This is a genomic window from Streptococcus sp. CF8_St5-11, from assembly GCF_024295625.1.
Taxonomy (GTDB): domain Bacteria; phylum Bacillota; class Bacilli; order Lactobacillales; family Streptococcaceae; genus Streptococcus.
Window position 1 is genome coordinate 344428 of sequence record NZ_JANCOJ010000002.1, and the last position, 230686, is coordinate 575113.

Annotated in this window: 230 protein-coding genes, 4 tRNA genes, 6 pseudogenes and 1 riboswitch (2 of these 241 running past the window's edge); of the genes and pseudogenes, 185 read left to right on the forward strand and 55 right to left on the reverse strand. The window is 39.7% G+C overall.

The features are described 5' to 3' along the window. Nucleotides 1-1739, reverse strand: the 5' portion of a protein-coding gene (locus tag NMM13_RS05395; RefSeq protein WP_024055522.1) for an LTA synthase family protein. It extends 421 nt beyond the left edge of the window; the window shows 1739 of its 2160 coding nt (coding positions 1-1739); its start codon is at nt 1737-1739; its stop codon lies beyond the left edge, outside the window. Nucleotides 1740-1969: 230 nt separating this feature from the next. Here NMM13_RS05395 and NMM13_RS05400 point away from each other — a divergent pair, with 230 nt between their 5' ends. From NMM13_RS05400 to NMM13_RS10130, 14 genes and pseudogenes are all read left to right on the forward strand, one after another. Beyond that, nucleotides 1970-3133 carry a class I SAM-dependent rRNA methyltransferase gene (locus NMM13_RS05400; protein WP_254727732.1) on the forward strand — a complete coding sequence of 388 codons (1164 nt, stop codon included), beginning with the start codon at nt 1970-1972 and terminating at the stop codon, nt 3131-3133. After that, the gene (gene aroD / locus NMM13_RS05405; protein ID WP_049474751.1) at nt 3130-3807 is read left to right on the forward strand and encodes a type I 3-dehydroquinate dehydratase; all 678 of its coding nucleotides are present in this window, start codon (nt 3130-3132) and stop codon (nt 3805-3807) included. The genes NMM13_RS05400 and aroD overlap by 4 nt, the downstream gene beginning before the upstream one ends. Next, nucleotides 3797-4669, forward strand: a complete 873-nt coding sequence (gene aroE / locus NMM13_RS05410; RefSeq protein ID WP_254727730.1) for a shikimate dehydrogenase — start codon at nt 3797-3799, stop codon at nt 4667-4669. The genes aroD and aroE overlap by 11 nt, the downstream gene beginning before the upstream one ends. 162 nt (nt 4670-4831) lie before the next feature. Next, nucleotides 4832-5905 carry a 3-dehydroquinate synthase gene (gene aroB / locus NMM13_RS05415; RefSeq protein WP_254727728.1) on the forward strand — a complete coding sequence of 358 codons (1074 nt, stop codon included), beginning with the start codon at nt 4832-4834 and terminating at the stop codon, nt 5903-5905. A 6-nt stretch (nt 5906-5911) separates the two neighbouring features. Next, a complete protein-coding gene (gene aroC / locus NMM13_RS05420) occupies nt 5912-7078 on the forward strand; it encodes a chorismate synthase (protein ID WP_254727726.1) in 1167 nt (388 codons plus the stop codon). 16 nt (nt 7079-7094) lie between these two features. Continuing rightward, entirely contained in the window at nt 7095-8201 is a 1107-nt protein-coding gene (locus NMM13_RS05425; protein WP_070586099.1) for a prephenate dehydrogenase, read from the forward strand. 100 nt (nt 8202-8301) lie between these two features. Further along, nucleotides 8302-8640, forward strand: coding sequence for a YlbF/YmcA family competence regulator (locus NMM13_RS05430; RefSeq protein WP_003014453.1), 339 nt, complete (start codon nt 8302-8304; stop codon nt 8638-8640). Nucleotides 8641-8812: 172 nt separating this feature from the next. Then, a complete protein-coding gene (gene aroA, locus NMM13_RS05435) occupies nt 8813-10096 on the forward strand; it encodes a 3-phosphoshikimate 1-carboxyvinyltransferase (RefSeq protein ID WP_254727724.1) in 1284 nt (427 codons plus the stop codon). Then, on the forward strand, nt 10089-10574 hold the full coding sequence (locus NMM13_RS05440; protein WP_254727722.1) for a shikimate kinase: 486 nt from the start codon (nt 10089-10091) through the stop codon (nt 10572-10574). The genes aroA and NMM13_RS05440 overlap by 8 nt, the downstream gene beginning before the upstream one ends. Next, nucleotides 10565-11419, forward strand: coding sequence for a prephenate dehydratase (gene pheA, locus NMM13_RS05445; protein ID WP_254727720.1), 855 nt, complete (start codon nt 10565-10567; stop codon nt 11417-11419). The genes NMM13_RS05440 and pheA overlap by 10 nt, the downstream gene beginning before the upstream one ends. Continuing rightward, nucleotides 11416-12732 carry an LCP family protein gene (locus tag NMM13_RS05450; protein ID WP_254727718.1) on the forward strand — a complete coding sequence of 439 codons (1317 nt, stop codon included), beginning with the start codon at nt 11416-11418 and terminating at the stop codon, nt 12730-12732. Before pheA ends, NMM13_RS05450 begins: the two co-directional genes overlap by 4 nt. 62 nt (nt 12733-12794) lie before the next feature. Then, nucleotides 12795-14156, forward strand: coding sequence for a 23S rRNA (uracil(1939)-C(5))-methyltransferase RlmD (gene rlmD / locus NMM13_RS05455; protein ID WP_254727716.1), 1362 nt, complete (start codon nt 12795-12797; stop codon nt 14154-14156). Nucleotides 14157-14221: 65 nt separating this feature from the next. Continuing rightward, nucleotides 14222-14908 (forward strand): annotated as a pseudogene (locus NMM13_RS05460) (zeta toxin family protein); the annotation flags it as partial. 27 nt (nt 14909-14935) lie between these two features. Then, complete coding sequence (locus tag NMM13_RS10130) at nt 14936-17443, forward strand: Spaf_1101 family AAA-like ATPase (protein WP_254727714.1); 2508 nt, start codon at nt 14936-14938, stop codon at nt 17441-17443. Between the two features lie 112 nt (nt 17444-17555). Here NMM13_RS10130 and NMM13_RS05470 read toward each other — a convergent pair whose 3' ends face one another. After that, complete coding sequence (locus NMM13_RS05470) at nt 17556-18404, reverse strand: helix-turn-helix domain-containing protein (RefSeq protein ID WP_254727712.1); 849 nt, start codon at nt 18402-18404, stop codon at nt 17556-17558. Nucleotides 18405-18599: 195 nt separating this feature from the next. Between NMM13_RS05470 and NMM13_RS05475 the strand changes: the two genes are divergently transcribed. The 13 genes and pseudogenes from NMM13_RS05475 to NMM13_RS05535 all read left to right on the forward strand — a co-directional run bounded on the left by NMM13_RS05475 (nt 18600) and on the right by NMM13_RS05535 (nt 27575). Continuing rightward, nucleotides 18600-18812, forward strand: coding sequence for a hypothetical protein (locus NMM13_RS05475; RefSeq protein ID WP_254727710.1), 213 nt, complete (start codon nt 18600-18602; stop codon nt 18810-18812). Continuing rightward, complete coding sequence (locus NMM13_RS05480) at nt 18802-19992, forward strand: MFS transporter (protein WP_254727708.1); 1191 nt, start codon at nt 18802-18804, stop codon at nt 19990-19992. The genes NMM13_RS05475 and NMM13_RS05480 overlap by 11 nt, the downstream gene beginning before the upstream one ends. Before the next feature lie 320 nt (nt 19993-20312). Next, a complete protein-coding gene (locus NMM13_RS05485; RefSeq protein WP_254727706.1) occupies nt 20313-20555 on the forward strand; it encodes a hypothetical protein in 243 nt (80 codons plus the stop codon). 45 nt (nt 20556-20600) lie between these two features. After that, on the forward strand, nt 20601-20696 hold the full coding sequence (locus tag NMM13_RS05490) for a hypothetical protein (protein ID WP_254728047.1): 96 nt from the start codon (nt 20601-20603) through the stop codon (nt 20694-20696). Between the two features lie 131 nt (nt 20697-20827). Next, nucleotides 20828-21331, forward strand: a pseudogene (locus tag NMM13_RS05495) (recombinase family protein); the annotation flags it as partial. Nucleotides 21332-21573: 242 nt separating this feature from the next. Then, on the forward strand, nt 21574-22065 hold the full coding sequence (locus NMM13_RS05500; protein WP_254727704.1) for a nucleotidyltransferase: 492 nt from the start codon (nt 21574-21576) through the stop codon (nt 22063-22065). A 118-nt stretch (nt 22066-22183) separates the two neighbouring features. Beyond that, nucleotides 22184-22324, forward strand: a pseudogene (locus tag NMM13_RS05505) (VOC family protein); the annotation flags it as partial. 21 nt (nt 22325-22345) lie between these two features. Beyond that, the gene (locus NMM13_RS05510) at nt 22346-22666 is read left to right on the forward strand and encodes a TfoX/Sxy family protein (protein WP_070845560.1); all 321 of its coding nucleotides are present in this window, start codon (nt 22346-22348) and stop codon (nt 22664-22666) included. Nucleotides 22667-22970: 304 nt separating this feature from the next. After that, on the forward strand, nt 22971-24014 hold the full coding sequence (locus NMM13_RS05515; protein ID WP_048716987.1) for a DMT family transporter: 1044 nt from the start codon (nt 22971-22973) through the stop codon (nt 24012-24014). A 176-nt stretch (nt 24015-24190) separates the two neighbouring features. Next, nucleotides 24191-24799 (forward strand): Type 1 glutamine amidotransferase-like domain-containing protein, encoded by a 609-nt coding sequence (locus tag NMM13_RS05520; RefSeq protein WP_048717038.1) that lies wholly within the window; start codon nt 24191-24193, stop codon nt 24797-24799. 106 nt (nt 24800-24905) lie between these two features. Further along, nucleotides 24906-25784, forward strand: a complete 879-nt coding sequence (locus NMM13_RS05525) for an aminoglycoside phosphotransferase family protein (RefSeq protein ID WP_254727701.1) — start codon at nt 24906-24908, stop codon at nt 25782-25784. 129 nt (nt 25785-25913) lie between these two features. Further along, nucleotides 25914-26699, forward strand: coding sequence for an alpha/beta fold hydrolase (locus NMM13_RS05530; RefSeq protein WP_254727699.1), 786 nt, complete (start codon nt 25914-25916; stop codon nt 26697-26699). 21 nt (nt 26700-26720) lie between these two features. Next, nucleotides 26721-27575 carry an ADP-ribosylglycohydrolase family protein gene (locus NMM13_RS05535; RefSeq protein WP_254727697.1) on the forward strand — a complete coding sequence of 285 codons (855 nt, stop codon included), beginning with the start codon at nt 26721-26723 and terminating at the stop codon, nt 27573-27575. A 93-nt stretch (nt 27576-27668) separates the two neighbouring features. Here NMM13_RS05535 and NMM13_RS05540 read toward each other — a convergent pair whose 3' ends face one another. Genes NMM13_RS05540 through NMM13_RS05550 form a run of 3 tightly spaced genes read right to left on the reverse strand, consistent with a single transcriptional unit; the run spans nt 27669 to nt 30009 of the window. Then, a complete protein-coding gene (locus tag NMM13_RS05540) occupies nt 27669-28397 on the reverse strand; it encodes an ABC transporter permease (RefSeq protein ID WP_254727695.1) in 729 nt (242 codons plus the stop codon). After that, the gene (locus NMM13_RS05545) at nt 28394-29209 is read right to left on the reverse strand and encodes an ABC transporter ATP-binding protein (protein WP_254727694.1); all 816 of its coding nucleotides are present in this window, start codon (nt 29207-29209) and stop codon (nt 28394-28396) included. The genes NMM13_RS05540 and NMM13_RS05545 overlap by 4 nt, the downstream gene beginning before the upstream one ends. Then, entirely contained in the window at nt 29206-30009 is an 804-nt protein-coding gene (locus NMM13_RS05550; protein ID WP_254727693.1) for a MerR family transcriptional regulator, read from the reverse strand. The genes NMM13_RS05545 and NMM13_RS05550 overlap by 4 nt, the downstream gene beginning before the upstream one ends. A 356-nt stretch (nt 30010-30365) precedes the next feature. On the opposite strand from NMM13_RS05550, the gene NMM13_RS05555 reads away from it, so the two are divergent. The 3 genes and pseudogenes from NMM13_RS05555 (at nt 30366) to NMM13_RS05565 (ending at nt 32151) form a co-directional block, all read left to right on the forward strand. Further along, entirely contained in the window at nt 30366-30932 is a 567-nt protein-coding gene (locus NMM13_RS05555; RefSeq protein ID WP_254727692.1) for a hypothetical protein, read from the forward strand. A 142-nt stretch (nt 30933-31074) separates the two neighbouring features. Beyond that, nucleotides 31075-31296, forward strand: a pseudogene (locus NMM13_RS05560) (hypothetical protein); the annotation flags it as partial. A gap of 48 nt (nt 31297-31344) precedes the next feature. Next, a complete protein-coding gene (locus NMM13_RS05565; protein ID WP_254727691.1) occupies nt 31345-32151 on the forward strand; it encodes a hypothetical protein in 807 nt (268 codons plus the stop codon). 30 nt (nt 32152-32181) lie between these two features. Here the strand turns inward: NMM13_RS05565 and NMM13_RS05570 are convergent, their stop codons facing one another. Next, entirely contained in the window at nt 32182-33201 is a 1020-nt protein-coding gene (locus NMM13_RS05570; RefSeq protein ID WP_254727690.1) for a hypothetical protein, read from the reverse strand. A gap of 119 nt (nt 33202-33320) precedes the next feature. Between NMM13_RS05570 and NMM13_RS05575 the strand changes: the two genes are divergently transcribed. The 7 genes from NMM13_RS05575 (at nt 33321) to NMM13_RS05600 (ending at nt 37167) form a co-directional block, all read left to right on the forward strand. Next, nucleotides 33321-33827 carry a YfbM family protein gene (locus NMM13_RS05575; RefSeq protein ID WP_254727689.1) on the forward strand — a complete coding sequence of 169 codons (507 nt, stop codon included), beginning with the start codon at nt 33321-33323 and terminating at the stop codon, nt 33825-33827. A 31-nt stretch (nt 33828-33858) separates the two neighbouring features. Beyond that, nucleotides 33859-34710, forward strand: a complete 852-nt coding sequence (locus NMM13_RS05580) for a CbrC family protein (RefSeq protein WP_254727688.1) — start codon at nt 33859-33861, stop codon at nt 34708-34710. 18 nt (nt 34711-34728) lie between these two features. Continuing rightward, complete coding sequence (locus NMM13_RS05585) at nt 34729-35211, forward strand: hypothetical protein (RefSeq protein WP_254727687.1); 483 nt, start codon at nt 34729-34731, stop codon at nt 35209-35211. A gap of 17 nt (nt 35212-35228) precedes the next feature. Further along, nucleotides 35229-35783: a hypothetical protein gene (locus NMM13_RS05590; protein WP_070674179.1), complete on the forward strand. Its 555-nt coding sequence runs from the start codon at nt 35229-35231 to the stop codon at nt 35781-35783. Between the two features lie 95 nt (nt 35784-35878). Continuing rightward, nucleotides 35879-36259 (forward strand): hypothetical protein, encoded by a 381-nt coding sequence (locus NMM13_RS10135; RefSeq protein WP_348634519.1) that lies wholly within the window; start codon nt 35879-35881, stop codon nt 36257-36259. 11 nt (nt 36260-36270) lie between these two features. Beyond that, complete coding sequence (locus NMM13_RS05595; protein ID WP_254727686.1) at nt 36271-36708, forward strand: hypothetical protein; 438 nt, start codon at nt 36271-36273, stop codon at nt 36706-36708. A gap of 18 nt (nt 36709-36726) precedes the next feature. Further along, complete coding sequence (locus tag NMM13_RS05600; protein WP_254728045.1) at nt 36727-37167, forward strand: GNAT family N-acetyltransferase; 441 nt, start codon at nt 36727-36729, stop codon at nt 37165-37167. Nucleotides 37168-37446: 279 nt separating this feature from the next. Here the strand turns inward: NMM13_RS05600 and NMM13_RS05605 are convergent, their stop codons facing one another. Together NMM13_RS05605 and NMM13_RS05610 are read right to left on the reverse strand one after the other, a co-directional pair. Continuing rightward, the gene (locus tag NMM13_RS05605; RefSeq protein WP_254727685.1) at nt 37447-38232 is read right to left on the reverse strand and encodes a CPBP family intramembrane glutamic endopeptidase; all 786 of its coding nucleotides are present in this window, start codon (nt 38230-38232) and stop codon (nt 37447-37449) included. Nucleotides 38233-38236: 4 nt separating this feature from the next. Continuing rightward, complete coding sequence (locus NMM13_RS05610) at nt 38237-39124, reverse strand: helix-turn-helix domain-containing protein (RefSeq protein WP_254727684.1); 888 nt, start codon at nt 39122-39124, stop codon at nt 38237-38239. Nucleotides 39125-39477: 353 nt separating this feature from the next. On the opposite strand from NMM13_RS05610, the gene NMM13_RS05615 reads away from it, so the two are divergent. From NMM13_RS05615 to NMM13_RS05690, 16 genes are all read left to right on the forward strand, one after another. After that, nucleotides 39478-40497 (forward strand): DNA/RNA non-specific endonuclease, encoded by a 1020-nt coding sequence (locus NMM13_RS05615; protein WP_049472775.1) that lies wholly within the window; start codon nt 39478-39480, stop codon nt 40495-40497. Between the two features lie 119 nt (nt 40498-40616). Next, nucleotides 40617-40793 carry a hypothetical protein gene (locus tag NMM13_RS05620; RefSeq protein WP_003017298.1) on the forward strand — a complete coding sequence of 59 codons (177 nt, stop codon included), beginning with the start codon at nt 40617-40619 and terminating at the stop codon, nt 40791-40793. After that, nucleotides 40793-41404 (forward strand): Fic family protein, encoded by a 612-nt coding sequence (locus NMM13_RS05625; protein WP_023917895.1) that lies wholly within the window; start codon nt 40793-40795, stop codon nt 41402-41404. The genes NMM13_RS05620 and NMM13_RS05625 overlap by 1 nt, the downstream gene beginning before the upstream one ends. 256 nt (nt 41405-41660) lie before the next feature. Next, nucleotides 41661-43409: a glycoside hydrolase family 13 protein gene (locus tag NMM13_RS05630; protein ID WP_254727683.1), complete on the forward strand. Its 1749-nt coding sequence runs from the start codon at nt 41661-41663 to the stop codon at nt 43407-43409. An 86-nt stretch (nt 43410-43495) separates the two neighbouring features. Further along, a complete protein-coding gene (locus tag NMM13_RS05635) occupies nt 43496-44035 on the forward strand; it encodes an RDD family protein (RefSeq protein ID WP_254727682.1) in 540 nt (179 codons plus the stop codon). 391 nt (nt 44036-44426) lie between these two features. Beyond that, the gene (locus NMM13_RS05640) at nt 44427-45014 is read left to right on the forward strand and encodes an Ltp family lipoprotein (RefSeq protein ID WP_003006840.1); all 588 of its coding nucleotides are present in this window, start codon (nt 44427-44429) and stop codon (nt 45012-45014) included. Then, nucleotides 45002-45337, forward strand: a complete 336-nt coding sequence (locus tag NMM13_RS05645) for a hypothetical protein (protein WP_003006842.1) — start codon at nt 45002-45004, stop codon at nt 45335-45337. The genes NMM13_RS05640 and NMM13_RS05645 overlap by 13 nt, the downstream gene beginning before the upstream one ends. A 159-nt stretch (nt 45338-45496) precedes the next feature. Beyond that, nucleotides 45497-45808: a hypothetical protein gene (locus tag NMM13_RS05650; protein ID WP_021153069.1), complete on the forward strand. Its 312-nt coding sequence runs from the start codon at nt 45497-45499 to the stop codon at nt 45806-45808. Nucleotides 45809-46006: 198 nt separating this feature from the next. Next, nucleotides 46007-46783 carry an Ltp family lipoprotein gene (locus NMM13_RS05655; RefSeq protein ID WP_239668696.1) on the forward strand — a complete coding sequence of 259 codons (777 nt, stop codon included), beginning with the start codon at nt 46007-46009 and terminating at the stop codon, nt 46781-46783. Nucleotides 46784-46983: 200 nt separating this feature from the next. Then, on the forward strand, nt 46984-47871 hold the full coding sequence (locus NMM13_RS05660; RefSeq protein WP_049472778.1) for a DUF4300 family protein: 888 nt from the start codon (nt 46984-46986) through the stop codon (nt 47869-47871). Nucleotides 47872-47874: 3 nt separating this feature from the next. Beyond that, nucleotides 47875-48291: a hypothetical protein gene (locus NMM13_RS05665; RefSeq protein ID WP_049472779.1), complete on the forward strand. Its 417-nt coding sequence runs from the start codon at nt 47875-47877 to the stop codon at nt 48289-48291. A gap of 22 nt (nt 48292-48313) precedes the next feature. Continuing rightward, nucleotides 48314-49069: a CPBP family intramembrane glutamic endopeptidase gene (locus NMM13_RS05670; protein ID WP_254727680.1), complete on the forward strand. Its 756-nt coding sequence runs from the start codon at nt 48314-48316 to the stop codon at nt 49067-49069. Continuing rightward, nucleotides 49066-49821, forward strand: a complete 756-nt coding sequence (locus NMM13_RS05675; RefSeq protein WP_254727678.1) for a CPBP family intramembrane glutamic endopeptidase — start codon at nt 49066-49068, stop codon at nt 49819-49821. Before NMM13_RS05670 ends, NMM13_RS05675 begins: the two co-directional genes overlap by 4 nt. Nucleotides 49822-49980: 159 nt before the next feature. Then, nucleotides 49981-50652, forward strand: coding sequence for an ankyrin repeat domain-containing protein (locus tag NMM13_RS05680; RefSeq protein WP_254727676.1), 672 nt, complete (start codon nt 49981-49983; stop codon nt 50650-50652). A gap of 186 nt (nt 50653-50838) precedes the next feature. After that, nucleotides 50839-52347: a glycerol kinase GlpK gene (gene glpK / locus NMM13_RS05685; protein WP_070660422.1), complete on the forward strand. Its 1509-nt coding sequence runs from the start codon at nt 50839-50841 to the stop codon at nt 52345-52347. A gap of 324 nt (nt 52348-52671) precedes the next feature. Next, complete coding sequence (locus NMM13_RS05690) at nt 52672-53436, forward strand: (S)-acetoin forming diacetyl reductase (RefSeq protein WP_003006860.1); 765 nt, start codon at nt 52672-52674, stop codon at nt 53434-53436. A gap of 114 nt (nt 53437-53550) precedes the next feature. On the opposite strand, the gene NMM13_RS05695 is transcribed toward NMM13_RS05690, so the two are convergent. The 3 genes from NMM13_RS05695 to NMM13_RS05705 all read right to left on the reverse strand — a co-directional run bounded on the left by NMM13_RS05695 (nt 53551) and on the right by NMM13_RS05705 (nt 55493). After that, the gene (locus tag NMM13_RS05695; RefSeq protein ID WP_003016441.1) at nt 53551-53793 is read right to left on the reverse strand and encodes a type B 50S ribosomal protein L31; all 243 of its coding nucleotides are present in this window, start codon (nt 53791-53793) and stop codon (nt 53551-53553) included. 161 nt (nt 53794-53954) lie between these two features. Then, the gene (locus tag NMM13_RS05700) at nt 53955-54518 is read right to left on the reverse strand and encodes a lantibiotic ABC transporter permease (RefSeq protein ID WP_254727674.1); all 564 of its coding nucleotides are present in this window, start codon (nt 54516-54518) and stop codon (nt 53955-53957) included. Nucleotides 54519-54548: 30 nt separating this feature from the next. Continuing rightward, nucleotides 54549-55493: a bifunctional oligoribonuclease/PAP phosphatase NrnA gene (locus NMM13_RS05705; protein ID WP_254727672.1), complete on the reverse strand. Its 945-nt coding sequence runs from the start codon at nt 55491-55493 to the stop codon at nt 54549-54551. A 76-nt stretch (nt 55494-55569) separates the two neighbouring features. Here NMM13_RS05705 and NMM13_RS05710 point away from each other — a divergent pair, with 76 nt between their 5' ends. The 13 genes from NMM13_RS05710 (at nt 55570) to NMM13_RS05770 (ending at nt 64909) form a co-directional block, all read left to right on the forward strand. After that, nucleotides 55570-56307, forward strand: a complete 738-nt coding sequence (locus tag NMM13_RS05710; RefSeq protein ID WP_254736852.1) for a hypothetical protein — start codon at nt 55570-55572, stop codon at nt 56305-56307. 116 nt (nt 56308-56423) lie between these two features. Further along, nucleotides 56424-56867: a flavodoxin gene (locus NMM13_RS05715; protein ID WP_003007049.1), complete on the forward strand. Its 444-nt coding sequence runs from the start codon at nt 56424-56426 to the stop codon at nt 56865-56867. A 63-nt stretch (nt 56868-56930) separates the two neighbouring features. Next, a complete protein-coding gene (locus NMM13_RS05720; RefSeq protein WP_049474864.1) occupies nt 56931-57203 on the forward strand; it encodes a chorismate mutase in 273 nt (90 codons plus the stop codon). Between the two features lie 46 nt (nt 57204-57249). Beyond that, complete coding sequence (locus tag NMM13_RS05725; RefSeq protein WP_185755149.1) at nt 57250-58413, forward strand: chloride channel protein; 1164 nt, start codon at nt 57250-57252, stop codon at nt 58411-58413. A 123-nt stretch (nt 58414-58536) separates the two neighbouring features. Then, nucleotides 58537-58884: a 50S ribosomal protein L19 gene (gene rplS / locus NMM13_RS05730; RefSeq protein WP_003003254.1), complete on the forward strand. Its 348-nt coding sequence runs from the start codon at nt 58537-58539 to the stop codon at nt 58882-58884. Between the two features lie 43 nt (nt 58885-58927). Further along, nucleotides 58928-58999 (forward strand) — tRNA-Arg (locus tag NMM13_RS05735). Nucleotides 59000-59458: 459 nt separating this feature from the next. Further along, nucleotides 59459-60013 carry a hypothetical protein gene (locus NMM13_RS05740; protein WP_031575747.1) on the forward strand — a complete coding sequence of 185 codons (555 nt, stop codon included), beginning with the start codon at nt 59459-59461 and terminating at the stop codon, nt 60011-60013. 69 nt (nt 60014-60082) lie between these two features. Next, the gene (locus NMM13_RS05745) at nt 60083-60505 is read left to right on the forward strand and encodes a hypothetical protein (RefSeq protein WP_254727667.1); all 423 of its coding nucleotides are present in this window, start codon (nt 60083-60085) and stop codon (nt 60503-60505) included. Nucleotides 60506-60679: 174 nt separating this feature from the next. Further along, nucleotides 60680-61393 carry a DUF6572 domain-containing protein gene (locus NMM13_RS05750; protein WP_254728044.1) on the forward strand — a complete coding sequence of 238 codons (714 nt, stop codon included), beginning with the start codon at nt 60680-60682 and terminating at the stop codon, nt 61391-61393. A gap of 345 nt (nt 61394-61738) precedes the next feature. Then, nucleotides 61739-62026 (forward strand): hypothetical protein, encoded by a 288-nt coding sequence (locus tag NMM13_RS05755; protein ID WP_254727664.1) that lies wholly within the window; start codon nt 61739-61741, stop codon nt 62024-62026. Between the two features lie 287 nt (nt 62027-62313). Further along, nucleotides 62314-63282, forward strand: a complete 969-nt coding sequence (locus NMM13_RS05760) for a DUF6287 domain-containing protein (RefSeq protein ID WP_254727661.1) — start codon at nt 62314-62316, stop codon at nt 63280-63282. A 169-nt stretch (nt 63283-63451) separates the two neighbouring features. Beyond that, nucleotides 63452-63943, forward strand: coding sequence for a hypothetical protein (locus NMM13_RS05765; RefSeq protein ID WP_049513773.1), 492 nt, complete (start codon nt 63452-63454; stop codon nt 63941-63943). A gap of 153 nt (nt 63944-64096) precedes the next feature. Then, the gene (locus NMM13_RS05770; protein WP_254727659.1) at nt 64097-64909 is read left to right on the forward strand and encodes a PrsW family glutamic-type intramembrane protease; all 813 of its coding nucleotides are present in this window, start codon (nt 64097-64099) and stop codon (nt 64907-64909) included. A 41-nt stretch (nt 64910-64950) separates the two neighbouring features. Here the strand turns inward: NMM13_RS05770 and mnmE are convergent, their stop codons facing one another. Continuing rightward, nucleotides 64951-66324 carry a tRNA uridine-5-carboxymethylaminomethyl(34) synthesis GTPase MnmE gene (mnmE, locus tag NMM13_RS05775; RefSeq protein WP_037607860.1) on the reverse strand — a complete coding sequence of 458 codons (1374 nt, stop codon included), beginning with the start codon at nt 66322-66324 and terminating at the stop codon, nt 64951-64953. Between the two features lie 162 nt (nt 66325-66486). Between mnmE and rpiA the strand changes: the two genes are divergently transcribed. From rpiA to NMM13_RS05820, 9 genes are all read left to right on the forward strand, one after another. After that, the gene (rpiA, locus tag NMM13_RS05780) at nt 66487-67158 is read left to right on the forward strand and encodes a ribose-5-phosphate isomerase RpiA (protein ID WP_247913680.1); all 672 of its coding nucleotides are present in this window, start codon (nt 66487-66489) and stop codon (nt 67156-67158) included. 248 nt (nt 67159-67406) lie between these two features. Next, nucleotides 67407-68618, forward strand: coding sequence for a phosphopentomutase (locus NMM13_RS05785; RefSeq protein ID WP_254727656.1), 1212 nt, complete (start codon nt 67407-67409; stop codon nt 68616-68618). A 1-nt stretch (nt 68619) separates the two neighbouring features. After that, nucleotides 68620-69165, forward strand: a complete 546-nt coding sequence (locus NMM13_RS05790) for a DUF1697 domain-containing protein (protein WP_049491156.1) — start codon at nt 68620-68622, stop codon at nt 69163-69165. 12 nt (nt 69166-69177) lie between these two features. Continuing rightward, nucleotides 69178-69987, forward strand: coding sequence for a purine-nucleoside phosphorylase (locus tag NMM13_RS05795; protein WP_254727653.1), 810 nt, complete (start codon nt 69178-69180; stop codon nt 69985-69987). A 4-nt stretch (nt 69988-69991) separates the two neighbouring features. Beyond that, the gene (locus NMM13_RS05800) at nt 69992-71224 is read left to right on the forward strand and encodes a chloride channel protein (RefSeq protein WP_254727651.1); all 1233 of its coding nucleotides are present in this window, start codon (nt 69992-69994) and stop codon (nt 71222-71224) included. After that, complete coding sequence (locus tag NMM13_RS05805; protein ID WP_254727648.1) at nt 71221-71934, forward strand: type 1 glutamine amidotransferase; 714 nt, start codon at nt 71221-71223, stop codon at nt 71932-71934. Before NMM13_RS05800 ends, NMM13_RS05805 begins: the two co-directional genes overlap by 4 nt. Before the next feature lie 215 nt (nt 71935-72149). Next, complete coding sequence (gene deoD, locus NMM13_RS05810) at nt 72150-72860, forward strand: purine-nucleoside phosphorylase (RefSeq protein WP_254727645.1); 711 nt, start codon at nt 72150-72152, stop codon at nt 72858-72860. Next, nucleotides 72860-73627, forward strand: a complete 768-nt coding sequence (locus NMM13_RS05815) for a hypothetical protein (RefSeq protein ID WP_254727642.1) — start codon at nt 72860-72862, stop codon at nt 73625-73627. Before deoD ends, NMM13_RS05815 begins: the two co-directional genes overlap by 1 nt. Beyond that, entirely contained in the window at nt 73628-74359 is a 732-nt protein-coding gene (locus NMM13_RS05820; protein ID WP_254727639.1) for an NAD-dependent protein deacylase, read from the forward strand. Between the two features lie 183 nt (nt 74360-74542). Here the strand turns inward: NMM13_RS05820 and NMM13_RS05825 are convergent, their stop codons facing one another. Further along, entirely contained in the window at nt 74543-75451 is a 909-nt protein-coding gene (locus NMM13_RS05825; RefSeq protein ID WP_013903495.1) for a LysR family transcriptional regulator, read from the reverse strand. A gap of 242 nt (nt 75452-75693) precedes the next feature. Here NMM13_RS05825 and NMM13_RS05830 point away from each other — a divergent pair, with 242 nt between their 5' ends. The 21 genes from NMM13_RS05830 (at nt 75694) to NMM13_RS05930 (ending at nt 94981) form a co-directional block, all read left to right on the forward strand. Next, nucleotides 75694-77130 (forward strand): DUF6688 family protein, encoded by a 1437-nt coding sequence (locus NMM13_RS05830; protein ID WP_254728057.1) that lies wholly within the window; start codon nt 75694-75696, stop codon nt 77128-77130. Between the two features lie 184 nt (nt 77131-77314). Next, nucleotides 77315-78121, forward strand: a complete 807-nt coding sequence (locus NMM13_RS05835) for a dihydroorotate dehydrogenase electron transfer subunit (protein WP_254728059.1) — start codon at nt 77315-77317, stop codon at nt 78119-78121. Nucleotides 78122-78130: 9 nt separating this feature from the next. Beyond that, entirely contained in the window at nt 78131-79069 is a 939-nt protein-coding gene (locus NMM13_RS05840) for a dihydroorotate dehydrogenase (RefSeq protein ID WP_254728060.1), read from the forward strand. Between the two features lie 179 nt (nt 79070-79248). Further along, a complete protein-coding gene (pyrF, locus tag NMM13_RS05845) occupies nt 79249-79941 on the forward strand; it encodes an orotidine-5'-phosphate decarboxylase (protein ID WP_003011715.1) in 693 nt (230 codons plus the stop codon). Nucleotides 79942-80258: 317 nt separating this feature from the next. Further along, the gene (pyrE, locus tag NMM13_RS05850) at nt 80259-80891 is read left to right on the forward strand and encodes an orotate phosphoribosyltransferase (protein WP_023917983.1); all 633 of its coding nucleotides are present in this window, start codon (nt 80259-80261) and stop codon (nt 80889-80891) included. A gap of 141 nt (nt 80892-81032) precedes the next feature. Further along, nucleotides 81033-81632, forward strand: coding sequence for a hypothetical protein (locus NMM13_RS05855; RefSeq protein ID WP_254728061.1), 600 nt, complete (start codon nt 81033-81035; stop codon nt 81630-81632). Nucleotides 81633-81688: 56 nt separating this feature from the next. Continuing rightward, nucleotides 81689-82180 (forward strand): DUF3592 domain-containing protein, encoded by a 492-nt coding sequence (locus NMM13_RS05860; protein ID WP_254728062.1) that lies wholly within the window; start codon nt 81689-81691, stop codon nt 82178-82180. Nucleotides 82181-82328: 148 nt separating this feature from the next. Further along, nucleotides 82329-83834: a glycosyltransferase family 39 protein gene (locus tag NMM13_RS05865; protein ID WP_254728063.1), complete on the forward strand. Its 1506-nt coding sequence runs from the start codon at nt 82329-82331 to the stop codon at nt 83832-83834. 130 nt (nt 83835-83964) lie between these two features. Further along, on the forward strand, nt 83965-84618 hold the full coding sequence (locus NMM13_RS05870) for a uracil-DNA glycosylase (RefSeq protein WP_254728064.1): 654 nt from the start codon (nt 83965-83967) through the stop codon (nt 84616-84618). Nucleotides 84619-84627: 9 nt separating this feature from the next. Then, entirely contained in the window at nt 84628-85092 is a 465-nt protein-coding gene (locus NMM13_RS05875; RefSeq protein WP_003003493.1) for an 8-oxo-dGTP diphosphatase, read from the forward strand. A gap of 11 nt (nt 85093-85103) precedes the next feature. Next, on the forward strand, nt 85104-86372 hold the full coding sequence (locus tag NMM13_RS05880; RefSeq protein WP_254728065.1) for a dihydroorotase: 1269 nt from the start codon (nt 85104-85106) through the stop codon (nt 86370-86372). Nucleotides 86373-86386: 14 nt separating this feature from the next. After that, nucleotides 86387-87229, forward strand: a complete 843-nt coding sequence (locus tag NMM13_RS05885; protein ID WP_254728066.1) for an SGNH/GDSL hydrolase family protein — start codon at nt 86387-86389, stop codon at nt 87227-87229. Beyond that, entirely contained in the window at nt 87198-87830 is a 633-nt protein-coding gene (locus NMM13_RS05890; RefSeq protein ID WP_254728067.1) for a YpmS family protein, read from the forward strand. Before NMM13_RS05885 ends, NMM13_RS05890 begins: the two co-directional genes overlap by 32 nt. A gap of 433 nt (nt 87831-88263) precedes the next feature. After that, nucleotides 88264-89826 carry a 2-isopropylmalate synthase gene (locus tag NMM13_RS05895; protein WP_118398035.1) on the forward strand — a complete coding sequence of 521 codons (1563 nt, stop codon included), beginning with the start codon at nt 88264-88266 and terminating at the stop codon, nt 89824-89826. Nucleotides 89827-89838: 12 nt separating this feature from the next. Next, the gene (gene leuB, locus NMM13_RS05900) at nt 89839-90876 is read left to right on the forward strand and encodes a 3-isopropylmalate dehydrogenase (protein WP_254728068.1); all 1038 of its coding nucleotides are present in this window, start codon (nt 89839-89841) and stop codon (nt 90874-90876) included. Between the two features lies 1 nt (nt 90877). Further along, nucleotides 90878-91156 carry a DUF1294 domain-containing protein gene (locus NMM13_RS05905; protein WP_045759385.1) on the forward strand — a complete coding sequence of 93 codons (279 nt, stop codon included), beginning with the start codon at nt 90878-90880 and terminating at the stop codon, nt 91154-91156. A 24-nt stretch (nt 91157-91180) separates the two neighbouring features. Beyond that, entirely contained in the window at nt 91181-92563 is a 1383-nt protein-coding gene (leuC, locus tag NMM13_RS05910; RefSeq protein ID WP_254736853.1) for a 3-isopropylmalate dehydratase large subunit, read from the forward strand. A gap of 11 nt (nt 92564-92574) precedes the next feature. After that, nucleotides 92575-93165: a 3-isopropylmalate dehydratase small subunit gene (gene leuD / locus NMM13_RS05915; RefSeq protein WP_045759387.1), complete on the forward strand. Its 591-nt coding sequence runs from the start codon at nt 92575-92577 to the stop codon at nt 93163-93165. A gap of 98 nt (nt 93166-93263) precedes the next feature. Next, a complete protein-coding gene (locus NMM13_RS05920; RefSeq protein ID WP_003003291.1) occupies nt 93264-94049 on the forward strand; it encodes an L-threonylcarbamoyladenylate synthase in 786 nt (261 codons plus the stop codon). A 276-nt stretch (nt 94050-94325) separates the two neighbouring features. Then, on the forward strand, nt 94326-94514 hold the full coding sequence (locus NMM13_RS05925; RefSeq protein WP_254728070.1) for a hypothetical protein: 189 nt from the start codon (nt 94326-94328) through the stop codon (nt 94512-94514). A 56-nt stretch (nt 94515-94570) separates the two neighbouring features. Continuing rightward, nucleotides 94571-94981: a hypothetical protein gene (locus NMM13_RS05930; protein WP_254728071.1), complete on the forward strand. Its 411-nt coding sequence runs from the start codon at nt 94571-94573 to the stop codon at nt 94979-94981. Nucleotides 94982-95038: 57 nt separating this feature from the next. Here the strand turns inward: NMM13_RS05930 and plsY are convergent, their stop codons facing one another. Continuing rightward, nucleotides 95039-95683 carry a glycerol-3-phosphate 1-O-acyltransferase PlsY gene (gene plsY, locus NMM13_RS05935; RefSeq protein ID WP_254728072.1) on the reverse strand — a complete coding sequence of 215 codons (645 nt, stop codon included), beginning with the start codon at nt 95681-95683 and terminating at the stop codon, nt 95039-95041. A 187-nt stretch (nt 95684-95870) separates the two neighbouring features. On the opposite strand from plsY, the gene parE reads away from it, so the two are divergent. The 11 genes from parE to NMM13_RS05990 all read left to right on the forward strand — a co-directional run bounded on the left by parE (nt 95871) and on the right by NMM13_RS05990 (nt 106658). Next, entirely contained in the window at nt 95871-97820 is a 1950-nt protein-coding gene (parE, locus tag NMM13_RS05940) for a DNA topoisomerase IV subunit B (RefSeq protein WP_254728073.1), read from the forward strand. 991 nt (nt 97821-98811) lie between these two features. Beyond that, on the forward strand, nt 98812-99324 hold the full coding sequence (locus NMM13_RS05945) for a hypothetical protein (protein WP_254728074.1): 513 nt from the start codon (nt 98812-98814) through the stop codon (nt 99322-99324). Then, nucleotides 99314-100132: an aminoglycoside 6-adenylyltransferase gene (locus NMM13_RS05950; protein ID WP_254728075.1), complete on the forward strand. Its 819-nt coding sequence runs from the start codon at nt 99314-99316 to the stop codon at nt 100130-100132. The genes NMM13_RS05945 and NMM13_RS05950 overlap by 11 nt, the downstream gene beginning before the upstream one ends. A 204-nt stretch (nt 100133-100336) precedes the next feature. Continuing rightward, the gene (parC, locus tag NMM13_RS05955; RefSeq protein ID WP_254728077.1) at nt 100337-102790 is read left to right on the forward strand and encodes a DNA topoisomerase IV subunit A; all 2454 of its coding nucleotides are present in this window, start codon (nt 100337-100339) and stop codon (nt 102788-102790) included. 175 nt (nt 102791-102965) lie between these two features. Continuing rightward, the gene (locus NMM13_RS05960; RefSeq protein ID WP_070594550.1) at nt 102966-103988 is read left to right on the forward strand and encodes a branched-chain amino acid aminotransferase; all 1023 of its coding nucleotides are present in this window, start codon (nt 102966-102968) and stop codon (nt 103986-103988) included. 236 nt (nt 103989-104224) lie between these two features. Then, a complete protein-coding gene (locus NMM13_RS05965) occupies nt 104225-104455 on the forward strand; it encodes a DUF2969 domain-containing protein (protein ID WP_049473022.1) in 231 nt (76 codons plus the stop codon). A 52-nt stretch (nt 104456-104507) separates the two neighbouring features. Next, nucleotides 104508-104588 (forward strand) — tRNA-Tyr (locus NMM13_RS05970). A 9-nt stretch (nt 104589-104597) separates the two neighbouring features. Further along, a tRNA-Gln gene (locus NMM13_RS05975) sits at nt 104598-104669 on the forward strand. Between the two features lie 168 nt (nt 104670-104837). After that, a complete protein-coding gene (rpsA, locus tag NMM13_RS05980; protein WP_003011990.1) occupies nt 104838-106037 on the forward strand; it encodes a 30S ribosomal protein S1 in 1200 nt (399 codons plus the stop codon). Nucleotides 106038-106113: 76 nt separating this feature from the next. Continuing rightward, nucleotides 106114-106185, forward strand: a tRNA-Arg gene (locus NMM13_RS05985). A gap of 56 nt (nt 106186-106241) precedes the next feature. Continuing rightward, nucleotides 106242-106658 carry an NUDIX hydrolase gene (locus tag NMM13_RS05990; protein WP_045759394.1) on the forward strand — a complete coding sequence of 139 codons (417 nt, stop codon included), beginning with the start codon at nt 106242-106244 and terminating at the stop codon, nt 106656-106658. A 44-nt stretch (nt 106659-106702) separates the two neighbouring features. Here the strand turns inward: NMM13_RS05990 and NMM13_RS05995 are convergent, their stop codons facing one another. Continuing rightward, on the reverse strand, nt 106703-107689 hold the full coding sequence (locus NMM13_RS05995) for an L-lactate dehydrogenase (RefSeq protein ID WP_021153137.1): 987 nt from the start codon (nt 107687-107689) through the stop codon (nt 106703-106705). Nucleotides 107690-107887: 198 nt separating this feature from the next. Here NMM13_RS05995 and gyrA point away from each other — a divergent pair, with 198 nt between their 5' ends. The 4 genes from gyrA (at nt 107888) to radC (ending at nt 112287) form a co-directional block, all read left to right on the forward strand. Further along, complete coding sequence (gyrA, locus tag NMM13_RS06000) at nt 107888-110344, forward strand: DNA gyrase subunit A (RefSeq protein WP_254728079.1); 2457 nt, start codon at nt 107888-107890, stop codon at nt 110342-110344. Nucleotides 110345-110357: 13 nt separating this feature from the next. Then, a complete protein-coding gene (locus NMM13_RS06005; RefSeq protein WP_014713268.1) occupies nt 110358-111101 on the forward strand; it encodes a class A sortase in 744 nt (247 codons plus the stop codon). 169 nt (nt 111102-111270) lie between these two features. Further along, on the forward strand, nt 111271-111549 hold the full coding sequence (locus tag NMM13_RS06010) for a porphobilinogen deaminase (protein WP_254728080.1): 279 nt from the start codon (nt 111271-111273) through the stop codon (nt 111547-111549). A 54-nt stretch (nt 111550-111603) separates the two neighbouring features. Continuing rightward, complete coding sequence (gene radC / locus NMM13_RS06015; protein WP_031577011.1) at nt 111604-112287, forward strand: DNA repair protein RadC; 684 nt, start codon at nt 111604-111606, stop codon at nt 112285-112287. A 202-nt stretch (nt 112288-112489) separates the two neighbouring features. On the opposite strand, the gene NMM13_RS06020 is transcribed toward radC, so the two are convergent. The 6 genes from NMM13_RS06020 to NMM13_RS06045 form a co-directional block, all read right to left on the reverse strand. Then, complete coding sequence (locus NMM13_RS06020; protein WP_049472498.1) at nt 112490-113137, reverse strand: redox-sensing transcriptional repressor Rex; 648 nt, start codon at nt 113135-113137, stop codon at nt 112490-112492. A 130-nt stretch (nt 113138-113267) separates the two neighbouring features. Next, nucleotides 113268-113483 (reverse strand): DUF4649 family protein, encoded by a 216-nt coding sequence (locus tag NMM13_RS06025; RefSeq protein WP_254728082.1) that lies wholly within the window; start codon nt 113481-113483, stop codon nt 113268-113270. A 1-nt stretch (nt 113484) separates the two neighbouring features. Then, on the reverse strand, nt 113485-113832 hold the full coding sequence (locus NMM13_RS06030; RefSeq protein ID WP_009730974.1) for a DUF1831 domain-containing protein: 348 nt from the start codon (nt 113830-113832) through the stop codon (nt 113485-113487). Nucleotides 113833-113841: 9 nt separating this feature from the next. After that, nucleotides 113842-114954 carry a cysteine desulfurase family protein gene (locus NMM13_RS06035; RefSeq protein WP_254728084.1) on the reverse strand — a complete coding sequence of 371 codons (1113 nt, stop codon included), beginning with the start codon at nt 114952-114954 and terminating at the stop codon, nt 113842-113844. A 9-nt stretch (nt 114955-114963) separates the two neighbouring features. After that, nucleotides 114964-115920, reverse strand: a complete 957-nt coding sequence (locus NMM13_RS06040; protein ID WP_254728086.1) for a ribose-phosphate diphosphokinase — start codon at nt 115918-115920, stop codon at nt 114964-114966. Nucleotides 115921-115992: 72 nt separating this feature from the next. Then, nucleotides 115993-116550, reverse strand: a complete 558-nt coding sequence (locus NMM13_RS06045) for a CYTH domain-containing protein (RefSeq protein ID WP_024055732.1) — start codon at nt 116548-116550, stop codon at nt 115993-115995. A 95-nt stretch (nt 116551-116645) separates the two neighbouring features. Here NMM13_RS06045 and NMM13_RS06050 point away from each other — a divergent pair, with 95 nt between their 5' ends. The 5 genes from NMM13_RS06050 (at nt 116646) to mutY (ending at nt 121406) form a co-directional block, all read left to right on the forward strand. Beyond that, nucleotides 116646-117317: a GTP pyrophosphokinase family protein gene (locus NMM13_RS06050; RefSeq protein ID WP_023918039.1), complete on the forward strand. Its 672-nt coding sequence runs from the start codon at nt 116646-116648 to the stop codon at nt 117315-117317. Next, on the forward strand, nt 117301-118119 hold the full coding sequence (locus tag NMM13_RS06055) for an NAD kinase (protein WP_282188909.1): 819 nt from the start codon (nt 117301-117303) through the stop codon (nt 118117-118119). Before NMM13_RS06050 ends, NMM13_RS06055 begins: the two co-directional genes overlap by 17 nt. After that, the gene (locus NMM13_RS06060; RefSeq protein WP_254728088.1) at nt 118116-119009 is read left to right on the forward strand and encodes an RluA family pseudouridine synthase; all 894 of its coding nucleotides are present in this window, start codon (nt 118116-118118) and stop codon (nt 119007-119009) included. The genes NMM13_RS06055 and NMM13_RS06060 overlap by 4 nt, the downstream gene beginning before the upstream one ends. A gap of 21 nt (nt 119010-119030) precedes the next feature. Further along, on the forward strand, nt 119031-120005 hold the full coding sequence (gene pta, locus NMM13_RS06065; RefSeq protein WP_021153149.1) for a phosphate acetyltransferase: 975 nt from the start codon (nt 119031-119033) through the stop codon (nt 120003-120005). 246 nt (nt 120006-120251) lie between these two features. Further along, a complete protein-coding gene (gene mutY, locus NMM13_RS06070; protein WP_254728090.1) occupies nt 120252-121406 on the forward strand; it encodes an A/G-specific adenine glycosylase in 1155 nt (384 codons plus the stop codon). Between the two features lie 27 nt (nt 121407-121433). Here mutY and NMM13_RS06075 read toward each other — a convergent pair whose 3' ends face one another. From NMM13_RS06075 to NMM13_RS06095, 5 genes are all read right to left on the reverse strand, one after another. Next, nucleotides 121434-121781: a thiol reductase thioredoxin gene (locus NMM13_RS06075; RefSeq protein WP_023918049.1), complete on the reverse strand. Its 348-nt coding sequence runs from the start codon at nt 121779-121781 to the stop codon at nt 121434-121436. A 257-nt stretch (nt 121782-122038) separates the two neighbouring features. Next, on the reverse strand, nt 122039-123754 hold the full coding sequence (locus NMM13_RS06080; protein ID WP_049499034.1) for a phospho-sugar mutase: 1716 nt from the start codon (nt 123752-123754) through the stop codon (nt 122039-122041). Nucleotides 123755-123905: 151 nt separating this feature from the next. Then, the gene (locus NMM13_RS06085) at nt 123906-124466 is read right to left on the reverse strand and encodes an ECF transporter S component (protein ID WP_195327132.1); all 561 of its coding nucleotides are present in this window, start codon (nt 124464-124466) and stop codon (nt 123906-123908) included. Continuing rightward, nucleotides 124463-125002: a phosphopantothenoylcysteine decarboxylase gene (coaC, locus tag NMM13_RS06090; protein ID WP_070661384.1), complete on the reverse strand. Its 540-nt coding sequence runs from the start codon at nt 125000-125002 to the stop codon at nt 124463-124465. Before coaC ends, NMM13_RS06085 begins: the two co-directional genes overlap by 4 nt. A 10-nt stretch (nt 125003-125012) precedes the next feature. Beyond that, nucleotides 125013-125690, reverse strand: a complete 678-nt coding sequence (locus tag NMM13_RS06095) for a phosphopantothenate--cysteine ligase (RefSeq protein ID WP_254728092.1) — start codon at nt 125688-125690, stop codon at nt 125013-125015. Nucleotides 125691-125865: 175 nt separating this feature from the next. Between NMM13_RS06095 and NMM13_RS06100 the strand changes: the two genes are divergently transcribed. Then, a complete protein-coding gene (locus tag NMM13_RS06100; RefSeq protein ID WP_254728095.1) occupies nt 125866-127536 on the forward strand; it encodes a formate--tetrahydrofolate ligase in 1671 nt (556 codons plus the stop codon). Between the two features lie 68 nt (nt 127537-127604). On the opposite strand, the gene NMM13_RS06105 is transcribed toward NMM13_RS06100, so the two are convergent. Continuing rightward, nucleotides 127605-128948, reverse strand: coding sequence for an MATE family efflux transporter (locus NMM13_RS06105; RefSeq protein ID WP_254728097.1), 1344 nt, complete (start codon nt 128946-128948; stop codon nt 127605-127607). Between the two features lie 95 nt (nt 128949-129043). Between NMM13_RS06105 and NMM13_RS06110 the strand changes: the two genes are divergently transcribed. Continuing rightward, nucleotides 129044-129598 (forward strand): GNAT family N-acetyltransferase, encoded by a 555-nt coding sequence (locus NMM13_RS06110; RefSeq protein WP_155199573.1) that lies wholly within the window; start codon nt 129044-129046, stop codon nt 129596-129598. A 185-nt stretch (nt 129599-129783) separates the two neighbouring features. On the opposite strand, the gene NMM13_RS06115 is transcribed toward NMM13_RS06110, so the two are convergent. Next, entirely contained in the window at nt 129784-130812 is a 1029-nt protein-coding gene (locus NMM13_RS06115; RefSeq protein ID WP_155199574.1) for a YdcF family protein, read from the reverse strand. A gap of 134 nt (nt 130813-130946) precedes the next feature. Here NMM13_RS06115 and brnQ point away from each other — a divergent pair, with 134 nt between their 5' ends. The 3 genes from brnQ (at nt 130947) to NMM13_RS06130 (ending at nt 133951) form a co-directional block, all read left to right on the forward strand. Beyond that, nucleotides 130947-132263, forward strand: coding sequence for a branched-chain amino acid transport system II carrier protein (brnQ, locus tag NMM13_RS06120; RefSeq protein WP_201037595.1), 1317 nt, complete (start codon nt 130947-130949; stop codon nt 132261-132263). Nucleotides 132264-132658: 395 nt separating this feature from the next. Further along, nucleotides 132659-133366, forward strand: a complete 708-nt coding sequence (ccdA2, locus tag NMM13_RS06125; RefSeq protein ID WP_049473243.1) for a thiol-disulfide oxidoreductase-associated membrane protein CcdA2 — start codon at nt 132659-132661, stop codon at nt 133364-133366. 21 nt (nt 133367-133387) lie between these two features. Beyond that, complete coding sequence (locus NMM13_RS06130) at nt 133388-133951, forward strand: TlpA disulfide reductase family protein (RefSeq protein ID WP_080976928.1); 564 nt, start codon at nt 133388-133390, stop codon at nt 133949-133951. Between the two features lie 30 nt (nt 133952-133981). Here the strand turns inward: NMM13_RS06130 and NMM13_RS06135 are convergent, their stop codons facing one another. From NMM13_RS06135 to NMM13_RS06145, 3 genes are read right to left on the reverse strand one after another with little or no spacing between them, the layout of a single operon-like run. Then, a complete protein-coding gene (locus NMM13_RS06135; RefSeq protein WP_023918071.1) occupies nt 133982-135226 on the reverse strand; it encodes an NAD(P)H-dependent oxidoreductase in 1245 nt (414 codons plus the stop codon). An 18-nt stretch (nt 135227-135244) separates the two neighbouring features. Beyond that, nucleotides 135245-135850 (reverse strand): NADPH-dependent FMN reductase, encoded by a 606-nt coding sequence (locus tag NMM13_RS06140; RefSeq protein WP_023918073.1) that lies wholly within the window; start codon nt 135848-135850, stop codon nt 135245-135247. Between the two features lie 25 nt (nt 135851-135875). Beyond that, nucleotides 135876-136799: an FAD:protein FMN transferase gene (locus NMM13_RS06145; protein WP_338151654.1), complete on the reverse strand. Its 924-nt coding sequence runs from the start codon at nt 136797-136799 to the stop codon at nt 135876-135878. A 224-nt stretch (nt 136800-137023) separates the two neighbouring features. On the opposite strand from NMM13_RS06145, the gene nox reads away from it, so the two are divergent. The 21 genes from nox to ilvD all read left to right on the forward strand — a co-directional run bounded on the left by nox (nt 137024) and on the right by ilvD (nt 158160). Then, on the forward strand, nt 137024-138400 hold the full coding sequence (gene nox / locus NMM13_RS06150) for a H2O-forming NADH oxidase (protein WP_003001563.1): 1377 nt from the start codon (nt 137024-137026) through the stop codon (nt 138398-138400). Nucleotides 138401-138518: 118 nt separating this feature from the next. Then, nucleotides 138519-140063 carry a ClC family H(+)/Cl(-) exchange transporter gene (locus NMM13_RS06155; RefSeq protein WP_254728099.1) on the forward strand — a complete coding sequence of 515 codons (1545 nt, stop codon included), beginning with the start codon at nt 138519-138521 and terminating at the stop codon, nt 140061-140063. A 110-nt stretch (nt 140064-140173) separates the two neighbouring features. Continuing rightward, nucleotides 140174-141046 carry an iron uptake system protein EfeO gene (gene efeO / locus NMM13_RS06160; protein ID WP_118228191.1) on the forward strand — a complete coding sequence of 291 codons (873 nt, stop codon included), beginning with the start codon at nt 140174-140176 and terminating at the stop codon, nt 141044-141046. Nucleotides 141047-141051: 5 nt separating this feature from the next. Then, a complete protein-coding gene (gene efeB, locus NMM13_RS06165) occupies nt 141052-142257 on the forward strand; it encodes an iron uptake transporter deferrochelatase/peroxidase subunit (protein WP_150906048.1) in 1206 nt (401 codons plus the stop codon). Beyond that, nucleotides 142235-143920 (forward strand): FTR1 family protein, encoded by a 1686-nt coding sequence (locus tag NMM13_RS06170; RefSeq protein ID WP_254728101.1) that lies wholly within the window; start codon nt 142235-142237, stop codon nt 143918-143920. Before efeB ends, NMM13_RS06170 begins: the two co-directional genes overlap by 23 nt. Beyond that, the gene (tatC, locus tag NMM13_RS06175) at nt 143907-144626 is read left to right on the forward strand and encodes a twin-arginine translocase subunit TatC (protein WP_254728103.1); all 720 of its coding nucleotides are present in this window, start codon (nt 143907-143909) and stop codon (nt 144624-144626) included. Before NMM13_RS06170 ends, tatC begins: the two co-directional genes overlap by 14 nt. Further along, nucleotides 144626-144814, forward strand: coding sequence for a twin-arginine translocase TatA/TatE family subunit (locus tag NMM13_RS06180; RefSeq protein WP_254728105.1), 189 nt, complete (start codon nt 144626-144628; stop codon nt 144812-144814). Before tatC ends, NMM13_RS06180 begins: the two co-directional genes overlap by 1 nt. Before the next feature lie 438 nt (nt 144815-145252). After that, the gene (locus NMM13_RS06185) at nt 145253-145987 is read left to right on the forward strand and encodes a PoNe immunity protein domain-containing protein (protein ID WP_254728107.1); all 735 of its coding nucleotides are present in this window, start codon (nt 145253-145255) and stop codon (nt 145985-145987) included. 30 nt (nt 145988-146017) lie between these two features. Continuing rightward, entirely contained in the window at nt 146018-146761 is a 744-nt protein-coding gene (locus NMM13_RS06190) for a PoNe immunity protein domain-containing protein (protein ID WP_254728109.1), read from the forward strand. Between the two features lie 24 nt (nt 146762-146785). After that, nucleotides 146786-147262 (forward strand): toxin-antitoxin system YwqK family antitoxin, encoded by a 477-nt coding sequence (locus tag NMM13_RS06195; RefSeq protein WP_254728111.1) that lies wholly within the window; start codon nt 146786-146788, stop codon nt 147260-147262. Nucleotides 147263-147273: 11 nt separating this feature from the next. After that, the gene (locus tag NMM13_RS06200) at nt 147274-147933 is read left to right on the forward strand and encodes an endonuclease V (protein WP_302849505.1); all 660 of its coding nucleotides are present in this window, start codon (nt 147274-147276) and stop codon (nt 147931-147933) included. Next, entirely contained in the window at nt 147930-148397 is a 468-nt protein-coding gene (locus NMM13_RS06205; RefSeq protein ID WP_254728113.1) for a hypothetical protein, read from the forward strand. Before NMM13_RS06200 ends, NMM13_RS06205 begins: the two co-directional genes overlap by 4 nt. Nucleotides 148398-148431: 34 nt before the next feature. After that, entirely contained in the window at nt 148432-148953 is a 522-nt protein-coding gene (locus NMM13_RS06210) for a hypothetical protein (RefSeq protein WP_254728115.1), read from the forward strand. Between the two features lie 84 nt (nt 148954-149037). Further along, nucleotides 149038-149916: an NAD glycohydrolase inhibitor gene (gene ifs, locus NMM13_RS06215; RefSeq protein WP_254728117.1), complete on the forward strand. Its 879-nt coding sequence runs from the start codon at nt 149038-149040 to the stop codon at nt 149914-149916. 87 nt (nt 149917-150003) lie between these two features. Further along, the gene (locus tag NMM13_RS06220) at nt 150004-150918 is read left to right on the forward strand and encodes a hypothetical protein (RefSeq protein WP_195487212.1); all 915 of its coding nucleotides are present in this window, start codon (nt 150004-150006) and stop codon (nt 150916-150918) included. 32 nt (nt 150919-150950) lie between these two features. Continuing rightward, a complete protein-coding gene (locus NMM13_RS06225) occupies nt 150951-151676 on the forward strand; it encodes an alpha/beta fold hydrolase (RefSeq protein WP_254728119.1) in 726 nt (241 codons plus the stop codon). A gap of 182 nt (nt 151677-151858) precedes the next feature. Next, nucleotides 151859-152842, forward strand: a complete 984-nt coding sequence (gene guaC / locus NMM13_RS06230) for a GMP reductase (protein WP_195487214.1) — start codon at nt 151859-151861, stop codon at nt 152840-152842. Continuing rightward, nucleotides 152832-152927: riboswitch (purine riboswitch) on the forward strand. It overlaps the preceding gene by 11 nt. Nucleotides 152928-153017: 90 nt before the next feature. Beyond that, the gene (locus NMM13_RS06235; RefSeq protein ID WP_254736854.1) at nt 153018-153599 is read left to right on the forward strand and encodes a xanthine phosphoribosyltransferase; all 582 of its coding nucleotides are present in this window, start codon (nt 153018-153020) and stop codon (nt 153597-153599) included. Next, nucleotides 153599-154858 carry a nucleobase:cation symporter-2 family protein gene (locus NMM13_RS06240; protein ID WP_070589011.1) on the forward strand — a complete coding sequence of 420 codons (1260 nt, stop codon included), beginning with the start codon at nt 153599-153601 and terminating at the stop codon, nt 154856-154858. The genes NMM13_RS06235 and NMM13_RS06240 overlap by 1 nt, the downstream gene beginning before the upstream one ends. 113 nt (nt 154859-154971) lie before the next feature. After that, nucleotides 154972-156315, forward strand: a complete 1344-nt coding sequence (locus tag NMM13_RS06245; protein WP_049515622.1) for an MATE family efflux transporter — start codon at nt 154972-154974, stop codon at nt 156313-156315. A 126-nt stretch (nt 156316-156441) separates the two neighbouring features. Further along, nucleotides 156442-158160, forward strand: a complete 1719-nt coding sequence (gene ilvD / locus NMM13_RS06250) for a dihydroxy-acid dehydratase (RefSeq protein ID WP_254728121.1) — start codon at nt 156442-156444, stop codon at nt 158158-158160. Between the two features lie 60 nt (nt 158161-158220). Here ilvD and NMM13_RS06255 read toward each other — a convergent pair whose 3' ends face one another. Next, nucleotides 158221-158403, reverse strand: a complete 183-nt coding sequence (locus NMM13_RS06255; RefSeq protein WP_001117401.1) for a 4-oxalocrotonate tautomerase — start codon at nt 158401-158403, stop codon at nt 158221-158223. Between the two features lie 114 nt (nt 158404-158517). Between NMM13_RS06255 and NMM13_RS06260 the strand changes: the two genes are divergently transcribed. The 9 genes from NMM13_RS06260 (at nt 158518) to NMM13_RS06300 (ending at nt 166255) form a co-directional block, all read left to right on the forward strand. Continuing rightward, on the forward strand, nt 158518-159102 hold the full coding sequence (locus NMM13_RS06260) for a thymidine kinase (protein ID WP_254728123.1): 585 nt from the start codon (nt 158518-158520) through the stop codon (nt 159100-159102). Between the two features lie 21 nt (nt 159103-159123). After that, on the forward strand, nt 159124-159597 hold the full coding sequence (locus tag NMM13_RS06265) for a GNAT family N-acetyltransferase (protein WP_254728124.1): 474 nt from the start codon (nt 159124-159126) through the stop codon (nt 159595-159597). Between the two features lie 15 nt (nt 159598-159612). Next, nucleotides 159613-160692 carry a peptide chain release factor 1 gene (gene prfA, locus NMM13_RS06270; RefSeq protein WP_049515614.1) on the forward strand — a complete coding sequence of 360 codons (1080 nt, stop codon included), beginning with the start codon at nt 159613-159615 and terminating at the stop codon, nt 160690-160692. Beyond that, entirely contained in the window at nt 160692-161528 is an 837-nt protein-coding gene (prmC, locus tag NMM13_RS06275; RefSeq protein ID WP_254728125.1) for a peptide chain release factor N(5)-glutamine methyltransferase, read from the forward strand. The genes prfA and prmC overlap by 1 nt, the downstream gene beginning before the upstream one ends. Beyond that, complete coding sequence (locus NMM13_RS06280) at nt 161515-162129, forward strand: L-threonylcarbamoyladenylate synthase (RefSeq protein WP_254728126.1); 615 nt, start codon at nt 161515-161517, stop codon at nt 162127-162129. The genes prmC and NMM13_RS06280 overlap by 14 nt, the downstream gene beginning before the upstream one ends. A gap of 35 nt (nt 162130-162164) precedes the next feature. Continuing rightward, nucleotides 162165-163421, forward strand: coding sequence for a serine hydroxymethyltransferase (gene glyA / locus NMM13_RS06285; protein WP_254728128.1), 1257 nt, complete (start codon nt 162165-162167; stop codon nt 163419-163421). An 8-nt stretch (nt 163422-163429) separates the two neighbouring features. Further along, a complete protein-coding gene (locus tag NMM13_RS06290; protein WP_129299266.1) occupies nt 163430-164404 on the forward strand; it encodes a nucleoid-associated protein in 975 nt (324 codons plus the stop codon). Next, nucleotides 164404-165006: a lysozyme family protein gene (locus tag NMM13_RS06295; protein WP_003007284.1), complete on the forward strand. Its 603-nt coding sequence runs from the start codon at nt 164404-164406 to the stop codon at nt 165004-165006. Before NMM13_RS06290 ends, NMM13_RS06295 begins: the two co-directional genes overlap by 1 nt. 238 nt (nt 165007-165244) lie before the next feature. Continuing rightward, the gene (locus NMM13_RS06300) at nt 165245-166255 is read left to right on the forward strand and encodes a DUF1002 domain-containing protein (RefSeq protein WP_214259895.1); all 1011 of its coding nucleotides are present in this window, start codon (nt 165245-165247) and stop codon (nt 166253-166255) included. Nucleotides 166256-166426: 171 nt separating this feature from the next. On the opposite strand, the gene guaA is transcribed toward NMM13_RS06300, so the two are convergent. Beyond that, entirely contained in the window at nt 166427-167992 is a 1566-nt protein-coding gene (guaA, locus tag NMM13_RS06305; protein WP_070674125.1) for a glutamine-hydrolyzing GMP synthase, read from the reverse strand. A gap of 128 nt (nt 167993-168120) precedes the next feature. On the opposite strand from guaA, the gene NMM13_RS06310 reads away from it, so the two are divergent. The 11 genes from NMM13_RS06310 to NMM13_RS06360 all read left to right on the forward strand — a co-directional run bounded on the left by NMM13_RS06310 (nt 168121) and on the right by NMM13_RS06360 (nt 178442). Next, entirely contained in the window at nt 168121-168819 is a 699-nt protein-coding gene (locus tag NMM13_RS06310) for a GntR family transcriptional regulator (RefSeq protein WP_003007291.1), read from the forward strand. Between the two features lie 237 nt (nt 168820-169056). Further along, nucleotides 169057-170334 carry a glycosyltransferase gene (locus NMM13_RS06315; protein WP_223324701.1) on the forward strand — a complete coding sequence of 426 codons (1278 nt, stop codon included), beginning with the start codon at nt 169057-169059 and terminating at the stop codon, nt 170332-170334. Beyond that, nucleotides 170331-171308: an NAD(P)-dependent oxidoreductase gene (locus NMM13_RS06320; protein WP_254728130.1), complete on the forward strand. Its 978-nt coding sequence runs from the start codon at nt 170331-170333 to the stop codon at nt 171306-171308. The genes NMM13_RS06315 and NMM13_RS06320 overlap by 4 nt, the downstream gene beginning before the upstream one ends. Beyond that, nucleotides 171283-172110, forward strand: coding sequence for an MBL fold metallo-hydrolase (locus NMM13_RS06325; protein WP_070674135.1), 828 nt, complete (start codon nt 171283-171285; stop codon nt 172108-172110). The genes NMM13_RS06320 and NMM13_RS06325 overlap by 26 nt, the downstream gene beginning before the upstream one ends. Further along, a complete protein-coding gene (locus NMM13_RS06330; protein ID WP_254728132.1) occupies nt 172076-173341 on the forward strand; it encodes a F390 synthetase-related protein in 1266 nt (421 codons plus the stop codon). Before NMM13_RS06325 ends, NMM13_RS06330 begins: the two co-directional genes overlap by 35 nt. A gap of 12 nt (nt 173342-173353) precedes the next feature. Continuing rightward, nucleotides 173354-174298, forward strand: a complete 945-nt coding sequence (locus NMM13_RS06335; protein WP_254728134.1) for a 3-oxoacyl-[acyl-carrier-protein] synthase III C-terminal domain-containing protein — start codon at nt 173354-173356, stop codon at nt 174296-174298. Between the two features lie 80 nt (nt 174299-174378). Further along, nucleotides 174379-174711: a putative DNA-binding protein gene (locus tag NMM13_RS06340; protein ID WP_003001435.1), complete on the forward strand. Its 333-nt coding sequence runs from the start codon at nt 174379-174381 to the stop codon at nt 174709-174711. Between the two features lie 2 nt (nt 174712-174713). Next, a complete protein-coding gene (locus NMM13_RS06345) occupies nt 174714-174929 on the forward strand; it encodes a hypothetical protein (RefSeq protein WP_037606554.1) in 216 nt (71 codons plus the stop codon). An 18-nt stretch (nt 174930-174947) separates the two neighbouring features. Further along, nucleotides 174948-176519 carry a signal recognition particle protein gene (ffh, locus tag NMM13_RS06350; protein ID WP_125826372.1) on the forward strand — a complete coding sequence of 524 codons (1572 nt, stop codon included), beginning with the start codon at nt 174948-174950 and terminating at the stop codon, nt 176517-176519. 66 nt (nt 176520-176585) lie between these two features. Then, the gene (locus NMM13_RS06355; RefSeq protein WP_254728137.1) at nt 176586-177353 is read left to right on the forward strand and encodes an alpha/beta hydrolase; all 768 of its coding nucleotides are present in this window, start codon (nt 176586-176588) and stop codon (nt 177351-177353) included. Nucleotides 177354-177458: 105 nt separating this feature from the next. Then, nucleotides 177459-178442: an acetylxylan esterase gene (locus NMM13_RS06360; RefSeq protein WP_201037615.1), complete on the forward strand. Its 984-nt coding sequence runs from the start codon at nt 177459-177461 to the stop codon at nt 178440-178442. Between the two features lie 1337 nt (nt 178443-179779). Here NMM13_RS06360 and NMM13_RS06365 read toward each other — a convergent pair. Both NMM13_RS06365 and NMM13_RS06370 read right to left on the reverse strand, forming a co-directional pair. Next, a pseudogene (locus tag NMM13_RS06365) lies at nt 179780-180411 on the reverse strand (IS982 family transposase); the annotation flags it as partial. Between the two features lie 473 nt (nt 180412-180884). Next, nucleotides 180885-181898: a hypothetical protein gene (locus NMM13_RS06370; RefSeq protein WP_254728139.1), complete on the reverse strand. Its 1014-nt coding sequence runs from the start codon at nt 181896-181898 to the stop codon at nt 180885-180887. A gap of 98 nt (nt 181899-181996) precedes the next feature. Here NMM13_RS06370 and NMM13_RS06375 point away from each other — a divergent pair, with 98 nt between their 5' ends. The 15 genes from NMM13_RS06375 to msr(D) all read left to right on the forward strand — a co-directional run bounded on the left by NMM13_RS06375 (nt 181997) and on the right by msr(D) (nt 199586). Next, on the forward strand, nt 181997-182197 hold the full coding sequence (locus NMM13_RS06375) for a zinc-ribbon domain-containing protein (RefSeq protein ID WP_301355111.1): 201 nt from the start codon (nt 181997-181999) through the stop codon (nt 182195-182197). Nucleotides 182198-183109: 912 nt separating this feature from the next. Then, a complete protein-coding gene (locus NMM13_RS06380) occupies nt 183110-183718 on the forward strand; it encodes a helix-turn-helix domain-containing protein (protein WP_156672308.1) in 609 nt (202 codons plus the stop codon). Between the two features lie 212 nt (nt 183719-183930). Beyond that, the gene (locus NMM13_RS06385) at nt 183931-184419 is read left to right on the forward strand and encodes a zinc-ribbon domain-containing protein (protein ID WP_254728141.1); all 489 of its coding nucleotides are present in this window, start codon (nt 183931-183933) and stop codon (nt 184417-184419) included. 457 nt (nt 184420-184876) lie between these two features. Further along, complete coding sequence (locus tag NMM13_RS06390) at nt 184877-186634, forward strand: DUF4365 domain-containing protein (RefSeq protein ID WP_254728143.1); 1758 nt, start codon at nt 184877-184879, stop codon at nt 186632-186634. A gap of 128 nt (nt 186635-186762) precedes the next feature. Further along, on the forward strand, nt 186763-188244 hold the full coding sequence (locus NMM13_RS06395) for an LA2681 family HEPN domain-containing protein (RefSeq protein ID WP_004252828.1): 1482 nt from the start codon (nt 186763-186765) through the stop codon (nt 188242-188244). 652 nt (nt 188245-188896) lie between these two features. Continuing rightward, nucleotides 188897-189496 (forward strand): hypothetical protein, encoded by a 600-nt coding sequence (locus tag NMM13_RS06400; protein ID WP_004252832.1) that lies wholly within the window; start codon nt 188897-188899, stop codon nt 189494-189496. Between the two features lie 286 nt (nt 189497-189782). Beyond that, nucleotides 189783-190484 (forward strand): lantibiotic protection ABC transporter ATP-binding protein PcfF, encoded by a 702-nt coding sequence (gene pcfF / locus NMM13_RS06405; RefSeq protein WP_004252834.1) that lies wholly within the window; start codon nt 189783-189785, stop codon nt 190482-190484. 4 nt (nt 190485-190488) lie between these two features. Beyond that, nucleotides 190489-191229, forward strand: a complete 741-nt coding sequence (pcfE, locus tag NMM13_RS06410; protein ID WP_004252835.1) for a lantibiotic protection ABC transporter permease PcfE — start codon at nt 190489-190491, stop codon at nt 191227-191229. Further along, the gene (gene pcfG / locus NMM13_RS06415; protein WP_049517878.1) at nt 191229-191969 is read left to right on the forward strand and encodes a lantibiotic protection ABC transporter permease PcfG; all 741 of its coding nucleotides are present in this window, start codon (nt 191229-191231) and stop codon (nt 191967-191969) included. The genes pcfE and pcfG overlap by 1 nt, the downstream gene beginning before the upstream one ends. Before the next feature lie 75 nt (nt 191970-192044). Then, nucleotides 192045-192704 (forward strand): response regulator transcription factor, encoded by a 660-nt coding sequence (locus NMM13_RS06420; protein ID WP_004252839.1) that lies wholly within the window; start codon nt 192045-192047, stop codon nt 192702-192704. Then, nucleotides 192695-194062, forward strand: a complete 1368-nt coding sequence (locus tag NMM13_RS06425; protein WP_023918143.1) for a sensor histidine kinase KdpD — start codon at nt 192695-192697, stop codon at nt 194060-194062. The genes NMM13_RS06420 and NMM13_RS06425 overlap by 10 nt, the downstream gene beginning before the upstream one ends. Nucleotides 194063-194588: 526 nt before the next feature. Then, nucleotides 194589-195467 carry an aminoglycoside phosphotransferase family protein gene (locus NMM13_RS06430; protein ID WP_004252845.1) on the forward strand — a complete coding sequence of 293 codons (879 nt, stop codon included), beginning with the start codon at nt 194589-194591 and terminating at the stop codon, nt 195465-195467. A 762-nt stretch (nt 195468-196229) separates the two neighbouring features. Further along, a complete protein-coding gene (locus NMM13_RS06435; protein ID WP_000873143.1) occupies nt 196230-196400 on the forward strand; it encodes a hypothetical protein in 171 nt (56 codons plus the stop codon). A gap of 385 nt (nt 196401-196785) precedes the next feature. Then, complete coding sequence (mef(A), locus tag NMM13_RS06440) at nt 196786-198003, forward strand: macrolide efflux MFS transporter Mef(A) (protein WP_000417519.1); 1218 nt, start codon at nt 196786-196788, stop codon at nt 198001-198003. 119 nt (nt 198004-198122) lie between these two features. Next, complete coding sequence (msr(D), locus tag NMM13_RS06445; RefSeq protein ID WP_000420313.1) at nt 198123-199586, forward strand: ABC-F type ribosomal protection protein Msr(D); 1464 nt, start codon at nt 198123-198125, stop codon at nt 199584-199586. Between the two features lie 117 nt (nt 199587-199703). On the opposite strand, the gene NMM13_RS06450 is transcribed toward msr(D), so the two are convergent. Genes NMM13_RS06450 through NMM13_RS06465 form a run of 4 tightly spaced genes read right to left on the reverse strand, consistent with a single transcriptional unit; the run spans nt 199704 to nt 200948 of the window. After that, nucleotides 199704-200003, reverse strand: a complete 300-nt coding sequence (locus tag NMM13_RS06450) for a DUF5960 family protein (RefSeq protein ID WP_001072467.1) — start codon at nt 200001-200003, stop codon at nt 199704-199706. Next, nucleotides 199990-200358, reverse strand: a complete 369-nt coding sequence (locus tag NMM13_RS06455) for a hypothetical protein (protein WP_000567222.1) — start codon at nt 200356-200358, stop codon at nt 199990-199992. The genes NMM13_RS06450 and NMM13_RS06455 overlap by 14 nt, the downstream gene beginning before the upstream one ends. 12 nt (nt 200359-200370) lie before the next feature. After that, the gene (locus tag NMM13_RS06460) at nt 200371-200706 is read right to left on the reverse strand and encodes a hypothetical protein (protein ID WP_000806926.1); all 336 of its coding nucleotides are present in this window, start codon (nt 200704-200706) and stop codon (nt 200371-200373) included. Further along, the gene (locus NMM13_RS06465) at nt 200703-200948 is read right to left on the reverse strand and encodes a hypothetical protein (protein WP_001813542.1); all 246 of its coding nucleotides are present in this window, start codon (nt 200946-200948) and stop codon (nt 200703-200705) included. The genes NMM13_RS06460 and NMM13_RS06465 overlap by 4 nt, the downstream gene beginning before the upstream one ends. A gap of 553 nt (nt 200949-201501) precedes the next feature. On the opposite strand from NMM13_RS06465, the pseudogene NMM13_RS10140 reads away from it, so the two are divergent. The 8 genes and pseudogenes from NMM13_RS10140 to xerS form a co-directional block, all read left to right on the forward strand. Then, nucleotides 201502-201621 (forward strand): annotated as a pseudogene (locus tag NMM13_RS10140) (site-specific recombinase resolvase); the annotation flags it as partial. Nucleotides 201622-201865: 244 nt separating this feature from the next. Then, complete coding sequence (locus NMM13_RS06470) at nt 201866-203068, forward strand: Abi family protein (RefSeq protein WP_003007328.1); 1203 nt, start codon at nt 201866-201868, stop codon at nt 203066-203068. 1111 nt (nt 203069-204179) lie between these two features. Further along, nucleotides 204180-205439, forward strand: a complete 1260-nt coding sequence (locus NMM13_RS06475) for a site-specific integrase (protein ID WP_003007331.1) — start codon at nt 204180-204182, stop codon at nt 205437-205439. Between the two features lie 12 nt (nt 205440-205451). After that, nucleotides 205452-207305: a hypothetical protein gene (locus tag NMM13_RS06480; RefSeq protein WP_004252851.1), complete on the forward strand. Its 1854-nt coding sequence runs from the start codon at nt 205452-205454 to the stop codon at nt 207303-207305. Then, nucleotides 207302-208963 carry a hypothetical protein gene (locus NMM13_RS06485; RefSeq protein ID WP_254728145.1) on the forward strand — a complete coding sequence of 554 codons (1662 nt, stop codon included), beginning with the start codon at nt 207302-207304 and terminating at the stop codon, nt 208961-208963. Before NMM13_RS06480 ends, NMM13_RS06485 begins: the two co-directional genes overlap by 4 nt. Then, nucleotides 208956-209681, forward strand: a complete 726-nt coding sequence (locus tag NMM13_RS06490; protein WP_254728147.1) for a hypothetical protein — start codon at nt 208956-208958, stop codon at nt 209679-209681. The genes NMM13_RS06485 and NMM13_RS06490 overlap by 8 nt, the downstream gene beginning before the upstream one ends. A gap of 9 nt (nt 209682-209690) precedes the next feature. Beyond that, complete coding sequence (locus NMM13_RS06495) at nt 209691-211967, forward strand: zinc-ribbon domain-containing protein (RefSeq protein ID WP_254728149.1); 2277 nt, start codon at nt 209691-209693, stop codon at nt 211965-211967. A gap of 467 nt (nt 211968-212434) precedes the next feature. Beyond that, entirely contained in the window at nt 212435-213505 is a 1071-nt protein-coding gene (gene xerS, locus NMM13_RS06500; RefSeq protein ID WP_006596365.1) for a tyrosine recombinase XerS, read from the forward strand. A gap of 85 nt (nt 213506-213590) precedes the next feature. Here the strand turns inward: xerS and NMM13_RS06505 are convergent, their stop codons facing one another. The 16 genes from NMM13_RS06505 to NMM13_RS06580 all read right to left on the reverse strand — a co-directional run. Further along, a complete protein-coding gene (locus NMM13_RS06505; protein WP_254728151.1) occupies nt 213591-214232 on the reverse strand; it encodes a hypothetical protein in 642 nt (213 codons plus the stop codon). Between the two features lie 114 nt (nt 214233-214346). Next, nucleotides 214347-215237, reverse strand: a complete 891-nt coding sequence (locus tag NMM13_RS06510; RefSeq protein ID WP_254728153.1) for a C39 family peptidase — start codon at nt 215235-215237, stop codon at nt 214347-214349. A gap of 14 nt (nt 215238-215251) precedes the next feature. Next, complete coding sequence (locus tag NMM13_RS06515; protein ID WP_254734711.1) at nt 215252-215575, reverse strand: hypothetical protein; 324 nt, start codon at nt 215573-215575, stop codon at nt 215252-215254. 36 nt (nt 215576-215611) lie between these two features. Next, the gene (locus tag NMM13_RS06520) at nt 215612-216238 is read right to left on the reverse strand and encodes a putative bacteriocin export ABC transporter (RefSeq protein WP_254728156.1); all 627 of its coding nucleotides are present in this window, start codon (nt 216236-216238) and stop codon (nt 215612-215614) included. A gap of 1 nt (nt 216239) precedes the next feature. Further along, nucleotides 216240-218249: a DUF1430 domain-containing protein gene (locus tag NMM13_RS06525; protein WP_254728157.1), complete on the reverse strand. Its 2010-nt coding sequence runs from the start codon at nt 218247-218249 to the stop codon at nt 216240-216242. A gap of 219 nt (nt 218250-218468) precedes the next feature. Beyond that, entirely contained in the window at nt 218469-219458 is a 990-nt protein-coding gene (locus tag NMM13_RS06530; protein ID WP_254728158.1) for a lipoate--protein ligase, read from the reverse strand. A gap of 229 nt (nt 219459-219687) precedes the next feature. Further along, entirely contained in the window at nt 219688-221391 is a 1704-nt protein-coding gene (lpdA, locus tag NMM13_RS06535) for a dihydrolipoyl dehydrogenase (protein ID WP_254728160.1), read from the reverse strand. A 41-nt stretch (nt 221392-221432) separates the two neighbouring features. Next, nucleotides 221433-222476 (reverse strand): dihydrolipoamide acetyltransferase, encoded by a 1044-nt coding sequence (locus NMM13_RS06540; protein ID WP_254728161.1) that lies wholly within the window; start codon nt 222474-222476, stop codon nt 221433-221435. Between the two features lie 316 nt (nt 222477-222792). Beyond that, a complete protein-coding gene (locus NMM13_RS06545) occupies nt 222793-223785 on the reverse strand; it encodes an alpha-ketoacid dehydrogenase subunit beta (protein WP_254728163.1) in 993 nt (330 codons plus the stop codon). 16 nt (nt 223786-223801) lie between these two features. Next, nucleotides 223802-224770: a thiamine pyrophosphate-dependent dehydrogenase E1 component subunit alpha gene (locus tag NMM13_RS06550; protein ID WP_049497866.1), complete on the reverse strand. Its 969-nt coding sequence runs from the start codon at nt 224768-224770 to the stop codon at nt 223802-223804. Nucleotides 224771-224989: 219 nt separating this feature from the next. Next, nucleotides 224990-226156 carry an acetyl-CoA carboxylase biotin carboxylase subunit family protein gene (locus tag NMM13_RS06555; RefSeq protein WP_254728165.1) on the reverse strand — a complete coding sequence of 389 codons (1167 nt, stop codon included), beginning with the start codon at nt 226154-226156 and terminating at the stop codon, nt 224990-224992. 21 nt (nt 226157-226177) lie between these two features. Next, nucleotides 226178-226918, reverse strand: a complete 741-nt coding sequence (locus NMM13_RS06560; RefSeq protein WP_254728167.1) for an esterase family protein — start codon at nt 226916-226918, stop codon at nt 226178-226180. Between the two features lie 38 nt (nt 226919-226956). Next, entirely contained in the window at nt 226957-227784 is an 828-nt protein-coding gene (locus NMM13_RS06565) for an alpha/beta hydrolase (RefSeq protein WP_070465931.1), read from the reverse strand. A gap of 93 nt (nt 227785-227877) precedes the next feature. Then, complete coding sequence (trmFO, locus tag NMM13_RS06570) at nt 227878-229212, reverse strand: methylenetetrahydrofolate--tRNA-(uracil(54)-C(5))-methyltransferase (FADH(2)-oxidizing) TrmFO (protein WP_254728169.1); 1335 nt, start codon at nt 229210-229212, stop codon at nt 227878-227880. Nucleotides 229213-229381: 169 nt separating this feature from the next. Next, the gene (locus tag NMM13_RS06575) at nt 229382-230086 is read right to left on the reverse strand and encodes a DUF3307 domain-containing protein (protein WP_254728171.1); all 705 of its coding nucleotides are present in this window, start codon (nt 230084-230086) and stop codon (nt 229382-229384) included. Further along, a protein-coding gene (locus NMM13_RS06580; protein WP_254728173.1) for a SatD family protein crosses the window boundary here: on the reverse strand, nt 230070-230686 show its 3' portion. It continues 61 nt past the right edge of the window; the window shows 617 of its 678 coding nt (coding positions 62-678); its start codon lies off the right edge, out of view — the gene reads right to left on this strand; the stop codon is at nt 230070-230072. The genes NMM13_RS06575 and NMM13_RS06580 overlap by 17 nt, the downstream gene beginning before the upstream one ends.

Below are 230686 nucleotides of genomic sequence, written 5' to 3' on the forward strand. Positions count from 1 at the left end.
AAGGCGACGATTTGATCATGTTCTGGTGAGAGCATATCTTGACCAACTTGGAGGAATTTGTTGGATTCAATACCTAACAAATGTTCCAAGGTTGGGAGCATATCAATTTCGCCACCATAGGTATCAATGATGCCACCCTTATCCATACCTGGAATGACTACCATATAAGGTACGCGTTGCAACATGGCATTATCATAGCTTGACCACGTTTCAGAGTTCTTACCAAGTAGAGGAGCAAGAGCTGGGTTGCGGGAGTTTGAAATTCCGTAGTGGTCCCCATAGAGAACGATGATGGAATTTTTGTAAAGACCAGATTCTTTCAGGTAATCAAAGAAGGCCTTGATCGAAGAATCTAGGTAGTTAGCGGTCGCAAAGTAGCCATTGATGGTTTCGTCCTGTGTTTTAGCTAGTGGGAATCCAAGATCATCTCCCGACAAGCTGGTCGTATAAGGATAGTGGTTGGAAACCGTAATGAACTTAGTATAGAAAGGCTGTTGCAATCTTTCTAGGTATTTGATGGAATCCTTGAGCATGTATTTGTCATTAAGACCATACTGGAAGGAATTGCTGCTGTTTTGTTTGGTGAAGTAGCTGGCATCAAAGAAGTAATTGTAGCCCCATTGTTTATAGGCGGTATTTCGGTTCCAGAAACTTCCAGCATTCCCGTGGAAAACAGCGCTCGAGTTGTAACCATTTTTTGAAAGAATAAATGGTGCAGCCTGTTGGGTATTGGTTCCACCATAGTTCACCATAAAGGAACCTTGGTTGAGTCCGAAGAGGCCTGTTTCAATCATGGTCTCAGCATCGGACGTTTTCCCTGCCTTGACTTGGTTAAAGACGTTTGAAAAGGCAAAGGTTTCCTTCGAGTGGTAAAGTGAGTTTAAGAAAGGTGTCACTTCATATTCTTTATCGTCTACTTTCAACTTGTAATCGATCAAGAATTGTTGGAAACTTTCCAAGTGAATGTAGATGACGTTACGGCCTTTGGCCATTCCAAAGTACTCAGGATTAGGCTTGGCATAATGCTGTTGGATATATTCTTCCACCGGTTTTAAATCTGCTTCGGAGGCTTTGGAACGTTCTTTGTTGGCAGCATAGGTCTGATTAGCGCTATACCCCAGAAAGGCTGGTAAGCCTAGGGCACGAACGACATAGTAGTTTGAGAACCCACGAGTCAAGAGCTCAGGTCGGTCAATTTCTGCAAGGAAAAGGTTGGCCGAAAAGAGCATAGCCGATAAAGAGGTAACCGCAAAACTAGCTCGTTTATTGAAGGGACGATTGTCCATTCGAATCCATTTCTTAAAGAAGAAGAAAGCTAGAATAGGGAAATCTAGAATGTAGATCACATCCCAAGGTCGGAACAATTCTAAAGCAGCAGCTCCGAGACCGGCAGAAACCTTGCTGGAAGCCAACATGGTATTGACCGTTACGAAGTCTGTAAACTCTCGATAATAGATGGAGTTGGAAATCAACCAAATAAATAAGAGAAGGTAGATCCCAAAGGCCAAACTATAAAAGAGCTTGGTTCGTTTGATATAAAGTGCAAGACCAATGAAGAGCAGACTGATCGGCAATGGGTTGATCACTGCTAGAAAAATCTGATACGGTCCCTGAATGTCTAAATTAAAATCAACTGAATAGGCCCACATGGTTTTGAACCAGTAGAGCAACAGAAGGGTCAAGACAAATCCTAGTCTGGTACTCATGAAATTGAGTATCGAATTCGTAATTTTTTTCACAAAATGTTACTTCCTTGTCTTATTTCCTAAAAATTTTCATATACAAGTATACCACAATTTTATGGAGAAAGAAAAAAATGACTGTAAAGGAGAGGAAAGAAATAGGAAAGATCCGGCATTTTATATCATTTGAAGCTAAATGATGAAAGCTAGGATAAAACGGTAAAAAAAGTTCCAGTAAATAAAGCCTCTCTTTGTGAAAACTGCAGACTTTTGCTATAATAGAGGATATGAAAAAACTCACAGTCAGTCGCCAAGTCGCAACAAAAATCAAACAAGGACAATCCCTTCTTGAAAAGCAAGATTTTGAGTCACTTCCTGCTTTGAATCAAGAGGTTCAATTGCTTTCAGGAGATGGAAAATCCCTAGGAGTCGGATACTTATCTGAACAAAATAAAGGGATTGGATGGTTTGTTTCACAAGAGTTGGTCGCTTTTGATCAAGACTTTTTTAAAAAGCTTTTCATCAAAGCCAAGCAATACCGTCGTTCTTATTATGCGGATGAAACGACGACGGCCTTTCGTCTCTTTAACCAAGATGGAGATGGTTTTGGTGGCTTTACGGTTGACTTATATGGTGAGTTTGTTGTTTTTTCTTGGTACAATCCCTTCGTATTTCAGATTAAGGAAACCATTCTAGCAGCCTTTCAAGAAGCTTTTTCAGAAGTCCGAGGTGGCTATGAAAAGATTCGCTTTAAAGGCTTGGACTATGAATCGGCTCATGTCTATGGAGAAGAAGCTCCGCAAGAATTTTTGATTCTTGAAAATGGGGTCTCTTACCAAGTCTTTCTCAATGATGGCTTGATGACGGGGATTTTTTTGGATCAGCATGAAGTTCGAGGTAGCTTGGTAGAGGGCTTAGCAGCTGGCAAGTCCTTGCTCAATATGTTCTCCTATACGGCGGCCTTCTCTGTGGCTGCGGCAATGGGTGGAGCAGTTGAGACAACATCGGTCGATCTGGCTAAGAGAAGTAGAGAACTATCAGAAGCGCATTTTGTGGCAAATGGCTTGGCGCTCGATGCTCATCGTTTTGTCGTGATGGATGTCTTTGACTATTACAAATATGCCAAACGCCATGACCTAAGCTATGATGTGATCGTGCTTGATCCGCCTAGCTTTGCGCGGAATAAAAAACGGACATTTTCAGTCGCTAAAGATTATCATCGATTGGTCAGCGAGGCTCTTGAGATTTTAAATCCAGGTGGGACCTTGATTCTCAGTACCAATGCAGCAAATGTGACCAAAGATAAATTTAAAAAACAAATCGAAAAGGGATTTCAAGGCCGTAAGCATCGCTATGTAGCGGAATACGGACTTCCGGGAGATTTTCGATGGAACAAGAAAGAAGAAAGTAGTAATTACTTAAAAGTATTTACGATTAGGGTGGATGTATGAAGTTAGTTGTTTCGATTATGCCTCGCTCCTTAGAAGAGGCGCAACAACTAGATAGTTCGCGTTACGAGGATGCAGATGTTATTGAGTGGCGTGCGGACTTTTTAGAAAAAAGCGAGATCTTAACCGTCGCTCCTGCAGTTTTTGAGAAATTTGCTGGACGCGAGATTTTATTCACCTTGCGGACTCGAGCTGAAGGTGGAGGGATGGAGCTGACTAATGAAGAATATGTTGGGATCCTGAAAGATATTCAATCCATCTATCATCCGGATTATATCGATTTCGAGTATTATAGTCATCGTGAAGTCTTTGAAGAGATGTTGGAATTTTCAAATCTTGTTCTCAGCTACCACAATTTCCAAGAGACTCCGGAAAATATGATGGAGATCTTATCGGAATTGACCAGCTTTTCTCCAAAATTGGTCAAGGTATCCGTTATGGCCCACAATGAACAAGATGTTCTTGACTTGATGAATTATACGCGTGGTTTCAAGACACTGAATCCTGAGCAAGAATATGTAACCATTTCCATGGGCAAGGTAGGGAAGATTTCGCGCTTGACAGCTGATTTGACAGGCTCTTCTTGGTCTTATGCTAGAGTCGGAGATGAAAGCGCTCCAGGTCAAATTCCTCTTGAAAATATGAGAAGAATTCGGGAGTTATTAAATGAAGATTGACGGATATACTCGGATGGCAGCGGTCATTGCCCATCCCATTCGTCATAGTATCTCTCCTTTCATCCATAATCTAGCCTATGAATTAACAGCGACCAATGCTGCTTATCTAGCTTGGGATATTGCTGAAGAAGACTTAGAAAGCACCATCAGCCAAATTCGTAAGTTGGATATGATTGGGGCCAATATCTCCATGCCCTACAAGCAGAAGGTCTTTCCTTACTTAGATGAAGTGGATGAGATAGCCCGAAAGATCGGTTCTGTCAATACTATTGTTCACCGCGATGGTAAGCTTAAAGGCTATAATACGGATGGGATTGGTTTCTTTCGTAGTTTACCTCCTGCTTTCTCTATTAAGGGAAAAACAATGGTTCTCTTAGGTGCAGGTGGTGCAGCTTTAGCGATTATTGCACAGGCCATTCATCTAGGTGTGAAACGTATCCTTGTCTTTGTGAGAGAGGAAAGATTGGTTCATTATCGTTCAATAGTTCAGTTGGTTGAAGAAGGCTTTGATTTCTTGATAGAATTGTATGCGATTGAGAAAGATGAAGATATTCAAAACTCTTTTCATCAAGCTGATCTCATCTTAAATGCCACTGGTGTTGGAATGGATGGTCAGTCTCTTCCAATAGCGAGTCACTTGACCTTTCCCCCACATGCCTTAATCGTAGAGATGGCCTACTATCCGGCAGTGACCCCCTTTCTGCAATTAGCAGTGAATCAAGGAAACCAGAGGGTAAATGGGCTGGGAATGCTCTTTTATCAAGCTGAAGCAGCCTTTGAATTAATGACTGGGAAAGTATTTCCTACAGAGTCTGTATGGGAAGCATTGACAACAGAATATCGCCAATTTGTATGTGACTAAGAGAGGGTTTTACCTTTTCCTATTGAAAAAGCTTTATGAGATTAGAACAAGAACTGATTTTTAAAAAAACAGTCTTGCTCTAGTCTCTTTTTCATTTTGATTGAGACATGTGCCTTATTTCATGATAAGATAGAATCAAAGAAAAACGTGAAGGAGATTCCTATGAACGTATCGGTACCTATTCCAGGACATTCCTATGATATTGTGATTGAAAGAGGCGGTCTCAACCAGGTTGGAGACTGGTTGCGCACTCTTTGGGGCGATAAAAAAGTCGCCATTATTTCCGATAACCGCGTGGCTAAGCTATATGCCTCTATCGTAGAGAAGAGCCTTGTGAAAGCTGGTTTTCAAGTGGTGCGCTTTGAGTTTCTTCAAGGGGAAGCCAGTAAGAATCTAACCACTGTTTCAAAAGTCTATGACTTTCTAGCTACCCAGGGCATGACGCGCAGTGATGGAATCGTTGCTCTTGGGGGTGGCGTAGTTGGTGATTTGGCTGGTTTTGCTGCCTCGACCTATATGCGAGGAATTTCCTTTGTTCAGATCCCGACTAGCTTGACCGCCCAGGTGGATTCTTCTATCGGGGGAAAGACTGGAGTCAACACAGCACTTGCCAAAAACATGGTAGGGACCTTTGCTCAACCAGATGGTGTGTTTATTGATCCTGAAGTGTTGAGCACTTTGGGGCAACGTGAATTGATCGAGGGGATGGGCGAAGTCATCAAGTACGGTCTCATCCAAGATACGGAACTTTGGGAAGAATTGGAAGCCATGGAGGGTTCTGTCCAGAGTATTTTAGAGCATGCAGAGAGCATCATTTCTCATTCTTGCCTGGTGAAGCGAGACCATGTTGTAGCAGATGAGTTGGACAATGGTATTCGACTGTATCTCAATTTTGGTCATACCATCGGGCATGCCATTGAAGCGACAGCTGGTTATGGACAGGTTATGCATGGGGAAGCCGTTAGTATGGGCATGGTGCAGCTCTCTCGAGTTGCAGAAGAAAAGGGTTTGATGCCAAAAGGAATCACTCAAAAAATCGAAGAAATGTGTCGGAAATTTGGCCTTCCGGTGACTTATGAGAACTGGGATAAAGAAGCCCTTTATCAAGCCTTGACTCATGACAAAAAAGCGCGTGGGACCAGCTTTAAATTAGTCATTGTTCCAGAGTTGGGGCAAGCAGCGATTCATCAAATCCCTCTTCAAGAAATGAAGGACTTTTTAGAAAGAAAGGAATAAGGTCGTATGAGATATTTAACAGCAGGAGAGTCCCATGGGCCTCGACTAACAGCCATCATCGAGGGGGTTCCGGCAGGCCTTCCTTTATCTGAAGAGGATATTAATAAAGAGCTCAAACGTCGACAAGGTGGCTATGGTCGTGGTGCTCGGATGAAAATCGAGAGTGACCGTGTCGAGATCACTTCAGGGGTCCGTCATGGCTTGACCATGGGAGGTCCGATTACTCTGAACGTGACCAATCTGGATCACCAAAAATGGCTGGAGATCATGAATGTAGCACCGGTCGAAGAGAAAAAGAAAAATCTACGTAAGATCACCAAGCCACGTCCTGGTCATGCCGATCTAGTCGGAGGGATGAAATACCGTTTCGATGATCTTCGTAATTCGCTCGAACGTTCTTCTGCCCGTGAGACGACCATGCGTGTAGCCGTTGGTGCAGTTGCTAAAAGGATTTTAGAAGAGATCGGCATTGAAGTGGCCAGCCACATTGTTAATTTTGGGGGAATCGAGATTGCAATTCCCGAGAATCTAACCGTTTCAGAAATCAAGGAAAAGGCAGCTAAGTCGGAAGTTTCGATCGTTGTGCCAGAACAAGAAGAAGCCGTTAAGGCTTACATTGACCAAGTGAAAAAAGATGGAGATACCATCGGGGGAATTGTGGAAACCTTGGTTGGTGGTGTGCCTGTAGGACTAGGATCTTATGTGCAATGGGACAAGAAATTGGATGCCAAAATCGCTCAAGGAGTGGTCTCTATCAATGCCTTTAAGGGAGTTGAGTTCGGTCTTGGTTTTGAAGCAGGTCGCCTAAAAGGTAGTCAAGTTATGGATGAAATCATCTGGTCTAAAGAAGCTGGCTATACCCGTCGTACTAATAATCTTGGTGGTTTTGAAGGGGGCATGACTAACGGAGAGCCGATTCTGGTTCGTGGCGTCATGAAGCCTATTCCGACCCTCTACAAACCTTTGATGAGTGTGGATATTGAAACCCATGAGCCTTATAAAGCAACAGTTGAGCGCAGCGATCCAACGGCTTTACCAGCTGCAGGTGTGGTAATGGAAGCAGTGGTCGCAACAGTCCTTGCTACAGAAGTGCTTGAAAAATTCTCATCCGATAACTTGGAAGAATTGAAAGAAGCCGTTGCTAAGCACCGGGACTTTACGAAGAATTTTTAAGAGAAAGAGTTTTCCTTTGGAGAAGAAAGTTGTATATATTGCAGGCTTGGGCTTGATTGGTGCATCCCTCGCGCTGGGCATTAAGAGGGCCCACCCAAACGTGACTGTTCTTGGGTACAATCGTAGTGAAGCCTCTCGAACCATCGCTCTTGAAAGAGGAATGGTGGATCAGGTGACGGATGATTTCGCAGCCTTTGCCCCTTTAGCAGATATCATTATTTTGGCCCTTCCCATCAAGCAAACCAAGTCTTATTTAGAAACCTTAGCCAGCTTGCATTTGAAAGACCGGGTACTGGTGACAGATGCAGGCTCTACCAAGGCAGAAATTGTCGCACAAGCTGAAAAAGTGTTTACAGATAAGGATGTACGCTTTGTGGGAGGACACCCCATGGCTGGTAGTCATAAGACAGGTGCTGCAGCAGCAGATGCCACCTTATTTGAAAATGCCTATTATATTTTCACTCCTTCCAGCTTGACGACAGGAGGTGCCATGGAAGAGTTGAAAGAGCTTCTGAGTGGATTGGGATCCCGCTTTATTGAAATCGATGCCGAGGAACACGATCGGGTGACTTCTCAGATCAGCCATTTTCCTCATATTTTAGCCTCGACTCTGGTCGAGCAGGCTGTAGCTTATGGGGAAGAGCATGAAATGACCCGCCGTTTTGCGGCTGGTGGCTTTCGGGATATGACACGGATTGCGGAAAGTGAGCCAGGCATGTGGACCTCTATTCTCTTGTCCAACCCTCAAGCGATATTAGAGCGGATTGAAGATTTCAAAGACCGTTTGGATCAGGTGGCTGAGACCATTCAAGCAGATAACGAAGAGGCTATTTGGTCATTTTTCCATGAAGGGCGGAAGCACCGAAAAGAAATGCAGATCCATCAGCGTGCTGGACGGGATAGTGCCTATGATCTCTTTATCGATGTTCCAGATAAAGAAGGTGTAATCCTCGAAATCTTACAACTCCTACAAGGGATTTCCTTGGTCAATATTCACATCAATGAAGAGAATCGGGAAGATATCCACGGGATTTTGCAGTTGACCTTTAAAAATGCAGAGGATCAAGAGCGGGCTCAAACATTGATCAGCCAGGCGACGTCTTATACTGTCCTTGCTCGCTAGGTCTAAAGAAGGATTTGCGTCAAAAGTCCTGCTTCATTTTAGGAATATTGAAGGAAAAGCAGTATAATAGAAGTATCTTATCAGTAAAGGAGCCTAGAAAATGGCAAATATTTATGATGTAGCAAATGAACTCTCTCGGACCCTTCGAGACCTTCCTGAATACAAGGCTGTCGTAGAAAGCAAGCAAGCGATCGAAGCAAATCCAGAAGCGAAAACGCTGTTTGACGAATACGTCGCTTTCCAAAATCAACTGCAAGGCTTGATGCAATCCGGTCAACTTCCAACAGAAGCTGTGCAACAAGAAATGAAGGACTATATGGAAAAAATCCAAGCAAGTCCGATTGTGAATGAATTTTTCACTAAACAACAGCAATTGTCTATTTATCTTGCAGATCTTGAAAAGATCATCTTTGAGCCGATTCAAGATTTATACAAGTAGAAATTTCTACCAGAGTTGTCATTTCGACTCTGGTATTTTCGTTCGCCACTAGAGGAAAACAAGCTCAAAAAATTCTTGGAAACATTCGTTTTTTGTTCCAAATTTTTGATCAAAAATTGAATTCATGTCCTATTTATGATAGAATATGTGGAAAAGCACTCTGGAGATGGCAATGAAATTAAGAACCAATAGCAAGGGTCTAAAGGGAACCATTCGTGTCCCTGGTGACAAATCCATCAGTCACCGATCCATTATTTTTGGAAGTCTTGCAAAGGGCGAAACCAAGGTCTATGATATCTTGCGAGGCGAAGATGTGCTTTCTACCATCCAGGTGTTTCGAGATTTAGGAGTCTCCATCCAAGATGACGGGGATGTGATTCGGATTCAAGGAGTAGGCTTTCAAGGTCTTCAAGTCCCGACATCTCCCCTTGATATGGGCAATTCAGGAACTTCTATTCGTTTGATCTCAGGTGTACTAGCAGGTCAGGATTTTGCAGTGACCATGGTCGGAGACGACAGTCTTTCCAAACGGCCCATGGATCGTGTCGCGATACCACTGCGTCAGATGGGGGTAGAGATTGCTGGTCAGGGAGATCGCGATTGCCCACCTTTACATGAAAAAGGGACGCATCAGCTTCAACCGATTCATTACCGTTTGCCAGTGGCATCGGCCCAAGTCAAGTCTGCTCTCATTTTTGCTGCTCTACAAGCTGAAGGTGAATCGACGATTATCGAGAAGGAAAAGACGCGTGACCATACGGAGGATATGATTCGCCAATTTGGTGGAGAGATCCAAGTGGATGGAAAAACCATCCGCATCCAAGGTGGACAAGAGTTCCAAGGTCAAGAAGTCATCGTTCCTGGAGATATTTCCAGTGCAGCCTTTTGGTTAGTGGCTGGCCTCATTCTGCCAGATAGTGCGATCAAGATTGAAAATGTGGGCATCAATCAAACGCGGACAGGGATTCTCGATGTGATTCAAGAAATGGGGGGAGATCTCACCATGGAGGATCGCGATGAAAAATCTGTCTCGGCAAGCCTTACCGTTCAGTCTTCTTCTTTAAAAGGCATTCGGATTGATGGAGAGTTGATTCCGCGCTTGATTGATGAATTGCCGATTATTGCCTTACTTGCGACACAAGCAAATGGTCAAACTGTGATTGCGGATGCTGAAGAGCTTCACGTGAAAGAAACAGACCGCATCCAGGTTGTAGCAGATAGCCTCAATGCCATGGGAGCTACAGTCGTGCCTACGGAAGACGGCATGATCATCACCGGACCAACTCCTCTGCACGGTGCAGACTTGGAGACCTTTGGGGACCATCGGATTGGCATGATGGCTGCCATTGCCGCCTTATTGGTGAGTGAAGGAAATGTGGTGCTGGACCGAGCAGAGGCCATCAACACGAGTTACCCTAGTTTTTTTGAAGATCTGGAGACATTACTGCATGGCTAAAATTTTACTTGGTTTTATGGGAGCTGGGAAAACGACTGTTGGTCGTATTCTTGATCCAAAATTCCATGATATGGATGAATTAATTGTTGAAGAGATCGGCATGTCGATCAATGACTATTTCGCAGTAGAAGGAGAAGCCGCCTTTCGTCGCCGTGAGGCTGAGATGTTAGAGCGCTTATTGGAAAATGAAGAGGCTATTATCTCTCCTGGCGGCGGGATTGTCGTCAATCCTCATAACCGTGACCTCTTGGAAAAAAATCCACACAACATTTATTTGCGCGTGGATTTTGAAACCTTGTACAGTCGCATTCAAAATGACAAAGCTATGCAACGTCCCCTCTTTTTAAACAATTCCAAAGAAGAATTCAAGAAGATTTTTGATGGCCGTTTGCCTTTGTATGAAGCGATTGCTACCCATATTGTGGATGTTAAGGACAAAACACCTGACGAAATTGCGGAGATTATTCGATGCTTGTAGGCTATCTAGGTCCCAAGGGATCTTTTACCCACGATGTGGTGACTCATAGTTTTCCAACTTCTGAACGCATCGCTTATCGAACGATCACAGATGTTATTAAGGCCTATGAAAATCAAGAAATTGATTTTGCAGTCGTCCCCGTTGAAAACTCGATCGAAGGTAGTGTCCACGAGACCATCGATTACCTCTTTCACCAAGGGACAATCCAGGCCGTTGCAGAAGTGGTCTATCCCATCAAGCAACAGCTCTTGGTGGCTAGAAAAGATCAGCCTATTCGAACGGTCTATTCGCATCCACAGGCCTTGGCCCAAGGGAAGGCTTTTCTAAGGGCCCATTATCCAGATGTGGCCATGGAAATGACGGCTTCAACAGCCTATGCAGCCCGCTATGTAGCAGAACATCCAGAATTGGAGATTGCGGCTATTGCCCCTCTGGCAGCAGCCAGTGAGTATGGTTTGGAAGTCCAGGCCAAAGATATCCAAGAAATCGAGGACAACTACACACGTTTTTGGGTTTTAGGGACAAAAGAGCCCTTGATTTCAGAAACTTTAAGTCCAGTCCTTCAAAAAGTTAGCTTGGCTTTAACCTTGCCAAGTAATCTGGCAGGGGCCCTCTATAAGGGTTTGTCCACCTTTGCTTGGCGGGGAATCAATTTAACCAAGATTGAAAGTTGCCCCCTAAAAACAGCTTTAGGAGAATACTTTTTCATTATTGACCTCCTAAATGAAGCACCTGATCTAGTGCACTTTGCCTATCAAGAATTAGACAGTCTGGGCATTCAGACAAAAGTCTTGGGTCAGTATCAGGTCTATACCTTAAAAGATAACGGAATGGAGAAAAGATGAGTAACGAATCCAACTTTCTATCTCACCATGAGCGAAAGCGATTAGAGTACTTATACTCAAATTTTCATTATTTGAATGAACGAGAACAACTAGAATACAATTACCTGCTCAAAAAAAGCCAAGGAGCTTATGAGGAAGCAGAAGCCCTTCGACAGCCTGAAGTAGCTGCTACTGAAGAAGTGCAAGGAGAGATTGCTGAACCGATTGGTGACCTTCCTGTTTACCAATCACGTAGCAGAAAAACAAAGAAAAAAGCAGTCGCTGCGACGAGCGATCTACCTAAGAAACCACGGAAAAAGATCCGCATCAAGCGGATCCTCAAGTGGATAGCTCTCTTTTTCTTGCTCATTATCGGTGGCATGGTCTTTATGTTTGTGAAAGGCCTCAACAGTAAACCAGCTGGGAAAGATGCCAAGCCTGCTGTCGTCGAGAAATTTAACGGCAAGAAGTCGCGAGATGGGGTCAATATCCTGATCTTGGGGACAGATGGTCGGATCGGTGAGAAATCAGATGAGACTCGGACAGACTCCATCATGGTGGTCAATGTCAATAACAAAGAAGGCAAGATCAAGATGGTCAGCTTCATGCGGGATACACTGGTCCATATCGATGGTGTCAGCCAGCAAAATATTCCTGAATATGATGGCTACTATGACCAGAAGCTCAATACTGCCTTCACCATCGGTGAGCAAAATAACAACCAAGGGGCTGAATTGGTGCGTCAGATGCTCAAAGATAACTTTGACATTGACATCCAATATTACGCCATGGTCGATTTCAAGACCTTTGCGACAGCGATCGATACCCTCTTCCCGAATGGGGTCGAGATGAATGCGCAGTTTTCAACGGTTGATGGCGAAAAGGTCAGTGAAGTGGAAGTGCCAGATGATTTGAACATGAAAGACGGTGTCGTTCCGCAGCAAACCATCAAGGTTGGAAAGCAACGGATGGATGGCCGGACTCTTCTCAATTACTCGCGTTTCCGTAAGGACGATGAAGGAGACTTTGGTCGGACCCGTCGCCAGCAAGAGGTCATGTCTGCTATCATGCATCAGATCAAGGATCCAACCAAACTCTTTACGGGATCAGAAGCCCTCGGGAAAGTCTTTGCTATGACGTCTACCAATGTACCTTTCTCCTTCCTATTGACCAATGGACTTGGCCTAGTCGGTAGTGCTGGAAAAGGAATTGAACGAGTGACCATCCCAGAAAATGGGGATTGGGTCGATGCCTATGATATGTATGGTGGCCAAGGCTTGCTCGTCGATTTCGATGCTTATAAAAAGAAATTGTACCAAATGGGACTGAGATGATATAATAAGGGGATAGGAGTTTTGGACTTCACCCCTTTTAATTTGTAGAAAGATTGAATACCATGTTAAAGAAAAATGAAATTGTAACCGTTGAGATTGTCGATTTGACCCACGAAGGAGCAGGAGTGGCTAAGGTCGATGGCCTGGTCTTTTTTGTGGAGAATGCCCTGCCAGGAGAAATCATCCGCATGCGTGTGCTTAAAGTCAACAAAAAGATCGGTTACGGAAAAGTAGAGGAGTACTTAGAAAAATCTCCTCATCGTAATGAAGAGCTTGATCTTGCCTATTTACGAAGCGGAATCGCCGACTTGGGGCACCTGGCTTATCCGGAGCAACTGAAATTCAAGGCCAAGCAGGTCAAGGATAGCCTCTACAAGATGGCGGGAATCACTGATATGGAAGTGCCTCTGACCTTGGGGATGGACCATCCTGTCCAGTATCGCAACAAGGCCCAAGTCCCTGTTCGTCGGGTCAATGGTCAGGTGGAGACAGGCTTCTTTCGGAAGAACTCCCATGATTTGATGCCGATTGAAGACTTTTATATCCAAGATCCAGTCATTGACCAAGTGGTATTGGCACTTCGGGATTTGATTCGTCGGTTTGACCTCAAGCCTTATGATGAGAAGGAACAGTCAGGCCTGATTCGCAATCTTGTCGTCCGTCGAGGCTACCATTCTGGAGAAATTATGGTCATTTTGGTCACCACTCGTCCCAAGATTTTCCGTGTGGACCAGTTGATCGAGCAATTGATCAAGCAATTCCCAGCTATCAAATCTGTTATGCAAAATATCAATGACCAGAATACCAATGCCATTTTTGGGAAAGAATGGCGGGTTCTCTATGGTCAAGACTATATTACGGATCAAATGTTGGGCAATAGCTTCCAAATCTCTGGACCAGCCTTTTACCAGGTTAATACCGAAATGGCAGAGAAACTCTACCAGACAGCCATTGACTTTGCGGAGTTAAAAGAAGAGGATGTGGTCATTGATGCTTATTCAGGAATTGGAACCATTGGATTATCTGTCGCTAAGCATGTCAAGGAAGTTTATGGTGTCGAAGTCATCACAGAAGCCGTGGAGAATAGCCAGAAGAATGCCAGCTTAAATGGCATCACCAATGCCCACTATGTCTGTGATACAGCAGAAAATGCCATGAAGAATTGGCTCAAGGAAGGCATACAACCAACCGCCATCCTGGTCGATCCACCACGCAAGGGCTTGACCGAAAGCTTTATCAAAGCAAGCGCCCAAACAGGAGCTGACCGTATCGCCTATATCTCCTGTAACGTCGCAACCATGGCGCGTGATATCAAACTCTACCAAGAGTTGGGCTATGAGTTGAAGAAAGTGCAACCGGTGGATCTTTTTCCACAAACGCATCACGTAGAATGTGTAGTGTTGCTACAACGAATAAGAGGGTGAAAATCTTTGATTTTAAGCTATTTTACAAGCATTTTGTATTTGTAGATAAAGGCAATTTTGACGTCAAAAAGTCCTGTAAGCAACCTATAGCAATTTTGCTTGGAGGTCAAAGTGGTGCCGGTAAGACTACAATTCATCGTATTAAACAGAAAGAATTTCAAGGAAATATTGTTATCATAGATGGCGATAGTTTTCGTTCTCAGTATCCACACTATTTAGAACTGCAGCAAGAATATGGCAAAGATAGTGTTGAATACACCAAAGATTTTGCAGGGAAAATGGTAGAGTCTTTAGTAACCGAATTGAGTCATTTGGGATACAATCTTTTGATAGAGGGAACTTTACGAACAATTGATGTTCCAAAGGAAACAGCACAACTCTTGAAAAGTAAGGGATATGAAGTACAATTAGCCATAATCGCAACAAAGCCCGAATTGTCCTATCTGAGCACCCTTATCCGATACGAAGAATTGTACGCTATCAATCCAAATCAAGCACGCGCAACTCCAAAAGAACATCATGATTTCATTGTAAATCATCTAGTTGATAATACACGACAATTGGAAGAACTAGCTATCTTTGAAAGAATTAAAATTTATCAACGAGATAGAAGTTGTGTATATGATTCAAAAAAAAATACAGCTCCAGCAGCAGATATTCTTCAAGAGTTACTGTTTGGGGAGTGGAGTCAGGTAGAGAAAGAGATGTTGAAGGTGGGGGAAAAGAGACTTAATGAATTACTTGAAAAATAAACAATTTATATTTTTAGGAGAGTAGAAGTGAGAGGGTTTAATAACAAGATAAAGTCTGTTTATCAAGAACTAACAAATTCCAAAGAGAAATTCGGTAGCTTTCACAAGACTTTAATTCATTTGCATACACCTGTTTCTTATGATTACAAGCTATTTTCTAATTGGACTGCAACAAAATATAGAAAAATTACTGAAGATGAACTATATGATATATTTTTTGAAAATAAGAAAATAAAAGTTGATAAGACAATTTTTTTTAGTAATTTTGATAAGGTTGTTTTCTCTAGTTCAAAAGAATATATTAGTTTTCTTATGTTAGCAGAGGCAATCATAAAAAATGGAATAGAGATAGTTGTAGTAACTGATCATAATACTACCAAAGGTATTAAAAAGTTGCAAACAGCAGTCTCAATCATAATGACAACTTATCCGTTTTATGAGATACATCCTCATATTTTACATGGAGTAGAAATTAGCGCAGCAGATAAACTGCATATTGTATGTATATATGATTATGAACAAGAATCATGGGTTAATCAATGGTTAAGTGAAAATATTATAAGTGAGAAAGATGGAAGTTATCAACACTCATTAACTATAATGAAAGATTTCAATAATCAAAAAATAGTTAACTATATTGCTCATTTCAACAGTTATAACATTTTGAAAAAAGGTTCTCACTTATCAGGTGCATATAAACGAAAAATTTTTTCTAAAGAAAATACACGATTTATTGGTGTTAAAAATATAAATTCTGTTGAAGGGTCTAGAAATAAACTATTAGCAGATTTTAATTGTGAGCCCAACTTTCTATTAGATAATGATTCTCACGATATTGATTCACTCGGGAAGAATAATCTATGGTTGAAAGGTGGAAAAATTTCTTTCAAGATGTTTCAAGAAGCATTGTTTGATTATAACGTATCAGTTAGTTTATGTGAGCCAAGCTTGAAACAAAAGTCTTATATAAAAGGATTATATATAGAAAATCGTGGGGGGAATAGAAGTTTTCTTGCGGGTGATAAGTTAAAAAAAGATAAAGACTTCTTTTTAACATTTTCACCATCTATGAATTGTTTAATTGGAGGGAGAGGTACAGGAAAAAGCACATTAATTGATATGTTACAATTTGTACTTTCTCAAAATTGTGATAAGCAAAGCAAATTGGAATTTCTATGTAACCATGCAAATGCTTTTGTACTCTATGTTTTAGAAGAAACTGAATACATTATTGAAGTTAGTTTACCAGATGTCAAACAAGAAAATAAGGATAATATTTTACAATATTATGGTCAAAATCGAGAGAATAAGTTTGGCTATTCTTATAGATTTGATTCTGACTCTGTTAAAGAATGGACACGATCTCAGTACACAAAAGTTTATAAAGTTGAAGGTAATTATTTTAAATTAGTTGATAAAACTAGAATTTTAGAGAAAATGTTTGATAGGAGATATTCTGTTAATGAGTTAGTTAGAACAGCGGACGGTGAAAAAATTACAGAATTTATTTCCGATTTAATGATTAAAAATAAAAAATTACCGAGACCAGACTATGGGCTAAGAACTCAGACACTCGAATCGTTTGAAGTAAAATTAAAGGAACTAGATGAATATTTAAAAGAGCGGAAGCAATTAATACTCGAAATAATTGAGGATTTTAATAAAACTCAGATTGGTAAGTTAAGAATTTGTTACGAGCAAATTGATAAATGGGAAGAACCACATTTGGAAAGTTGTCTTTTCAAGAATAATTCATTTCCACGTTCTTCGTTTGAAAACTATAGAATTAGTATGCAAGATGTAGCAGAAGTTTTGTATCTTATATATCGAGAGCTAGGAATGAAAGAATTTGTTAAAGTCATTGTAAGACAAAGTATTCCAAATAAGTATTTTATTATTTTAAAAAGTATCTCTGAGGATAATTTTGCAAAAAAAGAAAATAAATGGAGAGATAAGTCTGAAATTAATGAATACAACATTACGCATTTAAAAACGAGTATCTACTCTTTAATTGAAAATAGTAGTTTATTAAATGAATTTAAAAGAGTTTTAAAAGCTCATGTAGCTAATGAAAGGCTATTTTTGGAGTTTAATATTAACTCTAAAGAAACCTCACAACAACTTGATATCCTCTATAAAGAAGTTGGTGTATTAAGTTTGGGACAAAAGGTTGTAGCAATGCTTGATTTTTTATTAGCATATAGTGATTATTCTAAAGACTTCAGACCATTGATTATTGATCAGCCTGAAGATAATCTAGACAATCGATATATTTACAGGCATTTAGTCCAGCAGTTTAGAGATGTGAAAGCTCAACGACAAATTATTTTAGCAACACATAATGCTACAATTGTAACAAATTCAATGGCAGATCAAGTTGTTATTATGGAGTCAGATGGAGTTAATGGATGGATTGAATCACAGGGATATGTTAGTGAAAAATATATAAAAAATCATATCATCAATCAATTAGAGGGGGGAAAAGATTCCTTCAGACATAAAATGTCTATATATGAGACGGCTTTATCAGAGTAGAGCAAGAAAAAGTAGGTTAGAAATTTAGCCTACTTTTTTCTTTGTTCGACAGGCATACTATTGGAATAACAAGAACTAATCCTATGGTGGTTAAAGATTAACTACCTTTATGTTACTGATTAATATATTTGTCATAGTGCTCTTGGTAATATGCTTTTATATTATGTTCTCCTAAAATTTCAAACACCTGAAGTGCTTGTTTCATCTTTTCGATTCCGTTCGCATGATTGCGCTTAAATTCAAAATACCCACACGTATATAAGAAGACGGTTTGTTCATAATAGTTCAATTCATTGTTTAGTAATTTTTTTACTTCTTTGATTAGAAAACTACAATTTTGAAATTCTTCATTATCAATACTAACAATTAGGCAATTGATTGCTAATTGTGTAACAAGCCGTTTATTTGTCTTGTTCAAAGATGAATAGAGATAATTTTTTAACATTTCTATAGTTAATAGGAAAAAGAAGTTATAATTAATTGTTCTTACACAGTTACCTAATAAGATAATTTCATAGTAACCCCAGTTTTCAACTTTAAAAAGATAATCTGTAAGCTGTAATAATTCCTCGTCCGAGGGGAGAAAATTTTTATTTGTGGTATAGAGAATCGATTTTACCATTGTCTTTTCATACGGACCCAAGTTAAAACTTGAAGAGTTTGATAGTAATTCAATAATACTAGCAAAATTTTTTGAGGAGTAGTGTTTTCGAATATATTGCACCAAGTTAGCGAATGATCCAGTTCTAGTAGAATTATTGTCATGAAGAATAATAAATTCATCCAAAGTTATATGTAATTTATCTAAAATATTGATTAGTCGAATACAAGATATTTCTGATTCTCCCCGTTCAAATCTAGAGATTTGAGATTTAGATAAATTACTATCAGCAATTGAACATAAACTGATTTGCTTTCCTTTTCGAATTTTTCTGAGTGTTATACCAAGTTTTGATTTCATATTTCCCATTTTCCCAACAAAATTTCAAAGGTTTTTTATTTATTATACAATAAATAAAAAATAAAGGGATGTTCAGTATGAAAAAACTTTTAAAATTTACATGAATATTGTTATTGATTATGGATATTATCATTATAGTCGGAGGTTGAATCTTACCTGTACAGGTAAGTATTTAGTTATAACTAAATACTTGTTTTGGATTATTATGAAATAGACGGTATTTGTTATCTTGATTTTAGAGTAACTGGCGAGGATGTATATTTCATTGAGTTAGAAACTATGTATGGTTTAAGTGAAAATAGTGCGGTATCAACTCTTGCAAAGAGGTTTGGAATAAGTCTTACCGATTTAATAAAAAGTGATATTCATCATGGTTTAACTAGAAAGAAGGGATATTTTGGATATTAACAAGAAAACGTTTTATACAATAACTTTTGGTGAATTTATATCAAATATTGGAGATAGATTTCAGAAAATTGCTTTTCCAATCTTAATTTACCAAGAATTTCATTCGTCTTTTGCAATGGGAGGAATGGTGATTATTGAATTGCTACCTCAATTCTTCTTGGGATTTGTTATGGGTTACTTATTAGATAATTTCAATAAGAAAAATATACTATTATGGTCTACATTAATACCTGCATTATTATGTAGTGTAATACCGATATTATCTAAATATTCAGTTTCTATATTTTTTTACTACGTTATTGCATTTTTGATACCTTTATTTTCGACACTTTTTCAAACAGGATTCTCAGTCATTACTCCTGCCTTATTTGAGAAGGAAGAATTGCAAAAATATAATTCTCAGTTTCAAGGTGTCCGAACTATTTCAAAATTAGTTTCTCCAGCTATAGCAGGGGTACTAATGTTAAAGTTTAATATTAATAGCATTTTTTTTATTAATAGTGCTTCTTTCTTGTTATTATTTCTTTCAATACTAATTTCATATATTCCAGATCAAGAACACAAGAAGAATGGTAATGATGATATAAAAGAAATTTTTGTAGGTTTTAAAGAGAACTTTACAAATATTAAATTGAGGATTTCTTTACTCTTTACTATTGTTGTGAATATCGCTATGTTAGGTTTCAATGCAACGATTATTATTTATTTACAGGATCAATTAAAATTATCAAATAGTCTTGTTGGGATTGTTTACTCAATTGCTGGATTTGGAAGTTTGATAGCAGTAACCTTTCTTTCTACTTTTTTGAATAAGAAGGATGCCTTTATCTTGATGAATATATCAATGGCAACCATCCCACTTGTCATTATGGCGAGTGGAATAGTAGAAAATTGGATATTTTTTGGAATTTGTTATTCAATTTTGAGTGGATTAATTACAATAGCTTCTGTTTCGATTACAACAATACAGCAACAAGAAAGTACTGTGTATAATATTGGAAAGATACTTTCTAGTTCTTTTGTAATAGCTACCATTTTTGCACCTTTTGGAGGGATATTGGCCGCTTATTTTAATTGGCTTTTAAACCCGAGATTAAGTCTAGTTATTTTGGGATTACTAAGTAGTTTATTGGTTATTCTTATAAAGAGTTATGAAAAAAAATTAAGGGGAGATAAATAAGATGAATGAAAAATACCTATTTAATTATGAATAATCTAGGTATTAGCCTTTATAAAAGACAATTCTAAGTTATAAATTCAAAAAAATATCACAATTATTTGCTAAAAAATAATAACAATAGCTTATTATAATGCAATAATCAATTTATGAGTAGTTTATACAGGGTTGGCGAAATTGTTAAACGCGCCTATGATACAGGTAGGTTCGACTGAATGTCTATTGGAGGTTCAAGTCCTTCACCCCTCATATGAAATATTTTTAAATTGTAGTAATGCTTTATAATAAGTTTTACTGTTTTTTATTTTATTGAGGTAAATCAAATGAATATTGTAGTTTTATATGGTGGTAGGAGTCCTGAGCGGTTAATTTCGGAAGTTTCTTCAGAACAAGTTGCTGAGGCGCTAACTACTGATAATGTAATAAGACTAAATTTAAATGGAATATATATTTTTGGTGATAAAGTCATAAAGAATTTTTCTCAAATCTATAAGTTGTATCAAGAAGGAAGGTTATTGGAATTTGATATTGATCAAGAATTGGAAATAACAGATTCAGTTATTTAAATTTGTAAATTAGCAGATATCGTCTTTTTATCTACACATGGAGGAATTGGTGAAAATGGGAAGTTGCAGGCATTGCTAGATATTTGTAATATAAACTATACTGGTAATGGATATCAAAGTAATGCTTATAAGTTTAGATAAGAAATTATCAAAGCGACTTGTGAGTACAGTTGGAATTAAGGTACCCTATGAGTATATGGATGAAAATGAGTTTGTTTTTCCGTTAGTAATAAAACCGAATGATACTGCTCCAGACTTGGAAGACGAAAAGTGATACCTTAAAAGTGGAGTTGAATAAGATAGTTAGTAAATTAAATTCGTTGTACAAAAAAGAAGAAAAATTAGTTTCAATGAATCTGGATGGAAAAATAGGTGATTCTGTATATGAAGATAAATTCAATCAAATACAAATTAAGCAAGAAAAACTTTTAGAAGGAAAAGTAAACTTAGAAGTAACTTTAAAATCAGAAGTTGATATACAAAGTAGATTAGAGAATTTTAAAGAAATTTTAACTTCACAAAAGACTTTGACGGAGTTTGACAAGGCCATTTTTGAAAGTATCGTTGAAAAAATAATAGTAGGCGGAATAAATTCTGATGGAGAAATTGATCCAGCAATGTTGACTATAATTTTTAAAACAGGAGATTCTTCGACTAAAGATGCAAAATCTTACAAATCTAAAAGAAAGAATGCTAAAATAGAAAATGATAAATTGTGTTTTAATGCCGTAACCGATGACGAAAAAAAGTGTACAAATAAAGAAAACAGCGCATGTCGAGTGTGTAAGTTTTTTAGTGAAATGTGGCTAATCGTTCAAAAATCAGAAGGACTAGAGATGTATATGTTGGAATTATATCAAAATCCTTCTTATAATGATCTAGTCACATTTGGGTTCTTAAAAGAAGGAAAAGAGTTTGTATCCAAAATAACTGGATATACTCTAGAAAATGAAGATGATTTTGTTCAAGGGAATAAAGTAGAAATAACGAACATTTAGATGAAAGGTTTAGAGTAAACATGAGTCTCTTATTTGAAGAATTTAAAACCATTTGTTTCCGTTTAAATCGAGTCGGAATTACACCGACACTGATGGGTTCTTTGGGATTGGAGTTTAGAACGAAAGAAAATTGGGGGCCGTCTGACATTGACATTCATGTGCCTGGTGACCCTAGAGGTTGGGAAGCACCTGATCATCTCAGAATTTATGATTGGGACAAGATAATGAAAGCGATGAAAGACTTAGGCTACGTCTTAATAGATATTCATGAGCATGAATTCCAAAAGGATCGAGTGAGTGTTGAATTTGGAAGTATCAATTCCTTACCTGATTTTGCAGGAGTTTCGGAATCGGATATAGAGCTTATTCACATTGAAGGCATCACTTTTCGTCTTCCAAGTCTGGAGCAGTATCTAAGTATTTACAAAGCTTCTTCTCAAGACTCCTATCGAAATGATCACAATAACAATAAGGATTTTAAAAAGATCGAGTGGCTGGAAAGACATTTGTAAATTATCATATGAAAAGTAGTAAGTTGTAAGACTGGCTGCTATGTTATTTTATCTTCATTTTTATTGGTCATTTAATTTATACTATATTGGCTAGTAATAGAATTAGTAATGAAAAGCAGGTGGAAAAACTGTAAAAGAGCCACAGGTACTTTTCTGGGGTGGATATCACGCATATTTTTCGGATTTAGATGGATATTATTGGGAAGTTTCTTGGGGACCCAATTTTCAATTTGATGAAAATGGACTATTGAAATTTTAGTAATTAAGGGAGATAGCAAAAATGGCTTCAAGTAAAGAATATTTAGATTTCATTTTAGAACAATTGTCCGAGTTGGAAGAAATATCATATAGAGCAATGATGGGCGAATATATAATTTATTATCGAGGGAAAATCATGGGTGGAATTTATGATGATAGATTTTTAGTGAAGCCTGTCAAATCTGCAATAGCGTATATGCCGAATGTAGAATACGAATTGCCGTATGAAGGTGCAAAGGAAATGCTATTGGTAGATGATGTTGACAACAAAGAATATTTAACCGGCTTATTTAATTCAATGTATGATGAGTTACCTGCACCAAAACCAAAGAAAAAGAAATAATAAAATCTCAGTTTATCTAGATAATACCATTTAACGATAACCTTATGCGATCGTTAAAAAGTATGTGAATATGTTCTCGGTGACTGCGCATGTCGAGTGTATGAGCTTGTTGGTAAAACGTAGCTAAACCTCTCGCTTTGATATTTCAAGGCGAGAGGTTTCAAAGCTCCACTGGAGCTTTGAACTCCCCAAACCTTTTGAGTTCTAAGCGAATTCCTGTTTGGATGGAGTGATACTTTGGTTTGGATCTGGGCTGTGATATAGATGCCATGACCAGAATTAATGAAATAGAGGAGTAAAATTGATGGAGCAAAATAAGCTCAAAGCAATTATGTTTGCCTTTCTGGCAGCTGTTTTTTATGCCATAAATGTACCGATATCAAAGGTTCTTTTGCAGCATGTGGGCCCGACTACAATGGCAGCATTGTTGTATCTTGGTGCTGGGATTGGTATTGGGATGATGTCACTCTTTAATAAGAAGGACAGGGAGAAAGCTGAGAGCCTGACAAAGGCGGAACTTCCTTATATTGTCGGAATGATTGTTCTCGATATTGCTGCACCGATTTTTCTGATGCTTGGAATCAGCTATGGTTCCTCAGCTAATGCCTCGCTTCTCGGGAATTTTGAAATTGTGGCGACGACGGTCATTGCACTGATTCTCTTTAAAGAAGCTGTAACCAAAAGATTATGGGTAGCTATTGGGCTAATCACCCTGTCAAGTATCTTGCTGTCGTTTGAAGGAACAGACAGCTTTCATTTCTCTTATGGTTCTTTGCTGGTGATCATGGCTACCGTTTGCTGGGGACTTGAAAATAACTGCACTAGAGAACTATCATCAAAGAGCACCTATCAAATTGTCATGCTAAAAGGCCTATGCTCAGGTCTTGGCGCTCTGGTCATTTCCCTTATAAAAAAAGAGTCCTTTCCAGGATTTGGCTATATCGCCATTGCCTTGGCTTTAGGTTTTGTGGCTTACGGACTCAGCATTTTCATGTATGTGAGAGCCCAGAATGTTCTCGGAGCAGCTAAAACTAGTGCCTATTATGCTGTCAATCCGTTGATCGGAGCTCTCCTTGCTTTTGTATTTTTAAGTGAATCCTTATCCTGGATGTATGTGATCGCCTTGATCGTGATGGTCATTGGTTCTGCTTTAGTGGTAGTCGATACGTTTATTCGCCAACATGACCATGAACACCAGCATACATTCACGCATAGCCATGGCGGAAGTACCCACACGCATACGGTAAGGCATTCGCATGTCCACAAGCATTATCTAACAGAAGAGAAGCACAGGCATCGTCATTCTATCGAGGAACTAGAGAATCTAGGAAAGGAAAAAGATAGGTAAAAGCAAATATAAGACAGGCTATTACGAGAGGCTGATATGAAATCAGAAGGAGCTGCTTTTGTTCTGAAATTCGGTAGATGTGAAGAGTTTCTGAGAGCTATCGGCAAAACTTGTATGGACAGATTAAAAGTTGGAGTACCATCTTTGCCTCGTTTTTGAGAAAGGACAAAGAAAAAATGGAAACACAAATTTTTTTAATGGGTGGAAATCCGCCGATAAAGAACCATACGGTTGTTAATAAAATTGTGTCATCAAGGAAGATCGAAAGAATTGTCATTTTTACAGTTTATCGAGAAAATTGGGAACCGTATATGAAAAAGTACACGGAAGTTTTCCGAAGTCAATGTCCTAATCTAAACACTGATTACTTACTCTTGGACACTGAGCAGATTAATTTTGATAGCTATCTAGATGCTGATCTAATTATTATCGGTGGTGGAAATACGGAAAAGTATTTAGCTACTTACGTCAATCAGCAGTTCAAAAATTATATCGATCGTATGCTGAATAAAGGGGCGAAAGTTATGGGATTTTCTGCAGGAGCCCTATTATTAGGAGAAAAAGTTTATGTTTCACCTAATGATAATGCAGATCATCAGATAAAGATAAAAAATGGATTAGGACTCTTTAGTCAGTTTTTAATTAGTGTCCATTATGATTCCTGGAATGATAAAGCTAATAAGGATAGAGCTGAAGAACTCGTTAATGTTCCCATAATTCCACTAAATGATCATTCCTGTCTTGTATTAGATAAACTTGGAAACATTATTGAGAAAATTGACTAGATTCCATTATCTAAATCTTGATCTAGGTAACTAAAGTGTAGACAAACTGGATGGGTTACTAGTGAAAACTGCAAGAAGTGTTGGAAAGTGAATCGGAGAGTGCGTGATGAATTTTAGTAGTAAGATAGCCATAAATAAAGGCTGGTCAGATGATAAAAAATATTGTGTGACAGATCAAAATCAGCAAAAATATTTCTTGCGTGTTTCTGATAAGGAGAAGTTAGATTCTAAAAAATTTGAATTTGATATGATGGAGAAAGTGGCTTCTCTTGGAATTCCGATGTGTAAGCCAATTAGCATAGAACTCTGCGATGACGAAGTACATTCTTTACACGAATGGATAGACGGGAAAGATGCTCGAGAAACCATTTTAACTGTTTCGAAAGAACAACAATATACTTATGGAGTAGAAGCAGGAAGTATACTTCGAAAAATTCATTCACTTCCTGTTACAGAAGTTCGTGAAGATTGGGAGGTCTTTTATAATCGAAAAATTGATGACAAAATCTCCAAATACAAAGAATGTCCCGTTCAATATGAAAATGGTCAGATCTTTATTGATTTTTTAAATGCAAATCGAGAATTGTTAAAAGATAGACCTCAGGTTTTCCAACATGGAGATTATCATATAGGAAATTTCATGATTGGTGTAGATCGTAAAATTTATGTCATTGACTTTGATCGATTTGATCTTGGAGATCCTTGGGAGGAATTCAATCGTATTGTATGGTCTGCTCGAGTCTCTCCCTTTTTTGCGTCTGGTATGATAGATGGATATTTTGATCATAAGGTTCCGGATTTATTTTGGAAGCTTCTCGCTATCTATATTCTAAATAACATAGTTGGTGCTCTGTCATGGTCTGTACCATACGGAGTTGAAGAAATAGCAGTAATGCAACATCAAGCTAAGGAGATTTTAGAATGGTATGATGATATGAAGCAAATCATTCCTAGTTGGTATTCGAACAAGAAGAAGACTGAATAATGTAAACGTTGGAATATCAATTTGAAGAAATGTCGGGATTATTTGCTCAATTTCAAATATGTCTAACTATCTTTAAAACAGATGATTTTTATCACTACGAGTTAAAGTCCTACAGTAAGGAGTTTAAACATGAAATTCCATGAATTTGGGGATAAGAATTCACCTCCTATCTTGCTCATACACGGTGGTGGCAGTTCTTGGTGGAATTATCTTCGTCAAGCAAGGATCTTATCAGAAGAATACCGTGTTATTTTACCTACTTTGAATGGCCACGGCGAAGAATATCCACTCGATTATGTTTCTACTGAAGATTCCGCTTTGGAGATCCTAGACTATATCAAAGCAAACTGTGGTGGAAAGGTGTTTGCGATCGGTGGCGTTTCACTTGGTGGTCAAATTGCTATGGAGCTTTTGTCCTTAGACAGCGAGATAGCTGAGAAGGCCATCATGGATGGAAGCCTCTGTATTCCTCAACCAAGGTTGGCTAAAATCAGCATCTTTCTAGTAGCTCTATTTGGTAAATTGATGTTCAGTAAATTCTCTTGCAAACTTCAATTAAGCATGATGGACAAACTCTATCCTAAACTGGCTTATCCAGAGGAGATAAAAGATTATTATTTGGAGGATTTGCCAAGGACACCTATCAAAACATTGGTGACTATTTACAAAACCTATATGGAGCGTTACAAGCTGAAGGACACGATTTCTGCAAGCAAGACGCAGGTTCTGTATATCTATGGTGAAAAAGAATTGAACTGTGTGAAAGCATCGGCGAAATTATTTCAGCAGCTCCATCCCAATACGATCCTGTATGAAGCTAAGGGCTATAACCACGGCTATTTATCAACTTACCTGCCTCAAGAGTGGATTGAGTTGGTGGTACCATTTTTAAAGAGCGACCCATTGGAAATCTGATATGCTGTAAGGAGAAATCTTATGCTAGGGGCAATAGTAGGAGACATTGTAGGTTCTGTTTACGAATGGGGCAATATTAAAACGAAAGACTTTCTATTATTTCGTGAGGATTGTTTTTTCACTGATGATACGGTTATGACCTGTGCTGTTGCTGAAGCCATCATGAACGGTGGTCAGAAGGATGACTTTATTGATGCCATGAAAAAATATGGTAGGATGTATCCCGATGCAGGTTACGGTGCAAGATTTGGGAATTGGGTTGATGGCGACGATCGAGAACCTTATAATAGCTTTGGCAATGGCTCAGCAATGCGTGTTTCTCCATGTGCCTGGACCATGGATTGTAGTTTCTGTGCACGAACGGGAGCCTGGCCGTCCAGAAGGGCAGTTGCACGACTTTCTGCAGAGGTGACTCATAACCATCCAGAGGGGGTCAAAGGAGCTATGGCGACGTCTGATGCTATCTTTATGTGTCGTTATTACTTTGGAGGTTACAGTGGCGACTATGGAAAACCGATCAACGATAATCCTACAGAGTGTAAGAGACTCATCAAGGAACACATAGAACAAGAGTATGGATATAATCTTTCTCAAACACTAGATGAAATTCGTCCTACTTATCGTTTTAATGAAACTTGCCAGAATACGGTACCTCAGGCCATCATTGCCTTTCTTGAAAGTACAGATTTTGAAGATGCTATTCGAAATGCGATTTCTCTTGGTGGGGATAGTGATACTCTTGCTGCTATCACAGGAAGTATCGCCGAAGCAGCTTATGGAATCCCTGATTGGATCAAAGACAAGGCCTATTGCTATCTCGATGAGCCTTTGAAAGATGTGCTCAGACGATGGGAGCAAGAAGTTTCAATAACATAACAGAGATTAGATAAAGACAACCAAAAACACTAAAGCGACGAGATAAGTAACAATCTCGTCGCTTTTTGCTTAATAGTTAATGTTGCTATGGATTTATTCAGGCACCTGGTTAGATTTTTGCTGATTCAAGAGGAGGATACAAGTCATTACTGAGATACAGGATACAAGAATCAGATACCAAAGATTTTCAAGACCCAAGCCATGATCTAGCATCAAGCAGTATCCCCAAGAAGCGGGGAAAAGACGCCCTATTCGTTTAAGAAAATCAGGTAGTAAGTTGCTAGGAAACATGATTCCTGAGAGCATAATTGAGGGTAAAAAGACAAGTTGCGCTATCATGGTAAGCTTTGCTTGATTTTTTACAGTAAGGCCCAGTATACTTCCGATACTTAACGATACGAAAATGTAGATGGCCAGTGCGAGAAAGAAAAGGGAAAGTTGACTCGGTAAACTTGCTTTAAATAAAATTGGAGCAAGTAGTAGGATCACTATGCAGGTCATTATCAAATGAACAAAGGCAGAGAGAACCATGGTCACCAATCCTAAGTGAATAGGCACACCATTTGCTTTATAAATCTTTTTTATGTCGCTTCCGTATGTTTCAATCAAGGAAGGCGGTAAGCCGAGAAAGGCCCCCATGGAAACACTCATGACAATCATTGACTGTATGAGTGTACTACCCATTTCGGGCATAACGGAAGTAAAAATACCACCCATGAGAAGAAAGAAAATAAGCGGTACAATATAGTAAGTAACCAAGAGAGACTTACTTCGTATGTCCAATTTCCACTGTAATGCTAGGCTATATAAGAATCCATTCATTCCGATCCCCTCCTTGCCATTTCGATGAAATGCTGCTCCAGTGTACCACGATCAACCTTAATATCCAATACCTGGATATGTTTCTGTTTGCATTCTTCCAATAAAGAAATCAAAGTGTCCTCGATCGTATCTGTTTCAAAAGATTCTTCTCCGTCCCGGGTCTTTAAATGGATGAAATATTTTCTTCCCAACCTGTCTGTCAGTTCTGAAGGAGTACCACAAAAGACAATCTTTCCACTATTCAAAATAGCAATGCGGTCACATAAGGTTTCAACTTCGGCCATATCGTGGCTTGCCAAAACAATTGTCTTGCCCTGTGATTTGAGCTTTCGGATTTGTTCATGGAGAGATAGTCTTCCCTCTACATCAAGTCCCGCTGTCGGTTCATCGAGAAAAATAATATCCGGATTACTGACAAGTGCAAGAGCAAGATGTAATCTTCTTTTTTGACCGGTGGATAATTCTATGTATTGCGACTCCTTCATTTCTTTTATGCCAAGGGCCTTTAGCATAGCATCATCAATGTATGCATGATTCCATTTTGCAAATAGCTTTATGGCTTCCATTGGTTTGATGTGGACGGGTAGAGAGGAGGACTGTAGTTGAATTCCGGTTTTCCCGTTTACAATTATAGTGCCTTCATCATATTTTCTCAGACCTTCGATACATTCAAGCGTGGTTGTTTTACCAGCTCCGTTCACTCCGAGCAGAGCAAAGATTTCTCCTTGTTTGATTTGAAAATCTAGACCTCTAAGAACCATATTGCTACCATAACTTTTCTTTAATCCAGAAACCTCTATTGCGTCTTTCATGGTTCTACCTCCTCAAAGGGATTTGTTCCAAGCCTTGAAAAATAGACTTGTAAAGCAGGCTCTAAATAATCATTAACGATTTTTTGCTTTTCTTCCCAAGCGTTTGAGGCGGTATCGATATTCCCTATCTCCATCAACTTCGGAAGCATGCTCATATCACCATTTGTAAACTCCATAATCAAGCTCCAGTATTCTTGCACAACCTGTTGGCTTTGTTCGCTTTCAACTGGCACGTTTTCTTTTTGAAGCTCCACGATTTGATCGCTTAGGTGGTTCAACCTGTCCATAAAGTCTTGTCCGCTTTTCTTGTCAAATCGACTGCGTATCTGGTCGAGCGTATCATCATCAAAGCGCTTAATGAGAGAGTAGGAGTCATTCTTCATCTGTAGATTGACAATAATGTCTGCATACTTCTTAAAATTGACCGTCTGTATTTGTAAAACTTCTGCCTTTAACTGCTCTATTGCGACTAAAGAATCCTTAAGTTGTTCAATATTTTTACGAAGAATATCTGCTTGCTCTGTAAGAGCATTGGCAACATCATCAGGTGTTTTCAAAGAGATCAAACGCCCCTTTATATCCTTGAGAGAAAAGCCTAATGATTTTAATGATAGAATCTGATGGAGTAGCACTATATCTTTATCGGTATAAAGCCTGCGACCTCCCTCACTTTCTGCCGATGGGGAAAGTATCCCCTCTTTATCGTAATATTGTAGAGTACGGATGGTAACGCCCATTTTCTTAGCAAGTTCCCCAACTGTCATAAATCCTTCCGGTATTGCTCTGTATTTAGCCATCATTACCCACCTCCTCATACCTATTATACATCATGACGTAAGGTCATAAACAAGGATTTTTAATAAAATTTAAACTGTAAATCTTTTAGCATTAATGAAGAATCTCATAAAAAATATAGACTTGATGAATTGGTGAGCTTGTTTTCTATTTCAAAAGGTTATTTGGTCCAATAATAAATATCTGATATGTGAGTGGAAACGTGTTATAATTGAGGATGAGACAAGAGGAGGTAAGCTGGTGAAATTTTTAGCAATCAATCCTATTTAGTAAAAATAATGCTTGAATCTCTATCCTCACGTGTTGAGTATATTAGTTTGCTAAAAAACTATCTTCTATCTAAATATTGAAAGGATTAATGATGTATCTATTAGAATTTTACCAAAACAATTATTCAAAAGATTTAGTCGTGTTTGATTCTTTAGAAGAGGGAAGAGCCTTTGTAGCGCAAATCCCGGGATATACTTTAGAAAAAGAAGATAGTTTTGATGTGGAGTATTTTAATCCAAAAAATCTACCGGATTATATGGAGATTGTCTTCAATGGAAATATTATCCCTTTATCTAGATTTTCGTTTAATTCTGAGGAAAATGTGGACATTATTTGGAAAGAAATTTCGAATCTATCCGTTAAAAACGATAAAATGATCGAAGGAGCTACAAAAGTAGATGCATATGTCGTGAATAACGATGAAGTGAAAGCTTATGTCGAAGCACGAGAAGCAAACTTCCGCAAGGCAAAAGTATTCCTAGAAAACAAAGGGTATGAAGTTGACAGAAGCTTTTTCGGAAGTGAAGACGGCGAAGCGATTCTCTACAGAAAACGCGGCACCGAAGATTGGCACTTCTTATGCCACTTAGACCCGCTGTTTGTAGAGATTGAAGATGTCGAAGAATATGTGAAAGAAGCGATGGAAGATATTCAATAGTCAAACAAAGTTCTTTGTGAGTGTATGCAACTGCTTGAGTAGACGGATTGAGCAGTAAAGAGAAACATCTAGCACTATCTAGCTTCTTAAGGAGAAATATCTATCATGAAAATGGAAATCAGGAAAACCTATCTTGTAAAATAAGATTATCGCCTTAATTCCTCAAGATATGATTAAACGAATTCCATTTTTTGTTAGAAAACATGCCATTACACGTACTGTTAAGAGAATCTCGCTCGAGTATCCAGACTTGTATGCTGTAGCTGAACAAGAAGGACAACTTCCTGAAAAGGAAGCTTAAGAATTGCTACAAATTCTTACAAATATTTTCCAAGAGAAAATGAACAAGCATAAGATTAAATAAGTTTTGAGAGTTATCGATAAGATGTCGATTGAGCATTAGGAGTTGAGAATGGCTATTGATGGCGTTAAAATCATTGACAGTGATCAAGGTTATGACATTTACAATGAAGTAGTCGGTCGCTATAGAGACGGTGTACATGTAGCCAATATTATCAAGGATATCCTCGATGCGGAGAAAGATTACTGTCAAACAGACTTTTTTACAGAAATTTATTGGACTGCTCTTGCCTACTCACTGTGGAAGATTGGTCACCTGACAGACGATATCAGAGATAAAACCTTGGAGCTTATCAAAAAAGGGGCTGATCCATTTTGGTTGGAAATAGATTCAAAGGCTTTGAAGCAAAGGCAAAAGGTCTTGGATAAACTTGCTATCCATTTGCAAACTGAAAATCCTAGACCTCTAAAGGTCACTAAAGCCAAAACTAAACGTAAACCTTATTTTGAAGAAGGGGATCTCCTTGCTGTTAAGTTCAAAGACCAGTATGGTCTTATCTTTGTATCTATGGTTGAGCAGAGTCCTAGAAAGCTTGAGTATCATTTGGCTTGCACACGCCTCTTACAAACCAAAAAGCCCTCCATCGATGATTTTTTGACCAGTCAAATCTCCTGTAAGATGGACAATACAAAGTTTGCTCTCGTTACAGATTGCTGGTTCAATCACAAAGATTTAGGGCAATTAATAGAAAATATTGAAAAAATTGGACAGGTGAAACTTAGACCTTTTAGTCTTTGGATGTTGGCACCTGCCCAAAATTTAGAAGATATTTATGAAGAAATCACTAGAGATAAAGGTTCCTCTGGCCTTCGATTCATCGAAACCTATAAACTTGTCGAAGATATTTTTCCAGTTTAACGCTTATGTAATAAAAGGGGAAATGGTCAATCATTCCCATTGACTATGCTGGGCTCTGACTCCATAGCTATCAATCGAACCATCTGAATTGAACTTGGATTCAATCCGGTATCTTTTCCAGAGGTCGTAATCTGCTGTTTGGATGGTTAGGATAAAGTTGGTATCTTTATCAGAGACGTTATAATCAGCTGGATTGACTTCAAAGATATCGATTAATTTTCGTGTTTGAAAATCTTGGAGCTTGAGATTTGCTAGCTTGACATGATTGATGGAAATTTTTTCTAGTTGCTTGCTATCCTTAGGTGTTCTGTAATAGGTGATGACGCAGTTTTTGAGTTGATCAGTATCTCTTCCCGTAGGAGTAAGGCTCATAAAGCCACAGGACTGATCATCCCGCTTGACTTCAAGAAGCTGACCGTAGTAGAAGTGGTCGTTTTTGGGATTGGTGATGGAACTCTCTGCGCCTTTATCTCCAAAGGTATAGCCTTGCTCTAAAAGCTCGGAAGCCTTGGTTTCACCGATGATGACAGTGGTATCTTGAATGGTTACTGGAACTGGTTGAGCTGGAAGACCACTCATCATCATGCAGAACATAAAAACATAACTTGTTAAAAAAGCTGTCCCGATAACAGCATTGGTTGATGCATAGACATGACTGTTATGAAAGTTTTTGCTTATAGCCAGTACAACAAATTTACCAATACTTTTTAAAACCATACTAACAAGTACGATGAAAAATTGTTTTTTCAAACATTCATAAATGGCTTGAGGAAAGCTATTACTATGATAGTAGAGGACAGCCAATACGAGTAGATTTACGATTAAATAGATCAGCAAGAACCAATGAATCTCTTTAAGGGCATTAGCATCAGTGATTTCTTCATAGTCAACGTGAATTCTTCCTTGAACAGCATGGCCAAGTTTGTAAATCCATTTGGGAATGTCTTTGCCTTTTTTAACCGCAACTACAAGTCTGATATAGAGGTAGATAGTAAAGGATAAGGATAGAAAGAAAAGAGCATAAAAACCCAAAACAATACTAGTGAACATTACTATTTCCCTTTATTTAACATTCAATAAAACAATTTCTTAGCTCCATTATAGCATTTTCTATAGAAATAGAGCTAGAAATATCAGTATTATCCTACAAGATTCAAAGGAGAAAAATCATGGGAATGATTGCCAATTATCAATATTTACCAGACAATGAATTAGAACAAATAAAAGCTCTTTCTAACCAAGAAGATGACTTGTTAGACTTTGCTGAGGACTCCGCTGACACTCATGATATCATAATAGATATCGACAAAATGTGGGATGCTCTTCTCTTTGTCATGACAGGATTTAGTAGTTCAGAATTTTTGGATGACAATCCCTTGAGAGAAGCTGTTTTAGGGGTGACTCCTCTAGAGGATGTATCTGAATATATCGCCTATACTGAAAAATCGAGAATTGCGGCTATCAGTCAAGCTTTAGAAGAATTTGATATGGACAAGGCTTTGAAAGACTTTAGTATGGAAGCATGCAAGAAAGCCGACTTGTATCCTAATATTTGGGATTATCTTGAGGAAGAGGAAGAAATCAAGGATGACATTTTAACCTGCTTTGTAAATATGAAAGAGTTTTACAAAAATATTCTGGAACTCAATGGAAATGTCCTAGTCACTATTTGTTAAGGTTTTTATATTCCATTAGAAAGGTAATCCTATGAATCCATTTCTAGAAAAATACATTACATTAAAAAAGCAATACCTGGACCAAGATGGAAAGCCTTCAAGTGTCGCAGCCCTTTATGATTTGGCTGATGAATTAGCTAAGTCTGATGATTTAGAAGCGAAGAAAGTCTTAGTTGACCTCTATGAGCAATTGGGTCTCTACACTAGTGCCTATAGCTTATTTACTGAAATCTTAGATAAACCAGATCGAAAACAGATAAAGAAACTGAGTCGTTTACAAGAAATGAGTCAAAGTCATGGAGATAGATTTGCCCATTCTCGTCCACTAACAAAAGAAGAGAAGAAGCAAAGGCAGGACTTGTTAAAAGACTTACCCCATTTTCTCTATCATCCAGATCCCTTAGCTACAGGTTCATTTGTTGAAGGAGAAGCCAAGGTTTGCCCATCTTGTGGGAAAGAAAGCAATGTTTATTATGCACTTATACCTTATAGTATCAAAGATATAGAATACCTTTGCCCAATGTGTATTGCAAGTGGACTAGCAGCCAAAAAATTCGATGCAGAATTTATCCAAGATGCCGAGTGGCAGGGTGAATTGGATCCAGAAAAGAATCAGCTGCTTTTTTGTCAGACCCCAGGCTACTCTAGTTGGCAGGGAGAATATTGGCTTTCTTGTTGCCAAGATTATTGTGCTTACCTGGGTACAGTTGGAACTCGAGAATTGAAGGATATGGGAATCGCTGAGCAAGTCTTGGCAGACTATGAAGCGCGTGAAGAATATAAAGATGTAGAAGATTACTTGGTTAAAGACGGGCCTATCTGTGGTTATTTGTTTAGATGTCTCCATTGTCAAAAATACCAGATCTGGGTTGATGCAGATTAAATCGGAATGTGATTCGCTATGAAAATTAAAGAGAAGACTATGGAAAAACTAGAATTATTCGAAGCCGCCTCCAAAGATTTATTAGATACTATGCAGGGATTTAAAGACAATCTATCTATTCAATTTCCCCTATTAGATAGTGATAACTGGCAGTATGATAAGGGATCGATAAAAGTTTGTAAAGCTGATGAGTTAGGATTCAAAAAAAGATGTAGGGTCGGAATTAGCTACAACTTGAAAGTCTCCCTATTAAACGAAGATGCAGAGCAAATCTGGTTACTGTTTAAAGACTTTTTTTTGGTTTGCGAATTTGACCAAATCGAAAGAAATTCCAATAACGAAGATTTGGGAAGATATGTCTTCTCAGCAAGTTCCCCTCTAGGTGATCAGGTAGATTGTTCGATTTATTTGCCCAATGAGTGGAATATCCCTCAGATTAGCTTATCGGGCTATCTAACAGCTCGCTATAGGGCTTGTGATCTTGATAAATTGCAAGAATAAGATGGAGGTTTTTAGAGATGAGAAAGATTAATTGGGACAAGATAAAGACTCGCTTAGATGCCTTGCTAGTCATTGACGAATATCTGACAGATCCGAGTGAAGATTGGCTCAGACTCGTGATTAAGACTGAGGAAGACTATGGAGTCCGCTATCTTATTGATAATGGATCTGGTGATTCTTTAGATGTGATTTTGACTGATAAAATGATCCTTATAAAAGGCTTTGATCATGAAAGTAGTTTAAGCCAGTTTGGTGCTGACGAGTGGAATCAAGATATCATCGATAGTTTTTATAAAGGACTGGATGAAAAGTATGTCTCACTTTATTCAGAAGAACAAAAAGATGAAACAACCTTCTTTATCTGGTATGACGGTCACGCGCATCAACAGACTTACCAAGATCAGGATGGCGGAGAATGGTTGCTATCTTACCTCTTTGATAGCTTTGAGAGATTTCATGAGTTTGTGACTGACTATTATGAAATTACCGTAGATGAAGCCTTGTTAAGTAAACTATACAATCATGGATATCTTTCAGAAGTAGAATTGGAGCAATTAATTCATAATTCCTAGATTAGATAAAAAATCAGGCTTATTCTTATTTGGATAGGCCCTTAAAGCGATGGGATAAGTACATCTCAGTAAACTAATATGTACAGTGAGAAAGGATTTCCCTATGGGATTTTTCGATAGATTTAAAAAGAGAAAAAGTTATAGAGGTTATCACAAATATTTTAAAAGATATTCACTTAAAAAATTATGTTGACGAATCTGAGATTGACGATTTAAATGAATTCTTTGGATATGTTGAAAAAACACTTGAATTAAATGATTATGACACGATTGATGAATATGGAGTGGCATGTAATTTCCATCCACCTTATGAGTATTCTCAATTGGAGATTTATGATTATAATGACCATTCTGGGTTTGCCGTTGACTATGAGATGACTTCTAATTCAGAATTAGTGGATATGACCCTTCAATTAGAATTTTTATATACCAAAGATGGCTATAAGGTGAGATTTCTTAATATTGATTCAGATTAGTAAGGACCCCCATGTTAAAATCCAATAAGCTAATCATTTTTTTAATTTCTCTCCCCTTTCTGATGGTCATTGTTTTCTATTCTCTTAGTGAGCATCCTGGATACAGTGATGATGGGAATTTCGTCAGAAATCATGAGGCTGCTATTAAGAGTGAGATCATCGCACACTTAGCCCAGGAAAAGCAGGACATAGAATCTGTGACCTTATTACCAAATACTGCTAGGGGCGAGTATGATAATGGTGGTGATGTGAGTGGACATTACCATATCTATTTTACAGCCTACGTCAATCATAATCGCGAGCGAACGATAAGCGTAGAACTATTCTTCCCAGATGCCAGCATCCCCCCTTTCACCTTGTTTCCTCCCAACCCTTATAAAGACAAGGGCAAAAAGATGTCCAATTGGTTGATGGGAAATATTGAAGTATCGGAAGAAGCTTCTAAATAGAAATAAGAACAAGTAATGATGAATCGAATAGTAGATGATAAGATCACTCTTATCCCTTATTATAGGAATGATGACATCTCCCTTCTTTGGTATCAAGATAGTGAGGTTTGCAAACAAGTGGATAATACTGATCAGATTTACGATCTAACAAAACTTCATAAAATGTATGATTACCTAACTTCACACGGTTCTTGCTATTATATCCAATATGAGGGTGTGTTAGTTGGAGATGTGACACTTCAAAGTAACTCGGAACTTTCTATAGTGATCAGCAAAGAGTATCAGAATTTACAGATCGGAAGACGATGTATTTCTGAAATGATACAGTTGGCCAAAGAGAAAAAAATGGTTAAGGTAACTGCTCAAATTTATCCTTTTAATACTCAAAGTCAAAGAATGTTTTTGGCTTTGGGATTTCAGAAAGTAGATGAAGAGTGGTATGAATATAAGTTGATTTAGGAAAGGTGTGTATCTCCACATAGATTAAGACTGTAATCTGCTGTTTATAAAACAATGTTCATGAAAAATAGAGATAAAGGGTAGCCACTGATACATGGACAAGAGTTTTTTCCGAAATCTAAATATGAAGAGAACACCAACAGATGATTTTTGTTGGTGTTCTTTTTATATGATTTTACAATCTATCACTCTGATTCATGTTTGAAACAAGTTAAACAAACAGTTGTAGGAGGACCTTCGAAGTCGAAATTTTGTACGGTTAATGGAGGGATTTTCCCACTATAATCTCTCCACAGTTTTATTTCGTATATGAATTGCAATCGGTGTGATAAGTAGGTATAGCAAGGTCAAAATGATAAAAAATCCGATATCAGCATCCAAAAATACATAAACGATATTAAAGCCAAAATGCATGAAAATAGAATAAATCAGATTATTATATTTTTCCAAAATAATATTCATACAAATAGTAATAGATGTAATCACAACTATATTAGCAATAATATAAGGAACAGCCCGCCAGTCCGTAAATTTTGAATCTACAACCCACAGAAGTGTGTGCCAGAAACACCAGACTAGGCCTTGATAGATAGAGGATTTTAAAAAATGATATTTTTTATTAAATTCTTCTCTCATATAACCACGCCACCCTAATTCTTCACCAGTCGGACCTGATGTAAATGATAAGAATATACTTAGTGGCAATGATACGGTTCCTAGATTGATGTAGGAGAACATTGTTTTTTGGGTCATAAGTGAGTAGAGGAAGAGTGATAAAATACTGAGCCCAAATGTAAGACCAAATGAAGATAGAAGTGGGAGTAACGACACTTTAGCAGAGAAACACCGCTTAAGGAAAGTTGTTCTTTTCTCATCAGTCCTGAAATACTTCCATCCAAATAAAAGAAGGTATGATGGAGACCAAGCGACAATATTTCGTACAATCCACATGATAACTGGTGGAACCTTAAATACTAAACTTGCAGGAGCTGCTACGAAAATAATGAGTGCCCAAACAAGTACATAAGAACTGATGATGTATCTTTTTAAATAATTTACATTCATTTAGTTACCCTCTTTCTTCAGCTGTATAGATAACCAGTTCACTCTTAATACCATTTAATTCAATTATATTATCTGAATCGGGTGAATCGAATGGTTTAGTTTTTTGTCCATTTTTTTCATAATAAATGTTTGTACCAATTCCTTTGGTGACAGCAGTAAATAGGCTGTTTTCAGGAATACGAATTCTGGACGTTGCTGAAATCTGGTTAATTTCAACTTCACCGTTTAATGAATGACATAATACTTCCATATCAAGATTACAGTTTATTTTTACTTTACCTGAAATATCTTCTAGGGTAATACGAGATGTCTTAACGTCAAGTTCGATATTGTCACATTCTAGGGAGTGAATTTCTACAGACTCTGCACGAACCGCACATTCAATGTGACTAATATAAGGAGTTGGGATTTGCACAAAGATACTGACCGTTTCTTTAGCCGTTGCCTCTGTTACACCATTATAACGTTTTACATCTAGGTCAATTCTTTTTCTACTATCATCAATTTTTACTTTAAAATCATTTTGAAGTGTAGAAAGAAGATTGGATACCAGACGAACTCGTATTTTTTCTCCCTTGTATCCGGACAATACAAACTTTTCTGCGCCTCCAAATTTCATATCATAGCTCTTGATCTTATCGATATCATACTCTGTGATACTCTCAAAAAGATATTCGCTTGTTTTGAGACTAGTTCTTTCATTACAGATTAGCTCATCTATAGAGATGTTAAATAGGTTTGAGATGGATATCATATTTTCGATATCTGGAATTCCAGCACCTGTTTCCCACTTTGTTACAGCCTGTCTTGATACACCGATTTTTTCAGCTAAAATTTCTTGTGACATCCCTACTTGTTTACGTATGGATTTTAATTTTTCAGCAAATGTCATGTTGTATGACCTCCTCTATATTCTATGATGTAATTTGTCATAAAGTAGCAATATGACTGATTTTAGTATAGAATAAACGATGATTACAGCACAAGCAAGTAGAGGTTGCATTCTCATTATTTTTGCTACTTTGCGTGGCATTTATCGTTTTAACGTTGATTTTTAGCATTATTTTAGTTATTTTACCATACATTCAAATGGAATGATGAATACAATTAAAATTAATATTTTGAAATTCCAGAAAGTCTGGAAGTAATAAAAAATAGCATAAAATAGTTTCTAAAAAGTTATTTGTTCTGTAACCTCTTTTTTCTGCTATAATATCACTAGATAGAAATGTGGGAGTTTCAATCATGGTTACAAAACGGTTTTTGAAAAATGTTATTGTTGCGATCGTCTCGGTTTTTATATCCTTTGCTTTTGTTCAAGGGGCTCAAGCCCAGCAAACTGGACTGGATTACCAGAGTCTTCATCTACTGCCTTTTAATGGCAATAAGCAGCTTGTACTGGGGGATTTTGATCATTTAAGTCGGGCGACTTCGGCACATATTCAGCTGCAGGACAAGGATGAGCCAAAGAAAAAAAGAGAACCACGTCTCAACTATAATCCGGTTGGCTGGCACAATTATAAGATTGCTTATGGAAATAAAGGAAAGAAGGCCTGGTTGTTCCATAGAGGGCATTTGATCGGCTATCAGTTTAGTGGATTGACCAATGAAGGGAAAAATCTGGTTCCTCTAACTGCCTGGACCAATACGGGGAATTATAAAGGGACAGCGGATAGTAATGTGGAGGGCATGCTCTACTACGAGAAACGACTCGATAGCTGGCTGGCCACCCACCCAAATTACTGGTTAGACTACAAGGTGACCCCGGTCTATACTGGTGATGAATTAATTCCTCGGCAGGTGACCTTGCAATATGTAGGAATTGATCGAGATGGCAACCTTTTACCTATCCATCTAAGTAGTCCCAAAGAGTCGGTAGATGCTTATGGGATCACCACCGTGACCTTGGACAACTACTCTAAGAATGCGACCATTGACTATCTGAAGGGGACTGCCAAGCCATCTTTAGTGCCGACAGAACCAAGTAGCCAACCACAACCAGCCAGCCCTTCTGTAGAGACGCAACCAAGTCAAGCCCCTCAACCGAGTCAAGCAGTAGAACCAGCTCAGCCAGTCCAACCTGTCGAACCTGTAGCACCAACTCGTCAACTGGCTCCAGTAGTTTATGTAGCCAGAAATGGGAGTGCGGATGTTTATTGGTACTCTTTGGACAGTATGCCTCGCAATACTAATTTTTCTAAGGTGGTTCAGATGTCAGAAGAGCAAGCGCTAAGTCTTGGAAAGCGGCATACAAGTAAGGAATGAAGATCAGTTATTTTGATAATGAGAAAGCCCATTTGCTGGGCTTTTTGTGTAGGGTAAGTACTAAATAGGAGAACTAAAATGATTTAAAATATGCTATAATAATAGGACGGAGGTAGAATATGACCTTAGATGTAGATAAAGAAAAAATGATGATTATGGGTGTGATTTTTGACAACAAAAAGGTTTTTAAGAGTGTCTGGTTTGCTCTGAGCACCAATATGATTGAAGGATGGCATCCCACGGTAGAAGACGTGGAGCGACTGAGAGAAGAGGCAGTTGCATTAGGAGTTGGATAATGGTCAGAAAAATATATGAAGGGTATGATTATATAGACCCTGATAATTTATACACCTATCCCCATTCATCTGTTCTCATAAATAAATTTAATGAGAAAAATGATAATAAAGCACGAGAATTAGAATATCGTTTAGTAGCAAGTCAAAGTTTAAAACTGTTTATTAATCCAATTGAAGTAAATACTGTTTCAGATATTTTAAAGATTCATAAGTTTCTTTTTGAAGGAATGTATACTTGGGCAGGTCAATACCGTCAAGTAAATATCTCTAAAAGTGGAAATGCTTTTATGCCAGTTCAGTCTTTTGATATGGCAGAAAAATTTTTAAATACTTTGCTTTCAAACTATTTACTGAACGCAAATAATAAAATTGAGATTTGTAAAAGTTTAGCTGAGATATTAGATAATCTAAATTATTTTCACCCATTTCGAGAAGGAAATGGTCGTACTCAACGAGAAGTTATCCGTTCTTTAGCTTTGATGAAAGGCTATGAATGTGAAATTTCAATTGGTTTAGATGATGATATCTATCACTTATATATGGATGGAACAGTTTATGGAGATACTAGTAAGCTCGAAAAACTGTTCAATAAACTATTAACAGAAATATAGATCTGTAGTATATTTTAGTAGGAAACAGTATAAAGTGATGCTTATAAGGTAAAGTCATTGCTTCAACAAAAATCTTTAAGCCCAATTGATGGGCTTTTTGTGTGCAATACAATTATAAAAAGTTAGTAGTCTAAAATTATCTCTCTCAACATATTGCAAACCTTTTCATAAAGTTGTATACTAATAAATGATTTTATGTAATCGTTTGCATAAAGTGGTAAATGATGAAAAGAGAGTATAGTAGGAGACGAGACAGATGGAATTAACAGCGATTTATCATCGGCCTGAATCGGAGTATGCCTATCTTTATAAGGACGGGCAGCTTCATATTCGCATCCGGACCAAGAAAGAAGATATCAAACGGATTGTCTTGCACTATGGGGATCCCTTTATTTTTATAGAGGATCTTTATGAGGCAACTAAGGAAATGGACAAGGTGACGACAGACGACCTCTTTGATTATTGGCAAGTGTCGGTATCTGTCCGCCATGCCCGGATCCAGTACCTCTTTGAATTAGAGTCCACGGCGGGAGAGAAGACCTTGTACGGAGATCGAGGTGTAGCAGCCTACACCAAGGAGAACCTGGACTTCGTCATGAACGGCTTTAAGCTTCCTTTTATCCATGAGATTGATGGGTGTGCTGTTCCAGATTGGGTGGCGCAGACGGTTTGGTACCAAATCTTTCCTGAGCGCTTTGCCAATGGGAATCCAGCCATTTCACCAGAAGGCGTCCGCCCTTGGGATGCCTCTATTGCTCCTCAAGTATTGGATTTCTTTGGTGGAGATTTACAAGGGATCATCGATCACTTGGACTACTTGCAGGAGTTAGGGATTACAGGGCTCTACCTTTGCCCGATTTTTGAATCTCCAAGCAACCACAAATACGATACCATTGATTATTTTGAAATTGATCGACATTTTGGTGATAAGGACACCTTCCGCCAGCTAGTGAAAGAGGCCCATGCGCGTGGGATGAAGATTATGCTGGATGCCGTCTTCAACCATATTGGCTATGATTCACCCCAATGGCAGGATGTGGTCAAATACGGGGTGGATTCGATTTACAAGGACTGGTTCCATATTAAAGAGTTCCCTGTCTCCTCAGAAAATCTGTGGAATAGTCGCGACTTGTCTTACCATGCTTTTGCCTTTGCGGGCTATATGCCTAAGCTCAATACGGCTAATCCTGAGGTGAAGGCCTATCTTTTGAAGGTGGCGACTTACTGGATTGAAGAGTTTGATATTGATGCTTGGCGACTGGATGTGGCTAATGAGATCGACCATCAATTCTGGCGGGATTTCCGTAAGGCGGTCTTGGCCAAGAAGCCAGACCTCTATATCCTCGGGGAAATCTGGCATTCGTCCCAACCTTGGCTCAATGGTGATGAGTTCCATGCCGTGATGAACTATCCGCTCTCTGAAAGTATCAAGGATTATTTCCTGCGAGGACATAAGGAGACGCAACGCTTCATTTGGGAGATCAATAGCCAGTCTATGTACTACAGGCAGCAGATCTCTGAGGTGATGTTCAACCTCTTGGACTCCCATGATACAGAACGCATCCTGACAACGGCTAAAGGCAATCTTCAGTCCGTCAAGTCTGCTCTTTCCTTCCTCTATCTGCAACGAGGAACGCCTTGTATCTATTATGGAACGGAGCTAGCCCTCATCGGTGGCCCAGACCCAGATTGCCGCCGTGTCATGCCTTGGGAGCGCGTGTCAGCGGACAATGACATGCTGAACTTTATGAAGGAATTGATCCAGCTACGAAAAGAAGTGGCGGGCATGATTCAACATGGTAAAGTGAGCTTAGAAGAAGTAGAGCCAGATATAGTAGCAGTAGAATGGCAGCATGAAGGACAGTTTCTTAAAGCCTATTTTAACCACTCTAAGAAAGAATTTGTATTAGAAAGAAGACAAGCAGATCTGATCAGCCATGGGACCATTTCCGATGATCGATTGATCATTCAACCGAATGGATTTGTTATTTATAGAGAAAATTAGGAATGAAGTAGACTGGAATCGAAAGATTGCAGTCTTTCTTTTTTATTAATAGTTTCTTTATTCGTGCCCTTATATTATAATAGGAGATGAGAAAGGGGGAGACAGTGATGAAGATATTAGCAATCAATCCTATTTCATTTAAAAAAAGAATGACAGAATTTCTGTTTGATTATCTTTTCATTCTAGCTTATTTAGTACTTCTGTTTTTAGGTTCGATGCTTATTTACATCATCTTTTTTAATGGCGTCCCAGAGTTTACAGAAATTCAGTCACAGAGGCTTGTATTTTTCACCTCTGTTTTGCCAATCACGCTCCTGTTCACATTCTTGGATTATAAAAATGATGGCAGTTTTGGGAAGGTAAAAGCGGGACTTGAACTGGTCTACCAGAAAAAAACAGTGCAGGCAAGCTTAATCAGAAACACCATTAAATTTTTACCTTGGCAAATCGGTCATATGGGCACGATTCATGGTTTCTATAGTGAGTTTGATGTGTTATCCATTAGCCTCTCTATTTCGGCGACTCTCCTCGCAGTTTTGCTACTGGCAATGACAATGTTTAGAAATGATAAGAGGCATCTAGGAGACCTGCTAGCCCATACGCAAGTGCAACTAAAAGGTGACTAGGATGAAATGTTAGGCTGTCGATAAGAAAAAATGGAAACATAGCTAGGAAATAGGGCTATGAATGAGACTCTAGAATTCACAAATCTTTGTATGGTAAGAGACGGCGATAGAGTTCTTGTTATGGATCGTGAGAAAGAGTCTAGGCAAGGAATGACATTGCCTGGTGGTCCTGTCACAAATGTTGAGTCTTTTATGGAACCAACTCATTTTTTAACATCATTAAGAATGAGTTGCTATATTTAAACAGGGATTAATAAAACCGTTATTGAAGGATTCTATAGGAATTGTTTTGAGTGACTGGAGAAGTTAATTCTCCTAGTGTTGAGTGACAATATTGTTTTATTAAGCATAAAATAACAAATTAGACTAAAAACAAGTAAAGGTATACATTATGAAAAAATTTTTTATATTTATTTTTGCGATGTTTGGATTGATGGTGGGATTTGTAGCTATTGTGTTAAGTGGTTATTATAGAGATTATGAAAAATTTCATAATAGATCAAGCTTTCCAGAACCGAAAGAAAATTTACTAGTACCAGTAAGTACAAGGGCATATGCAAAAGCTAAATCTTGGTCAGAGAAATCTCCTTTATCGAAGCAACAAATTAAAAATTATCTTACTAAGTATGGCAGGTATTCAGAGTATACTTCCCAGTCCGCTGTCAATAAGCTTAATATAGACTGGAAAGAGCAGGCTGTTTTAAGAGCAAAATCATATCAAAAGTTTCATTATTCAAAAGAAAAGTTAGTTGGGCAACTTGTAGATGTTGATCTATTTACTCCAGAAGAGGCTGACTATGCTATAGAAAAAGTTCATTTCGATTGGAAAGAGGAAGCTGTGAAAGAAGCGGAATCTTCTGCAAACGGTGGCAATATTTCGAAAGAAAGGTTATTAGAAATACTTGTTGAAAATAGAAAATTTACTCAAGAGGAAGCGGAGTACGCAATAGAACATGCTCAAGTAGATTGGTTAAATTAAACAATAATTTTACTATTGATTTGAAGAACTTAAAAGAGGCTGATGAATCTAAAATAGCTACGATAGAAAGTAATGAAAAGTGGCATAATGAAAATAAGGACACAATTTCTATTTATGATCGCTATTTGAACAGTGATGATTACAAAACAAGTCCAATGAAAAATATTCAAGATCAACTGAAAACATTTTTGATGGACCATCACTACTATGAGGTCGCTATTCCGCTGATTAGACAATTTAGTAAGAGTTACGATCATTATTATAAAAAACTAACTGAGGCAAGTGACTATTATTTAAAGCAAAAGGGTGATGCTCCACAGTAAATCGGAAATTAATATCCTTCATAAGATTTTACGATTAAGAGATAGAGTGAGGGATGACTTGCCCTTGCTCTATTTTTCGGTTCCTTTAGTTGTAGTTTTCACTACATAAGTGTATAATGTGCTCTTAGATAAACAAAATAGGAGAATGAGGAGTTTTAAATGGAATTAAAAGATTTTACAGAACAAGAACAAGAACAAATCAAGCAAGGATTGAGCACAGCTGAGATTTCTGATAAAGAAGCAGGTAAGAAGTTGCTGGCTCTTGTACCGCAAGAATGGATCAAACGCATTCCTTTCTTTGTCAGAGGGCATGCGACGACCAAGACAGTTGAGCGTGTAGCCAAGCAATACCCTGAACTCTATGCAGTGGCGAAACGTCAAGGCGACCTTCCTGAAAAAGAAGGAGAAGAGCTCCGAAAGATTATGACAGCCATCTTTGAAGAAAAGATGAACAAACACAAGATTAAATAATCTTTTATAACACTTTGTTATTTTTTATTTCACATAGAATGAGTGATTGCAGTTGAAATGCAGTCACTTTTTTATTTACTAGCCATAGAGACTTTTACACTAGTAAATAAAAATGAACAATATTTCATGATATAATACTAATGAAAGCAGTTCCAGAGGGATGAAAATTTCATTGGAGAAAAACAAGTAAAGGTAGTCATGATGAAAAAGTTTTTGATATTTATTTTTACAATTTTTGGATTATTTGCAGGAATGCTAGCTCTTATAGTAATTGATTATGAAATAAATTATAATAAATGGATAAATTCACGTTCAGGATCACAGTTGACTAATCCTGTACAAAAATACTCTTCTTCAAGTGATGGAAATAAGGATGATTTTGAATCATCAAAACAAGAATACGCTACTTCAAGTTCTAGTACACAGAATTATGATTATAGAAAATACACTTCTTCAAGTGATGAAAATGAGGACGATTTAGAATTATTATTTAATTTGCTTGTGAAAAAACTTTTTCATCCAACTTTAGTAGAAGAAGAATTTAAAAGGGCATATGCAACAGCTAAGCAACTGTCAAAGGATTCTCCTATTTCGAAGCAGGCTATCAAAAATAAAATAAAGATTTATAATTATTCAGAAGGAGCTAACCAGTACGCTATATATAAGCTTAATATGGACTGGAAAGAGCAGGCTGTTTTAGCAGCAAAATCACTTCAAAGGTATCGTTATTCAAAAGAAAAATTAGTTTGGCAACTTATAAATGTTGAACTATTTACTCAAGAAGAGGCTGACTATGCTGTAGAACATGTTAATTTCGATTGGAAGGAGGACGCTGTGAAAGAAGCGGAATCTTATGCAAACGGTCGCAAGATTACGAAAGAAAAGATATTAGAAATACTTGTTGAAAAAAGAAAATTTACTCAAGAAGAAGCCGAGTACGCAATAGAACATGCCAAAATAGATTGGTCGAATTAAACAATAGTTTTAATTTTGATTTTTGTAATATATTGAAGAGCTGGACAGTTGCCAGCTCTTTTTCGCTGCTTATAATCTTTTCTTATTTCGTAAAAAATAGTTGGAGCTAACCTAGTTTTAAACTATAATAGAGGAGAAGGATTATCAATATGAAAAATTTATGGTACAAACATTTTAATCAATAGAAAAGGAACCACTTTATGAAACCATCTAAAAAAATCATGCTTCTTACTAGCTGTGCCTTGGCGATCTTTGCTTTAGCGGCTTGTGGTAGCAACCAAAAGCAATCCAAGGAAAAGCAGGAAAGTTCCACTGTGCAGAAATCTAGTTCAGATAAGGAGCGCTACAGGGGAAGCTACAGCAACCTCAACAACAAGGCGAGTGTCGAAGAAGTGCGGACTCTTTTGTCTGCTTATTTGGATCGGGAAAGTGTAGATAAATTTCTGGGTCTAGTAACGGATTACGATAGCATTGTCGGCTCGGTCGGCTTGACGGGTGACTTCAGCACCTTCAAGAAAACAGACTACAATGTTGAGAAGATCAGTGACTTGTGGACCAAGAAAAAGGGCGATTTCGTCGGGACCAACTGCCGGATCAATAGCTATACTCTTCTGAAGAATCGCATCGAGATTCCTAAGATGAAAGCGGATAGTGAACTTTTGTTCGTGGACAATGATGCGATTGACAAAGGGAAGATCTTCGGTGAGGCAGACAAGGAAGCCTTTAACATTCTGTATTCACGGGTTCCGACAGAGGCGACAACGGATGTCAAGGTCCATGCCAAGAAGATGGAAGAGTATTTTGCTCATTTCAAGTTCAATGAAAATGCGCGCATGCTTTCTGTTATCGTTCATGATAACCTGGATGGAAATACCCTTTTTGTCGGCCATGTCGGCGTTTTAGTTCCTGCAAAGGACGGCTATCTCTTTGTCGAAAAGCTGACCTTTGAAGAACCCTATCAAGCCATCAAGTTTGCGACCAAGGAAGATGTCTACAAATACTTAGAGACCAAGTACCAAGACTACACAGGCGAAGGTCTGGCTAAGCCCTTTATCATGGATAATGAAAAATGGGTTGAGATGAAGTAGAGGATGAAAGACAGCGTGTTAGAATTTAGAAAGATAATGGAGAGTGCTCCGATTCTATATGTGCTCGTTTTCTTGCTCTCTTCTACTGTTCTCCTTTTCCTGAGAAGAAGGGCAATTGTGAGACGTAGCGGCGGTCCCTTCTTTGCTCCCTTCCATATTAACCGTGGAATCTTCTATATCCATGCCGCTCTGTGTTTCAGTCGTCGCAGGATCCCACTGAAAGAGATCAAGCAAATCACCTATGCAATTTTTCGTGGACGATCTGGTGGTGGGGCTCGCTATGCTTTCTATATCGAACTCAGAAATGGAAAGACTATTCCCTTCTTTTTTGGAAAAAGCAAGCGGAATGAAGCTCTGGTTGAGAAGCTCAAACGAAATGCAGGTAAGTATGGGTTTAAAGTAGATAGCACTGGTAATTAATTGAAAGAAAAAGGAATCGCGAATGAGTAGAAAGCAAGCCCTATCTATGTATTTGTTAGGGACCTTTGGTCAAGTATTAGGAGTCAGCCTTCTGGTTTGTTTTTTAAGAGCAGGAGGAGTCAAGGTTGATTTTACATCATCATTTGGTATCATCGCTATTATTGTAGGTGGCTTATCATCTGCATTTTGGGGTAGTCTTGCTAGTATTGGCTACTATCAATCTAGTTTCAAACAACTTCTAAAAGATTTTTTTCAAGTCAAAGACAGTTTGGCAAATTATTGCTTGGTGCTCGTTTTCTTGTTACTCGACTTTTTCCCATTTATCTTAGGTGGTAAGATCACCACTCAATCGTTGGTCTTGCCAGTAGTGCTCTTTTTCAAGGCTCTTCTTTTTGGTGGAGTTGAAGAAATTGGCTGGCGTTATTTCTTTCAACCAACTTTGCAGGAAAAAATACCTTATTTTTCAGCTACTTTGATCACCTTTTTAGCTTGGTCTAGTTGGCATCTACTATACTTTTATATCGACGGTTCTTTAGCTGTCATTCAATTGTTTCCGTTTCTAGTAGGTCTGCTAACTAACTGCTTTATCTTATCGGCCTTGTATCATAAAACGCAAAATTTATGGATCTGTGTCATGGCTCATGCCTGTATCAATTCCTTGTCTCAGATTCTAGTGAATGAAGAGGTATGGCTATCTATCGTCAGTAAAATTCTTATTATTAGTTTAGCAATCATGATTGCAAAAAAGAAGTATGTAACTGTAAAGGAAGAAAAATGAGCAAATTTATTTCAAAACAATCAGTTGCTATCTGGTATGCATTGACTGCCCTCTTAGCTACCTTTCTAGTAGGGCAAGTGATCCTTTGGTTTTTCCCAGATGGGAGTAGTATGGGTGCCTCACTACTATTTATCCTAATGAATTTGATTCCCCTGATTGTGGCGGCTGTCTTTTCTCTGGTGTTGAGGGAAGTCAAATCTTTGGGTGAATTTTTCAAAAAGGTCTTTCTTCAAAAAGAAGGTTCCCTATCTTGGATCCTAGCTTTCTTCATCCCCGTCATCTATTATGGGATTTCCATCCTGCTTATGAACGTTCGCTTTACTGGGAACTCCCTCTTAGCCTTCTTCCTTTATTTCCCCTGGACCTTATTATATGGCGGTCTGGAAGAAGTCGGCTGGCGTTGGTTTTTACAAGATCATCTTTCCTTTCGTAAGCACTTTATACCTAAAATGATGGTTCTTTCCATTGTCTGGTTCCTCTGGCATATTCCTATTTATCAACTCCCATGGATTACAGCAGGTTCGGCCAACTATCTCATCTTTTACCTGATGATCTTAGGGAATACCTTCCTATTTGGAGCGCTTAGGGAGTACTCGAAAGGAGCTGTTCCTTGTATCCTCGCTCATATGCTGATCGATAGTCTAGCTGTTCTCATGCTGGTTCAGAGCTCGCTTCCTCAGATTATCCTTCTGGTTAGTTTCGAAATCCTAGTAGCCTCTTGGCTGGTGGCTGCACGAAAATCAGAGAAATAGAGTTGTACCTCTTTCGGTGGGAGTCTGTCATCTTTACCCTTTAGGACTTAAATGTAGAGTCCATAAAATGCTATAATCAGTTTAACGAAGAACCTAGAGATAGGATAAAAGTATCAACACAGTGTACTTCTTATCTAAAATGTGAGAGGAGAAAAGACAATGCAAAAAACCTTTCAGTTGTTGCGAAGAGGAGATCTAGAGGGAGTCTGTCAGATATTGGATAAAAAGCCTGAAGAAGTCAATGCTGTTTCGGGTGACAAACCTAAAAGAGATCAGGGACAGTCGCTCCTTCAAGTCGCTATCAAATCGGGACATTTAGATATTGCAGACTTACTCATTGATAGAGGAGCAGATCTTAACTTTATTGAAGAGCCGACAGAGCTGAATCCATTTTGTCAACCAGTCCTCCAAACAGCGGGTGGACGAGCTGTATTTGACTGTAGGCGCATGATCAAACGCTGGAATGGCCAATATGAGATGTATTCGTCTAAGGAAAAGGCTGACCGGTCTTTCAAGGTTTTTGAGAAAATGTTGGAACTTGGGACCGATATCTCTCAGAAGAATAGTCATGGGGGTACCTTATTACAAACTATCTTAATAGAAACCAAAGAAGTTCTGCCATCTTATTCTTGGAAAACAAAAGAAACAAGTGATAATGTCCTCATAACAGATGAATTACGTCATGATTTAAATCGTATTTATGATCTATTAATTCGTTACGGTGTGACTGCGGACGAAATAGCTGTCTATCAGAAGATTCCTCTCAAAGAACTTTATCAAGACAGTCCGACCATGGAGTTTTTAAATCGGTTAGATCAAAGCAAATCTTGATAAGCATTTGAACTACTAGTTAAAAGAGTCTCAGTGCTCTTTTAACTTTGTCTGATAGAGCTAGAAGCAGTAGAAAATGTTAGACCGGATTTTCTTAAAAAAATGGATACAAATCCATGATGAAATAGAGTATACTAGTTTGTGAAAGAACAAGATTTTTAAGTATCGAATTCAGGAGGGCAGTTTATGTCTCAAGAAACTTTCATTATGGCGATTGACCAGGGAACCACTAGTTCGCGGGCTATCATTTTTAATAAAAAAGGCGAGCAAGTTAGCTCTAGTCAAAAGGAATTCACTCAGATTTTTCCGCAGGCTGGTTGGGTGGAGCACAATGCCAATGAGATTTGGAACTCGGTTCAGTCGGTGATTGCTGAGGTCTTTATCGAAAGTGGCATCAAGCCCAATCAAATCGAGGCGATCGGCATTACCAATCAACGGGAAACGACAGTTGTTTGGGATAAGAACACGGGGCTTCCTATTTACAATGCCATTGTCTGGCAATCTCGTCAAACTGCCCCAATGGCTGAGGAACTTAAAAACCAAGGCTATGTAGAAACCTTCCATCAAAAGACAGGTCTAGTTATCGATGCCTACTTTTCAGCGACTAAAGTTCGTTGGATTTTGGACCATGTTGATGGGGCGCAAGAGCGTGCGGAGAAGGGCGAATTACTTTTTGGAACCATTGATACTTGGTTGGTCTGGAAGCTGACGGATGGAGCTGCCCACGTGACAGACTATTCCAATGCAGCCCGTACTATGCTCTACAATATCAAGGAACTGAAATGGGACGAAGAAATTTTGGAAATCCTCAACATTCCTAAGGTAATGCTTCCTGAAGTGCGTTCAAACTCTGAAATTTATGGCAAGACAGCTCCTTTCCATTTCTACGGTGGACAAGTACCGATTGCAGGGATGGCAGGAGACCAGCAAGCTGCTCTCTTTGGTCAATTGGCCTTTGAACCTGGTATGGTCAAAAATACTTATGGAACTGGGTCCTTCATCATTATGAATACGGGTGAGGAGATGCAGTTATCAGAGAATAACTTGCTGACGACGATTGGATATGGGATTAATGGCAAGGTCTACTATGCCCTTGAAGGATCTATCTTTATCGCTGGAAGTGCCATTCAATGGCTCCGCGATGGCTTGCGTATGATTGACAGTTCTCCTGAATCTGAGGTCTATGCTTTGAAGTCCCAGAACCAGGATGAAATCTATGTGGTCCCTGCCTTTACGGGTCTTGGAGCACCATACTGGAATCAAGAGGCGCGTGGTTCTGTCTTTGGACTTACCCGGGGAACGACCAAGGAAGACTTTATCAAGGCAACCCTTCAATCCATTGCCTATCAAGTACGCGATATCATCGACACCATGCAGGTAGATGCCAAAACTCCTATCCCTGTTCTAAAAGTAGACGGAGGAGCAGCGAAAAATGATTATTTAATGCAGTTTCAGGCAGATATTCTTGGAATTTCGATTGCTCGCGCGAAAAACTTGGAAACAACGGCTTTAGGAGCAGCCTTCCTAGCAGGTCTGACCGTAGGCTATTGGAAGGACTTGGAAGAATTAAAATCTCTTCATGGAGCAGCCCAAATCTTTGAACCCAAGATGAATGAATCCCGAAAGGAAGAGCTGTACAAGGGGTGGAAGAAAGCAGTCAAAGCCACTCAAGTATTTGCGGAGTCTGATGACTAAAGGGATCAATCAAACGAATAGTTTAAGAGAAGTCTTCGAAAGAAGGCTTTTTATGTAGCTTTCAGAATAGGACAGTTATCTATTTTGGTTAAAAGCCATATTCTATTTCACGTTCCAGTTCATTTATCACTAAATAAAAATATCATATAAATAAACTATTTTTTTGAAAAAATAGGCTAGAGATTGAAATATTTTTCACAAAAGAGTATACTGTTAGCATAGTTTTGTCGGATATTTATAAAAGACCCCATCAAAACTAGTTGTCAACCCTTGCTGTTCTGATAGGAACGTTTGCTGGTATCGTTGATACCAAGGAGGAATCATATGTCTAAAGTAGCTATTGTCACAGGTGCTGGTCAAGGAATTGGTTTTGCAATCGCAAAACGCTTGGTGCAAGATGGCTTCAAGGTCGGAGTATTGGACTACAATGCTGAAACAGCTGAAAAAGCAGTTGCTGAGTTGTCAGCAGAAAATGCTTTTGCGGTCGTTGCTGATGTATCCAAACAAGCAGAAGTAGCTGCAGCTTTCCAAAAAGTTGTTGACCATTTTGGAGATTTGAATGTTGTCGTGAACAATGCAGGTGTTGCGCCAACTACACCACTTGATACAATTACAGAAGAACAATTTACACGTACATTTGCTATTAACGTTGGTGGCGTGATTTGGGGTGCTCAAGCTGCACAAGCTCAATTCAAAGCGCTTGGCCATGGCGGAAAAATCATCAATGCAACTTCACAAGCAGGTGTTGTAGGTAACCCTAACTTGACTGTTTATGGTGGTACTAAATTTGCAGTTCGTGGTATCACACAGACTTTGGCGCGTGACTTGGCGGATTCAGGAATCACTGTCAATGCGTATGCACCAGGTATTGTTAAGACTCCAATGATGTTTGACATTGCTCATGAAGTTGGGAAGAACGCGGGCAAAGACGACGAATGGGGTATGCAAACATTCGCTAAAGATATCACTTTGAAACGTCTTTCTGAACCAGAAGATGTAGCAGCGGCTGTCAGCTTCCTTGCTGGACCTGACTCAAACTACATCACGGGTCAAACCATTATCGTGGATGGTGGAATGCAGTTCCATTAAGATAAAAACAGAGGTTAGGATCAACATCCTAACCTCTTATTTTGTGCGTTCACAATAAAAGAAACGGAGATCAAAAAAACCACTTCCGAAAGGGAAGTGGTTTTGTGTTGGTTCTTATTTGAGACCGTATTTTTTGTTGAAACGATCCACACGTCCATCTGCTTGAGTGAACTTTTGACGTCCAGTGTAGAATGGGTGTGAGTCTGATGAAATTTCAACACGGATCAATGGGTAAGTTTCACCTTCGAATTCAACTGTTTCGCTAGAGTACTTAGTTGAACCGCTGAGGAACTTGTAACCAGTAGTAGTGTCCATGAAGACAACAGGGCGATATTCTGGATGGATATCTTTTTTCATTTTGCAATATTTCCTTTCTGCCATGGTCTCTTTCCGAGCCATAGATTGTTACTAAGCTAGTTTACCAAATTTCCAGGATCTTGACAAGTATTTTCACTAATTTTATTTAAATTCATGATCAAAAAAATCACCCTGGCAGGACCAAGGTGATGATGATCATATTATTGTTCAGTTTGATTTGGATCGTTTGGTGCTTCCACTGGTTGATCAGCTTGTCCCTCAGTGTGTTCGTGTGATTCTTTTTTGATTTCATTTACAGCAGTTTTTACAGTAGAAGTTGTCACGCGTCCAACAGATTGGGCAAATCCTTTACCAGATTCAGCAAGTTCTTCGAATGTTCCTTTAGTGATTTTACCACCTGACATCGCCAAGAGAGCAGTTACAACAATAGCGATTGATGCGATTAAAGCAAGGATCAAACCAAAGCCGATTGAAACGCCATAACCATTGAAGTTAACAGCGTACTTGTTCACACCAAATAGATCGATCAATGTTACGATAGTTGAGAGAGCTCCTGCTACGATAACACCAATTGCAAAACCTTTTGGTAGTGAAGATTTTACATCGTTCAAGCAAGCAAGGACAATCGCAACGACTGCGAAGATAATAACAAACCATCCATCTCCGCGAAGGCCATTCCAGCTGTATGAACCAAAATTTCCAGCATTAAGGTTTGCCCATGGCAAGAAAGAGCTAAGAATCGCTACCGCAAATGAAAACCCCATGACCAAGATAAAAAGGCAGAGAAATTGTTCTCAGCCTTCGTTTGTGCGTGCCACTTCTTGTAGCTCTTTGTAGATTTGGTCGTTTTCTTCGAGGGAGTAAGAGTTAGCTCCGCTAGCTAGTGGATGGCCACCACCATTATGGCGTTTGGCAATTTCGTTGATCACTTTTCGTTTGCTACGCATCCGGACACGGAAGTGACCGTCGGCCTGCTCGACAAAGATGGCCCAAACAGATACGGTATCGATGCGTCCAGGGGCACCGACAATTGCAGCAGTCTCTGAATCCCGTAGATCGAATTTCTTCAAGAGCTCTTGTGTCAAGGTCACACGCGCAGCACCATGTTCATCGATCTCAAGATGGTCATAGACATAGCCTTGAAGCTTAGCTGTTTTGAGATTGATCGTATCCATCTGACGAGCAAGGGCTGTAAAATCAAAGGGAATGCTTCGAAGAGTTGCAGCGATCTCAAAAGTCCGAGTCGAAGTGGCAGGATAAAGGAAGCGACCTGTATCTCCGACAATCCCAGCATAGAGAAGACGCGCAGCACTTACAGGAAGTTCAAGATCCAATTCCTTAGCAAAAAGTGCAATCAACTCACTGGTAGAGCTAGACTCAGTATCGACCCAGAGCAGATCGCCATAAGCATCGTCATTTGGGTGGTGGTCGATCTTGATCAGGAAATTACCATTCGTATAGCGCTTGTCATCGATGCGGGGAGTATTAGCCGTGTCACAGACAATCACCAAAGCTTCAGCATAGTCCTCATCCTTGACTTCATCCATTTCAGCAAGCCAAGTCAAGGTCGGCTCGTCATAGCCAGTTGCCAAGACCCGCTTTTGAGGGAAGTGCGCACGCAGGAGATCCCGCAAGCCCACTTGGCTACCAATCGCATCCGGATCCGGATTCTGATGACGGTGGATAATAATCGTGTTATAAGCTTGAATTTTTTCAAGAATTTCATTCATTACGTTCATACATTACCTCATTTTCTCTGTCAATTTTAACATAAGAAAGGCCCATCCAGCAAGCATTTATCACTAATTAGGAGCTGTGGAAGCGGTTTTACAGAAGTTCATTATTTTGGTAGAATGGATGAATATGATGAAAGAAATGAAACAATTAACTAAAAGAAAACGATGGTTAGAATTTCCAAAAACAATTGTGGTAGTGTTGATCGTAATGCTTATTGCAGTATTCCTAAGTAGTTGTAGTAACAATCAACCGGCATTGAATGTTTTAAAGAAAAAGCAATTTGTTATGATCAAAATGGGAGATTCTACCGAAGACCATTTTGAGGTTGGGTTGGACCTTGAGAAAAAGGAATATTACTATAATGATGAGACCGCAGTGAAAGATGATACAGTTTATGGTGGTTATAAAACGGACTGGGATCGTAATCAGTATTACAAATCTGCAGTAAATAACGAATTATCATCGGTTCTATTATGTAAGAAAATTACTACTGATGAAATTAAGAAATCCAGCTATCAAATTACTAGTTCACCGAAAAGATTTGTGGATGATAAATTAATGAAAGAGGAATATCCTCCGGAATTTGAAACGATTTATTTGAAGAAAAATCGTCAATTTTCTAAGGTTCGAATTTCCTACAACAAAGAGTTTCTGCCTACTAAAATTGAGTGGTATTATAAAGATAAGGAAGGGCTAAAATGGTATACTTGGCGCACCTATTCGTATCCCTTCAAAAATAAGTCTGATTTTGATAAAAAGCTGGATGAAGAAATTAAAACTATTAAAGCAATTCAAGAAGAAAACGAGGGTGATTAGCTTCAATCGATCTAATTTCCTGAAACAAGCCCCTTCTTTCACCTTATCGGGAAAGGTTTCGTGCAAAATGCTTGAAAAAGTGGTATAATACGGGAAATAGCTTTTGGGAGGAAATTATGACTGTAGCGAAGATTGTTTTTGCTAGTATGACTGGAAATACTGAAGAAATTGCTGATATCGTAGCGGACAAATTCCGTGATCTTGGTGTCGAAGTAGATGTGGATGAGTGTACAACTGTGGATGCGGAGGACTTCCTTGATGCGGATATCGCAGTGGTAGCGACCTATACATACGGCGATGGAGAGCTTCCAGATGAGATCCAAGATTTCTACGAAGATTTGGCTGGCCTTGATCTCAAAGGCAAACTTTACGGTGTGGTAGGATCAGGTGATACCTTCTACGATGAATTCTGTAAAGCAGTTGATGATTTCGACCGTTGCTTCGCTGCGACTGGTGCTGAAAAAGGTTCTGAGTGTGTCAAAGTTGATTTGTCTGCAGAAGACGAAGACATTGAAAAATTAGAAGCCTTTGCGGAAGAACTTGTAGCAAAAGCAAATTAATGACAAAGAGGCTGGATCGATGGATTACAGCCTCGATTTATATCCAAAATAAAGAGGAGACACATGGATTTAGATCAGATTCGTAAGGACATTGACCAGATCGATCAAGAGATTGTAGCCTTGCTGGAAAGACGGATGGTCTGTGTCGGTCAGATTGTAGAATATAAGGAGCAGCAGGGCTTACCTGTGCTCGATCAAGGAAGGGAAAGAGAGGTGCTTGAGAAAGTCGGCTCTCTTGTGGCGGATGAGCAGTATCGGGCGACCATTCAAGCCCAGTTTCAAGATATGATGAAGCGCTCGAGAAACTTCCAAGAGGAGGTGAGGGCGCGTGACTAGTCTATCGATCAAGCAAAAAGCACAACAGTATGTGGTCCTAACAGGGATGGCGCTTTTCATTGGTCTCTTGGTCGGTGCTATTGACATGATTTTTGGTCAAGGATTGCTCCTGATCGGGGATTTCCGAAGCCAGCATTGGCCCTTGATTCTTTTTCTGGCCTTAGCGGGGCTTGTCATCGTTTATCTCTATAAACGTTTTGGTGGCAAGGCTTCAAAAGGGATGGGCCTCATCTTTGATGTCGGACACGCGCGTGAGGAGAAAATCCCCTTGGTCTTGGTGCCTTTGATCATGCTGACGACCTGGATGAGCCATCTCTTTGGTGGTTCGGTCGGTCGGGAAGGTGTAGCAGTCCAGATCGGAGCGACCCTTTCGCACCGTTTTGCCCGTCATATCAAGATCCCGGATGCTTCGCGTATTTTTCTCATGACCGGGATGGCCGCTGGTTTTGCGGGGCTCTTTCAGACGCCACTGGCAGCAACCTTTTTTGCCCTTGAAGTCTTGACAGTTGGGGAGTTGCAGTTGATGGCTCTCTATCCAGCGCTCATTGCCTCAATCGTGGCTAGCTTCACCTCTCATGCCCTTGGTTTAGAGAAATTTGCTGTGCCACTAAGAGAAACGCTGAGCTGGACACCAGAGACCTTGATCAAAGTTGCCATTCTTGGCCTGGCTTTTGGCCTTGCTGGGAAACTCTTTGCAATTAGCCTTTCCTGGTTGAAGAAAACGGTCGCTCAAGTCTTGCCCAATCCTTATATCCGGATTGCCCTTATAGGGGCCGGACTCAGCTTGGTCCTCTTGACCCTCCAGCTGACCAAGGTCGGCACTTATAGTGGACTTGGAACCAATCTGATTGATGTAGCTTTTCATCAGGGCAGTGCGCAGAGTTATGACTGGATCTTGAAGCTCCTCTTTACCGTAGTGACGATCTCTGCTGGATACCAAGGAGGAGAAGTGACACCGCTCTTTGCGATCGGAGCTACACTTGGAGTCTTTCTTGCTCCGATGTTAGGTCTACCAGTCTTAGTCGTGGCCGCTATCGGATATGCCAGTGTCTTTGGCAGTGCGACGACGACCTTGCTCGCACCGATCTTAATCGGAGGAGAAGTCTTTGGCTATGCCAACCTGCCATTCTTCGTCATTGCTTGCGCCATCGCCTATTGCTTACCAAAAGAGTGGAGCATTTATTCTGGTCAAAAAGTTGCGAAAAAGTAGAGAAAAGAGCTTTACAAACCTGAAATTATCTGATATGATAGTTTCTGTGCGTAATGGAAGCACAAAAATACAGTTTATCCGCTGAGGGAGGTCCCTCAAGATTGACGAAGATAGGAGAATAAAATGAATCCATTAATCCAAAGCTTGACTGAAGGTCAACTTCGTACTGATATCCCTGCATTCCGTCCTGGTGACACTGTTCGTGTACACGCGAAAGTTGTCGAAGGATCTCGTGAACGTATCCAGATCTTTGAAGGCGTTGTTATCGCTCGTAAAGGTCAAGGACACACTGAAATGTACACTGTTCGTAAAATCTCTAACGGTGTCGGTGTTGAACGTACATTCCCAGTACACACTCCTCGTGTAGAAAAGATTGAAGTTGTACGTTACGGTAAAGTACGTCGTGCGAAATTGTACTACCTTCGTGCATTGCAAGGTAAAGCAGCTCGTATTAAAGAAATCCGTCGTTAAGACGAACAAGGAGGCGGGAGTGATCTCGCTTCTTTTTTTATAGGTCCCCTTAGTTCAATGGATATAACAACTCCCTCCTAAGGAGTAGTTGCTGGTTCGATTCCGGCAGGGGACATAAATAGAAAAGAACACTGAATCTTCAGTGTTTTTTTGTTGGTTTATGCAAGGATGGTTCTTGGGGAAAGTTCTTGTATGGTATAATAGTGGAAAACGTAACATTGTCTTTTAAGGTAATTCTATCATGTTGGAATACCAAATTAAGAAGATTATGAGTGCTCTGCAAGTTTAGTCTAAAAGGGATATAAGAAAAGGAAGGAAAATGAAAATTTCTAGTCCAAGGTCTATCATCACTTTTGATTATGAAAATGGTAATGTTTTAAAAGCAAAAGGGAGAATTGTTGATTGATGGAAGTTTTACTGTATATAGGTCAAGTATACAGAATTGTGAGGCATCATTCAACCACATTCGTATCACACAGAACGAGATTGATAAACTTGTCGAGGAAGTGCAGTCCATGATGACTGAGCAAACAATGCATCTCGAATTTATCTGAGTTAGAGTAGGAGAAGGATTATGAAAATCGATTACGGTGAACGGATGGTCATATGGGAGTGGGATGGTTGTGTAATAAAGATAGAACAACCAGATATCATTCATGCGGAATATAATAAAGATGAGAACATTGTTATCGTCTATAGTGGAGAAAACTTTGTAAGCAAAATCATTTTCTACTTTAGTTTAGAAGGAAAATTGTTAGGGCAACAAAATATACTAGAAGGAACCCTAGATTGGAATCATAATGGGAAGCATCAGATTAGTTTTCATCATTTACATTATCTTCGCTTTAGCCCTAAATATCAGCGAATCTTCAGTATATTTCGCTCATCCAGCGATTTTGACGTTCCATCAGAACTAGAGGTTTATAATTTAGAAGGTGAGAAAATCGACCAAATTGAATCTCCTGCAGGATTTACTATGCTATATATTTCTGAGATAAGTAAGAAGAAACTGGGAATTGTATGCGAGGCTCTTAAAGAGGATTGTTTTGATAAATCTGGTCGAAGAGATTTCTATTTTAATTTGGAGTTAGAAACTAGAAAATGGGTAAAAGATGGCATCGCCTATTGAGGAAGAAAAAAAGAAGCCTGATTTTATGATATTCTGGTTGAGAGAATAACTTGCACTAGGAGAATACAAATGAAACCAACAAAACTAGAATGGGAAGATGTTACCAAGTTTGAAGAGGTAAAAGGATACGGTCAGCATATATGGAGAGATGAGGACAAGTATTATTTGGTTTTAGAAGAAGGAACCGTAGTTTCTTGGTTAGTTGTCTATGAATTACCAAATGAGCTGTTTGTTTTATTAGATAGTGGGGAAAGAACGCTAAGCGAAGTATCTTGGAAGATTAAACACGATTCTTGGCCACCGTCAGAAGAAGAAAAGAACGAAATTAGAAAAGATAGAGCTAGAAAAAAGCCAATTGTGCTGATTTCTAACCGTAAAAATCAGTTGCTTTTTAGTAACAAAGAACTTGAAATACTTATTCCCAAAGCGGAACAACAATGGATAGAATCAATGGGTAAACTTCCAGATGATTATGTATCACCATTGAAATAGACAAAAAGAAATAGTATGACAACAGAAATTCAACAATACAAAAATTGTACGATATTAAAAAACAAGAATGATTATCAGATCCTGTGGAGTAGAGGGAAAGAAGTGCTTAACTTTCCCATTAGCCAAAAATTAGCAGAACGTGTTTCAAAATCAGAAAAAGATGCTTTAGAAGTAATGTTTTATTGTGAACATCATCGTTGGCCAAAGGCAGATGAGTTAGATGATTATAATCATTCCAATACGATTGTACATAGAGGCGATGGATTTGTTGTATATGAAACAGATGGTTATTACGAAATTAGCTTCTTTAAAGAAGTTGGAGGAGCTATGGGCCCAGAAGTATGCTACCCCATTACTAAGGAGCTAATGGATAAAGCATTTCAATCTTCTAGGGACGCATATGAGGTGATGATTTATGCCGAAACAGGGCACTGGCCCTTAAGTAAGCAAGATGATATTGATAGAAACTATATACGTAATCATCCTGAAACTATGCTACCAAATATAGAAGATCAACGTGAGTTGTTTGATGTTGAAGAGTTTAAAGCTCTTGTAAAAAAAGCTATTGTTTCAGAACTAGAACCTAGCGAACTTGACGCTATTGGTATAGTTGATAATCATTTAGAGCTTCTTCTGGTGGATTCAGTCGGCTGGCAGGAAGAGATAGAAGCAGTCCATCTGGAAATTCTGCAGGAAAAAATTAACAATTACATTCACTTCCTCGAAAGCAAGCAATATGTGGAGAGATATGGCGATAAGTTTGATAAAAAAGTTATCCATATTACTTTCCAATATTCCCCATCTGATAACGGTTTGGCCTTTCTCGCAGCTGTTCAGAAAGTATTAAAACCGACGGTTATGAGCCTGAAGGTGGAATTGCCGGAGTAAAGAACAACTAAGAAGAATAAAATTAATCAATTTATGAGGGATAAAAAATATTAAAGCGAAGGTCAGTCAAAAAATAAGATAGCTAAAAAGTAGACCAAAATTTTCTAAAAGCCTATTAGAATAGGCTTTCTAAGCATATTTTATATTTCGGCAGGGGACAGAGATAGAAAAGATAAAACTGACAGTTGAACTGCACCCCAAAAGTTAGATTTTTTCTGTCTAACTTTTGGGGAGTAGTTCACTTATGACAGAGTGTTGACGTTTTAGAGCCGTGTTGTTTCGAATGGTCCTAAAACTTATTTTTTTATGATATAACAGAATATTTTAAAAATGAAGGGGTTTTCTATGGAGAGAGATGTGTTTTTTGATTATTTTTTAAAATCACTTAGGTTTCATTTGGGTGATAGGTGTAAGGATATTGGATTTATAAAGTTTTTTAAAGATGAAAATAATTGTTTTATTACTATAGAGAATTATGTTTTGGAATCATTTGTAGTATTGTCAAATATTTTGAGTAAGGATAGGATTGTGTTTTCTTGTGGAATTATTCATAGTAAGGGGGTAGGTACTGGAGTAGAAGTATGTATGAATGTATTAGAGTTAGAAAGATTAAATAATTTGTATAAGATATAGTTTCGAAGCATATTAAACAACATAAGTGAAACTGTCTATGTGGAATGTGTGGAGTTGATAGAATCAATGTTTCCTAGTTTTAGAGCTGTGTTGTTTCGAATGATCCCAAAACAAGTAAAATAAAAATGATTGTATAGAAGCTTGTTACATTGAGCTTCTTTTTCTTGAGAAATTCAAATCATAATTTTACAGACTTTTAGGTCATTAATTGATTCTCCCCCTCCGCTTTTTCTTTGACTCTCCTTTCTTATTTTTCTAAAATAGTAGGTATGTGAAGGGAGATTGATATGAAAAAAGGTTTGGTAATTGTGCTTTCTGCTTTGGTCTTGGCTTCGTGTGGTCGTCCTCAGAGAACGGTGACGCCTAAGAGTTCGGATACTAAGCAGACCAGCACTTCGGAAAAGAAACAGTCTGGTATGGATTTGAAAGCCATCAAGGCTAAGGACTACTCGAGTATCAAGGGGACTTGGATCGATGGTCGTGGCAATGAACTGGTCTTTGATGATAAGGGCTTGGTCAGCGAGGATGTTGAGCTTGATGCATCGAGCTTTAAGCAGAAGGACCAGATCGCTGAGATGACGGTTAGTGCCAAGTCGGGTGTTGGAGGCTACGGTCTTTTGCTCCTTCCAAAAGGTCAGAAAGCGGGCAAAGACGATGTTTCGGATAAGTCTAAGGATCGGATCTGGGCTGGTCAGTCACCAGCTTATGGCGATGATGACAATTTCTACTATCGCAAGAAAGAGCAGCCGAAAGATCGGGAGCAAGCTGATACAGATGATAGCAGTAGTACGTCTAAAACGAGTAAGGCTAAGAAGTGGAATACTCGATCGGATAGCGAGGTCAAGTCTTCGAAGAAGGCTGATCAGAATGATTATCCAGGCTACACCGATGCTCAGGTCGAAGCTGCGCGTGTCTGGGCTTATGTGATTAAGAACGTTCCTTCCAAGTTAAATATTTCAAATAGTGCAGCTGGAACCAAGATTTATAATGGTGGCTTGGGCGTTGATTATCCAAAAGATGTGCGTCATCTGTTTGGTTCTTATTCAGCTGAAGGAAATATCACTTATGCATCCAACGGTGATGGAACAGTCACGATCTACCCTGTACCGAGCCACTGGCAACAGTCTGCTGATGAACTCAATAGTGAAGAGTTTATGACGCAATTTACCCAAGGGATCTTGGACCATGCTGAAACGGTGACATTGCCAGACGGGGATCCAGACATGATTCGTCAGATTCTTGCAGTACTGAAGTAAGAGAGATTATGGTAGAATAATATTAGATAATAATTTTTTAAACTATTAAAGATCTAATGACCTATTAGGTTATAAAATTAAAGGTTTGGAATATCTTTTACAGGAAGCTTATGCAATTTTGGTCAATTACAGATCGTTTTCTACTTGTAAAAACAAAAGGAGAAAATCTATGAAAAAAACTATGTTTGCAACAATGACCATTCTCTCGCTATTTCTGTCGTCGTGCGCGCAAAAAGAAGTGAAGAATGAAGACAAAAAAGAGCAGTCTACTGAACAGAATGTAAAAGATTCTACAAAGGAAAGTAAAGAATCAGTGGTCAAAGGGATGAATCAAGCCCCTACCTCATTGGTTGGAAATGAAAAACCTAATGTAGTATTTGCTTATATGCTTCAAAATCAAATCAATGGCGAAATTGAGATGGCGAAAGTGTATTATAATGAAGAGTATCTGATCCTTGTCTTCTCTGTATCAGAAAATATGCTATCTTTAGCAAATATAAATCCAAAAGATTATTGTAAGACGCTTTTTGATTTAAAAGAAGAGATAGTAAAGCAATACAATGCAACTCAAAACAAACCGAGCAGTATAAAACTTAAAATATATGATAAAGACGAGAAGCTCTTGGCAACGGAGGAAAATGGAGCGTTGGTGATTAAGTAACTAAATTTAGTCAACCATTTGTCGCCATCTACGTTTTACATTCTTCTCACGAATCCACATTTATTGTTTTTTTAAGCTGATCCTGTTACAATGATAGTACTCGGAAAAGACTGGGCTTCCAGCCTTTTTCATTTCACTTTAGAAAGGTCTTTTATGAAACGCAAATCGATTTTGTTTCTCTATTTACTCTTGCTAGCGATCGGCCTAGCCTATGAGACCCAGTCACTGACGGAAGGTTGGATGTCTGGTAGCCAGTACGGGATTGTGGGACTTTCGACCTTGATCCTTTTGGTCTATGCACTTCCTGCTGTTTGGGCTCTCTTTCATTTTGCCAAGAAGTGGAAGTTGTCTTGGGTACCGGTTCTATTTTCTGTATTAGGTGGGGGCTTTGTTGCCGGTTGGTTGTCTAGCTTTGCCAATACTTATTTCCATGATATGATTCAAGCGATCGCTCCAAATAGCGACTTTTGGAACCAGTACGAGAGTGCCATCGCTGCGCCCCTCTTTGAGGAACCCTTTAAGTTGATCCCTATCTTCTTTGTCCTCTATTTGTTCAGCGTCCGTCGCATCAAGTCGATCTTCCTCTTGGCGATTGCCTCTGGTCTTGGTTTCCAGATCGTGGAGGACTTTGCCTATATCCGTCAGGATATGCCGGAAGGTTTCTCTTACACGGTGTCAGGGATTCTTGGTCGTGTGGCCAATGCACCCATGTCTCACTGGGTCTACACAGGTCTTGTTATGCTAGGGCTCTTCTTGATTGTCCAAGCAAGCAGAGGACGCAAGGATCTAGCTCTAGCAGGCTGGGGATATTTAGTAGCTGGGTTTGGACTTCATTTTGTTGGCAATTCACCTTTCTCACAAATCGTGACCGAGTTGCCGATTGCGATTCCAGTCTTGAATGCTACTGGGCTCTTCCTGATCTACCAAGCGTATCAGACCGTCGAGCGATTAGAACAAGTAAAATAAAACAAAAAAATGCGTATGTTTGCACACATACGCATTTTTTGTTATTTTCCAAGACAGAACTGGCTGAAGAGTTGGGTGATGAGCTCATCTGGAGCAGCATCCCCTGTGATTTCTCCGAGAATTTCCCAGGTGCGGGTGAGGTCGACTTGAAGCAGGTCTACCGGCATACCGAGGGCCAAGCCTTCGTTGACCGCTTGCAGGCTTTCAACAGCTTTCTCGATGAGGGAGATGTGACGAGCATTAGAAAGATACGTCGCATCTTGCTCAACCAGCCCAGCATTTTCGAAGAAGAGGGCATTGATCCGGTCTTCAATTTGATCGATGTTTTGGTTTTTCAGAACGGAAATCTTGATATGATCTTCCGGCAGTTGATCGATTTCGATCTTCTCTGGGAGATCGACCTTATTGAGGAGGATGATGCGGTTACTATCTTGAGAGATTTCAAGGAGTTGGCGGTCTTGATCAGTCAAGGGCTCGCTAGCATTGAGGACTAGGAGGACCAGATCAGCTTCCTTGAGGGCTTTTTTCGAACGTTCGACTCCGATTTGTTCAACGATATCTTCGGTCTCACGGATCCCGGCCGTATCGACTAGTTTGAGGGGAACGCCGTTGATGTTGACGTATTCCTCGATAACGTCACGGGTGGTTCCTTCGATATCGGTCACAATGGCTTTTTCTTCGCGAAGAAGGTTATTGAGGAGGCTCGACTTGCCGACGTTTGGACGACCGATGATAGCAGTAGAGATCCCTTCACGCAAGATCTTACCGCGACGGGCAGTCTTGAGGAGGTTGGTCAAGAGGGCTTCAAATTCACTGGTCTTTTCACGGATGATCTCAGTCGTTGCTTCTTCGACATCATCGTACTCAGGATAGTCGATATTGACTTCGACCTGGGCCAGGGTATTGAGGATCTCTTGGCGCGTGTTGTTGATGAGGTCAGACAGAGAGCCGTCCAACTGTTTGACTGCAATGTTCATAGCCTTGTCGGTCTTGGCGCGAATAATATCCATGACGGCCTCAGCCTGGGTTAAATCGACCCGACCGTTCAGAAAGGCCCGCTTGGTAAACTCACCAGGTTCAGCTAATCGAGCTCCTTCGCGGATGACCAATTGTAGTATTTCATTGGTTACGGCAATCCCGCCGTGGGTATTGATCTCGATGATGTCCTCACGGGTGAAGGTCTTCGGCGAGCGCATGGCTCCAACCATGACTTCGTCGAGAATCTCGTCCTTATCTGGATCCACGATATGACCGTAGTTGAGCGTGTGACTCGCCACCTTGCTTAGATCTTTACCTTTGAAGATCTTTTGTGCAATGGCAAAGCTGTCGGTTCCGCTCAAGCGGACGATCCCGATCGCCCCCTCACCAAGAGGAGTCGAGATGGCAGCAATGGTATCAAATTCTTTAGTAATCATGTCATTTCTCTTTTCCTGTAGATTCATCTCTATTCTATCGTAAAGTCAGCAGACGGGCAAGGTTTTGCTTTTAGAACTAAAAGATGGAAAGGTTTTCAAATAATTAGTGAAATCTATTACAGAATATGCTATACTGTAATAGAATATAAAAGGAGGTCTATGATGGTAAACCTAAAAGAACAGGTAGGAATTAAAGCGGCTGAGTTTGTCAAAGACGGCATGATTGTCGGTCTCGGTACAGGGTCAACTGCTTATTATTTTGTGGCTGAATTGGGTCGTCGCATCAAGGAAGAAGGCTTGCAGATCACAGCTGTCACAACTTCGAGTGTGACCTATGATCAGGCTGAAAGTTTAGGTATCCCGCTCAAGGCTATCGACGATGTCGAAGTGGTCGATGTGACAGTGGATGGCGCAGATGAAGTGGATCCTCAATTGAACGGGATCAAAGGGGGCGGTGGGGCTCTCCTCATGGAAAAGATCGTCGCAACCAATTCAAAAGATTGCATTTGGATCGTGGATGAATCCAAACAAGTTGCAACTCTTGGGGCTTTCAAACTTCCAGTGGAAGTAGTGCAATACGGGGCTGAAAATCTTTTCCGTCACTTTGAGCAAAAGGGTTACCATCCTGCTTTCCGTCTCGCGGATGATCAACGGTTTGTCACCGACCAAGGCAACTTCATCCTTGACTTGGATCTCAAGGTGATCGAGGATGCAGAAGCTCTAGCCAATGAACTGGATCACACCGTCGGCGTCGTAGAGCATGGTTTATTCTTGAACATGATTTCAAAAGTGATTGTAGGGACACCAGATGGCCCTGTCATCATTGAAAAATAGAGAGTGGGACAGAAATCGGTAATTCGTTAGAATTCGATTTCGTTGTCCCACCTCCGCACAGTTGAGTAGGGCTGTAAAAGCTGATGAAATCAGCGTAGTAGAGCCCACTCAACCACTGCGTCTTGCTCGACAATCCAAAAATAATTGAGAGGCTAGGACTTTTGTCCCAGCCTCGGATCTATCAACGGCTCTCTTCTTATAGGGATATGGTATAATATAGCTAGTTTAATAAAGGAAAGAGGCAGTATATGTCAAAATTTAAACGCATGCACTTAGTTGTGCTGGATTCAGTTGGGATCGGTGCTGCACCAGATGCCAATAACTTTGTCAATGCAGGTGTTCCAGATGGAGCATCTGATACTTTGGGCCACATCTCTAAAACCGTTGGCTTGAATGTACCAAACATGGCCAAAATCGGTCTTGGAAATATTCCTCGTGAAGTACCATTGAAGACGGTGCCAGCTGAAAGCAACCCAACTGGGTATGCGACAAAATTGCAAGAAGTCTCTCTTGGGAAAGACACCATGACTGGTCACTGGGAAATCATGGGGCTCAACATTACAGAACCGTTTGATACCTTCTGGAATGGATTCCCAGAAGAAATTATTACAAAGATTGAAGAATTCTCAGGACGTAAGGTCATTCGTGAAGCTAACAAGCCTTATTCTGGTACAGCGGTGATCGATGACTTTGGACCACGTCAAATGGAAACTGGTGAGTTGATCATTTATACGTCAGCAGACCCTGTCCTTCAAATCGCGGCTCACGAAGACATCATTCCTTTGGATGAACTCTACCGTATCTGTGAATACGCTCGTTCCATCACTTTGGAACGTCCAGCTCTTCTAGGACGTATCATTGCCCGCCCTTATGTTGGGGAACCTGGCAACTTCACACGGACAGCCAACCGTCGTGACTTGGCTGTTTCACCATTTGCGCCAACTGTTTTGGACAAGTTGAACGAAGCGGAGATCGATACTTATGCAGTTGGTAAGATCAACGACATCTTCAACGGAGCTGGTATCAACCACGATATGGGCCACAACAAATCAAATAGCCACGGTATGGATACCTTAATTAAGACCATGGGGCTTCCTGAGTTCCAAGAAGGGTTCTCATTTACCAACTTGGTAGACTTTGATGCTCTTTACGGCCACCGTCGCAATGCTCACGGCTACCGCGATTGCTTGCATGAATTTGACGAACGCTTGCCAGAAATCATTGCAGCTATGCGTGAAGATGATCTCTTGATGATCACAGCAGACCACGGGAATGACCCAACCTACGCTGGTACAGACCATACTCGTGAATACATCCCATTCTTGGCTTATAGCCCATCCTTCAAGGGCAATGGTGTGATTCCAGTTGGACATTTCTCTGATATTTCTGCAACGATTGCAGAGAACTTTGGTGTTGAAAAAGCCATGATCGGTGAAAGCTTCTTAGACAAATTGAACTAAGATGACACGCTTCGCTCTCCTCGTAAGAGGGATCAATGTTGGCGGGAAAAACAAGGTCGTGATGGCAGAACTTCGAGAGGAGCTTCAAACGATCGGGCTGGATGGGGTAGAGACCTACATCAATAGTGGCAATATCTTCTTTGAATCAGCAGGTTCTAAAGAAGAATTGGTAGATTTGCTGGGACATTTCTTTCGTGATCACTATCCCTTTATCCAGTCTTTTTCTCTCTTTTCAGCTGAGGACTATGCGCGAGATCTCGCTGCTCTACCAGCCTGGTGGCAGGAGAATCTGGCCCGCAAGGATGTTCTCTTTTACACAGAAGGCCTCAATCAGGATGCTGTCTGGGAGTTGGTCTCCTCTTTTTCGCTCGGTGATGAAATCATCCATCGTGGAAGACTTGGGATCTACTGGGGCAAATACTCAGAAGAGACCTATACAAAGACCGCTTACCACAAACAAGTCCTCAAGATGCCGGATTACCGTCTGTTGACCATTCGCAATGCCAATACATTTGACAAAATTGGCCAATTTTTAAGGAAATCATAAAGGAGATATGCAATGACATTATTAGCAAAAATCAATGAAACAGCTGCTTTTTTGAAAGGCAAAGGAATGGAAGCACCTGAGTTTGGCTTGATCCTTGGATCAGGTCTTGGAGAACTGGCTGAAGAAATCGAAAATCCAGTCGTAGTAGACTACTCTGAAATTCCAAACTGGGGTCGTTCAACGGTTGTCGGCCATGCGGGTAAATTGGTTTATGGTGATCTTGCTGGACGCAAGGTTTTGGCCCTTCAAGGACGTTTCCACTTCTACGAAGGAAACCCACTAGAAGTAGTGACTTTCCCAGTTCGTGTCATGAAAGTTTTGGGATGTGAAGGGGTTCTTGTTACCAACGCTGCCGGTGGTATCGGATTTGGTCCTGGTACTTTGATGGCCATCACAGACCACATCAACATGACTGGTCAAAACCCATTGATCGGTGAAAACTTGGATGACTTTGGTCCACGTTTCCCAGATATGTCGAAAGCTTATACACCTGAATACCGTGAAATCGCCCATAAAGTAGCTGACAAATTGGGTATCAAATTGGATGATGGGGTTTATATCGGTGTGACTGGTCCTACCTACGAAACTCCAGCTGAAATCCGTGCGTTTAAGACTCTTGGTGCAGATGCTGTCGGAATGTCAACTGTTCCTGAAGTCATCATTGCAGCGCATTCTGGCTTGAAGGTTCTTGGTATTTCATGTATTACCAACTTTGCGGCTGGTTTCCAAGAAGAGCTCAACCACGAAGAAGTAGTGGAAGTGACAGAGCGCGTCAAAGGAGACTTCAAAGGATTGCTGAAAGCGATTCTTGCTGAACTCTAATCCAATGAAAGTACGACTCCAAAATCTGCCCTACGGACTGAGGTTACTTCTAGCTACTTTATCCTTGGGAATAGGAACAGGTCTGGTCGGGATTGCCTGCCATTATCTGCTAGAAGGGGTGCAAGGGCTGGCCTTTGGCCAAGCTAGTTCGGATTTGCTCCAACAATTTCAAGAAGCTGGAGGTCTCCGTAGATTTTTGGTCTTATGTGTGACTGGGTGCTTGGCAGCTGGCTTCTGGTATGTCCTGCAAAGGCGTTATCAGATCCTGTCTATTCGTCAGCAAATTGACTTAGCTGGAGACAGGGAACCAGCGCCCTTCCCCCACCTCCTTCATGCAGGGATGCAGGTGGCAATTGTTGGAGCAGGCGCATCGGTCGGAAAAGAAGGAGCCCCACGAGAGGTCGGGGCTCTTCTAGCTGGTCGTTTGGCGAAGGGGTTCTCACTTGCTCTCAAAGAGCGAAAAGTCTTGATCGCCTGTGGGGCCGGAGCTGGTTTGGCTGCGGTCTATCAGGTCCCCTTTGCCAGTAGCTTGTTCGTCTTTGAAACCTTAGGACTTGCCTACAGTTGGCAGAACCTTCTGCTGGTTTTGACCAGTACTTATCTGGCCACCTGGGTCGCTCAGCCCATCGTTGGGCACGGTTCTATTTATCATATGTCGCTAGTCCATTGGTCAGCTAGCAGTTTCTTGCAGGCGTTTCTGATTGCTTTATTGGTTACTCCCTTGGCTCTGGTCTTTGCTTTCCTCGCCAAGCGGGCTAGTCACAAACGGCGGAAGGACGGGACGATTCTTTGGGCTCTTCCTCTAGCCTTTCTAGTGCTGGGGAGCCTAGTAGCCTTTTTCCCTATCTTTATGGGAAATGGCCAGGTACTAGCGCAAGCCCTCTTGTCTAGTCAGCCGATTCCTTATCTTCCACTGACTCTTGCAGTGAAGGGGCTTATGGTTTACCTCCTCTTGCGCAATGGTGCTTATGGGGGTACCTTGACACCATCATTTGCCCTTGGGATTGGTTCTGGCTACCTAGTGACCTTGCTTTTGACAGTCCTTGGGATTCATCTGGATCCTGCTCTAGGGATGTTACTAGGAGCGACAGTCTTTTTAGGGACGACCCTAGAAGCTCCTCTGACAGCCATTGCCCTGAGCCTTGGATTTACAGGCCAAACTTGGAGTTTGACAATCCCGCTGGTACTTGCGGCTGGTCTGTCATACGTGATTCGAAAGAGATGGGAGAAGAAATGATGAAGGTACATTTTGTACTGCATGAAACCTTTGAAGTGCCGGGCGCTTATCTAATATGGGCACAGGAGCGTGGCCATCAAGTGACCACGACTAAAGTCTATGAGAATGAAACCTTACCAGAGTCAGTGGATGAGATTGACTTTTTGATCGTCATGGGAGGACCTCAATCGCCAGATGAAGATCGAGAAGCTTTTCCATACTACGATCCTCAGGCAGAGATTGAACTGATTCAAAAGGCCATGAAGGCAGATCGTTATATTGTTGGGGTCTGTCTGGGTGCCCAGCTCCTGTCTGTTGCCTATGGAGCGAAGTATGAGCACAGTCCGGAACGTGAGATTGGGGTTTATCCAGTGACCTTGACGCCTGAAGGACTCACAGATCCACATGTCGGTGAGTTTGGAAAAACTCTTGAAACTGGCCACTGGCATGGTGATATGCCAGGATTGACAAAAGATGCTGTTGTTCTTGCTACTAGTCAAGGGTGTCCACGTCAGATTATTCGCTTTAGTCCGAAACACTATGCCTTCCAAGCCCACTTGGAATTTGATCCAGAAGCAGTTGATCTCTTGATTGCTGCTGACGGTGAAGATGTTTTGGAAGAACAAAGTCAAAACCTGACCTTTGTTCAAAAACCTGAAGCCATTCGTGTTTACGATTATCGAGAAATGAATGCCAAACTCTATGCGTTTTTGGATTCATTAACAAATTAAATATAAAAATGAAAGGAAGAGCATGTGTTCTAATTTGAACACGAGCGGAAAGCTCTCCTAATTACTCAATAAAAAAAGAAAGGATGGGTTTACCGTATTCGCTGAACTGAATACGGGCGGAGAACTGTGTAAAAAAGATAAACTGTCTAGCATCTGCGATGCGTCGTCAGTTTCCTATTTTTACTTTGTTCTCTGTCGCCCTTTATATCTTAATTATGTCTATCCATATTGCTGCTAAGCATGGTGAAATTGCTGATAAAATTCTTCTTCCTGGGGATCCTCTTCGTGCGAAATTTATCGCTGAGAATTTCCTTGAAGACGCTGTTTGCTTCAACGAAGTCCGTAACATGTTTGGTTACACGGGTACTTATAAAGGTCATCGTGTTTCTGTTATGGGGACTGGAATGGGGATGCCATCGATCTCCATCTATGCGCGTGAGTTGATTATCGACTACGGCGTGAAGAAATTGATCCGTGTGGGAACGGCTGGTTCTTTGAACGAGGATGTGCATGTTCGTGAATTGGTCTTGGCACAAGCTGCTGCAACCAACTCAAACATCATCCGTAACGACTGGCCTCAATACGATTTCCCACAAATCGCTAGTTTTGATTTGCTAGATAAAGCCTACCATATTGCCAAGGACCTTGGTATGACGACTCACGTCGGCAATGTCTTGTCATCAGATGTCTTCTATTCAAACTATGGTGAAAAGAACATCGAGCTTGGTAAGTGGGGTGTCAAAGCTGTAGAAATGGAAGCAGCAGCCCTTTACTATCTTGCTGCTCAACACCATGTTGATGCCCTTGCTATCATGACGATTTCAGACAGTTTGGTTAATCCAGATGAGGATACAACCGCTGAAGAACGTCAAAATACTTTCACAGACATGATGAAAGTTGGTCTTGAGACCTTGATTGCAGACTAATGGCAAAATTCTTTCATGATGAATGGCTCTACGATCTCCAAAATTATCACTACAGCCGGGCTCTGCGCTCTATCAAGCAGCAGGAAGAAGTACCGGATTTGTTGGTGAGCTTACTGCAGTTAATGGCGGAGCGTCGAGAGCTTAATATCCAACCCGTCATGAATCAAAAGTTGAGAACCGAGTTGCTAGAAGCGACTGGTTTTCAGCTTTTTTGGCATGAGGATCCAGAAGATGAGCAGTTGGCCAACTACCTTTATGACTTAGAGGCGAAGTTGCGAAATGAGCAGATTATTGACTTTGTTCGTGCCGTTAGCCCAGCCATCTATCGGATCTTTATGCGATTGATTCAGTTGAAAATTCCTGACATAACAAACTATATTCATAACTCCAAAGAATCGAGTTATGACCGTTGGAAGTTTGAGAGCCTTCATGCGTCCGCCAACCCTATCCTGCAGCAATTCCACAGCGAAAGTGTGGTCAATTCGTCCAGTTTGACGGAGTTGATTGTGCAGTTGGACTTGCCAGATAGCGTCAAAGTTGCGGCCCAACAATTGCGGGAGTTAGAAAAATCAGTTCGCAACCCCCTGGCCCACTTGATCAAGCCCTTTGATGAGGAAGAGCTTCATCGGACGACGGGTTTCTCTTCTCAGGATTTTATGAAGAATTTGATTGACCTTGCAAGCTACACAGGCATCCATTATGATCAAGTTAACTTTTATTTTGATCAGGCCAATGCTGTCATGGAAGAGCTACTAAAGGAGAAGTAGATGGATAAGATTGCTCAACTACAGGAGATGATTGATCAGAGTCAACGGATCGTGTTTTTCGGAGGGGCAGGAGTTTCCACGGAGTCAAATATTCCAGATTTTCGAAGTTCAGACGGTGTCTATAGTGTTCAGGTGGGGCGGCATTTGACAGCTGAGCAATTGGTCTCCCATACCATGTTTGAGCGCTATCCTGAGGACTTTTTCGACTTTTACAAGAAGTACTTGCTCTACCCTGATGCCAAGCCCAATGCTGCCCATCGGTATCTGGCTTGGCTGGAAGAGACTGGTAAGCTCATGGCAGTGGTGACGCAAAATATTGACAGTCTCCATGAAATGGCTGGTTCTAAAAACGTTTTGAAGCTCCATGGTAGTGCTGATCGCAATTACTGTACGGGTTGCCAGCGTTTTTATGATTTGGAAGCTTTTTTAGCTTTGGAAGGCCCGGTTCCACACTGTCTGGACTGTGGCAAGGTGGTCAAGCCTGATGTAACTCTTTATGAGGAACCTCTCGATATGGACGTCTTTAGTCAAGCTGCCCAAGCCATCCAAGAGGCTGATTTGCTGATTATTGGTGGTACCTCTCTTGTGGTCTACCCAGCAGCCAGTTTGATTCAGTATTTCCGAGGGAAGAAGCTGGTTGTCATCAATAAAACCAGTATCCCACAAGACAAGCAAGCAGACCTAGTTATCGAAGGAAAAATTGGAGAAGTATTTTCTCAATTAAGACAATAAAAAGAGAGTGGGACAGAAATCGGTAATTCGTTAGAATTCGATTTCGTCGTCCCACCTCCGCACAGTTGAGTAGGGCTGTAAAAGCTGATGAAATCAGCGTAGTAGAGCCCACTCAACCACTGCGTCTTGCTCGACAATCCAAAAATAATTGAGAGGCTAGGACTTTTGTCCCAGCCTCCTTTTTTATTTATCAAACTTCACTTCCTCAAGCAAGTACTCGATGAATTTTTCTCCCATTTTTGAGAGGGCTGTTTTTTCATGTTTGATGTAGACCAGCTCGATTGGGTCTTCGATATCAAGGGGAATGGAGACGATGTTATTTCCGTTGAGATTGCTGTTGAGGATCCCGGTCGCAATGGTGTAGCCATCTAGACCAATCAAGAGATTAAAGAGGGTCGCCCGGTCACTAACGACGATGGATTTCTTATGATGCTCTTGAGAGAGGATCTCTTCTGAGAAGTAGAAGGAATTGTGGGTTCCTTGGTCATAGCTAAGGTATGGGAAATCTTCCAGATCTGAAAGGTGAACGATCTCCTTCTTGGCAAGAGGATTGGTCTTGCTGACAAAGATATGAGGCTGGGCTGTAAAGAGGTGGGTAGCAACCAGGTGATTATCATCCAACATCTTAGAGAGGACATCTCGGTTGTAGCTATTCAAAAAGAGTACGCCAACTTCGCTTCGGAAATTCTTGACGTCATCGATGATCTCCCAAGTCCTCGTCTCCCGTAGGAAGAGCTCGTATTTTTCCATGTCGCTTTTCTTCAATAGAGAAACAAAGGCCTCAACCACGAAGGCGTAGTGCTGTGAAGAGACACTGAAAAGCTCACGAGAACCCACAGGATTTTTATAGCGCTCGGACAAGAGGTCAATCTGCTCCACCACCTGGCGGGCATAAGAGAGGAACTCCATTCCATCGCGGGTCAAAGTGATCCCTTTAGGATTCCGGATAAAGATTTCAATCCCCATCTCATTTTCCAAGTCCTTAACGGCATTAGAAAGGCTAGGTTGCGTGATGAAGAGTTGTTTTGCGGCCTCATTCATAGAGCCAGTTTCGACGATTTTGATAATGTATTGTAATTGTTGTATTCTCATGCTTTTATTTTAACATAAAAGAGCGCGTTTTTCCCGTAAAATGTGGTCTTTCAAGGACTGTATCAGAGAATAACGCAGGCTGAGGTAGGTAATAGGAAGTAGGCTAGATCAAATATTTAAAAATGGAAAATTGGGAACAAAATCTCCATCTGGGGACTGATTTTGATGGAAAAATACAGTTTTGCCTTGCTTAAGGTAGGATCCGATTGATAGAATGGTAAAAAATTGATTGAGGAGATCATATGAAAAAACTAGTGTCCTGGTATAAGAAAAAGGATAAGGAATTGGAAACCCATTACACAGCCGGTCTGATGCAGATCAATTTTGTGACCAATGCACTAATTCTATTAGCCTTTTACATTTATTTTGTTGTTAGTGAGTCGATCTATGCAATAAAGGATCCATTCATCCAATTTAGCGTTTGGGAGATCATTGCCTTCACGATGGAGATCTTTCCTTACGGTTTGACCATTGCCCTCTTTGTTCCCAATATTTTTGTCATCATTTATGGGATCGGTCGGTGGTCTAGCCTCCAGTTCAAAGAAGCAGAGGAAGAAGCTCTCGAAGATCCTGATTTGTTTGAAGATAGAGGGCCAAAGGAAGGAGAAGGGACAAGAGAAGTTGACGCATTCCTTATGAAAGAAAGGCAAGAATCACCTAGTCCTAAGCCTACCAAAAAGAAAAAGCAACAGCCTACAATTGTTCTTTGGTTTGGTCTCTTTGGTTGCTTTCTCGAAGCGATTTTCATTTACATCGTCAAGGATATGACCTTTTACGAATGGAATGAGCCCTTGATCAATTCTCAGAAACATGCCCTGATCTGGTCTGGCGCATATCCGACCTTCTTCACACTGGCAGCTCTTACTTTACTAGCCTTGATCATTTATTCCTACAGAGATGCGAATTCACTCTCGCCGTTAGCAAATATCTTCTGCATCAGTGGCATTCTAGGAGGAGTGGTTCTTCTCTTAGTTTTTGATAATCAACTGCAGGTAGCAAGTTTTCACACCTTTTTCTTACTGATCTATTCCATCCATCTCTTATGGGTTCGCATCAAGGAGTGGCAGGAAGATCGAACAGAGATGGCCTATGAGAATCGTCTACTTCAATGGCTCCATCGGCTCTTAAACCAGTCGCGTAACTGGCCTTGGCTAGCGGTCCTTGTCGCCCTTCCAACCCTTGCTCTTGTTGTCCTAGTACTCATGCTCTTTGGGCAGCAGCCTGATTCCATGATCAAGGCCTGGACCAATACAGCTGACTGGGCCTTCTCACAAAAGATCCCTCCTCAGAATCTCATCATTGATGAGCACTATCTCTGTACGGTTGCGGCTGGTGGGCATGAAAAAGTTGTCAAACCCCAACGGATGGGAGTCCGGCACGGTCATCCTGTTGTGGTGAATCGCCAGCTCTGTATTGCCAATGCCTTTGAGCAGGTGCTAGAAGAAAAGACGCCACGATTCCATCACTTCTTGCGTCGCAATTATGACCGCTATGGCTATCCCTTTGCCAAACATATCAAGAAGAAATGGGCTATGGACCTGATCTATTACCTGATGAAACCCTTGGAATGGCTCTTTTTACTGGTTCTTTATCTAGTTGATCGTAAGCCTGAAAATCGAATTGCCATGCAATACATCAAACCGATCCCAGAAGATTTTGATCCCCGTAAAGTTTCCTAAGTTACTGATTTTACTTGACAAGCGAGAAGGAGCGCGATATAATGAGACAAATTTAACCTTTAAGAGGTCCAGAGAGGCCTGCAAGGAAAGACGGAATAAAGATCAGCGGACGGAGTCTAGCTGATCGTTTGTGGGACCTTGCTTTTGCGAGGTCTTTTTTGCTGGAAGAAAGAAGAGGAAACCAATGGTCAGTGACAGTTGTAAAAAACGCTTTGGCAAAATCATGATGGAGGAGATGGAGCTGGTCGCTCAAGAAGAGATCGCTCCCCGCATCTATTCTATGATCTTGAAGGGGGAAATGGTGGCTCAGATGCTGCCAGGTCAATTCCTTCATATCCGCGTCCCTGATGGGTCCAAGCTCCTTCGCCGTCCGATTTCAATTTCTGAGATTGATCCTGAGACACAGACTTGTCGCTTGATCTACCGCATCGAAGGTGGGGGGACAGCTATCTTTTCCCAATTGCCAATCGGTAGCAAACTCAGCGTGATGGGGCCTCAGGGAAATGGTTTTGATCTCACCAATCTCGGCCAAGGTCAGAAAGCCTTGATCATTGGTGGCGGGATCGGTGTTCCTCCTTTGGTCCAAGTGGCCAAACAACTCCATGAGCAAGGGGTAGAAGTTGAAGTGGTTGTCGGCTTTGCGACCAAAGAAGCTGTCATTTTGGAAGAAGAACTTTCTCAGGTGGCTCATGTTACTGTAACGACAGACGATGGATCTTATGGTACCAAGGGCTATGTCTCGACGGTCATTGATCAGATGGACCAGGAGTTTGACGCTATCTATTCTTGTGGAGCACCTGGAATGCTCAAATATGTCAATACCAAATTCCATGATCATCCCCGTGCCTACATTTCTATGGAATCGCGTATGGCTTGTGGGATGGGGGCTTGCTACGCCTGTGTAGTGCATCTGGAAAATGAAAGCCAAGCAGCCAATAAGCGCGTGTGTGAAGACGGACCGGTCTTTGAAACCGGTACGATTGTAATGTAGGAGGACCTTATGACAGCAAATCGACTAGCCGTATCCTTACCTGGTTTAGACTTGAAAAACCCCATCATTCCGGCATCTGGCTGTTTTGGCTTTGGTCAGGAATATGCCAAATACTATGACTTAGACCTGCTTGGATCCATCATGATCAAGGCAACAACTGCTGAGGCTCGTTTTGGTAATCCAACGCCACGTGTCGCCGAGACGCCTGCCGGCATGCTCAATGCCATTGGCCTCCAAAATCCAGGGGTAGACGTGGTCCTAGCAGAGAAACTCCCTTGGTTGGCCCAGCATTATCCAGATCTACCGATTATCGCCAATGTAGCTGGCTTCTCTAATGAAGAGTATGCAACGGTATCGCGGAAGATCTCGCAAGCGCCAAATGTCAAGGCCATCGAGCTCAATATATCTTGTCCAAACGTAGACCATGGCAACAATGGCCTCTTGATTGGGCAGGTCCCTGAGTTGGCCTATGCGGCTGTGAAAGCAGCGGTAGAAGCGTCCTCAGTCCCTGTTTATGTCAAGTTAACGCCTAGTGTAGCAGACATCACGCAGGTCGCAAAAGCAGTAGAGGATGCAGGAGCGACTGGCTTAACCATGATCAATACCTTGGTCGGCATGCGCTTTGACCTCAAGACTGGTAAGCCCATCATTGCCAATGGAACCGGAGGTATGTCGGGACCAGCCGTTTTCCCAGTTGCTTTGAAACTCATCCGTCAGGTTGCCCAATCCACTAAACTTCCGATTATCGGAATGGGAGGTGTGGATTCAGCCGAAGCAGCCATTGAAATGATGATTGCAGGGGCCTCTGCGATTGGAGTTGGAACCGCTAATTTCACCGATCCTTATGCTTGTCCAACCATCATCGAAGATCTGCCACAGGTCATGGATCGCTATGGTATTGACACCCTTGAGAACTTCCGTAAACATGTACGGGAAAATCTACTGTAAATCCTTGACTTTTCCCAAATATCGTACTACAATAAATAAAAACCTTTAAAGCAGTCCAGAGAGGCTCCTAAGGTCTAGACGGTGAATCATGGTAGTTGTTCCTACCTAATTTTCGTGTAACCTTGCCTCGGGCAAGGTTTTTTTGTAGACAAAATGATCAATCAAAAAAGGAGTAATCCATGCGTGAAGAACGTCCTATTATCGCCCTTGATTTCCCAGCTTTCGAGGATGTCAAACACTTTTTAGAGCATTTTCCAGAAGACGAAAAATTATTTGTAAAAATCGGAATGGAATTTTTCTATGCAGTTGGTCCTGAAATTGTACATTACCTCAAAGGGCTTGGACACAGTATTTTCCTTGATTTAAAATTGCATGATATCCCAAATACAGTTAAATCAGCCATGTCCGTACTGGGGACTTTCGGAGTAGATATGGTGACAGTTCACGCAGCCGGTGGTGTAGAGATGATGCGCGAAGCCAAGGCAGCTCTTGGTGAAGGGGCTAAGTTGGTAGCCGTGACCCAGTTGACTTCTACCAGTGAAGAAGACATGCGTGATTGCCAAAACATCCAAACAACGGTCCAAGAATCTGTAGTTAATTACGCTCGCAAGGCCCAAGAAGCAGGCTTGGATGGCGTTGTTTGTTCAGCCCATGAAGTAGCCTTGATCAAGGATGCCACTTCATCAGACTTTGTCTGTGTCACACCAGGGATTCGTCCTGCTGGAGCTGAAATCGGTGACCAAAAACGGGTCATGACGCCACAAGAAGCTCATAAAATTGGATCTGACTATATTGTCGTTGGACGCCCAATCATCCAAGCAGAAAACCCATGGGACGCTTACCATGAAATTAAGAGACAGTGGAATAGTTAAGAACGTCTAAGAAGCTGTGCTTCAAGACGTTCTACGGGAAGCCCGATATGGCCTTCCCTAAACTTATTCACTAACTTAGTTGAAAGAAAATGATCGTTTCTTTCAACTAAGTGTCGGAACTTAAAAAGTCCATGGGACCTTCCCTAACGCATTCACTAGATCACAGAAGAGAAAATGATCGTTTCTCTTCTGTGATCGTCGGAATAATCGGAGTCCGATAGGGCCATTCCTAAACTATTCACTAACCTGTAATGTTGTTGTTTAAATCAATGATTGATTTAATTCGTATATGATTAAAATCGTAAAAAGGAGTCGTCATGTCATTAGCTAAAGATATTGCTAGCCATCTTTTGAAAATTGAAGCCGTTTATTTGAAACCAGAAGAACCTTTCACTTGGGCATCTGGGATCAAGTCCCCTATTTATACAGATAACCGTGTAACCCTCGCTTATCCAGAAACTCGTACCTTGATCGAAAATGGATTTGTAGATAAAATCAAGGAAGCTTTCCCTGAAGTAGAAGTGATTGCAGGGACAGCAACGGCAGGGATTCCTCATGGTGCTATCATTGCGGACAAGATGAATTTGCCATTTGCCTACATTCGTAGCAAACCAAAAGACCATGGTGCTGGAAACCAAATTGAAGGCCGTGTACCACAAGGTCAAAAGATGGTCGTAGTGGAAGATTTGATTTCTACCGGTGGATCTGTCTTGGATGCTGTCGCAGCTGCCAAGCGTGAAGGAGCAGATGTCCTTGGTGTGGTGGCTATCTTCACCTACCAATTGGAGAAGGCAGATAAGAAATTTGCGGAAGCTGGGGTTCAACTTGAAACCTTGTCTAACTATACAGAATTGATTCATTTGGCAGAAGAACAAGGTTACATCACTTCTGAAGGTTTAGAGTTGTTGCACCGTTTCAAGGAAAACCAAGAAACTTGGCAAGATAAATAATACAACTGAAGCGTTTCTAACGCTTCTTTTTTATACTCTTTTCACTAGTTGGTGGTTAACTTGATTCTCAAAGTAAAATCCGGTATGATAGTAGTAATTGTTTTTATGGATGAAGGAAAACTATTTTTAAGGGAGTATAAGATGACAAAAGAACATTATTTGCAAATGAAGAAGCAGGCTCGGGTCTGGTTTACTGTCAATATCATCATCAGTTTGATTGCTATTGCAGGAGGAATTTTAGTGGTCATTAGTAAATCACGTCATATCCCATTTTTACTTATGGCCTTGGGGGCACTGACTTTGATGAACCAAGTCTTGGTTACCCCTGCTTTCAACGCCAAAAAAGATGCTGAGGAAGAACATCCAGAATGGAAGAGTTTGTCTACTAAAGATACTAAACTTCCTGTGGAGAATCTGCAGAAAGGGGTTTTGGTATCAGCTACGGCTCTTCTGATTGTCATTATTGGTTTCTTCATGTTCTATCGTCCTCTTCCGACAACAGACGCAGGAACTGAAGTGATCAATACCTATCGAGAGATCCAGTCTGTACCAGAAAGTTCGACAGAAAAAGAATCTAGCTCGATCTCCAATTTGACTCCGAAAGATGTTCAAACTTTACAAGAATTGAAAGAAGAAATCGAATCCAATGCCCCATCAGATTCAAATTCACTGGATCTTAATAAAGCAAAAGATCTTGCAGAAAAAGCACAGCAACAGAATTGGTTGAAAAGGGGAGAATAAGATGACTTTTCAAGTGGTTTGAAATCAACTAGTTTTTGTGAAAGGGTAAAAAACAAATGACAGTAACAACATTCTGGCTTATTTTGGGTATTCTGACCCTTGTTTTCTTGATCATGCTGTCTATCTTTTACACCTTGTATCGTCGTGAAATAAAAGTGAAAACAGAATCTACCGCAAAAGTTATGGGAGAAGTAGTTGCTTTTGATTCCAAAAATCAACTGCTTATTTCTCTGCCTGTGGTAGAGTATCAAGTCGAGGGTGAAAGATACCAAAAGACCTTTACCTACGCTTATTTCAGAGAGACTTCTTCTAAGTCAAGACAAACCAATGTTTTCGATAGAACCTATGTTCTTGGAGCAGGTAAAAATCTGGATTTGCGGATGATATTCCCAATTGGCTCTCCTATGACTGTCTTTTATAATCCAAGCAAGCCACAGATTGGTTTTGTCGAACGATATGCCGGCTTAGTCGGTTTCTATAAAATCGGGATGATTCTAACAGTTGGGATTTATCTTTGGTTAGTATGTATTTTAATCCTAGTATTTTAGGTCTGTTAGTTAAGGTTAAGAGTTAAAATTTGCTTCGATAAAATGAGTATGTTTATAAATTACATTTCAGAACAACTTTTCTTTGCACTTTACTGTTGATAGTCAGTCCAAAACAGCAGAAATGCTGTTTTTTTGATATAATGGACCTATGTTATCGAAAAGTAAACGTATTCTATTTGGGATACTTCATGTTGTCATGTTGCTAGTGATGGTCCACTGGTTCTTGATCAGTGTGACCTATCTGAGAGAGATTTCATGGCTAGCCATTTTAGGTGCTGGATTGCTATTTCTGCTAGCCTGGCTGAAACGCGATGGGCTAAAGAGTGCCTTTGCTTGGTTGACTCGGCATAAAAAAGGCTTCTTACTTGGAGCGGTTGTCTTTCAGTTGATTGTTATGGTTTGTGCGGAGCTCTTTATCCGTCGGGATGCTGCGGTTGTTTTCAAAGGGGCTTTTGATCTTCTTAAGCAATCTTCTATCACCAACTACCTCAGTCGCAATCCCAATAACATTCCGCTCTTTCTTTACGAGAAGTTTTTCTATGTCTTATTTGGCTCTAGCGGTCTGTGGGTCATGCAGGCTCTCAATATCCTCTATGTCAATCTGGGGGCAGTCCTCTTGTACAAGCTGTCCCAGAAGCATTTCAATCAAAAAACGGCTGATCTAGTCTATCTCTTCTATGTGAGCTTGATCTGTTACTCGCCGTATTTCTATTCCATGTACACGGACATTCCGCCGCTTCCTTTGATCGCTCTTCAGTTATGGTGGGCCTTGGATCTCTTGAAGGAAGACCAAGCAAGCATCTCCTGGAAGAAGATTGTTGGCTTGGGCATCTTATCTGGCCTATCCATGTTGATCCGTCCAACGACGATTATTGTCATGATTGCCTTTTTGGCTGTGCTCTTCTTCAGAGGAAATTGGAAGGCCTTTGGAAAGATTGCTACGGTGACCGTGATGATGACGGGCTTTGTCTTTGCAGGATTGAATACAGCGGTCAATCATCAAAGAGTTGTGCCGATCTTGAAACAAGAAGGGCTGGCTAAAGGACCGCTCTTATTTATCAATCTGGGCTTGACGGATATGGGGCACAACCAAGAAGATATGAAAGAAGGCTTGCTAGCCTATATTGATGAGGACAAGCGCTCGGATTACAACAATGGCCTCTTTAAAAAAGAAAATGTGATCAAAGAAATCAAGCGCCGTCTCAAGGAGTACGGACCGTTCGGTTTGATCGGGCATATCTACTACAAGCAATCTTTGACGGTAGCAGAAGGAACCCTGGGCTGGCTGTACCGAGATGTAGAGTATGAGAAGACGCCTTTTATCAATCCTCTCTATGCACCTCTGACTAAAAATAATGGTTTGGCAAAATGGGTGCGGACCTATTTCCTCAGCATTGATCGACCACAGTACAAGTATTATGAATTTGTCAAGCAGCTGATCTGGATCGTCCTATCGGCTGGTTTGGTTGGAGCTTATCTCAAACGTCGAGATACAGATGATTTTAACTTCCTTTCCTTAGCGGTCTTTGGTGGTTTGCTCTTCTTAACCATCTTTGAAGGTGGGAAAACCCGCTACCTCATCCAATTCTTACCGCAAATTTTACTAGTCGCTTCGATCGGTCTAGCTGGATTTACCAAGAAAGAAAATACCTAAAAGCTCTCGCTTGTTTGACAGGCAGAAAAAGAGGTTGGACAAAATTGTCCAGCCTCTTTTTTATCCAGTGGATCTGCGCCAAATATGGTATAATGGAAGGTAAGAATTTATTGGATAGCGGAGAGTTTCCATGCAGCATTCACCCTGGCATGAAGCCATCAAATCCCATCTTCCAGAAGGGTATTTTCACCAGATCAATGACTTTATGAATGAAGTCTACAGCAAAGGAGTGGTTTATCCACCGCGTGACAAGGTCTTTAAGTCCTTGCAGACGACAGAGATGGATCAGGTCAAGGTCTTGATCTTAGGTCAAGATCCCTACCATGGACCGGATCAAGCGCAGGGCTTAAGTTTTTCTGTTCCGGATCATGTACCAGCGCCGCCTTCTTTGCAAAATATTCTCAAAGAGTTGCGCTCAGATATCGGAGAGAAGCGTTCCCATGATCTGACCTCTTGGGCGGAGCAAGGGGTGCTCTTGCTCAATGCCTGTTTGACGGTGCCTGCTGGTCAGGCCAATGGCCATGCAGGACAAATTTGGGAGCCTTTCACAGATGCTGTGATCAAGGTGGTCAATGAGTTGGAGGAGCCTGTTGTCTTTATCCTCTGGGGATCTTATGCCCGTAAGAAAAAGCCTCTGATTACCCACGATCGACATTTGGTCCTTGAATCAGCTCACCCAAGTCCTTTATCGGCCTACCGAGGATTCTTTGGTTCCCAACCCTTTTCAAAAACCAATCAATTTTTGAAAGAGGCGGGACGCGAGCCGATTGATTGGTTAAGATAGGAGAAAGAAATGCCACAATTAGCAACGATTTGTTACATTGACAATGGGAAAGAATTTCTCATGCTGCATCGCAATAAAAAGCCCAATGATGTCCATGAAGGTAAATGGATCGGAGTTGGTGGAAAATTAGAACGCGGGGAAACCCCTCAGGAGTGTGCTGCGCGTGAGATTTTTGAGGAGACGGGCCTTAGAGCCAAGCCAGTTTTGAAAGGGATTATTACCTTTCCGGAGTTCACTCCAGATTTAGACTGGTACACCTATGTCTTCAAGGTAACAGATTTTGAAGGAGAACTGATCGAGTGTAACGAAGGGACCTTGGAGTGGGTACCTTATGATCAAGTCCTCTCAAAACCGACCTGGGAAGGGGACCACACCTTTGTCGAGTGGTTGTTGGAGGATAAACCCTTCTTTTCAGCAATGTTTCGCTATGACGGCGACCGCTTGTTAGAGTCGCATGTTGATTTTTATGAATAAAGGAGAATGCAATGGTTGTCATTAAAAATGGTCGCGTAATGGATCCCAAAACTGGCTTGGATCAAGTCTGTGATCTTCGCATTGAAGGAAAGAAAATTGTAGAGATCGCTAAAAACCTCCCAACGGATGGACAAGAAGTCCTTGATGCTACTGGTCTGGTGGTTGCTCCTGGTTTGATCGATGTACACGTGCATTTCCGTGAACCCGGTCAAACTCATAAAGAAGACATCCATACGGGTGCCTTAGCCGCAGCTGCTGGTGGTTTTACTCGAGTGGTTATGATGGCCAATACCAATCCGACCATTTCAGATATTGCTACCTTAGAAGAAGTCTTAGCTTCTGCAGCCAAGGAAAATCTCCACATTCATACGGTAGCGACGGTGACTAAGAACTTTGACGGTCAACACCTAACAGATTTTGAAGGCCTGCTTAAGGCTGGTGCAGTAGGATTTTCAGATGATGGGATTCCCCTTCAAAGTACTAAGGTTGTCCGCCAAGCCTTGGAAGAAGCTAAGCGTCTAGGGACCTTTATTAGTCTGCATGAAGAAGACCCTGAGTTGAATGGCATTCTAGGTTTGAATGAAAACATTGCTAAGGAACACTTCCATGTCTGTGGGGCGACGGGTGTAGCCGAATATTCAATGGCTGCGCGTGATGCCATGATTGCCCATGCGACAGGTGCTCACCTCCATATCCAACACCTTTCCAAGGAAGAAAGTGTCAAGGTGGTGGAATTTGCCCAAGGATTAGGAGCTCATGTGACGGCAGAAGTGGCACCTCAACACTTTTCGAAAACAGAAAGTCTGCTCTTGACTAAGGGAAGCAATGCTAAGATGAATCCACCTCTTCGCTTGGAATCTGACCGTCTAGCAGTGATTGAAGGCTTGAAGTCAGGCGTCATCTCCGTGATTGCGACTGACCACGCGCCTCACCATGCAGATGAGAAGAATGTTCCTGATATTACCAAAGCACCATCTGGCATGACTGGGCTTGAAACTTCGCTTTCTCTTGGTTTGACCTACTTGGTGCATGCTGGCCATTTAAGCCTGATGCAATTGCTTGAAAAGATGTCCTATAATCCAGCACGTCTCTATGATTTTGATGCTGGATATATTGCTGTGGAAGGACCGGCAGATCTCACGATCTTTGATCCAAGTGCGGACCGTCTGGTTTCAGATCATTTTGCTTCAAAAGCTGGAAATTCCCCATTTGTGGGTGAAACACTTAAAGGGAAAGTGGCTTATACCATCTGCCATGGACAAGTGATTTTCCAAGGATAAGCGATCGTATTCACATGAATCTTAAAAAATTGATGCAAGGCTTGGTTTTCTTTTTAACCAGCCTTCTTGTCTTTGTGTATTTATTTCATGCTTTACTACCAACTGCATCGCCTCGCATGACCAAGCCCAAAACGGCTGCGAAAGAAATCACCTATAGGTATGTAGCTCTAGGAGATTCCTTGACCGAAGGAGTAGGGGATAGCACCAATCAAGGGGGCTTTGTGCCCATCCTTGCCCAAAGCCTGTCCAATGAAAATGACGGCCAGTACCAGCCTGTCAACTATGGAGTAGCTGGGAATACAAGTGCTCAGATCTTAGATCGACTCAAGAAGCAAACAGACCTTCAGAAGGATCTCAAGAAGGCGCGTGTCATGACCTTAACAGTTGGGGGAAATGATCTGCGCAAAGTTGTTGTCGATCATCTGAGTGATTTTTCTCTATCAGATATCCAAAAACCGCTCAAGTATTATACAGCTAACCTCAAAGAAATTATTAAAAAGGCCAGAAAGGACAATCCCCATCTTCCTATTTATGTAGTGGGGATCTACAATCCTCTTTACCTGAATTTTCCTGAATTAACCAGTATCCAGACGGCTGTAGATCGTTGGAATGAGACGACGGAAGAAACCATCGCGCAATTTGATCAGGTCTATTTCGTTCCGATCAATGATTTGCTCTATAAAGGAATTGATGGCAAAATGGGCGTATCAGAAATCAGTGACGGGAAGACAACTGTTATCAATGATGCCCTGTATGAAGAGGATAGCTTTCACCCCAACAATACGGGCTATGAAAAGATGAAACAAGCAATATTGGAGAAAATCAATGCCACGAAGAAAACTTGGAGTCAAAAATAATCCCATCAAAGAGAAGATCCCCTTCCTTCAAAAAATTAATATTTGGAAATGGTTATTTTTAGGTTTGGTCAGCCTTCTCTTAGCCTTTGCTTTAGTCGTGCAAGGACGCTTAGCGACGCCAAGAGAAGATGTTAGTCAGCTTCATCAAGCAGTTGGCACCAAAGATGTCAAAGTTGGAACTATGACGACAACTCGTGATCAACTCAATGACACCATCAAATCGCTTCTGAAAAAATATAAGCTGTCCGACTACAAGGTCTATGCGGACAATCAACAAATCCTATTAGAAGGGCAGTTGAGTTTCTTAGGGAAGGATTATCCCTTATATATTTACTTTCAACCATCCAAATTGGAAAATGGGAACATTCTCTTGACGGTGAAGGATTTTTCAGTCGGAACCTTTCAAATTCCACAAAGGATGGTTTTGCAGCTCTTGAGCAAGAATAAAACTATTCCAGAATTTATCCAAATTTCACCAAAACAGTCTACCATCACCATTGTATTACCAGAAATTGACAATGACTTTGGAATCTATGTCAAGGCCAATACCATTGATCTCTATAATGACAAGATCGTTTTTGATTTGTATCAGAAGAAGTAGGGCGAAAGAGGCTATTCAAATTGAATTCACAATCATCTTAAAAAATTTCCTTAGGTTCAATAATTCCGAGTGCTAGAAACAATAGTGTTTCTAGCACTTTTCTCATGACGGAAAGTTTCTAAGATGACTTTATCCTCAATCTAACTAGAACTGAAAGCTTTATTTTGTTTCTATTCAAAAAATTCAGAATATTACAGAAAATTCTTGACATTGCTTTTTCCCTATGCTAAAATACTAAACAAGACATTGAACAAAGGAGAAAGTCAAACATGAAAACAGCTAAGTTTATTCAATTTGCTTTGTTGTTGAGGTACAAGGGCTAGTGCAGAAGCATTAGTCCTGTTTGGCTTACCAAGCGGGCAAAAACATCTCGCTTGGTTAACCGAGTGAGATGTTTTTCTTTATATCCACTACATAGAAATGAGGAGACCCTATGCGTAAAGTTGAATTTTTAGATACCAGCCTTCGGGATGGCGAACAGACTCCAGGAGTTAATTTCTCTATCAAAGAAAAGATTGCCATTGCTAAACAATTGGAAAAGTGGGGCATTTCTGCTATTGAAGCAGGTTTTCCTGCAGCTAGTCCTGATTCCTTCACAGCTGTTCAAGAGATTGCCAAGGTCTTGACCAAGACAGCCGTGACAGGTTTGGCCCGTTCTGTCAAATCAGATATTGATGCTTGTTATGAAGCCTTAAAGGATGCCAAGTATCCGCAAGTTCACGTCTTTATAGCAACCAGTCCGATTCACCGAGAGTTTAAACTCAACAAGACCAAAGAAGAAATTCTTGAAGCGATCAAAGAGCACGTCTCTTACGCTCGCTCAAAATTTGAGATTGTTGAATTCTCACCAGAAGATGCGACCCGGACAGAATTGGATTTCCTCTTGCAAGTCGTACAGACTGCAGTTGATGCTGGTGCTAGCTACATCAACATTCCTGATACAGTCGGTTTCACGACACCAGCGGAGTACGGTGCCATTTTCAAATACTTGATTGACCATGTCAAGACAGATCGCGAGATTATCTATTCACCTCATTGCCATGATGACCTAGGTATGGCGGTGGCGAATAGCCTCGCTGCTGTTAAAAATGGTGCCCGTCGTGTCGAAGGAACCATTAATGGCATCGGTGAACGGGCCGGCAATGCGGCGCTTGAAGAAGTAGCGGTTGCTCTCAATATTCGCGAAGACTATTTCCAAGTTGAGAGTCCGATTGTCCTTAATGAAACCATCAACACCTCTGAGTTGGTCTCTCGTTACTCTGGGATTCCAATTCCTAAAAACAAGGCGGTTGTTGGTGGCAATGCCTTCTCACACGAGTCTGGGATTCACCAAGATGGAGTCCTTAAAAATCCCCTTACCTATGAAATCATTACGCCTGAGTTGGTGGGTGTTAAGAGCAATAGTCTCCCTCTTGGAAAATTGTCTGGTCGCCATGCCTTTGTCGAAAAACTGCATGAGTTGGGACTGGAATTTACAGAAGAAGACATCAAGCCATTGTTTGCTAAGTTCAAATCTCTTGCAGACAAAAAACACGAGATCACAGATGCTGATATCCGCGCCCTTGTTGCTGGTACAGCAGTGGAAAATCCAGAAGGATTCCAATTTAACGATCTCCGCTTGACAACCAATGCAGACGAAACGATTACAGCAGCGGTTAGCCTCCGCAATGAAGAAGGGGAAGTGCTCGAATTCCTTGCCAATGGTCAAGGGTCGGTTGAAGCGATCTTTAATGCGATTGATAAATTCTTCAACCAAACTGTTCGCTTGACATCTTATAATATCGATGCAGTGACTGATGGGATCGATGCCCAAGCCCGTGTCTTGGTATCCGTGGAAAATGTCGATACAGATACGATTTTCAATGCCTCTGGTTTGGACTTTGACGTATTGAAAGCCTCTGCCATCGCTTATATCAATGCCAACACGCTGGTTCAAAAAGAGAATGCGGGTGAGATGGGACGAGCTGTCTCCTACCGTGATCTTCCACAAGCCTAAGAGGAAATAAACATGACAAAGAAAATTGTAACACTTGCAGGAGATGGGATTGGCCCTGAGATCATGACAGCTGGACTAGAGGTCCTCGCAGCCGTTGCTCCCAAAATTGGCTTTGATTATAGTCTAGAAGACAAAGCTTTTGGGGGTGCTGGGATTGATGCTGCTGGCCACCCACTTCCCCAAGATACTCTCGAAGCAGCTAAAGGAGCGGATGCTATTCTTCTTGCAGCCATCGGAAGTCCTGAGTATGACAATGCTCCTGTTCGTCCAGAACAAGGCTTACTTGCTATTCGCAAGGAATTAAATCTCTTTGCCAATATTCGTCCTGTACGGATTTTTGACGCCTTGAAACACCTGTCTCCTTTGAAACCAGAGCGTATCGAGGGTGTCGACTTCGTGGTCGTGCGTGAATTGACAGGTGGGATTTATTTTGGAGAGCATATCTTAAAAGAAGATACAGCGCGCGATATCAATGATTACAGTGCAGAAGAAATTCGTCGGATTATGCGCCAAGCCTTCAAGATCGCGCAAGGACGTGGCAAGAAAGTGACCAGTATCGATAAGCAAAATGTTCTGGCAACCTCTAAATTGTGGCGCCAAGTGGCAGAAGAAGTTGCCAAAGAATTTCCAGATGTGACCTTAGAGCACCAGCTTGTCGATAGTGCGGCCATGATCATGATTACCAATCCAGCCCGCTTTGATGTTGTAGTGACAGAGAATCTATTCGGAGATATCTTATCTGACGAATCCAGCGTCCTTCCTGGAACACTAGGCGTGATGCCGTCTGCCAGTCATTCTGACCAAGGACCAAGTATGTACGAACCGATTCATGGTTCAGCACCGGATATTGCTGGTCAAGGCATTGCCAATCCGATTTCCATGATCCTGTCCGTTGCCATGATGCTCCGAGAAAGTTTTGGAGAAACAGCAGGTGCAGAAATGATCGAAGAAGCCGTCAATCAAACCTTGAATCAAGGAATCTTGACACGGGATCTAGGTGGACAGGCTTCTACTGCAGAGATGACTGCAGCCATTATTGGGAATCTCTAAGATGACTTGGAGAGATCGCTGTTTAGTTGTTATTGCTATTTGGAATAGTATCGTATTTCTGACCTATGGTTTAGATAAACGAAAAGCTATCCAAAACAGGTGGCGGATTCCTGAAAAGGTCCTGTTACTTGAGAGCTGGGTGCTTGGTGGATTCGGAGCTCTACTAAGTGGATATCTCTTTCACCACAAGGTGCGGAAATGGTATTTTCAAGCCACCTGGTGGGGCAGTAGCCTTCTTTTAGCAGGTGCCCTCTTTCTAATCCTTCAATGGATTTCTTAACAACAAGATAAATGGAGAAAGATGATGAGTGGAAAATCTATCTTTGATAAACTTTGGGACCGCCACGTGATTACAGGAGTGGAAGGGCAACCCCAACTCATGTATGTGGACCAACACTACATCCACGAAGTGACGAGTCCGCAAGCCTTTCAAGGATTACGGGACGCAGGACGCAAGGTCCGACGACCTGATTTAACCTTTGGAACCTTTGATCACAATGTTCCAACGGTCAATATTTTTGATATTCGAGATGTGATTTCAAAAGCCCAGATTGATAAATTAGCTGAGAATGTGGTGGACTTTGGGATTGATCATGCTGCCCATGGTTCTGCTAAGCAAGGAATCGTTCATATGGTGGGCCCTGAAACCGGTCGGACCCAGCCTGGGAAATTTATTGTCTGTGGAGACAGCCATACCGCAACCCACGGAGCCTTTGGTGCCATTGCCTTTGGGATTGGAACCAGTGAAGTGGAGCATGTCTTTGCTACCCAAACCATCTGGCAAGTCAAACCAAAGAAAATGTTGGTTGAATTTACCGGAACCCCACAAAAAGGGATCTATTCAAAGGATTACATCCTAGCTTTGATAGCGCGCTACGGTGTTGCATGTGGAGTTGGCTATGTCGTAGAGTATCGGGGAGAAGCAATTGATCGCTTGACCATGGAAGAACGCATGACCATCTGTAACATGTCGATCGAGTTCGGGTCCAAAATGGGGATCATGAATCCAGATGAGACGACCTTTGACTACCTCCGGGGACGCGAATGTGTGCCAGATGATTTTGAGGCCGCAGTAGCTGATTGGAAGACTATAGTCAGTGATGACGATGCCGTTTATGATAAGGTCATCCGTATGGATGTATCTGATCTTGCTCCGATGGTGACTTGGGGGACCAATCCTTCTATGGGAGTGGACTTCGAGACTCCTTTTCCAGAGATTCGCGACATGAATGATGAACGGGCTTATCATTATATGGATCTTGAACCTGGCCAAAAACCAGCAGACATTGAATTAGGCTATATCTTTATCGGTTCTTGTACCAATGCGCGTCTCAGCGATTTGGAGTTGGCAGCCAAGTTTGTGAAAGGCAAAAAAATTGCGCCAAACTTAACTGCTATTGTGGTACCTGGCTCTCGTCCGGTTAAGCAAGCCGCTGAAAAATTAGGCTTAGACAAGATCTTCGTGGATGCGGGCTTTGAATGGCGTGATCCAGGATGTTCCATGTGTCTAGGAATGAACCCAGACAAGGTTCCAGATGGGGTCCACTGTGCCTCTACTAGCAACCGGAACTTTGAAGACCGCCAAGGATTTGGGGCTAAAACCCATCTCTGTAGCCCAGCAATGGCTGCTGCAGCAGCAATCGCCGGCCGCTTTGTCGATGTGCGCCAAATGCCAGAAGTCGAGTAAAAGGAGGAAGCATGGAGAAATTTACCATTTATACAGGAACTACGGTTCCTTTGATGAACGATAATATTGATACCGACCAAATCCTCCCCAAGCAATTCTTAAAGTTGATTGATAAAAAAGGCTTTGGGAAATACCTCATGTATGCTTGGCGCTATTTGGATGACCAGTATACTGAGGATCCAGATTTTATCTTTAACAAGCCAGAATATCGCAAGGCGACCATTTTGATCACTGGTGACAATTTTGGGGCTGGTTCCTCTCGGGAGCACGCAGCCTGGGCTTTAGCCGATTATGGCTTTAAAGTCGTTATCGCCGGATCCTTCGGAGATATCCATTACAATAATGAGCTCAATAATGGCATGCTACCGATTGTCCAACCGCTAGAGGTTCGTCAAAAATTGGCAAGTTTGAAGCCGACAGATCCAGTGACGGTAGATTTGGAAGAGCAGAAGATCATCTCGCCTGTTGGAGAGTTTCGCTTTGAGATCGATCAAGATTGGAAGCACAAATTGCTCAATGGTTTGGATGATATCGGGATTACGCTTCAGTATGAAGACTTGATCGCAGTTTATGAGAAGAACCGGCCAGCTTACTGGCAATGATAAAATTGTATACCGAATTGCGAATTTTCTGAAAATATATTGAATTTGAGACTATTTTTTGATACAATACTAAAAAGAATAGAAAAGGAAAGAGACTTATGACAAAACACATTCAATGGGACGGACAACTTTCACAAGAAGGATTTGATATTCTTAAAGGAGAGGGTGGCTGTATCGTCTGCCCTACCAAAGTTGGCTACATCATCATGACCAGTGACAAGGCTGGCTTGGAACGTAAATTCGAAGCCAAAGAACGCAACCGCAACAAACCAGGTGTGGTTCTCTGCGGAAGCATGGATGAACTTCGTGCCCTTGCGCAATTGAATCCTGAAATCGAAGCCTTCTACCAAAAACATTGGGATGAAGATATCTTGCTTGGTTGTATCCTTCCGTGGCGTGAAGATGCCTATGCAAAATTGCAAGCTTTTGGAGATGGACGTGAAGAACTCATGACAGACGTTCGTGGAACTTCATGCTTTGTCATCAAATTTGGTAAAGCTGGTGAGCAAATCGCCAAAGAAATGTGGGAAAAAGAAGGCAAAATGGTTTACGCTTCTTCAGCCAACCCTTCCGGTAAAGGAAACCGCGGGAAGGTCGAAGGAATCGGTGAGCGCATCGAAGGTGCCGTGGACTTGGTTATCGAAGCCGATGATTATGTAGCTTCTATCCAACCAGACAAGACCATTGAAACTCGCTATGAACAAGGTGTGATGGTCTCTATGGTTGATGCCGAAGGAAAACTCATCCCAGAACAAGGAGCAGGTAGCCGTTCTGTCAATACTTGTCCAGTCGTGATCCGTAAGGGATTGGATATCGATAAGATCATGATGCACTTATCTGATCATTTCAACTCTTGGAACTACCGCCAAGGGGAATACTATTAAGAAACAGAAAAAAGCATTCCATTTGGAATGCTTTTTTTGTGAAAGGATAAAAGGTGGTATAATAAAGTCAAACGATGTTCCAATAGAAGGGGAAGTGGTATGGTCTCCAGAAAAGCATTTATCGATAAAGCTAATCAGGAAGGTTTTTCCTTCAATATCCAAATCCCATGGTGGACGTACAATAACTTCAAGTCATTAGTTTGGAGAAAAAGGCTCTCTGAGGAGCAACTCTATCAGATCTTTCTTTTACTTTGTAGAGAGGTAGAAGACCGGCAAATGAAAGTAGTAGAGGATAAGAGGAAGTATCAGACCGGATTTTATGTAGTGGCATGCAATGGCCGGGAGTTTCGCTTTGAGTTTGCTTTTAAAAAGAACCAAGAACTAAGAGTTTATAATCTCTTTGAGACCGTCAATGGTCGTAAGAAACTCACCCTGATGGATCTGCTTGACTACATAATGGATTGAATGTGTATAGAAACAATAAGGGTTCACTACAGATTGATAAAAGAAAGAGTAGTTCTATGATTTCAAGAGATGCATTTTTAGAAAGAATCAATCAGGAGGGATTTTCATTTAGCATTGAAATCCCGCGCAGAAATTTTTCGGATTTTACATCATTGGTTCGGAGAAGAAGAATTTCAGAAGAAGACCTCTATCAGCTGTTTTATAACTATTGTCAGGAGCTAGAAAACTGTTTGAAAGAAGCAGGGGAGACACGACGCTTGCTCTTCAATAAATTTCCAGTTAGTCCTGTTCATGATAAATATAAAACAAAATTTGATACAGTGGCACCGAATAGACGCGAATTCCGCTTTGAGTTTGTCTTTAGCAATGACAATCGTTTAAAAGTTTATCACATGATCGAAACTGTTAATGGTCGTAGGAAAAAAACACCTATGGAAATACTGATGGACCTAGTCGATGCTTTATAATGAGGATCTGTTCAAAAGTATAAGGGGGATCAAATCAAAAAAACTAGAGCGCTTGCTCTAGTTTTTTGGTTGTTGATGGGTGATGTTTTTTCCCCATGGGATGAGATTTTCTTTTTTCTCCTTGATCCGTTGGATATTGTCCTTGTGACGAAGAATGATCAAGGTTGCTAGGGCCAAGACAATGACTGTAAAAAGCGGATCATAGCTGTGCAAGATCCATCCAGTCAATGGGAGAAGGAGGACAGATAGAATGGCGAGTAGCGCAACGGTAACACTCGAAAACGAGATCATACTGGTTAAATACAGGCTGGCTACAAAATACACAGCTAAAATGAGTAGTAGGATAGGCGAGAAGCCAAGTAAGACACCAGCACTTGTCGCCACTGCTTTTCCCCCCTTGAATCCAGCAAAAATTGGAAAAGTGTGACCTAAAACAGCTAAGAGACCAAAGACCATCGGTGAGATCCCCTGAATTCCGAAGAAAGTCGGAAGGAGAACGGCTAAAGTCCCTTTTAAGAAATCTATCGCAAAGACGATGATCCCTGCTTTCTTCCCTAAAATCCGAAAGGTATTGGTCGTTCCTGTATTGCCCGAGCCATGTTCCCGTATATTAATATGGAAAAAGATTTTCCCAATCCATAATCCCGAAGGAATGGAGCCTAATAGATAGGCTAAAATTAAAACACTTATTTCTTTTATCATACTTTCATTATAACAAAAAGCCATCAATAGAAAAAGCAATTTTTGGAGTTCAAGTGTGACATCTGAAGAAAGTGCTCAGCCAGTATTTTATACTGAGATATAGAAATCTCCATATAAAGAGAAAAAATTTTGCAAAATTTCCTAAAAAACTGTAATATAGAAAAGATGAACAAACAGGAGGTTCCTTGTGGCAAAAAAGGAAATCAATATTAATAATTATAATGACGATGCCATTCAGGTACTAGAAGGGTTGGATGCAGTCCGTAAACGTCCAGGGATGTATATCGGATCGACCGACGGAAATGGCTTGCATCACATGGTCTGGGAGATCGTGGATAATGCGGCCGATGAAGCCTTGTCTGGCTTTGGATCACAAATCGATGTAACGATTAATAAAGATGGTTCTCTATCGGTAGAAGACCAGGGACGTGGAATGCCGACCGGGATGCATGCTATGGGTAAACCAACCGTTGAGGTGATCTTTACGGTCCTCCATGCCGGAGGGAAGTTTGGTCAAGGAGGCTATAAGACATCTGGAGGTCTTCACGGAGTGGGATCTTCTGTTGTCAATGCCCTTTCTAGCTGGCTAGAGGTAGAAATTACGCGTGATGGAGCTGTCTACAAGCAACGTTTTGAAGATGGTGGAAAACCAGTTACAACCCTCGAAAAGATCGGCTCTGCTCCCAAGTCTAAGACAGGGACCAAGGTCACCTTCATGCCAGATCCAACCATCTTTTCAACGACGGATTTCAAATTTAATACCATTGCTGAGCGAATCAAAGAATCAGCCTTCTTGCTGAAGGACGTGACGCTGACGCTGACCGATCTTCGTAAGGAAGAAGACAACCATGTGGCCTTTCATTATGAAAATGGTGTCCAAGATTTCGTAGAGTACTTGAACGAAGACAAGGAAACTTTGACACCTGTTCTTTACTTTAGTGGCGAATCAGATGGTTTTCAGGTAGAAGTGGCCATGCAATACAATGATGGCTACTCAGATAATATCTTGTCCTTCGTTAATAATGTCCGCACCAAAGATGGGGGAACCCACGAGACAGGTCTGAAGACAGCCATTACCAAGGCTATGAACGACTATGCAAGAAAGACAGGACTCCTCAAAGAAAAAGACAAGAATCTGGAAGGATCAGACTACCGCGAAGGTTTGTCAGCTGTTCTTTCGATCTTGGTTCCAGAGGCCCATTTGCAGTTTGAAGGACAAACCAAAGACAAATTAGGAAGTCCCTTGGCTCGTCCGGTAGTAGATAGCATTGTTTCTGATAAATTGACCTTCTTCCTCATGGAAAATGGGGAGTTAGCCTCTAATCTGATTCGAAAGGCTATTAAAGCCCGGGATGCGCGTGAAGCCGCTCGAAAAGCGCGGGATGAAAGTCGAAATGGTAAGAAGAGCAAAAAGGACAAAGGACTTTTGTCTGGTAAATTGACACCAGCCCAGTCTAAGAATCCTAAGAAAAACGAACTCTATCTAGTCGAAGGAGACTCAGCCGGCGGTTCTGCTAAACAAGGACGGGACCGGAAGTTTCAAGCGATTCTTCCCCTTCGTGGGAAGGTGCTCAATACTGAGAAGGCCAATATGAGTGATATCCTCAAAAACGAGGAAATCAACACCATGATCTACACCATCGGTGCTGGAGTTGGGGCAGATTTCTCAGTGGAAGATGCTAACTACGATAAGATCATTATCATGACCGACGCGGATACGGATGGTGCCCACATTCAAACCCTCCTCTTAACTTTCTTCTATCGTTATATGCGTCCTTTGGTAGAAGCTGGGCATGTCTACATCGCGCTTCCTCCTCTTTATAAGATGTCGAAAGGCAAAGGAAAGAAAGAAGAAGTAGCCTATGCTTGGACAGATAGTGAATTAGAAGAGTTGCGTCGGACCTTTGGCCGTGGAGCAACCCTTCAACGCTACAAAGGGCTGGGGGAAATGAATGCGGATCAGCTTTGGGAAACGACCATGAATCCAGAAACCCGCACCTTGATCCGTGTTACCATTGATGATTTAGCGCGTGCAGAACGCCGTGTCTCCGTCCTCATGGGAGATAAGGCGGCACCACGTCGTCAATGGATTGAAGATAACGTTAAGTTTACTTTGGAAGAAACGACAGCGTTTTAAGGAGTGCGAGTGATGGCTCTATACATAGGTTTTATTTTGTTAGTCTTTTTGTCCTCCATTTATCTTGCAATTAACATGAATCGTCGAAGAATTAGACTATTAGGGTTGTTTGCACCGGTAGTCTTTACTCTATGTATGCTTAAGGTACTAGAATCCAATATTAGGCTCCCAGAATCCGGTGCTTTAGAAGCGGGCATTCTCATGTTTTTATATGGATTTCCCTTGATAATTGGATCCTTAATCTTTACACTGATTCGTTTGTGTTTCGTCTATCAGAAAAAAATCTGGAAGGCATTATTGATTTTTATATCCTATATTTTGGGTCCCCTGCTTGTAGGTGCCTTGGCCATATATGTGGAATTCGTATTTCAGATCGATCATTTCATTTACGTAGTCATTTTTTCGATGATTCTGGTCTCCTATCTTCCTCCTATTTATCTCTACTTTTTCGACCGAGATCAATAGAAGTTAGCTAGGAAGGGAAAAATTATGGATTTTTTAATTACTACATTCAATCATTTTTACCAATTGTATATTGTCTTGTTTCTATCCATCTTCATTGCCTTTTGGATGAATTGGAAAAAGAAAAATTTTTATGGCTTGTATTATCCAATTTGTTTAACAGTCATGACTTATTGTGTCGTACAATTTGATTCATTCGACGTTGTTGAGAGGGCTCTTCCCTTCATGCTAATAGTCTTTGCTGTTCAACTAATGGTAATAGTCCTAGGTGTTCCCTTGGTGGTAATTGCCTTGCTTTATCACGTCATACGATTATTTTCAATTTTTCCTAAATATGGATGGAAAATCATCCTGATCATCTTCGCTTATCTAGTAAGTGCGGTCCTTTTTTACAGGGTTATGGCTAGTATACCGGAAGAGTTTTTGCAACACCGAAGCATGATGATAAGGTTAATGTTCCTGTCTCTTTTTCTATCTTATTTGCCAGCCATATTTTTGATCATTAGCCAGAATCGTAAGAAGGTGTGAAATGAATGATTTATTATTTATGATTAGTATGTCTCTTAGTTTTGTACTCCCATTGATTGCTTTGGCTATTGCTTTATTTATTGAAAGGCAATTAGATAAAAGGAAAAAACCATTTTTTGGTCTCTTTTTTCCTATTATGCTATGTCTGACAATATATGAACACGGGTTAATAAAATTTCAGGATACTGCGACAAGTTTGGAAGTTGGAGCTGTTCTCTTATTTTTCTGTTATCCCTTGTTGCTTATAGCGCTTCTTTATAGTGGAATTCGTCTCTATCTTGTCTATAAGGATAGAGTGTGGAAAGTAATTGGCATTGTCTCCTATTATCTAGTTGCCAGTTGGATTGCTTTTTGTACTCCTAGTGAGCACTTTATGACTAATTTAGGTCGCATGCGACTGCTAGAAGTAGCTATATTGATTGGATTCTTTCTCCCATCTCTTTATCTTTATTTAGACAAAGACCAACAATTCCAAGCATCCTATAGCGGTGAAGGAGTAGAAGATGAGTACTGATACAGAAATGATGGACCTGATCTTGCAGATAGCTGAGTCCTTGCAAGTGGAAGCAGTGGCCTTATCCGGTTCGCGATCCGATATCCACTCTCTAAGAGATGAGTTTCAAGATTATGATGTGGTTTATATTGTTGAGAATCTGGAGGACTTGATATCTGATTTATCTTGGCTAGACCAGTTTGGAATACGGCTGATTGAACAGCACAATGTCCTTGGACACCGTCGTCTTTACCTCATGCTCTTTGAAGACGGCAACCGTATCGATTTGACCCTCTGTCCCAAGGAGCACATTCAAGAGTGGGTGGACAGCGAAGCAAATTTTGAAGTTATAAAGGACGACAAAGGCTTATTTGAAGCCTATCAGCCTAATTTCAAGCGCTACTGGACCGCTCCTCCTACTGAAGAGGAATTTGCAGCATCCTGCAATGAATTTTGGTGGGTATCGGCTTATGTTGTCAAGGCCATTCGAAGAAATCAGCTGATCTATGCGACCGATCACCTCTATGGCATTTGTCAGCAAGAACTCCTCAAGGTCTTAGCTTGGCAGGTGACAAGCGATAGGGGAGTAGTTGACATCGGAAAGAACTACAAGTACCTCTTCCACTATCTACCAGCTGAGCAAGAGAAGGAGTTCTCAGCTTTGCTTGATTTATCTAGTTTCGATAAAATCACTCATTCTTTATTTGCTACCATGAGGTTATTCGATGGTGAAGCGCAAGAATTGGCCCAAAAGATGGGATTTACTTACGATAAGGAAGTAGCAGAGAAAATGATTTCTTATGCTAAAGAGAAACTTTCTAATCGTTAATGAATCTATTTTAAACTAAAAAAAGGATCCTTTGGTTGCTTGTGGTAACCGATTGCCTTTTTCTACAAAAGACTACTCAACATTCTTTGAAAGGAGTTGAACATGCCCTAAATACTGTGTGAAAAAGATAAATTCTTTTGTGAGCATCGCTCACTGCAAGAATTTCCTATTTTCACTTTGTATTTTACGGGCTTTGTATCTTATATGAGTAATATCCAAAATATGTCTTTAGAGGACATCATGGGAGAGCGCTTTGGTCGCTACTCCAAATACATTATTCAAGAGCGGGCCCTTCCTGATATTCGGGATGGCTTGAAACCAGTTCAACGGCGGATTCTTTATTCTATGAATAAGGATGGCAATACCCATGACAAGGGCTACCGCAAGTCTGCCAAGTCTGTCGGAAATATCATGGGGAATTTTCACCCTCACGGGGATTCTTCTATCTATGATGCCATGGTCCGTATGTCTCAAGACTGGAAGAACCGCGAGATCCTAGTCGAAATGCACGGAAACAATGGCTCCATGGACGGTGATCCACCAGCGGCCATGCGTTATACGGAAGCGCGTTTGTCTGAAATCGCAGGTTATCTTTTGCAAGATATCGAAAAGAACACAGTGCCGTTTGCCTGGAACTTTGACGATACAGAAAAAGAGCCAACTGTTTTGCCGGCAGCTTTTCCAAACCTTTTGGTCAATGGGGCTACGGGGATTTCAGCTGGTTACGCGACAGATATTCCGCCACACAACCTTGCTGAAGTCATCGATGCCGTGGTCTACATGATCGACCATCCATCTGCCAAGGTAGACAAGCTCATGGAGTTTTTACCTGGACCTGATTTTCCAACAGGTGCCATTATTCAAGGACGAGATGAGATCAAGAAAGCCTATGAAACTGGTAAGGGCCGGGTAGTTGTTCGCTCTAAGACAGAAATCGAGCAACTCAAAGGCGGTAAGCAGCAAATTGTGGTTACCGAGATCCCTTATGAGATCAACAAGGCTGTTTTGGTCAAGAAGATCGATGATGTTCGTGTCAACAACAAGGTGGCCGGTATCGCTGAGGTTCGGGATGAGTCTGACCGAGATGGTCTTCGTATTGCCATTGAGTTGAAGAAAGATGCCAATGCAGACTTGATCTTGAACTACTTGTTTAAGTACACAGATTTGCAGGTCAACTACAACTTCAATATGGTGGCAATTGACAACTACACACCACGTCAGGTGGGGATTGTGCCAATCCTGTCTAGCTACATTGCTCACCGTCGGGATATCATTGTCGCTCGCTCGCGCTTTGATAAGGAAAAGGCAGAACGACGCCTCCACATCGTAGAGGGCTTGATCCGCGTCATTTCCATTCTCGATGAGGTCATCGCCTTGATCCGCGCTTCTGATAACAAGGCAGATGCCAAAGAAAACCTCAAGGTCAGCTACGATTTCACGGAAGAACAAGCAGAAGCTATTGTTACCTTGCAATTGTATCGCTTGACCAATACCGATATCGTCACTTTGGAAGAAGAGCATGCCAGTCTCAAGGAGCAAATCGCGACCTTGGCAGCCATCATTGGGGATGAACGGACTATGTTTAACCTCATGAAGAAGGAATTGCGTGAAGTCAAGAAACTCTTTGGCAATCCGCGGCGTAGTGAGTTGCAAGACACTGCTAAAACGATTGAGATCGATACAGCTAGTCTGATCGTTGAAGAGGAAACCTTCGTCAGCGTGACCCGTGCGGGTTACATTAAACGGACCTCTCCTCGTTCCTTCAATGCGTCGACAGTGGAAGAAGTCGGTAAGCGGGACGACGATGAATTGATTTTCGTAGAGCCTGCTAAGACCACTCAGCATCTCTTACTCTTTACCAACTTGGGGAATGCCATTTATCGACCAATTCACGAATTGACAGATACCAAGTGGAAGGATATCGGAGAGCACCTCAGTCAGACCTTGACCAATTTTGAGCAAGAGGAAGAAATTCTCTTTGCGGAGATTGTGGATCGGTTTGAGGGAGTAACCTACTTTGCGGCAACTCAACAAGGACAAATCAAGCGCTTTGAACGCAAGGAATTGAGCCCATGGCGGACTTATCGTTCTAAATCGACTAAGTATGCTAAGCTAAAAGACCAAGACGACCGTATCGTAGCAGTTGCGCCAGTTGTCCTTGAAGACATCATGATTATTACCAAAAATGGGTATGGGTTGCGCTTCAATATTGAGGAGGTCCCTGTCGTAGGAGCCAAAGCAGCAGGGGTCAAAGCCATTAACCTGAAAGACGGAGATCAAGTTGCTGCCGCCTTTAAGTCAACGACTCCAAGCATGTACATTCTGACTCAACGAGGCAGTCTCAAACGGATGTTACAAGACGATATTCCTGTGACCAGTCGGGCCAAACGGGGACTACAGGTCTTGCGTGAGTTGAAAAATAAACCACACCGCGTCTTCAAGGCAGGTCCAGTTTTCACGGACCAGGGAGATTTTGATCTCTTTACGAGCCAAGAAGAAGTGGCAGAACAAGATCAAATCCTTCAGATCACTTCCACAACAGGTCAGGTGACAGAAGTTGATTTGACACAATTAAGCATTTCTGAAAGAACAAGCAATGGATCCTTTGTCAACGATACCATTTCGGATCAAGAAGTTTTTTCAGCTACTATCAAATAAGAGAAAGCGTCGGTCCATTCTAGGACTGACTTTCTTTGAAAATAAATTTTCTGAAAATTGAAAATTTCGCTTGAAATTCTCATGAAATGGTGTACAATAGTGTACATAGATTGAGAAACTGAATCGACCTGCATCAGATCGACAAGGAATAGAAAAAATTAAAAGGAGCACTATCATGACAGTATCACTTGATTGGGAAAACCTTGGCTTTTCATATATGAAATTACCTTATCGCTATTTGGCACATTATCGCAATGGAGCTTGGGAAAAAGGGGAATTGACAGAAGATGCGACTTTGCATTTGTCCGAATCTTCTCCAAGTTTGCATTACGGTCAGCAAGCCTTTGAAGGGTTGAAAGCCTACCGTACAAAAGATGGAAGCGTCCAATTGTTCCGTCCAGATCAAAATGCTAAACGTTTGCAACGTACAGCAGATCGTTTGTTGATGCCTCAAGTTCCAACGGATATGTTTGTGGATGCTTGTAAGGCAGTTGTAAAAGCAAATGAAGAGTATGTTCCACCGTATGGTACAGGAGCTACCCTTTACCTTCGTCCTCTTTTGATCGGTATTGGAGATATTATTGGCGTAAAACCAGCAGATGAGTATATCTTTACTATCTTTGCCATGCCTGTCGGTAACTACTTTAAAGGTGGTTTGGTTCCAACGAACTTCTTGATTCAAGATGAGTATGACCGTGCTGCACCACATGGTACTGGGGCTGCAAAAGTTGGTGGGAACTACGCAGCTAGTATGTTGCCAGGTAAGATTGCGCATGATCGTAACTTCTCTGACGTGATTTATCTCGATCCAGCGACGCACACCAAGATTGAAGAAGTTGGTTCTGCAAACTTCTTTGGAATCACTGCTAATAACGAATTTGTGACGCCATTGAGTCCTTCTATCTTGCCATCGATTACCAAGTATTCTTTGCTTTACTTGGCAGAACACCGTCTTGGTATGACACCAATTGAAGGGGATGTCTTTATCAATGACTTGGATCGCTTTGTAGAAGCAGGAGCTTGTGGTACCGCAGCTGTCATCTCTCCAATCGGAGGTGTTCAACACGGGGATGACTTCCATGTTTTCTATTCTGAAACAGAAGTAGGACCTGTCACACGGAAACTCTATGACGAGTTGACCGGTATCCAATTTGGCGATGTCGAAGCACCAGAAGGATGGATTGTCAAAGTCGATTAAACCGAAAGCATCTGAGATCAAAGTGTCCAGGCTTCAATGAGAACAAGTCTTAACGAAAAGACGTAGTAGCTAATGTTTCTCTTCATTCGCTTTTAGGAATAGAAGGGTGACGAATGACTCTTGCGGGGGTGGGATAAAGAAGGAATTTCTAACTAAATTCTTTCTGACCCACTCCCTTTTCTCTTGCGTCATCAAGAGAATTTTTGTAAAATAGAAAAAGTGAAAAGAGGGTTGAAATGAGTAAAAAAGATAAGAAAATTGAGATTCAAATCGTTGATAGTAAAGTAACCGTCGGGAAAGACACTTTTGATGGATTCACTTTGTCCATTGGAAAGAAAACGATTGGTGAAATTGCAGACATGTCTGGTCAATTTGCCATTATCAAAAATGGAAATGTGGATTCTCTTTACAAAAAACTTGAAAAAGCCGTTGAAATTTTAATAGAAAATTATAATTTGAATAAATAAGGGCTTGCAATCATAGTAAATCAATGGTATAATAGATCCTGTTGATTTATATGGAGAGATAGCGAAGAGGCTAAACGCGGCGGACTGTAAATCCGCTCCTTCGGGTTCGGGGGTTCGAATCCCTCTCTCTCCATTTCATCCATGGGGTATAGCCAAGCGGTAAGGCAAGGGACTTTGACTCCCTCATGCGTTGGTTCGAATCCAGCTACCCCAGTTCTTAGGTAATATCAGATAAGTGATAAAATATCTATCCAGGTATTTTATTTCTTTATAGGATGAGTCGTTAAAGATTGTAGTTGATCTCATTGCGAGTGCTTGCTTAGGAAAAATAATTATAAGTATGTCAAGTTTTAGAAAACTTGATTGTTGGAGGATTTTTTAGATGAATGAATTTGAAGATTTGCTAAACAGTGTTAGCCAAGTTGAACCAGGTGACGTTGTTACTGCTGAAGTATTGACAGTTGACGCGAACCAAGCTAACGTTGCAATCTCTGGAACTGGTGTCGAAGGTGTCTTGACTCTTCGCGAATTGACAAACGATCGTGATGCTGACATCAACGACTTGGTAAAACCAGGTGAAACACTTGAATTGCTTGTTCTTCGTCAAGTAGTTGGTAAAGATACTGATACAGTAACTTACCTTGTATCTAAAAAACGTTTGGAAGCTCGCAAAGCATGGGACAAATTGGTTGGACGTGAAGAAGAAGTTGTTACTGTTAAAGGAACTCGCGCTGTTAAGGGCGGACTTTCAGTAGAATTTGAAGGACTTCGTGGATTTATTCCAGCTTCAATGCTTGATACTCGTTTTGTACGTAACACTGAACGTTTCGTAGGTCAAGAATTTGATGCTAAAATCAAAGAAGTAGATCCAAAAGAAAACCGCTTTATCCTTTCACGTCGTGAAGTTGTTGAAGCTGAATCAGCTGCAGCACGCGCAGAAGTATTTGGTAAATTGAACGTTGGTGATGTTGTAACTGGTAAAGTTGCACGTATCACAAGCTTCGGTGCTTTCATCGACCTTGGTGGTGTTGATGGATTGGTTCACTTGACAGAATTGTCACACGAACGCAACGTATCACCTAAATCAGTAGTAACTGTTGGTGAAGAAATCCAAGTGAAAGTTCTTGACTTGAACGAAGAAGAAGGTCGTGTATCACTTTCATTGAAAGCTACAACACCTGGACCTTGGGATGGCGTAGAACAAAAATTGGCTGCTGGTGATGTTATCGAAGGAACTGTTAAACGTTTGACTGACTTCGGTGCATTCGTTGAAGTATTGCCAGGTATCGACGGACTTGTACACATCTCACAAATTTCACACAAACGTGTTGAAAATCCAAAAGATGTTCTTAAAGTTGGACAAGAAGTAACTGTTAAAGTTCTTGAAGTAAATGCTGCAGATGAACGTGTATCACTTTCTATCAAAGCTCTTGAAGAACGTCCAGCTCAAGAAGAAGGCGAAAAACAAGAAAAACGTCAATCTCGCCCACGTCGTCCAAAACAAGAAAAACGCGACTTTGATCTTCCAGAAACTCAAACTGGATTCTCAATGGCTGACTTGTTTGGCGATATCGAATTGTAATATTCAAAAAGCTTACCTCTCGGTAAGCTTTTTTTACTTGTAAAATTCTCGAGAATTTGATATACTGTAACAGTTGCCACCCTTAGTGTAATGGATATCACGTAAGATTCCGGTTCTTGAGATGGGGGTTCGATTCCCTCAGGGTGGATGATTCATAACGAGGCTCCTCGGAGTCTTTTTTGCTCTTTCTTGGAGGAACATGCAATGACAGTAAAATTAATCGCCCATACCTTGATTGAGAAAGACGGGAAGTATCTGCTTATCAAACGCTCGAAAATAAAGCGAGGTCTCCCTAATGTCTATCCATCTTATTGGGATATTCCAGGTGGAAGTGTAGAAGAGAATGAATTGCCCAGAGAGGCTGCTCTACGTGAGGCTATTGAGGAGGTTAATCAAAAGCTTCGGATTAATAAGATTATCCACGAAGATAGTCAATTTGATGCCAGCAAAGATACTGTCTTTACACGCCTAGTTTATGCTGGCGAGATTTTGGAAGAGCGTGATTTTATATTAGATCCAGAAGAGCATACAGACTTTAAATGGATTTCTTCTTTGAAAGACATAGAGAGCAATCTCGTTGTGCCTTATTTGCTTGAAATCCTTGCTGACAAATCCAAATAAAGCAGCTAAAAAACATCCCCTTTTAATAAGGAGATGTTTTTTTCTTAGTTTTTAGAAGCTTCTTGGAATTCAGGGTTTTTCCATGCTTCATCAATGATTGCTTGCAATTCATCAGCAGAAGCTTTCATTTTTTGTTGTTCTGCATCGTTCAATGGGATGTTCACTGGACGTACAATACCGTGTGCACCTACGATGGCAGGTTGACCGATAAAGACGTTGCTAACACCATATTGACCTTCTTGGAATACAGAAAGTGGAAGTACTGCATTTTCATCATCAAGGATTGCTTTAGTGATACGAGCAAGGGCAACAGCGATACCGTAGTATGTAGCACCTTTTTTGTTGATGATGGTGTAAGCAGCATCACGAACACCTTCGAACAATTCGATCAATTCAGTTTCTTGAACGTTTTGAGTGTCTTTAAGGAATTCTTCAAGGTTTACACCAGCGATGTTAGCGTGTGACCATACAGCGAATTCTGAGTCTCCATGTTCACCCATGATGTAGGCGTGCACTGAACGAGCATCAACGTCCAATTTTTCAGCAAGTGCTTGACGGAAACGAGCTGAGTCAAGAGAAGTACCAGAACCGATAACGCGTTCTTTAGGGAATCCTGAGAATTTCCATGTAGAGTATGTCAAAACGTCAACTGGGTTAGCAGCTACAAGGAAGATACCGTTAAATCCTGATTCAATAACTTGTGTTACGATTGATTTGTTAATGGCAAGGTTTTTACCAACAAGATCAAGGCGAGTTTCACCTGGTTTTTGAGGAGCACCTGCAGTAATTACAACAAGGTCAGCATCCGCACAGTCAGCGTACTCAGCCGCATAGATCTTCTTAGGTGAAGTGAAGGCAAGGGCGTGGCTAAGGTCAAGCGCATCTCCGACAGCTTTTTCGTGCAATTGAGGAATTTCGATAATTCCAAGCTCTTGTGCAATTCCTTGGTTGACAAGTGCAAATGCATAAGATGAACCTACGGCACCGTCACCGACAAGGATAACTTTTTTGTGTTGTTTAGTCAAATCCATGAGTCTAAACGTCTCCTTCATTTTTTTTTGAGATAGATTCTCATACGACTTCATTCTACCACTTTTGAAAGTCTTTGTCATCTGAAACAGTATGAATCCTTGATGTAAACGTTTTTACGTTTGTGTTCCTAAGAAGAAAAATAGGCTAAAATGTGTTATAATAGTATGGTGAATTAAGTAAAGAGAGGCATTTTTTGAATGCAGGATAATAATCTAATTGATGTGAATTTAACATCAGAAATGAAGACGAGTTTTATCGATTATGCCATGAGTGTTATCGTAGCTCGTGCCCTCCCTGATGTTCGGGATGGTTTAAAACCCGTTCACCGTCGTATTTTGTATGGTATGAATGAATTGGGTGTTACGCCAGATAAACCACATAAGAAGTCAGCCCGTATCACAGGGGATGTTATGGGTAAATACCACCCACACGGGGATTCCTCTATTTATGAAGCCATGGTTCGGATGGCGCAATGGTGGAGCTATCGCTATATGCTAGTGGACGGCCATGGGAACTTTGGTTCTATGGACGGAGATGGGGCCGCTGCACAACGGTATACCGAAGCCCGTATGAGCAAGATCGCACTTGAGATGTTGCGGGATATCAATAAGAATACAGTTGATTTTGCAGATAACTATGATGCCAGTGAGCGGGAGCCCATGGTGCTACCAGCACGCTTCCCTAACCTTCTTGTGAATGGAGCTACAGGGATTGCCGTTGGGATGGCAACCAATATTCCTCCACACAATTTGGGAGAAACCATTGATGCAGTGAAGCTGATGATGGACAATCCTGAAGTGACCACTCGTGAACTCATGGAAGTGCTGCCTGGTCCAGATTTTCCAACCGGAGCCTTGGTCATGGGGAAATCAGGTATTCATAAGGCCTATGAAACAGGGAAAGGTTCAATTGTTCTTCGTTCTCGTACAGAGATTGAAGTAACCAAGAGTGGCCGTGAACGGATTGTTGTCACTGAGTTCCCTTATATGGTCAATAAAACCAAGGTGCACGAGCACATCGTTCGCTTGGTGCAAGAAAAACGGATCGAAGGGATTACAGCTGTACGTGATGAATCAAACCGTGAAGGGGTTCGTTTTGTGATTGAGGTCCGCCGAGATGCTTCGGCTAACGTTATTTTGAACAACCTCTTTAAGATGACACAAATGCAAACCAATTTTGGTTTCAATATGTTGGCGATCCAAAATGGTGTTCCAAAGATTCTTTCTCTTCGACAAATTTTAGGGGCTTATATTGAGCACCAGAAAGAAGTGGTGACTCGACGGACCATCTTTGATAAAGAAAAAGCGGAAGCACGTGCCCATATCTTAGAAGGTTTGCTCATTGCCTTGGATCACATCGATGAAGTGATCCGGATCATCCGCAATAGCCGGACAGACGCTGAAGCACAAGCTGAATTGATGGCTAAATTCAAGCTCTCTGAACGTCAAAGCCAAGCCATTTTGGACATGCGTCTTCGTCGTTTGACCGGTTTGGAACGAGACAAGATCCAAAGTGAATACGATGATTTGGTTGCCTTGATTGCTGATTTGGCTGATATTTTGGCGAAACCAGAACGTGTGGCGACCATCATCAAGGAAGAATTGGAAGAAGTCAAACGCAAGTTTGGCGATGCTCGCCGAACTGAGTTGATGATCGGAGAAGTCCTTTCTCTTGAAGATGAGGACTTGATTGAAGAAACAGATGTCTTGATCACCCTTTCTAACAAAGGCTACATCAAACGTTTGGATCAAGCGGAATTTACCGCTCAAAAACGTGGTGGACGTGGGGTCCAAGGAACTGGTGTCAAAGATGATGACTTTGTCCGTGAACTGGTCTCTACGAGCACCCATGATCATTTGCTCTTCTTTACCAATAAAGGGCGTGTCTATCGTCTGAAAGGTTATGAGATTCCAGAATATGGCCGGACAGCTAAAGGATTACCAATCGTCAACCTCTTAAAATTGGACGAAGGTGAATCGATTCAAACCATTATCAATGTGGAGCAAGACCGCAGTGATAAAGCTTATCTCTTCTTTACGACGCGACAAGGTTTGGTCAAGCGGACCAATGTAGCTGAATTTTCAAATATTCGTCAGAACGGTCTCAAAGCTCTGAATCTGCGCGATGAGGATGAATTGATCAATGTCTTCCTTACAGATGGCAATGCTGACGTCATTATCGGTACCAAGTATGGTTATTCTGTCCGCTTTAATGAGGCTGTAGTTCGGAATATGGGACGCTCTGCCACAGGTGTACGTGGTGTGAATCTCCGCGAAGGAGACAAGGTTGTTGGGGCTAGCGTCGTTACGGATCAAGATGAAGTATTGATCATCACTGAAAAAGGGTATGGTAAGCGGACAATGGCTAGCGAATACCCAACCAAAGGCCGTGGCGGTAAAGGAATCAAGACAGCCAATATCACAGAGAAAAATGGTCCCTTAGCTGGTCTTTTAACCGTTAAAGGGGATGAAGATCTGATGATCATTACCGATACCGGAGTCATGATCCGTACAAGTGTTGAAAATATCTCTCAAACGGGTCGTTCAACTCAGGGTGTGAAAGTCATGAGACTGGATCAGGATGCGAAAATTGTGACCTTTACAACAGTCCAGCCCGATGAAAAAGATGAAGAAGTAGTGGAAGAAAACGAATAGATAAGGGGACAGCATGTCACGCAAAAGAAAAAAGAAAAAGAGTTTACGCAATACTCTTATCAATATCGTTGCAACACTTTTGATTATTCTCTCGCTTCTCTTGATTTTCAATGCTCCGATCCGAAACATGATTATGGTTTGGCATACCAACCAATACCAGGTTAGTAAGGTCGATAAAAAAACCATTGATAAGAATAAAGAAGTGAAGACGAGCTTTGATTTCCAACATGTCCAGTCACTCTCGACGGAAGCCGTCATCAATGCCCAATGGCAAGCTCAAAAGCTACCAGTAATTGGGGGGATTTCGATTCCTGAATTAAACATGAACCTTCCGATCTTTAAGGGGCTTGAAAATGTAGCCCTCTACTACGGAGCAGGGACCATGAAGGAAAACCAAGTCATGGGGCAAGGCAATTATTCTCTTGCTAGCCACCATGTATTTGGCCTAACTGGAGCAAATGCCATGTTATTCTCACCATTAGAGAAAGCCAAGGCGGGAATGAAGATCTACATCACGGACAAAGAAAAAATCTATACTTATGTCATCTCGTCAGTTGAGACAGTGACTCCAGATCGTGTAGATGTCATTCAAGATCGTGAAGGCGTTAATGAGATCACTTTAGTGACCTGTGAGGATGCTGCAGCGACTTACCGTACGATTGTAAAAGGAAATTTGGAAACCTCTGTTGACTATGACAAGGCTCCAAAAGACATCCTGGATTCATTCAGCAAGTCTTATAATCAAATGCAACTTTAAGAAAATAAAGCCCGAGACAGAAATGTCTGGGCCTTTTCTATGTAGGAGGCTGGGAGAAATTCTTGTAAAATTGTAAGAGATTGGTAATATAATGTAAGGAACTTGTCATAATATTAAGGGAAAATCAGTATATAATAAAGGGGAAAGAGTATGATAAGGAGGTAGAATAGTGACGAAAGAGCGAATTTATCATCTCTTGCATCATTTCTATAATCTCTTAGTAAACGATTTTCCACGAAATGGTTTAATTACGAAAGGAATCTACGAAGTAGAGCAGGTCTACCAAGTTTTAGAGGCCATTCCTCAGAGCCAGGAGTACTTGATTCGCTGTGAAATTCAACAGTTTTTAAAAGAGCTTGAACAAGTTCAAACAGGTTACCAGATCCGCTTTAATAAAGATGAAGTCTTAGTGTTAGATGACTTGAAACAAGAAATCGCCTGTAAATAATGAAAGGTTGTCGTTTTCTTCATTTATTACGAATTAATAAGTGAGGAGGAAATTATGTACGACATATCATTTATTGAACCATCTTTGCTTCCTAGAGAACGTTTGGTTTCTGAAGGGGTAGATAAGCTGAGTCATCAAGAATTGCTATCCATTCTCTTACGGACAGGCAATAAGAAAAAAAGCGTTTATGAGATTGCACAAGGTCTTTTGAGTTCGGTTAATAGTTTAAAGGAGTTAAGTCAATTAACCCTAGAGGAGCTACAGGAAATCTCAGGTATTGGCCGGGTGAAGGCCATCGAACTTCAGGCTGTGATTGAGTTTGGGCGAAGGATTCATAAAGATGAATTAATGAGTTCTGAACAAATCATGAGTAGTCAGAAATTGGCTCATAAAATACAACAGGAAATTGGCCATAAAAAACAGGAGCACCTGGTTGCCCTCTATTTGAATACACAGAATGAAATTATTCATCAACAGACGATATTTATTGGAACAGTAAATAGAAGTATTGCAGAGCCCCGTGAAATCCTGCATTATGCACTGAAGCACATGGCAACCTCCATTATCTTGGCTCACAATCATCCATCTGGTGCCGTGTTCCCCAGTAAAAATGATGATGAAGTCACTCATAGAGTCTTAGAGGCCTGTGAAGTAATGGGGTTGACCTTATTGGATCATTTGATTGTATCTGAAGAAAACTATTATAGTTACCGTGAAGAAACCGATTATTTGGCATAAAAAAGAGAGTGGGACAGAAATCGTTAATTCGTTAGAATTCGATTTCGTCGTCCCACCTCCGCACAGTTGAGTAGGGCTGTAAAAGCTGTTAAAATCAGCGTAGTAGAGCCCACTCAATCACTGCGTCTTGCTCGACAATCCAAAAATAATTGAGAGGCTAGGACTTTTGTCCCAGCCTCTTTTCTTGTTAATGTATAAGTCTTTATTCTTCGTTTTTTCGCATGAAATAAAGGAGTGTTTGCAATTCACTGGTGAGATCGACATATTGAACGACGACATCTTTAGGGACTGTTAGATGTACTGGTGAGAAGCTGAGAATTCCCTTGACACCAGCGTCTACCAAAAGACTAGCAACTTCTTGAGCCTTGACGCTAGGAACAGTAAGGATGGCTGTTTGAATGCCTTCTTGTTTGAGCTTTTCTTTGATGGTGGAAATACCGTAAATGGGAATTCCGTCCTTACTTTTGGTATTGATCAGCTCATGATCGTCTAGATCAAATGCCATGACAATTTTCATCTTATTGCGTTCATGGAAGCGATAGTTGAGAAGCGCACTTCCCATATTTCCGATCCCCACAATAGCGACATTGGTAATGGCATTGTCATTTAAAAGATCTGCAAAGAAGTTCATCAGTTTTTTTACGTCATAACCAAATCCACGTCTTCCTAATTCACCAAAATATGAGAAATCTCGTCGAACAGTAGCAGAGTCAATCCCAATTGCATCAGCAATTTGCTTGGAATTGGCGCGCTCTATTTTTTCAGAGTTAAAGCGTTTAAAAATGCGGTAGTAGAGCGATAAGCGTTTTGCTGTTGCGCGTGGAATTGGAGTATTTTTATCATGTTTCACAATATCACAACCTTTCCCTCTTATTGTATAGGAAGATTGTGAAAAAATCAACTATCTAGAGTGGTTTTTCAAAAATATTTTTGTCTAAAGAAAAAGCTGATGACGATGGGAGAGTTCCATCAGCATCAGCTTAGTTTTCAGCTTGTTCTACCTTTTTCAAAAAAGCATAGAGTCCATCGACTCGTCCTGTATAGGGTAGCTTTTCCCCCTTGTATTCAATCGATACAATTGAGTATGAGTCAGGCAAGGTTACACAGCCTGAAAATGCTAGGATACAAGCCGCAAGGTCAGTATAAGTAGTCGTTCGTTCTACTTGGTAAGCGTCGATATAAGTTAGGGTTACCATATTAGGCCTCTGTTTTGTTGAAAATTTCTCTTTCGACAAGACTATCCATTAAGAAATAGAATTTTTGTTGGATAATGTCATTTTCTGGATTTTTAAAGATATTAACCAGGCGAAGTCCAGACTTGTCTGTAATATTGATCTTAAAACCTGTCAAATCTTTATTGAAAATAATTTTAAGTAGGAAGCCTTCGCCGCTATTTGGAACGGCTTCGAGCAAACGATTTAACTCGTAATTTCCAACTTTGGTAACAGCGAATGTATTGTCACGTAAGGTATATTTTTTAACATTTGGGTGTAGACTATAGGTATATTTGCAGTCTTTCAATGAAACACTTGTTTCAAAAGCCATATTGTTCTCCTATGATAAAATTTCTTTAAGTTTTGCGAGGAAGTCTTGAACCTCCTCTACGGTATTGAGTTCTGAAAAACTAATTCGAAGGGATTCTTTTAGGCGTGAGCTATCTTTTCCATAGAGCGCCTCAAGGACATGGCTGGGTTGAACTGTACCGGCGGTACAAGCAGAACCTGTAGAGACAGAAATTCCAGCAAGATCGAGTCGCATCAATAATACATCATTTTGGACACCCGGAAAGCCAAGGTTCCAAACAAATGGAAGATGATCGTCATTCGCATTTACGTAGTAGTCGTAGGCTGCTAAACCATTGACTAGTTCTTGGCCGAGTTTTTGAACCTGGTTGAAATTTTCTACTTGATGTAGTGTAGCTTGCTGAAGCGCAGTTGCCATCCCGACAATAGAAATGAGATTTTCCGTGCTGGCTCTCATCTTACTTTCCTGATCACCACCATGGATGAGATTATCAAAATCTGGGACGGCTGCATAAAGGAAACCGACTCCCTTGGGGCCATGGAATTTGTGGGCAGAAGCACTGAGAAAATCAATCCCTAACTCTTCGGGATAGACCGGGACTTTCCCAATTGCTTGGACAGCATCAACATGAAAGGCAGCGGGATGATTTTTTAAGAGTTCTCCGATTTCTTTAATCGGTAGAAGATCTCCAGTCTCGTTATTGGCAAACATGGTAGAGACAAGAATGGTATCCGGTCTAAGAGCTGCCTTGATATCACTAGCCTGAATACGCCCTTCTCTTGGTGGCACGATCGTGACTTCAAATCCGAAACGTTCTACAAGGTATTCAATGGGTTCGAGAACAGCATGGTGTTCCAAAGCGGTAGTAATGATGTGTTTGCCATCTGCCTGGTGTTTCAAGCAGTAGCCTTTTATCACAGTATTATTACTTTCTGATCCACCTGAAGTGAAGAAAACACGATTTGGAAGAGTATGGAGAGACTGAGCAATCTGCTCGCGAGATTCTCGGAGGAGTTTACTAGCCATCCGTCCATGAGCATGAAGACTCGATGGATTTCCAAAAGTGGTCTTCATAGTTGCAGACATTTTATCAATGACTTCAGGTAGAAGGGGAGTTGTTGCGGCATTATCAAAATATATCACATTAAGACCTTATTTCTTGTGGTAGGCAAATAGAGGACTAACAGGTTTTCTTTCTTGAATGCGAACAATAGCTTCAGCGATCAGTTCGCTAGCTGTCAGATAGTTAATATTTTTTGGAGTTGATCCGTTTGGGGCAACAGAATCAGTTACCAAGATTTCTTTGATTGGAGCTTGGTCTAATAACTCGACAGCTCCTTTCACAAATAAACCATGGCTTGAAACAGCATAAATTTCAGTAGCACCTTCGCGTTCGACGATTTTCGCAGCTTCTGAGAATGTCTTCCCAGTATTGAGGATATCGTCAATCAAGATCGCTTTTTTATCTTTGACATCCCCGATAATATAGCCATAATCACGGTTCGAATCATCTTGCTCGTAATCAATGATGGCAATCGGTGCATCAAGATATTCTGCTAAACTACGAGCTCGTTTGACACCTGAATTTTTAGGACTGACGACTACAACATCAGGACCAGTTAGACCTTTGTTGATGTAGTGCTCTGCAAAAAGTGGAATGGTAAAGAGGTTATCCACGGCAATATCGAAGAAACCTTGAACCTGCACTGCATGGAGATCCAGTGTGACGACACGATCCACCCCAGCTTTGACCAACATGTTTGCGACGAGTTTAGCAGTGATTGGTTCACGAGGAGCAGCAGTCCGGTCTTGGCGAGCATAACCGAAGTAAGGCATGACCACATTGACAGTATTTGCGCTGGCCCGTTGGCAAGCATCTACCATAATTAACAGTTCCATCAAGTGATTGTTGACAGGGAAACTGGTTGATTGAATGATATAAATATCATATCCACGAACACTTTCCTCAATATTGACTTGGATTTCACCATCTGAGAATTGACGGGATGAAATTTTCCCAAGTGGAACCCCAGCGTGATCCGCAATCTTTTGCGCAATCTCTGGATTTGAATTGAGAGAGAAGAGCTTCATATTTTTTTTATCTGACATGTGATTCCAACCTCATTTAGATTTTTGATCTTAGCACTATTTTAGCAAAAATTTGCGATAATTTCAGCTATTTTACAATCTTTCCGCCAATCTGGCGATTTTATTTTTAGCAGCTTTGTAGACGATTCCATGCTCTTTGATGAACTGATGGAAATTTTCTTCCTGCTCAGCAGTTTCGACCTCGATTTCTAATTCATAATCTTCAGTGTCTAGATAGAGACTGTGGTCTAGTGCTACTAAGCCTGCATCAGTTTCTTTTTCGAATCGTTCTGTTGTAAGGCTTCCCCAGACCGCGAGGTGTTCAACGGGGATTTCTTTAGAGATCAAGAGGTTTTTGATTTCTCCGTCAGGAAACTGTTGGTGTTGAAGAATCTCCTTGGTTTCTTCTGGGTTGAGGTCTTGATTGTACTCGAAATGGCCAACATCTTCAGGGACTTTGAGAGTCAATTCAGCCTGATCTGTGAAAGTACGCACCCGCAAGGCCATTTTTTCCTTACGGATGAGCTGGTCGGGGGTATCGATATAGTGATTGGTTTGGACAACCAATTCTGTATCAGCAAAAAGTGGAAGGAGGGATTGGTATTCCTCCTTGTCTAGCATGGTTTTGTATTCAATTTCTAAGTGGTTCATTTTGTGGTCCTTTGCTTTTTTTCAAAAGCGATTCATGATATAATAAGAGATGTGTTTATTGTATACAAAAATGGTTCAGATTACAAGGTGGTAGGATGGCAATTGATTGGGAAAACTTCTTAGATCCGTATATCCAAGCAGTTGGGGAATTAAAAATCAAACTGCGTGGGATTCGTAAGCAATATCGTAAGCAACAAAAGCATTCTCCAATTGAGTTTGTTACAGGACGGGTCAAGCCGATTGAGAGCATTCGCGAAAAGATGATCCGAAGAAATATTTCTGAAGAAAATCTGGCTCAGGATATGCAAGATATTGCTGGTCTTCGCATCATGGTCCAGTTTGTGGATGACGTCGAAGAGATCCTAGAGGTTCTGAGACAACGGCAGGATATGCGCGTGGTCCAAGAGCGAGATTACATCCGCCACAAGAAATCAAGTGGCTACCGGAGTTACCACGTCGTGGTCGAGTATCCGGTCGATACCATTGATGGAAATGAAACGATCTTAGCAGAGATTCAAATTCGGACCTTGTCCATGAATTTTTGGGCAACCATTGAACACTCGCTTAATTATAAATATAAAGGAGACTTTCCAGACGAGATCAAAAAACGCTTAGAGACGACAGCAAACCTGGCCTATCTCTTGGATGAAGAGATGGGGGCAATTCGGGATGCGATTCAGGAGGCTCAAGCCCTGTTTGATCCACTTCATCGTAAGTTAAATGATGGCGTTGGAAATAGTGATGACACAGATGAAGACTACAGGTAAAAAAGTATCCATTATTCGCAATCGCAAGCGTCAAAGTGAAGAGGTTTTTCAGCAGTTGCGCTACAAGCTTCGGAAAAATAATTTTATTTTGACGGAGAAGCACCCGGATATTGTGATTTCAATTGGTGGCGATGGGATGTTGCTATCGGCCTTTCACAAGTATGAACACCAGTTGGATCGGGTGCGATTTGTTGGCGTCCATACCGGACACTTAGGATTTTATACAGATTACTTAGACAGTGAAATCGATAAGCTGGTTGAGAACTTAAAATATGATACTGGAGCTAAGGTTTCTTACCCTATTTTGAATGTCAAGATTACTTTCGAAAATGGGGAAACCCGTACCATGAGAGCGTTGAACGAAGCGACGATTAAGAGAAGCGACCGGACCATGGTTGCCGATCTTACGATTAATGGAGTGGATTTTGAGCGCTTCAGAGGAGACGGGATTACCGTTTCGACTCCAACAGGAAGTACGGCTTACAACAAATCCTTAGGAGGAGCAGTCCTTCACCCGACTATTGAGGCGCTACAGATCGCTGAGATCGCCAGTCTCAACAATCGTGTCTATCGTACCTTGGGTTCTTCTGTTATTGTCCCTAAAAAGGATAAGATCGAGATTACACCGACAAGACCTGGCTTCCACATTATCTCTGTCGACAATTCAACCTATTCTTACCGTAATATTGCAAAGGTAGAATATCAGATTGACAACCATAAGATTAATTTTGTGGCAAGTTCCAGTCACACCAGCTTCTGGAATCGGGTCAAGGATGCCTTTATCGGAGATGATAGAGAATGAGATTTGAATTCATTGTCGATGAGCATGTCAAGGTCAAGACCTTCCTGAAAAAGCATGAGGTTTCTAAGGGGCTCTTAGCAAAGATTAAGTTTCGTGGTGGCCAGATCCTTGTCAATGGACGTCCGGAGAATGCAATTTATTTGTTGGATATTGGGGATCGCTTGGTCATTGATATTCCAGCAGAAGAAGGATTCGAAACCCTAAAACCCATGAATCGGCCTTTGGATATTTTGTTTGAAGATGATCATTTTTTGGTCTTAAACAAACCCTTTGGCATTGCATCGATTCCAAGTGCGATTCATTCCAATACCTTAGCCAATTTTGTAAAGGGCTACTATGTGAAGCAGGGCTACGAGAACCAGCAGGTTCACATTGTTACTCGTTTGGACAAGGATACAAGTGGCGTTATGCTCTTTGCCAAACATGGCTATGCCCATGCTCGCTTGGATAAGCAATTGCAGTCTAAAACGATTCAGAAACGCTATTATGCCTTGGTCAAGGGATCTGGGAAGCTTGATCCTGTCGGAGAGATTATTGCTCCGATTGCGCGTGATGAAGATTCAATTATCACCCGAAAGGTAGCTAAAGGTGGCAAGTATGCTCATACAAGCTACCAGGTTGTTCAATCTTTTGGTGATATTCACCTAGTGGATATTCAGTTACATACAGGTCGAACCCATCAGATCCGCGTTCATTTTTCTCATATTGGTTTTCCGCTTTTGGGAGATGATCTCTATGGGGGAAGTCTAGAAGACGGTATTGAGCGCCAGGCCCTTCATTGTCATCGTCTATCCTATTATCATCCATTTCTAGAGGAAGAATTGGTCATAGAATGTCCACTACCTCCAGATTTCCAAGCTGTATTAACACAGCTTCAAACAAGTTATTAATTATTAAAAGGAGTAAAACTCATGGAAGTTTTCGAAAATCTCAAAGCCAACCTCGTTGGTAAGAATGCACGTATTGTATTACCAGAAGGTGAAGAACCTCGTATCCTCCAAGCGACAAAACGCATTGTGAACGAGACAGAAGTAACCCCTGTCTTGCTTGGTAATCCGGATAAAATTCGGATTTATCTTGAAATCGAAGGGGTTTTGGATGGATATGAAGTCATCGATCCTCATTCTTATCCAGGTTTTGAAGAAATGGTAGCTTCCTTAGTAGAACGTCGTAAGGGCAAAATGACAGAAGAAGAAGCGCGTCAAGTCTTGAAAGATGACGTTAACTATTTTGGTGTCATGTTGGTGCACATGGGAATTGTTGATGGGATGGTATCTGGTGCGATTCACTCAACAGCCGCAACTGTTCGTCCGGCTCTTCAAATTATCAAAACTCGTCCAAATGTAAAACGGACCTCAGGAGCTTTCCTTATGGTTCGTGGATCTGAACGCTACTTGTTCGGGGACTGTGCCATCAACATCAATCCAGATGCTGAAGGCTTGGCTGAAATTGCCATCAACTCTGCTATCACAGCCAAGATGTTTGGCATCGATCCGAAAATCGCCATGTTGAGCTATTCAACTAAAGGTTCTGGTTTCGGTGAAAGTGTTGATAAGGTTGTCGAAGCGACTAAGCTTGCTCATGAACTTCGTCCAGACCTTGAAATTGATGGGGAATTGCAATTTGACGCAGCCTTTGTCCCTGCAACTGCAGCCTTGAAGGCTCCTGGAAGCAAGGTAGCAGGTCAAGCCAATGTCTTTATCTTCCCTGGTATTGAAGCAGGTAACATTGGATACAAGATGGCAGAACGTCTTGGTGGCTTTGCAGCGGTAGGTCCAGTCTTGCAAGGGTTGAACAAACCAGTCAACGACCTTTCTCGTGGATGTAATGCAGATGACGTTTACAAATTGACCTTGATCACAGCAGCTCAAGCCGTGGAACAATAAGAAATACATTTAGAGAGTGGGACAGAAATCGGTAATTCGTTAGAATTCGATTTCGTCGTCCCACCTCCGCACAGTTGAGTAGGGCTGTAAAAGCTGATGAAATCAGCGTAGTAGAACCCACTCAGCCACTGCGTCTTGCTCGACAATCCAAAAATAATTGAGAGGCTAGGACTTTTGTCCCAGCCTCTTTTTCTTTATCAATTCATCATTTCTAAACACTAACTTATTCTATGGTATACTAGGAATATGTTAGATTTAAAAGATTACGGGATTATTATGTGGGAGGAGGAAAAAATCGCCTCTTTCCGAGAAAAGTTATTAGCTTGGTATGATGCCCATAAACGGGATCTCCCTTGGAGAAGGACCCAGGATCCTTATAAAATTTGGATCTCAGAAATTATGCTCCAGCAGACACGTGTCGATACGGTGATTCCTTATTATGAGCGTTTTTTAGACTGGTTTCCGTCGGTCGCTGATTTGGCTCAAGCTTCTGAAGAAAAACTCTTAAAAGCTTGGGAAGGCTTGGGCTATTACTCACGTGTCCGCAATATGCAGAAAGCCGCCCAGCAGATCATGGAAAATCACGGAGGAGTGTTTCCATCAAGTTATGAGGAAATATCTAAACTGAAGGGAATTGGGCCTTATACAGCTGGTGCCATTGCTAGTATTGCCTTTGGATTAGCAGAGCCAGCAGTAGATGGCAATGTCATGCGTGTTCTAGCCCGTTTGTTTGAAGTGGACTACGATATCGGAGTTCCGACCAATCGCAAGATTTTTCAAGCCATGATGGAAATCTTGATCGATCCGGCCCGGCCGGGTGATTTTAATCAGGCTTTGATGGATTTGGGATCCGATATTGAATCGCCAGTCAATCCACGGCCGGAAGAGAGTCCTGTTAAGGAATTTAGCGCGGCCTACCAACATGGGACCATGGATCGTTATCCCATCAAGGCTCCTAAGAAGAAACCTGTACCTGTCTATCTAACAGCTTTTATTATCAAGGATAGTCAAGGTCGCTACTTGCTGGAGAAAAATGAGCGAGAAGGGCTTTTATCTGGTTTTTGGCATTTCCCCTTGATTGAAGTGGATGGCCTATCTGAGAACCTAGGTCAATTATCCCTACTGAATGGGCAAGGTCATGCAGAAGTCAACCCAGAAATTCTTTCCTTTGAACAAGACTATGACTTGGCTATTGAATGGCAGGACAGATCGTATCCTATCGTCCAGCATGTCTTTTCGCATCGCAAGTGGCAGGTTCAACTTCGTTACGGCCTAGTAAAAGAAGGAGAGCAACCAGCAAGTGAATCGACTGTTTGGTTAACACCAGAAGAATTTTCGGACTATCCTTTTGCTAAACCCCAGCAAAAGATTTGGACGACTTTTACGGAAAATGAAAAATAGCTAGAGACTGATCTCTAGCTATTTTTTTTATAGATGAGCGAATGCTTTGATTTCTTCTTCAGACATGGATGAGTCGCAACGAACACTGACTTCACCAGATTCGACATGTAAAAATCCTGGGACAGTTGGGATGCCGTAAGTTGAGCGGAAGGCTTGTAATGCGTCTAGCTGACTTGGTTCTTCACTATTAATAAAATAGATATGAGCTTTTGTTTCAGCTACGACAGTTGCTAATTTAGCAGCGAACTTCCGGCAGTAAGGGCAAGTCTTGCGTCCGATAAAGAAGGTCGCTGTTTCTTTTTGATCGATCGCTTCTTGCGCACGCGCGACAGTTGTGACTTCAAGATCTTTAATATCTTCTAAAAATTGTTCCATGAGATTACCTCGCTTTCTTCTATGTCTAGTATGCCATATTTTCTATAAAATCGCTGGTATTTGCTACGAAAGAAAGAGAGAGTGGGAGAGAAATCGGTAATTCGTTAGAATTCGATTTCGTCGTCCCACCTCCGCACAGTTGAGTAGGGCTGTAAAAGCTGATAAAATCAGCGTAGTAGAGCCCACTCAACCACTGCGTCTTGCTCGACAATCCAAAAATAATTGAGAGGCTAGGACTTTTGTCCCAGCCTCGTGTTTTAGCCTACAAAAGCATTGATTTCTGCTTCGATGTTCGCAATTTTTTCTTTAGCATCTGCTTCAGATTCACCAACTGTAGCGATGTAGAATTTGATTTTTGGTTCTGTACCTGAAGGACGAACGGCAAACCATGAATCATCAGCCAATATGTATTTAAGAACGTTGCTTGGAGGAGTTGTCAATTTTTCAACGCCGTCAGCAGTAGTAGCTGTTTGTTCCAAGAAGTCTTCTGTCTTAGCAATGTCTGTATTGTTAAATTGTTTAGGAGCATTACCACGGAATTTATCCATGATTTTCTTGATTTCAGCAGCCCCATCCACACCTGAAAGGGTAACAGAGATGGTTTTTTCTGCGAAGTAACCGTATTGTTTGTAGATTTCTTCGATACCATCTGCCAAAGTCATACCACGTGAGCGGTAGTAAGCTGCGATCTCAGCAACGATAAGAACGGCTTGGATAGCGTCTTTGTCACGTACGAATGGTTTGATGAGGTAACCGAAGCTTTCTTCAAAACCAAGCATGTAAGTGTGGTTGTGTTGCGTTTCAAATTCATGAATCTTTTCACCGATAAATTTGAAACCAGTCAAGACGTTAAACATGGTTGCGCCGTAGCTTTCTGCAATCTTAGTTACCAACTCAGTTGATACGATGGATTTACAGAGGGCAGCATTGGCAGGAAGGGTACCAGCTGTTTTGTGAGCTTCAAGAATGTATTTAGCAATGATCGCTCCGATTTGGTTACCAGAAAGGTTGAGGTAAGAACCGTCTGGTTGGCGGATTTCAACACCAAGGCGGTCAGCATCTGGGTCAGTTGCAACCAATACATCAGCGTCTACTTTGCGGCCAAGTTCTTCAGCAAGAGCAAAGGCAGCTTGGTTTTCAGGGTTTGGAGATTTAACAGTTGAGAAGTCAGCATCTGGAACAGCTTGAGCTTCAACAACTTGAACAGCTTCAAATCCAGCTTGGGCAAGAGCACGACGAGCCAACATTTCACCAGTACCATGAAGTGGAGTGTAGACAATCTTCATGTCGCGACCGTATTCATTGATCAAGTCTTGGTTGATGTTAACGCCTTTCACTTCTTTCAAGTATTCAGCGTCGACATTTTCACCGATAACTTCGATGAGACCGCTAGCCTTACTTTCTTCAAGGTCAGCCAATTGTACAGTGAAAGGATTTTCGATAGCACGGATGTAATCTGTCAATGCATCAGCATCTGCAGGTGGCATTTGTCCACCGTCTTCACCGTAAACCTTGTATCCGTTAAATGGAGCAGGGTTGTGGCTAGCGGTTACCATGATCCCAGCAAATGTGTGGAGATGACGAACAGCAAACGACAATTCAGGTGTTGGACGTAGGCTTTCAAATACATACGATTTGATCCCATGTGCAGCCAAAACTTGAGCAGATTCAAAAGCAAACTCAGGAGAGAAGTGACGGCTGTCGTAGGCGATCGCAACGCCGCGTTTCTTCGCTTCCTCACCTTTTGAGTCGATCAATTGGGCCAACCCTTCAGTTGCTTGGCGAACAACATAGATATTAATACGGTTAGTACCAGCACCAATTAATCCACGCATACCAGCTGTACCGAATTCAAGGTTGGTATAGAAGGCATCTTCTTTTGTTTTTTCATCCATTGCGACCAACTCATCACGAAGGTAAGCTGGTAATTCAGCAAAGTCGAGCCATTTTTGGTAGTTTTCTTGATAGGTCATGCAAGCGTCTCCTTTTTGCTTATAATTTAATCGCTTACATTATAGCAAATTTTTTCAGAAAATTCTAGCGATAATTGTAAATCTTTTCAAAAAAAATAGGGTTAATTCACCATCAAAAAAAGCCAAGATAAATTGGTCTTGGCTTTGAAGGTTATTTTAATTTTTCAAGAGATGGAACGACTGCACTGGTAATGAGTACTGTCGCAATGACTTCGATGAGTGAGTTAGTAGACACAATCAAGCCAAGGAAATGTTGAATTCCCCCTCCAAAACTGTTACCAAAGAAGAAGTAAATCCCACTTAGAACGAAAACAGTATTGGTCATAGAGCCGACAATTCCAGCGATCACAAGTCCAGTACGATTGCGAATCCAGCGATAGACGAAGTATGGGGTTACTCCGATGAGAATCCGAGGGACTATGGCAATGATAAGGGAGTAGAGATTCCCGTGAGGGACAAAGGGACTAAAGAGATAGCTAGCGGGTGTTATAACCAGGGTATTCATAGTGAGGCTAAAGAGTCCCATGAGGAGTCCTAAGATAGCTCCAATCCGTGGACCGTATATGATAGAGGCGATCACGACAGGAATATGAACCAAGGTTGGTTGAATGCCTGATGGAACAAATTGCAGAATGAAGGACGTCACAAAGTGAATGGTGATCATCACCGCAAAAAAGATGGCAATTCGTGAAATAGAAGATGATTTTCTCATAAACAATTCTCCTTAACAGTTTCTACAATAGTTTCTACAGGCGCTAGAGCTCCAGCACCTTTGTCCCCACAAGCAAGAACAGCATCACGAGGTTGGATCATCTGGTAACCATAGTCTTGTAAGAGTTTTAGATTTCGTTGGGTAGCGGGATGTTCTAACATTTTTGTATTCATAGCAGGGGCCAGTAATTTTTTAGTCCTTTGAGGCAAGGCTAGAGCTGTGCTTGTGACCATATTATCTGCCAGTCCCATAGCCAATTTAGCAATGGTATTGGCACTGGCCGGCGCTACAAGAAAGAGGTCAGTTTCTTTCCCAATGTCGATGTGCTCGATCCGCTGTGGATCGTCTTCAATCATAACATCAAGCCCCACTTGATTTTTTGAAAGAACTTGCAAGGTTAAAGGGGTGATAAATTTTTGGGCTGAAGGAGTCATGAGGACCTTCACTTCAAAGCCCAATTTGGTTAGTTGGCTGGTAATATCAGCAGCCTTATAGGCAGAAATACTACCGGTAACCGCTAAAGTAATGTGTGTCATATGTTCCTTTTTATTTGATATAACGTAGGATAGCCTCTGCGATTTCTGTTTTCGTAGAAGCTTCTAGGATGTGATCATCTGTCACTAGATAGGCTTGATGCTGACCGTTCTGAATCTTGGTCAGATCATTGGCAACGATCATGCTGGCATGATTTTTAACCAGGCTTTCACGCGCTACCTGGATCAACTCTTCAGAAGAAACGTCAACTAATAGCTTAAAGCCGATCAGTTGAATAGCAGGGTTCCATTCTTTGACAAGCGAGATAATCTTGGGATTTTTCTTTAGAAAGAGCACTTGGTATTCTTCTTTGGAAGAAATTTTCGCTTCCTGATTTTCGCGATGGATAAAGCTATGAAGGTCTTGAGCTTTCTCAACTTCATCAAGTCCTGTCATGTAAACAGGTGTGTAGTCTGAAACAGCCATAGCGTGAATCAAAACATGATGATGAGGGACTTCCGTTTTCATTTGTGCGACTAGTTCTTCGACATTCTGGATCAATAGAAGACGAAGCTGTGGGTGAGGACCGGGTTTAAGCGCGGTAGGCGTTGTGATCAAGGTCACCTGATGTCCCTTTGTAAGAGCCATTTCTGCAAGAATTTTCCCTAGGCTCCCGGTGGAATGATTGGTGATCGCACGAACGCTATCAATGGCTTCGCTCGTCCCGCCTGATGTAATTAAAATATGCATATGCTTATTTTACACAAAAAAGATACGTAAGTAAAGTTCTGAAGCTATTAGGATTAGCTATGTGTAGCCATAAAATTTAGATAAAAAACGAACGTTCGATTCAAAAGGTTGAAAAACCATGTTATTTTCGCGAATTTTAGGTATAATAGATCTATCAAATATAAAGGAGTCCCTTATGAAAACAGATATCGAAATTGCTCAAAGCATTGAACTCCAACCGATTGTGGACGTTGTGAAGAAAATTGGTTTGGTTGACGATGATCTTGAATTGTATGGAAAATACAAGGCAAAATTGAGCTTTGATAAGATTCGTGAAGTTGAGAAAAATCCAGTAGGAAAACTTATCTTAGTCACTGCGATCAACCCAACTCCAGCTGGAGAAGGGAAATCAACCATTACCATTGGTCTAGCAGATGCTTTGAATAAAATCGGTAAAAAAACCATGATTGCCATTCGCGAACCTTCTTTGGGTCCAGTTATGGGGATTAAAGGTGGTGCTGCTGGAGGTGGTTATGCTCAAGTTCTACCGATGGAAGACATCAACCTTCATTTCACAGGGGATATGCATGCGATCACAACGGCTAATAACGCTCTCTCAGCATTGATTGATAATCATTTGCACCAAGGAAATGAGCTAGGAATTGACCAACGTCGGATTATCTGGAAACGGGTAGTGGACTTGAATGACCGTGCTCTTCGTCATGTCTCTGTCGGTCTTGGCGGTCCTTTAAATGGGATTCCGCGTGAAGACGGATTTGATATTACCGTTGCTTCTGAGATCATGGCCATCCTTTGCTTGGCGACAGATATTGAAGATTTGAAACGTCGTTTGGCCAACATCGTGATTGGTTACCGTTTTGATCGTAGCCCGGTCTATGTCCGTGATTTGGAAGTGGAAGGGGCACTTGCCTTGATCCTCAAAGATGCGATCAAGCCAAACTTGGTTCAAACCATCTATGGAACGCCTGCCTTTGTTCACGGTGGTCCATTTGCCAATATTGCTCATGGATGTAACTCTGTATTAGCAACGACGACAGCTCTTCATTTAGCTGACTATACGATTACAGAAGCAGGTTTTGGGGCTGACCTTGGTGCTGAAAAATTCCTCGATATTAAAACTCCAAACTTGCCTACATCACCAGATGCAGTCGTAATCGTAGCGACACTCCGTGCCCTTAAGATGAACGGTGGAGTGACTAAGGATGCTCTGACAGAAGAAAACGTAGAGGCTGTTCGTGCTGGTTTTGCCAATTTGAAACGCCACGTTGAAAATATCCGTAAGTTTGGCATTCCTGCAGTGGTTGCCATCAATGAATTTATCACCGATACAGAAGCAGAAATTGCTGCTTTGAAAGAATTGTGTGCTGAAATTGATGTACCAGTTGAGCTTGCGAGTGTATGGTCGAATGGTGCGGACGGTGGAGTTGACCTTGCTGAAACGCTAGTCAAGACTATTAAAACAAGTCCAGCTAACTACACACGCTTGTATGATAACAACCTTTCTGTTGAAGAAAAAATTGAAAAGATTGTTACAGAGATTTACCGCGGTACGAAGGTGAATTTTGAGAAGAAAGCCAAGACACAAATTGCCCAAATCGTGAAAAATGGATGGGATAAGTTGCCAATCTGTATGGCCAAAACACAATATAGCTTCTCCGATAATCCAAACGCCTTGGGAGCTCCTGAAAACTTTGAAATCACTATTCGTGAAGTGGTTCCAAAATTGGGAGCAGGCTTTATTGTCGCTTTGACTGGGGATGTCATGACCATGCCTGGTTTACCAAAACGTCCAGCTGCTTTGAATATGGATGTGGCTGCTGATGGAACAGCCATCGGTTTGTTCTAATAGCTAGATATCTAAAAACAACTTCTGTTCAAATGAGCAGAAGTTGTTTTGGTCTTATTAATCAATCATTATTCAGTAAGGAGTTGGTACCTGATTTTTCGATAGATTATGATGAGCTGTAGGGTCATGGGAATCCAGATAAGGGGTTCGCAGAGAATGACCCCCATGTAGCCGGTGTGAGGAATAATCCACAGAACGAAGAAAATTTTTCCAAACAATTCAATAAAACTGGATGTGAGTGGGGTTAATTTTTTACCCATTCCCTGTAGGGCATTTCTCAGGATGATGAGACTCGCCAAAATAGGATAAAAGCAAGAGCTGATCTGGAGATAAAGACTGGCATTTGCAATGAGATCAGGATTTGTCGAGCCGGAAATAAAGCTGGTTATAGACGGACTTGTGAAGAATAGAAGAGCAGCAACCAAGACAGACCAAACCCAAGAAAGAAGGTTGGCAATGGTAATGCCTTTTTTGATCCGCTGGAATTGCTCTGCGCCAAAATTCTGCGAGATAAAGGTTGTGATACTTGAGGCGATAGCTGTAATCGGTAAAACGGCAAAGGACATGATGCGACGGGCTGCGACCTGTGCACTGATAATGGTTGTTCCAAGCTGATTAATAGCGGATTGGAGGATAACCGTTCCGATCGAAACGATGGAAGTCATGAGGCCCATGGCAAGGCCCTGACTTAGCAGATCCTGATAAAGCTCCTTGTCCCAAACAAAATCCTTGCGATGCGGGAGCAGAAAAGGGACCTTCTTACGAATATAGAGAAGACAAAGAAGGGCCGAAATACCCTGAGCAATAATGGTTGCAATCCCAGCAGATTGAACTCCAAGATGAAGTTGGGTAATAAAATAAAGATCGAGAAGAATATTGAGAATGGCAGCGATAATCAGGAAGTAGAGTGCCGCTAGACTATCGCCAACCGCTCTAAGAAGTCCGGCACAAAGATTATAGGCAAAGGTCACAGCCACACCATTAACAATAGTGGAGATATAGAGATAAGACTGAGACACAATTGCTGATGGGGTCCCTAAAAATTGGAGCAGTGGATAAAGTCCGACAGCGCCAATGAAGATCACGAAGAGACTGAGGATGCAACCAATAATAGCAGTTGCGGCGACTGATTTTCGTAATTGGTCTTCGTTTTTAGCCCCATAATTTCTCGCGATAATAATCCCCATCCCATTGCCAACACCGACAGCAAATCCAACAATCAAATCAAAAATAGCAGAGGTTGCTCCAACGGCAGCCAATGATTTTTGACCTAAAAAACGCCCCACAATCATAACATCCGAGGTATTGTAGAGTTGTTGAAAGATATTGGATAAAAGAATAGGAAAGGCGAAACTCAAAAGAGCGGGTAAAATAGGACCATCTATGAGATCCACACGTTGAATTCTTTTCATAGTGTCATTATACCAACTTCAGGAACCAGCGACAAGCGTCGATAGTTGAAGGCCCTTACATTTTTTGGTATAATCAGTGCAGAAATGGAGGCTTTATGCGCTTAACCAGCCAATTAATCACTGAATCGTTCCCTGATCTAGATAAGGTCGAGAGGTTAAATATCGAGGCTTTCCCTGAAGAGGAACGGATTCCTTTATCAGAATACTTACGCTATACGGATAATGACGATGCCAATTTCTTTGCTTTTTATAACGAAGAAGAATTTGTCGGATTTGCTTTCTCTATCTACAATCAGAAAGCTTTTTATGTTAGCTTCTTTGCCATTATGCCCCACCTACGTAGCCACGGTTATGGTCAAGAAATCATTGAAAAATTGGTAGAATTTTACCAAAGAACCATGATTCTTGAAGTGGAACGTTTAGATGAAGAATGTGACAATCTAGAGCAACGTCAGTCTCGGATGGATTTCTATAAGCGAAATGGATTTAAAACTGCCAATGCCTTTTTAGAATACGAAGGACTTAGCTTTGAAATTCTCTATCGGGGTGATCACTTTGACGAAGAGGCTTATCGTGATATTTTCCGTAAACTGCAGGAAGAAAATTATTTCGATTTCCGCATTAAATATAGACGCTTTAGTGACCACTAGACAAGAAAGAGGCTGGGACAAAAGTCCTAGCCTCTCAATTATTTTTGGATTGTCGAGCAAGACGCAGTGGTTGAGTGGGCTCTACTAGGCTGATTTCATCAGCTTTTACAGCCCTACTCAACTGTGCGGAGGTGGGACGACGAAATCGAATTCTAACGAATTACCGATTTCTGTCCCACTCTCTTTTAGTTTAGATATTTAATGAAGAACTCAATCAGTTTCATGATTTGTGTAAAGAACCAAGGTAGAAACAGAAGAGCTAGGAAGGTAACATGCCATTTCCAATAGAGTGAAACCAAGCCAACGGTTTCTCGAATCCAAGCGGATGGGAGATAGTAAAAAGCTGTTCTTGAACCGATACTTCGACCAGGTATTTTCAATCGTCTCATAAAGACACCTGCACGGAGCGCGTGAAAAGAATTAGTTACCACAAGGACTCTCTTGCCAAGACCCTCTTCTTCAAAGATACACTTGCTAAAGGTCAGGTTTTCAAAAGTAGTACGAGAGCGATTCTCGATGAGAATGGCGTCTTCTGGAACCCCGTGTTCTATCAAGTATCCGGCCATAGCTTCCGCCTCAGCGATCAGCTCATCTGACCCTTGACCACCAGAAACAATCAGCTTTGGTCGTCCGTTGAACTGCTCATAAATGGCCTTTCCCTTCTCAAGACGCTGGGCCAAGAGTGGGGGAACCTTGTCTCCGATCAAACCTGAGCCAAGGATGATGATGGCGTCTGGTTCTTTGCGAACCGGAAAGAGATTGCAAAAGGTCCCATAGGATACATAAGAGAGGTAGAGAAAGGTCATGTAAAACAGGGCAAAGTCAGTCAGATAGATGAGGATGTCATTCCCTGGGAAATAGGGTAGAAAATGTAGTGCCAAAGCTCCGATAATAAACAGTCCATAAAGCAGAGAGAGGAGGTTGGCCAGTCTTTTTCCTTCAAAAGCCATCATTTGACGGCCGTTAAAAAGGAGAAAGATAGATGAGAAAATAATGCTGAGAAAAACGAGGATGGAAATCACTACAAAGACAATCATTGCAATTTGTTGATTAAACCATAGCTCAGTTCGAACGACTAGTAGAAATGCAGAAATCAGTAGAAGAAGCCCCAGGTTTATCGAAAAGAGATAAGCATTGAAAAGCCTTCTGCGATCACTCATAAAGAACAATAAAAAAATAAGAGCTGGAAATAACCAGAATAGATATAGATACATGTTTTGCCCCTCGTAAAATCTTATATCCATTGTACCATAATGACTGATAAAAATAGCGGATTGTTCATACAAATAAGTTGCATTCTTCAAATGAATTTGATAAAGTTAAGATTATCGTTTTTTAAGGAGATCGTATGTTACGAAAAGGTTCCCTGACAGGTTTATTACTGTTTGGTATTTTTTTTGGTGCTGGAAACCTGATTTTCCCGCCGACTCTTGGTGCTTTATCGGGTAATCAATTTTGGCCAGCTATTGCTGGGTTTGTCCTTTCAGGAGTGGGAATTGCCATTGTGACCTTGATTATCGGGACACTCAATCCCAAAGGTTATATTGATGAGATTTCTCGTAAGATTTCACCTGTTTTCGCAATTGTATACTTAGTTGCGCTGTATCTTTCGATTGGTCCTTTCTTTGCCATTCCAAGAACGGCGACGGTATCTTTCGAAGTGGGGACAGCCCCCTTATTAGGTGGAATGAATGCCAGTTTAGCACTTTTCATTTTTACCCTGGTCTACTTTTTGCTTGCCTTTCTGATTGCTTTGAATCCATCTAAGATTCTAGATCGAATCGGTCGTATTTTGACCCCGATCTTTGCGATTCTTATTTTGATCTTGGTCGTTCTTGGGGCTCTGAAATACAGTGGACATGTTCCAATGGTGGCCACAAAAGCCTATCAGGCTTCTGCCTTTGGGCAAGGATTTTTAGAGGGCTACAATACCTTGGATGCCTTGGCATCTGTTGCCTTTAGTGTGATCGCAGTGACGACCTTGAATCAACTTGGATTTTCAAGTAAGAAAGAATATATCAAGACCATTTGGTTGGTTGGAATTGTCGTAGCCCTTGGTTTTAGTGTGCTATATATCGGTTTAGGATTTCTGGGGAATCATTTTCCAATTCCGGCTTCTGTTATGGCATCTGATACCAATAAAGGGGTGTATGTATTATCAGAAGCAACCAAAGCGATCTTTGGTCCGACTGCTCAGATTTTCCTAGCAGGAATGGTGACGGTAACTTGCTTTACCACAACCGCTGGTTTAATCGTCTCTACCAGTGAATTCTTCCATAGCACCTTCCCTAAGGTTTCTTACAAGGTCTATGCAACTGTCTTCACTTTGATCGGTTTTGCGATTGCCAACCTTGGCTTGAATGCCATTATTGCCTTTTCATTACCAGTCTTGATGATTCTTTACCCAATCACCATTACCATTGTATTGATTGTGATAGTGAATAAATTTGTGGCTCTTTCAAAACCAGGGATGCAATTGACTATTTTCTTGGCCAGCTTGGTCTCTCTTGCAAGTGTTCTGGCAAGTACCTTTAAAATTTCACTAGTAGAAAAGGGGATTGCTTTGCTTCCATTTGCGGCTCAATCTCTTCCGTGGTTAGTGCCAGTAGTCATCGGGATTCTTTTATCGCTCGTATTACCAAATAAACAAACAGCAGAAGAATAAGTTATATTAGAAACTCTAAAGTTTTGTGCTTTAGAAATAGATTGAAGATAATATCCTCTTAGAAACTTTCCTTAGGTGAGTAAGGACGTCAGCGAACTTCATAGAAGTTCCATGACTTAGTTTTGGACCTGAGGTTCCAAAACTCCCGAGTGCCTGAAACAATTGTGTTTCAGGCACTTTTCTCACGGCGGCAAGTTTCAATGTATACTTGAATGTGCCTTATGTATTCTTTTAGTTTTTCACCACAACTTAGACTCTAAAGTTTTGTGCTTTAGGGTTTTTCTTTTGAAACTAGGATCTAAATCCAAACTTTAGTAAAAAAACGTAGCAGAAATTTTTATTTTAGGTCAGTCAATGTTATACTGAATGTAGCATATCGATATACGGAGTGAACTATGAATCCAATCATTTTTTCATTGACAGTTTTTCTTGCGGGTATTCTGTCTTTCTTTTCTCCCTGTGTCTTTCCTTTGCTACCGGTTTATATTGGAATCTTGCTAGGAAGTGATCAGGAAAAGGCTATCCGATTGTTCGGGAAAAAAATTCGCTGGCATGGCTTGCTGAAAACCCTTTGTTTTATTGCAGGTATTTCTGTTATTTTCCTCCTCATTGGTTTTGGAGCGGGCTTGCTTGGAAAGATCATGTACACCAATTGGTTCCGTTATCTGATGGGAGCCCTCATCATTATCCTTGGTCTTCATCAAATGGAAGTCTTTCATTTTCATTTCCTTGAAAAGCAAAAAACAATGGATTTTGGAGCCAACAAACAGAAGAATGAATTGTTTTCAGCTTTTCTCCTTGGTCTTGGTTTTAGTTTTGGTTGGACGCCTTGTATTGGTCCGGTATTAGGATCAGTTCTTGCTTTAGCAGCATCAGATGGGCAAGATGCTCTTATGGGAGCTATTTATCTCCTTGTTTATACATTGGGAATGGCTCTTCCGTTTTTACTTTTGGCCTTAGCATCTAGTCTGGTCTTACCTTACTTTAATCGTCTCAAACCCCATTTGTTATTGCTGAAGAAAATCGGCGGAGCCATCATTATTCTAATGGGAATTCTCTTACTCTTGGGACAATTGAACAGTTTGTCATCTATCTTTTCATAAAATAATCCGGAGGTATAACACATGATGAAAGGTATTAAATACGCTTGTTTCTCAGTTCTCTCTTTAGCTTTGCTGTCAGCTTGTTCCATGAATCAATCCAGTGAGAGTAGTATGGACAATCAGCCAACAATGAATACAACAACGAATAAGAATGCTTTGGTAGGAAAAGACGCTAGTGACTTTGAACTAAAGGATATGAAGGGGAATACGGTTAAACTTTCAGACTACAAAGGGAAGAAGGTTTATTTGAAATTTTGGGCAACCTGGTGTGGCCCTTGCCGGCAAAGTATGCCTGAACTAGAGAAATTGGTCAAGGATACGGATAGAGACTTTGAAATTCTGACCATTATGGCACCAGGACTCCAAGGTGAAAAAACAGAAGAAGAATTCGTCAAATGGTTTGATCAACAAGATTACAAGTCCGTACCGGTCTTGTACAATCCAGACGGTTCTGCATTTGCAGATTATCAGGTTCGCTCTATTCCTACAGAAGTCTTTATAGACAGTCATGGGAAAATTGGACATGTCCAATTAGGGGCAATTTCAAACGAAGATGCTAAGAAGATCATCAAAGACTTACAATAAAAAAATGAAGCACGAAGCTTCATTTTTTTATTAGTTGCTTGCACCAGAAGTGGCATCGGCATCTCCGTGCCCTCCGTCACCATGTCCTCCAGCATCTGAAGCACCAGAAGTTGCATCTGCACTACCGTGTCCACCAGCAGGAGCAAATGGACCGCTTCCGCCAACTAGACGTTGTCCTGTTGTTTGTAGGTACCAGTCCAACCATGGTTTGAAGTTGAAGACAATCTCATTGATACCAGCGTATGAACCATCTTCATAGTACATAGCTTGGTAGTTGTGAGTGTTGATCACACCCTCAGGAGATCCTGGAACAATGGTCCGAACATAGTCTTGGTTACCGTTACGAAGGGTACCAATCACCCATTCCACGTTTTTCATACGTGCTGGTGGTAGGGAACCATGAACGGTTGACATCCGGCTTCCTGATTGAGGTGGCACGCGTTTGGCAAACATGGTATCAGGATCTTGATGGGCATTGTTGTAGTAGAGGAATTGGTTGTTATCATCGGCATAGGTCAATTCAAATGGCATAGCCTTTAAGAACATATCAATTTGGTTAACGGTTAGGATACCGTGGTCGAGTTTGACATAGGTATCGCCGGAAACGGCACCAGTGATTTCAGCTACTTTTTCTACCCAATCTGGATCGTCAGGATCGACTTCAGTAACAGTTGTAGCGATTGGATGATTACAATCCAAGTCTTCTGGTTCAATTGGTTTTGGTTTTTTCAATTTAGATACAACCTCAACGTATTTCATAAAATTATCCAAGCAGGTTTCAAGGAATTTGACGGTTCCCTCGTTAATGATATTGCCGTCTTCGTCAAAAGCTTCTTTTGCTTTTCCAAGAAGGAATTCATTTCCTGGAAGGGTATAAGCATTGACACCTGGGGCATCGAGGATCTTACGGAGGTGAACTTGCGCACGTGAAGTCCCTTGATCATAGTAAGAAGCACCGACGATCATAACCGGTTTGTTTTCAAATGGATGCACCTCGAAAGAGAGCCATTCAAGAACAGACTTGAGAGCAGCAGAGATCGTATGGTTGTGCTCTGGAGTGGCAATGATAACACCATCTGCACGAGTGATTTTGTTATATAAGAGACGTAATTGGAAACTTTCGTCCCATTTTTCATCTTGGTTAAACATTGGAACTTCGTCGATTTCAAGAACTTCCAATTCAAATTTGATCTTAAATTGGCGGCGAATGAATTCCAAAAGTTTACGGTTATATGATTGATCGTAGTTCGATCCTACAAGTCCAACAAATTTCATTCTTTTCTGTCTCCTATCTTACAAGTTTTCCCAGTCAAATTCTTCAGCATCTTTGCGAAGTAATTCTTGGGCGTTGCGCAATTTGTCTGTGATTTTTACAAACACACGGAAATCATTGAAGACCGCATCTAATTTTTGAATGACATCTAAATCCACCAAGTCTCCATTTTGATCAAAGGCTTGCAATGAATGAGAGAGCAAGAATTCATCTGGCAAGACATTCGCTTTAATTTCAGGAGCATTTAAGATTTGGCGAAGTTGGAGTTGGGCGCGTGAAGATCCCAACGTACCGTATGATGCCCCAGTAATCATGACCGGTTTGTTCAACAATGGGAAGACTCCGTATGAGAGCCAAGCGAGTGCACTCATCAAGACTGCTGGAATAGAGTGGTCGTATTCTGGAGTTCCAATAATGACCCCATCAGCTTCTTCAATTTTTGCAACAATATCTAAGACAGCTTCAGGAACTTGTTTGTCGGCTGGTTTGTTAAAGACAGGGATATCTTTAATTTCGACCAATTCGATCTCAGCCTTATCAGCAAAATGTTTTTGCATGTATTGAAGCAGTTGACGGTTTGTAGAACGTTTGGAGTTAGTCCCCACAATCGCAATAAGTTTTATCATGGAAAATTCCTTTCTGATAGGAGAATTATAAATAAGATTGAAGCCCACTTGTATAGGCGATCTTGCCTGATTGAGAAACCAATAAGGTATCTATACCAGGAAGTGATTCAACAGTGTTGAGGATAGAAGCAGGAGATTCCCCGAACAAGCGGGTAGTCCATATCTCCCCGTCTACGGATCGATCAGATATGATGGTGATACTGGCTAAGTCTGTCTCGACCGGATAGCCCGTCGCGCTATCAAAGATGTGGTGAAACGACTGGCCGTCAACTTCTAAATGACGCTCGTAGATGCCAGAGGTGACAATAGATTTATCCTTGACAGAGAGGACCAGTAGGTGCTGACCTCTTTTTTCGACTGGATTTTGAATGCCAATCCGCCAAGGTTGCTGTTTGACGGGATGTTGACCGACAGTGAGGATATTTCCTCCAAGATCGATCAAGGCATCTGTTACTCCCTGGCTCTTTAAAAAGGTCGCAATGCAGTCTGCACTATAGCCCTTAGCCAAGGCACCTAAATCGATCTTCATTCCAGGACGTGTCAGAAAGACCGTATGGTTTTCTGGGTCGAGCTGAATTCGGTGAGGATCGATCATGGTCAGAGCTTGATTAATTTCCCCTTGCTGGGGACGTCTAGCATCTGAAAATCCAATTCGCCAGGTCTGTACAAGAGGACCAATGGCGATGTTTAAATGGCTGTTTTGAGCTTGACTATGCAAGGTTCCTAATGCAATCAGTTCAAAAAGATCTGGATGAACTTGGACAGGAGCAATACCAGCTTGGTAATTGACCTCCATGAGTTCAGAACTTGCATCATTGGCACTGAAGCGATGTTCGTAGGAGCGAAGAAGTTCAAAGCAGCGGGCTAAGAGTTCATTCGCTTGTGGGTGACAGATCGAAACAGTGATGGTCGTTCCCATCAAACGTTCGGATCGACTACTTAGGTCCACTAAAAATCTATCCTTTCCTATTTTCACTTACTTACAGTATATCAAAAAGATATCGTTTTCACAATCATTTCAAGCATATTGTTTGACATTTTTTGAAACATGTGAAGTGGGATTTTCTGGAAAATTGAAAAAAAGATCACAAATTCTGAGCAAAATAATTGTAACCGATATCATTTTTATGATATACTCAAGAAGTAAATTAAATTAAAGGTAGGATTTATTCTATGAGTAAAATCGTTGTTGTAGGGGCTAACCATGCCGGAACAGCTTGTATCAACACTATGTTAGATAATTTCGGAAATGAAAATGAAATTGTAGTTTTTGACCAAAACTCAAACATTTCATTCCTTGGATGTGGGATGGCGCTTTGGATCGGTGAACAAATCGATGGTCCTGAAGGTCTTTTCTACTCTGACAAAGAAAAATTGGAAGCAAAAGGTGCAAAAGTCTACATGAATTCACCTGTTCTTTCAATTGACTATGACAACAAAGTGGTTACAGCGGAAGTTGATGGAAAAGAACATAAAGAATCATACGAAAAATTGATCTTTGCGACTGGATCAACACCAATCATTCCTCCAATTAAAGGAGTTGAAATCGTACCTGGTAACCGCGAATTCAAAGCAACTCTTGAAAATCTTCAATTCGTTAAATTGTACCAAAACGCTGAAGAAGTGATCGAAAAATTGAAAGACAACAGCAAACACTTGAATCGTATCGCCGTCGTTGGTGGTGGTTACATCGGTGTTGAACTTGCTGAAGCTTTCGAACGTCTTGGTAAAGATGTTGTCTTGGTGGATATCGTGGACACTGTTTTGAATGGTTACTACGACAAAGACTTCACTGACATCATGGCGAAAAACTTGGAAGACCACAACATCCGTTTGGCACTTGGACAAACTGTTCAAGCGGTTGAAGGAGATGGTAAGGTAGAACGCCTTGTAACCGATAAAGAAACCTTCGATGTAGATATGGTTATCTTGGCTGTTGGTTTCCGTCCTAATACAGCTCTTGCTGATGGTAAGATCGAACTCTTCCGCAACGGTGCCTTCCTTGTTGATAAGAAACAAGAAACGTCACTTCCAGGTGTATACGCAGTTGGTGACTGTGCGACGATTTTCGATAACGCTCGTAACGAAATGAGCTACATCGCTCTTGCATCTAATGCGGTTCGTTCAGGTATTGTTGGTGCCTACAATGCGACTGGTCATGAATTAGAGGGAATCGGTGTTCAAGGTTCTAACGGTATTTCTATCTACGGCCTTCACATGGTTTCAACTGGTTTGACTCTTGAAAAAGCGAAAGCTGCAGGCTTCAATGCCACTGAAACTGGCTTCAACGACCTTCAAAAACCTGAATTTATCAAACACGATAACTATGAAGTTGGTATCAAGATCGTCTATGATAAAGACACTCGTCAAATCCTTGGAGCTCAAATGGTATCACGTGATAGTGCCATCTCAATGGCTATCCACATGTTCTCACTTGCGATTCAAGAACACGTTACGATTGATAAATTGGCCTTGACTGACTTATTCTTCTTGCCACACTTCAACAAACCATACAACTACATTACAATGGCAGCTTTAACTGCTGAATAATGAATAATTGAAAAACAAAGCTAGCGGTGCTAGTTTTGTTTTTTTCTGATTTTCCATGTATTCAGAGGCAGTGAAATAAGGTATAATGAATAGGATAAGAGTTTGAAGGAGTTAGGGAATGTCTGCTAAAGAAGAAGCCTTAAAAAAGGAATTTCATTTTGCCTCTAGTTCAATTGTGGCCCATATTGTCAGAGGTGTTCTGGTTGGGATCGTTGTGGGCTGCATCGTCTCAAGTTTTCGTTTTTTGATCGAACATATTTTTCATTTTGTTCAAGGCGTTTACAAGGAGATGTCTGGTCAACCACTTTATTTGCTGGCGATGCTGTTGGGGTATGGGGTGATCGTACTGATTGCTGGCCGACTTATTCGCACCAATCGGGATATCAAAGGATCAGGAATTCCGCAAGTCGAAGCAGAGCTTAAGGGCCTATTGGCGGTAAGCTGGTGGGATACCCTGTGGAAGAAGTATATTCTAGGAGTCTTGGCCATCGGAAGTGGTTTAATGCTTGGTCGTGAAGGTCCTAGTATTCAATTAGGGGCAATGGGTGGAAAAGGAGTGGCCCATCATTTGAAGGTCAGTCCGGTTGAGGAGCGGTCTTTGATTGCAAGTGGGGCTGCCGCTGGTCTTGCCGCTGCCTTTAATGCACCTATAGCGGGGCTCTTATTTGTGGTTGAAGAGGTCTACCATCATTTTTCACGTTTCTTTTGGATTTCAACCTTGGCTGCTAGTTTGACTGCTAATTTTATTTCACTCAATGTCTTTGGTCAAACACCAGTGCTTCATATGCCACAAAATATTCCACCTCTCCATCTGTCTCAGTACTGGATTTATCTTTTTCTTGGAGTCTTTTTAGGGGCAGCGGGTTATGTCTACGAAATAGTGGTTCTCAATATCGGCCGACTCTATCGTTTGCTAGAGAAGATTTTCCATGTTCCTTCTCATTATTCTTCCTTATTTTCCTTTATCTTGATTCTTCCAATCGGCTATTTTCTTCCTCAAATTCTTGGTGGTGGGAACCAATTGGTCTTGGATTTAGCTCGAGTACCGTATCCAGTGCTGACCATCCTTCTCTATTTTGTGATCCGTTTCATCTGGAGTATGTTGAGCTATGGTAGTGGCCTGCCTGGAGGAATCTTCCTGCCCATACTAGCATTAGGATCTCTTTTAGGAGCCATCGTTGGAACCTTCCTCCAAAACATTGGCTTTATCTCTCAAAATCAGCTGCCTCTCTTCATTATTTTAGGCATGAGTGGGTATTTTGGGGCTATTTCAAAAGCGCCATTAACGGCTATGATCTTAGTGACAGAGATGGTCGGTGATATTCGCAGTTTAATGCCCGTAGGCATGGTGACCTTGCTAGCATATATGATCATGGATCTCTTCCATGGAGCGCCAGTCTATGAAGCCATGCTCGAGCAATTGTTGCCGGATAAGGCGCAAGAAGAAGGAGAGTTGACTTTAATTGAGATCCCTGTATCAGAAAAGATTGCAGGAAAACAAGTTCATGAACTGCACCTCCCTCAAGATATCTTGATCACCACGCAAATGCGAAGCGGGAAGAGTTATACGGTCAATGGTGCAACCCGCTTGTATCTTGGAGATAGCATCTTTGTGGTGGTTAAAGAATCTGAAATCGGACGGGTCAAGGATATTCTTTTGTAAAAGACAGATTCTCAGAAAAGCTTTTCTATTATTAAATTTTCAGACAATTATTGAAAAATGAGAAAATATCTGGTAGAATAAGGGCAAGAACAAATGAGGAGAAGTCTTTCATGAAAAAATATAGTCTACTCTTATTGAGTGTTGCTCTTTTAGCAGGGTGTGCAAATTCTACTAGCAAACAGTCGAATCAAAAGACGCAAACCAGCTCAACGGTGCAGTTGTCGAAGGATGACCAGAAGACCTTGGACAATGCGACAGCTGAATACAAAGACTTTGTTGAAATGCAAATTGACCAATTGCTCAAGGATACAGAAGGATTCCGAGCTACCCTAAAAGACGGTAATTTAGAAGAAGCTAAAAAGCAATACCCCTTGATCCGTATGGCCTATGAACGTTCCGAACCGATTGCTGAAACCTTCGGGGAATCAGATGTCAAGATCGACTACCGTTTGGTGGATTATGTGGATGAAAATAAATCAGAAGATGGCTGGTCAGGTTTCCACCGGATTGAGCGTATCCTTTGGGAAAACAATACTACAGATGGAACAGACAAATACGCTGACCAACTGGTGAACGATATTAAGGAGTTGAAAGCTAAAATTGCTACAGTAGAAGTAACACCGGATATCATGTTGACCGGAGCTGTTGATTTGCTCAATGAAGTGGCAACGCAAAAGATTACAGGTGAAGAAGAAGTCTTCTCTCATACAGATCTTTACGACTTCCGCGCCAATATTGAAGGGGCTGAAAAGATCTTCTCTCTCTTTAAACCTTTGATTGAGAAAAAAGATTCTAAATTGGTTAAAACCTTGGAAGCAGAATTCAAAAATGTCAATGCTCTATTGGACAAACACATGACAGATGATTCAAACTATAAGTCTTACACAGACTTATCCAAGGAAGATACCAAGGAATTGGCAGAAGCTGTGACCAAACTTGGTGAACCTTTGTCTCAAATGGGTGTGATTTTAGATGGGAAATAAGAAAAATGGCTGACGAAAAATTTTTAGATAAAAAAATGGACCGTCGTGAATTTCTTAAAAAAGCAGGTATTGGAGGGGCTGGTCTAGCGCTGGGCCTCTCTGGTGCATCTGCTTTTTTCGCTAATCAAGACAGTTCCAGCAAAAAAGCTTATGATGGGGATGAAGACATCTCCTTTTATGGCAAGCACCAAGCAGGGATTACGACTCCTATGCAGAAGGCTTGCTACTTGGTGGTATTAGACCTTCACACGACGGACAAAAAAGAAATCATCCAGCTTTTTAAAGACTGGACCGACTATAGTAGTAAATTAGTCGAAGGAGAATTGGTCAAAAAAGATGGCGCCAATGCCCTCTTGCCTCCAACAGATACAGGTGAAACAGTAGGACTCAATCCCTATCGCTTGAGCCTGACTTTTGGGGTATCGGCTTCCTTTCTAAAGAAACTAGGCTTGGAGTCCAAACGTCCGAAACTCTTTCGTGATTTACCCCCATTTCCAAAGGAGCAGTTGCAGGACAAATATACTGGTGGCGATATCGTCATTCAGGCCTGTGCAGACGATGAGCAAGTAGCCTTTCATGCGGTGCGAAATCTGATTCGTAAGGGTCGTAATACCATTACCATGAAGTGGAGCAAATCAGGATTTGCAGCTATTGGTGACCGAAAAGAAACGCCACGCAACCTCTTTGGTTTCAAGGATGGAACAGCAAATGTCACGACTGAGAAGGATTTTGACAAGGTCGTCTGGACTGACAGCAAGGACTGGATGAAGGGTGGTTCCTATATGGCTCTTCGCCTAGTGCAAATGCACTTGGAAACTTGGGATCGAACCAATTTGCAGGAACAGGAAAATACCTTTGGTCGCTACAAGGAGTCCGGTGCTCCCTTTGGTAAAACCAACGAATTTGATGAAGTAGATTTATCTAAACTACCAGTTGATTCACATGTCCGTTTGGCCAAAGAAGTCGATCGACCGATTTTACGCCGGTCATATTCCTATTCGGATGGCATCAATGAACAAACCGGGCAATTTGATGCAGGCTTGATCTTTATCGCCTTTCAAAAGGACCCGAACAGCTTTGTCAAAATCCAAACCAACTTGGGCGCAGTAGACAAAATGAACGAGTATATCACTCATATCGGAAGTGGACTCTTTGCTTGCTTTGCAGGCGTTGAGAAAGGAGGGTATCTTGGTCAAGCACTCTTTGAATAAACTCTTGATCCTCTTCGGCCTTCTTGCCTTGTTCTGGACTCATCCAGTGGCTGCGGACTCTTATAGCGATCTCTTTATCAAGATCACGGATGCAACAACCGCTGTACAAAATAAGGACCAGAAAAAGGCCAAGGCATTAATCGCTGAGATTCAGGCTGATTTTGAATCCAAAGATCACCATGATTCCAAGGCAGGGAAAAAAGTTAACCAAGCCCTGGCTATAAAAGGGGAGGTAACCAAAGACGATCTTACCAAGATCTCATCAGCCTTGCTGGCTTTTGAAAAAGAGCAAAATCCGGTCGATTTAGAGGCGGAAAAAGACAAACTCGTGAGTCGGCTCGCACCTTATTTTAAGAACCTACAAGAGGCCATTACAGCTAAGGATCTGGATAAAACCCGTCAAACCTATGCTGATCTCAATAACACCTGGACGCGAAACGAAGCGGTGGTAAGAGATCACAGCACAGCCTACTATGGCAAAATCGAGACGGCCATTTCGCTCTTGCGCAGTAGTATTGAAACAGAGCCTACTGATTTCACTAACATCCAGTCCTCTTATAATGACCTCAAAAATGGGATTGATGCCTTTGTAAAAGGAGAAGCCATTAGCAGTGCCAGTACGGATTTGACGTTGAAAGATGGGATCAAGCTTTTGGAGAAGGCGCAAAGCCAATTTCAATCCGGCGACGATAAATCTGCTGCAGCGACTATGAAGCAGTTCATCACGATCTGGCCAACTATCGAAGGGGATGTTAGCACGACCAATCCCAGTCTCTACACGCGCGTAGAGAGCGAATCCCCGGTTATTATGGTCAAGGGGAAAGAAAAGGCCTATCAAGAGAAATTACAAGCCTTGATCAAGGACCTGTCTACGATCGATACGACAGCTTCTTACAACGCTTTTGATGCCATGTTGATTCTATTGCGTGAAGGAGTAGAAGCCCTTCTGATCGTCATGGCACTTGTGACGACCCTTAAGGCCGCTAAGATGAGGAAAGGCCTCAAATGGGTTTACGGTGGAGCTATTGCTGGTGTTCTTGCCAGTGCAGCGATCGCTCTTGTTTTGCAAGTAGCTTTTCCAGCCGTTACTTCGGGGTCTAACCGGGAAATCATTGAAGGTGGCGTTGGGATTTTCGCTGTAGTCATGATGATTCTCATCGGAATTTGGCTCCACAGCAAGTCCTCTGTCAAACAGTGGAATGCCTTTATGGACCGTCAAATGAAGACCGTAACGGCTACAGGAAGCTTTGTGTCGATGTTTGCTCTCAGTTTCTTAGCAGTCTTTCGTGAAGGGGCTGAGACTATTCTCTTCTATGTCGGGATCATTCCGCGGATTACAACCGCGAATTTCTTACTGGGAATAGGGTTTGCCATAGCCGTTCTCATCATCATTGCAGTGGCCATGACCAAGGCCAGTCAAGCTATCCAACCTCATCGAATCTTTTTCATTCTGACGTGGTTGATTTACGCTTTGGCCTTCAAGATGCTCGGTGTCAGCATCCACGCCCTGCAGTTGACCAATATCCTACCTAGCCATTTGGTCAATGGACTTCCAACCATCGATTGGGCGGGCATCTATCCAAGCTGGGAAGTTCTTCTTCCTCAGTTAATGTTTGTGGCTCTGATCGCCCTCATCACGGTGAGACAACATGGCAAAGAGTAGAGCAGATGAAATGACCATTGTTGAGCACTTGGTCGAATTTCGAAAACGATTGATCGCAGTGGTCTTATGTTATATTATCGTCTTCATCGTAGCCTTTGTATTTGGAGGAGAGCTCTACCAAGCTTTGACGGCTAGCCTCCATCAAAAACTGCTGGTACTGGGGCCAAATGATATCCTATGGATCTATGTATCGCTGGCCAATCTCACAGCCTTTAGCCTGACCTTACCCTTTATTGTCTACCAGATTTGGCAATTTGTAAGGCCGGCTCTGAAGGAGAAGGAGGCGCGTGCAGTCTTTGCTTATATCCCAGCTAGCTTTATTTGCTTTGTGCTGGGACTTGCATTTGGTTATTTCTTTGTCAATCCAGCTATTTTAGAGGTCTTGATGCGTTTAGGAGAAGGGCTGTTTGATACCCAATTGACGGCACAAAATTATTTAACCTTCTTATGGCACACCACCTTGCCTTTAGGGGTTTTGTTCGAGTTACCAGTTTTGGTCGCTTTTCTGACCTCGATTGGTCTCTTGACACCACTGTTTTTAATAACCTACCGACGATATGCTTACTTTGTCCTGCTGGTCTTAGCCGTCGTGCTAACCCCTGCAGACTTTATCAGTGACTTGGCCATGACACTCCCTTTGATCCTCTTATTTGAAGTCAGTGTCGCCATCAGTAAAGTCATCTATTCAAGAAAAAGGAGAAACTAATGGGAATTTTACGTGATATTGGAGCACCAGGATTGATCATCATCATCCTAGGAGCCCTCTTGATTTTTGGACCAAAACGCCTACCAGAATTGGGCCAGTCCATCGGCAAAATGTTTGCTGAATTTAAGACAGCTGTCAATAAAGGCAGTGAAGAAGCCGATCAAGACACCAAAGAAGAAAAAGAATAATCAGACAATTTTCAAAATTCTATTGAGTTCGATTGCATAAAAAGGTATAATAAGACAAGTACTTGCAATCGACGAAGGAGGAAACCATGATTATTACGATTTTGTCACTCATTTTCTATTTCAGCTATATCGGATTCTTATGCTGGTTGGTCGTAAAAATTGTCGAAAAATTGTTCAATTTCTTGTTGAACCGTTAATAAAGAAACAATCCATTTCACCACAGGTGAGTGGATTGTTTTGTGTCTCGATCATTCAGTATAGAATCAAATAGTAAGAGACCCTGTGGTGTCTTTTTACTTATCTAATTTCCCTAGCTAGTGACTAACTTGAACTTCAAACTGTATTTCGGTATGATAGTAGGTAATAGATTTACGGTTTGTTTGTTTAGTTTTGTGTAATGCCTATGAAAAGCTCTATATAACTATTTGAGGATAAGCAGTGAAAAGAGATAATATATTTATAGAAGAAAAAATTAATGAACTCATTCTATTTAATAAATTATCTATTGATGATTGGACTCAAGAATTAACAAAATTAAAACAAGGGGAAAATTCATACAAACGACCGATTGAAGAAATTATCAAATCAGTACAACTTGATATTTCTATTTATCAGAAGGAGAATATGATAGCCACCTACACTGCGGGGCATCTTATTGAAAAATTCAAAGAAGAGTACCTTAAATATGTTGATAGTCTTGTCCCTGTGTGGCATAGCAATTCAGGATATGATGCAATGCTCTGGGCTCTTTCTATTGGTATTTTATTAGAAGTTGATGAAACGACTTTTGATAAGTTAGTAGACTTAGTCAAAACGGATGATCCGGAGGATTATTTGATCGATTACCTTATCCAGTCTCGTCATCCAGAGTGGACAATTAGGATCAACTATAATTTCCCAAGACCCTATGGCTTTACCCGAAAGATTATAGAGGAAGAAAATTCTGAAAAGGCTGTATCTCTCTTGAAAGAATACTTGACTAAAAAATGGTATCAGGGATGTAGAGATGAAGGCTGGTATGATTTGCATAAGCGCAACATTGATAATTATTATGGTTACTGGTCCTTTGAATCAGGCGCTCTCTGCAAAATGAAGGGCTTAGATTATAAACAGTTAGAAGAATTTCCATATTTTCCATATGATTTGGTTGCAGAAGGTGGAATATATAGATAATCTATATAAGGACATAGAAAGAAGATAGAGTTGGAACTAAGAGACACGTTTTCAGATAAAAATAATATAAATGGACTAATCCAAGTTTTTCAAAAAGCCATTCAAGATTCTGAAGAACGAATTCAAGTAATTGAACAGGATGAGAAAGAAGGGATCCAAAAATTTTCTTTGGACAATAATGTTGTCATTTCGAATATAAGATCATCAATATGTCGGTACCAAAAAGAAGTTATGATAGCGACTTATACTGCGGGTTATTCTATTGAAGATTTCAAGGGTGAGTATATTAAGTATTTAGAGAGTTTGCAACTATCTTGGCAAGGAAATTCTGGCTATGAACAAATGGTCTGGGCTCTCTCTATTGGAATTTTGTTAGATATTGAGGAGAATATGTTTAATCAGCTAGTAGATTTGGTCAAGAAGGATGACTCAGAGGACTATTTGATTGACTATCTGATTCAATATCGTCGTCCAGAGTGGAAGATTCGACTGAATTATAATTTTCCAAAGCCTTATGGTTTTACCAGAAAAATTATTGAAGAAGAGGATTCTGAACAAGCTCTAAAATTGCTTAAAGAATATGTGGCTAAGAAATGGTACCAAGGTAGCAGAGATACAGGATGGTACAATTTACATAAAACCAATAACAGAAGTTATTATGGCTACTGGTCCTTTGAAGCAGGTGCTCTTTGTAAAATTAAAGGATTGGATTACAAGGGATTAGAAGGACTTCCGTACTTCCCTTATGATTTGGTTGCGGAAGGAACGCTATAAAAAAAATTCTAAGGTTGAAAAATGATGGAAGAGAAGATTTTAACAAAAGAAGAAGTGCTTCAAAATGGTGTTTGTTTTGAAGAAGAACTTGATTGGGGCGGAGAATTCTATGAACAAATTGTCTGTGAAAATGAATTAGGAGAAGAGGTTCCTTATACTGGTTTAGCCTATGATTTATATTCAGATGGTCAATTAGAGTTTTATGGATATATAGATAATGGGTATAGGCATGGTCTAGCTGTCTACTTTTATTCTAATGGAAAAATTAAAAGAATTAATAATCAAGACAGAGGTTCAGCCGAAGGAATTCAAAAAGAATATTTTGAAAATGGTGATATTAAGTCGGTTTCTTATTGTATTGCAGGAGAAAAAATTCTCTATAAGAAATATGATGAGACTGGTAAAGTTATTGAAGAAAAAACAGAGCCTACCGAAGATGATTTCAAGATAGCAAAAAAGTGGGGTGTTGATTTATCGACTTTAGACATAAATTTGAAGTAGAACAAAATCGCTTGAGATCTCAGATTGATTTGACGAATCGTTTCATACCTTCTGATATCCAATATGTGGCAGGAGTGGACCTTGCTTATTGGAAAGAAGGAGATAAGGAATACGGTGTTGCATGTATCGTTGTCATCGACCGTAAAACTATGGAAGCGTTGGAGGAAGTGAGTTACTCTGACGAAATCCATGTTCCTTATCTTCCTAGTTATTTAGCTTTTCGAGAGTTACCTTTGATTTTAGAGGCAGTAAAACTTTTAGGTGTTATACCAGATTTGTATATGTTTGATGGAAATGGATATTTGCATCCGCGCAATATGGGAATAGCGACACACGCTTCTTTCTACTTAAATAAGCCGACAATTGGCGTCGCTAAAAACTATTACCATATTGATGGGGCTCAATATACTGTCCCTGAAAATCGTGAGGGAGCTTATACAAATATTGTAAAAGACGGTGAAATTTATGGGCAAGTTTTACGGACTCATCAAGATGTCAAACCAATCTATATTTCTTGTGGGAATTGGATTGATCTGGAAACGACTCGGGAATTTGTTTTAGAATTTGTTACAAAAGATAGCCGTTTGCCAATCACAACACGATTCGCTGATATTATGTCACATCGAGAGAGAAATAAGAGAAAAAATATAGTTGGATTGGGGAAATTATGATCGAACCTAAGTACGGTGAAAATATTGTTGTTCTTTTTAAACATAAAAATAAATATACCTGGTATGTTTCGGATTTGGAATTCTGGTATATTGATTATGAGGTGGCACGCTATTCGCTTGATACTCTGTATGATGAGCGAAAACGTTCTTCGAAACTGACCAATGAAACATTGCCATATTTCTTAGAAGATATGGAAGCATACAAATGTAATCGAAATGAGCTGGGAGAAGCTTTTGCTAAATCGTATCAGGAAGATAGATTGAACGCAGTATACGACTTTAAACCTTCCCTGTTTATTGATATGGATGAGATGGAACTGTACTCGCAGTACGCAGAATACGTATCATTCGAAGAATATGTTTCAGAACCATGGAAAGGCAAATATAAATCATTTGGGGATAAGATTCCAGAAGAAGAAAAATTCTGGTTAGCTTGTGGCAGCGATGTATATGGTGAGGATTAATTACAATTGAAGAATAGATATAGGATAAATACTAGTGGATAAAGATCAATTAATAAACAAGCCAGAAATAAATATTGTTGGAGTTATTGCGAACCATAGGTTTAACTGGTACGTTTGTTCCAATGATATGTGGACAATGGATATTGATAAATATATTCAATCCTACAAGGAAGCAGGTTGGGATCTTGATTTTTCCTATTTACCTGAGATTCAACAGAATCTTTATGTGGTTACAAAAAACAATCTTGAGTCCTACTTAGAAATGTATAAAGATGATTGGCTGAAGGTGACCGTTGAAGAATTGATCTCAATGATCAAACGTTCAATGGAAGAGGAGAACTTGAATTCAGAGATTATTCTGGAAGGAAAAGCCTTGCTTCCGGATCTTTTCATCGATTTTGATAAAGAAGAATTTTATTCAAACCATCTGGGGATGAAAAACTACGAAAGATATGTGCCAAACGGATGGAAGTTTTTTTCAGGACGTTTTGATCATTTGATCCCCAAAGAGGAGCAATATTGGATTGAAGAGGGTGAGAATGTCAATTTAAGATAGTGAATGATATTGCACTATTATTTAATCGAAACGAAAGGTAGAGAAACGTCATGAAAGTTCATTTTAGATTCAATGGAGTAATAAATGAAGACATATAGACTAAAAAAAGATACCGAGTGGGATATTATGCGGTATAAAAAAGCTATTGAAAATCACAGAGAAATAGATGCTTTCTTAGGTATTGATCCCGAGTATAGAATTGGTCATCGAGACTCATATTATCAAGATATTACAGATACTCATATTTTGATAGAATATAGCCTTTATCCAATTTATGTAGAGGGAGATTTTGATATTCCAGATCGAACTTTTAATATTTTAAAGGAATTAGCTTCTAGTCAGTATATTATACATTTATATCAAGTTGTATCATTTATCAAAAAACAAGAGGATTTACTGGAAGAATATGATTCTTTACCTTTTATTATTGATGCGGAGGCCATAGTACCTATTGTTCTTGACAGTATTTATAATCTTCCTAATGAGAAAAAGGTGAATTATTACCGTAATATTTGTAATTTAATTGATTCTATGGAGCTTTTCAAAAACTGTGATAAAGAGAAAGTAGAATACATCATTAAAGAGCAAAAGAAAGAGGAAAATAAGAATAGAAGAAAAATTAAATCAGTTGCAGAGGTATGGCCAATTGTACTAGACGTTACGAGTATCGATGCGATGGGTGTTTCAGATGACCATCTTGAGTTGTTATTGATTGATGAAAACAAATGGATAGAGTCATTTGAAGAGGAGCATCTCTTGAAGCTTCAAGAAAAACTCAATAACTATATCTACTTCCTCGAAAGCAAGCAGTATGTGGAGCGATATGGTGATAAGTTTGATAAAAAAGTCATCCATATCACATTCCAGTATTCCCCATCTGATAATGGATTGGCCTTTCTCGCAGTGGTTCAGAAAGTGTTACAACCAACAGATATGAGCTTGAAGGTGGAATTGCCGGAGTAATACCAACCCCTCGTTTAATCGAAACAGTTTGTGGAAAAACTAGAGAATTGATTAAAAACTAGAAATAGATAGGAGAATGTTAATCGAATGAAATACCTAAAGGCCCTCAGCTTTCGGACTAAGGTGATTGTGAGTTTGATTTTGTTAGCTCTCTTTGCCTACTCTGCTTATTCCTATGTCTGGCCTAAATATGTTCAGTGGAAGGAAGACCATGAAGTACAGATTGTTAAAACAAAGGTAGAAAGAATCGAAACTTTTGGATCTCAGAATCGCTATGTTTATTATGAGACGAGTGGAGCTAATGGATCTTTTGTTTTATCCAATTATTATGTTGCAACTACAGATAAGTTTATTGGTAGCGGATCTAATCAACCGGTTGGATTATCATTTGATGTCTATGATCTTAATCATTTGAAGAATCCACCGAAAACGATTAACGTGGTCGAGCTTTTACAAACCTATGATCAGAGATACAAACTGGACTTTCAGGCAAGAGGAGGATATTCGGATAATGGTAGAGATTATATGGTTCTTTCTTTGGTAAATAAGGAGAACGATAAAGATAAAAAAGAAGTTGCTTTAGATTTAGAAAGTGAGAAGATCACACGGGCACTTCCTGAAGATAAGACAGAATATAAATGGCGCCCTTTTTCATTTTCTTATACCAATCTAGCTGATATAGCTAATGAGTACGGTTTTATAAGCTATTATGATTTATCTTACAGAAAGAATTTTAAAGTAAGAAAAGACGTTCAGCTAAATTTTATTAAAGAATATCCTGAATATTTTAAGAGGAATGGAGGATTAGCCTTTATTGTAGTTAGACAAGGAGACTACAATGATCCGGAAGCTATTTTCCAAGATATGCGCCATTGGTTTGCGCCAGTTGGTCAGGATAAATTAGATGTTATTGCAACAGATCCAAAGACAAATGAGCAAACTCCGATCAATACGTATAAAGAATACAGAGAGTGGTATGAAAAACATCGCGATCACTTATAGTTTTCAGAATTTAAATAGTGAGGACAAAACACATGCAATATTATTTTATTGGTGGCCTAGGTGGCAATGGCTACCATCTAGCTCCACTTATTGAAAAACTAGGCTTTCCTGTGACTTTTCTAGATCCCTATAGGGAAATGATTCAGACAGAAAACGATCTTCGTGCTTGGTTTCAAGGTCGGATTGGCCAGGCGGAAGAGATCTGTTTATTGGGGCATTCCTTGGGTGGAGATTTGGCTCGTTATCTGGCTGGCGAGTTTCCTCAGATTCGAGCTCTGATTCTCCTGGATGGTGGCTATCTGGATATGGAAAAGATCCTGCCTCTTGAAGAAGAGCTAGAAGGAACGGCGTCTTTCATGCAGCAGCAAGTCTTTGCAACTTTAGAAGAAGCCGTGTTATCCGAACTTGGTGATCAAGCAGATCCTACTCCTATAGCGCAAAAAGCAGTAGAGGCTAGCTATCGCTGGAATCCAGCGAGTGAACAATATGAATTAAATCTGAATCTCGAAAAGGTCATGGCTTTATTGCGTCTACGGCGTCAGATCAAGACTTACCAGATTCCACTGGTAGAACTGCCTGTCCTCTTTATCGGGCCTCGATACCAAGAAGAACCTGAATGGAGAAAAGATGCTCTGAAGCAACTAGATCCCCAGATCAAGCAAGTCTTGCTAGAAGGTTTGGGGCACGAACTGTATACAGAGGCGCCTGAAATTGTAGCTAGAGAAGTAAACAATTGGCTCCAAAATGTTCATAAATAAAACCTGTTTCTCTGTTTGAAACAGGTTTTTGTCTTATAATTTCCGAACGTTATTTCCTATAAAATCATTCCCATTGCATTAGGTCCGTATCTTTGGTATAATCTATCAAGGAAACGTCAAGAGACGTAGCGATGCGCTTGCGCATAGGTAGGTCAGTTTTTAGAAAAGAGATTTTTCAATTTATGTTAAATGAATTTCCTATTTTCGACTATGAAGATATCCAGTTGATTCCCAACAAATGTATCATCAATAGCCGCTCAGAAGCAGATACAACCGTCCAATTTGGAAACCATACCTTCAAGCTTCCAGTTGTTCCTGCCAATATGCAGACGATCTTGGATGAGAATGTAGCAGAGCAGTTGGCACGTGGTGGTTACTTCTACATCATGCACCGTTTTGATGAAGCGGGACGGATTCCTTTTGTCAAACGCATGCATGATCAAGGTTTGATCGCTTCTATTTCGGTTGGTGTTAAGGAATACGAATACGACTTTGTGAGTCAATTAAAGGAAGATGCGCCTGAGTACATCACCATTGATATCGCACATGGTCATGCGGATAGTGTCATTCGGATGATTCAACACATCAAGAAGGAATTGCCAGATACCTTTGTCATTGCTGGTAATGTTGGAACACCTGAGGCTGTTCGTGAATTGGAAAATGCGGGAGCTGATGCGACTAAGGTCGGAATCGGCCCTGGTAAGGTTTGTATCACCAAAGTTAAGACTGGATTTGGTACAGGTGGTTGGCAATTGGCTGCCCTTCGCTGGTGCTCAAAAGCAGCGCGTAAGCCAATCATTGCGGACGGTGGGATTCGGACCCATGGCGATATTGCCAAATCGATTCGTTTCGGGGCATCTATGGTCATGATCGGTTCTCTCTTTGCAGGACATATTGAAAGTCCTGGTAAAACAGTAGAGATTGATGGAGAGTCTTTCAAAGAGTACTATGGATCTGCTTCAGAGTACCAAAAAGGTGCATATAAGAACGTCGAAGGTAAGAAGATTTTATTGCCTGCCAAGGGTCATTTGCAAGATACCTTGACAGAAATGGAACAAGATTTGCAAAGTTCGATCTCTTATGCAGGAGGCCGAAAATTAGCAGATTTGAAACATGTTGACTATGTGATCGTTAAGAATTCTATCTGGAATGGCGATGCACACTAATTGAATTACTTATTTATTTCACGAATAGGCGTGATGTTTCTACAAGGTGCCGGAACACCTAACAATAAGTAAGTCGGGATTATTTCTCTTTCTAGAGAGATTTCAAGGCTTGCTTAGCAGGCCTTTTTGTATTTTGTGAATGAAGTAGAGGATTTTTAAAAAAGTAGGAGGAAGTATGAAATTACTTGAAGAGCGCATCTTAAAAGATGGCAATGTTTTGGGTGAGAATATCCTCAAGGTGGATTCCTTTTTGACCCACCAAGTGGATTTCAAATTGATGAAAGAAATTGGTCAGACCTTTGCGGACCGGTTCAAAGATGCTGGCGTGACGAAAGTCGTAACCATTGAAGCGTCTGGAATTGCGCCAGCCCTTTATGTAGCTGAAGCCTTGGATGTTCCCATGATCTTTGCTAAGAAGGCGAAAAACATCACGATGAATGAAGGTATTTTGACGGCTGAGGTTTATTCCTTTACCAAGCAAGTGACCAGCACCGTTTCGATTGCGGGTAAATTCTTGGATCCATCAGATAAGATTTTGATCATTGACGATTTCCTTGCAAATGGCCAAGCAGCCAAAGGCTTGATTCAAATCATCGAACAAGCCGGGGCTCAAGTCGAAGCGATTGGGATCGTGATTGAAAAATCCTTCCAAGATGGACGGGGATTGTTAGAAGAGTTGGGATATCCAGTTGTATCCCTCGCACGTTTGGACCGTTTTGAAAAAGGTCAGGTTGTATTTAAGGAGGCAGACATCTAATGCAAAAACAAGAAAGCCATTCACAGGCAGCCATTTTAGGCTTGCAACACCTTTTGGCCATGTATTCGGGATCTATTTTGGTACCGATCATGATCGCGGGAGCTTTGGGTTATAACGCTCATCAACTGACCTATCTCATCTCTACAGATATCTTCATGTGTGGGGTCGCAACTTTCCTTCAAGTGCAGCTCAATAAATACTTTGGGATCGGTCTTCCGGTAGTCCTGGGGGTTGCCTTCCAGTCTGTAGCACCTCTCAGCATGATCGGGGCTAGTCATGGAAGTGGGGCCATGTTTGGTGCCTTGATTGTCTCAGGGATTTATGTCATCCTTGTATCTGGTTTCTTCTCTAAGATTGCCAATCTCTTCCCATCAATTGTAACGGGATCCGTTATTACCACCATTGGTTTGACTTTGATTCCAGTAGCGATTGGAAATATGGGAAATAATGCGCCAAAACCAACCGTTCAAAGCTTGATTTTGGCTGTGGTGACTATTCTCATCATTTTAGTTGTTAATATCTATACGACTGGGTTTATTAAATCCATTTCAATCTTGATTGGTTTGATCGCAGGGACTGCCATTGCGGCTTCTATGGGCTTGGTAGACTTCACACCTGTGGCTCAAGCACCAGTCGTTCACGTTCCAACGCCCTTCTTCTTTGGAGCTCCTAAGTTTGAAATCACCTCAATCGTCATGATGTGTATCATCGCGACAGTTTCTATGGTGGAATCAACAGGTGTCTATCTTGCTCTTTCTGATATTACTAAAGATCCAATTAATAGCACGCGCCTTCGCAATGGGTATCGCGCTGAAGGGTTGGCCGTTCTCCTCGGTGGTATCTTCAACACCTTCCCTTACACTGGATTCTCACAAAACGTTGGTTTAGTGAAATTGTCTGGTATCAAGACTCGTCTTCCAATCTATTATGCGGCTGGTTTCCTTGTTCTACTCGGTCTCCTTCCTAAGTTTGGAGCTTTAGCACAAATCATCCCAAGCCCAGTTCTTGGTGGAGCGATGCTAGTGATGTTTGGTTTTGTATCGATTCAAGGGATGCAGATTCTTGCGCGTGTTGATTTTGAACACAATGAGCATAATTTCCTCATCGCAGCTGTATCGATTGCAGCGGGGGTTGGCTTGAATAACAGTACCCTCTTTAACGGCCTTCCAACAGGATTCCAAATGTTCTTTGCAAACGGGATTGTTGTCGCAAGTGTCTTAGCAATCGTTCTCAATGCGATTTTAAACCGCAATAAATAATTATTTCAAATTTACCGGAGGTCCTTGGATCTTCGGTTTTTTTGACTTTTAAGAGAACATATAGTAGAGTGGAAGAGGAGAAAATCTTATTTGATGAGAAGAGAGTTAGAATCATGTATTTAACCTATCACTTTAAAGAACGCTTGCGCTTGTTTTTGAGTCTGTTTTTGCCGATTTTGATCTACCAATTGGCCAATTATTCAGCCAGCTTTGTCGATACAGCCATGACCGGTCAGTACCGGACCCTTGATTTGGCTGGGGTTTCTACAGCTACCAGTCTGTGGAACCCATTTTTTACTTTCCTGACCGGGATTGTCTCTGCTCTGACACCGATTGTCGGGCATCACTTAGGTAAGGGAAATAAAGAACGGATTGCTGGCGATTTTTACCAATTCCTCTATATGTCATTTGCTATGGCCATTCTCTTAATAGGCTTTGTCTGGGGGATTGCGCCAATGATTCTCAAGCAGATCGGCTTAGAAAATGTTGTTGCTCAAATAGCCATTCGCTACTTATATTTCCTTTCTCTAGGAATCTTACCCTTGTTGCTCTTTAGTATCGTGCGGACCTTCCTTGATACGTTGGGAATGACGCGTTTATCGATGTACTTGATGCTCTTGCTCTTGCCTTTGAATGCTTGTTTTAACTATATCCTGATCTATGGAGCATTTGGTTTTCCTGAGATGGGAGGAGCGGGAGCAGGTCTTGGAACCTCTCTGGCCTACTGGGTCTTGCTGGCTATTGCAGTTTTGATCTTGTGCAAGCACCCTAAGGTAGCATCTTTCCAATTGTGGAAGCCACAACCTTATGATTTTAAAGGGATGAAAGAAGTATTGCGCCTTGGGCTTCCAATCGGTGGAATTGTTTTTGCAGAAGTCATCATCTTCTCGCTGGTTGGCCTGTTAATGGCAAAATTTCCATCACTCACCATCGCTAGTCACCAATCGGCCATGAATTTTTCTACCCTGATGTATGCTTTCCCAGTCAGTATCTCGAGCACCATGGCTATTATCGTATCTTACGAATTGGGAGCAGGAAGACCAGAAGTGGTCAAACAATATTGCCGTTTGGGACGGCTGACAGCCTTTGGTTTTGCGATTGTCACCCTCGTCTTTCTTTATACATTCCGCTTCCAACTGGCGGGGCTATACGGCAAGGATCCAGTCTTTGTGCAACAAACAGCGATTTTTATGACCTATAGCCTCTTTTTCCAAGTAGCTGATACTTTTGCAGCACCCCTGCAAGGGATTTTGCGGGGTTATAAGGATACAACTGTTCCATTCTTATTAGGTGTCTTTAGTTATTGGTGTATCTCTATCCCACTGGGGATTTTTCTTGACCATGTGACCAACCTTGGTCCATACGCCTATTGGATCGGTCTTATTTCTAGCCTAGTCGTGAGTGGAATTTGTTACCAACTTCGGCTCTGGCAGATCGAAAAAAAGCAAACAAACTAAAATGAAGTCTGGGAAACCAGGCTTTTTATGTACCGTAAATAGTATAAATTTTCTGAAAGTTCTTGACAATTGATGTCAAAGTGGTAAGATTAGGAGGTAGAAATGAAGAACTAGAAGGAGAACAAGATGAGAAGTGATATGATCAAAATGGGGATCGACCGAGCACCAGCGCGTGGTCTCCTTTATGCAACAGGGCAAGTAAAATCAGCAAAGGATATGCAAAAGCCCTTTATTGCGATTTGTAACTCCTATATTGATATCGTTCCAGGGCATGTTCATCTGCGTGAATTAGCGGATATTGCTAAGGAAGCTATTCGCGAGGCTGGTGGGATTCCTTTTGAATTTAATACCATCGGTGTCGATGACGGAATCGCTATGGGCCATATCGGGATGCGTTATAGTTTGCCATCTCGCGAATTGATTGCTGATACTGCTGAAACGGTCATCAATGCCCACTGGTTTGACGGTGTTTTCTATATTCCCAACTGTGACAAGATTACACCAGGAATGATTTTGGCAGCCATGCGGACCAATGTGCCTGCTGTATTTTGTTCTGGTGGACCTATGAAGGGTGGCGTTGACATGACGGGGCATCAAGCGACTCTCTCCAGTTTGTTTGAAGCAGTAGGGACTTATCAAGCTGGTGATATGAGCATGGATGAGCTGGATTTCTTGGAAAAAAATGCCTGTCCAACTTGTGGCTCTTGCTCTGGTATGTTTACCGCCAATTCCATGAACTGTTTGATGGAAGTATTAGGCCTTGCTCTTCCAGGAAATGGTACTATCCTAGCTGTTTCAGATGAACGCCGTGAATTGGTTCGCCAAGCAGCCAAACAATTGGTTGAGAATATTAAAAAGGATATCCGTCCACGGGATATTGTGACTAAAGAAGCTATCGATGATGCCTTTGCGCTTGATATGGCCATGGGTGGTTCAACTAATACTGTTCTCCATACGCTTGCGATTGCGCGTGAGGCAGGGATTGACTATGATCTCAAAGATATCAACGAAATTGCCAAGAGGACACCTTATCTCTCTAAAATTGCACCTTCAAGTGTCTACACTATGCATGATGTGCACGAAGCTGGTGGTGTTCCAGCCATTATCAATCAGTTGATCAAAAAAGGTGCTATTAAGGGTGATCGTATTACAGTTACTGGTAAAACCTTGAAAGAAAACGTAGCTGGTGCGGAAATCAAAAATGAAGAAATCATCCATCCAATTGAGCATCCTATCTCACCAGTTGGTGGTTTGTCTATCCTTTACGGAAATATTGCTCAAGATGGGGCGGTCATCAAGGTCGGTGGCGTCGATCCGTCTGTGACCACTTTCCGCGGTAAGGCTATTTGTTGCGATTCACAAGATCAAGCCCTTGAGTTGATTGACAATGGAACAGTCAAGAAGGGACATGTCGTTGTCATTCGTTACGAAGGTCCTCAGGGTGGTCCTGGTATGCCAGAAATGTTGGCACCAACTTCTAAGATTGTCGGACGCGGTCTTGGTAAGGATGTGGCTCTCATTACGGATGGTCGTTTCTCAGGAGCTACTCGTGGGATTGCGATTGGTCACGTTTCTCCAGAAGCAGCAGAAGGTGGTAATATCGCCTTAATCGAAGATGGGGATGAAATCGTGATTGATCTTCCAAATCGTACTCTTGATTTGCTTGTCGATGATGGAACGCTTGAAGAACGCCGTAAACACTTGAAACCTTTCAAATCTAAGATTTCAAGCGGATGGTTGCGCCGCTACACTGCATTTGCTAAATCAGCTAATGTCGGTGGAACTCTGATGAGTGATGAAGAATTTGAAGAACGTAAAGCAGAACGTCAAGCACAAGAAAAATAAAACAAAAACCTTTCCTGCTATGTGTTATCACAAGCAAGAAAGGTTTTTCTAGTGGAAATATTATTTGGTGCGCATTTCACCTTGAGGGAAGTAGGTTCCTTCAGGCATATCATTAATGATAACGTGAACAGCTGACTGAGGAGCGCCAGTATTGCGGACAACAGCCTCCGTTACTTCTTTAGCGAGGGCTTTCTTTTGTTCCAAAGTGCGTCCTTCAAATAGATCAATTCGTACAAATGGCATATGGCCACCTCCTAAATTTTTTATAGGACTATTTTATCACATTTTGGGATACAAAGGTCAGCAAAATTATGGTAAAATGATAATGAAACACATTTTAGAGAGAACAGAAGGAAAATGGCACAATTATATTATAAATATGGGACCATGAACTCGGGGAAAACCATTGAGATTTTGAAGGTGGCCCATAATTATGAAGAGCAAGGTAAGAGCGTCGTCATCATGACCTCAGCAATCGATACGCGTGATGGATTTGGAGTTGTTTCTAGCCGGATTGGTATGAAACGGGAAGCCGTTGCAATTGAAGACGAAACCGATATCTTTGGCTTTATTAAAAACCAAGCAATCAAACCTTACTGTGTCTTAATCGATGAAGCTCAGTTTTTGAAACGCCACCATGTCTATGATCTGGCAAGAGTCGTTGATGAACTGGATGTGCCGGTGATGGCTTTTGGCCTCAAAAATGATTTTCGAAATGAACTCTTTGAGGGCTCTAAACACCTCCTCTTGTTAGCGGACAAGATCGAGGAAATCAAAACCATCTGCCAATACTGTTCCCGTAAGGCGACCATGGTCTTGCGCACCCAAGCGGGCAAACCTGTCTACGACGGAGAGCAGATCCAGATCGGCGGACACGAGACCTATATCTCGGTTTGCCGCAAGCATTATTTTAATCCGGACATACCAACTGAAAGCATCTAGAACGTTTTAGAGAGGATAATAATGTCTATTTGTTTAAAAGATATTACAATAGAGAATTATTTTGACGTTTTAAATCTAGAAGTTCATCCAAACCAAAGGAATTTTATTGCATCCAATTCCATTAGTTTAGCTGAAGCCTATGTATATGATAAAAATGGTGATTTTATAGCTCCCTTAGCAGTTTATGATAAGGAAGTATTAGTTGGTTTTGTTATGATTGCCTATGACCGGAAAATTGGGATCAGTAAGGGGAACTACTTGTTATTTCGTTTTATGATCGATAAACGATTTCAAGGTTTAGGCTATTTTAAACCGACTATGGATGCAGTCATTGACTTTGTTCGAACAGAGCCAGCTGGAAAAGCAACAAGTCTTTGGTTATCTTATGAACCGGAAAATAATCAAGCGAGATCTTGCTATCTCCATTATGGATTTAAAGAAACTGGCCAAGTCATAGAAGACGAAATTGTAGCAATCTATGATCTAACAACCTAGAATTAAGGAGCAAACATGAATATCTATGATCAACTACAAGCTGTAGAAGACCGATACGAAGAGTTAGGGGAATTATTGAGTGACCCTGATGTGGTCTCTGATACCAAGCGTTTTATGGAGCTTTCAAAAGAAGAGGCTTCCACTCGCGACACGGTGACAGCCTACCGAGAGTACAAGCAAGTGCTTCAAAATATCGTTGATGCTGAAGAAATGATCAAGGAAGCAGGCGGCGATACAGATTTGGAAGAAATGGCCAAGCAAGAGCTGAAAGATGCCAAGGCTGAAAAAGAAGAGTACGAAGAAAAACTGAAGATCTTACTTCTTCCAAAAGATCCAAACGATGACAAGAACATTATCTTGGAAATTCGTGGAGCAGCAGGAGGGGACGAAGCGCAGTTATTTGCTGGCGACCTCTTGCAGATGTATCAAAAATACGCGGAAAGCCAAGGTTGGCGCTTTGAGGTCATGGAAGCCTCTTACAATGGCGTTGGCGGGATCAAAGAAGTAGTGGCCATGGTTTCTGGTCAATCGGTCTACTCGAAACTCAAGTATGAATCTGGTGCCCACCGGGTACAACGGGTCCCTGTGACTGAAAGCCAAGGTCGTGTCCATACCTCTACAGCAACTGTTCTGGTCATGCCAGAAATTGAAGAAGTTGAATACGACATTGATCCAAAAGACCTTCGGATTGACATTTACCACGCATCTGGTGCGGGTGGACAGAACGTCAACAAGGTTGCAACAGCCGTTCGTATCGTCCACTTGCCAACCAATATCAAGGTAGAGATGCAGGAAGAACGGACGCAACAAAAGAACCGTGAAAAAGCCATGAAGATCATCCGTGCGCGTGTGGCTGACCACTTTGCCCAGATTGCCCAAGATGAGCAAGACGCTGAGCGGAAGTCAACTATCGGTACTGGTGACCGTTCAGAGCGGATCCGGACTTATAACTTCCCTCAAAACCGTGTGACTGATCACCGGATTGGCTTGACCCTTCAAAAACTGGATACTATCTTATCTGGTAAATTAGATGAAGTGGTCGATGCTTTGGTCTTGTATGATCAAACACAAAAACTAGAAGAGTTGAATAAATAATGTTGTTGGGATCATTATTAGCCCAGTATGAAGAAGAATTAATAGCCGTTGGAGAGGAAGCAGAAAGCCTCTCCTTCGCGTATCGAGCTTTAAAAAACTGGACCTTTACAGACTTTGTCCTTGCCTTGCAAAAAGAAGTGGAAGTAGAGGATCAGGACTTGCTTCTATCCATCTTTGAGCAGTTGAAACATCACATCCCTGCCCAATATATTATTGGTAGCGCAGATTTTTTTGGCCATATTTTTACAGTTGATGAGCGCGTGCTGATTCCACGCACAGAGACTGAGGAGTTGGTCGCTCTCATACTTGAGGAAAACGATGGGGAAGCCTTAAGAGTTCTGGATATTGGAACAGGAAGTGGTGCCATTGCCATTAGCATAGCCCTTGCTAAACCTAACTGGAAGATTCAAGCTAGTGATGTGTCAGAGGAGGCCTTAGCCCTAGCTCAAAAAAATGCCCAGCAGTTAGAAGCAATCCTTGATTTTAAGTATTCTGATGTTCTGGATCATCTAGAAGGTCCATACGACTTGATTGTTTCCAATCCACCCTATATCTCACGTAATGATCTAGAAGAAGTCGGAGCCAATGTATTAGCCTCTGAACCTCACTTAGCTCTCTTTGCAGACCGTGATGGATATGCTATCTACGAAAAGATTGCTCAGCAAGCGCCAAGTGTTTTAACACCAGAAGGAAAGATCTATCTAGAAATTGGCTATAAGCAAGGAAGCAAGGTAAAAGAGCTTTTTCAAGAGGCATTTCCCAACAAACAAGTTCGAGTTTTGAAAGACCAATTTGGACAAGATAGAATGGTAGTAGTAGACAATGGATCACATTGAGAAAGAATTAGAAGCAGGACGTGCGGTTATTCTGCCAACTGAAACAGTCTATGGTATTTTCGCTAAAGCTTTGGATCAAGAGGCAGTTGATTATATTTACGAATTAAAACGTAGACATAGAGAGAAAGCCCTGAACTTGAATGTAGCAGATGAAGAAGATATTCGAATTTATTCGAAGAACCAGCCTAGCTATCTAACAAAACTGATTAAATCATTTTTACCTGGGCCATTAACCATTATTCTTCAAGCAAATGAAAAGGTGCCTGACTGGATTCATTCAGGGATGTCTACGGTTGGCTTTCGGATGCCAGCCCATCCAAAGACATTGGAATTAATTCGTAAATATGGTCCTTTAGTTGGTCCTTCTGCAAATCTATCTGGACATGCTAGCGGAACAAAGTATGAAGCTATTGTAAAAGAATTTGATCAGCTAATTCCTGGCTTTGAGGACGATGCTTTCCTTACTGGGCAAGATTCGACTATCCTAGATATTTCTGGTTCCAAAGCGAGGATTTTACGACAAGGTTCTATTACGAAAGCTGACTTGCTTGCACAAGTGCCCGAGCTTTCTTTTGAGGAAGATGACCTTCCTCTGTCATAATGTATAAAAAAAATTATTTAATAAGGAGTAGACCTATGATTTTTGATAAAGAAGATTACAAAGCCTATGATGCAGACCTATGGAATGCTATTTCCAAAGAAGAGGAACGCCAACAAAACAATATCGAGTTGATTGCTTCTGAAAATGTCGTCTCTAAGGCGGTTATGGCAGCGCAAGGGTCTATTCTGACCAATAAATATGCAGAAGGTTATCCAGGTCGCCGTTACTACGGTGGGACTGATGTTGTAGACATCGTCGAAAGCCTGGCCATCGAACGCGCTAAGGAAATCTTTGGGGCTAAGTTTGCCAATGTTCAACCCCACTCAGGGAGCCAAGCCAACTGTGCTGCCTATATGGCCTTGATTGAGCCTGGAGACACTGTTATGGGGATGGACTTAGCTGCCGGTGGGCATTTGACTCACGGAGCTTCTGTGAGCTTCTCAGGGCAAACTTATAACTTTGTGTCCTATAGTGTAGATTCGGAAACAGAACTCTTGGATTTTGACGCCATCTTAAAACAAGCCCAAGAAGTCAAACCAAAACTCATAGTTGCTGGTGCCTCAGCATACTCTCACATTATTGATTTTTCAAAATTCCGTGAAATTGCTGATGCGGTAGGAGCTAAGCTCATGGTTGATATGGCCCATATTGCTGGTCTAGTTGCAGCAGGTCTTCACCCAAGTCCAGTTCCTTATGCCCATATCACGACAACAACCACTCACAAGACCCTTCGTGGTCCTCGTGGTGGCTTGATCCTGACAAATGATGAAGATTTGGCTAAGAAGATCAATTCTGCCATCTTCCCTGGTATCCAAGGAGGACCTTTGGAGCATGTCGTTGCTGCTAAAGCAGTCGCTTTTAAAGAAGCGCTTGATCCTGCCTTTAAAGAGTATGCCGCTAACGTGATTAAAAACAGTCAGGCCATGGCTGATGTCTTCTTGCAAGATCCTGATTTCCGTGTCATTTCAGGCGGAACTGAGAACCACCTTTTCCTTGTCGATGTGACGAAAGTTGTTGAAAATGGGAAAGTGGCGCAAAACTTACTGGACGAGGTCAACATTACCCTCAACAAGAACTCTATTCCTTATGAAACCTTGTCTCCATTTAAGACCAGTGGGATTCGGATTGGTGCAGCAGCCATCACTGCTCGCGGTTTTGGTGAAAAAGAAAGTCGCACCGTTGCTGAACTCATGATCAAAGCGTTGAAGAATGCATACAAGCACGAAGTATTAGAAGAGGTGCGTGCTCAAGTCAAAGCCTTGACAGATGCCTTCCCACTTTACGAGGACTAAATCATCTTATGGATATTTACGTAAAGAAAGCCATCATTCATCAATTCAGCCCAGATGATACCGATCTCTATTTGGCAGATAAATTGCTCAATATCACGCCTAAAATCGAGGAATACTTGCGTAAGAAGATTGAACGGGTTTATTCTGATGAAGCAAGGACCGGTATTTTCGAAGAGGACAATCCTTTTCTTGAGATGATCTCAGATGACCTACTTGAAACTTCGGTCGCAGTAGCGAATCGCTGGAAGGAAGAATTTGTCGTCTCTGAGAATCAAAAGACCAACGATTTGGTGTTCATTCAATTCTCAAAAGAAGGGGTGGACCATTTTGCCTTTCTTCGGATCGCCTTACGGGAAACCCTGACGCATCTTGGTGGTGAAGTGGATAATCCGATTAAGCTGACGCAAAATAATCTACCTGGTTTTGGGACTGGTGCTGATGAGGCCTTGGTCATCAATCTTCAAAGTCGCAAATACCACTTGATTGAAAAACGGATCAAGTACAACGGGACTTTCTTGAACTATTTTTCTGAGAATCTGTTGCAGGCGCAACCCAAGATCTCTCCTAAAAAATCGATCAAGGCACTAGAAAAAACAGCCCAGAAGATTGCGGAAAGCTTTAATACAGATGATTTTCAATTTCAATCAAAGGTTAAATCAGCTATTTTCAATCATATCGAAGAAGAAAATAAACTCTCTCCAGAGAAATTAGCAGATGATCTCTTTGACGATAATTTGACAGCTCGCCTCAGTTTTATTGACCAAGTCAAAGAAGCTGTACCTGAACCTGTCACTTTTGAAGAAATTGATGCAAGTCGTCAGTTGAAGAAGTTCGAAAATCAGAAATTGTCATTGTCAAATGGAATTGAACTGATCGTTCCGAATAATGTCTATGAAGATGCAGAATCTGTTGAATTTATTCTAAACGAGAATGGGACTTATTCTATTTTGATCAAAAATATTGAGGATATACAGAGTAAATAATGATTAAACGTATAGTGAAGATCTTCTTATTCATCTTACTAATATTTGGAATCTACAAGGGAATTCAGATCCACCATGATGTCAAACAAGTCATGCAGTACCGCTCCCTGGTTAGAGAAGTCCTTGCTGAAGAGGACACCACGGCCAATGAAAACCTCATTCTTGCTATGATCTATACTGAGACCAAAGGTCGAGAGGACGATGTCATGCAGGCAAGTGAGAGTGCAAGTGGTGAAACCAATACCATTAGTGATAATAAGGCCAGTATTCGCCAAGGTATTCAGACTCTTTCAGATGAGTTAAAAGAAGCCAAGAAAAAAGGCGTTGATAGCTGGACAGCCGTTCAAGCCTATAATTTCGGGAAAGACTACATTGATTATGTGGCTAAACACGGTGGGACAAATTCCCTAGAGTTGGCCCGAGCTTATTCACGGGATGTAGTAGCGCCAAGTCTTGGCAATGTAACCGGTGAAACTTATCTTTACCTCCACCCTATCTCTCTTTTAAACGGGATGGAACTCTACATTAATGGGGGGAACATTTATTATTCTCGTTTAGTAGAAACCAATATGACGATTATGAAGTTATTTTCATGGTTTTAATCATTTTCCAGAGAGCCAATTGGCTCTTTTTTAAGCTGATCAGTTCTGCCTCCGGTTTTTAGGGAAAATAAAAATGTCATGCATTCTTAAAAAAACTGTAAGCTAGTTTTAAGAAATCAACTGTATAATGAAAATCGAAGTGGGTAAACTCTTTATTTACTTCTTTTTTCATCTCTAGTGAGGTAAGAAAGGTAATATGAGATACCCAGAGGTAATTTGAATTAGAAAGAAGAAAAAGATGAAATTAAAGAAGATTGCATTGTTTGTAACGACGACTTTGGCTTTGTTTACAGCTGTCCCACGTGTTTCTGCAGATAGCAATGTGCAGAAAGTCATCGATGAAACCTATGTCAAACCAGACTATGTTTTGGGCTATTCACTAGACCAAAGTCAAATCGAACAAACTTTGAGTCTCTTGAACTACGATAGTTCGAAAGATAAAGAAGAGTGGAAGACCATGACACCAGAGGTTTATTCTTCGATTATGAACGTTGCCAACGATGATAGTTTGGAACTTTATTCCTCTGTTAAAATTCAAAAATTGGGCAAAAATAAGCCACTAGAAGTGAATATCGTGACACCTCAAAACATCACCAAGGTCACTGCAGATATGTATCGTAATGCAGCCGTTACACTTGGATTGCAGCATGCTCAAATTACAGTAGCTTCTCCTATACAGGTGACTGGTGAAAGTGCCTTGGCTGGTATTTATTACTCGCTTGAGAAAAATGGTGCCAAGGTTTCTCAAGAAAGCAAAGATCTGGCCCAAGAAGAGTTAAAAACTCTATCCGGGATCAATGAAGAAAACGCTGGTAAGAAAAACTTCGATGCTGATAAGTTAAACGTAGCATTGACCGACATTAAAACAGCAGTAGCCAATGCCAAACAGAATAATCAGGATTTAAGCAAGGATGATATTCGAAAGATCGTCGAAGAAACCCTGAAAAATTATAAGTTAGATACAACTGTGACGGGTAACCAAGTCAATTTGATCGTAAATTTCGCAGTCAACCTTTCAAAGAGTAGCGTCATTAGCAGCAAAAGCTTTACGAAGACCTTGTCGGATCTGAAAGATAGTATCGTAGACAAGGCAGGTGATACCTTTAATAATATCAATCTCAATTTTGATACAAATGCTATTCTAAAAGACAGTGGAAACTTCTTTACAAATGCGTGGAATGCCATTGCCGGATTCTTCGGAGCCATCTGGAATGCCATCGTCAAATTTTTTAGTGGATTAGTTGGATAAAAATAGTACGAAAGCACTCCTGACAAGAAGTCAGAGTGCTTTTTGTGTGATTTCCTATTTTTATACTTAATTAGATATTTTATGTTAGGCTCGTGAATCAAGGTCCCCCGGACCTTTAACTCGCTCTGTTATTTCTAAGCTCGTAAAAAAAAGGTCCCCCGGACCTTTTTTTTATTCCCACTCTACAGTTGCAGGTGGTTTACTTGTGATATCGTAGACGATGCGGTTGACGTGGTCAACTTCGTTTACGATACGAACTGAGATTTTTTGGAGGACTTCCCATGGAATCTTCGCAAAGTCAGCTGTCATTCCGTCGATAGAAGTGATAGCACGAATGGCAATAGTGTAGTCGTAGGTACGGCCGTCTCCCATAACCCCAACAGAACGAACGCCTGTGTTAACAGTGAAGTATTGCCAGATATCCCGGTCAAGACCAGCTTTAGCGATTTCTTCACGCAAGATAGCGTCTGATTCACGAACGGTTTCGAGTTTTTCTTCAGTGATTTCTCCCATAACACGGATGGCAAGACCTGGTCCTGGGAATGGTTGGCGCCATACGATGTGGTCTGGCATACCAAGCTCAGTACCAAGCGCACGAACTTCATCTTTATAAAGAGTGTTCAGTGGCTCGACCAGTTCAAATTGCATATCTTCTGGAAGTCCACCCACATTGTGGTGAGACTTGATGGTTTGAGCAGTATCCGTACCAGACTCGATCACGTCAGTGTAGAGAGTTCCTTGCGCCAAGAATTTCACATCTTTGAGTTTGCTTGCTTCGTCATCAAAGACATAAACAAACTCGTTCCCGATGATCTTCCGTTTTTGTTCTGGATCAGATACGCCAGCCAATTTGTCTAAGAAACGTTTGGCAGCATCTGCTTTGACGATGTTCAAACCAAACTTGCCACCAAGCATTTCCATCACTTGATCGGCTTCGCCTTTACGAAGAAGACCGTGGTCTACAAAGATACAGATCAATTGATCGCCGATAGCTTTTTGAAGGAGAACCCCAACAACAGAAGAGTCAACACCACCTGAAAGACCAAGAAGGACACGTTTGTCTCCGACGGTTTCACGGATTTTTTTGATCTGCATGTCAATGAAGTTGTCCATGGTCCAGTCACCTTTAGCCCCACAGATGTTCAAGGCAAAGTTACGCAAGATGTCATAACCGTGAACAGAGTGACGAACCTCAGGGTGGAATTGGATTCCATAGATTTTCTTGTCTGGATCTTCAATGGATGCAAATGGACAGTCAGCAGAAGTACCAGTGCGGATAAAGTCAGCCGGAATTTCTGTAACAGCATCTCCATGACTCATCAAGACCAATTGTTTGTCTGGTGTGCCGGCAAAAAGAGCAGAAGACTCTGTCAAAGTCAATTCAGATTGACCATATTCGCGGTTACCAGCATCACCTGCAGGAACGACCTTCCCGCCCAATTTATGGGTCAATAATTGCATCCCGTAACAGATTCCAAGGATTGGAATACCGAGTTCGAAAATTTCAGGATCGATATCAAAAGAACCTTCCTCGTATACAGAGTTTGGTCCGCCTGAAAGAACGATCCCAACTGGATTGATTGCACGAACTTCATCAGCAGAAATCTTGTGGCTCTTCAACTCTGAGAAGACACCAATTTCACGAATCCGACGTGAAATAAGCTGATTGTATTGGCTGCCGTAGTCAAGCACAATGATTTTTTCAACATCATGCAAATCAGTTGATAGGTTTGTCATCTTATCCCCTTCTTAAAGAAATTTACTTTCCTCTATTCTAACACAAAAGCCATGTCTTTACCAATCTCTGATTGAAGAATTAGGAATTTTACGCTACAATAGAGATAACACAGAGAAAGAGCAAGGTTATGATTCCAGCTTACATTCAAATCCATGATCAGATTAAGTCTGAGATTGATCAAAAAATATGGAAAATCGGGGAGCGCCTTCCTAGCGAACGCGATCTGGCTGAGAAATTTCAGGTGAGTCGGATGACGCTGAGGCAGGCTATTACCCTTCTGGTTGAAGAAGGAGTGCTTGAAAGACGAGTAGGAAGTGGCACCTTTATTACCAGCACGCGCGTCCAAGAAAAAATGCGAGGCACAACCAGTTTTACAGAAATTATGAAATCGCAAGGCAAGGAACCTTCTAGCCAAGTGATTTCTTACCGTAAAACCATTCCTAGCCTCCAAGAAGTGGACAAATTGGGCATTGATAAGACAGAAACCATCATTCGGATGGAGCGGGTCCGGTATGCCGATGGGATCCCTGTTGTTTATGAAGTGGCCTCTATTCCAGAGAAATTTATTAAGAATTTCAATCGTGAAGAGGTTACCAGCCATTTCTTCCAAACCTTGGAGCGTCATGGCTATAAGATTGGAAAGTCGCACCAGACCATCTATGCGCGATTGGCCAAGGATAAGATTGCGGAGTACTTACAGATTTCAAAAGGGCAGGCTATTTTAGGTCTGACACAGGTTTCCTATTTTGAAGATGGGACGGCTTTTGAGTATGTAAAAAGTCAGTATGTCGGCGAGCGGTTCGAATTTTATTTAGAAAATAACTAAGCTCGCAAATCGTAAAAATAGAAAACTCTTCAAATGTGTGAGAGGCTCACTCTCTTTGGCATTTGGGAGCTTTTTTTAGGTTGAAGTCATTCTTTCTAAATAGTGATAGTACGGTCAAAAATAAAAGATTTAAAAAAATTTAAAAAATTTTATTTTTTCTTCAATTTTTGATTTTTTTTACGAATTAATAGATAGAAGCTAGTTTTAGATCTAAAAAAAGATATAAGGCAGGAAAAAATGAAAAAAATTAAAATCGATGTGGTAGTTGTTCCCTTGAGTGGGCATCTGTACCCAACTTTAAATCTCGTTAAACCCTTATTAGATGATCCAACTATGGAAATCCGAGTTTTCACGGGTCCTCAGAAAAAAGCCGTCGCAGAAAGTCTCGGCTTCACGGTCGTCCCGATTCTAGAGAACAAAGTAGAAGAATTTGAACGCGCGGCGAATAACGATAAAAAACACAATCTCTTTTCAGCTTATCGGCAATTGTCTAGGAGTCTTGATTTGATTAATCACGTATCGGATCAATTGCTAGAGGAGTGGCGTGTCAACCGTCCAGATATTGTCATTGCTGACTTTATCACTCTATCAGCTGGTTTTGTGGCAGAACAGTTAGAAATTCCTTGGATTACCACCATGGCGACCCAATTTGCAATCGAAACTCCTTATGGTCCTCCTTGCTTCTTCGGAGGGATGGGAGTCGCGCGCACAAAGAAGGAAGAGAAGATCCAAGCACTATGCCGTAAACTCACGCGCATTGGAAAATACTGTGGCGCCTTCCTCTTACGCAAACGCTTAAAACGTTACAATTTCAAGTTGTACAATCAAAATGGAGTGGAGACCATCTACTCTCCTTATGCCATCTTTGGAATTGGTATGATGGAGCTTGAGTTGAAAACACATTTCCCTCATCAATATGCCTGGCTTGGCCCTTTGGGGACTTCTCTTGAAAAAGCTGAAGATTATCCTTTAGATCTCCGTCCTTACGACGACAAGACGAAGGTACTCGTGACATGTGGAACCCAGTTGCCTTGGGCGAAGGAGAATTTGCTAGAACAAACCAAGCATTTGGCCAAAGAGCATCCAGAATGTCACTTTTTCGTCACCTTAGGTGATGGGGCAAAAGACTTTTCTGAAGAAGAAGTAGCACCAAATGTGACGGTTGTCTCATATCTGCCCTACAAAGAATATATTCCGCAGATGGACTATGTCATTCATCATGGAGGAGCTGGAATCTTTTATCAATGTATCGAATTTAAAAAACCAGCCTTGATCTTGCCACATGATTATGACCAATTTGACTATGCGATTCGAGGAGTAGAAGCAGGAATTGCTTTTCAAGCTCATCGCAATCGCACCGAAGAGATTCAAGCAGGTTTCAATGCCCTATTAGAAAAAGAATCTTGGGAAAAGTTAGAGAGACTAAACAAACTTTCAAAAACCTACAAGCCGTTGGACACCTTGGAGTTTGAGATTCAACGGTTATTAAGACGTGGAACGGATGGAAAACTATGAAAATTCTTGTAACAGGTGCGACTGGCTTCCTTGGAAAATATGTGATTGATGAGTTATTGGAACACAACTATTCCATTGTAGCCTTTGGCCGAAACGAAAAAAATGGGAAGGCTCTGGAAGGTGAGCGCGTTCAATTTATCAAAGGGGATTTGACCTCTATTGAGGAATTAAGACAAGCCTTTCAGTCTGTTGATGCTGTAGTTCATGCAGGAGCTTTATCCACTGCCTGGGGACCTTGGAAGGCCTTCTATCAGGCGAATGTAGTTGGCACTCAAAATGTCCTTGAATTGTGCCGTGAATATGCGGTAAAACGCTTGGTTTACGTATCTTCTCCTAGTATTTACGCGGCTGGAAAAGATCAATTAAACATCATGGAAAGTGATGCTCCAAAAGAAAATCACCTCAACAATTATATCCGAAGCAAATTGGTGTCTGAAAAACTTTTTTCTGACTATCCGGATGTGCCAAGTATCATCTTGCGTCCTAGAGGATTATTTGGTGTGGGGGATACCAGTATTTTGCCTCGGGTTTTACGCCTCAGTCGAAAAATTGGAATTCCTTTGATTCGAGGAGGAGAGCAGCTCATGGATATGACCTGCGTGGAAAATGTTGCCCTAGCCATTCGCTTGGCTCTGGAAGCAAAAGAAGCTCACGGACAAGTTTATAATATTACAAATGGGGAACCAAAGTCCTTTAAGTATTTGATCGAAACAACATTAAAGGGATTGGGAGAACCGATTCGCTATCGGAAAATTCCGGCAGGTCTTGTAGCAGGTGCGGCCTATAGCCTTGAAGGGGTATATCGTTTATTCCATCTGAAAGCTGAACCTCCATTGACTCGCTATACCTATTATCTCCTTCGATATAGCCAAACCCTCGATATTCAAAAGGCCCAAACCGAACTTGGCTACTATCCAAAAATGACTATTGAAGAAGGGATTGACAACTATGTCCAACATGATCAAGCGCATTGATTATTTTCCAGCAGGCTATTGTAGCAGTCATTCTGGTCTCTTATTTAAAGGAATTCCAAATGAAAAAATGCAATTTCCTGCAGGTGTCTTTTTGATTCAGCACCGTGAAAAAGGTTATATTTTGTACGATACCGGCTATCACTACGAGATTAAGAAAAAAGCTCGGTATTTCTGGTACCGTCTAGCCACCCCAATGCAGATGAAAAAAGAAGACCAGATCGATTATTTATTGCATGAGCGTGGGATTGACCCGGCATCCATTTCCTATGTGATTCTTTCGCATCTGCACCCTGATCATCTCGGCGGAGCAGCCCTTTTCCCAAATGCTCATTTCTTTGTCACCCAGGAAGTCTATGAGGTGTACCAAAAACCAAAATTTAAGGATCTGATTTTTAAAGAGTTTTTGCCAGCTGACTTCAAGGATCGGGTGACTTGTCTCAAAGCAAATCAAAGGCATCCAGCTTTCCCTTACCGCCCGACTGCGGATCTTTTTGGGGATGGGAGCATTCTTGTTTCGTCCATCGATGGGCATGCGAGAGGGCAAGGCTGTCTTTATCTGGATGAGCTCAAGCTCTTTATTGGAGCAGATCTTTCTTGGGGAGTGGACCTCTTGCCTTACACACGGCAAATGCGACTGATCCCTTCCTTGGTTCAGGATGATAAGAAGGCTTATTTAAAAGGAGCTGATTTTCTGGAGACACTCTTGCAAGATGGTATTCAAGTTGTTGTCAGCCACGACCCGCAAGATCGGATTGAAAGGATTTTAAATGAAAAAAACAGTCTTTCTGAAAACCTTTATTGAAACCAGATGGTGCCACCGATTCCGTTCAAAAGAGGCCTTGAAGCGATACCAAGATAAGCAATTGGCACGCTACCATGCATTTATCACTTCTCAATCTCCCTATTTTCAAACCCATTCTCCCGAATCCTTTGGAACGATGGATAAATCGTTTATGATGACACATTTCAATGAACTCAATACCCTAGGGGTGGATCGAGATCAGGCTTTAGAAATGGCGATTCGCGGAGAACAGACGCGAGATTTTACTGAGATGAATGGAGAAGTAGCAGTAGGCTTGTCTTCTGGAACCTCCGGCCACCGAGGAGTTTTTGTCACCACAGAAAAAGAAAGAAGTATGTGGGCTGCAGCGATTCTAGCTAAGATGCTACCGAAAGGAAAACTGTTTGGTCATCGCATTGCCTTTTTCTTACGAGCGGACAATGAACTCTATCAAACCATTAATTCAGGCCTTATTCGCTTGGAATATTTTGATATTTTCAAGGATAGCAAGGAGCATTTAGAGCGACTCAAAGACTATCAACCAACCATTGTGGTCGCACCAGCTTCAACCTTGATTGAGTTAGCCAACTATGTCAGCAATCAGCAACTTGCGATCCAACCCGTCAAGGTCGTTTCCGTCGCAGAGATCCTAGAAGATCGAGATGCTCAGACCATCACCAAAGCCTTTCAACTAGACAAGGTTGATCAGGTCTACCAAGCGACAGAGGGTTTTTTAGCTTGTACCTGTTCAGAAGGCAATCTACATCTCAACGAAGATATTTTGTATGTCGAAAAAGAGTATCTAGATGATAGCCGCTTTTATCCGATTATTACGGATTTCAAACGAACCAGTCAACCCATCTATCGCTACCGCCTCAATGATATTTTGGTGGAAGAAAAGTCCCCTTGCCCTTGTGGTTCCGTCTTTACTCGAATTGCAAAGATCGAAGGACGATCGGACGATATTTTCTATTTCGAAAAAGAAGATGGCAGTAGCCAGATGATCTATCCGGATTTTATTCGACGGTGCATTCTCTTTGTCGAAAATATTCAGGACTATCAAGTGACTCAGTTGGCAGATGGATCCATTACCATTGCCTTGAGTCACCGGACAGAGTCTATGGAGCAAGCAATCTTTGCTCAATTTGAACTCTTAGCTCAGCAAAAACAATTCATTCTCCCAAGTATTCAATTTATCGATTATCAATGGGACCCAACACGTAAATTAAAACGTGTTCAACGACTTCAATAAAAGGAGAATCCTATGAATACTGTAAAAAGACATTTGCAAATTAAAGGCTATGGAACAGCGCTTCCAGCTCATACCGTGACTTTCAAAGACCAAACTCGTTACCGCGTGAAAGAAGGAGAAGAAACACAGATTGATCTTGCAGCCCGTGCGATCGAAGCTGCTTTAAACCATGCGGGTCTTGAAATGGCAGACATCGACTGCCTGGTTTCGGCTAGTGCAGTTGGTGTTCAGCCCATCCCTTGTACAGCTGCTTTGATCCATGAGCGCGTGGCCAAGGGACTGACGATTCCTGCCATGGATATCAATACTACCTGTACCAGTTTTGTATCAGCCTTAAGCACCATTTCTTATCTGATTGAAGGTGGAGAATACCAACGGGTGCTGATTGTATCTAGTGAAGTAGGAAGCCTAGGGCTTAATCCCAAACAAAAAGAAAGCTTTGAACTGTTTAGCGATGGCGCTGCAGCCTTTATCTTTGAAGCAACAAAGGAAGACAAAGGAATCATTGCTAGCATGCAACGTACCTGGTCTGAGGGAGCCCATGATACCGAGATTCGTGGTGGTTTGACAGCTTATCATCCGAAATTATACTCTGACTCAACCAAGACCGATTTCATGTTTGACATGAAAGGGAAGAAGATTCTCTTACTTTCTGCTCGTGTTATTCCAGAAATGTTCCAAGAATTCCAAGAGAAATCAGGCATTTCTAAAGACGCTGTAGACTATATTATTCCCCACCAAGCTAGCCGGGCCTTGCCACTGGTCATGGACAAATTGGGAGTTGGCAAAGATAAATATCTCAATATTGTCAGCGATTATGGAAATATGGTTTCAGTTGCTGTTCCTTTCGGCCTAGCCTATGCACTGGATCATGGCTATGTGAAGGAAGGAGATACCATCTTCTTGATGGGAACTGCAGCAGGGATGACGGTCAATATGTTGGCGCTGAAACTTTAATGATGAATCCTCTTATTTCAAGCTCAAAAAGCATCAAGTCCCGCTAGTCTTTAGCGGGCTTTTTTGATATAATGAAAGGTATGGAAATTGAGAAAACCAACCGAATGAATGCGCTCTTTGAGTTTTATGCAGCGCTCTTGACGGATAAGCAGATGAACTACATCGAGCTCTACTACGCAGATGACTACAGCTTGGCTGAGATTGCAGAAGAGTTTGGAGTGAGCCGTCAAGCGGTCTATGACAATATTAAACGTACAGAAAAGATTTTGGAAGATTACGAAATGAAACTCCATATGTATTCCGATTACATTGTACGCAGCCAGATTTTTGATCAGATTTTAGAACGCTATCCGGAAGATACTTTTCTACAAGAGCAGGTTGAAATTTTATCAAGCATTGACAATCGGGAGTGATTATGGGCAGTCTCGTCATTTATCAAGGAATACCTTGTAAACTATTAGTCGCAGAGGAAGTATTTCCTACTCGACTACAGATTATCTCGCCCAATGATATCTCCAAAGCTATGCAAATAGGTTTTAGCTGTTGGGGATATCCAAATGAAATCATGAAAGAAGTCACACCCGAAGAACTAGAATGTTTGCAACATTTCGGACGATTTCCACTGAATTGAAAAACTAGGAGAAAGAGTATGGCATTTGAAAGTTTAACCGAACGTTTACAAAACGTCTTTAAAAATCTTCGTAAGAAAGGGAAAATCTCTGAAGCAGATGTCCAAGAGGCAACCAAAGAGATTCGTCTAGCCCTCTTAGAGGCCGACGTTGCCCTTCCTGTTGTAAAAGACTTCATCAAACGGGTCCGCGAGCGGGCTGTAGGTCATGAAGTCATCGAAACCTTGAACCCTGCCCAACAAATCGTGAAGATTGTCGATGAAGAATTGACAGCGATTTTGGGTTCAGAAACAGCAGAAATTATCAAATCTCCAAAGATTCCAACCATTATCATGATGGTCGGTCTTCAAGGGGCTGGTAAAACAACCTTTGCGGGTAAATTGGCCAACAAATTGGTCAAGGAAGAGAATGCACGTCCTTTGATGATTGCGGCCGATATCTATCGTCCAGCAGCCATAGACCAGTTGAAGACTCTTGGTCAACAGATCAATGTCCCTGTCTTCTCACTTGGTACAGAAGTCCCTGCAGTAGAGATCGTTCGTCAAGGTTTGGAGCAAGCGAGAGCCAACCACAATGACTATGTTTTGATCGATACGGCGGGTCGTCTGCAAATCGACGAAAAACTCATGGGCGAGTTGCGTGATGTCAAAGCCCTTGCTGAGCCAAATGAAATCCTCTTGGTTGTCGATGCTATGATTGGTCAAGAAGCAGCCAATGTGGCGCGTGAGTTCAATGAACAACTCGAAGTAACTGGTGTGATCTTGACCAAGATCGATGGGGATACCCGTGGTGGTGCGGCCCTTTCTGTCCGTCAGATTACTGGGAAGCCAATCAAGTTCACTGGTACTGGTGAAAAAATCACTGATATCGAAACCTTCCACCCAGACCGTATGTCTGGTCGGATCCTCGGTATGGGGGATATGCTGACGCTGATCGAGAAGGCTTCTCAAGAATACGATGAGAAACGCTCTCTTGAACTCGCTGAGAAGATGCGGGAAAATACCTTTGACTTCAACGATTTCATCGATCAGTTAGACCAAGTTCAAAACATGGGACCAATGGAAGACCTGCTCAAGATGCTTCCAGGGATGGCAAATAACCCTGCCATGAAGAACCTCAAGGTCGATGAACGAGAAATTGCTCGCAAACGTGCAATTGTATCATCCATGACCCCAGCTGAACGCGAAAATCCAGATTTATTAAATCCAAGCCGTCGTCGTCGGATTGCTGCTGGATCAGGGAACACCTTTGTCGAAGTCAACAAATTCATCAAAGACTTTAACCAAGCCAAGCAGATGATGCAAGGCGTCCTCTCTGGCGATATGAACAAGATGATGAAACAAATGGGCCTCAATCCAAATAACATGCCGAAAAACATGCCTGGTGGAATGCCGGATATGTCTGCCCTCGAAGGCATGATGGGACAAGGTGGCATGCCTGACTTGTCAGCTCTTGGCGGAGGCGCTGGAATGCCTGATATGAGCCAAATGTTTGGTGGCGGTCTCAAAGGAAAAGCCGGTGAATTTATGATGAAACGGGCGATGAACAAGATGGCCAAACAAATGCGCAAAAATAAGAAAAAACGGAAATAATTCTTTCTAATAAGGGCCTGGAACACACTGTTCTGGGTTCTTTTAGAAACTACTACTAGAGGAAACATGTTAAAAAAATTATTTCAACAAGTCATTCGTTTCTTTGTAAGACTGTTTTCTTACCACAGAAAGCCCTTTGAATTTCCTAAAGGGTCAAAGAAACCACCAATTAGACCGATTATCTTTGTACCTGGGAGTTCAGCCAGTATCCAGCGATTCAACGGAACCATCCGCATGCTCCATCGCTTTTCTAGAAAAAAGCAAAGTCTTTTAAAAATAAAAGTCAACAAAGATGATTCTATAGAGATGGAGGGAAGACTGAATACGAAAGAGCCGAATCCAATAATTGTGATTGGCTTCGAGAACAATCGAGACGGCTACAGCAATATCAAGCAGCAAATCGAATCCCTTAAGATAGCTCTAACCTACCTTCTTGATCACTATCATTTTACAGAGTTCAAGGCAGTCGGGCATTCTAATGGTGGACTGGTTTTGACTGGTTTATTGGAAAGTGGCTTTTTAGAGAAAAAGAAGGTAACCGTAACCAAGTTGGCTATTATTGGAAGTCCTTACCGTTTCAATCAAGAGATGTATGACGATTTTCAAACATGGAAGCATCGTCTGGGAAAAGAAGTAGAGGTTCTTAATTTTGTTGGTAGCTTTGCTGGAAAATCAGATGGCATCGTCCCTCTCTCTAGTGCACAAGCAGCAAAATCTATTTTTGACAATCAAACCTATACAGAAGTGAATTTAAATGGTCGCAAGGCTCATCATTCAGCTTTACCCACTAATCCAGATCTAGTAAAACAATTAAGTCTATTTTTGAATCTATAATTAAATTACATAATTTCGGTTATGTAATTTTTATTTGTCTCTTGCAATCCTTAAGTAAATATGGTACATTTTTGGTAACGATTACACATAGCTAAGGAGGATTTTATGAAAGATCCCAAATTATTAGAGACAATGAAAAATTACAAGGGACGGGATGACGTTCCTGAAGATTTTGATAGCTTTTGGAATCAAGCCCTAGCAAAGATGACTGAACTGCCTGAATACAAGCTCGAAGAACGAGATTTCAGCATTCCAAATGTTGCTTGTTATGAATTAACCTTTAAAGGAACACGAGATGGATCCGTTTATGCGCGGGTTGTTTTCCCAAAAACGGATCAAAAGGTTCCAGTTATTTTCCATTTTCATGGCTATATGGGCCGTTGTTGGGATTGGTCTGACATGCTGACTTATACAGTAGCCGGCTATGGTGTTGTGACTATGGATGTAAGAGGTCAGTCAGGCTATTCAACAGACGGTGACCGTTCACCACTTGGGAATACGGTAAAAGGACAGATTATCCGCGGAGCCGTGGAAGGTCCGGATGAGCTCTTTTATAAGGATGTCTATTTAGATCTTTACCAGTTAATTGAAATTGTAGCCAGCCTCCCTCAAGTAGACGACAGCAAACTTGCCAGCTACGGAGCCTCTCAAGGCGGTGCCCTTGCTCTGGTTGCTGCTGGATTGAATTCTCGTATACAACGAACGGTAACCATTTATCCATTCTTATCAGATTTCAGACGAGTATTAGAAATTGGAAATACCAGTGAGGCCTATGACGAGCTTTTCCGTTATTTCAAGTTCCATGATCCATTCCATGAAACAGAAGATCGTTTGATGCAGACTTTGGCCTATATTGATGTGAAAAATTTTGCTCATCGGATCAAAGGACAAGTTCACATGATTACAGGACTAGACGATGATGTCTGTTATCCTGAAACGCAGTTTGCTATTTATAATCGCTTAGAATGTCCAAAAGAGCATTTAATTATGCCAGAATATGCGCATGAAGCTATGAACGTTCAAGTCAATGATCGAGTCTATAATTGGCTCTGTGATAGCAAGATTCCATTTCAGTATGTAGAAAAATAAGTTAGAGAAGAAAATAATCAGTAGATCCATGAGGTTTGCTGATTTTATTGTAGTTAAAAACTAAAAGTTTATGTACAATTGACTAAACTAAAGCTAAACCATTGATACAACTAAATTAGAAGCATAAAGTACATTCGTTAAAAAGTGTACTTTATTTTTGTTTTGTACATTATTCTGGAGTGGTATTTTGTATATTTTATAGTTCATCTTATTATCAAATCTAAGAAATTGGTTTATACATTTTTTCAATGATAATCAATGTATAATAAAAAAATTAAAGTTCGAATTCTGAAACTACTTTCACATATATAAAATTGAATCTAAATTGCTGTAGGCCTATAATAAAGATAGGGATAAAAAGAAATCTTCCTAGAAAGGAGTATACTGTATCATATGTGACAGTATTATTAATGAATCATGAAAAAAATAATTACTATAGTACAGTGCATTTTGTTCCCCATGTCTTCTTACATAGCTAGAGAACTATGCTTGATGAGTAAAAATCTAGTCGATAATATGTTCCTTACATTCTTTATCATGCTAACAATTTCTTTTTGGCTTGGTATTTGGAAATTGGGAGATCTTGTGGGAAATCCAAAATAGAAAGTAAAAAGTTGTGCTAGAGATGAGATTTTTATTTATTTTAATTATTAATACACCTTATTTCTTTTATTTAAAATGGAAGGATAAGCCTAAACAAAAAAATAAGTCCTTTTGTTATCTTTATAAGTTTTACATGATTTACTTGTGGTTTATCCTCATAATTTGCATAATGGCTATCGGTATTTTATCCCTTGGAGTAGTAGCTGGTATGGGAAGAAAACTTCCGTTTGGTTTCTTTGTTTTATCTGTTTTATTTGTAGTTCTATTTAGTTTCTATATTTTTAGTATTCTAAAAGAAATAAAGGAATTAAAGCAAATAAAAGGTAAGTAAATATTAACTAAGAGAACTAGCTAACTAGCTTAAGTAAAACATAACACGGCCATGATTCATGAGCCGTGTTTTTGTATGAATGTACATTTGAAAAATTTTTAGTTTTTAGTAAAACTAAAAGTTTATGTACAATTGACTTAACATGAGCTAAACAATTGATACAACTGAATTAGAAGCATAAAGTACATTCTTTAAGGAGTGTACTTTATTTTTATTTTGTACATTATTTTGAAGTGTTATTTTGTATATTTCTAGTTCATAACATCATCTGATTTAAGGAATTGATTTGTACATTTTTACTCTAATAGGTGCAGAAGAAGTAGTGGTTCAATTGTACATTTTTTGCTACTCATTTAAGGTCTTGGTCTTATTGATAGTAAGATATAGATTTTTACTCGTGGTGCTAGTTAATCTCAAAGTATTTCAGATTATAAGTCAGTGCAATTTGCTCCATTCTCAACTGCAATCCTGTTAAGCCTCTAGCTAGTGTTTGTTCGACATCAAAAAAGCACAAAGTTCTGAAAATCGAGTTTCAATAGTCCGTCTCATAGCCATTAGTTTCCAATGATTATGTTGTTTAGCTCTTACCATATTTTGACGTAAAGGCGTCCAAAGATGGTAACTTTTCTGTTTCAACTGTTCTCTGAGTACATAGTTAAGATATGCTAAATCAGCTAAAACATAGGATTGAGAACAATTTTCTAGTAAGTCATCAACTGCCCTAATATCATGTACTGAGGCAGGCGTTACAACATAATTCAGAATATAGCCTGATAGGGTGACCAGCATATGTACTTTGAATCCATAGACCCAAAGGTGCTTAGAGGAATTGTAACCAATGTCGGCTAGTTCATTAAAAACATGTGCTCTATGGTTACGGACTAGTTGACAAAGTGATAAGGGGAAACTATCTATGATGACAATGTTATTGGGAGAAATTTGAGTATTTATGGCTTGCCGAATAATTTGGACTAACCAAATCAACTGCCTTGACCGTCGGTTAAACCGACTTCTTTCAAGGAGACACCCACAAGGATTCTTGTTTAGAAGCACCGAATCAATCAAGAAGGAGCATCCTGAGGTTCCAGCATTTGAAGAATATGACGAGCTACTTGAAGCAATCAAAAAATCCCTATAAAGGGATTCTTTTATACCTATAATACCTTGTGCAAAATAGTCGTATATATCAAAATCAGAGTCACGTTACCTACTATTAGACCAAAAGTAGCAAGCAAGGTCTTTGATGTACCTGGCTTAAAATCTGCACTAATCAAATATGGCCAAAAGCATACTATTGGGAAAATGGCTATTAACACGCATACATAGGTAGGAATGCTTGTCCAAAGAAAGCGTGTCGTCTCTAACCAGTGACCCCATGAAGGTATCACTATTTTGCTTATAGTGAAAAGTATGCATATAAGGTGGACCACTAGAAGATAAATAGCATACTTTGTCTTACTTAGTACTTTTTTCTTTTTCATTTTGCCTAATTATCCCTGCAAATTCTTCTATCGCTCTGCTGCAATATTAGAACTAAAATTAAAATTAACTATATCATTATTCGAATCAAGGTCTAAATTCATAAAATAATGATTCCAAAAGAATTCATTGTTACCTGCTCCCCACTGCACGCCATAATGACCCAAATATTCATCTCTTGGCTCGCTTGGAGTCAGCCATATTTTTTTCCCAAATACTTTCGTGAACTCGTTTTCGTCAAGCTTCTTTAGCAAATCTATACCATCTATATTATATGGAATTCCATATTTTTTAGCAGCTGCTGTGCATTCAGAATCGAAGCAAACCTGCGTAACTACACAGTCCTTCAGCTCCGTACTCTTCCTCTTATCTCCGTAAACACCTATACATCCGAGAACTACATTCTTCTTTACAAGAAGATAAGTCGATCGCGTAACTGCTGAGTCATATGGCTTAAAGCCGTTTGGTACGCTAACCCCCGATCCTTGGTATTTAGAATAGCTTCCCGTTGTCAAAAGCTCATTATAATTAGGATAATCATGTCTACCATTTGACACATAGATTTCAAACCCCTGGTCTATCAAATCCGAAATCTTAGTCTCTGTAAGATGAATTTCAGTTCTGTCAATTTTAAGTGGAGGTGCGTTATCAGGTAGACCTATAATTATATATACAAACATCAAAAACACGAATATCATAAGCACTGCAACGATACCTATCCAAGATTTCCCGGTTCTCCTTCGTGCATTGAAAAGCGCCATTATAGAAGGCGTGATTATAGCAGCACCAATTGGCGCCGCCCCATGACGTAACATGCCCATGACCTTAAAGGCAATTACAGCGCTAATTAGTATTAAAACTATGTGCACTGCATACTCTCCTACGCTTAGCTTACTCGTTCTAGTCTGATTATTTGCTGGGGCATCGTACACTGGAACACCGTTCTCAAAGGTGTTCTCCATTCTATAACGCAGCCAAAACAATATTCCAATAAACACAACTGCCAAGAAAACTAGCATTCCGATAAAAACTAATTTTTCCATATGTAACCTTTTGTCTGACCTAATTATCGTCCATCAAAATTCATATCTAGTCTACCACATTACAAGAAATATTAAAAGAATAGGATTATCTTAATAATATTTTATTAGCAAATCCAACTGAAATAACTGAATTAAGTAATACTAATGTATGGTGGATATGTAAGGAAAACTCAAATCATCGATACAAACTTAAAATTAATGAAAAAATTAAGTATAAAAAGCGCTCATTAATAAGTTGCCCAATTTGCAAAGGTTTAAGAAGAAAACAGGAGCATTTTGTTAGATTAAAGATATACTAGAGAATACTAAAATCAAACAAAGTAAAAACACTCTAAAGTTCATTAAATTGATTATAGAGTGTTTTTTGTTGTCAAAATGTACATTTGAAAAATTTTTAGTTTTCACTTAAATAAAGTACATTTTACAGAAGATGAACGGCTTTAAAAATTTCCAGTGTTCACTTAAATAAAGTACATAATTGAGTGTAATTAGCTTAAAAAATTTTTTTGGTTATTTTTGGTAATAGATAGGGATACAAAACAGTCCTAAAAAAACTAAAAGTTTATGTACAATTGACTTAACGTGAGCTAAACTATTAATACAACTGAATTAGAAGCATAAAGTACATTCTTTAAGGAGTGTACTTTATTTTTGTTTTGTACATTATTTTGGAGTGCTATTTTGTATGTTTTTTAGTACATAATATCCTCTAATCTGAGAAATTAATTTGTACATTATTTTCAATGATAATCAATGTATAATAAAAAATTTAAAGTTCAAATTCTGAAATTACCTTCATATATAAATAATTGAATATAAATTGCTGTAGGCCTATAATAAAGATAGGGATAATAAGAATTCTTCCTAGAAAGGAGTATACTGTATCCTAAGGGTCAGTATTATTAATAAATCATGAAAAAAATAATTATTTTTATCTTTATGGTTTTGCCATAGTAAACAATTTATAATAGAAGGTACGGAAGATATGATACAAGAATATCATAACTATTGGTTTCATATAAAAGGCTCAATTATTGGAGAACTTATTGGACTAATTGTCTGCTTAATTGTTGGCTTAGTTGTATCACTATTATAAAGACAATTTACACTTATTCAACCATTAGTTGATATAAAAAATATCCCACTCAACCAATGGTATGTGTACTTTTTAATAATAATAATTTACACTTAAATTTAAGGAGGTAAAAGTTATGGATCAGATTAAAATTGGAAAATTTATAGCTGAAAGTAGGAAAAAGAATAATTTGACTCAAATGCAACTTGCAGAAAAGTTAAATATTACAGATAGGGCTATATCTAAATGGGAAAATGGAAAAGCAATGCCTGATTCATCAATTATGCTAGATTTATGTAATGAACTTAAAATAAGTGTAAATGAATTATTAAGTGGGGAGATGATTGATATGAATAATTATAATGAGATAGCAGAAAAAAATTTGTTAGAAATGGCAAAAAAGGAAGAAATGCAAAATAAAAAACTAATGATGTATGAAAATGTTATTGGTTTTGGCTCAACAATATCTTTTTTAACACTAATTTTTGTTACATCATTTTTAATAGAGAATAATATAGCAAGAATATTGTTGTTTATATTAGCATTCGTTCTTTTAATAATAGGTGTTTCATTTGCATTAAAAATAGAAACAGAAACAGGTTATTATGAATGTCAAAAATGCCATAATAAATATGTGCCAAAATACAGTAAAGTATATTTTGCAATGCACTTTGGAACTACAAGATATATGAAATGTCCAAAATGTAATGAGAAAAGTTGGCAAAGAAAAGTTTTAAGTAAATAAAAAATTACAAGTTATAGAGATAATTATAAGAGCCCATCGGCTCTTATTTTTTTGCTTTAAATCCTGTTCACTCACAAACTTTTTCTTATTGAAACTATTAAAGCTTGTTCACTATTCGAAGAGAAGTTTCTCAGTGTTGTCCTTACTGTAACAACGATAAGCCTCTGAAGGGGTATAATACATTTGATTATTTGTACCCTGAACTAGCAAAATTGTGGGTACCAAATAATAAAGTCTCTATAGATAGTTTTGTTCCATTATTAACTGAAAAAAGGTTCAATTTATGGCGCTGCAAAGAATGTAACTTTGAATTTCATGAGCGCTTAAGCATTATATTAAATAAGTATTTAAGTTCCGAGACAAAAGATCTTAAAGAAATGTGTCCATTTTGTGCAGAACTAAAAGAAAGACAAGATAATATCTCGTTTGAAGATTTGATGAACGAGTGGGATTATCTTAATAATCTTATTCTAGAAGATCCAGAAAGAATCCCAAATAATACGCAATTAAGATTTTGGTGGATTTGTAAGAATAATCCAGAATATCGTTATAGAATGGCTATCGTAGATAAGATTGCAAATGTAAAACGATCTATCGAGCCATGCGTGTTTTGTAAAGGGCGTAGACAAAAAAGAGAACATTTTGTCCCTTATAAAAAATTTAAAAACGGGTTCAAATTTGAACTTGTTTTTTTATCATAGATTTTTATAAAGTACATTATTTTAAAAGATTGTATTTTTAGTTTTCAAGTAGATAATGTACAAAATTTTAGTATGCGAAAGATTTAGTTTTCGCGGGAATAAAGTACATTTTTTGGTCAAAAAAAAACTAAAAGTTTATGTACAATTGACTAAACAAGACTTAAACCATTGATATAACTGAATTAGAAGCATAAAGTACATTATTTAAAAAGTGTACTTTATTTTTGTTTTGTACATTATTCTGGAGTGACATTTTGTATGTTTTATAGTTCATCATATAATCAAATCTAAGAAATTGATTTGTACATTTTTTACTCAAGTAACAGCAGAAGAAGTGGTGGTTCAATTGTACATTTTTTTGAAACTTATTTATGTTCCTACTTAACACAAGATATAGATTTTTATTTTGTTGATGGTATAATAAATAATACATAGTGTTATGTTATGAGGTGATAATTTGGCAAATAATAGGCAAATTGAAACGTTAGGCGTTTCATATCTGGAAACATTTATTAACAGAAATAAGTTGCTTCAGACTTATTTCGATAACAATGATAAAACTCCAGCGTGGGATGGAGAAATTCATGTTCTTAAAAATGCTAGTGAGAAAAAGAGCGAAATATTTGGGAGAGTACCTGTCCAAATTAAAGCAACTAAACGTAAGAACAATTCAATGAAATCTTTCCCAGTAGATATGCGTGATTTAGAATTGTATTCAAAAAACGGTGGGGTAGTTTTATTCGTAGTTTGGTTAGATGAGAATGGTAATTTAAAAGATATTTTTTATAAGTCACTGCCACCTTTTTCTATAAAGAAGATAATTAAAGGAAGTAAATTAAAAAATAAGTCTACAATTAATAAAACGATTTCGGTACATATTCATAAACTAGATGAACAAAAAATTTATCCGATGTTAGTTGATTTTGTTACCAATAGTCAGAAACAGCATAGTTTTATAAATATCGATGGGATGTCAATTGAAAATATACCCAATAATAAAGAGATCAAGCTTTACTTTTATGGTCAGGGGCATGAAGGAATATTTAATTACCAGAAGGAACACGACCTCTTTCTTTATCTTAGGGATCCTGAAACTGCCATCGAAATTCCACTTGAAAATTCAATAGAGATTGTTGAAACTTTCGAAGCAACAGATTTAATTATTGAGATAGGAGATTATATTTTTGAAGATATAGAGAGACATTATTTTCCTGACGGAGAGGTACAGCTTCATTTTGGGGAAGGTTTTAAAATATCCTTTAACAATGGGAAAGCTCAACCTAAATTTAATTATTCAAGACCTAATATGCTGTCAGATGCTATAAAGTGTACTCAGGCACTTAAAGAACTAGGAAAAGTAGGATTTTTCACACTCAATGGTATTAGTATAGAACTAGATGAACGGTCTTTATCGGATATTAATTCGCTTGATTTAGATAGCCATATAAAAGAATTGTCGAAAATATCAAATTTCATAAAGAAAATGGGGATAAAAAAAGAGCTTGATTTATCCCTCTTTAATGAACAATCTCAAAGAAATTTAAATATCCTTAATTCAGGTCTAGTATTAAAAAACAAGGTGGCGTTAAATTACGAGGAATCGAAATTGTTTAATCTTAAGATTGCTAACATACATATTAGTACTCTATATGCATTTCATGAAGGTAATAATGGAACTATGATAGATATTTTCACTGAAACTCCTTGGTGCAGGAGAGGCGAGGATGAGGATATTTCTTTATTTGAGGTTTTTAGGCCCGAAGATTGGTTAACAATTGATAACTGTAACTTTGATTCGGTTATTGCCTCATACCAAAGATTAGTTGACTGTAGTGTAGAAAACGTGTGTGCTGACGATACCATAATAAAAATAGTTGCTGCAGCCGATATGACAGAAGAAGTTTCAAAAAAAGAACAGTTGCTTAACTGGGCTCAACGTCTTTCTGACTGGAACATGAACCATATAAAAGAAAATAGCATAAGCATCATAAATGATCTTCAAATTAAATATAGAAATCGTGAATTAGATAATACTGAAATAGAGAAGCTTACTAATATTTTATTAAATAATAAAGATAATGATGAAATTTGTTTTGGTGCATCAGTGTTATTAAAATCAAAACCACAAGCTGATTTATTTTGGACTAAGTTAGATAAAGAAACTCAAGAAAGATATCAGGTTTACCCTATTTATAATTTATATAAGGTATTATAACTTAAATTTATTGCAACTCGAATTTTTCTTAATCTTAATATGATAAAAGAGTTTTTATCTGATATGTTAGTTGAAGAACAAGAAAATAAAGGAAAATCAAATTTAAAATCGAAATATTTAGGATGAAGATGTTAACAAATAATCCAATTAATCATAGTGTACTTAAATTGTCAAAGGATTTCGATAATGCTTTTAAACATAAAAATATAGTGGAAATCTATAGACTAATAGAATTTGGAAAAAATATGGAAAATACTATTGATGATATTTCCAAAATTCAATTATTTTATTCTATTGGGACAGCATATGGTGATATATTTGAACTAAGTAATAACCTAGTATTCAACATAGATACCGATTGTACAGTTCAACAAATTTATTACTTTAGAAAAGCTATCGAAATTTCAAATAATATTGATATAGATCCTGAGAACAATAGCTTTATTCACCCATTATTATGTTCACTATACACCAATTACGCAAATCTATTAGATGCTTGTGGTAGAAAACAGTTAGCTATTAAGATGTATTGTAAATGTATACAAATCAATCCAAGATTCACAATGGCTAGTGGTAACTTGGCTATTTGTCTACATCATTATCGTAATTTTTTGAATGATAACGAACATCTTCACTTTATTAAAAAAATTAAAAATTTAATAGAAACAAGTATAACTGTTTCAGATCCAAACAGAGTTGATTATGCAGAAAAGCGATTTATTGAACTTTACGAACAATATCTTAATTATAAAGACTTAGATGAATGCTCTTGTAAAACCATCGATTATAATCCTAATTCACAAAAGTATCGCGAATGGTGTTGGAACAACGGGCTGTATCTTAATCCACTTAATGACTTACAAGCTGACGATATAAATAGATATGATGATAATCTTTTACTACCAAGTTTATTATTTCAATCAGATAAAGATTTAAACAAATATTTTTCTATGTTTAATCAAATTAAGCAAGAATATGTTTATGCGCGTTATCTCTGTTTTAATAGCATTGAGATTGATTCGGTTCATTATGCTGACGAGTATGTTAATCTTATTGATTGTCTAGACTACGTACAATACTCTATCAGAATTGAAGGATTAAAAGCAGCTTTTAAAACACTATATTCATTATTAGATAAAGTAGCAATGCTTATAAATGAATATTATTGTCTAAAAATCATGCCTCGACAAGTAAATTTTCATTCAATCTGGAGAACAAATAGTAATTTAAATAAATTGTTGGATAAAAATATTGGTTTGTCTTCTATATTCTGGATATCGAAAGATTTTGATAATGGTGATAATTCTTTAACAGCAAATCCACACGCAAAGCTATTAAAAACTATTAGAAATTATTTAGAGCATAGATTTACTAATATTACATTGAATTTTATTGATGTAAATAAAGACAATGACGAAAGCAGATTATATCTAACTGAAATTGAATTGCAAGAGTGTACATTAGATTTATTAAATCTTGTAAGAGAAGTTATTTTTTCATTAAAAAATGCCATTCAAATAAGTGAAAATGAAAAACAATCTACTCTAAGCAGTGAAGTTGCTTTAATTCCGATAAATTATGAAGAAGTAGATTTGGAAGATAAATTATAGCATTAAGCATACAATTTATGGTCGTTATAAAAAGCAATAGTCTAAATTCATTTAACTAATCGACTTAACTAGAGCTAAACCATTGATAAAACTGAATTAGAAGGATAAAGTACACTCATTAAGCAGTGTACTTTATTTTTGTTTTGTACATTATTTGTTGATTGCTTAATCAATACTACATCTCTATCAGGCAATTCAGACTCCATTTAGTCCTCTAAAACTCACGTTGAGGCGGTATCACTGCTTGTACGAGCTGAAGCATCAGCGAGGTAGAAGAAGATGTTCTGCCCATGGGACAGCTGTCTTAGAGTAAGGAATTTACGACGAAACGATACGGTAACAGCGAACCGCTGAGAGTGTTTCTCTGCTCTTAAAAGTGAACGAAAGAAATAATGAAAAGCGTGAAGGTAGCTTCTCTAATCGAATAGAGGGTAAGAATCAGAGTAATAGTTCAAGTATGGCTTCTGGATACTATAGTCTGACATGCTATCAATCTATTTCAGAAGCTGGACAAATTGTAATAACTTTCCTTGAAGGAACTGAGGTAGATTTATAAGAGACTGTGACTGGGAAGTTGCAGTCTTTTTAGGGGTTTAATGGTATAATGTAATTATAAATGTGGATATTGTCTAAATACTCTGGAGGACGCATAATGTTGAATTTAGTAAAAGGTCACCGAGTTACCTTGGTAGAAAACCTGTTTGAATCATTTACAAAGTTAACTGAACATCATTTGATGGCGAATGTACACTCAGAAAAAATATTAGAGGTTTTTCAACACTTTATTGCGATTCATGACGAGCCCTTGTTTTTTATTTTGGAATTGCCTGTCAGTATTGATAGAGAAAAAGTAATAGCAAAGAATATTATCAAGGAATCCCATAAGGATGTTTATTATATTGATGGTTGTTCAAGAGAGGAATGCCTAGAACTGTTGATTAGATACGGTGATTTGCTTGTTAATGATGGACTAAGTAAGTTTGGATTTGGTGGGCATAAAAGTCATGATGAGATCATGCTTGATAGCTATAATGTTGTGACAATTTATAGTAAAGAACTATCGAAATTTAATGACTTTTTTGAACCTCATAATATTCAATTTGTAGAAGAACTAGTGACAGCTTGGAAAACTTTTTCTAAGACCTCACCAGGAATCTCTGAAATCTATGAATGTAATGGAAAAACTGTTTATGATTTGCCTGAAGAATTAGCTGAATGGAGAATATATTTAGCTGAAACTCGAACAGAATAGGCATATCTATAGGATTAAAAAGAGAATACTTCAATTCCTTAAAATTTGATTTAGAGTAAGGTGGAGATTGAAGTTGTAAGATAAATAATGGTTATTTATGGCAGAACTCTGGTTCTGCCTTTTTTATTTATGAAGTATATGAAATATGGCATAAAAGACTAAAGAAAAAAATGCAAAACATTTAATATATTAGAATTTTCTTGCTACTTTTTAAAAATATTTTTTCCTTACAGAATCCTTAAAATTATTTTTTATACTATTTACAAGATTAAAGGAGGAATAAAATATGAACAAATATATTTTAGAAACAAATGAGCTAACAAAAGTTTTTGGAAAACAAAAAGCTGTAAATAATGTGTCATTAAAAATTGAGGAAAATTCAGTATATGGATTACTAGGACCTAATGGTGCAGGTAAATCTACGACATTAAAGATGATTACAGGTATGTTACACAAGACGTCAGGTGAAATTATGTTTGAAGGACATGAATGGAGTAGAAATGATTTATCAGATATTGGTGCTTTAATCGAGATGCCACCCTTATACGAAAATTTAAGTGCAAGAGAAAATCTTAAAGTTAGAACATTATTACTTGGATTGCCTGAAGCAAGAATTGATGAAGTTTTAGAAATTGTAGATTTAAAAAATACCGGAAAAAAGAAAAGCGGTCAATTTTCTTTGGGGATGAAACAAAGATTAGGTATTGCAATTGCTTTATTAAATAATCCTAAACTATTGATACTAGATGAACCGACAAACGGATTAGATCCATTAGGAATTCAAGAATTACGTGATTTGATACGTAGTTTTCCTGAAAAAGGGATAACAGTGATTTTATCAAGCCATATTCTGGCAGAAGTAGAACATACTGCAGATCACATAGGAATTATTCATGATGGAGAATTAAAATATCAAAACATCATTGATCATAATGAAAATTTAGAAGAACTTTTTATGGATGTTGTAAAGAATGGAAAGAGAGTATAGATTAATGAAAAATTATATTTTTGCAGAAACTTTGAAACACAAACACAGTTTTTTGTTGAAGATATTATTTATTGCACCAATTATATCTTTACTTGTTGCGTTTGTATTAATGCCATTATATTTTAGTGTAAATGCATATAATTGGTGGTATGTGATGATTATGCCAGCAACTTTCGCTTTAATACCAGCAATGATGCATAGAAAAGAAGAGAGAAAATTAAACTACCGAGCAATTTTTCCACTCAATATTGATTTAAAAACGATATGGATTTCAAAAATATTAACAGCTTCAATTTATCTAAGTATAACTGCTATTTTGCATATGCTAGGAGTATTTGTTTTTCAATTTTTCATTGGAGAACAATTAACAGGAAACTATGCATTCACGACATTATTATTCGCAAGTGTATTATTGGTTATAACTAACATATGGCAAGTTCCATTTTGTTTTTTCCTGGCTAAAAAGTTTGGGTTTATAGCAAGCATTGTAGTAAACGCTGTATTAGGTCTTGTGTTAGGAATTTTGTTAGCTGACGGTTCTATGTGGATTTATTGCCCTTATTCTTGGGGGATTAGATTGATGGTACCCGTTATGCGTATTTTACCGAACGGTATCCCAACAGAAGTATCAGATCCAATGATTTTAAACACATCCTTACTTGTTCCTTGTATTTTATCAATATGTTTGTTTACATTATTGACTTTCATTACTGCAAAATGGTTTTCTAAGCAAGAGGTGAAGTAATGATGAAAATATTAAAATCAGAGTTTTATAAATTGAAGCATACATGGATTCCCTGGGCTCACTTTATCTTACCTGTTTTATATGCACTAATATTTTATGGAGCAGCAACATTTACAAGTCTAAAAAATTTTTCTGATATGGATATCATACTGAATTATTTTGTGCTTTTAGGTGCTATCTTACCAATAATATTTGGTGCTATCACATCTAAGGTTGTTGACATGGAAGCAAGTGCTGGACGATTTCAAGTGATTCTATCAACTACAAAATCCAGAAGCAAGGCTTATGGCGGAAAACTTATAATGCTCTTATTGAGTTTTCTATTTTCTATAAGTTTAGCAGTTTTTATATTTGCAATGCTATTTGGTAATCAAGCGACTATGGCTTGGTTAATTGAATTATTATTAGTTTTTATAGGATGTTTATCTACATATATGATTCATTTATGCGTATCACTTATGTTAGGTGGTGGTGCATCTATTGGATTGGGATTTGTGGAAACGTTGATTGCTTTACTTTCAATAACCAATTTAGGTGAAAATATCTGGTATTATTTACCTTGTACTTGGGCATCGAGATTATCTGCAACATATATTGTTGGAAGTGAATTGGCTGATAGCTCATATTTAATTAAAGAGTTTACCATGTGGGGCTATGTAGCAATACCTATTACAGTAGTCATTTTTACTGGCTCTTTATTATGGTTCAATAGGTGGGGTGGAAAGTCAATCAGTGAATAATAGCTCTAAATGTATTTGTAAATGGAATATGGTATAATAATAATAAAATATTTATAAATATGGAGGTGGTTTGGTATGGCAAGAATTCTTGCTATAGATGATGAATTAGATATGCTGACTCTAATCAAGAATATTTTAATAAAAGGAGATCATATTGTTGATATTTACCAAACCACGGTAGATATTGATGAAAATAGTTTGGGGAAATATGACTTAATATTACTTGATGTAATGATGCCAGAGGTTGATGGAATCAGCTATTGTAAAAATATACGTAGCAAAGTGGATTGTCCGATTATCTTTTTAACTGCAAAAGCAATGGAAACGGATATAGTAGATGGCTTATTAAGTGGAGGAGATGACTATATTACCAAACCATTTGGTGTTGGTGAATTGTTAGCAAGGGTAGAAGCTCATCTGAGAAGAGAACAAAGAGAAAAACATTCGAGTTTAAACCTAGGGAATATAAGATTTGATTTATCCTCCAATCAAGTATTTGTGAAGGAAGAAGAAATTCATCTGACAAAGTCTGAGTATCAAATTTCTAAACTTTTAGCAAAGAGAAAGGGACAAGTTTTTTCAAGAGAACAAATATATGAAATGATTTTTGGATTTGATGGGATTGGTGATTCTTCTGCCATATCAGAACATGTAAAAAATATTAGAGCAAAGTTCTTAAAATTTGGTGAAAATCCAATTTCTACAGTTTGGGGGATTGGTTATAAATGGAATTAATTAGAAAAGGACAGTCGCTCAAAATAGTATTTCTTAAATACTTAATGACTGTTGGAGTTGGTTTAGGATGTGCCATCGTACTAGCTTTATTAACTTTTACAGCGTTTTATAGTGTTGGTTTGATTGTTCCGGCTAACCATACAGAAAATTTATTACAAAAAGATAAATATAAAATTTTAAATAAAATTGACTTTGATGAAGCATTGATACCTAAAGGAGCTAGCTATATGTTTTTATCGCCAGATGGTGAAGTGATAAAAACTAATATGGATGAAGCTATTCAACTGAAAGCTAAGAATTTTCACAATCATGAGGGATTTTCAACTCCATCTTCTTCATTTATAGAATTTAAAAGGAATGATGGATATGTATTAATCCATTATTCACTAGAGCCACGCTACAATAATGATTGGATGGAAAAATATTTCCCTAGCATAGATTTACTATTAATATTTTTATTAATCATTTTCTTTTTAATGAGTGCATTTGTGGCTACTCTAATCTGGGCAAAACGAATAACAAGGCAATTATCTCCAATGCTAGATGCATCAGATAAAATCGCCAACCATGAATTAGACTTTGAAATAGGAAGTTCAAATATCAAAGAATTTAATGATGTCTTAAATAGCCTTGATATAATGAAAAAAGCCTTAAGTGATTCATTAAGAGAGAATTGGATTAAAGAAGAGAATAAGAGAAGTCAGATATCGGCATTAATGCATGACTTAAAAACTCCGGTTTCTATTGTCCAAGGTAATGCTGAATTGTTAAAGGTAACTGATCTAACTGATGAACAAAAAGATTATGTAGCGTACATTATAAAAAATTCAACACGTATATCAGATTATACAAAAGCTCTGATGGAGATGAATCAGTCAATTAAATTAAACTCGTTGAATTTACAAAAAGTAAAGGTGTCAGAAATAATCGAAAGAGTTAGTGAAATAGCGAGAGAGATTACACTAATACATGACCGTACTATATCTAAATCTATTAATTGTGAAGATTCAGATGTAATGATAGATATACAATTATTTGAAAGAGTCATTCAAAATATATTTAGTAATGCTATTCAATATTCACCAGACAAATCCAACATTGAATTACTAATAATGACTACAGATAAGATACTTTCAATATCTGTGATAGACGAAGGCCCAGGATTTTCTAATGAGGATTTAAAACGAGGAACGGAGCAATTTTACCGTGGAGATAAGAGTAGACATTCAGCTACAAACTATGGTTTAGGTTTATATAATTCTTGGAAAATAATGTTATTACATAATGGACGCATCATATTAGAAAACAACTCGGATAAACATGGTGCAAGTGTAAAGTTAGAATTACCATTACTATAATAGAACAGGAATTGTTTTCAAATGGAATTTATTAAAAATATATCCTTTTTGCTTTTGGTGTAGAATAGAAAATTTACTCCGCTATCAAGCAAGAATCTTACATAGTAGAAAGCTAAATGAACTTTGATAACTGAACAAATTCTAAATGTTAACTTATAAATTTCTAGTAGGAACGGAAGAAAATCTGTGTTTAACTGCAACTAGTAAGTTGCAGTTTTTTATTTTGAATAATGATATAATAGGATAAGAAAATAATGAAAACGCTATATATTTGAAAGTTGATTAGGAAGTAGAAAGTATGAAAACAATTGATATGATTATTAAATCATCAACTGAATTTTATATCGATTTAGTTTATCAGCTTTCAGATACGGTGAGACACATTTTAACTTTATTATTAGGGAAAGCAACTAGATAGCGTATTATTAAGATATTTTTACATATTGGAAACTAAAGTGTAGACGAACTGGATGGGTTACTAGTGAAAACTGCAAGAAGTGTTGGAAAGTGAATCGGAGAGTGCTTGATGAATTTTATTAGTAAGATAGCCATAAATAAAGGCTGGTCAGATGATAAAAAATATTGTGTGACAGATCAAAATCAGCAAAAATATTTCTTGCGTGTTTCTGATAAGGAGAAGTTAGATTCTAAAAAATCTGAATATGATATGATGGAGAAAGTAGCTTCTCTTGGAATTCCGATGTGTAAACCGATTAGTATAGAACTCTGTGATGATGAAGTGCATTCTTTACACGAATGGATAGACGGGAAAGATGCAAGAGAAACCATTTTAACTGTTTCGAAAGAACAACAATACACTTACGGAGTAGAAGCAGGAAGTATACTTCGAAAAATTCATTCACTTCCTGTTACAGAAGTTCGTGAAGATTGGGAACCCTTTTTTAATCGTAAAATTGATGACAAAATCAAAAAATACAAAGAATGCCCCGTTCAATACGAGAATGGTCAGATTTTTATTGATTTTTTAAATGCAAATAGAGAATTATTAAAAGATAGACCTCAGGTTTTCCAACATGGAGATTATCATATCGGGAATTTCATGATTGGTGAAGATCGTAATATTTATGTCATTGACTTTGATCGATTTGACCTTGGAGATCCTTGGGAGGAATTCAATCGTATTGTATGGTCTGCTCAAGTTTCACCTTCTTTTGCCTCTGGTATGATAGATGGATATTTTGATCATAAGGTTCCAGATTTATTTTGGAAACTTCTTGCTATCTATATTCTAAATAACATAGTTGGTGCTCTTCCATGGTCTGTTCCTTACGGAGTTGAAGAAATATCAGTAATGCAAAATCAAGCTAAGGAAATTTTAGAATGGTATGATGATATGAAGCAAATCATTCCTAGTTGGTATTTGATTGAGAAAAAAGCTGAATAATAAAAGAGTTGATTAAAGAAGAATTTGGTAGTTGGGACGTTAAAAGTAAAGAGACTCAACAAGTTTACAAGTTAGCAAGTAAATTTTTTAAGTGACAATTATCAGCTATAAAGTTGAAAAATGGTAACTATAAAATAGTTTCATTCTACATTTTAATTTTAAACAACAACTCAGTTACTTTCGTTCTTTAATATAGGAGTATACTAGCACCACATGTTGAGGCGGTAAGTTTGCTAGTCAAGGAGTAAAACGACGAAGATTAGCATTTACTTCCGCCCATGCGATAGCTGTCCGTGATTGACAAGTGCTAGCACGCAGACAGAACGGAGATAGCGAACCGCTGAGTGTGTCGCTCTGCTCGTAAAAGCTTAGAAACCTTTGAACGAAAGGGATAATGAAAGCCTTGATTGCAAGGCTTTTTGCTTTATGGTGGGTAAGTATCAGAGTGAGAAAATTTTTGGAATGAGTAGAAGTGATAGCTAGAAATTATCAGTTTCTATTTCCATTTACCCTGTGGGTACGTGTTTGTTTCCATTGACAAGGAGTTTGTGGGAATAGAAATGTACCCACCTTGTTTGAATCAAGTGAAGTGTAGTTGAAGGAAATCTGTTGAAAGCAATACTTCATTTTACCGAATAAGTAATAATTTAGGCAACTTCAAATCGATTAAAAAAAACTATTTTAAAGGTTAAGAGTAGACAAAAATTGTCCACTCTTTTTTGCAAACTCAATTTATCAATAAATGAAATGAGGGAATGTAAAATGAAATATTTTGAGGTTGAGTTAGAAAATCCTGATGAATTTTTAAAACTACAAACAGAAGATTTTGTGAAAGCTAATCGCTTGCTACTAAGGAAGATAATCCAGAGCGTTACAGTCTATGAAGAAAACTTCGTCATATCCTTTAAATCTGGCATCGAATTGGAAGTATGAGTCTCATTCCATAACTTTTATATTGAACATATCATCTTGTTGTGTTATACTATAAATTGATATAAACAAAGATGTAGGAGGAACCGAAACTATGACAGCCTCAATGCGTTTAAGATAAGCTGGCAATAAAAAAAGCAGAATCTATACCCGATGATAGGCTTTTTTGTTGTGCTTATTTATACGATATTGAGCATTCATTAGTTACGGTGAGGATATTGGTTATTTAACTATACCTTTATTTAACTATGTCTTTAATATGAATGTTTCCAAATTGTATGTATGCAGACCAAAAGCCACATTGTGGGGTTTGGCCTGCATTTTTTATTGCCTAGAATGCTATTCAAAATAGAAATTCAAGCAAAATAATATGCAGGAGATAATATAAATGGAAAAATACAACAATTGGAAACGAAAATTTTATGCAATATGGGCAGGGCAAGCAGTATCATTAATCACTAGTGCCATCCTGCAAATGGCGATTATTTTTTACCTTACAGAAAAAACAGGATCTGCGATGGTCTTGTCTATGGCTTCATTAGTAGGTTTTTTACCCTATGCGATTTTGGGACCTGCCATTGGTGTGCTAGTGGATCGTCATGATAGGAAGAAGATAATGATTGGTGCCGATTTAATTATCGCAGCAGCTGGTGCAGTGCTTGCTATTGTTGCATTCTGTATGGAGCTACCTGTCTGGATGATTATGATAGTATTGTTTATCCGTAGCATTGGAACAGCTTTTCATACCCCAGCACTCAATGCGGTTACACCACTTTTAGTACCAGAAGAACAGCTAACGAAATGCGCAGGCTATAGTCAGTCTTTGCAGTCTATAAGCTATATTGTTAGTCCGGCAGTTGCAGCACTCTTATACTCCGTTTGGGATTTAAATGCTATTATTGCCATCGACGTATTGGGTGCTGTGATTGCATCTATTACGGTAGCAATTGTACGTATACCTAAGCTGGGTAATCAAGTGCAAAGTTTAGAACCAAATTTCATAAGGGAGATGAAAGAAGGAGTTGTGGTTCTGAGACAAAACAAAGGATTGTTTGCCTTATTACTCTTAGGAACACTATATACTTTTGTTTATATGCCAATCAATGCACTATTTCCTTTAATAAGCATGGAACACTTTAATGGAACGCCTGTGCATATTTCTATTACGGAAATTTCCTTTGCATTTGGGATGCTAGCAGGAGGCTTATTATTAGGAAGATTAGGGGGCTTCGAAAAGCATGTATTACTAATAACAAGTTCATTTTTTATAATGGGGACCAGTTTAGCCGTTTCGGGAATACTTCCTCCAAATGGATTTGTAATATTCGTAGTTTGCTGTGCAATAATGGGGCTTTCGGTGCCATTTTATAGCGGTGTGCAAACAGCTCTTTTTCAGGAGAAAATTAAGCCTGAATATTTAGGACGTGTATTTTCTTTGATCGGAAGTATCATGTCACTTGCTATGCCAATTGGGTTAATTCTTTCTGGATTCTTTGCTGATAAAATCGGTGTAAATCATTGGTTTTTACTATCAGGTATTTTAATTATTGGCATTGCTATAGTTTGCCAAATGATAACTGAGGTTAGAAAATTAGATTTAAAATAAACAATATTGGAGGAATATTTATGTATCTTATTTTCATGTAACTCTTCCTGCTAAAATCGCAGGGTTTTCCCTGCATACAAGCAAATGAAAGCATGCGATTATAGACAGGAGGAAATGTTATGGAATTAATATTAAAAGCAAAAGACATTCGTGTGGAATTCAAAGGACGCGATGTTTTAGATATAAATGAATTAGAAGTATATGATTATGACCGTATTGGTTTAGTAGGAGCAAATGGTGCTGGAAAAAGCACTTTACTCAGGGTACTTTTAGGAGAATTAACTCCCCCAGGATGTAAAATGAATCGTCTGGGTGAACTTGCCTATATTCCCCAGTTGGACGAAGTAACTCTGCAGGAGGAAAAAGATTTTGCACTTGTAGGCAAGCTAGGTGTTGAGCAATTAAATATACAGACTATGAGCGGTGGTGAAGAAACAAGGCTTAAAATAGCACAGGCCTTATCGGCACAGGTTCATGGTATTTTAGCGGATGAACCTACGAGCCATTTAGACCGTGAAGGAATTGATTTTCTAATAGGACAGCTAAAATATTTTACAGGTGCACTGTTAGTTATTAGCCATGACCGCTATTTTCTTGATGAAATAGTAGATAAAATATGGGAACTGAAAGATGGCAAAATCACTGAGTATTGGGGAAACTATTCTGATTATCTTCGTCAGAAAGAGGAAGAACGTAAGAGCCAAGCTGCAGAATACGAACAATTTATTGCGGAACGTGCCCGATTGGAAAGGGCTGCGGAGGAAAAGCGAAAACAGGCTCGTAAAATAGAACAGAAGGCAAAAGGTTCTTCAAAGAAAAAAAGTACTGAAGACGGAGGGCGTTTAGCTCATCAAAAATCAATAGGAAGTAAGGAAAAAAAGATGTATAATGCTGCTAAAACCCTAGAGCACAGGATTGCGGCCTTAGGAAAAGTAGAAGCTCCGGAAGGCATTCGCAGAATTCGTTTCAGGCAAAGTAAAGCATTGGAGCTCCATAATCCATACCCTATAGTCGGTGCAGAAATTAATAAAGTATTTGGGGATAAGGCTCTGTTTGAAAATGCATCTTTTCAAATTCCGTTAGGAGCAAAAGTGGCGTTAACTGGTGGTAATGGAATCGGAAAAACAACTTTAATCCAAATGATCTTAAACCATGAAGAAGGAATTTCTATTTCGCCTAAGGCAAAAATAGGTTACTTTGCACAGAATGGTTACAAGTACAACAGTAATCAGAATGTTATGGAGTTTATGCAGAAGGATTGTGACTACAATATATCAGAAATTCGTTCAGTGCTAGCATCTATGGGGTTCAAACAGAACGATATTGGAAAAAGTTTATCTGTTTTAAGCGGTGGAGAAATTATAAAATTGTTGCTTGCTAAAATGCTCATGGGTAGATATAACATCCTAATAATGGATGAACCCAGTAACTTCCTTGACATACCAAGTTTAGAGGCTTTGGAAATACTAATGAAGGAGTACACCGGAACTATCGTGTTTATCACCCACGATAAACGATTACTCGAAAATGTAGCAGATGTAGTTTATGAAATTAGAGATAAGAAAATAAATCTGAAACATTAAATTTAAGGTAGTCGCTGGTCAGTATAGTCTGTTCTGGTTGGCGACTCCATTGTTGAAGAGTATAAAGACTTTAGATTTTATGAATATTAAAAATAGGAACAGTCAATTGAACTGCTCCTATTTTTCTGCTAAATATATTGTAGTTTTCTTATATGTATAATGATAGATTAGCGGATTCTCATCTACGGTACTTACTTCAAATATGAAGAAGTGATCGCGGTTATCTCTGGACTTTTCCTTATTGAGGACAAAGTAATTCTTACGTGAAGTCGCCATTGTTTTTAGGATATCATCAGTTAGGAAGGTCAATGGAATATTCATGTTAGAGTAGCGGTAGAAGTCACGTTCAAAATCTTGGTAGCTCTCGCTATAATAGTCCATTTGTAGGTGATTACGCTGAAACTCAAGCTGATTCATAGAGCACCTCCTCGACAAGTTCAATACTAATAATGTCTTTTAATTTCAAATTGATGTGACCTGTTGTAGTTTTTATCAAAATGAAATCTTTGGTCAGACTTGGTATTGTTCCAGTGTAGGAAACACGCTTGTTTTTTTCAATCACTTGAATGCGTGTGCGTAGCTGCCCGGCGTATACTTGACTGAGGAGTAATAATTTCTTCTCTAGTGATAAGTCAGACATGTACGTTACTTTGTTTGTATCATCAGAGAGTGCTGATGCATGTTCAGATAGGAAAAAGCCCATCCATTTTTGCATCTTTGTATCCTGGTACTCTCTTGCTGATTGAAATGGTAAATATGAACGGTCAATCATATCAAATCCTTTCTATGCAGAGGCAAGGGTATTTTTATCAAATTGAATCGTAAAACCTTGAATTCCCCCACCTGTGTAACATTCTTTAAAGCGATTGATTACCTCAGTATAGATTATCACAGATGAGCTTGTTGGCTTAATGCTAAATGTAAATTCCAATGGTAATCGGTTTTCAGATTTAGCATGTACTAGTCGTATCGATATTTCAGTTGTTTTGAGTTTTCTCTGACGAAGTTTTGAAGTTGCTGTTTCAACGATTCCATGTAAAAATCTTTCAAGCATTTCAATATCATTACATCCTTTGCTACGGATTTCTGAAAATTGTACTGTATTTTTTTCTTGTTTCATTTTAATCCCTCCAATCCACCCGCGGAATGACCACCGATAAGTTTACTGCGTTCAATATTTCTGGAACCTTCAGTTAGGACGGTTCCTTTTTGTATGGCTAAAAAACCAAACTGTTCTCTGACAACATCAATAGCTGTCTGAAGTCTATTATCTTTTTCAATTTGTTCTACATCATCAAAGAGTGATAGTAGAGTATAGCTTTCATCTACGAAGCCACTATAAGATACACCAATTTGTCTCACTGCACCAGAGGTGTATTTTTTCGGAATAATACAAGTACATGACTCACCATTGTTTTGGGGAGATTTGCGGGTTCAATTTTATTCTGAGCATTTATAGATTTTTTCATCTCAGTCCTAGAATAGCCAATATGAATAGAAACGACAGTAGTCAATACTAGGGCTACTGTTCCGTTCCACAGTATCATTTAAAAATCATTTTCACACCCTTTCGTCTATTAGTATAGAAGAAAGCTCTCAGCACATGTTGAGTGTGTAAGTTTGTTAGTGAAACGTAGCTAAATCTCTCGCTTTTTTATTTCAAAGCTCCAGTGGAGCTTTGAACTCCCAAACCTTTTGAGTCCCACAGATGCATTATAACGGGGCTGTAGCATTGATGTCAAAACTTTCACCTCCTATATAAACAAATTCTATCCAACGTTTAAAAAGGATCAGTAGCTGATAATATATAGCGGTTTGCATCGTGACGACAAGTAGGTGGATTACGATTATTTGTAATTTATAAAATCTATGATGAGAGGTACGTGATTAGAGGTATCAAGTAATTTTTATTTTGCTAGAGCAAGCAACAAATCTTCTTCATAAGGACTATGCTAAGCAGATGTATCAGATACTAGATTTAGATAAATTTGAATGAGTTATGATGAATCAACTTCTAGACCACATCAGCATTTAAGAGGATAGGAAAATTAGAGTACCCTTCACAGAGGGAACTGAGGTACAGTTATAGAAAAAGAAAGGCTGTAATAACAGCTGGAAAACATTTTCGTTACAGCCTAATTTGCGTTTTTGTGGTATACTGAAATTGTTGAATGACTTTGAAAGTAAACAAGAAAAATAACTATTAAGGCTTTTATATTTGATAGTTATATTTTCGAAAATATAATATAATCAAAGATATTGCAGATGGATAATAAAATATGACTAGAGAAAAAGCGTTTAAAACTATTGAAGAGCAGATTTTGATTCAACGGGGCAGGAATTTGAAGATTACCGATGAGCCAGGGATGGTAAGTTTTATTCAGCAGAAAAATTATTTTAATTCTATAAATGGTTTTGAAACTATTTTTTTGGAGACCTCTAACCCTAAAAAATATATGAAAAGAGTCTCTTTTAAAGATTTTGAGAGAATATACACATTAGATAGAAATATAGCTAAGTACCTATTTCAAGAAATCGAAAAGATTGAGGTTGAACTGAAGTCGAGAATTGCATACGAATTTTCAAAAGTTCATTGCAATAATGGTATTGCTTCTAACTTAAAGTATTTAGATATCAATTGTTATGTGCTACCGATAGCACACAATCGAAATTCTTTTACAGAGTATTTTTATACTCATGGAGATAATAAAAAAACGCATTCTTTTTTTAGAGTGCATACTATTTCTGCCAAGATTAAAGATGTAATGTTTACAGGTAAAATTAGTACCTCTCATACTCGTAACGGAGATGTATATTACAACCTAGAAGGTGATTTTGATGGAATAGTTGATGACCTTAAAATAAATCAATATCGAGGGAGATTTTCAATAAAAGCTTCTAATACTCCTAGTAATATTTCTTCATTAAACGGTTCTATGAATGTGACGATTCAAATTAATAACATAGAGGGAAGATTTTTTGAATTATCTTATTCAGACTTCTGTAAAATTAAATATCCATATATTTCTAGCTATAAAAATCCTCCGCTTTGGGTTATTATTGATACACTAATGTTGAATGACTTGCTGGTTTTATTCCAAGGATTAGACATTGCTATACAAAATAAAATTATGAGTGAGATGGGATTTGATTCCTCTATTAGTGGGAGTCGAGAAAAATTCATTAACGCTTGTGAAATACTGCGTGAGTTGAGAAACCAATTGGCACACTTTGGTCTCATAACCAGATATAGGACGGGAAATAGTATTCTAATCAATAGACTTTTTATCTCTGATTTGTTACTTACTCCTAAAAGGAATAATAGAGTTTTAAAGTTTTATCAAGGTTTAAAAATTTTAAATTCTTTTAATAGATTCTCTCTTAAAAGGATTGATCGAGCTATTCAATCATATTATTTAAAAAATATGTTACTATTGAAGTTTGATATTAATAAAAATTTTTTTAATAGAATTGGCAAGTAAGTGTTGCAAAAAGTTGCTGGTTATGATAGAATAATATAGTTATATTTTAGTGCCACGACGGCGTGAAATCCTTGAAAGAGGTTTTCAAAAAGTCATAAGGGGGAAGGTTAATAAACTTTCCTCCTTATTTTATTTATTTAGATAAGTTGAAAATAGTGTTGAAGATGTTTGATTTCTGAAGTACCTTGAATTGTATAGAGTTTACATGCAGTTTAGAATTTCTGATTTATTATCCAGAGGATAGAACCGCTTATTGAAGATATTTTAGAAAGTTAGTCATTACCAAAGTTAATATTTATTTCTACAGTATAATTCTAAAATCACTTTTTTTCTCTTTCGTCTATTAGTATAGAAAAAAGCTAACACTACATGTGGAGTGTGTGAGTTTGTTAGTGAAACGAAATTAATCCTCAAAAGGTTTCCCAAAACTTTTGAGTCCCACAGACGCATCATGAGGAGAAATCATGAGGGATATTATCAGTTGAATAAGTAAGAGTATAATCTACATCTCCAAAGTAGGAGTGGCTAGTTCCAGCAGAAAGACCTTCATAGGTTTTATAACTGAATAGATCGACTTACTTTGTTGTCGAATTTTTCCTGTTCTTCAAGTAATTCTGAGGAATAGACGACAACTTTAAAATCAAATAAGCTAAAAACGCTCTAAAATCATTAAATTGATATTAAAGTGTTTTTTATTGTCAAAATATACAATTGAAAAAATTTCCAGCTTTTTTAAAATCACTATCTCAGATGACAATTTAATCAAAATATGATATAATACAGAAAAAGTAAAAATAACAAAAGTAACTTACCAAAGTAAAAGAAAAAAAGTATATAGATAGCCACGGCGGATATTCCTTTCATCGTTTAGAAGGAGTTGCTGTGGTTATCGTTGTTGCTGAGCTAGTTAATTGCTCTTATTACTTAGATGAAGTTACTTTTATTATTGAATTAATTTAAATAATAATAACGATCAATGAAAGTACTCATCGATATTTCCTTTTTGCAGTTTAGAGCTCAAAGGAGAACAGTACTGATTTGGTCGTTTTTTTGCGTATTGACATCCTAAAAGCCAGTCAGAACCTTCAGTCATGATAAACAAGGAGAATTAATGAAATTTGTAGTTTATAAACATTCGCTGGTTTTAGGTGATAACAACATCGTGACAAAGCAATTGATTGCACTCAAACATGATGATGGCACATTACAATTCACTGATTTTCATAGATATGTAAAATCTGCCACAAAGATTAAATCTATTTCAGACGATGGAAACAAACGATTTTCATACGTTGTTAAATTTTTGAATTTTATATACGGAACAGTTGGGGTTAACAATCTTGATCAACTAACTTTAGAAATGGTCAAGGAGTTTTTTATGCTTTATGGTTTAGGACAACTTCCAGAAGATAGAAAAAATAGAAAGAAAAGTACAGTCGAAAAATGTGTAAATGCAGTTCTTGATTTTTTAACTCTATACTTGAATGAACGAAAAGGAAAGGTTAAATTGAAGCCAAAAGACCTTTATTCTATCAATACGTTTACCAATAGACGAGGCAGAGTCATCAAAAGAAAAGAGCTGAATTTTGAGATATTTGTTGATGATAGCAACACACAGAAGTCAATTTTTAGAGATATGCCAAACAGCGCCTTTGAAATGCTCTTCGCTCACATTGCTCAATGTCACAAGGATTTACTTATGGCTGTTGCCTTGGGAGCATTTGTTGGTTTAAGACCATCAGAAGCTTGTAATGTAAGACGTGAAGATAGCCCTTTGGGGGCAGGTATCATATTTCACCAAAGTGATAATCAAGTATTTAAAATTGAGGTTGATCTGCGAAAAGAAATGCCCCTTAGAAGCGATTTAAAGTCAACTGGACGAATTAAAAAGGAAAGACTTCAAGCTGTACCTTATATCTTCTTAGAGGTCTTTTTAGACACCTACAATGACTATATGAGCTACCTAGAAGGTAAAAGGTATGAGAAAGATTATGGTCCATTAAGCCTTAACAAGCAAGGGAAAGCATTGTCATACGATGTGTACTATCAACGATTTCGTAAGATTATTCGCGAAGAAATGATTCCAATATTTCTTAAATCTGATGACCCAGAGGTTGTCTTTTTTGGTCAACTCTTGCAAGAAAATAATATTTCACCCCATATCTTTAGGCACTGGTACACCACACAATTGGTTTTGTCAGGTGTTAATGAAGTTAGTGAACTGATGTCTGCTAGAGGAGACAATTCACCAGAAAGTGCTTGGGTTTATTTACAAAATAAAGGAGAAATTGCAAAACAATATGGTCAGGTTAATAATGGTGTTTTTGAATATATGAACTGGCAAGCAGAAAAATTGTTTGGAGAAGATTAAAAGGAGTAGCTATTGGTAGTAGATTTAAAAAATTATCTTGAAAGAATATTAGTCGAGTTAGGTGCTGCTACAATAAAACACCGTGAGAAAGTCAGTGGATTCTTACTAGACAATGAATGGTTTGGTGTGTCTATAAATCTTGATGATTATACTATTTCTGAAAAAGATGCTGAAGTTCTTAAAAATCACATCAAAGACTATCTAACAACACCTCCTGGAATTAAGAGTATGGAAGGAATCTTTTCAAAAAAATTTCCTTCTACAAGTGAATTATTCGTACAATTTGCTGAAGAAGAAAAGCTGAGTGAAACAAATCGTTTCTATCTACTTGATTTTTTAGCATACTACTTAACAAAGGATTTGTTTCTATATAGTGATGCTGAAGTAGAGACCTTAGTAGAAGTAGCAACAGAAGTTCTTACGAAGTCACAAGGCAATATCCTCATTCAATTTATTAAATGGCTACTCAATAAAGGCGTTACTCGTTATCGAGTAAGTTTTGAAATGACAAAGCGTTACACGATTGAGAGTGCAAATGGAGCGTATGAATTAGATGAATACCTTGAATTAATGTACTACCTATTCAACGAAAACTACATCATAAAAAATGATATGTTGTGTAAAGCAGCAAATTCAAAAAACTATGCAGATACATGGTTGTATCTAGGGTTACATTTTATTTGCGCACTAAGATCAACAGACTTAGAAAGATTAGGACATCCTAAATTAACAAGAGAACCATTAGAAGTTTTAGAAGCAGTAGTAGATGGAACTTGGAGTAGTAGTGAAGCTAGAAGGACTTTACTAAGTATTACAACAAGATTGACTTATTTAAACTTAACACCTAATAAAACCAAAAACGCTTCTAATGTTGCTCAGTTAAAGTTTCATGTCCCAGAAAGTTGTCAGGTTCTTATTGGAACGTTATTGGCTATCTGTGAGGCACATTTCCAACTTCAAATACCATACAATGCAGAAAATCCATTGATCAGACAAATTAAAACTTATGAAAAGATTACTAGTTATATGGGAGAGGAAATCGGAAATTTATTTTTAGAGCGTAACTTTAGTAGTCGTTCTGCAAACAAGTCCTACTTACAATCTGTCGCAATGTTAGCAGATGATGTTCTTGAAGAAAAGTCAGAACTGAATATTAAAGGTTATTTTCTAGCAGCATTAGCTCGTAGCCATAAAGGGGATTTTAATGAATTTGCACAAACCACAACAACGTATCTAAAAGATGCCCAACTCGGACAACTAAAACCTGAAATGGTTGCAAAAGAGCTATTTGAACGAGGCGTATTATCCATGATTCCGTCTATGCTCTTGACCATTGTAACTAGAGGAAAGTATAAAAAATTAAGTCCAAGCCAACAAACTCAAATGATTAAAAGTTTAGATTTAACGCCAATTGAAATTGAAAAAACGTTGGAATTGAGTATTAGGGCTGATTCACGTTCGCAACAAGCATTAAAAACTCTAGTTGAAAATAATGTTGATCCTGAACAATTACTGACGATCTGTCATCGAATTGGTAACGGAGAAGCTTTTTCTAAGCAAGGAGAGAGTATGTGTCTTTTATCTGCACTAGGGAAACTATGTCCCTATGATGACCGTCAGCATTGCGTCGGCTGTCAGTATGAATTACAAACAAAATCTACCTTGCTTTTGTTAATTGGTGAGTTTAATCGACTCAATAAACAATATCAAAAATTAAAGAATGAACTTGAACGAGGAAAGGTTCGAGCCATTCTTGAGAAGCAGATTAAACCATGTCTTACAGAAATGTTGCAAGCTTTATCAGAACAGTATGGCGAAGCTGTATTGTCTGATTATGAGGATATTATTAAGGAGTTAGTCAGTTGAATAATCAATCAAAATTATTTCGTAAAGTAAATGAAATTATCCTGTTTGATGACAATATGATTGAGAGCGCAAAAGAATGTTTTCAAGACTATGTTGAAAAAGGGATTATTCTAACCACCAATTTTGAAGAAAATAAATGGGAAACGACTAATGAATATTCTAACGTTAGCTTCATTTTTAACTTGAATAAATTCCAATATAAAAGGTTTTATGAACAAGTATTTCAATTATCTTTTGATGATTTTGTTACCTACTTAAAGAGTTTTATAGTGCTATCTATGGAACATCATGTTTTAATCACTCTCCAAGCCTTTTTAAGAGATATAAAGAAATTAGTCAGAGAACTAAAAGTGAACGAAGCCTTCTCATTAGCAAATATGAAGATTTCCAACCCCTCAGTATGTATAGATTTTCTTTCTACACTACCATGTTTAGAGAGTAACGAATTAACCCAACTGATTGAGCAACTAGATGAACTTTTAAATGTTAGTTATCAACTGAACACTAAAAAACAGCGAAAGTTAGCCCAATTTCAATCCTATTTTTTATTTAATGATATTTTAAACGACTATTGGGTTAAATCATTATTAGATGAGGAAAGATTGTTTTACTACCCTCTTTACTTATGGTGGCAAATAACAGCAGTAGTACCACTTAGACCAAGGGAGTTTTTGCTCACTCAGAGAAATTGTCTCACAGAAAAAGACGGAAAATATTACTTAACTCTCAGACGAAATAACTTAAAAGGAAAAGACAAGGGAGTATCCCATAAAATTTCAGAGGATTATTATTTAACAACTTACGAAGTACCATTTAAGCTTGCGAGTGAGATTTTAAATTATTTAGAGCTAACCAAAGACTTATCATCTACACAGTTAGATACCCTATTTGTGACAGACTCTCATTATCGGAAATGGAAACGTATTGCTAGTACTAAAAACCGTTTCTTGACGTACAGTAACTTAAATACAATTTTAAAATATTTCTTTAATGAGATTGTATCTCAACAGTATGGGTATTTTGTCCATCATATCAATTCCCCAAATCAATTAGACGATCATGAGATTAATTTCATTCATATTGGAGATACTAGACACATTGCAATGATCAATTTGATAGCAGAAGGAGCTAGTCCAGTAACAGCAATGCTCTTAGCTGGACATGATAGTGTCACAACATCCTCACATTATTTTTCAAATCTGAGCCAGTTTATTGAATGTAGGAGCTATCAGCTTTATCGTAAATTAACAAACTCTCAAACGTCTTACGCTATAAGTAAAACTCAACATAAATACACCATTAATAAAAACTATGTTCCTCTTGATAATAAGGGCAGATGTTATTCACCTCGATTTGCGGAAGGTGATTATTCAGACTGTCTTAAAGTCATTAGCTCACATGCAGAGCTTGGTGCTTGTACTAGTTGTCCATTTTACAGAAAAGCTGGAAAAGATTATTTCTCTATGGATAAATCCTTTAAGAAATCAATCGACGAGGAAGCTTTAATTGTAGATGAGGCTATAAAAAGAGTTCGACAAGGAAAGGGGAATATAGAAGATATTGGTGAGGCATTATTAAAACTTAAAACAGTTAGTCATTCTTATCAAGAATATCTAACTGAAAAACATTTATCCTTACAGGAGTTCTCAAATGGCTAGAAAGAAGTATATTGATAATCAAGAATTGCTATTATTATTTGAACATTATTTACTGGAACATTGTTCGAATAATCCTAGACTATTCAAAATTCCACAGTTTGGAAATTACCTTAGAAGCAACGGATTTCCGCAGGTTGCAGACACAACGATTAGAAGAAACAAAGAATTTAGACAAGCCCTTAATGATAAATTGGAACTATTTGAGGACGACACCTATCAAACAGTTATAACGTATAAAACTCTAGATGTAGAACGTTTCTTAATGACCAATAGAACCCCTAAAGCAATCAAATCAGCATTGATGGAACTTAACAATTATTATAAAAGAGTTGTTGATGCAGCAATAGAATATAAGGAAGAAGCAAATAAGCTTAAAACAAGAGTTTCAGAGTTAAAAAATGAGGTAGCACAGCTTAATGAAAACAATACTGAGATTAAAGAGCAGACAGCGTTAAATAAAGAATTATTAGAAGAAAACAAAAAGTTAAGGAATCTTCTTAAAACTAGTTTGTATCCTGATATTGCAAATGAATTATTAAAAGAAGAAGGCTTATTAAAATCTGATCAGCAACTTGTAACTAAGAAGTATCTAAGTGAAAATATTATCACCTCAGACTCGAAAATATCTTTTGAAAAGCATACTCATACTGAAAAGCAAACAATCAAAAGTAAGATTTTTGAAATTAAAGACTTACTGGATAACAAGACTAAGTATTAGGAGGAGAAAATGTCAGACTTAATCACTGATTTTCCAGCTTTATTGAACTATTGGGACTTTGACAAGAATATCAAAATAGATGTAGAAAAAATAACAGTTACCAGCAAAAAACACATTAACTGGAAATGTCCTACCTGTTCTTATGAATGGAAGGCAAGTGTAACAAAATCTTATAAAAATATCCAAAATCATTCAAAAATCTGTCCTGTATGTGAGCTTGGAGAAGTGTTCATAAAAGGGGAAAACTCTATATCTGCAAGGATTCCTAACTTTCTAAGGTACATAAACTTTCATTATGAAAATATAGAAACCATTCAGGAAGAGATTGATAATTTATCTTTTTCTTCAAAGAGGTTATTTCACTTCAAATGTCCTACCTGTCATGTTGGTTGGAAAGATGTAGCAAACACTTCTAAATTAATCAATAAACATAATCAAGAGCTTGTTCATGTCGGATGTAATGAAAGTATACATTTTGTACCTTACACTAAAGCATACCCTAATCTTCGGAAAATTTATCTTCCAGGGGAGCAAAACGATGTAGAGTTTAATGATTTGAAGTTAAATGACAATATTACAATCCCTAGAAATTGGAAATGCGACAAATGTGACAATATCTTTAAGTTGTCTATTGATCGGCTAATTTCAAGAATCAAAAGAGATGGTTTCTATTGTAATAACTGTAAAGCAACATTTGATACCGTAATTAAAGTGAAAGCCACCCCCCTATTGCATACAGATAGAAATCTTTTTAAGCAATTTATTCCAACTCTTGTAAAAAGTAATATGATTGATAGTTTATCCGATATCTTAGTAAGATGGCAGTGTTTTAAATGTCATGGTCAATATGAATGTAGTGTTATCAAAAGGCATTTTGAAGGCTGCCCTTATTGTGATAATAAATTGATGTTAAAAGGGTATAATACTTTACAAGAAACTCATCCATATTTAGAGAAATTTTGGGATAAAAGTAATGATAAATCTATTTCTGAATACTGGCATAAGTCTTCTGAATGTATAAATTGGAAATGTCCTTGTTGCAATGTAAATTTTCATTGCAGTCCTAATGAAATGATTTCAAGAACCGACTTAGAGAATAGTAATTTTCAAACTTGTCCTAATCATTGTGATTGGGATACACTTGTTTTTAACAATGATATACTCTATAATTTCCCAAAATTACAGGAAGAATGGAGCGAAAAAAATGGATTGCCTGTTCATTTAGCATTGAGCCACATTGAAACAAAAAAATATTGGTGGAAGTGTTCTGTTTGTCAAGGTGAATACCTTTGTTCAATTCCAATAAGAAAAGAAGTAATAAATAGCTGTCCATATTGTAATGATGAACAAGTATTAAAAGGTTATAATACAATTGCAGATACTTATCCTGAGTTGTGTGACCTTTGGAGTAGCAAGAATTTAGAAAAACCTGATGAGGTGACGAAATCGGCAGAATCCGAGAATAAAATATTTAATTGGATTTGTGATTGTTGTGATTTAGAATTTAAGGAGAGATTAGGGATTGTTCTAGGTGTGTTTACAAACAATAATTCTAATAGTCTCAACTCTATATGTCCTTACTGTAATAAAAAACTTCCTAAACCAAATGAAACACTAAGCTATGTTAAACCGTACTTAAACAATGAATGGGTAAAAGAACTGAATGGTGATATTGATATCTTCTTTTATGATTCAAATGCTTTAACCAATTGGGTTTGTCGAAAATGTCACAGAAGTTTTAAAGCAAAAATTTCTGAACGCCATGAAAATGACCAATGTTGTCCATATTGTTCTTTTAAGAAGACTGCAAAAGGTTATAATGATCTTGAAACAACACATCCTTGGTTAATTAAAGAATGGTCTTCAGTAAATAAACAAGAAATGTCTTCAGTAAGATTTAATTCAACATATACCGTATGGTGGAAATGTCCTGTATGCACTGGAGAATATCAGCAAGTCATAAAAGAAAAATATTACAGAGAAAATTCGTGCCCATATTGTAGGAATCAAAAAGTTTTAAAAGGATTTAATGACTTAGCAACGACACAACAAAGTCTAATGCCTGAGTGGGATTATTTGAATAACCTCCTAATAGCAAGCCCAACTGAAATTACAGAGTTGAGCAATCTGCCTGTATGGTGGATATGTCAAGAAAATCTTAATCACCGTTACAAAATTCAAGTAAAAGAAAGAATGGCATATAAAAAACGAAAAAAAAGAGCATGTTCCATTTGCAAAGGCCACAGAAGAAAGCAAGAACACTTTGTACAGTTTGAAAAAATATAGATAAATAAAAACACTCTAAATTTCATTAAATTGATATTAGAGTGTTTTTTTATTGTCAAAATGTACATTTGAAAATTTTTTAGTTTTCACTTAAATAAAGTACATTTTCAACTGAATTGAGAGTAGTAAAAAATTTCCAGTGTTCACTTAAATAAAGTACATAATTGAGTATAATTGGCTTAAAAAATTTTTTTGGTTATACATAGATCGACAATTGAAAAAATTTTTAGTTTTCACTTAAATAAAGTACATTTTCGCATGAATTGAGGGTGGTTGAAATTTCCAGTTTTCACGGGAATAAAGTACATTTTGGACCAATTTTTGTCCGAAAAAAATTTTTAGTTATTTATTTAAAATTTTTGTTAACCTCAATAAACCCTATAACATCTTTCCGAAAAACTATAATTTTCTTGAAAAATATATCTGGCTATGCTATACTACTAGTATAGAAAGATTTGGAGAAAAACATGAAACGCGAGATCTTATTAGAACGGATTGATAAACTCAAACAAGTCATGCCATGGTACGTCTTAGAATATTACCAATCAAAACTGGCCGTTCCATATAGTTTTACGACCTTATACGAATATTTAAAGGAATATGATCGATTTTTCACCTGGGTCTTGGAATCTGGTATATCAGATGCTGACACCATGGCTAATATCCCTTTAGAGGTTCTGGAGCACATGACCAAGAAAGACATGGAATCCTTTATCCTTTACTTACGTGAACGTCCTCTGCTCAATGCCAATACGACGAAAAACGGGGTTTCCCAAACAACCATTAACCGTACCCTTTCTGCACTATCTAGTCTCTATAAGTATTTGACTGAGGAAGTTGAAAATGAGCAAGGGGAACCTTATTTCTACCGCAATGTCATGAAGAAGGTTGCGACCAAGAAAAAGAAAGAAACCTTGGCGGCCCGAGCTGAAAATATCAAGCAAAAGCTCTTTTTAGGGGATGAGACAGAAGGTTTCCTCAACTATATCGATCAGGAATACCCTCAAACACTCTCAAATCGCGCCTTATCTTCATTCAATAAGAATAAAGAGCGAGATTTAGCGATTATCGCACTCCTTCTTGCCTCTGGTGTCCGTCTCTCTGAGGCAGTTAACCTGGATCTTCGAGATCTCAATCTTAAGATGATGGTGATTGACGTCACTCGAAAAGGTGGAAAACGAGACTCAGTTAATGTCGCTGCCTTTGCTAAACCCTATTTAGAGCAATATCTTGCTATTCGAGACAAACGTTATAAGACAGAGAAGACTGATACAGCCCTCTTCTTAACCTTGTATCGAGGTGTTCCAAACCGGATTGATGCTTCTAGTGTTGAAAAGATGGTGGCCAAGTATTCTGAAGACTTTAAAGTCCGCGTAACTCCCCACAAACTACGCCATACATTAGCAACTCGTCTCTATGATGCAACCAAATCCCAAGTTTTGGTCAGTCATCAGCTAGGACATGCGAGCACACAGGTAACGGACTTGTATACCCATATCGTTAATGATGAACAGAAAAATGCCTTGGATAGTTTATAAGATACATAATATAAATTATGTAATGTTTTAGTGTTAGAAAAAGAGCGTAAGATTTTTTATGGTATCTTACGCTCTTTTATTCTTTCTATAAAAATTCGATCCAATAATTACGGTGTGGCTCAATAATGACTGGTTTTCCCCAGAATGATTTTAGATAGGCCAAGTTTGCAGGGGTGACCGGTCTTTTTTCACCATTGTACTTCTCTGCACTCTCTTCCGTTAGAAAGCATTTAACTGCTTCATATGGAGTACCATCGCTCGCTATTCGATCAATTCCTAAATAAGCAATTTCATCACCGGCTTTTGGAAAATCTGTAAATAGTTTACCAATAAAATAAACCGTCTTATCTTTCATTAATTCATAAGCCTTACTATTTTCCAGTCTGTTATTCGCTGCAGCGTACATAATACAAAAACTGTCCACAATATCTTTCAAAGGCATTAATTCTTCTTTGCTGACTAAAATTTCGTCGGGAGCAAGTCCACCAATGATTAAGTTTTTATAATGAGGTTGCTGGATGACATTATCTAAAGCCATTCCTAATGGTAGTTGGACAGCTTGATAGCCTAATGGTTCGAGCTCTTGCTTTTTCTGGTCAAGGTGTTCTTGTGTAATACTGACATTCAAATCATATGGACTGGAAGGTTGTTCCTTGCTAAAAAAAGCCACTACCATACGATCTAACTGTTCAAATAGACCAAGTTTTTCAACTGGAATTTTCATCATCGAATATGATCCCCTTTTTTGTTCAGATTTCCTCTATATCTACTCTCATTATTTTTGAATATCCAGAAAAGAGACCGTGTCATGAACTAACTTTCGTTTTACGACTATATTTTCTCACCAGGCATAATTTTTCTCACCGCATGTAACCATGGCTGCTAATAACCCCTCTGGTGTCAATTTCTTCAAGCCTCCATAGGTTGGATCCTGTACATGTGTATCAGGGTCTAGATAATAGATTGCTGAGATGTCCTTGCCATCTGCTGTCAATTCATAGCCTACTCCAATCACATTATGTTCCCCACTTTTTCCAGGATAGATTTGTGCTACATTGAAGGTGTAATAGAGAGGATAGCCATCGTCAATATCTTTGCGCACGCGTTCTTTAAAGATTCGGATATCTTCAGAATCTGGACGAGCGTCCGTTACAGTAGCTAGTCGATAACCAGCTTGATTTCCACTTGGTTCTGGATAGCCAAATAGATTCTGATTCAATACGCGAATCGCATCCCGATTATGAGTCCCATAGGGATTATAAGTTCCCATTTCCTTAGCCAATTGATGTTGAGAGACGCTAACCCCTCGACTAGCCAGCATCATATGGACTGTCGCCGGAGCACAGAAATACCATTCTTCTTGAAGTTTTAAAGGAATAGACAATAGTTTTCGGACCCCTTGATTCTCTTTGGTCGATGTTTCTTGTTTGAGTGATTGAGAAGGTTGCGTATTCTCTTGCGATGAAGCTTGTTCCTGTTTTGAAGATGGCAAAGTTTGCTGAGTTCCAGCTTCTGCGCCGCCTTCCTTAATTTTTAATCGCTCTGCTACCTCTGCTGGCATTGGAGGATTAGGTTCTGTACGCTCCTTTGTTTTTACACTAACTGTTGTTGATGAAGGGGGTGTGACCTTACGAGAACTGGAAGGACTTGTTTTACTTTCTTTTGGTGTCTCTTTACAGCCAGATAAACCAAGCAAAGTCAGAAGTACAAGGAATAAATGAACTTTTTTCATGATTTTTCTCCTTTCTACCATTCTTGATAGCGCATCACGGAGTTTTCATTTCGATAGATTTCACCTTTTGGAATCTCACTATCCTTCTTTTTGAATTGAATCCATAGAATCCCTTTGTTCGATAGCAAAATTGGTCCATGATCATATAAATAATGAATTCGATGCTTTAAATCCCACAAATAATATTGAGATTTAACACGCTCCTCACTTCTTCTTTCTCCCATATAAGTGATATAAATATTGCGATATATGGAGGTTTCTGCCTGTGAAGTAGAAAATATCTTCTTATGTTTTTTATTTTCAAAGGTAAATGAAACATCTTTATTATTTGCAACCAAGTTAATATAAAAAATCCTACCATTCTTCAGCATGGACTAGTTGAGTTTTACCACTTCGTCAGCTTTTTCCCAAATTACTGGATTATGGGTTGCAATAATGATTATACGATCTTGATTCTTTAACATTAAGAGCAAGTCCATCACCTCTTGTGAAGTTTCTGGATCCAGTGCTGCAGTTAGTTCATCTGCCAAAATTAAAGGTGGATCTTTTAAAATAACTTTAGCTAATGCGACACGTTGCGCCTCTCCCCCAGATAATTCATAAATCTTTTGATCCAGAGCAAGGTAAGCCAATCCTACTTTTTTGAGCACTTCTTCTTCTTGCTGCTTCTTCTCTTTTTTCGTTAATTTTTGCCCAATCAATCCCAAATCTAAATTTGTAGCGATAGTCTCGTTTTCAAGTAGGCCAAAGTTTTGGAAGAGATAACCTAATTCACGCTTAAAGAAGTGATGCTGTTTGATTTGTTTCAGTTCTTGCCCTTGATAGCTTATACTCCCTTCTTCATAAGGCTCTATCTTCGCCAAGATATTGAGCAAGGTTGTTTTACCACACCCACTATTTCCGATCAGAGCATAGACCTTACCTTCTGTAAATTGCAAGCTCAAATCTTGAAAGACCGTTCGTTGGCCAAATGATTTGGTTAAATGTTCTACGCTAATCATATTAGGCTCCTTTCAGTACAGTGGCTAACAAGTGGTCTTCTTTATGAGACCGGTACAGGAGAATGAACCAAGCATTAGTAATAAATAGCAAGAGAGTGACAAGAGCAATCCACCATTCCGAAGTGAGAATGAATACCAGGAGGCTTCCTAATAGTAAGAGGCTACTTTCTGAGAGCAAAATCATTTGGTGAATGTTTACAAATCCCAGACCTGCAATCTTCTTCAAGAAGATTTGTTTTCTAAACTCTTCAAAATATAGGAAATTCATAGTGTTAAAAAGAAGAACAGAGGTTGCTATACCAAAGACTCCTCCTGCAATCGCCATGAGATTTTCTATTTGTATTTTTTGGGCCATTCGCTGGTAAACGTCCACTGCATAGTCGTACTGACTAACACTTTTTTCAAGATTATACTCAGCGACTAGTTTTTTACTATTCTGAAGTTCATTAAAATAAAGGTAGGGATTTAGATCGGTGAAATATGGATTCACATAGCCTCCAAAACTTTCAGGTTGAATAACCACTAAAACTGGATCGGTAAAGAATTGCTGATAGCTGATTGGTGTGTTGTTGTAGATAAAGCGTTTTTGATTATTCGGAATATACGTTACCTGCGCCTTCATTGATAAGGTGATATTTCCTTGATCATCTCGAGGAGATAGATAATCTTCATATCGTTTGATCATCTCCTCTTCTCGACCTTTTAATTTTTCCGGAAGTAAGAGTCCAAATTCTCCAGCTTGCAAGTGATTCAAGCGCTCTTTTTCCTCAGGGGAAACTGAGATCCTTTGGATATCAAGATAATTTGGAGTGACATACAGGCTATTGGCAAGAGGATCGTAATCTGTGATTGAAAACTCTTTACCTGTACTAGGATCCGTCATAACTCCTTTTGAACTAAAAGATACGAGATTATGATAAGCTAAAAGACCACCATTTTCAATACCAGACTCGATGAACTTAGACCATTTTGCTCTGTTCTCAATTTGCGTCTCTTTGTTTGTTTTCTGTGAAAAATCCTCCCGATTTTCACCAATTTGAACCCAATTCGACTGTTTTGACCAAGCCTCACTTCCCTCTTGGTGAGTTTGCCAGACTGATCCATAAATACTGATTCTATGAATCGCAAGGCCAATTAATGCCACAGCGAGAAATTGACAAATAAAGAGGAAAACCAAAATGCGCTTTAATGGAACTTTCCCTTTTAGAAGGGTGACTAAATGCATTGTTTGAATACTATATGCAAAAATGAAGGATAAGATAGCAGATAAAATAAGTAACATCCCATTGTAAATGATACTACTTGAAATGATGACGGAATAGGTAAAAGGTGTTAATTGGAAAGAATAAATCAAAACCGCACCCATTATACTTGCGACAATACATCCCAAAAGCAACTCTATACTATCATCTTTTAAGGAATGTCCAAAAAGCTGCAAGCGTCTCATTCCTGAGATATATCGAATCCCAGCGCTTCTCATTTCAAGTGTTTTTTGTATAATCGTCAAAGCGCTAAAACTAATAATAAAAATAACCAAGGCAAGTGATTGTGAACCTGAGCCAAAAAAGGCAATAAAGGTCTGCAGAGGATTTGGTTTCTCTATAAAAGTTTGTGAGAAACCAAGAGTATGAAGCGTTTGATCCAGCTTTTCAGTTTCTAAATCACCTGTTAATACATAATAATTCACTACCAGGCTTTCATTGGCAGCCAGTTCTTTCTTCTCTCTTTTAATTCCAAGAGGAAGCTTTCCCTCTCCGTAGATATCATAGGTGAAAACAACCTGCCCTTTAGAATCTGTTCTTTGTATCTGACGGGCAATTATACTATGATTTTCCCTTGCCAAACGGTCTAAACTGGAAGATAACTCTTCATATGTGACGCTCTTTTCTCGTCTCAGCACAGCTACTACCGGAAGACTGCTGTGGATAACCGTATTTGGAGAAATAAAGGCAATCCAAATCAAAAAGCTAGAGATGAAAAGGTTTGATAAAATAATAAATACACGTTTCATATCATCACACTTTCTAAAGCAGAAAAGGAAAGTAATACCTAGCTAGTCAATCATTTTCGTTGTTTCGTAATTCCTGAGTTTTATAAATTATAGTTATATTCTTTGTAAGCGAATACACTTTTCCACCTTTACTATACTACAAAATCCTTAGTAAAACAATAATTTCTATGTGAAACTAGTTTCAAAAAAGAGATCCGCTTCTGCGAATCTCTTTTGACTTTATTCCACCACAGCCTCAGCAATTTCTTCTGCAGTGATTCCTGCGAAGTAACGACCTAAATTAATGGTATGAAGGGCTTTAAGAACATCTTCGCGTTCGTATTTGACACCACGAAGGACATCTTCTACTGCTGCTACGTCTTCGATACCAAAGAAGTCTCCATAAATCTTGATGTCTTGGATCTTGGATTCAATGACGTTAGCGAAGATTTCAACCTTACCGCTGGGGAATTTAGTGCCACGACGGACATTGTATTCAGGGGACTTCCCATAGTTCCAATCCCAGGTACCGAACTTGGTTTCCTTGATACGGTTGATCTCTGCCAATTCTTCATCCGAGAAGACATATTCTGTCATCTCAGGATATTCTTTCTTCATGTAGTCCAGAAGCAGGTCACGGAACTCTTCGACGGTGATTTTTTCTGGCAACTCGTCGATAATATTGGTCACACGAGCACGAACCGATTTAACCCCTTTAGACTCAAACTTGTCTTTAGACACCTTGAGAGCATTGGCAAGGACAGACAAATCAACATCAAAAAGAAGGCAACCATGGTGCATGATCCGTCCATTGATGTAAGCTTGGGCATTCCCACAGAATTTCTTACCGTCGATTTCCAAGTCGTTACGGCCTGTAAATTCAGCTTTAACACCAAGTTCAGCTAAAGTATTGATCACAGGAGTAGAAAAACTCTTGAAGTCAAAGGCCTTGTTTTCATCTTCTTTTGAAATGATGGTATAGTTAAGGTTGTTCAAATCATGGTAAACAGCTCCACCACCACTGATCCGACGGACCACTTCAATTCCATGCTCCCGAACGTAGTCACGGTTGATTTCTTCGATGGTATTTTGGTGACGACCAACGATGATGGATGGTTTGTTAATCCAGAGAAGGAAGATTTGATCCTCGTCCAATAGATGCTTAAAAGCATACTCTTCTAAAGCAATATTAAAAGCTGTATCATTTGAATAATTAATAATGTATTTCATAGTAATTCCAAAAAATTCGTTTTATAAATCCTACTCATAGCAGGATGAGCGTTAGACAGAAATAGTTGAATTTCACTTAATTTTCTGAAGTAGTAAAAAGAAATGTAACGATAACTCGTTACATTTCTCGGAAAAATTGAGACTAGAGGCTCAATTTTTAGGCATGGAACTCTAAGAGAGGTCGTTGCCGTCCGTACTACTTTAAGAAAATCTAATTGAAATAATAATATTATTTCTTCTTAGGTGAGTGAACTGCCAAGCCAAGTACATCCGCAAAAGCTTCGTACATCACTTCTGAGAAGGTTGGGTGACCATGAATGGTCTTGAGCATTTCTTCTACAGTGATTTCCATCTCAATGATGGTAGAAGCTTCGTTGATCAATTCAGCAGCTGCTGGACCAATGATGTGAACCCCAAGAACTTCACCATATTTCTTGTCTGCAATGACTTTTACAAATCCTTGAGCCGCATCTGATGCAATGGCACGCCCGTTTGCGGCAAAGTTGAATTTACCGATTTGGACATCATATTTCTCACGAGCTTGTTCTTCTGTCAAACCAACAGCCGCAACTTCTGGAAGTGTGTAGATAGCTGCAGGAGTTAAGTTCAATTTGGCAACAGCGTGGTTTCCTTTAAGAGCATTTTCAGCCGCTACTTCACCCATACGGAAGGCAGCGTGGGCCAACATCTTCGTACCATTGATATCACCTGGCGCATAGATACCTGGAACAGATGTTTCCATGTATTCATTGACCTTGATCCGACCACGATCCAATTCAAAATCAACTTCTCCGATTCCTTCAAGATCTGGAACACGTCCGATTGAAAGAAGAGCTTTGTTTGCAATGATATCGTCTTTTCCTTCAACCTTGATACGGAGTTTGCCATCTTCTTCAATGATTTCTTGCAGTTTAGTATCTGTCAAGATAGTCATACCTTTGCGTTCGAGGATCAAACGAAGGTTCTTAGATACTTCCGCATCCATAGCTGGAACAATGCGGTCCATCATTTCAATAACCGTAACTTTTGAACCAAAGGTCATAAAGGCTTGACCAAGCTCGATACCGACAACTCCACCACCAATGATCACAAGGCTTTCTGGGACTTCATTCATATCCAAGATGTCATCACTCGTCATTACAAGGGAAGACTCCATACCAGGAACGTTAATCTTGCTGACTTTTGAACCACCAGCAAGGATAATCTTCTTAGTTTCAAGTAACTCAGAACCATTGACCAAAACATTCTTATCTTTCGTAATGGTACCGATACCCTTATGAACATCAACTCCGTAGCTACGAAGAAGTCCTGCAACACCACCAACCAAAGTATTTACGACCTTGTTCTTGGTTTCAAGAACCTTGTCCATATCCACTGTGAAGCTAGGATTGTCAATGATGATCCCACGGTTTGCCGCATGACCGATATTTTCAATGATTTCAGCGTTGTGGAGGTAAGTCTTAGTTGGGATACATCCGCGGTTCAAGCAAGTTCCACCAAGTTCAGATTTCTCAACAAGGGCAACCTTACCACCCAATTGAGCTGCCTTGATAGCAGATACGTAACCAGCAGGACCACCACCGATCACTACGATATCATAAGCATCATCGCTCTTATTGTCATCATTTGAAGCACTTGCTGCAGGTGCTGGGCTAGCTTCTGGTGCAGAAGCTCCAGCTGATGGGATGTTTTCCCCTTCCTCACCAAGGTAACCGATAACTTCTGTTACAGGGACTGTCTCGCCGTCCCCTTTTAAGATAGCAATCAAGTAGCCATCTTCTTCAGCTTCCAATTCCATGCTGACTTTATCTGTCATGATTTCAAGGAGAATTTCTCCTTCTTTTACAAATTCGCCGACTTTTTTATTCCACTGAACGATTTGTCCTTCGGTCATATCTACGCCGGCTTTTGGCATAATTACTTCTAAGGCCATTTTATTTCCCTCTTTTTCTTGTTTCTATTCTCTCTCGTTGATTAGACCAACATTGAAATCGGGTCTTCAATCAAGGCTTTCAAGTCTTTCATGAATTTGGCACCAGCCATACCATCGACAACGCGGTGGTCAATGGTCAAGCCCAAGCTCATGATTGGACGAATGACGATTTCACCATTCACAACCACTGGTTTTTCAACAGTTGCGCTAACCCCAAGAATGGCAGAGTTTGGTTGGTTGATAATCGGTCCAAAAGATTGAACACCAAACATCCCCAAGTTACTGATGGTAAAAGTTGAATTTTGCAATTCGCTTGGAGCAAGCTTACCATCCAAGGTACGTCCGATAACGTCCTTCAAGGCTACCACCAACTCTGATAAAGTCATCTTTTCTGCGTTATAGACAACCGGTGTCATCAGCCCATTGTCCATCCCAACCGCCATAGCCAAGTTGACATAGTTGTGAGTGATGATGGTTTTGCCATCTTCTGTTAATGACGCATTGATGTATGGATGTTTCATCAAGGTCTTAACAACCGCAAGAGAAAGCAAATCTGTTACAGTGACTTTCTTGCCAGTTGCTTCCATGATTGGATCCAATACTTTCTTACGAAGGGCCAACATTTGAGACATATCAACGTCATAGTTCAAAGTAAAGGTTGGTGCTGTCAAATAAGATTCCACCATCCGTTGAGCAATCACCTTACGCATTGGTGTCATCGGAATTCGCTCGATTTCACCATAAGGTGTCACATTATCTGGAGCTTCCTCCACCTTCTCGATTTGAGCAGGTGACTTAATGGTCTCATTCTCGATATTTTCAGGAAGGAAAGCAAGGACGTCCTTCTTCATGATCTTGCCACGATGACCAGTTCCTTGGATTTCTTGCCAAGCAATATTGTGTTCTAAAGCAATTCGTTTTGCAAGTGGTGAAATGCGAACCACATTTGTGTCTTTATATGTTTCCACGTCTTCTTTGTGGACACGACCGTTTGCGCCTGAACCAGAAACATCATAGAGGTTGATCCCTAAATCATCCGCTAATTTTCTAGCCGCAGGAGTCGCTCTTAGCTTATCATCAGCCATGACCTCTCCTATTCTATTATAAGATACTAAGGGCGTTAAAAGTCAAAGTGAAAATAGGAAACTTGACGAAGAAACTTTAGTTTCTAGGAAAGTTTATCTTTTTCACACAACTTTAGCCCGAGTTCAATTCTACAAGCAACTTGGATACATGCGTATCTCAAGTTGCTACGGTTGCCGCTATCAGGCGGTCAACCTAGTAGACTTACTAATTCGTTCGTCGAATATAATCGATTCGACTCTCTCATGTCGCATTTTTCAGATAAAAAATGAGAGAGAAAAACGAATTTCATTCACATAAAATAATTTATGTTATGTACTATTCTTTATTATACGTTTTGCGAATGGCATTTTTGATGCTTTCAACTGTTGGGATCATTGCATTTTCAAGGTTTTGTGCGTAAGGCATTGGCACATCTTCCCCCGCACAACGGCGGATGGGTGCATCCAAGTAATCAAATGCTTCTGATTCAGAAATGATAGCTGAAATTTCACCGATATAACCACTTGTTTTATGGGCGTCATTGACAAGGACGACTTTTCCTGTTTTCTTAACAGAATTAATAATAATCTCTTTATCAAGTGGAACCAAGGTACGTGGGTCTACTACTTCTACTGAAAGGCCTTCTTCAGCTAATTCTTCAGCTGCTTGCATGACACGACGAAGCATTTTCCCGTAGGTTACGACAGTGACATCAGTACCCTCACGTTTGATTTCTCCGACACCAAGTGGAATCGTGTAGTCTGGATCAACTGGCACTTCCCCTTTTTGGTTGAATTCTGATTTGTACTCAAGAATGATAACTGGGTTGTTATCACGGATAGAAGACTTGAGAAGTCCTTTCATGTCCGCTGGAGTTCCTGGAGCAACAACTTTCAAACCAGGAATATGGGTGAACCATGATTCCAAAGATTGGGAGTGTTGAGCTGCAGATCCAACTCCGTTACCGGCAGCACAGCGAATGGTCATCGGTACTTGCCCTTTTCCACCAAACATGTAGCGCGTCTTGGCAGCTTGGTTGACAATAGCATCCATGGCAATCACTGAGAAATCCATGAAGGTCATATCAACGATTGGACGAAGTCCGGTCATGGCTGCACCAGCTGCTGCACCTGAAATCGCAGCCTCCGAAATTGGACAGTCACGAACACGTTCTGGACCGAATTCCTCTAGCATCCCTACGGAAGTTCCGAAGTCTCCACCAAAAACTCCGACATCTTCCCCCATCAACAATACATTTTCGTCGCGACGCATTTCCTCAGACATAGCAAGGATAATGGTATCGCGGAAAGACATTAATTTTGTTTCCATAATTCTCTACTCCCCCTTAGTCTGCGTAAATATCTTCGAAAGCTGATTCGAGTGGAGGGAATGGGCTTTCTTCCGCAAATTTCACTGAAGCTTCAACGGCTTCTTTCACTTCTTCTTGAATCTGATCCAATTCTTCTGCGCTCGCAATTTCATTTTCAAGGAGATACTTACGAAGATTTTCAATCGGATCTTTCTTCTTCCACTCTTCGACTTCTTCACGAGTCCGGTATTTACCAGGGTCAGATGAAGAGTGACCAAGCCAACGATAGGTAACACTTTCAATCAAGACAGGACCTTTACCAGAGCGAACGTGTTCAACAGCTTTTTGGAATCCTTCATAGACATCAATTACGTTGTTACCATCTGGAATAAACATTCCTGGAATGCCGTAAGCAGCACTACGCTCATGAATGTGCTGGATATTGGTCATTTTCTTAATGTCAGCAGAGATTCCATAACCATTATTAATACAGTAGAAAATTACTGGTAGGTTCCAGATGGAAGCCATATTGACCGCTTCGTGGAAGACACCTTCGTTGGTTGCGCCATCGCCAAAGAAGCAGACAACAATCTTACCAGTCTTATGCATTTGTTGAGTAAGGGCTGCACCTACAGCAATCCCCATACCACCACCGACGATACCGTTGGCACCGAGGTTACCGGCATCCAGGTCAGCGATATGCATAGAGCCTCCCTTCCCTTTACAAGTACCCGTATACTTACCAAGGATCTCAGCCATCATGCCATTCAAATCGATTCCTTTAGCGATAGCTTGTCCGTGTCCACGGTGGTTAGATGTCAGCAAATCATCGTCGTTTAAAGCCAGCATCGCTCCAACGTTTGCTGCTTCTTCCCCAACAGAAAAGTGCGTCATTCCTGGCACTTTCCCTTTTTTTACTAACTGTGCAATTTTTAAGTCCATGCGACGGATTTCTTCCATTTTACGGAACATTTCCAATAAGAGACTTTTATCTAATGTTGCCATCTTTTCGCCTTTCTTAACATTTATTCATACTCTTTTATTCTAGCCAAAAATGAAAGCACTGTCAAAAATAATGCTCAAATGATTTCACAAACTTTATTCCTTGGAAGAAGGTTTTATAAGCTTTTTTTTAATATAAATTCAATATTTCACAAACTTATTTCTCATAGTTTTGCTATACATATAAAAAACCGATAGGATCCTATCCTACCGGTCGTCATCTTATGATTGGCGTTGACCAAAGTCGTGAATCATTTGTTCTAACTCTTCACGACTAGGTGTTGTAAGCATATAGAGGAAATCTCCCTGAAGTTCTGCAAAAGCAGCAGGCATGTCTTTCTTCACACGGAATTGATCACGGTATTTAGCCAGAACTTCTTCCTCTGAAAGGACATAGGCTGCATTGGCACGGCGAGAAGTTGCCAAGCAATAAAGGGGCTCAAACTCAGAAGCTGGGAAAGGTTCTCCTGCTACGATGGCTGCATAACCTCGGTATAAGTCAATGGAGTGAGCATAATTGTAGACATCGATGGTAAAACCACCTGCTGGACGATTATTGTACTCGATTGCAATATAGTCATCCCCATCGCGGAAGAACTCGATATGGAAGAAACGTTCTTTCATGCCAAAGGCTTTGACAATCGCTTCCCCGTATTGACGCAATTTTGGATCCATCTCTTTGAGGACATAATAAGAGTTATCCATCTTGTAGAGCATCAAATCTAATGGCGTATAGGCATAGTCAAAAGTCGTTGAAAAGACAATATTGCCATCGCGATCAACCAGACCATCAAAGGTACAGATCTCGCTAGAAGTGACGAATTTCTCAAAGAAGTACTCCGTATGTCCATCCCATTCTGCCTTGAAATGATCTACATCTTCTGGTGTTTCAAGTTTAAAGGTCGCTGCTGCTCCTACTCCATTGTCAGGTTTGGCAATCAATGGCAACCCAATCTTCTTCACGGCCTTATCAATGTCTTTTTCTGTTTTAACCACGGCACCAGGAACGACAGGAACTCCTGCTTTCTTGAAGAGTTTCTTCATTTCGGATTTAAACTTGGTTTTCTTCAGATCTTTTGGCTTAGCTCCAAAGACATTGAATTGCTCCCGAAGCGCCGCATCTAATTCCAACCAGTACTCGTTATGGGACTCGATGCGATCGATTGGCCCGTGTTTGTAGAAGAGGAAGGCTACTGCACGCTTCACTTCATCTAAGTCTTCCATATTTTCTACACGGAAATACTCTGTCAAACTATTGCGCAATGGCTCATCTAACTGTTCGTACGGCTCTTGACCAATCCCCAAGACAGTGATTCCCTTGTTAGCTAGTTCAATGGTGAATTGTTGGAAATTTTGTGGATAATAAGGTGAAATAACAAGATAATTCATAGAGGTCTCCTCCCTTTTGACTTATAGATACATTTGTCCTAGGAAATAGGGCATTTGCTTGCGCCACCATTCCCAATCGTGGGCTACATCATGGCCCCATTCAGCGAACCAAGCGGGAATGTTTTTGTGATCAAAGGCTTCTTTCAGTTTGTAGAAAGATGGAAGCCCGTCTTGCTCCCAAGCTCCTAAACCAGTACAAACAACGATTTCAGCCTGACGGTAACGGTCGATAAACCAGCCATCATTTTGGTTCCAGATATAATCAGATGGAGAGTTTTGGTAAATGGCTTCATCGCCTCCAAACTCACCAACAAAGAAACGAGCGTCATAGACACCACTCAAGGCAATCACTTTGTTGAAGACGTCTGGATGTTGCAAGAAGAAATTGAGGGCATGGTAGGCTCCCATAGAGCATCCGGTTGTCATCATCGGATCAAACCATCCCGTTTTGTGCTTGATGAATGGAATGGCTTCTTCAATCACGTAGCGTTCATAAGCGCGATGCATTTCAGCTCGGTCGTGAGGGTTTTTCCAATTACAAAGCCAGCTTTCACTATCGACACTTGAAAGGGTGAAAAATTGAACCCGTCCTTCTTCGATAAACTGAGCACAGGCATCAATCATACCAAAGTCATAGTATTCGTTATGGCTTCCACCTGATGAAGCGAAGACCACTACAGGAATCCCTGCATGTCCATAACGGTTTAGATACATTTCGCGGTTAAGTTGGCCACTCCAGTGGCTAAGATGTTCTATATTCATAGGTTCCCTCTTTCTTTATGATAAAAATTTAAAAGCTTCTAGTCCCACTTCTCTGCTAAGAAACGAAGACATTCCGGTAAATGCTCTGCCCAGGCTTCTTCATGGTGGATAGCCCCAGATTGAATCCGAATGGCGATATTTTCTAAAGCTACTCCTTGTTGAATGACATCATGATAGTAACGAAGAGATGAGTCAATATAGGCTTGCTTGATATTCCCTGCCATCAGGGTTTTATCTGTATCATCAGCCTCTTCAGTGCCCACATAGATGTAAATGCGTTGATCTGCATATAATTTTTTTCGCTCGATATAATGATTGAAGGCATCTTGGTGCAGCCAGTTAGCGGATGAAAAGACCCCTAAACAACCGATTTGATCTTGGTACTCTAGGCCCAAAAATTGTGTAATATTTCCACCAAGCGAAGAGCCAATCATGGCTGTATGTTCTCTGTCAGCAAGCGTTCGGTATTCTTGGTCAATGAAAGGTTTGACTACTTCCATAACGAACTCTCCGTACTCAACGCCCTTGCCACCAAATTGCATTCCAGGAATATTAGATTCCTTGTATTTCCAGGCAGAGTATTCATTCATGCGTTGGAAACCATCATTATCGATCGCAACGACAATCATGCGGCTAATATCAGGATTCCGCTTAATGGCTGGAATCACCTTCCAGGAATGACCTGCAAAAGCTTCCTTGCTATAGAGAACATTCTGGCCATCATGAAAATAGACAACAGGATAGCGTCGATCAGTATCTGTTTCATAATTCTTAGGTAATAAGACTCTCACACGACGGAGTTTTCCGGTATAAGGCACTTTCAATTCGTGTGTCTTCATATCTAAATAAAAATAGGATTTGTTCATTGTCAGAAAACTCTCTATATTCTAAATTTTATTCATTATACCATTTTTAGAAGAAAAAGTCTGGATTTTCTCCAAACTTTTTCCTTTCTTGGGTTATTTTTCCATAAACTGAGCCAAATCTTGCAAGGAACGTTCGGCAATTTTCTCATAACGTTCCTTTTTATCCCGAATGCGTGGACCTTCTAGCTCCTTGATAATCCCAAAGTTAACATTCATAGGTTGGAAATGTTTGCTGTCGGCATGAGTGATATAGTGGGCCAAGCTTCCGATAGCAGTTGTTTCAGGGAAAATAGCTGCTTCTTCTCCTTTAAAGAGGCGAGCTGCATTGATCCCAGCAACTAAGCCAGAAGCTGCAGATTCAACATAGCCCTCCACTCCTGTCATTTGACCTGCAAAGAAGAGGTTTGGTTGTTTCTTCGAACGATAAGTTTGTTCAAGCAGGTTTGGAGAGTCCATGTAAGAATTGCGGTGCATGACGCCGTAACGAACGAACTCCGCATTTTCTAAACCAGGGATCATTTGGAAGACCCGCTTTTGCTCACCCCATTTAAGGTGAGTTTGGAAGCCAACGATATTATAGAGGCTAGCCGCTGCATTGTCTTGGCGAAGCTGAACGACTGCGTAAGGGGTCTTAAATTCCCCATCACGAGGTCCTTTGTAATCATCCGGATACTCGAGTCCAACTGGCTTCATAGGACCATAGAGCATGGTTTTAATGCCTCGTTTAGCCATGACTTCGATTGGCATACAACCTTCGAAATACTTTTCTTTTTCAAAAGAGTTAAGCGGGGCTTCTTCCGCGTTAACCAAGGCCTCATGGAAATCCATAAATTCCTGTTTGGTCATGGGACAGTTGAGATAGGCTGCCTCGCCTTTGTCATAGCGAGACTTGAGATAAACCTTGTCCATATCGACTGTATTGACATCGATGATCGGAGCCGCCGCATCATAGAAATAAAAACCATCACCACCGTTGAGCGCGTGAATCTTTTCCGCCAAGGCATCGCTAGTTAGAGGGCCCGTTGCAACCACTGTGATAGCATCTGTCGGCAATTCCGTAATTTCATCACGAATCACTTCAATGAGCGGGTGTTGGGATACCTTCTCAGTTACCCGACTAGCAAAGCCTTCGCGGTCCACTGCCAGCGCTCCACCAGCCGGTACCCGAGTCGCTTCAGCAGCTTCAAGGATGACTGAACCTAAGCGACGCATTTCTTCTTTGAGGAGCCCGACAGCATTGGTTAACGAATCCCCACGAAGAGAGTTGGAACAGACTAACTCAGCAAAATTGTCTGTTTTGTGTTGCGGAGTGGATTTGACCCCACGCATTTCATAAAGCTTCACCGGGATTCCCTGTTGGGCAATCTGGAAAGCTGCTTCCGAACCTGCCAAACCAGCACCGATAACATTAATATAAGATTGAGACATGACACTAATACCTCTTTGGGTGGAACCTAAGTTCATATCAAAACAAGCTACCGGACTGTTTGACACCCATAAATCTTTCTAAATTCATACTTGATCCATTATACCAAAAAGCTAAGTAAAAAGACAGGGAGGCTTTCCCTTCCTGTCTAGACTTTAACTATTTATTTTCTTATAAACACAACCAAGCTGCCAAGAGGGCAGAGAGGATACTGAATAAGGATCCAATCAAGTAATACTCCGCAAAGGCTGGATTTTCCGAAATTTTATTGTAGCGAGCGATAGATTTGGCTGTAAAGACTAGCCCGATCGAAGCAAATTGTCCATAGACCAGACAGGCTCCAATCACTAAACGCTCTAAAAAGCCAATCATAGAACCAGCCCCAGTGATCGTATCCATTTTCTTCTTGCTGGTGGGTTGATATTTAGTAAACAGAATTTTAAAAGCAATATTGCTTGGTTTCCCAACTAGAAGGACATAAAAGATTAGATTTAAAATGTCCAAGGGTAGATAGGTCGTGCCATCTTTAGCTCCCATAAGGACTAGACAAGTAATGATACCAATATGCAAGACTTGATCCAGCGCAAAGGTCCATGCGGTTGGTAATTTCAATTGTTTCTGAACTATTGGTTTTAAGAAATCTATTGCAGCATGGGTCAGTAAAATAACCAAGCAAATCCACCACAAATCTAGATGACAGAAGGAAACGACGATCAGAGGCAGAGCTACATATAGAATGTGAAGCCCTAGCACTTTCTTATCCTGATCCTTGCGATCCGCCATCTTTTGGCTTTGAAAATAATAATCTGATAGTAAATGACAAATCAATAAGAGAATCAAGTATGGATTCACTATGATACTAGACAATCCGCTCATCTTCCTCTCCTTTCACTGTGCTTTGTATACTAGCCAGGGCAGCTGCTCTCCCCCGTAAATAAACACGGATACTACTACTCTTTAACCGTTTAGAGAGGGCACTTGGGTTAATAGCTAGTGATTGAGCCAAATCCTGCTGACTAAAGGACTCGCTATATACGGATCTCTTTAGAAGATTGAGCAAGATCTCTTCCTGACTATCCCGCCAACCCGAACGAATGGCTTCTCCAGAAGCGATGAGGGCGTTCACAAAAAAGTCTCGGTTTTCCTTCCCGCTTGAAAAATAAATCTGTGTATTACCATAGTCATTTTTCTGATGAACAAGATTGATGGCTGCGCGTGCATTCCAATAAGCTGGACCATCCGCTCCAACACTTTGCAAGGGATCAATAGCTGTTACAATCTCTCCAAGTCCAATACCAAAACGAAGTTGTGTCGGGTTTAGTTCCAAACGCAAGGTATCGATGATTTGAAAAACCGGAGCATCCACTTCTAAAAGCGCCTGAAACTCATCTCCCAAGGTCAAAGTAAAACGGGATGCCAGGTAATCTCCAAATAATTCGTTCATCTTTTGAAGCGTTTTTTCTACCTGTTTTTGCA

What these genes read in the sequence shown, in the direction of transcription:
- NMM13_RS06565 (WP_070465931.1), bottom strand. Translation starts at nt 227,784, where the DNA reads ATGAACAAATCCTATTTTTATTTAGATATGAAGACACACGAATTGAAA.
- NMM13_RS06340 (WP_003001435.1), top strand. Translation starts at nt 174,379, where the DNA reads ATGGAAATTGAGAAAACCAACCGAATGAATGCGCTCTTTGAGTTTTAT.
- NMM13_RS05745 (WP_254727667.1), top strand. Translation starts at nt 60,083, where the DNA reads ATGAAACCAACAAAACTAGAATGGGAAGATGTTACCAAGTTTGAAGAG.
- NMM13_RS05930 (WP_254728071.1), top strand. Translation starts at nt 94,571, where the DNA reads ATGATTTCAAGAGATGCATTTTTAGAAAGAATCAATCAGGAGGGATTT.
- rpsA (WP_003011990.1), top strand. Translation starts at nt 104,838, where the DNA reads ATGAATGAATTTGAAGATTTGCTAAACAGTGTTAGCCAAGTTGAACCA.
- NMM13_RS05675 (WP_254727678.1), top strand. Translation starts at nt 49,066, where the DNA reads ATGAGCAAATTTATTTCAAAACAATCAGTTGCTATCTGGTATGCATTG.
- NMM13_RS06345 (WP_037606554.1), top strand. Translation starts at nt 174,714, where the DNA reads ATGGGCAGTCTCGTCATTTATCAAGGAATACCTTGTAAACTATTAGTC.
- NMM13_RS06280 (WP_254728126.1), top strand. Translation starts at nt 161,515, where the DNA reads ATGGATCACATTGAGAAAGAATTAGAAGCAGGACGTGCGGTTATTCTG.
- NMM13_RS06060 (WP_254728088.1), top strand. Translation starts at nt 118,116, where the DNA reads ATGAGATTTGAATTCATTGTCGATGAGCATGTCAAGGTCAAGACCTTC.
- radC (WP_031577011.1), top strand. Translation starts at nt 111,604, where the DNA reads ATGTACGACATATCATTTATTGAACCATCTTTGCTTCCTAGAGAACGT.
- NMM13_RS06055 (WP_282188909.1), top strand. Translation starts at nt 117,301, where the DNA reads ATGAAGACTACAGGTAAAAAAGTATCCATTATTCGCAATCGCAAGCGT.
- NMM13_RS05565 (WP_254727691.1), top strand. Translation starts at nt 31,345, where the DNA reads ATGGCTATTGATGGCGTTAAAATCATTGACAGTGATCAAGGTTATGAC.
- plsY (WP_254728072.1), bottom strand. Translation starts at nt 95,683, where the DNA reads ATGATAAAAGAAATAAGTGTTTTAATTTTAGCCTATCTATTAGGCTCC.
- NMM13_RS06220 (WP_195487212.1), top strand. Translation starts at nt 150,004, where the DNA reads ATGAAATACCTAAAGGCCCTCAGCTTTCGGACTAAGGTGATTGTGAGT.
- NMM13_RS06295 (WP_003007284.1), top strand. Translation starts at nt 164,404, where the DNA reads ATGATTAAACGTATAGTGAAGATCTTCTTATTCATCTTACTAATATTT.
- NMM13_RS05450 (WP_254727718.1), top strand. Translation starts at nt 11,416, where the DNA reads ATGAGTAACGAATCCAACTTTCTATCTCACCATGAGCGAAAGCGATTA.
- NMM13_RS06135 (WP_023918071.1), bottom strand. Translation starts at nt 135,226, where the DNA reads ATGAAATTTGTTGGACTTGTAGGATCGAACTACGATCAATCATATAAC.
- NMM13_RS06180 (WP_254728105.1), top strand. Translation starts at nt 144,626, where the DNA reads ATGGGAATTTTACGTGATATTGGAGCACCAGGATTGATCATCATCATC.
- NMM13_RS05660 (WP_049472778.1), top strand. Translation starts at nt 46,984, where the DNA reads ATGAAACCATCTAAAAAAATCATGCTTCTTACTAGCTGTGCCTTGGCG.
- NMM13_RS06545 (WP_254728163.1), bottom strand. Translation starts at nt 223,785, where the DNA reads ATGGAAACAAAATTAATGTCTTTCCGCGATACCATTATCCTTGCTATG.
- aroD (WP_049474751.1), top strand. Translation starts at nt 3,130, where the DNA reads ATGAAGTTAGTTGTTTCGATTATGCCTCGCTCCTTAGAAGAGGCGCAA.
- NMM13_RS06310 (WP_003007291.1), top strand. Translation starts at nt 168,121, where the DNA reads ATGATTCCAGCTTACATTCAAATCCATGATCAGATTAAGTCTGAGATT.
- NMM13_RS05695 (WP_003016441.1), bottom strand. Translation starts at nt 53,793, where the DNA reads ATGAAAAAAGATATCCATCCAGAATATCGCCCTGTTGTCTTCATGGAC.
- NMM13_RS06435 (WP_000873143.1), top strand. Translation starts at nt 196,230, where the DNA reads ATGAAATATTTTGAGGTTGAGTTAGAAAATCCTGATGAATTTTTAAAA.
- NMM13_RS05875 (WP_003003493.1), top strand. Translation starts at nt 84,628, where the DNA reads ATGCCACAATTAGCAACGATTTGTTACATTGACAATGGGAAAGAATTT.
- NMM13_RS06105 (WP_254728097.1), bottom strand. Translation starts at nt 128,948, where the DNA reads ATGAAAAGAATTCAACGTGTGGATCTCATAGATGGTCCTATTTTACCC.
- NMM13_RS06245 (WP_049515622.1), top strand. Translation starts at nt 154,972, where the DNA reads ATGTATTTAACCTATCACTTTAAAGAACGCTTGCGCTTGTTTTTGAGT.
- NMM13_RS05945 (WP_254728074.1), top strand. Translation starts at nt 98,812, where the DNA reads ATGAATGATTTATTATTTATGATTAGTATGTCTCTTAGTTTTGTACTC.
- NMM13_RS05690 (WP_003006860.1), top strand. Translation starts at nt 52,672, where the DNA reads ATGTCTAAAGTAGCTATTGTCACAGGTGCTGGTCAAGGAATTGGTTTT.
- NMM13_RS05740 (WP_031575747.1), top strand. Translation starts at nt 59,459, where the DNA reads ATGAAAATCGATTACGGTGAACGGATGGTCATATGGGAGTGGGATGGT.
- NMM13_RS05630 (WP_254727683.1), top strand. Translation starts at nt 41,661, where the DNA reads ATGGAATTAACAGCGATTTATCATCGGCCTGAATCGGAGTATGCCTAT.
- NMM13_RS05960 (WP_070594550.1), top strand. Translation starts at nt 102,966, where the DNA reads ATGACAGTATCACTTGATTGGGAAAACCTTGGCTTTTCATATATGAAA.
- NMM13_RS06045 (WP_024055732.1), bottom strand. Translation starts at nt 116,550, where the DNA reads ATGAACCACTTAGAAATTGAATACAAAACCATGCTAGACAAGGAGGAA.
- NMM13_RS05485 (WP_254727706.1), top strand. Translation starts at nt 20,313, where the DNA reads ATGAATATTGTAGTTTTATATGGTGGTAGGAGTCCTGAGCGGTTAATT.
- pcfF (WP_004252834.1), top strand. Translation starts at nt 189,783, where the DNA reads ATGAACAAATATATTTTAGAAACAAATGAGCTAACAAAAGTTTTTGGA.
- NMM13_RS06420 (WP_004252839.1), top strand. Translation starts at nt 192,045, where the DNA reads ATGGCAAGAATTCTTGCTATAGATGATGAATTAGATATGCTGACTCTA.
- tatC (WP_254728103.1), top strand. Translation starts at nt 143,907, where the DNA reads ATGGCAAAGAGTAGAGCAGATGAAATGACCATTGTTGAGCACTTGGTC.
- NMM13_RS06320 (WP_254728130.1), top strand. Translation starts at nt 170,331, where the DNA reads ATGAAAATTCTTGTAACAGGTGCGACTGGCTTCCTTGGAAAATATGTG.
- NMM13_RS05575 (WP_254727689.1), top strand. Translation starts at nt 33,321, where the DNA reads ATGGGAATGATTGCCAATTATCAATATTTACCAGACAATGAATTAGAA.
- NMM13_RS05725 (WP_185755149.1), top strand. Translation starts at nt 57,250, where the DNA reads ATGGCGCTTTTCATTGGTCTCTTGGTCGGTGCTATTGACATGATTTTT.
- efeO (WP_118228191.1), top strand. Translation starts at nt 140,174, where the DNA reads ATGAAAAAATATAGTCTACTCTTATTGAGTGTTGCTCTTTTAGCAGGG.
- NMM13_RS05815 (WP_254727642.1), top strand. Translation starts at nt 72,860, where the DNA reads ATGGCAAAATTCTTTCATGATGAATGGCTCTACGATCTCCAAAATTAT.
- NMM13_RS05605 (WP_254727685.1), bottom strand. Translation starts at nt 38,232, where the DNA reads ATGAATGTAAATTATTTAAAAAGATACATCATCAGTTCTTATGTACTT.
- NMM13_RS05680 (WP_254727676.1), top strand. Translation starts at nt 49,981, where the DNA reads ATGCAAAAAACCTTTCAGTTGTTGCGAAGAGGAGATCTAGAGGGAGTC.
- leuD (WP_045759387.1), top strand. Translation starts at nt 92,575, where the DNA reads ATGGAGAAATTTACCATTTATACAGGAACTACGGTTCCTTTGATGAAC.
- NMM13_RS05895 (WP_118398035.1), top strand. Translation starts at nt 88,264, where the DNA reads ATGCGTAAAGTTGAATTTTTAGATACCAGCCTTCGGGATGGCGAACAG.
- NMM13_RS06085 (WP_195327132.1), bottom strand. Translation starts at nt 124,466, where the DNA reads ATGAGAAAATCATCTTCTATTTCACGAATTGCCATCTTTTTTGCGGTG.
- NMM13_RS06325 (WP_070674135.1), top strand. Translation starts at nt 171,283, where the DNA reads ATGTCCAACATGATCAAGCGCATTGATTATTTTCCAGCAGGCTATTGT.
- NMM13_RS05515 (WP_048716987.1), top strand. Translation starts at nt 22,971, where the DNA reads ATGGAGCAAAATAAGCTCAAAGCAATTATGTTTGCCTTTCTGGCAGCT.
- NMM13_RS06550 (WP_049497866.1), bottom strand. Translation starts at nt 224,770, where the DNA reads ATGGCAACATTAGATAAAAGTCTCTTATTGGAAATGTTCCGTAAAATG.
- NMM13_RS05610 (WP_254727684.1), bottom strand. Translation starts at nt 39,124, where the DNA reads ATGACATTTGCTGAAAAATTAAAATCCATACGTAAACAAGTAGGGATG.
- aroC (WP_254727726.1), top strand. Translation starts at nt 5,912, where the DNA reads ATGAGATATTTAACAGCAGGAGAGTCCCATGGGCCTCGACTAACAGCC.
- lpdA (WP_254728160.1), bottom strand. Translation starts at nt 221,391, where the DNA reads ATGGCCTTAGAAGTAATTATGCCAAAAGCCGGCGTAGATATGACCGAA.
- NMM13_RS06495 (WP_254728149.1), top strand. Translation starts at nt 209,691, where the DNA reads ATGTCAGACTTAATCACTGATTTTCCAGCTTTATTGAACTATTGGGAC.
- NMM13_RS06100 (WP_254728095.1), top strand. Translation starts at nt 125,866, where the DNA reads ATGAAAACAGATATCGAAATTGCTCAAAGCATTGAACTCCAACCGATT.
- NMM13_RS06555 (WP_254728165.1), bottom strand. Translation starts at nt 226,156, where the DNA reads ATGAATTATCTTGTTATTTCACCTTATTATCCACAAAATTTCCAACAA.
- glpK (WP_070660422.1), top strand. Translation starts at nt 50,839, where the DNA reads ATGTCTCAAGAAACTTTCATTATGGCGATTGACCAGGGAACCACTAGT.
- NMM13_RS05545 (WP_254727694.1), bottom strand. Translation starts at nt 29,209, where the DNA reads ATGAAAGACGCAATAGAGGTTTCTGGATTAAAGAAAAGTTATGGTAGC.
- NMM13_RS05795 (WP_254727653.1), top strand. Translation starts at nt 69,178, where the DNA reads ATGACATTATTAGCAAAAATCAATGAAACAGCTGCTTTTTTGAAAGGC.
- pcfG (WP_049517878.1), top strand. Translation starts at nt 191,229, where the DNA reads ATGATGAAAATATTAAAATCAGAGTTTTATAAATTGAAGCATACATGG.
- pyrE (WP_023917983.1), top strand. Translation starts at nt 80,259, where the DNA reads ATGTCATTAGCTAAAGATATTGCTAGCCATCTTTTGAAAATTGAAGCC.
- NMM13_RS05550 (WP_254727693.1), bottom strand. Translation starts at nt 30,009, where the DNA reads ATGATGGCTAAATACAGAGCAATACCGGAAGGATTTATGACAGTTGGG.
- NMM13_RS05755 (WP_254727664.1), top strand. Translation starts at nt 61,739, where the DNA reads ATGGAGAGAGATGTGTTTTTTGATTATTTTTTAAAATCACTTAGGTTT.
- NMM13_RS05585 (WP_254727687.1), top strand. Translation starts at nt 34,729, where the DNA reads ATGAAAATTAAAGAGAAGACTATGGAAAAACTAGAATTATTCGAAGCC.
- prfA (WP_049515614.1), top strand. Translation starts at nt 159,613, where the DNA reads ATGAATATCTATGATCAACTACAAGCTGTAGAAGACCGATACGAAGAG.
- NMM13_RS05825 (WP_013903495.1), bottom strand. Translation starts at nt 75,451, where the DNA reads ATGAGAATACAACAATTACAATACATTATCAAAATCGTCGAAACTGGC.
- NMM13_RS05590 (WP_070674179.1), top strand. Translation starts at nt 35,229, where the DNA reads ATGAGAAAGATTAATTGGGACAAGATAAAGACTCGCTTAGATGCCTTG.
- NMM13_RS06560 (WP_254728167.1), bottom strand. Translation starts at nt 226,918, where the DNA reads ATGAATATAGAACATCTTAGCCACTGGAGTGGCCAACTTAACCGCGAA.
- NMM13_RS06290 (WP_129299266.1), top strand. Translation starts at nt 163,430, where the DNA reads ATGGATATTTACGTAAAGAAAGCCATCATTCATCAATTCAGCCCAGAT.
- NMM13_RS06380 (WP_156672308.1), top strand. Translation starts at nt 183,110, where the DNA reads ATGGATCAGATTAAAATTGGAAAATTTATAGCTGAAAGTAGGAAAAAG.
- NMM13_RS06005 (WP_014713268.1), top strand. Translation starts at nt 110,358, where the DNA reads ATGTCACGCAAAAGAAAAAAGAAAAAGAGTTTACGCAATACTCTTATC.
- glyA (WP_254728128.1), top strand. Translation starts at nt 162,165, where the DNA reads ATGATTTTTGATAAAGAAGATTACAAAGCCTATGATGCAGACCTATGG.
- pheA (WP_254727720.1), top strand. Translation starts at nt 10,565, where the DNA reads ATGCTTGTAGGCTATCTAGGTCCCAAGGGATCTTTTACCCACGATGTG.
- NMM13_RS05655 (WP_239668696.1), top strand. Translation starts at nt 46,007, where the DNA reads ATGATGAAAAAGTTTTTGATATTTATTTTTACAATTTTTGGATTATTT.
- NMM13_RS05615 (WP_049472775.1), top strand. Translation starts at nt 39,478, where the DNA reads ATGGTTACAAAACGGTTTTTGAAAAATGTTATTGTTGCGATCGTCTCG.
- NMM13_RS05715 (WP_003007049.1), top strand. Translation starts at nt 56,424, where the DNA reads ATGACTGTAGCGAAGATTGTTTTTGCTAGTATGACTGGAAATACTGAA.
- pyrF (WP_003011715.1), top strand. Translation starts at nt 79,249, where the DNA reads ATGCGTGAAGAACGTCCTATTATCGCCCTTGATTTCCCAGCTTTCGAG.
- NMM13_RS05620 (WP_003017298.1), top strand. Translation starts at nt 40,617, where the DNA reads ATGACCTTAGATGTAGATAAAGAAAAAATGATGATTATGGGTGTGATT.
- leuC (WP_254736853.1), top strand. Translation starts at nt 91,181, where the DNA reads ATGAGTGGAAAATCTATCTTTGATAAACTTTGGGACCGCCACGTGATT.
- NMM13_RS06265 (WP_254728124.1), top strand. Translation starts at nt 159,124, where the DNA reads ATGTCTATTTGTTTAAAAGATATTACAATAGAGAATTATTTTGACGTT.
- NMM13_RS06470 (WP_003007328.1), top strand. Translation starts at nt 201,866, where the DNA reads ATGACTAGAGAAAAAGCGTTTAAAACTATTGAAGAGCAGATTTTGATT.
- NMM13_RS05635 (WP_254727682.1), top strand. Translation starts at nt 43,496, where the DNA reads ATGAGAAAGGGGGAGACAGTGATGAAGATATTAGCAATCAATCCTATT.
- NMM13_RS06425 (WP_023918143.1), top strand. Translation starts at nt 192,695, where the DNA reads ATGGAATTAATTAGAAAAGGACAGTCGCTCAAAATAGTATTTCTTAAA.
- NMM13_RS06255 (WP_001117401.1), bottom strand. Translation starts at nt 158,403, where the DNA reads ATGCCATTTGTACGAATTGATCTATTTGAAGGACGCACTTTGGAACAA.
- NMM13_RS06050 (WP_023918039.1), top strand. Translation starts at nt 116,646, where the DNA reads ATGGCAATTGATTGGGAAAACTTCTTAGATCCGTATATCCAAGCAGTT.
- leuB (WP_254728068.1), top strand. Translation starts at nt 89,839, where the DNA reads ATGACAAAGAAAATTGTAACACTTGCAGGAGATGGGATTGGCCCTGAG.
- NMM13_RS06195 (WP_254728111.1), top strand. Translation starts at nt 146,786, where the DNA reads ATGGAAGAGAAGATTTTAACAAAAGAAGAAGTGCTTCAAAATGGTGTT.
- NMM13_RS05440 (WP_254727722.1), top strand. Translation starts at nt 10,089, where the DNA reads ATGGCTAAAATTTTACTTGGTTTTATGGGAGCTGGGAAAACGACTGTT.
- aroE (WP_254727730.1), top strand. Translation starts at nt 3,797, where the DNA reads ATGAAGATTGACGGATATACTCGGATGGCAGCGGTCATTGCCCATCCC.
- NMM13_RS05820 (WP_254727639.1), top strand. Translation starts at nt 73,628, where the DNA reads ATGGATAAGATTGCTCAACTACAGGAGATGATTGATCAGAGTCAACGG.
- NMM13_RS05400 (WP_254727732.1), top strand. Translation starts at nt 1,970, where the DNA reads ATGAAAAAACTCACAGTCAGTCGCCAAGTCGCAACAAAAATCAAACAA.
- NMM13_RS06095 (WP_254728092.1), bottom strand. Translation starts at nt 125,690, where the DNA reads ATGCATATTTTAATTACATCAGGCGGGACGAGCGAAGCCATTGATAGC.
- efeB (WP_150906048.1), top strand. Translation starts at nt 141,052, where the DNA reads ATGGCTGACGAAAAATTTTTAGATAAAAAAATGGACCGTCGTGAATTT.
- NMM13_RS05535 (WP_254727697.1), top strand. Translation starts at nt 26,721, where the DNA reads ATGCTAGGGGCAATAGTAGGAGACATTGTAGGTTCTGTTTACGAATGG.
- NMM13_RS05840 (WP_254728060.1), top strand. Translation starts at nt 78,131, where the DNA reads ATGACAGCAAATCGACTAGCCGTATCCTTACCTGGTTTAGACTTGAAA.
- NMM13_RS05640 (WP_003006840.1), top strand. Translation starts at nt 44,427, where the DNA reads ATGAAAAAATTTTTTATATTTATTTTTGCGATGTTTGGATTGATGGTG.
- NMM13_RS06395 (WP_004252828.1), top strand. Translation starts at nt 186,763, where the DNA reads ATGTTAACAAATAATCCAATTAATCATAGTGTACTTAAATTGTCAAAG.
- NMM13_RS05890 (WP_254728067.1), top strand. Translation starts at nt 87,198, where the DNA reads ATGCCACGAAGAAAACTTGGAGTCAAAAATAATCCCATCAAAGAGAAG.
- NMM13_RS05785 (WP_254727656.1), top strand. Translation starts at nt 67,407, where the DNA reads ATGTCAAAATTTAAACGCATGCACTTAGTTGTGCTGGATTCAGTTGGG.
- NMM13_RS06155 (WP_254728099.1), top strand. Translation starts at nt 138,519, where the DNA reads ATGTCTGCTAAAGAAGAAGCCTTAAAAAAGGAATTTCATTTTGCCTCT.
- NMM13_RS05770 (WP_254727659.1), top strand. Translation starts at nt 64,097, where the DNA reads ATGAAACGCAAATCGATTTTGTTTCTCTATTTACTCTTGCTAGCGATC.
- ccdA2 (WP_049473243.1), top strand. Translation starts at nt 132,659, where the DNA reads ATGAATCCAATCATTTTTTCATTGACAGTTTTTCTTGCGGGTATTCTG.
- NMM13_RS05570 (WP_254727690.1), bottom strand. Translation starts at nt 33,201, where the DNA reads ATGTTCACTAGTATTGTTTTGGGTTTTTATGCTCTTTTCTTTCTATCC.
- NMM13_RS06260 (WP_254728123.1), top strand. Translation starts at nt 158,518, where the DNA reads ATGGCACAATTATATTATAAATATGGGACCATGAACTCGGGGAAAACC.
- NMM13_RS05720 (WP_049474864.1), top strand. Translation starts at nt 56,931, where the DNA reads ATGGATTTAGATCAGATTCGTAAGGACATTGACCAGATCGATCAAGAG.
- NMM13_RS05595 (WP_254727686.1), top strand. Translation starts at nt 36,271, where the DNA reads ATGTTAAAATCCAATAAGCTAATCATTTTTTTAATTTCTCTCCCCTTT.
- NMM13_RS06360 (WP_201037615.1), top strand. Translation starts at nt 177,459, where the DNA reads ATGAAAGATCCCAAATTATTAGAGACAATGAAAAATTACAAGGGACGG.
- NMM13_RS05500 (WP_254727704.1), top strand. Translation starts at nt 21,574, where the DNA reads ATGAGTCTCTTATTTGAAGAATTTAAAACCATTTGTTTCCGTTTAAAT.
- nox (WP_003001563.1), top strand. Translation starts at nt 137,024, where the DNA reads ATGAGTAAAATCGTTGTTGTAGGGGCTAACCATGCCGGAACAGCTTGT.
- NMM13_RS05530 (WP_254727699.1), top strand. Translation starts at nt 25,914, where the DNA reads ATGAAATTCCATGAATTTGGGGATAAGAATTCACCTCCTATCTTGCTC.
- NMM13_RS05965 (WP_049473022.1), top strand. Translation starts at nt 104,225, where the DNA reads ATGAGTAAAAAAGATAAGAAAATTGAGATTCAAATCGTTGATAGTAAA.
- NMM13_RS06115 (WP_155199574.1), bottom strand. Translation starts at nt 130,812, where the DNA reads ATGTATCTATATCTATTCTGGTTATTTCCAGCTCTTATTTTTTTATTG.
- NMM13_RS05790 (WP_049491156.1), top strand. Translation starts at nt 68,620, where the DNA reads ATGACACGCTTCGCTCTCCTCGTAAGAGGGATCAATGTTGGCGGGAAA.
- NMM13_RS05905 (WP_045759385.1), top strand. Translation starts at nt 90,878, where the DNA reads ATGACTTGGAGAGATCGCTGTTTAGTTGTTATTGCTATTTGGAATAGT.
- NMM13_RS06460 (WP_000806926.1), bottom strand. Translation starts at nt 200,706, where the DNA reads ATGAAACAAGAAAAAAATACAGTACAATTTTCAGAAATCCGTAGCAAA.
- aroB (WP_254727728.1), top strand. Translation starts at nt 4,832, where the DNA reads ATGAACGTATCGGTACCTATTCCAGGACATTCCTATGATATTGTGATT.
- NMM13_RS06455 (WP_000567222.1), bottom strand. Translation starts at nt 200,358, where the DNA reads ATGATTGACCGTTCATATTTACCATTTCAATCAGCAAGAGAGTACCAG.
- NMM13_RS05520 (WP_048717038.1), top strand. Translation starts at nt 24,191, where the DNA reads ATGGAAACACAAATTTTTTTAATGGGTGGAAATCCGCCGATAAAGAAC.
- NMM13_RS06475 (WP_003007331.1), top strand. Translation starts at nt 204,180, where the DNA reads ATGAAATTTGTAGTTTATAAACATTCGCTGGTTTTAGGTGATAACAAC.
- rpiA (WP_247913680.1), top strand. Translation starts at nt 66,487, where the DNA reads ATGGTAAACCTAAAAGAACAGGTAGGAATTAAAGCGGCTGAGTTTGTC.
- gyrA (WP_254728079.1), top strand. Translation starts at nt 107,888, where the DNA reads ATGCAGGATAATAATCTAATTGATGTGAATTTAACATCAGAAATGAAG.
- NMM13_RS06030 (WP_009730974.1), bottom strand. Translation starts at nt 113,832, where the DNA reads ATGGCTTTTGAAACAAGTGTTTCATTGAAAGACTGCAAATATACCTAT.
- NMM13_RS05920 (WP_003003291.1), top strand. Translation starts at nt 93,264, where the DNA reads ATGACAAAACACATTCAATGGGACGGACAACTTTCACAAGAAGGATTT.
- rlmD (WP_254727716.1), top strand. Translation starts at nt 12,795, where the DNA reads ATGTTAAAGAAAAATGAAATTGTAACCGTTGAGATTGTCGATTTGACC.
- NMM13_RS05760 (WP_254727661.1), top strand. Translation starts at nt 62,314, where the DNA reads ATGAAAAAAGGTTTGGTAATTGTGCTTTCTGCTTTGGTCTTGGCTTCG.
- NMM13_RS06075 (WP_023918049.1), bottom strand. Translation starts at nt 121,781, where the DNA reads ATGGAACAATTTTTAGAAGATATTAAAGATCTTGAAGTCACAACTGTC.
- NMM13_RS06540 (WP_254728161.1), bottom strand. Translation starts at nt 222,476, where the DNA reads ATGGCTGATGATAAGCTAAGAGCGACTCCTGCGGCTAGAAAATTAGCG.
- NMM13_RS06430 (WP_004252845.1), top strand. Translation starts at nt 194,589, where the DNA reads ATGAATTTTATTAGTAAGATAGCCATAAATAAAGGCTGGTCAGATGAT.
- NMM13_RS06025 (WP_254728082.1), bottom strand. Translation starts at nt 113,483, where the DNA reads ATGGTAACCCTAACTTATATCGACGCTTACCAAGTAGAACGAACGACT.
- NMM13_RS05860 (WP_254728062.1), top strand. Translation starts at nt 81,689, where the DNA reads ATGACAGTAACAACATTCTGGCTTATTTTGGGTATTCTGACCCTTGTT.
- NMM13_RS06400 (WP_004252832.1), top strand. Translation starts at nt 188,897, where the DNA reads ATGTTGAATTTAGTAAAAGGTCACCGAGTTACCTTGGTAGAAAACCTG.
- NMM13_RS05835 (WP_254728059.1), top strand. Translation starts at nt 77,315, where the DNA reads ATGGTCAGTGACAGTTGTAAAAAACGCTTTGGCAAAATCATGATGGAG.
- NMM13_RS06225 (WP_254728119.1), top strand. Translation starts at nt 150,951, where the DNA reads ATGCAATATTATTTTATTGGTGGCCTAGGTGGCAATGGCTACCATCTA.
- ifs (WP_254728117.1), top strand. Translation starts at nt 149,038, where the DNA reads ATGAAGACATATAGACTAAAAAAAGATACCGAGTGGGATATTATGCGG.
- NMM13_RS05765 (WP_049513773.1), top strand. Translation starts at nt 63,452, where the DNA reads ATGAAAAAAACTATGTTTGCAACAATGACCATTCTCTCGCTATTTCTG.
- parC (WP_254728077.1), top strand. Translation starts at nt 100,337, where the DNA reads ATGAGTAATATCCAAAATATGTCTTTAGAGGACATCATGGGAGAGCGC.
- NMM13_RS05990 (WP_045759394.1), top strand. Translation starts at nt 106,242, where the DNA reads ATGACAGTAAAATTAATCGCCCATACCTTGATTGAGAAAGACGGGAAG.
- NMM13_RS05700 (WP_254727674.1), bottom strand. Translation starts at nt 54,518, where the DNA reads ATGGGGTTTTCATTTGCGGTAGCGATTCTTAGCTCTTTCTTGCCATGG.
- NMM13_RS05540 (WP_254727695.1), bottom strand. Translation starts at nt 28,397, where the DNA reads ATGAATGGATTCTTATATAGCCTAGCATTACAGTGGAAATTGGACATA.
- ffh (WP_125826372.1), top strand. Translation starts at nt 174,948, where the DNA reads ATGGCATTTGAAAGTTTAACCGAACGTTTACAAAACGTCTTTAAAAAT.
- NMM13_RS05625 (WP_023917895.1), top strand. Translation starts at nt 40,793, where the DNA reads ATGGTCAGAAAAATATATGAAGGGTATGATTATATAGACCCTGATAAT.
- pta (WP_021153149.1), top strand. Translation starts at nt 119,031, where the DNA reads ATGGAAGTTTTCGAAAATCTCAAAGCCAACCTCGTTGGTAAGAATGCA.
- NMM13_RS06130 (WP_080976928.1), top strand. Translation starts at nt 133,388, where the DNA reads ATGATGAAAGGTATTAAATACGCTTGTTTCTCAGTTCTCTCTTTAGCT.
- NMM13_RS06315 (WP_223324701.1), top strand. Translation starts at nt 169,057, where the DNA reads ATGAAAAAAATTAAAATCGATGTGGTAGTTGTTCCCTTGAGTGGGCAT.
- prmC (WP_254728125.1), top strand. Translation starts at nt 160,692, where the DNA reads ATGTTGTTGGGATCATTATTAGCCCAGTATGAAGAAGAATTAATAGCC.
- ilvD (WP_254728121.1), top strand. Translation starts at nt 156,442, where the DNA reads ATGAGAAGTGATATGATCAAAATGGGGATCGACCGAGCACCAGCGCGT.
- mnmE (WP_037607860.1), bottom strand. Translation starts at nt 66,324, where the DNA reads ATGATTACTAAAGAATTTGATACCATTGCTGCCATCTCGACTCCTCTT.
- NMM13_RS05665 (WP_049472779.1), top strand. Translation starts at nt 47,875, where the DNA reads ATGAAAGACAGCGTGTTAGAATTTAGAAAGATAATGGAGAGTGCTCCG.
- NMM13_RS06355 (WP_254728137.1), top strand. Translation starts at nt 176,586, where the DNA reads ATGTTAAAAAAATTATTTCAACAAGTCATTCGTTTCTTTGTAAGACTG.
- NMM13_RS05830 (WP_254728057.1), top strand. Translation starts at nt 75,694, where the DNA reads ATGAAAAAACTAGTGTCCTGGTATAAGAAAAAGGATAAGGAATTGGAA.
- NMM13_RS05880 (WP_254728065.1), top strand. Translation starts at nt 85,104, where the DNA reads ATGGTTGTCATTAAAAATGGTCGCGTAATGGATCCCAAAACTGGCTTG.
- NMM13_RS06335 (WP_254728134.1), top strand. Translation starts at nt 173,354, where the DNA reads ATGAATACTGTAAAAAGACATTTGCAAATTAAAGGCTATGGAACAGCG.
- NMM13_RS05705 (WP_254727672.1), bottom strand. Translation starts at nt 55,493, where the DNA reads ATGAACGTAATGAATGAAATTCTTGAAAAAATTCAAGCTTATAACACG.
- NMM13_RS06505 (WP_254728151.1), bottom strand. Translation starts at nt 214,232, where the DNA reads ATGATGAAAATTCCAGTTGAAAAACTTGGTCTATTTGAACAGTTAGAT.
- coaC (WP_070661384.1), bottom strand. Translation starts at nt 125,002, where the DNA reads ATGACACACATTACTTTAGCGGTTACCGGTAGTATTTCTGCCTATAAG.
- NMM13_RS06530 (WP_254728158.1), bottom strand. Translation starts at nt 219,458, where the DNA reads ATGAAATACATTATTAATTATTCAAATGATACAGCTTTTAATATTGCT.
- NMM13_RS05870 (WP_254728064.1), top strand. Translation starts at nt 83,965, where the DNA reads ATGCAGCATTCACCCTGGCATGAAGCCATCAAATCCCATCTTCCAGAA.
- NMM13_RS06575 (WP_254728171.1), bottom strand. Translation starts at nt 230,086, where the DNA reads ATGAGCGGATTGTCTAGTATCATAGTGAATCCATACTTGATTCTCTTA.
- NMM13_RS06240 (WP_070589011.1), top strand. Translation starts at nt 153,599, where the DNA reads ATGCAAAAACAAGAAAGCCATTCACAGGCAGCCATTTTAGGCTTGCAA.
- NMM13_RS06490 (WP_254728147.1), top strand. Translation starts at nt 208,956, where the DNA reads ATGGCTAGAAAGAAGTATATTGATAATCAAGAATTGCTATTATTATTT.
- NMM13_RS06330 (WP_254728132.1), top strand. Translation starts at nt 172,076, where the DNA reads ATGAAAAAAACAGTCTTTCTGAAAACCTTTATTGAAACCAGATGGTGC.
- NMM13_RS06140 (WP_023918073.1), bottom strand. Translation starts at nt 135,850, where the DNA reads ATGATAAAACTTATTGCGATTGTGGGGACTAACTCCAAACGTTCTACA.
- NMM13_RS05950 (WP_254728075.1), top strand. Translation starts at nt 99,314, where the DNA reads ATGAGTACTGATACAGAAATGATGGACCTGATCTTGCAGATAGCTGAG.
- NMM13_RS05750 (WP_254728044.1), top strand. Translation starts at nt 60,680, where the DNA reads ATGTTTTATTGTGAACATCATCGTTGGCCAAAGGCAGATGAGTTAGAT.
- NMM13_RS05865 (WP_254728063.1), top strand. Translation starts at nt 82,329, where the DNA reads ATGTTATCGAAAAGTAAACGTATTCTATTTGGGATACTTCATGTTGTC.
- NMM13_RS05885 (WP_254728066.1), top strand. Translation starts at nt 86,387, where the DNA reads ATGAATCTTAAAAAATTGATGCAAGGCTTGGTTTTCTTTTTAACCAGC.
- NMM13_RS05470 (WP_254727712.1), bottom strand. Translation starts at nt 18,404, where the DNA reads ATGAAATCAAAACTTGGTATAACACTCAGAAAAATTCGAAAAGGAAAG.
- NMM13_RS05855 (WP_254728061.1), top strand. Translation starts at nt 81,033, where the DNA reads ATGACAAAAGAACATTATTTGCAAATGAAGAAGCAGGCTCGGGTCTGG.
- NMM13_RS05925 (WP_254728070.1), top strand. Translation starts at nt 94,326, where the DNA reads ATGAAAGTAGTAGAGGATAAGAGGAAGTATCAGACCGGATTTTATGTA.
- NMM13_RS06080 (WP_049499034.1), bottom strand. Translation starts at nt 123,754, where the DNA reads ATGACCTATCAAGAAAACTACCAAAAATGGCTCGACTTTGCTGAATTA.
- NMM13_RS05600 (WP_254728045.1), top strand. Translation starts at nt 36,727, where the DNA reads ATGAATCGAATAGTAGATGATAAGATCACTCTTATCCCTTATTATAGG.
- NMM13_RS06110 (WP_155199573.1), top strand. Translation starts at nt 129,044, where the DNA reads ATGCGCTTAACCAGCCAATTAATCACTGAATCGTTCCCTGATCTAGAT.
- NMM13_RS05510 (WP_070845560.1), top strand. Translation starts at nt 22,346, where the DNA reads ATGGCTTCAAGTAAAGAATATTTAGATTTCATTTTAGAACAATTGTCC.
- mutY (WP_254728090.1), top strand. Translation starts at nt 120,252, where the DNA reads ATGTTAGATTTAAAAGATTACGGGATTATTATGTGGGAGGAGGAAAAA.
- NMM13_RS06300 (WP_214259895.1), top strand. Translation starts at nt 165,245, where the DNA reads ATGAAATTAAAGAAGATTGCATTGTTTGTAACGACGACTTTGGCTTTG.
- NMM13_RS05805 (WP_254727648.1), top strand. Translation starts at nt 71,221, where the DNA reads ATGATGAAGGTACATTTTGTACTGCATGAAACCTTTGAAGTGCCGGGC.
- NMM13_RS06520 (WP_254728156.1), bottom strand. Translation starts at nt 216,238, where the DNA reads ATGATTAGCGTAGAACATTTAACCAAATCATTTGGCCAACGAACGGTC.
- NMM13_RS06040 (WP_254728086.1), bottom strand. Translation starts at nt 115,920, where the DNA reads ATGTCAGATAAAAAAAATATGAAGCTCTTCTCTCTCAATTCAAATCCA.
- NMM13_RS05525 (WP_254727701.1), top strand. Translation starts at nt 24,906, where the DNA reads ATGAATTTTAGTAGTAAGATAGCCATAAATAAAGGCTGGTCAGATGAT.
- NMM13_RS05995 (WP_021153137.1), bottom strand. Translation starts at nt 107,689, where the DNA reads ATGGATTTGACTAAACAACACAAAAAAGTTATCCTTGTCGGTGACGGT.
- NMM13_RS06205 (WP_254728113.1), top strand. Translation starts at nt 147,930, where the DNA reads ATGATCGAACCTAAGTACGGTGAAAATATTGTTGTTCTTTTTAAACAT.
- NMM13_RS05650 (WP_021153069.1), top strand. Translation starts at nt 45,497, where the DNA reads ATGGAATTAAAAGATTTTACAGAACAAGAACAAGAACAAATCAAGCAA.
- xerS (WP_006596365.1), top strand. Translation starts at nt 212,435, where the DNA reads ATGAAACGCGAGATCTTATTAGAACGGATTGATAAACTCAAACAAGTC.
- pcfE (WP_004252835.1), top strand. Translation starts at nt 190,489, where the DNA reads ATGAAAAATTATATTTTTGCAGAAACTTTGAAACACAAACACAGTTTT.
- NMM13_RS06235 (WP_254736854.1), top strand. Translation starts at nt 153,018, where the DNA reads ATGAAATTACTTGAAGAGCGCATCTTAAAAGATGGCAATGTTTTGGGT.
- NMM13_RS05555 (WP_254727692.1), top strand. Translation starts at nt 30,366, where the DNA reads ATGTATCTATTAGAATTTTACCAAAACAATTATTCAAAAGATTTAGTC.
- NMM13_RS06510 (WP_254728153.1), bottom strand. Translation starts at nt 215,237, where the DNA reads ATGAAAAAAGTTCATTTATTCCTTGTACTTCTGACTTTGCTTGGTTTA.
- NMM13_RS06525 (WP_254728157.1), bottom strand. Translation starts at nt 218,249, where the DNA reads ATGAAACGTGTATTTATTATTTTATCAAACCTTTTCATCTCTAGCTTT.
- NMM13_RS05580 (WP_254727688.1), top strand. Translation starts at nt 33,859, where the DNA reads ATGAATCCATTTCTAGAAAAATACATTACATTAAAAAAGCAATACCTG.
- guaA (WP_070674125.1), bottom strand. Translation starts at nt 167,992, where the DNA reads ATGACAAACCTATCAACTGATTTGCATGATGTTGAAAAAATCATTGTG.
- NMM13_RS05430 (WP_003014453.1), top strand. Translation starts at nt 8,302, where the DNA reads ATGGCAAATATTTATGATGTAGCAAATGAACTCTCTCGGACCCTTCGA.
- NMM13_RS06370 (WP_254728139.1), bottom strand. Translation starts at nt 181,898, where the DNA reads ATGGAAAAATTAGTTTTTATCGGAATGCTAGTTTTCTTGGCAGTTGTG.
- brnQ (WP_201037595.1), top strand. Translation starts at nt 130,947, where the DNA reads ATGTTACGAAAAGGTTCCCTGACAGGTTTATTACTGTTTGGTATTTTT.
- guaC (WP_195487214.1), top strand. Translation starts at nt 151,859, where the DNA reads ATGTTAAATGAATTTCCTATTTTCGACTATGAAGATATCCAGTTGATT.
- rplS (WP_003003254.1), top strand. Translation starts at nt 58,537, where the DNA reads ATGAATCCATTAATCCAAAGCTTGACTGAAGGTCAACTTCGTACTGAT.
- NMM13_RS05800 (WP_254727651.1), top strand. Translation starts at nt 69,992, where the DNA reads ATGAAAGTACGACTCCAAAATCTGCCCTACGGACTGAGGTTACTTCTA.
- NMM13_RS05670 (WP_254727680.1), top strand. Translation starts at nt 48,314, where the DNA reads ATGAGTAGAAAGCAAGCCCTATCTATGTATTTGTTAGGGACCTTTGGT.
- deoD (WP_254727645.1), top strand. Translation starts at nt 72,150, where the DNA reads ATGTCTATCCATATTGCTGCTAAGCATGGTGAAATTGCTGATAAAATT.
- NMM13_RS06450 (WP_001072467.1), bottom strand. Translation starts at nt 200,003, where the DNA reads ATGAATCAGCTTGAGTTTCAGCGTAATCACCTACAAATGGACTATTAT.
- trmFO (WP_254728169.1), bottom strand. Translation starts at nt 229,212, where the DNA reads ATGTCTCAATCTTATATTAATGTTATCGGTGCTGGTTTGGCAGGTTCG.
- aroA (WP_254727724.1), top strand. Translation starts at nt 8,813, where the DNA reads ATGAAATTAAGAACCAATAGCAAGGGTCTAAAGGGAACCATTCGTGTC.